Source organism: Lactobacillus sp. CBA3605 (assembly GCF_002970915.1).
Lineage (GTDB): Bacteria > Bacillota > Bacilli > Lactobacillales > Lactobacillaceae > Lactiplantibacillus.
This window is the reverse complement of sequence record NZ_CP027190.1, coordinates 1,844,068-2,074,753: the sequence shown is the minus strand read 5'-3', so window position 1 is coordinate 2,074,753 and position 230,686 is coordinate 1,844,068. Positions and strand designations below refer to the sequence as shown.

Here is a 230,686-nt window from a genome sequence, read left to right as displayed (position 1 = left end):
ATGGTCTTCCAGTGCTACCGTAGTAGCGACGTTCAACCAATTTACCATCTTTAAGCTGAGCAAGAACATCTAAATAACTTTGATATAAAGGTTCATCGAGGGAGTACGTTCAACACTACCAACTTGCTTCACAGCAAATTTACAAAACTTAACCTTAAGCTCTTCTAACCGCGTTATACGCTCCTTAGCAGACATGACAGATAAGTAACGATTAACCTGATTCTTTGCTTCTTTGTCGCTAATGTTATCAGCCAGTGCCCATAATGAAACCAACTCAGTCGGACTTGACCGTTGTAGAATCTCACACTCACATGCGTGGGGAATGCATCTAATCCGCCTACTTTATACATACTTGTAAAGGATCACCCCCACATGCGTGGGGAATACTCAATGATATTTTATAGAAAAATGTTTATATTAGGATCACCCCCACATGCGTGGGGAATACTTGCCGCCCCGATTATGAAGAGACTCCATTTAAGGATCACCCCCACATGCGTGGGGAATACAGCCATCAAAACACCCCCGTTACATAGGCGTCAGGATCACCCCCACATGCGTGGGGAATACCTGAGCTTCGTAGTCCAAAAAATAAAGTGCTAAGGATCACCCCCACATGCGTGGGGAATACTGTCATGCCATATAACTCCCGCAAGATTAGGAGGGATCACCCCCACATGCGTGGGGAATACGTTCCGATGAAGGATATGACTAAGGTCCGAAAAGGATCACCCCCACATGCGTGGGGAATACCGTCAAGCGATATAACTATTTTCATAAAGCATAGGATCACCCCCACATGCGTGGGGAATACACTTGTGCCGTGTCACAGCTTTATCCGGAAATGGGATCACCCCCACATGCGTGGGGAATACTTTTGTTTGTCATTTTTATGTCCTCCTAATTTAGGATCACCCCCACATGCGTGGGGAATACAATTAATCTTCGTGTAAAGCCTAGTCAGTCAAGGGATCACCCCCACATGCGTGGGGAATACGTATCCATCGGTAATGGTTTCAAACTTTCCACGGGATCACCCCCACATGCGTGGGGAATACTACTAAAGTCGGCACTGATGGTGCTTGGTCTGGGGATCACCCCCACATGCGTGGGGAATACAAAACCAAAATGCAGCAGATTTTTGGAATAAGGGGATCACCCCCACATGCGTGGGGAATACGTCATCTATACTTAACTCAGTTACCTGCCAATAGGATCACCCCCACATGCGTGGGGAATACCTCCATAAACCACTTAAAAATGTTGAAACACCAGGATCACCCCCACATGCGTGGGGAATACTAACATCCTTGCTACCAATCAGCCGACACCGGAGGATCACCCCCACATGCGTGGGGAATACTCTCCATCCGGGAATATCCGACTTACCGTCGTAGGATCACCCCCACATGCGTGGGGAATACTAAAAGTAAATATTCCATATTATAAGCAAGCTAGGATCACCCCCACATGCGTGGGGAATACAAGACTTGTCGGGCGTTGCTATTGACGAACTAAGGATCACCCCCACATGCGTGGGGAATACGAAAAATAAACGTTTTTCTGATAGTCCTAGCCGGGATCACCCCCACATGCGTGGGGAATACTCGAATGATGAATTTTAGAGCATGTTAAAAATAGGATCACCCCCACATGCGTGGGGAATACGGATTACTCATGAACGTGATTGATGATGACTTAGGATCACCCCCACATGCGTGGGGAATACGCACTTTTTTTAGGTTTTATAGGCTCGGCAATAGGATCACCCCCACATGCGTGGGGAATACTTTGGAGTGGGAATAATGTTAAAAAAATATGAGGGATCACCCCCACATGCGTGGGGAATACAATCAAGTATGAGCAAACCGAGAGTAACAGACAGGATCACCCCCACATGCGTGGGGAATACTTTTGGCGTGCGTCCCGACTTTTATACGTGTTAGGATCACCCCCACATGCGTGGGGAATACTACTCAACGAGTGCGGGCAGTTCATGAGGGTAAGGATCACCCCCACATGCGTGGGGAATACTCATTAAGGTTATTTTTATGACTATTCAAGCTGGGATCACCCCCACATGCGTGGGGAATACGCTTTCGCTGTGATATAACATGCGATGATGATAGGATCACCCCCACATGCGTGGGGAATACGGTGAACTTGAAATTCATTATGGCGACTGGATTGGGATCACCCCCACATGCGTGGGGAATACATTGAAATCATGGATGACCAAGAGTTTCCGTTAGGATCACCCCCACATGCGTGGGGAATACACTAAAGAATCCTTGATATAACAGCATTCTAAATTTCAAAAAACACCGAATTACATTAACTTGGTTTTTAAACTGCCCTATATTTTAAAGCATACAACAGCAATGACCCATTAACAATCACGATTTTATTCTTTACATCGTTAACTACACTTCTGATACTGACTAAAGCAGTTGTTCAATTGGCAGTAATTGTTCATCAAAATAAGCTTTTCCGGCCATAATCAATGTTGGCACACTTGTAATACCATTATCCAAAATTTCTCGATCAATTTGCTGCTGCACTGCCATTGCTTCAGGATACGGTTGTACCTGAAAAGTTGTCTGTAAATAGGCAGGTACCGCCGTAGTCGTCAGCGCTCGTAACGCTGCTTGCTGCTGAAAGACCGCCTGGATAAAGGCCAACGCCGCCGTCGGGTGTTGATAATCAACATACCCATTAGCAACATTTCCATTCATCAATGCCGGCTTAACTTTACTCCAGAATTTCAAATGCAAGACTAACTGGCCCTGATCAACGGCTTCAAACAACGCTGCTTGATTCAGTAACCACCAGTTCTGCGTATCGACACAGCCCAAATTTAAGATTGTTGTTAACTGCTTTGGAGCCTGTCGATTACCGTAAGTTAATGTAGTTGCTTGGTCATAATTGAATTTATATTTAGTCACTCGCTTTGCCCCTCTCGCAAAAAATCGTCACCACAACTTAATGCAGTGACGACTAACTACTCATTTACTATTTAATCACCTTAGCAACTGCCGCATTCACAGCTACTTGTTCCGCTTCAATTAATGCGACGCGGGTGGTAATCACTTTAATATCCATATTTATTTCCCGGGTTAAGCCTGGCGTTGGTAACTTCGGTTCGAAGAACGCTTTAAACTCAGCTAATCGTGGCGCGGTCTTAAAGATTCCAGCAATGACAGTGATGTAAGTGGTAAATTCCATATCACCACCAACCGTCGCTTCTAGCCACGACCAATCCTGACGAATCCAATCCCAAGCCGCTTGTTCACCAGCATCATTTGCTAAGACGCCGCGGAACCAAGCACGTAAATCTTGTGGTTTAATCGTATCAGCATCTTCAAAGGCTGTGATTAGCTTTGCAATCAAGCTTGCATCCGTCGTGGCAGTTAGTGCTGCACAGATATCTGCTTTAAAGCTGGCGTCTGAGGTTTGCCGATAAGTTGCCAATAATTGATTGAACAACGCTAAACTACCAAATTTTTTGACTTCATTGCGTAAGACTAAGACCCGCACCGCTGCCGGCAACGTTTCAAGCTTATCTTGGTTCGCTTCGAATAATTCATGCGCAGCTAAAATGGTGCCCGCATTTTCAGCGTACAACGAAGCATTTAAAACAACGGGTCGTGTCAATTGATCATCATCAGATTCTTGGGCTACTGCTTGCCAACCTAAACGATCAACTTGTTTTTCACTCAATTGATCAAACAAGTGTTGCAATTGTTGTTCTTCAGTTGAGGCTGGCTTGACGAATTTCTTCAAATCATTAGCAACACGGTATAAAGCCACGTTAACCAAAGTTGAGGTGCTGTTCGCAAACTGTGCCAATAACGGTACCATTGACGCATACGAAATCTGGCGTCCCTCGGCTAATAAACGTAGGTCCTGTAACACTTGTAATTGTGAAATTGCATCCCAATTATTAGCTTGCTTTAAAATATCCGTTAATAACGTTTGATCATATTTCACGATAAAGTGTGAGTTATTCCCAACATTTAAGCGGAATGGTTGTCCATTTTCAGCACGTAATTTAGCATAGTCACCCAATACTAAGTGATTGGCATCCATAATTTGTGGCGCTGCGGCGTAATTACTGTTCAATGGAATCTGCCATTGCCGATTAGCATCTTGACCATCACCAATAAAGAATTGGGCTTGTGATAAGGTTAATTGCCCCTCAACCACCGCAGCTGTCACAACTGGATAACCAGGCTGTTCGAGCCACGAGGTCATAATCGACCCGACATCAATGCCAGACGCCTGACCAAGTGCTGCCCATAAATCAGCACCAGTGGCATTACCATACTGATGCGCTTCAAAATACTGTTTCAAGCCAGCACGTAAGGCGTCATCACCTACTAGGGCCCGGGCCATTACTAACATCCGAGCACCTTTAGCATACACAATTGCTGCGTCAAATAAGGAATCAATTTCTGCCGGATTTTCAACTTGAACGTGTACCGATTGCACCCCGTCCGTAGCATCTCGTTGTAACGCAGCTGGTGCATCAGAGGCCTGGAAAGTTTCCCAAATATGCCAATCCGGTTCAATCGCATCAATGGCAACATATTCCATCATGTTGGCGAAGCTTTCATTTAACCAGAGATCATCCCACCACTTCATGGTGACCAAATCACCGAACCATTGATGCGCCAATTCATGCGCAATCACGGTGGCAACACGTTGCTTCATATCCAGCGCCGTGTTATCGGGATCAAGTAAGAGATAAGCCTCCCGATAAGTCACTAGGCCCCAGTTTTCCATGGCACCAGCTGAAAAGTCTGGCAAGGCTAATTGCCATGAGTGTGGGAGTGGATATGGTTTTTGATAAAAATCTTCATAAAATTCAATTGATCGTTTCGCAATATCTAAAGCAAAGTCGAGTTCATTTGCTTTATGCGCTTTAGTCCCGAAAACGCCCACTTTAACCCCACTCTTAGTAGTCGTCAGCTTACGTTGTAAGTCACCAAAGGCAAACGCCACTAAGTAAGTAGACATCCGTAACGTGGTGTCAAAATAGTGCACGCCATCGACCACTTTAACTTCTGGCATGTTACTAATAGTCGTTTCACCCGGTTGTTCGTCGTATTTGATAGCCAAATCAAACGTCGCTTTGGCTTCAGGTTCGTCAATACAAGGGAACGCTTGCCGCGCTGAATTTGTTTCAAATTGCGTCCCAATAATCTGTTGTTTTTGGCCATTAAGTTCGTAATACGATGGATAAATGCCCATCATGGTATCCGTTAAAGGTGCTGTATAATCGATTGTTAGCGTGGTTTGCCCAGCTTTTTCCAAATCAACCCGAATTGCATCAGCTTTAGCGTCAATTGCAAATGGCACTGCTTGACCATCCGCTTGAACCGTATTAACGGTTAAATCTTTTTGATGAATGGCGATTGCTTTCGTCTTGGCTTCACCAGTAATGACCGTCTGACCAGTGATTTGTTTCGTTTCACGATTAATATCTAAATAAATATCATAATGTTCTGGTTGAAACATTTGATAAAAATGCGTTAATTCTTTCATGAAATTCTCCTTGATTTGTTAGAATAATTCAATTATACGACAATTAACTGCCCGGTGCGCTGAAAGTGGTTCTTAGTCGCTAATTTTTTAGCGACTTGCGGTTTCATCCCCAAATTGTAAGCCACGTAATTGGGCCGCAATCGCTTTATCACGATAGGCATTATTATCAAACCACATATCTGCACCACTCGCCATCATCATCACGGGAATTTGACGACCGTCGTAGTATTGATAACGAACATAGTCAAACTCGCCATCTCCCGCCGTCTGGGTCGCGCCTAATACATTTATAAATTTCGGTGTGACAGTATCAAAGTAGTTCAATTTGGCTTCACTAATTCTAGTATTTTCGACCGTTTCAACACGCTTGGTGTAAGCTTCATAATAATACCAAGTTCCTTGATAATTGCTAGGCCAACGTTGGGGCTTCGCCTGAACTGCAGCACTAACGTCTGCATTTAGTGTTGCACTATCTTGAACCGTCGGCCGACTACCAGTCACAATTTCAGTGAATCCCGCTTGCAATGCGCTATTTTGCGTATCCTTTAGATAGAGATCGTCACCATTAGTCGTCTGCGTCATGAAGACCACTGGCCGTTGATGATGTAAACAAAAGAAGTAAGTCGTGGGCCATTCAGCTGTCGCTTTGCCACCAGTGGCAACCGCTACTACTTGAAATTCTGCGCCGTTTTCACCGTTTTTCGACCACGTTAAATTGATGGCCCGCTGTCCCCACTTTACCCGATCTTTCAGCTGACCAGTCGTAATCGTTGTCGGAAAAACAAATCCTAAATGGTCCGGGTGATCACCGTCATACGTGCCCGTATAACTTTGGCCCATCTCAACTTCCCACTGATGCATAAACTTCGCTAGCCGTTGCGTTTTAGTTTGATTCCATAATGTATTGGCTTCCATTTCGCTCGATGAACTAGCAACAACTGCGCTACTACTCTTTTTTGATGCGACTTTCTTACTTGTCGGCCGACTGTTAGTGGCAGCTGTACTTTGACTGGAACTCACCTTGGGCACTGCTTGGTTTGGTCTAGCTGCACAACCACTCAACAGACTAACTACAACTAGCATTAACACCTTTATTTTTTTCATTACATTTGCGGCCTTAATAACACTGGCAGCATCCCCCTAAACATTAATTTAATTATTTGCTTCACTAATTTCTAACCATTAAAAAAGTGATGTATCCTTTGACAGATGCATCACTTTCTAATAATTACTATATTAAAACTCAATGAAAAAATTTATTCCCATTCAATTGTCGAAGGTGGCTTACTCGTCACATCATACACGATTCGGTTCACGTGATCGACTTCATTGACGATACGCACCGAAATCTTCTGTAAGATATCCCAAGGAATGCGGGCAAAGTCCGCAGTCATTCCATCAATCGAGGTTACCGCCCGAATACCGACTGTATAGTCGTAGGTCCGACCATCACCCATGACACCGACGCTCTTAATTCCTGGTAACACAGTAAAATATTGCCAGATTTCTCGATCTAAGCCGGCTTTCTTGATTTCATCACGGAGGATGTAATCACTATCACGTACGATTTCAAGCTTAGCTTCAGTAATTTCACCAATCACCCGAATCCCTAAACCAGGACCTGGGAATGGTTGACGCCAAACTAATGCAGAAGGCATCCCTAGCTTTTCGCCCAATTCACGTGCTTCGTCTTTAAACAAAGTCCGTAAAGGTTCGATCAACTTAAATTGCATGTCGTCTGGTAGGCCGCCGACGTTATGATGAGACTTAATCGTTTGCGCCGTTGATGTGCCACTTTCAATGACATCCGTGTACAACGTCCCTTGCGCTAAGAATTCCATCCCGTTCAACTTCGTGGCTTCTTCATCAAAGACTTGGATAAATTCATTACCAATAATCTTACGTTTCTTTTCAGGATCACTAACACCCGCTAGCTTGCTCATGAAACGGTCTTTGGCATCCACTTTGATGATGTTTAAGCCAAATTTACCTTCCAAACTCGCCATGACTTGGTCAGCTTCACCTTTACGTAATAAGCCATGATCCACGAAAATACTCGTTAACTGGGTCCCAATGGCTTTATGCAATAAGACACCCACGACACTGGAGTCCACGCCACCAGATAAACCAAGTAAAACTTTCTTATCGCCAACTTGGGCGCGAATCTTGTCAATCTGCATATCGATGAAATCGTCCATTGACCAGTTCGCCGTTGCTTCACAAACGTCAAACGTAAAGTGACGCAAAATATCGTTCCCATAGTCCGTATTCCGAACTTCCGCATGGAATTGAATGCCATACATCTTCTGGTCAACATTTTGAATCGCTGCAATTGGACAATTCTTCGAAGTGGCAACTACCTCAAATCCATCTGGCGCTTGCGTCACTAAGTCACCATGGCTCATCCAGACAGATTGTTCAGTTGGCGTAGCTTTAAATAAAGTTGCGTTATCACTAGTGACGGTGATATTAGCTTTCCCATATTCACGGTTGTTAGCTGATTCGACTTTCCCACCAGCCAGTGAGTAAGTCATCAGTTGCATCCCATAACAAATCCCTAAAATTGGAATGCCCAACTTAAAGATTTCAGGATCAACCCGAAAGGCGCCATCATCGTAAACACTATTGGGGCCACCGGAAAAGACAATCCCCTTCGGGTGGCGGGCTTTGATTTCGTCGGCAGTAATTGTATTCGGTAATAGTTCCGAATAAACGCCGAAATCACGAATGCGCCGGGTAATCAATTGATTATATTGACTCCCAAAATCCAACACTAAAATTGAGTCGAATGACGCGGTGTCCGTTTTTGCCAAGTTGTTCACTCCTTTGGATTAATTGTTGTTCAATAGCTCTATCATACTGATTTCTAAACGTTCGGTCAATAACTATGAGAAATTTCTTAATCAGTTTAATACTTCCGAAAGTAGATCGTATCAATCCGATGCTGAGCGACCTTGTGTAAAATCAAATCCGCACGATTCCGAGTTGGGAGGATATAATCATTCAAGTTTTTCAAATCCACATCCCGCCAGACACGTTTCGCCATGGCCATTGCGTCTGCATGACTACCAATCGCCCACGGATAAAAATAATTTTTAGGATCTTGAAAAGCGGTTTTCATTAAGGCTTCAAACCGATCTAAGTACCAGGTCTCCACTAAATCGGCATCCGCATCCACGTACACCGAAAAATCAGTGAAATCACTAATATAAATATGCTGATTAGTCGGCAACTGTAACACATTGATTCCTTCGACAATCAAAATATCAGGGTGCGTTATCACATGGTAGCGGTTCGGCACAATATCATAAGTCTGATGCGAATATACCGGCGATTTCGCCAATGGTTGCCCACTTTTGACGTCATTTAAAAACTGAATCAGCCGTGGCATATCATAGCTCTCCGGAAACCCTTTGCGTTCCATTAACTGTTTTTGTTTCAACTCAGCATTCGGATATAAAAAACCATCCGTCGTAATCAATTGCGTCCGTCGATCCGGATATAAATATTTAAATAGAATTTCTAATAACCGTGCGGTGGTCGTCTTCCCCACTGCCACGCTCCCAGAAACCCCAATAATGAACGGTGATTGTTTATTTTGCCGGCGCAAAAAGACGGACTCCGTCTCACGCCACGATAAATAATGCTCGAACTTGGCCTGCAATAAATGGGCCACCGGTAAGTAAATCTCTTGTACGTCTTGCAAACTAATTTGATCATTAAACGCTTTAATTTCGTGTAAATTTTCCGCTGTGAGGGGCACATGACCATCCCGATAAAATTGTTGCCATTGCGCCCGTGAAAAGCGGTAATAATTCAATTGTTCTTCCATCATCTGTCGGCCACCATTACTAAATTAATGGGTTGATTATAGCATAAATACCATTCAAAAATCAGTCGAAGCTGACGTTAACTCTCAACGAACCAATGGTTGCGCAATAAAGGCCTTAACAGTCAGGGCAATGGTGCAGTGACCTGGTTATTTAGCAGCAAAGTAGCCGCTGAACTCCCAGAAAACCAGTCCGTTCCCAAGCGCCGACAAGCGTTAACCGTAAATTAAATCACTCGAAACAAAAAATCGGCACAGTGTCCGTTAAATGGTCACCATGTCGATCTATTAAGACGCACGACTTTATTTGGCGTCGATAATACTCGTTTTAAAAAATGTCAGCTATTTTTCCAATTTAATCGCCGCCATCGTGTAAAGTTGCGCATCCACACGTGCTAACAGTGGTGAAAGCTCACCAATCGCGACAATCGTCAATTCGTGCATCGCCCGCGAACAAATTGTATACAGTAATTGTCGTTCATCTTCACGTTGATAATTTGCAGCATTCACATTCCACACAATGACCGCATCAAATTCCAAGCCCTTAGCTAAGAATGATGGCACCACAATGACGCCTGGCGCCAGCCGTTGATTTTCGGTGCGAATTAACGTCACATGCTCGCCGCGCGCCTTTAAGGCCGTGGTGAGTTGTTCACATTCCGCCAGCGTTTTCCCAATAATAGCCGTTGTATCCCGATCGGACTCGTTAGCAGCCAATTGTTGGACAACTTGATTAACCGCTTGCTCAAAGTTTTCAGTAACCGCTAGATTAGGTAAGTCACCTTGGCGATCAAAGGCTGTGACAGCTTCCCCATTCACTAAGATTTCTTTCGTGAAATCAGTGATTTGTTGCGTCGACCGATACGACTTCGTTAATTGAACGACTCGTGTTTTTTCTGGATCGAACAACGTTTCCAACTCGCCAATCAAGGTATGACTATTTTCCTTAGTAAAGATGGCCTGATTCAAATCACCGAGCATGGTAAACCGGGCCTGTGGAAAACTAAATTGCAAGAACGCCAACTGAAACGCATTGTAATCTTGAATTTCATCTAAAAAGACAAACCGAATATCCCGTTGCCCTTTTTTCCCGGTCATTAAATCATGCAAGTACATATACGCCGAAACAGTCGTCAACGAGATATGCCGTTCCTTGACCTCAGCCAGCTTACGAACCACTGCAGCTTCCCATTCGGCTGGGGTGATGTCATATTGGGCCAAATCTAAAATTTCAGGAACTTGCCGCAAAAAATGGGCATATTGCATGTTAATGCTTAAAAATCGGTTACGAACGATTTGCGTACGCGCTTGTCCTAGCCGTTGCATGACAATCTTACGAGCTAAAAAGTTAAACTCTTCATCACCGTTCTTAAATTCTCGTGGTTGATTGCCATATAATTCATTTTGTTCTTCACGCGACAAATCTTGAACCGTTTCTTCAACCCATTTGGTCCGCATTTCAGATTGAACTTTTCGATTCAAAATCTTAATTAGCGCTTCCTTAGTCGCCGATAATCGATTCCCTAAATGATAGTTTTCATTAAATGAATAATAAATTTCTTTGATTTTGGCCCGTGGAATAATCACGTCATCATTCAATGTGATATTCCGGAACCGCATATCGGCACGTTCCAAATGACGCCCATAGGTAGTCACCGCATTAAAGAAAGCTAAGCTACCTTCTAATTTAGTGATTTTAGCCATCGTCGCCGTATTTTCAGTTTCGAACCGTTGTTGCAATGTTTCGACTTTCATCTGTGGTAATCGATACGAGGCATACTGATAATACGTCATCTGAACCATATTTTGTTCACCCAATTCTGGCAATACCTGATTAATATAATCATTAAATAATTGATTTGGTGAAAACAAAATAACTTGGCCCGCATTCAACTTGCCACGATACCGATAAAGCAAGTAGGCTACCCGTTGAAGCACGGATGAAGTTTTCCCGGAACCGGCCGCCCCTTGCACGAAGAGTAAGTCGGAACTCGTATCACGAATAATTGTATTTTGTTCTTTTTGAATCGTCGTGACGATGCTCTTCATCTTAACGTCGGACTTTTCATCCAACACTTCAAGGAGCATCGAATCCCCCACAGCTTCTTCCGTATCATAAACGGTGACAATCTGACCGTCAGCCACCATTAACTGGCGTTTTAATTGCACGTCAACTTGCTGTAACCCATCTGGTGTTTGGTAAGTAACCTGCCCTAAACCACCATCGTAATAAATACTAGAAATCGGCGCCCGCCAATCATAAATCAAAAAATGATCCGGCGTATCGGAAAAAGAGCTCAAGCCAATGTAGATAGTTTCGGTGGCTGGTTCACCCGCTTCATGAAAATCCAAGCGCGCAAAATACGCATTTTTTTCTAACTTTTTCAGCGTGGACAACTGTTTAGTCGCATGTTGCCAACTATTTTGGCGTTCGTCCAACATTTGTTGTTGTTGCCGGACGGACAACCCGGTTTCCATCATGCCTTCATAACTATCGGTCTTAATATTGACATCATTATAAAAGTTTTGTTTAATATCAGCCTGATCGTGTTCGGACCGTTCAATGGTATGACTTTGTTGGTCCTCGGCGACCCGAATCTTTGCCACAACGTGATCCAGATGCTGTTGTTCTGAAGCTTTAATTGACTTTGCCATCAGAGTCCTCCATTCCTAAATATCGATGAATAAGTTTAGCACTATCCCGGCCATGACTCAATCAATAACCCACCAGTTGCCTGAATTTCCACAATTAATGTGGTTAAAGTATAAACATTCTATTATCGAAGTTATGATTCAGTTAAGTTAGCCAAACTGTTAGCGCTTACACTAGCATTTCACCTTTGAAGCGACTAGAATAGATATAACTTTATTGGAGATGATGCCTTTGACCAATCTAATCGAGATTTTAACCCATTTAGAACAATTCATCGGGCCCCTATTAGTCACGTTGGGCAACTGGAGCTATATTACGCTATTTGCGGTCATCTTCCTAGAAACTGGGATGGTGGTCTTTCCATTTTTACCCGGCGAATCGTTAATCTTTTTGGCCAGTACGATGGCTGCGACCCACACCACTTTAAACATTCAAATTTTAGTGCCAGTCTTTTTCTTTGCAGCGGTAATCGGTGATACAGTTAATTTTGAAATCGGTCATCACCTCATTCAATGGCCATGGCTACAACGCCATTTACCAGCTGAAAAACAACGACTGGCTCAAACGTTCTTTGCGAAGTACGGCTCCCGCGCCGTTATGTTAGGCCGGTTCGTTCCCTTAATTCGCACGTTTGTTCCACTAATGGCTGGTTCGGCTAAAATGCCTAAAAAAGCGTTCGCCCTTTGGAATCTAGTCGGCGTTGGCCTGTGGGTAACCGTTGGCTGTTCACTAGGTTATTTCTTTGGCTCCATCAGCTTTGTGCAGGCACACCTGTCGCTATTTTTCTTAGGAATTCTCGCTTGTGCTTTAATTCCAGCGATTGGGATCACCTTATTCAGAGCCTTGCGGCGACGGCGCGCCACCGTCTAACTTAATTAAAATAAACCTTAACTTTCAGAACGCATTTCAACCTATTTGATGATTGATGCCAGACAGTTGTTGTAAGAAGTTGTCAATTCTTGCAGCAACTTTTTTTATTCTCCACCCAACCTCAGCATTGAATTTTTACAGCGTGAATCAAGCTACACCCTAGGTAAATCCTTTCAAAATATTTATAAAAAGTGTATCCTTTCATAGGATTATAATATTTTGGAGATGTGGCACGCATGCAAACGAGGCAATTCGTCGCTTACCAACCTAGTTGGCAAACTGCGGCGACCAACTTTCAGCAACAATTAAAACAATCGCTATCGCCCTGGCTAAAAGCCAGCAGTCACGTTGGCAGTACCGCAATTCCAAGCATTCCGGCACAACCAATTATTGATATTGCGCTTCTGGTAACCGACATGACCGCCGCTACTAAAGCTTTAACCGCGACACCAGTGCCTAATCAACCCCAGACTTATCAGCTGACCGTTCAAGGACAGGCCTTCCAATTGATTTTTTTCACTGACGTCACGCAATATCAGTGCTTGATTAATTTTCGGGATTATTTGAACGCCCATCGTACCGATAGTCGTAAATATACTGCGGTACGCACTAAAGCTGCGGTGACACCGGACTATTATGCTGCAAAAACCACCTTTGTCACTAGTATTAATGGCAAAGCTAGCGAGTGGTTGCTGACAAAAGCGACGCATGAACATCACGATCGCACCGTGCGGGCGGAACTCGTTAATATGTGTTTAATCATGAATCCAATCACTCATGAAGTCGTTGTTGAAAATAAAATTGATTCACAATGGCCCGGGTTAACTTTACCAGGTGGACATGTTGACCCCGGCGAAAGCCAAGTTGCTGCCATGCAGCGTGAGGTTCGTGAAGAGACAGGCCTGACGGTATCACACCTAAAACTCGTGGGAACCGTTACTTGGGTTGAAAATGCCGCTGGTGATGTGTCTTTAGGCACGTTGTATACGACTACCGATTACACCGGCAACCTCCTCGCTGGTTCCTATGAGGGCGCCATCAGTTGGCAACCATTGACCACTCTGGCAACCGCCAAGTTAGCGCCTGGCATCGCCCAATTATTAAAAGTTTTTACCGACCCCAACTTAAATGAAGCTTTCTGGGGTTTCGAAGATAATCAGCTTAAAGTTTATTAATGAATTGAGGAATTAATATGGATCAAGTATCATTAGTCATTATTTTATTTGCCGCATTACTCATTCCATTGGTGATGGCAAAATTCAAAATCAATAGCTTGCCAACCGCCGTTATGGAAATTATTGTTGGCATCATTCTCGGTCCCAGCCTGTTCAATCTGGTCTCAATGAATACGTCGATTTCCCAGTTATCTACGATTGGCGTCATTGTCTTATTATTCTTAAGCGGTCTCGAAATTGACTTCAGTTTGTTTAAGAAACGCCGCGCCGCACTAACACCATTGGAACAAAAACAGGCCGGTAGTTTACCAAAGTATTCTCCAGTCCGACTATCGGTCTATGCCTATAGCACGGTCTTGATTTTGTCATTATTGTTAGCAGCCACTTTCAAAGTCACTGGCTTGTTCAGCGATTTTTGGCTAGCGACAATTTTATTTGCCACGATTTCTTTAGGAATTGTCATTGCAGCCCTCAAAGAAAAGGAACTGCTCAGTAAAGCCTTCGGTCAAACAATCCTCCTAATTTCCGTCTTTGGAGAATTGATTCCGATGATGGGACTGACCTTGTACGCCTCTATTTTTGGGAGTAATTCTCAAAGTTTATGGCTCTTATTATTAATTTTAGCGGTCGCCGCTGTCTTACTTTTGCGTTTTAAACCTTTTTTCCATTTTTACCAAAACATCAATAAATCAACCACTCAATTGGATATCCGGCTGGCCTTTTTCTTAATCGTCACCATGGTCACCGTTGCGGAATCCGTGGGTGCTGAAAACATTTTAGGCGCTTTTGTCGCCGGGATTGTCCTTAAATTACTGCAACCGAATGAAAGCACCCGCGAACGACTCGACTCGATTGGTTACGGCTTTTTCATTCCAATTTTCTTTATTTCCACGGGTGTCGACTTAAATTTGCGTACTTTATTAACGAGCGGTAAGACATTGCTACTTATTCCGCTGTTTTTCTTCGCCTATATGATTGCGAAGCTCGGCGGCTATTGGGTCTTAAAACTACGCTTCAAGCAAGCTAATGCTTTGGCCGGAACCGCACTAACTGCCACGACCATGACAATGGTCTTAGCCATTTTACGCGTTGCCAAGTCGATGAAGACGATTACGACCGACCAATCCGGTGCCTTCTTATTGGCCGCCCTATTAACCTGTGTCGTCTCCCCGTTGATTTTTAATAAATTTTATTCCGCTGAAAAAGAAGATTTGGTCAAGACATCGGTCCATTTTATCGGTGCCAATCTCAGTACCGTACCGGTCGCCCAACAATTGCGTAAAGGCTGGTACGATGTGCAGATGTTTACCAATCATCCGCAAAATTACAAGACCTATCATGCCCAAGCTCCCGTTCAACTACTTGAGAACTTTACCGCCGAAGAACTTGAGGCGCAAGGCGTCTTTGATACCGATATTTTAGTGCTCGGTCATATTGATGCCGAACGTAACTATAAGTTGGCGAAAGCAGCTAACACGTATGGCGTTCGACGGATTATCGTTCGGTTTGAGGACCGCAACGTGTTGAATGAACATGAAGACGAACTACGCGACTTAGGGATTGAAGTTTATAACACACCGGAAGCTAACATTACGTTACTCCGGTCACTAATCGAATCACCATCAACCTTGTTGATGTTACGTGATACTGAAAATAGTATTTACGAAGTCCGCGTTGCCAACCGCTTATACACTAATGTTCAGATTAAGAATCTCCAGTTTGCTAAAGATATTACCATTAGTCAGGTGATCCGCAATCGCCGCGTCATCGTCCCCAATGGTAGCACCACGATTCAGTATGGGGATCGGTTAATCTTCACGGGAAGTAAGCAAGCGGCGCCACTCATCCGACAAGCTTTAGCGACCGCCAACTAATATGCTAGAATGAACTAACGGGGCTGTTAGCCCGAAAAATGAGGATTGAGGAGTTTAGACATGTCAACTTTTTCTGTTTATATGATTCGTCACGGTCAAACTTACTTTAATAAATATCGCCGCATGCAAGGCTGGTGTGATTCACCACTAACAGCCGTTGGTGAAGCCGATGCTAAAAAAGCCGGCCAATTATTAGCTGGTATTCATTTTGATGCGGCTTACGCCAGTGACATGTCACGTGCCATGACAACCGCCAATTTAATTTTGCCTAATAGCGGTAATGCGGCGCTTTCAGTGACCCCGATGCCCGCTTTTCGCGAAGCCTTCTACGGTTACTTTGAAGGTGACGATACCTCGCAGACCTGGTACATGATTGGTGCGCCCCATCAAGCACCGACCCTATCTGCAATTATTGAAAAGTATGGCATTGAAAAAGCCAAGGACTTCGCTAAAGCGGCTGATCCTTTCCACCAAGCTGAAGATAACGCCGAATTTTGGACCCGCGTTAACGGTGGCATTGCCCAACTACGGGCCACCCAGCATGACGGCGATCAGGTGTTATTAGTTAGCCACGGCAATACCATCTTCAGCATGGCCGCTAAGTATGGACACCTAACGTCACCAGACCGCCCACAAAATGGTAGTGTCACAAAGTTCACCATTAGCGACGATGCGATTCACGTTGATTACTTTGGAAAAAAGGACCAGCTCAACTAACTAACGAAGGAGTAGTGTAATGTCACAATTTTCAATTTATTTGGTGCGCCATGGTCAGACTTATTTTAATGTCTTCAATCGGATGCAAGGCTGGTCAGATTCACCTTTAACTGAACGCGGCCAAGCAATGGCGACCCAAGTTGGCCAGGCTTTAGCAACTGTTAATTTTACCCATTATTACGCTAGTGACTCTAAACGCGCAGTTGATACTGCCAAGTTAATCATGGCTGCCGCACCAACAAACCAGCCGACCGTCACCACTCTCGCCAATTTTCGAGAAGTCTTTTACGGCTATTTTGAAGGTGATGATTCTAGTCGGACTTGGTCACTGGTCGGCAAAGACTATGGCGTCACTAGTTTACATGAACTATTAGCCTATCTACCAATCGATAAAACCCGTGACTTAATGCGGTCAATCGATCCCTTTCATGAAGCTGAAGACGAAGCGCGCTATTGGGCGCGGGTCACTCAAGGCTTTGATTATCTGAAAGCTCATCATAATCATCATGAAAAGATCTTGTTAGTCTCACATGGCACGACAATTCGTAGCATTGTAGCCCATTTTGCCCCTGATATGGATATCACAACTGGTCCTAAGAATGGGAGTGTCACCCGCTTAGACATTGATGGTGACCAAATTCACGTGGTCAACTACGCTGAAGACTTAATTTAAGCAAGTAGCCCCAAATTTTGGACTATATCTTGTCCCGCTTAATGATTGCTGTCAAACAGCCACTACCAGAAGTTTTGAAACTTCTGGTAGTGGCTGTTTTTTGTACCAGGATCGTTGAAACGTGCCAACAAAGCCAGCAACCTCCGCTTAGCTACGCTAGTCATCTGATGCTAAACTCGCATCAAATCACTAGCTAGGCTATACTCGGTGGCTAACCGGCTTTGCTGACACTCTTAATTAGTAACCTTAATCCCGACAATTCCAATTACCAACATGGCAATAAACACCCATGTTAACGGCGCAATTTGATCTTTAAAGACGACAACACCAACCAAAATTGCCCCAACTGCACCAATTCCCGTCCAGATTGGATATGCGATACTCAACGGCAAGTGTTTCGTGGCTAGTGCTAAAAAGCCAAAACTTAAAATCATCCCAATGACCGTCGCAACGGCATAGCCAATTTGACTAAACCCGTCACTTAACTTCATCATCGTCGCCCACACAACTTCAAAAATACCGGCAATGATTAAATAAATCCAAGTCATTCTAAATTTCCTCCTCAACTAAAAAAAGACAGCGCCGCCTAACTTCCACAATGACCTAAGGAAGTTAGTTCGACGCTGTCCGGTGACAGTTCTGTTTAATTAATCCTTTTAATATAGCAAATTTACTCAGCAAGGTCAATCCGGCAGATTCTGTAACATCCAAGCCGTCAAAGGAGTCAGCGGTGACGGTAACGCCGTTGGGGCAAAAAAAGCGGCCGCATCTGTTTCATTGGTCTGCGTCATTAACTTTCCACCCGTCACCAGACCACGATATAAGACCGTGACACTATCAATCACATCGCCATTTGGATAAATATAGTGCATTTTAGGACCACTAAAAACTGTCACTAACGTTAATTTATCAACGGTAAGCCCAGTTTCTTCTTGTAATTCACGACGAGCAGTTGTCGTGACTGCTTCACCCGGTTCGGTCGAGCCTGCCGGCAATCCCCAACACTGATTATCCGTGCGATGCACCAGTAACAATTGTCCCGCTGCATTTTGTGCCATGATGGCGGCACCGACCACGACTAAGGGCTGATGCCCCACCTTTTGCCGTAAATCTAACACATAACCCAAACTTATCACTTCCCTAACTCGCTAATCACTAATATTTTGATTAGGCATGTTATACTTGAAGTAACTATAACACGTCAGGAGTGTGATTGAATGTCCGAACCAATCGTACAACCCGTCATTATTGCCGGCATGGGTAAAACCATGACCAATTATGACTATGCCATGTCTGAGTTGGAAGCCTTAGTTGAAGCAAACAACATGCAGACTGCTTTACGCATCGATCAGAATTTAGAAAAACCAAACCGCGCAACCTACTTCGGTAAAGGTAAAGTAGTTGAAATCAAAGAAATCGCTGAAGCCAAGGAATTAAACGTTATGGTCGTCAACGCCGATTTAACGCCTAGTCAGGTTCGTAACTTAGAAACTGAAACCGGGCTCCAAATCATCGACCGGACTGGTCTTATTTTAGAGATTTTTGGGAATCGGGCTCGCAGTAAAGAAGCCCAGCTCCAAGTAAAAATCGCTCAACTCCAATATCAATTGCCGCGCTTACGAACCAGTATTGCCAACCGGCTTGACCAACAGGCCGGGGCCGCTGCTGGTGGTGGCGGTGGTTATACCAACCGTGGCTCTGGTGAAACCCAGCTGGAATTAAATCGTCGAACGATTCAAGATCGTATTAGCCATGCCAAGCATGAACTAAAAGAATTAAACAAAGACGAAGAAGTTCGCCGGTCCCAACGGGATAAAGCCAACCTCCCAAACGTTGCACTGGTTGGCTACACCAATGCTGGTAAATCAACGACCATGAACGGTTTGGTCCGGCTATTTGGTAAAGGTGATGACAAGCAAGTCTTTGAAAAAGACATGCTATTTGCCACTTTGGATACCAGTATTCGCCAATTAACTTTCCCGGATAACAAACAATTACTTTTAAGTGATACCGTTGGTTTTGTTAGCAACCTGCCACATAACTTAATTAATGCCTTCCGGTCAACCTTGTCAGAAGCAGCCAATGCCGACTTACTGATTCAAGTGATCGACTATTCGGATCCGCATTATAAGGAAATGATGGCTACCACAGAAGCAACCTTAAAAGCGATTGGCGTGCATGATGTCCCAATGATTTACGCCTATAATAAAGCTGACTTAACCGAAGCGACCTATCCCACGCAGCAAGATGACCAACTCATCTATGCGGCCAAGGATGAAAAATCGCTACAACTTTTGACCCAGATTATCAAGGCGCAAGTTTTCAAGAACTTTGTTACCAAAACTTTACTGATTCCTTTTAATGACGGTGAAGTGGTGGCCTATTTGAATGACCACGCCAATATTTTAAAAACAGATTATTTAGCTGATGGGACGCAATTGACGGTAGAATTAACGCCAGTTGACGCCCAACGGTATGCACATTACGAAGTCACACCAGCCTAAGCAAGCAATACAATCAAAAATGGACGTCCAACCAAAATTCGGTTGGACGTCCATTTTCACTTTTTAAAGGCTTGTTATGTCACAGCCGCCTTTTAGCTTAACTTTAATTCGCTGACATCCCACTACGGGTTCGAACCGCCGCCCGCCATAATGACTGTGCCGTCCAAAGACTAACACACACAATCAACCAGCTAATGGCTGTCAGTGATAATGATTTAACAACAGTCGCTGCTAGAATAACACCGATAATGCCACCCAAAATAATACCAAATAATCCCCGATAATCTACGCGGTCGCGGCGAATAAAGTTCAAGGCTGAACTCGGCATGAGCAAAGCACATGACAACATCATAATCGGAAAAGCAGCAATCGGCGTCAACCCTAGAAAATACACCATCACCATGCAAGGAGCATACAGACCAACCCCGGCAGACATCAATAATCCCAAAATAAAGTTACCAACAATCCCAATCGCCAATGGCCAGCCACGTAAACTAGTGGCATGATTGGCGATTCCCAACAAACTGATCCATCCTGCTAACTTAGCTGCCATCAAAATGGCCGTCACTACTAAGGCACCAGCCATGATAAGTTGAATTCGGCGTTGATTGAGCTTGACCATTACTTCACTTCCCAGTACCGCACCAATCGCGGCGGCTAAGACCAGACTGATTAAAGTCCAAGCCTCAACCTTAACTGTCGTTACGAAGAACAGCGCCTCAACGGCCGTTGGAATAGCATGTCCTGTATTCAGGGTTCCTGGTAATTTGCGTTCATCTTTTAAATAATGGGTCGCCTGAAAAATTGCCGTCGTCGTCACAAAGCTCCCAATCCCCAACGTGTCCAAAAAGTCAGTCACCGCACCGATACCCACTCCAATGCCGAATTCACGACCATTTAACTTAACCTGGCGACGGTGTGCCGTCACAACTAACAGCCCAAATAACCCAACACTGGTTAGTGTCAGGATCGTCACAATTGCAATAACCATTCTGCGTTCCTCGCTCTCATATGCTAGCATTATACTCGACTTCATCAGCCCTGCCAAAATCAGCAGCTCATCCTGGCCATTAGGATAATTATAAAAAACGAACGTTTTAGAACTAGCTAAATATTAAAAAGCGATTTTATCGAACTTTAATTCAGATGATTATGCAATAAGTTCGGAATTAAGCCTAAAAAATGGTAAATTCGCCATTTTTCCAATTGCGATAATCGCTTTTTTTTGGTATGCTAAATGCATTCAATTATACTGGTTGTTCAACGAAAGCGAGGCTATCATTTCATGCAAGCTGCTAACCCCAAGACCAAACTTAACCGTTCGTTAGGCTTTTGGTCTGCATTATCCTTAGTTGTCGGGACCGTTATTGGTTCCGGGATTTTCTTTAAACAGTCATCGGTTTTAGATAGTGCTGGTTCTACTACTAATGCCCTGTTAGCTTGGCTATTAGGTGGCCTCATTACGTTAACCGCTGGCCTAACCATTGCTGAAGTTGGGGCCCAAATGCCTCACACAGGTGGCCTTTACGTCTATATGGAAGCCATCTATGGTAAGCTATGGGGCTTCTTATCCGGCTGGATGCAAGTCGTCATCTATGGGCCGGCAATTATTGCTTCCATTGGCGCTTACCTCGGTATTTTACTCGTTGGCTTTTTTAATTTATCCAGCCAATGGCAAGCACCGCTTTCAATTGGCGTCATCATCTTAATCGGTATTTTAAACATGTTTGAAAATCGCTGGGGAGCGGCCTTTCAAATGGTAACGACTTTAGGCAAGCTCTTACCCATTATCGCAATAATTATCTTTGGACTGTTTTTTGGCAATCAGGCTGCTTTTGGGCAAACTTTACAGTCAGTTAGTCAAAGTAACGGCACTTTTGGTGTCGCCGTGTTAGCCACTTTGTTCGCCTATGATGGCTGGATTTTAGTTGCAAATTTAGGCGGTGAGATCAAAGAACCACAAAAAATGCTGCCGCGAGCCATCATCTTAGGTATCTCCCTGGTTTTGGTCGCTTACACCTTAGTCACCTATGGAATTTTACACTTTGTCCCCGCTGAAACCATTCACAAACTCGGCCAGCAAACAACGCTATACTTTGCCCAAGCTGCCTTTGGTACAATCGGTGGACGGTTACTTAATATCGGGATTATCGTGTCCATGGTTGGCTGTCTGAATGGTAAAATCATGACCTTTCCACGAATTGTCTACGCCATGGCCGACCGTCACCAGCTCCCATTCTCCAAACAGCTTCGTTACTTAAATCCAAAATCACACGAACCAATTATCGCCACAGCCGTTATTTTAGCCTATGCCAGCATTCTGATTCTCTTCTTCAATCCAGATCGATTGTCAGACTTGTGTATTTTCACAGTCTATTGCTTCTACGTGGCAACCTTCATTGGCGTCTTCCTACTGCGCCATCGTCAAGCAGGCCAACCGCGGCCCTTCTCTACGCCTTGGTTCCCGCTGACCCCATTGATTGCCATTTTAGGGGCACTCTTCGTCATTGTCAGTGAAATCGGGTCCGACTTACCCGGCGTCTTACTATCATTGTTAATCGTTGCGCTAGGCCTGCCTGTCTATTACTATCAACGTCGACAAACGACCCTTTAAAATCAAAAAAATGGGCTTGGGTTGAAGTTAACTCCCAAGCTCATTTTTTGATTTTTCATAGTTAAATTAGCCACGTGCTTTTGCAATGTTAGCGACTTCTGCTTAGCTAAGATCAAAGCCACCTTTATTGCCGTAACGTGCTCGCAATGCCAGCCACCTCCGCTTAGCTACACTAGTCTCTCGATGCTAAGCCCGCATCAAATGACTAGCTAGGCTATGCTCAGTAGCTTGCCGGCATTACGAGCACTCGTTGATTATGCTAATTTTTTATCCAACACCCGTGACAACACGGACAAAGCATAACAGATGATGAAATACATCAATGCAATCATGACAAACATTGGAATAATGTACGCTGAATTTTGACCATAGATGATTTGTGCATGATTTAAAAGTTCTGGTAACACAATGATGGTCGCCAGTGACGTATCCTTAATCAAAGAGATAAACTGACTAACAATCGTTGGAATTGTCTTCTTAATCGCTTGCGGGAAGACCACGTGCCAAAGGGCTTGCACATAAGTCATCCCATTTGCCCGGGCCCCTTCCATTTGACCATAATCGACTGCCAAAATTCCTGAACGGATAATTTCCGCTAGCATGGCTGATTCAAAAATCGTCATGGCAAGGACCGCCGCAAAAATAATCCCCGGTTTAAAGCCTAAATGTGGCAGGCCGAAGTATGTGAAGAAAATGATCAAAATCAATGGTAGATTCCGTACAATATCGACAACAAACCCCACGACCGCAGATAAATATTTAATTTTAACGTAACGTAACACACCCAAAACTGACCCGATAATAAAACTGGCAACGATTGAGATTAACGACACTTCAACAGTTACCCAGAGGCCTTCGAGCAAGAAACGCAGGTTAACCCAAGAATAAGCTTGAATAAAATTTTGCATAATTGGCCGCCTCCTTTAATTTGCTAACCGTTTTTCTAAGTGCCGCATGTAATAGCTCAATGGTAACGTAATGATTAAGTAGAAGACCCCGACGACCACGTAACTATTAATCGTATCTAACGATAATGACGCAATCGAATTACCTTGATACATTAAATCAAAACCAGCCACGAACGCAAGAACGGACGAGTTTTTCACTAAGTTAATGAATTGGTTTCCAAGTGGTGGAATCACGATCTTGAAGGCTTGTGGTAACACAATATAACGCATGGCCTGCCAATAAGACATCCCATTAGCACGAGCCCCTTCCATTTGACCACCATCAACTGATAAGATCCCAGCACGGACCGTTTCAGCAATAAACGACGACGTATAAATCGTCAAGCCGATGGTCCCAGCCGTAAAGCCATCAATTTTAGCCACGTATAGCGGAATAATCACGTAGAAGAACATCGCAATAACCAAGAGTGGGATATTCCGAAAAATTTCGATATACACCCGCCCAATGATGCGCATCGCGCGATTAGGCAGCACTTCAAAAATCGCAAACATGGTCCCGATAATCGTACTAAAAAACAAAGCAATGATACTTGATAATAAGGTATAGCCGAGCCCTTGAATTAACTCTGACCAATAGTGCGTTAGAATATACAGCATTAGCGCGACGCCTCCTTATAGTCAAAGCCAGCGACATTGCCGAACCACTTCTTTAAGATGCGGTTGTACGTCCCATCAGCTTCGATTTCTTTTAAAGCCTGATTAACTTTCTTTTTAAATGGTGCTTGTCCTTTATTAATAGCAATCCCATAAGGTTCCTTCGTAAAGGCCCCCCCGACTACTTCATAGCCTGGGTTTTGTGACGCCATTCCGTAAAGAATCCCATTATCCGTTGTTAAGGCAACCCCTTGACCTGATTTTAGCGCAGTCATGGCTTGCGCATAATCAGAAAGTTCTAGCACCTTCGCTTTCGGCGCAAACTTTTTGATGTTTTCAACCGAATTAGCGCCAGTGACACCCAAAACTTTAACCCCAGTTTTATTTAAGTCTTTGACGGACTTAATTGAGCTCCCTTTTTTAACTAGTAATGATTGCCCGGCATCAAAGTAGGAGTCACTAAAATCAACTTGTTTTTCTCGTTGCGCAGTAATCGTCATCGTGGCGATAATCGCATCAATATTACCATTTTTAAGTAGTGGAATTCGTGTTTGGCTCGTCACCTGCACGAATTTGGCATGTCCATTTTTGCCTAAAATCTTTTTCGTAATTGCCGTGGCAATGTCTGCATCGAAGCCCTTAATCTGGCTATCTTTAACGTCCATTAACCCAAATAACTTTGTATCGGCTTTCACACCCCATGTAATGGTATTACTGGCTTTGTCGTTAGCTAACACATCTTGTTTTGATAGGGCTTGTCGTGATCCACAAGCGGTTAAAACAAGGGTTAACACGCCGACCATGCCCAGTACACCCAGGAAACGCTTTAACTTTTTCATGCTTGTCCCTCCCCGGCTGACTAGTGTGTCAAAATCTTGCTCAAAAATTGACGGGCACGTTCATTAGTCGGTTCACCGTCAAAGAATTTTTCTTTTCGTTCATCTTCCAAAATCTCACCAGCATCCATGAAGATAACCCGGTCGGCCACTTCACGAGCAAAGCCCATTTCATGCGTCACTACTAACATGGTCATACTTGAATCAGCCGCCACATTCTTCATAACGTTCAAAACATCATCAATCATTTCTGGATCAAGCGCTGAAGTTGGTTCATCAAATAACAAGCACTTAGGCTTCATTGCTAACGAACGGGCAATTGCAATCCGTTGTGATTGGCCCCCAGATAGCTGGCTTGGTAAGCTGTTCGACTTATCAGCTAAACCAACACTGTCCAATAAATCCATTGCTAATTTTTTGTTTTCAGCTTCCGGCCGCTTTAAAACCAACCGGGGCGCGATCATAATATTTTCTAGCACCGTTTTATTCGCATAGAGATTAAAATGTTGAAAAACCATCCCCACATTTTTGCGAATCTTGTTCATATCAGTTTTCTTATCCGCTAAATCATAACCATTAACGAGTAACTGACCGGATTGAACCCGTTCCAATCCATTGACTGTTCGAATTAAAGTACTCTTCCCAGAACCAGAGGGTCCGATCAAGACAACTTTTTCACCTTCATCAATCGTTAGATTAATATGCTTAAGTGCGTGAAAATCACCATAATACTTTTCCACGTCATGAAATTCGATCATTGACATCGCAGTCACCATCGCTTTCTCTGTCAGCCTCGTAACTGACGGTTCAGATTATCGCATTAATATTAAAAGTTTAAGAATTCTTATCTTTCGTTAATGCTACTTAAATAGTTTAATACATAATTAGTAAATCTGTCAAAATTCAAGCAAATATTGTTCGCAATCACCAAAATAGTGACTAATTTTCAGCTAACTTTAGGTTAAAATAACCGAATCAGACTAACTAACTTGAACAAACTGTTCTCATCAGTAAATATTATTCGGAGTTAGCCCATCTAACCGACTGTCAGACCTTAAGCAACTAAACCGCACAAAAAAACAGTTTGAGCCGTTGAGTATTCGGCATCAAACTGCTTTTATTTGACCAACCTCACATACTAATGAACGCTTAGCAAGCGTGCTCAGTTTGACCACCATTAAGAATGGTCACCACATCGTTCAGACTAATCTCCACCATGTTTTGAACGGCTAGATTCGTATAAAAGCCAATATGCGGCGTTAAAATAACATTTGGCATTTGCATTAATTGGGCAATTAACGGATCTTGTAACACTTCACCTTGATGATTCTGGTTAAATAAAGCAGCTTCGCCTTCAACCGTATCTAACGCCGCCCCGGCAATCTCACCAGCCTTTAAGGCGGCCACTAATGCCGCCGTCACAATGACAGGTCCCCGCGATGCATTAATGATGAAGGCATCTGACTTCATTAATTTCAGCGCAGCTGCATCAATCAAGGCTTCAGAGGTGGCATTAAGGTCGACATGTAACGTTACGACGTCGGCTTGTCGTAACAACGCTTCTTTACTATCGACATAAGTCAAAACCGGTTCTAAGTCTGCATGCCGAACCACATCATAAGCAATCACCTTGGCCCCAAGACCATGGAATAACTTTGCAACGGTCCCCCCAATTCGACCAGCACCAATAATTCCGACCGTCAATGATCGAATCTCGCGGGCTTGTAGCCCAGCCCATTGAAAATTCTGCTGACTAACACGACTATCAAATAACTCTAGATTTCGAATCAAGCGCATCGTTTGGGTCACTGCCATTTCTGCTACTGAATTGGGCGAATAAGCCGGTACATTCGTCACTGTTAAACCGGCTGCCTTAGCAGCTGGCAGATCAATTGTATCAACTCCCGCCGTGCGACTGGTTAATTGGGTCAACCCGGCAGCCACAAGTTGCTGATAAAACGTCGCATCACCCCCAATTGCACTGCGTTGTTGAATCACAACGCCATCGTAACCGTTCACTAACTGAGCCGTGTCTGGATGAAATTCTAATTCATTAGTATCCACTTGAACCTTATTTTTAGTCGCCCATGCCTTAATTGCACTTTCTTCGTCATCACGTACGCTATACATTAAAATTTTCATTAGTTATCCCCCACTTTTTTTGCTTTATTCGTCATATATGTCCCAATTCGTTGCACCGCCGTCTGTAAATCAGCCATTGAAGCCGCATAACTAATCCGCACATACCCTTCACCACCGGGGCCGAATGAACTTCCCGGAATCAAGGCAACTCGGGCTTCCTGCGCCAGTTCCCGACAAAAATCCATGCTAACTTGTGGCAACCCTGCTGGAATCTTACTGAATAGGTAGAAAGCGCCTTCTGGCTTCGCCGACTTGAAACCTAGTTGGTTCAAACTGGTCAATAAGAAATCACGCCGCGCTTGATATTCAGCTTTCATTACTTGCCCATCATCACGCCCATGATTCAACGCTTCGGTCGCCGCTGCTTGCGCATTAGCAGTCGTCGTTGTCACTGTAAATTGGTGGATTTTTCCTAATTGTGCCGTAATCGCTTTAGGGGCACACATGATCCCAATCCGCCAGCCGGTCATCGCATGCGACTTGGACACGCCATTAAGGAGAATCGTCTGCTCGGGTAAGTAATGTGCAATGGACACGTGTGCCGTACCATAAGTCAACTCACTATAAATTTCGTCAGCTAGTACAAAGATGGGTTTATCCGCCAAGACTGCTGCCAGCGCCTTTAAATCAGCTTGCCGATAAGTGACCCCAGTCGGATTTGATGGAAAATTCAAGACGACCGCTTTCGCCTTGGGATGAGCTGCTAAAGTTGCACTAAGTTGGGCTGGTGATAACACAAAGTCATTTTCGGAAGTATCCATGAAGACCGGAATCGCACCATTAAGCTTGGCTATCGCAATATATAGTGGGAAAATTGGTGTTGGAATTAAGACCTCATCGCCGGGATTTAAAATCGAGCTCAAAGCCGTGTAAATCCCACCCGTGGCCCCCGCCGTGATAATGACCTCATTGGCTGGATCGTAATGCACATCGTATTTAGTCGCTAAAAAATTAGCCGCCGCAGTCCGTAACGCCAGCGTCCCATTTGAAGGGGCATAGTGACTTTCATTATTTTTAATACTTTTAATTGCAGCCGCTTTTACATGTTCGGGCGTATTAAAATCAGGTTCTCCCAGTGTTAAACGAATAATTCCCGGAATATTGGCAATTTCAGCGTTAAAAGCTAAAATATCAGATGGTTGGATGGCGTCCAGTTGATGATTCATCCGTTGGACTAAGGTTTTACTTGTAATTGACATAGATTGGTTCCTCCCATAATTTTTGGTTGGTTTGGGGTTCCCGAATGATTAACCAGCCTCTCAATGCCAACAAAAAAAACGTCGTCCTCGAGAAACCAATTCTCAGGGCGACGCCAAACAATCAAAGCGTTTTTTAATTTAGCCACCCTTGGAATTTTAATCATCCATGGGTGCCATTGAACCTCAAAAAGCTCTTGGCAAGCCGCATCGATGCAAACATCAGATTCGTGTTTGCACCTAAGCTGCGGGCACAAACACTAGCGAAAATACCAAAAGTAAAAACTAGTTTGAGTTTTTGAGTGGTTCAATAGTAATGACATATCATTAACTCCTCATCATTTATTAATCCAACTATAACAATCCAAAGAATCACTGTCAACGCTAAATTTGGTATACTTAACTTAATTTAGAACTGAAAGGACGATGCCATATGACTTATCAGGCTTTAATGTTTGATATTGACGGTACCCTAACTAACAGTCAACCGGTTTATGCGACTGTTATGCGCCAAGTATTAACAGAATACCAAAAGCCTTTTTCCGACACCGACGCTCAGGCCACATTTCCGATGGCGGCCGAACAAGCAATGGCACACCTCGGAATTGACACCACGGATTTTGACCATTTTCAAGCCCGTTACGAGGCAGTGATGGCGGCACACTACCATGAGATTACCCTTTATTCTGGGATTACCACCCTCATGGCACAATTGCCAGCTAACCTAAAATTAGGTATCGTGACATCGCAACGCCGCACAGAACTCGAAGCTGGCATGCAGTCCTATGCTTTCATGTCACGGATGGCAGTCACCATCAGCGCTGACGACACCCCCAAACGCAAGCCCGACCCATTGCCATTATTAACGGCCCTAAAAAAAGTTGATGTGCAACCAAATGATGCCCTCTTTATCGGCGATTCTTTAAGCGATGAACAGACCGCCGCCGCTGCTAACGTCGATTTTGGCTTAGCTGTTTGGGGGATGGACCCTCATGCTAACCATCAACGAACAACTTACCGTTTTAACCAACCAACTGATCTTTTAAAGTTATTTTAACCACAAGAAAAGCTGTACCTCACGACGACTTGCCGCTGAGATACAGCTTTTTTAGAACCTAATTATTATTATATTAGGTAAACTAACCAACTTAAAATTAGGCCTGGCGATCTTCAAACGCTACTTGGGCTGTAATCTGATAGTCACCAGGTTGTTCAATCGTTGCTTGGCGCCCGGCGATTTTTTCCATACCGCCTGTAATCACCGTAGAAGCCAAGTATAACTTGTAATCTTCATGCGCATCATGAACATCCGTCAAGCCAACCCGAGTAATACGCCCGACTGGCAACTGGTCAATTTGGTTGAGCCCTGCATAGATGACCAACTTATGGTCTTCCAAACGTAATTCTGAATACGGAATCTGAATTCCTTGACCAATGGCATACACTGGCTCACCAGTCGCCTTAACTTGTTGCATGATATCAGCGTCGCTCAGCCCTGCATAATCTAACCGGACCACATTAGTTGCCTGTAATTGATCAACAATCTGGTGAACATTGTGTTGTTCCGTGCTGGTTGTCTTAACCGCAGCTGGCAACAATTCCTGCCCATCAAAAATCCCATTAGCAGGAATATAAGGTTGTTGCGCCCCATTTTGGGCTTGCTTTTCAGCAGCTAGGACTTCTTTAGGCTTACCACCCAATAATTTTTCGATCTTAGGTGATAGGTCATACTTAGCTCGTTTTTGAGTAAAGTAATAAATAAAGTTCAAAACGATAAAGTAAATTAGCACTAAAAAGACCAATAGATACAAGGCACCTCGTAACCAAGCGCCATTTTGCATCAAGCGAATTGCCACGTAACCCAGATAAATGTTACCAGCAATCCCAATCCCGATGTAAATTTGATTTTTAATTTTAAGGTTAACATTCACATAACCTAAGGCGTGGTTAATCATATCTAAAATACTAAACATTAACTATTCGCCCCCATCGTCAGAACTAGTCGTTGTTGCGGATTCACTCGTTGTCGTTGCCGCACTAGATTGCGTGGTTGAACTTGACGCATCATCGGTCGTGTCGTCCGTCGATGAACTGGTCGTTGAACTAGAACTCGTATCACTGCTACTAGTTGAAGCTGAACTACTGTTAGCGGTCGTACTACTACTTGAACTGCTCTCATCCGTGGTACTGCTACTACTACTGTTGTCACTACTGCTAGTGCTGCTACTAGTTTGATCATCACTATTATCGTCCGAGCTACTATCAGCCGAACTACTATCTTTATTTTTATCTTTGTTTTTATCGCTAGATGCCTTATCAGTCTTATTTTTATCCGTGGTACTACTGCTGGCTGATTTTACGACCGCACTGCTACTGGCCTTGGCACCATTGACAGTATGGGTGGTCTTGTTGACCACAACGTTCGTTGCGCCAAGCGCTAACACGATTGAAACAATCGCAAATGGTGTAATAAATGGTGGTGTTCGATAAGCCATCAATGTCAGTCCCTTCTATGCCTATCATTCTCTAATCTCAATCAATAATTAAACCATGTTGAGCTTAAGAATGCATTAGTTCTAATTGAAATTAATAAAGTCTTTAGTAACAGTTTAACACCGACAACCACAAAATCAGCAGTGTGAACTACTCGACCATAAATAACCGAGCTTCTGAGAACACTGCTAACTTACACAATAGCGACTAGCACTATGCCCAGCGGTTACAGCTTTTTATCACGGCTCGTTCCGAGCCTAGCTAGTCTTTTCTTTAAACATTCAATATATTCTTGGCAGCGTTAATATCCCGATCATGGTTAACACCACAACTAGGACATGTCCATTGCCGGATAGCTAGCCCATGCTTACCGTCATCGTAACCACAATTAGCACAGATTTGGCTAGTTTTTCGAGGGTTCACAGTGACCAGCTGTTTACCATACCAAGCACATTTATATTCAAGCTGGGTGCGTAGTTCACGCCAAGCTTGATTGGCAATTGCGCGAGCGAGCTGATGATTGCTAAGAAGATTTTTGGTTTTCAAATCTTCGATTTTAATCACATCGTACAGTGTTATTAGTTTCTTGGTGAGTTGATGCAAATAGTTACTACGTTGATTGGCGATTTTTTCGTTATATTTGGCAACCATGAGACGTGCCTTGCGATAATTACTGAAATCAGTTAATTCACGGGGTTCTAAGACGTGATTGTGTTTGTCCCACGCAATTTCTTTCAAGGCTTGTAATCTTCGGCGGGCTAACCGTTTTTCCCAATAGTGTTTCTTTTGCGATAAGGCCTTATCAAAACGAATAGTAGGATATTTAACACCATCACTGGTAATCATTAAATCCGCTACACCCAGATCGATTCCCACCGATTGCTTAGTTTTAGGCAGTTTTTGCACGTTATTATCGACTAACACAATGGCGTAATATTTGCCGGTAGCGGATAGCCGGATTGTGACATTTTTAATCTTACCGGTGAGTTGTCGGCCAGATTTAAATTCAATACAGCCTAATTTTGGAATTTTAAGCTGATGTTGGTTGATTTGACTAATATTATGATTGACTGAATTAGACTGATAGCTCTGTTTTGGGAATTTTCGTGATTTGAACTTCGGAAAACCACTGTGTTCCTTAAATAACTTCTGAAAAGCATGATGCAAATCACGGCTAACGTGTAAAAGACTGGTTGATTCCGCTTGCTTGAGGAACGGATATTCTTGTTTAAGACACTTAATCAGATAATTCATACCAAATTCATTGACGTAATCTCCACCGTTATTATGACGCTCAATCTGCATGCTTAATAACTGATTCCAAACGAAACGACAGCAACCAAAGTTGTTAATAATTTTTTCTTGTTGGTCAATTTGGGGATAAATTCTTGTTTTAATCGCCCGTAGCGTCATCTAAAGACACCTCTTTTATTCGTTGATCACCGATAACTTTGGCGGTGCACTAACTAATAAGTGGCTATGATTGTCCTGCCAAATTTCCATGTGTTCAATACTAAATCCGTATTTTGAAACAATTTCTGCTAATATTCTTTTCAAGACAACCACGACGTTTTCACTTAGCACGCAATTGCAGTATTTAGTACCTCCAATAATAGGGTAATTAAGATGTTTGACCATACGTAAACCTGCTAGTATCTTTTATAGATATAATTATTGTAGTTTAACCCTATGCACCACATACAAAACAAAAAACGATTCATCACGTCCTTAAAAGAACGTGTTTCCTCGTCTAATTTCAAAAAAAAGGCTGACTTAAATGGTCAGCTATTTCACTGTCGCTTGTTTTACAGTACAAGCGGCACATAATCCGTAAATTTCAATCCGATGACCTGTAATCGTACAGCCGGGCAACTGAGCCTCATAGGCGTCAAGTGGACAAGCTGCCAACTCCATCACTCGTCCGCAATTTGAACAAACAAAGTGATGGTGATGCTGGTGGTCAAAATCACATTGATACTTCACCAGTGTCTGATTAGCTTGGGCTTTCAATTCTAATAACCCTAAAGTTTCGAATTCTTTAATATTGCGATAGATTGTATTATGACTCATGCCCGTAAATAGGGTTCGCATATGCTCATCAACCGCTGAAATTGCCACATAATGCTCTTGATAAGTCACTAAATAATCTAACAAAGCTTGTCGCTGCTTGGTAATTTTTAATTGATTACGCCGGAGAATCGACACTGCTTGTTCAAGAGTTGCTTCCATGTCGTTCGTGGCCTCCATTCTGGTCAGTGATGCTTAAAGCTAAATAATAATCATTACTATTTAGTTTAGCATAAGTCCACCCAAAAGTGAATTAATTGGCCGATTCGGCTGCACTTTGATACGATGCCATGAGTGCATCTAGTGCCGCAGTCGTTGTGGCCCAATCATCATTTACAATGACTTGCGCTACCCCCACTAAACCAGCTGGCAACTGTTGGTCACGTAGATATTCTTTACTTGCAACGCGCCGTTCAATTCGTAATTGCGGATCGCCACGTCGCGTTAACCGGTCCACTAAGGCTTCTTGTTGACTGACTTTAAGATAAATGATAACTGCTTGTTCACCTAACTCGCGCGCATAAGTCACTGCACCCGCAGTATCTAACACAATACTGATATTAGGCGCTTTTTCCCATGCCGCTGCTAACCCCTCACGTGATGACCCATATTGTTGCCCACTATAAGTCACATGTTCCAAGTAGTGCTTAGTCGCAAAACTTGCGGCCGTTTCGAAATAATAATCCACGGCATCGACCTCGCCTTGCCGGGGGACTCGCGTCGTATGCGTAATCACTTGTGGCATATTATAATGGTCTTTTAAATACCGACTAACGGTCGTTTTACCACTGCCAGTTGGTCCGGTAATTACAAAAATTCGTTTCCTCGTCATGGTTTAAACCGCTCCTAATTTTTTATCGCTGTAAGGCTTTTCATTTGCATTACATCAACGAACAGCGTATAGTAATAAACTTGTAAGGTTCACAGATGATGAAAGCATCTCGTAGCATAACCAAACAATTTTCAGAAGGGAGTTTTGTCATATGAAATTTCAAACAACTAATAGCTGGTTCAACATTGTGTTGGATACTCAGCGTCAATTATTCGTTGCAACTGACAAACTTCATCCAGAATTGCGCGCTGAAGGCGTTACAATCGAAGATGCAGTTGCAAACTTAAAAACTCAAGCCTAAAAATTATTAATTAAACCTAATAGATCTTAGCTGTACAGTTTAAAAATTACTGATAACCGTTTATGCGACGGCATCAGTAATTTTTTTGTTCCAAAGATATTATGCCTGCAATTTTTTGGTGAGATACGTATTAGCCTGATCCAAAAGTTCCTTTAGATTAGGATACGTCAAGCGTTCACGGGCGGTTGCATAGTCAAACCAACCGAAAGCCTTAATCTCAATTTTTTGTCGGGTAACGTTTACCCCTGCCGGCACTTCACTCACAAATAAAGTCATTTGTTTTAAGTTGCCATTCGGTAATTGATACTCGGTGAACGCTTTAAAGTCGGTATCCACTGCTACAGTTAGCCGAGTTTCTTCATGAATCTCACGTACCGCAGTTGCTGCTAAAGTTTCATCAGCTTCCACATGACCCTTGGGAAATCCCCAAAAATCACTGGTTGCACTTTGTAATAATAAATAAACTGGTTGGCCGGCTTTGAGTTGATACACCACGGCGCCACTAGCAACTTCAGTCGTCATATCGCTCGTCCTCCTCATTCAAATGCTTCATTTAATTATACCATGCAGTTCGCTTAAGCTAGTGATCCAATCGCACGGATCAATGCACCCAAGGCCACACCTTGCCGTTCATCTGTTCGCTGAGCCGATAATGTCTCAGTAACCGCCAAATGTAACCATTGCATCGCTAACGTCAAGCTACGCGTCAACGACCAACCACGCCCTAACAAGCCAGTAATCACCGCCGCCAACGTATCACCGGTCCCATTGTAATGCCCTGGCAAGCGCGGTTGCCCAACAAATTGAACCTTTCCGGCTACTAACCAGGCACAACCAATCTGTTGATCCTGAATCACATCAGTAATCACCGCAGTAGCACCAGGCTTTAGCAAGGCCTGCAACGCAGTCAACATCGGCAATAATGCCGGTTGGGCTTGATAGGTCTGGCCTGTCAACAAGCTAGCCTCAGTAACATTCGGCAAGATCACATCCGCTGACTTAACTAAGTCACGCATCGCCTGCACATAAGCTTGGTCAAAACCCGAATACAACTCTCCCAAATCGCCTAAGACCGGGTCCACGACTAGTAAGGCTAAGGGTTGTTGCTGCAAATAACCCACTAACTGGTAGCATAATTCAACCGAACCAACGTAACCAATTAACGCTTGTTTAAATTCAAGCTGGGCTTGCGTCCAATGGGCAAAAGTCTGGGGCAGCCACTGACTTAAATCAGCTACGGCTGGCCGACCATAACCACTTGTATGGGTCGATAGTAAACTGGTGGGCAACGCCGCAACTTGGTAGTCCATTGCGGTCAAAACTGGAAGCGCCGCACTTAGTGAAATCCCACCAACTGCGGATAAATCTTCTGCCACTAATATTGACGACACGGTCGTCGCCTCCTTCACTCCGATTCGTTATGCTTCATCTTATCAGAATTCACCCCACCTGTAACCCGCTAAAGTTTAGTAAAGCGACCCGTCAAACTAAGTTAACTCACTGATTTTAATGTCCATCACTTGATTCTAATTGACTTTTAATAATTGTTCACGGTATCATGTGAACATAGTCAATTAAATCTACTGAAAAAGGTGGCAAAATCTATGGGGATTCGTCAGCGCTTGTTCCAAAAAGAAGCTTTGGAGCGCTATCTACAAAAAGACAGTCAATTCGAGCGGACCTTATCCGCAATTGATCTCATTGCTTTAGGCATTGGGGCCGTTATTGGGACTGGTATTTTCATTTTACCAGGTACCGTGGCCGCAACTAAAGCTGGCCCAGGTATCATTTTATCATTTGTGATTGCGGCAATCGTCTGTGCAGTCGCCGCAATGTGTTACGCCGAATTTGCATCAGTCCTACCCATTGCGGGTTCAGCTTATTCATATGGTAACATCGTTTACGGCGAAATGATTGGTTGGATTATCGGTTGGGCGCTTGTCTTAGAGTATGTCTTAGCGGTTGCGGCGGTGGCCGTTGGCTGGGCGGCTTACTTTAATTCATTCATTGCCGGCTTTGGCCTCAAATTGCCCAAAGCCATCACCGGGTCCTTCGATCCGGCCCATGGCACTTATGTGAACTTGGTTGCGATTATCATCGTCTGTGTGATTGCTTGGATTATTGATGCCGGGCTCAAGACTTCGGTGCGTTTGAATAATATTATTGTCGCCGTTAAATTAGCAATTATTATCATCTTTTTACTGGTTGGTTCCTTCTATGTGAAGCCCAGTAATTGGACGCCATTTGCGCCATTTGGGACGCAAGGGATTTTCCATGGGGCAGCGGTGGTCTTCTTCGCTTACTTAGGTTTTGATGCCGTTTCGTCATCCGCAGCCGAAGTAAAAAATGCCAAGCGCAACATGCCAATCGGGATTATCGGGACGCTTGTAATTTGTACCGCCTTCTATATTATGGTTTCAGCCGTATTAACCGGGATGGTTTCGTATAAATTACTCAACGTGGATGATGCGGTCACTTTCGCCCTACAACTTGTCCATCAAAACTTTGTCGCCGGGATTGTCTCGATTGGGGCATTAGCGGGCATGTTTACCATGATGGTCACGATGATTTATAGTAGTTCGCGATTGCTTTACTCCATTGGTCGTGACGGGCTCTTACCAAGCTTTTTGGGCAAAATCGACAAGCATCATGCGCCCAAACATGCGATGATTACGGTCACCGTCGTCATTTCAATTCTTGCGGGGTTCATTCCGCTTGGTCAATTAGCGAACTTGGTTAATATTGGGACTTTGATCGCCTTTACCTTTGTCTCCTTTGGTATTTTGTTACTACGACGTAATCCAAAGCTTAATCAAATCAAAGGTTTCCGGGTACCTTTTTATCCCGTCTTACCAATTGTTTCCGGATGTTTGTGTCTCTTCATGATGACCCAATTATCCTTGGAAACTTGGGTTGCTTCATTAGTATGGTTTGTCTTTGGTCTCATTATTTACTTCAGCTATGGGGTCCACCATAGTAAAATGAATCAGAAGCTGGATGCTTAATTTCGCAAAAAAATCGGATTGGCAGCAAGTGTGCACCAATCCGATTTATTGCAAAACTAATGACAGCGATTTCATTTTACGTTATGATAAAGCTAATTTTAAAGGAGGCTGTTGCCATGCTACCATCAAAAATGACTCGTGCGGCTCTAGCAACGCACCGTGAACGCGTTTTCACTTTAGTTAACAAAGCACCTTGGCTCATTCCAGTCACATTGACAATTGAGCTATTACCTTTTGCAATTAGTGCCCACGGCTTCTGGAAAACACGCCAACTTAGTAAACAGTTAAAAATTGAACGTGAGAAGACCAAGCAGTTAGCGCTACAACAAGTCGAAACAGCGACAACCCTTGCCAAAAAAGGCCGTCGCCATTAACTCACCATCGCGTTTGGACGCCAATCCAGACGCTTTTTAATTACCGTCATTTAACCTGAATAATTTAGTCTTACAAATGAATCTTCACGGTCGCGCTAGTGCCTAATAACTTGGCAACTGGACATCGACTTTCAGCTAGGGCCAGCCAGTGGACCGCGGTCGTCGCATCAACTGACGGAATCGTCACTTGGGCATCCACCCAAAACTGATACCCGAAACGATCGCGTGATAACTGGACCGTTGTGACCACTTTACTTTGATGCGGATAGTGATGTTCAGCTTCAATCGCTTCCAAAGTTGCATTCAGACACGTACTCAACGCCAACCCAACCAGTTGTTCTGGATTCGACCCTTCGTTGGCACTTAAAGGGCTACTAACCGGCACCGCTAGCCCTGACGGTACATAAGCCTGTCCCGTGATGCCATCTTCATTAACCGCCTGAGTCGTATATAAAATCGGAAATTCTGCCATAATTAATCATCTCCAGCTATAAGTTAACTTAAATGTAGCACAAGCTTTACCCACTGTCAGTTTTATCAGTGACTTAACCGACACCGCAACATTCATGGCCCGTCAACGCTTTACTAGCAACTGGCGTGTTATAATGTTAATTAAAAATAAAAAATAACTAATAGAGGAATCGACCTATGAAAAACAACCAATTTGCGATTGCACCGACGGATTCGGAAGCGGCCATCGCAGAACTTAAAAAAATTCATTTTATTACCCCGGAAATGACCACTTTAAAAACCGTCCCTGCCGTTTATCAGGCGCTCTTAGCAAAAAGTTTTCCCGAAGTTCATTCAACTGCGGGACTCAAACATAAATTTGCTAATTTAATGGCAACCAGCCAACACTCACTAACTGAATGGCTCGCCACCGCCACCGTCGTTAACAACCAAGTCTTTTATAACGTCGGGCTTCAATTATTGGGTTTTTTACCCGGACATGACTTTGATCTCGCCGACCCCCTGCTAGCAATGCGCGATATTCATTTACCCATGGTCTGGGATAGTGCCTTCGACCGTGAGTCACTTTACTATGCCTGGTATTTACTTTTAAATACCCGTGGTAATCAAGGTCAAACTTTAATTGAAATCTTAACGACTAAGGGCTTTTTTGTGCCGGCTTATCAATTACCAAATGACCAAAAACCCCTGTTCTTTAATGGAAAAGCCCAAGCCGTCTTTGATACTAATCAGCTCATCCGTGAAGTGGTCTATGTGGAAGCCCCGTTAGACACGGATCACGATCAACAACGTGACCTCTTAAAAGTTGAAATCTTGCGTCCCGCTGAAACAACAACTGGACTTAAAGTTCCCGTCCTATATACCGCTAGTCCTTACAACCAAGGCATTAATAACCAGGCTGGCGATGCCCAGATGCACAACGTGGACGTTCCGTTAACCGCTAAAGAACCCGACGAAACCACCTATGCCGATATTGAGGCTCATCCCATTGACAGGCCCTTACCAGCACCACGAGTAACCGATAAAACAGCTACTCAGGCTGAAGAAACCTTTGGTCGTGAACAGTCCTATACCTTGAATGATTACTTTTTAGCCCGGGGCTTTGCCGTTGTTTACGCCGCTGGAATCGGCTCGGTAGATTCCGATGGTCTAACTTTGACCGGTTCAGTTGACGAAACGACCGCTACCGTGGCCATCATTGAGTGGTTAACCGGTCAACGGGCCGCCTTCACCACTCGCGATGGCGATGTAGCCATCAAAGCTTGGTGGACCAATGGTGCTGTTGCGATGACCGGCCGTTCGTATCTTGGGACCTTAGCCACCGCTGCTGCAACCACTGGTGTCGCTGGGCTTAAAACAATCATTTCAGAAGCAGCAATTTCAAGTTGGTACGATTATTATCGGGACAACGGCCTAGTCGTCGCTCCCGATACTTTCCAAGGTGAGGACACCGATGTCTTGGCTGCGGAAGTCTTTTCACGGAGTTTAAAAGCTGGCGATGCCCATCGCATCCAACCCAAATTCAACCAAACACTCGCTGAATTAACCGCTGGTCAAGATCGAGCTACAGGAAATTACAATCAATTCTGGGATGAACGTAACTATCGCAAACATATTAACCAGATTAAGGCTGACATTATCATGGTGCAAGGCTTAAATGACTGGAACGTCAAGCCGCGTAACGTCGCTAAGCTTTGGGATCAGTTACAAGCGGTCCCAGTCACTAAAAAGCTGATTTTGCATCAAGGCCAACACATCTACATTAATAATTTACAATCACTTGATTTTACCGACATGATGAATTTATGGCTAAGTCATAAGTTATATGGCCTCGATAATCACGCTGAAACGTTACTTCCGAACGTGTTAGTTCAAGATAATACTGCAACTGAAACGTGGCAGGCTTATGATAATTGGTGGCAAGATACAGACCAAGCCTTAGACTTCAAGGTTCAATATAAGGAGTTAGTGCCTGCCGATCATCCGGTTGATCAACGCGCCGCTCATTTTACCGATAAACTTCCCGATAAATTATTCGATTATTATCGCCAACACCTAACTGCCTGGCAAAATGATCTAATTAGCGAAGACAAAACTAATCCATTATACGATCACCGACTTATGTTCAAATCTTGGCAAGCCCCTGGTGACCAATTATTGGTGGGACAACCACATATTAGTGGTTCCGTGGCCGTTAACCAAAACTTCGGGATGTTAAGCTTTATGTTGCTCGACTTTGGCTTGGCACAACGCCTAACTGTTAGTCCGCAACTAATCGCTTCGAAAGCCTTGGACCTTGGTTATCATTGGCGTGAAGATGATTTAAAAGACTTCAAACTGGCTGCTAAGACCCCTTACAAGATGATTACTAAGGGCCACCTGAACCTACAAAATCGCCAGCACCCTTGGCATGCTGAAGCCATTCAGCCTAATGAATTTTACGATTTCAGTTTAGACTTACAACCGATTTTCCATCACTTGCTCGCCAAACATCAACTCGGCCTAGTGATTTATGCCACTGACATGAAAATGACGGTGCGAGGCAATCAAGACTTACAATACTCGTTGAATTTGAATGATATTCAATTGCGTATTCCTTTAAAAACAATTGCTAAAGATTAATAAAAAGCATCTCAATTAAATTAACGTAAAGTGCCCCCCTGAGTTGGAGTAAATCCAAACTCAGGGGGGCACTTTATCATCAACTGATTGCCAACCCGGTACTGTGGGTCAAACTGGCACTACTGCTAATCGACCAACTCAAAATATCTATGCCGGTTACCAGTACTATGACACCGATTTAAAGAAAACGATTTGGTACGATGGTACTTCCTGGCTTGATGCTTTAGGTACGATTGCCTAACTAGTTATGATTTGAATTTCACCTGCTAAATATCGTCCCAATTAGCGCTAGTTTTAACTTGCTAATTCAGACGATATTTTATTTAAATTAAATTATCATTTGTTCTCCATTAAATCGGTCACAATTTCATCATTAAAGTATTTCACAACTAAAAGCATTGTGTTATGTTTAAACTAATGGCCATAATGAGCTAAGTGACAGTGGTCCAAGCACCTTAGTTCATCATTAAGAATGGAGTGAGATCAAATGTTAAAAATAGGAATTCTTATTCCAGCACTCAATCCGGATAACAAATTAATCCAATTGGTTCAGACACTACTCAGCAATACCGAGCTAGCACCAATCACGACTGCAATTACGATTGTTGATGATGGCAGTGATTCGGCCCACCAAGCGATTTTTTCACAATTATTAGCTTTAACTTCGACCAAGCTCACCATCTTACATCACACTGAGAATCGTGGTAAGGGGGCGGCATTAAAAACTGGCTTTACACAGCTCCAACAAGTCTATCCTGACTTGGATGGCATCGCAACGATGGACTCTGATGGTCAACATACTACCGCAGCATTAGTTAGTTGTCTTAATAAATTCAAAAATAATCCAGACAGCTTAGTCATTGGCGTCCGGCATTTTACCAACGACATTCCATTTCGTAGTCAGTTCGGCAATCTCTTGACGAGTGGGTTAGTTCGGCTACTCACCCATCAAAATATTTCGGATACTCAGACAGGCTTACGACTTATTCCAATTAAATACACGCAAGCGCTCGTCAACTTTCCTGGCGATCGTTTTGAGTTTGAGTTCGACATGTTATTACAAGCTAAAAAATATGGTGTTATCGTCATCGAGGCACCGATTCCCACGATTTATTTAGACGGCAATGCCTCATCGCATTTTAGAGTGGTCCGTGATTCATTGGCAATTTATTCTCGGTTTCTAAAATTTTCAATCAGTGGCCTAGCTTCTTTTGTTGTCGACATTAGCTTGTTTGCATTAATCATGTGGTTGTTAGCGAATCGATCACTGCATGCTATCATGATTGCAACCGTAACAGCCCGGCTACTATCCGCCGTAGTCAACTACCTCATTAATCATCATCTGGTTTTTGACAATGCTGGCGAACAGACCGTCCTTAAATATGCTGCTTTACTAACCGTTCAAGCCATCGCATCAGGCTACTTAACCACCGGTTTAACACACTTGCTAACCCTACTCTCAACCGGCAATCTAATGCCAGTTCTAGCTAAGATAATCGGTGATTTTGGCCTATTTTTAATTAGTTATCATATTCAAAAGACTTACATTTTTAAATCGACTAACGAGGCGACCCATCATGTCAAATAAGCGCCGTTTGCTCTACTTTCTAGCAATTGCGCTATCAATTATCTATTTGCTCTGGCGTATCTTTTTTACAATACCTTGGCACGCCCAAATATTCACATTGATTTTCGCCCTACTACTCGTCGTAAGCGAGATTTTATCAAATACGACTGGTTTTATTTTAATTTTCTTTCGCATGCGCGCTACTAAAAACCAGTGGCATTTAACGGTTCCAGACTATGATCCTGCGCAACCGCTCCCAGATGTCGATATTATTATCGTCACGCATAACGAAGAAGTCGATTTATTGCGAAAAACGATCAATGCAGCCACTTTTATCGATTATCCCGATAAAAGTAAAGTCCATGTGGTGGTTTCCGATGACGGTAATCGTCCTGAAGTTAAAGCCTTAGCGGCCCATTATCACATTGGCTATTCCGGCATGGAAAACAATCATCAAGCAAAATCTGGCAACATCAACCATACTTTGGAAAAGCTAACGTCGCCTTTGTTTGTGGTTTTTGATACCGATATGATTCCATTTTCTGGCTTTCTGAATGCCATCGTGCCGTTATTCACGGAGAATTTCAAGCAACTTGAGGCTGATCCAGACCATACTGAACCTTTAGGCTTTGTGCAAACCCCACAAAGTTTTTATAATGCGGATATTTTCCAGTTTAATTTATTCTCAGAAAAAGTCATTCCTAATGAACAAGACTTCTTTTCACGTGACATCAACGTGTTAAATGGCGGTAACAAACGGGCCCTCTTTACAGGGTCAAATGCTGTCTTTTTGCGTAAAGCCGTTGATGAAGTTGGCGATTTTCCGACCGATACCATCACGGAAGATTTCGAATTAGGGACAATGTTGAATATGGCTGGCTATATCAGTTTAGCCACTAAGGTGCCGCAATCTAGCGGTATTACACCAATCGACATTAAAGGGGTTATTAAACAGCGTACCCGGTGGGCTCGAGGCGTCATGCAAAGTTGTCGTAACTTGCATATCTTTACTAATCCCAAATTATCCGGCATGAACCGTATTATCCTCATCAATACTTATTTTTATTGGTGGGCCTTCTTTCGCCGCATGATTTATATGATTGCGCCAATCCTTTACGCCCTATTTAAAATTCAAGTCGTCAATGCTAATTTTTGGATTTTAATGATTATTTGGGCGCCGGGTTACTTTTTATTGCACTATGTCATGGGTGATACTTCAGGTATGGGCGATACTGCCAAAATTCGTAACGAACGTTGGGGCGAGGTCCAAGAAACCTTTTTTGCCCCCTACCTTTTTATCCCGGTCATTCTTGAAACACTTGGCATCAAGGCCAAAAAGTTTAAGGTGACTTCAAAAAATGTCACCTATTCCATTAAAGATAAACTTTACATTTTGCCTTACTTATTCTTATGGACACTAACGTTGATTGCCATTATTAAGTTTAATTATGGTAAATACGGCTCTGAAATTCTAGTTGGGAGTGTCATCACTTTCTGGTTACTCATGCATTTTATTAATTTAAGCATGTGCCTCTTCATCTCAATGGGGCGGCCGGTCTATCGTAAAAATGAACGTTTCATCCGCCAAGTAACTGGCCAAGTTCAAGCAGTTAAAGGCGCTTGGCATGCCATCACAACTGAGGATGTCTCCGAGGGGGGCGTTGCTTTTACTATTGATGACGGCGCCGCTGATGACATTGCCGAGGGCGACACCATTAACTTAAAAATCAAACATCAAAATTTTGACGTTCAACTGAGTGGTAAAGTTGCTCGAATTAGTCACCATGGGGATACCACCATCTATAGTACGCAGGTCCAGGTTGCGGCTGATGTCAACCGTGATCACTTCCTACAACTCATTTACGATGGGGCCAATACAACCTTACCTAGCGTTCAAGACACTTGGGTAACCCCGTTTGATGAGCTTTACATGAACTTAATCGTTCGAGCTAAGACATTCGAACGTGATCTCAGTCGCCGTTTCAATCGTTTCTAGGAGGAACCGCTTTGTTTAAAGCTTTAATCGGTGTACTTTTATACTTTTTAGGATTACTTGGTTACAACGGCACGCTGCGCCGAATGGGCGTGTCACCATACTTAGCTTGGATTACCGCCATGCTCACCCAAATTCTAATACTCTATATATTTGCGATGACCGGTAATTTGAATTTAGGCATTCAATTTGTCACATATTTCGGTATCAGCTTATTGGTCCTTTGGTTCGGCTTGAGTTTTTGGCACCGTGGTCGACTTAAATTCGAAGGGATTCATCTTTTTGACTTTTGGATGGTTGGCTTAGGTCTTGCCACTGGTCAGGTGCTCTTAAACAGTCCGCTGGTTCATTACGATAATTTTTCACATTGGGCTGTCATGGTCAAGTTTATGACCTTTACCGGCCATCTCCCTGGCGCAGCTGATAAACTCATTTCATTTACCTCTTATCCACCGGCCACGGCACTCTTCATTACTCAGTTCGTTCACTGGGTTGGGTTTAGTGATGGTACGATGTTATTAGGCCAATTTATTTTGATTTGGGCCGCCGCCTATGCCATTTTTGCTGGGCTACGCGACCGTTCCCGTGCCTTAACGGGCTTTATCTTATGTTTCACTTTAGCAATTTCCTTCGTCTTTAACGTGGCAATTCGCTTAAATAACTTGTTAGTCGATTATGTCCTGCCTATCATCACCATTGCTGCCATAGTGGGGATTTTTGCTTACCGCAAGCGGCCACAGCTGCTCTGTGCCCACACGGCACTCTTTGTAGCTGTTTTATTACTGGTTAAAAACTCTGCAACCTTCTTTGTCGTCATGATTGGTGTGTATTTCTTATATATCTTGATTACTAACAGCCAAGGACACTGGTATCGACGCCTAATCGAAACGCCCATCCGTTTGATTGGCACCCTGCTGATTGCTACCCTGCCATTTATGTGGTGGGAGTGGCACATTAAACACACATTTACCGTTTCCAAACATCAAATCAGTACGCAAGCCTATGCCAAACAATTAAATGGTGAGAGTCACCAAGCATTAGTCAAAATCGCTCATAAATTTTTAGAACAGATTCTAAGCTTGAATTCATTGTCCACTAAGGGCATTTTATTAATAAATGTGGTCCTAATCATTGCTTGGCTTGTTATTCGGCTACGCGCTCATCGGCCTAATAATTTGCTCGGGATGGCGGTCCTATTGGATGTGGTCTTTATTGCCTATTATGGCAGCCTTTTTGGGATGTATATCTTGTCGATGCCGTACGCCGAAGCTATCTTACTAGACGGTTTCGAGCGCTACATGGCTAGTATCGTTATTTTAAACTTATTCATCGCCGCGATTGCATTAGTTCGAGTGATTGATCAGTCGTTATTTGAACAGAACTTTCAAAAGCGCAATACCCAAGCTTTCCGTAGCGCTGCCACTAAGAATATGTATCAAGTATCCACTTTAGTCATTGGCTTTTTTGCCATTACGATGATGTATTCCGAAATCACCGGGACTAAATTCACGAATAGAATGAACCATAATACGTTACCGCTCCAAATACAACGGATTTCAAAGCCTTGGTATCATTTGAATCATAAAAAAGTCCTCATTGTTGATCCTGAAGCAGTCGATGTTAATGATTATTATGCAGGCTACGTTGGCCGTTATTATTACTTTACCGATCAAGCCATCGGCCAAGAGAATTTTATGATGACACCTCAAGCCTTTAAAAAAACCATTGAAGCTTATGATTACGTCGCGATTCCTGAAACCCATCGGACGTTTACAGTCTTAACACAAAAAGTCTTTCATCAACACGTCGTCACCGGCTTATTTAAAATCACCCCACATGGGCTAAAACGACTACCCTAACTAACGAAAGCAGGCATTAAGTTGGCATTAATCGGATTTATCTTTTTTAGTTTAGCGTTAATTGGTTATAGCAGTGCCATGCGTTGGTGCCACGTCAATCCCTATCTTACTTGGATTACCGGCATCTTGGTTCAAATCATGCTTCTCTTTGGCTTTGCCATGCTGGGCTGGCTACGACTTGGCATCTGGCTAGTCACTGGTCTCGGCGTCATCTTATTAATCCTCCGCCTTAGTTTGGGCTATTTCGGTAAGCTCGCCTTTAAGTATGAAGGCTGGCACCTATTTGATGGTTGGATGATTATCTTGGGTCTCGCCATGGCGAGTGTGCTAATTCACAGTCCGTTAATTCATTACGATAATTTTTCACATTGGGCCACCATGGTTAAGTTTCTAACCTATACTGGTCGTTTACCTGGCACCCATGACGCCATTATTTCATTTACGTCCTATCCGCCCGCCACAGCACTCTTTATCACACAATTTGTCACCTTCGTTGGTTTTAGTGCCGGCACCATGCTAGTGGCTCAGTTTGGGCTAATTTGGGCAGCGAGTTATACTATTTTTGCCACATTGCGTGATCGCACTCGGGGCTTAAATTCAATGTTACTGTGTCTCGCTATTGCCATCTCATACGTTTTTAATATCAACATTCGCCTAAATAATCTACTTGTCGATTACGTCTTAGCGATTCTCACCATGGCGGCTTTAGTGGGGATTTTTGTTTATCGCCACCGTCCGCGGATACAGGCTGCCCATGTTGCCTTGTTTAGTGGCAGTCTTCTACTCGTTAAAAACTCCGCTGCGTTCTTTGTCGCGCTGATTGTCGGGTACTATTTATACACCTTGCTCACCCAAACAGCCACTGGACCGTGGTTCAAACGAACACTAAAACTTAGCGCTACCTTTTTAGGAACCCTCTTAGTTGCCGCCTTACCTTTTATCTGGTGGGAAATCCATGTGCATCTCACTTTTACTAATTCCAAACACGAAATTAGTGCACAGGCCTATCAAAGTCAATTATCCCAAGATGGTTGGCAAGGATTTTTAAAGATTAGCCAACAATTCCTCCATCAAATCTTTACTTTTGGGTCCTTATCCACTCAGGGCTTACTCGGTTTGAATCTACTCTTAATTGGGGCTTGGGCCATTATCAAGTACGGCTGTCATCATCCTAATAACCTGTTCAAACACTTAGGTTGGTTAGATTTAATTAGTTTATTGTATTACTTTAGCTTACTTGGCATGTACGTCTTCTCGATGCCCTATGCTGAAGCAATCACCCTGGACGGCTTCGAGCGCTACATGTCAACCGTCGTTGTCTTGAATCTGCTCATTGGGGCCATTTGGTTGGTGCGCGTAATGGACGAAACCCTCTATGAACAAAACTTTGCGCATCGCAGTCCGGAAGCCTTTCGCTCCATCATCACCAAAACCACTTATCAGTTAACAACTTTTTTAATGCTGTTTTTTGCGGTTATCATGATGTATTCCGAAATCAACGGTACTAATTTTACGAACCACTACAATCGCCGTACGCTGCCGGTCAAATTAACTAAAATTGCACAACCATGGACCCATTTGAATACAACTAAACTGTTAATTGTTGATCCACAAAAAGTTGAAGTCACAACCTATTACGCTGGTTACTTAGCAAATTACTACTTTTTCACGAGCAATGCGACTGGGCAAGCCGTTTTTAGCAAATCACACGTTGCTTTCAAACAAAATCTCAGTAAATACGATTACGTTGCCATTCCTAAATATGATAAAAGTTTTACCCGCGGTATCAAAAAAAGTTATCATCAAACTATTCGCACCGGTTTTTATCGCATCCATGCGCACCGATTGCAAAAGATTAGCGCACAACAAACCTTACACTAGGCCAGCAAAAAAGCAGTTTTAAGTGCCGCTTAACACGGTGACTTAAAACTGCTTTTGTGTCTCATTTAATTTTTATTCACTTCAGCAATCCGATTTGCAATCAAAGCAGTTAAATGCCGATTACCAGTTGGGTTAGGGTGCACGTTATCACTCCCGAACCAACTGGATTGGTTCAATGCCGCTTGATACCAATCAATCACATGCACATTAGCATGTTGCTGAGCGGTTTTGGCAATCTGATTATTGACTTGGTTTTGCCAACTTTGAGTTGGCACATGCGCAGTCACCCAAAAGATCTGATGATCAGCACCAATCGTATTAACGACCTGTTCCGCTTGCGCTGACGTGATTGCCCCATTCGTTCCAATGTTAACTAACACATTACGAGCCAGCTGTCCTTGCGCCTTTAAAGCTGCAACAATACCAGGAACATCCGCAACTTGACGACCAACCTTACCTTGAACGATGGTCCCCGGAATAACTTGTTGTAAGTCCGGCGAAACGTCTAACAAGACTGAATCTCCAACTGCAGTTAAATCCGTCGCATTCATCGCTAGCACAACCTGTGGTTTCAAATCATAATCTGAAGCGACTTTTTTCTGTGACTCAGATAATTTTTCATAAGCCTGCTTAGTCTTCAACTTATCAGCCGCTAATTGTTTAGATTGCGAAGACGCCTTGGCTGCAGCGGCTTTTTGGCGTTTCAAGGCCGCTGCATTTTTCGCTTTAACCGACTTAGAGTTAGCCGTAATGGTCTTTTGTAGCGCCGTTTTTTGGACACTTGATGCTTTACCGGGTTGTTGCACAAAGCCAACTGCCGTAATCACAAAGAAGATTGCCGCTAAGCTGGCAATTGTACCCGTGACGCGATTAAAGGCTGGTTTCTTAAACAAGTTGGTAAAAATCTGACTATAATTATAATGCCGCATTGGATTCTCAATGAAACGATAACTTAATTCCGTAACTAACAAGATCAAGGCGACTTCTACTAAACTATGCCACAAGGGGTGGTTGCCAATACTTTTAACTTTAGACTCATAAAAAATCATGACTGGAAATTGATACAAATAGATCCCATAACTCCGTTGACCAATATAAGTAAATACAGGGTTAGTTAATACGCGGTTCATGTGACTCGCCGGATGAGCCACGGTCGCAACCAATACACCGGATAGGACCGTAAAAAGTAACATGCCTCCACGGTAAGTAAAGGCTGATTGTCCGGACAAGTTGAAGAACATCACAATCAAAGCCAATAGCGAGCCACCGCCGAGAACATCCAACGTGATGCGATTGCTAAGTGCAACATTCTGAGGTAATTCTCGTGACGGCCAAACGAACGCCAACCCAGAGCCAATCAAAATCGCAAACATCCGCGTATCAGTCCCGTAATAGACCCGGTTCGTATTAGCTGGATCATATAAGAGCGCCATCGCTAATGCTGAAATTAAAGCGGCTCCCATCATGAGCCAGAAAATATGGGCACGCTTTTTAAAAATTAGCATCAGTCCAATGACAATTAACGGCCATAGTAAGTAATATTGCCCTTCAATGGAGAGCGACCATAGATGAGTAAACGGTGATTCCCCATTGAACCGATCAAAATAACTTTGCCCATGCCCAATTTCAAACCAATTATAAACATATAACAAGTTCGTCATGACAGTGGCTCGAATATTAGTTAACAACGATCGTTGAAACAACGTAATGTACGTGGTTGTGGCCAATAACATGGTCACTAACGCCGGATATAACCGTCGTAATCGGCGACCATAAAATTGCCACAACCCAATACTGCCTTTACTAGTCCACTCTTGTAATAAGATATCCGTAATCAAGTAACCCGAAACAACAAAGAAAATCGGGACCCCCAAATAACCGCCTTGTAGTGAAGCTGGCATTAAATGGTAAATAATTACACCTAAAACTGCAATTGTTCGAATGCCATCAAAACCAGTGATGTACCGACGTGGATGCATTCGATGCTGATTCATCTTCCCCATCGTACGGCTCATGTTTACGCCCTGAAAATTTTCGTTCATTTCCCATTACCCCTTGAATTGTTGCTAAGTAGTCAATACTCGCTTTCATTATACCAGTACCCCTACTATAATATGTCGCCTCCACTTTGACCAGCAATAACTAGAATTTTTTAGTTATTTTTATTAACCACTTTATTTATTAAGCCTCACAAGTACCCTAGATAGCTAAATTTTATAAATTTCTTAAGCCAAAACGGGCCGGAACTCGCCGAAAAATTGCTTTTGCACCTATAACTACTAGGACTAGTTTGATCAATGCTGGGATTAAGAACGGGACAACCCCACCACTCATTGCGGCTGACCACGTTAAGTCGGCAGTCAGAACTAACCAGTAAGCCCCTGCAATTAGTTGGACCAGTGCACCAACCACATTTCCAATAATTAAAGCTGAGGTTGGTTTAAGCCCCTTACAAAAGGCCCCCATAATCCAAACATAAAGAAAGAATCCCCATAGATAACCTCCCGTGGGACCAAATAGCGCTGCCAATCCCGCCGTGCTACCTGCGAATACGGGTAACCCAATCAATCCCAGTAATAAATAAATGGCAATTGTCCACGTTCCGGTTACAGTTGGCACCAAACTCGCAATTAGACCAACTGCCAAAGTTTGGCCTGTCAACGGAATTAAGCCTAGTGGTACCGTTATTTTTGAACATAACGCTAGTCCAACAGCTAGTTCAGCAGCAATAATCATTTGACTCAAAGTATGCTTTTTAACCATGATAATCTCCCGTTAATAACGTGACTTTCGTAATTTCACCAGAACTTAGTCGCTGAATAAGACCTGATGGCAACTGCACCACCAAGGCCCCCGTTGCATCAATATCTTTTACTAGACCAGTGATTCTTTTTTGGCCGCTAGTTAGCTCAACTTGTTGTCCAATGACCATTGATAATTGCCGATAATCAGCCATAAAATCACCGGTCTGATAAGTTTGATAACGCGTAAAAAATTGATTAAGCAGGGTACTGATAATCTGATTACGTGTCACTGTGGTTTGCTTCGTTACCGCCCCAGCCTTAGCTTGTAAGTCATCTGGAAAGGCTTGCGTCGTTAAATTAATCCCAATACCCACGATTACCGTCGAAATCTGGCCCGTTTCCAAATCAGTAACCGCTTCTGATAAAATCCCCACCGCCTTATGCTGATCAACTAACACATCATTGACCCATTTTAGGGCAACCTTGACTGGTAATAATTCTGTTAACGTTTGGGCGACAGCCACAGCCGTACTTGTGGTTAGCAGCCCTGGATTCAATGGGGTCTGTGGCGTAATTGGTAAGCCAATACTCAAATAAATTCCGGTCGACTTGGGCGAATAAAACTCGCGCCCTAACCGGCCATATCCGGCCGTTTGGGTATCTGCGACCACCACAATTGGTTGGGTAAACGTTTGCTTAGTGGTTAATCGTTTCAGATACGCATTTGTCGAATCAACCGTTGATAAAACTTGGATTTCCGGTGGCACCGTTAGTTGTAATCCCGCGGTAATGACAGGCGCACTCAATTGATTATTCGGCACATACCGGTAGCCGCGCCCATGGCGACTCTCAAGTGAATAGCCAGCTGCCTGCAACCCTTGAATGGCTTTCCAAATTGCCGTTCGACTTACCCCAAACTGTTGGGCCAATTGATCCCCTGAATAATACTCGGGCGCCCGTTGTAATAACGCTTGTAAAAGTGCTGTTGATTTAACCATCTGCTAACCTCACCTTTTAAATTAGTTAACCTATTATTTCACATTGGTTAACTAATCGCAATAGCATTTCATGACGCCCTAGTTGCTTTGACCACAGTCCGTTAACAGTGGTAATATAATGACTAACTATTAAGAAATTAGGTGATCCATTTGAAACAAGGTACAACAATTTTGACCCTCGATAATGGCTACCATTTATGGACCAATACGCAAGGTCATGGCGATATTAAATTACTTTGTCTGCACGGCGGACCTGGCGGTAATCATGAATATTGGGAAAACTTTGGCGAAAAGTTAGCTGATTTAGGCGTTCAAGTTACCATGTATGACCAATTAGGGTCATGGTATTCTGATCAACCCGATTATTCAGACCCAGAAATTGCCAAGAAATACCTCACTTACGACTACTTTTTAGAAGAAGTTGAAGAAGTCCGCCAAAAACTCGGCTTGGATAACTTCTACTTGATTGGTCAATCATGGGGTGGCGCCCTAACAATGATGTATGCTTTGAAGTATGGTCAACACTTAAAAGGTGCGATCATTTCAAGCATGGTCGACAATATTGAAGAATATGTCGTCAACGTCAACAAGTGTCGTGAAGAATGCTTGCCAGCCGATGCAGTCGCTTATATGAAGCAAAAAGAGGCTGAAGGTAACTGGAATGATCCCCAATATCAGAAATACGTCGACGTTTTAAATGCGAATTACGTTGATCGGAAACAACCCAAAGCCATCTCACATCTAATTGATACTACTGGGACCCCGGTCTACAACGCTTTCCAAGGTGATAATGAATTCGTCATCACCGGTAAGCTCAAGGAATGGGATATTCGTGATCAAATCCACAACATCAAGGTACCAACACTATTGACGTTCGGTGAACACGAAACTATGCCATTAGCTTCAGCTCGACGGATGGCCCGTGACATTCCTAATTCACGCTTAGTAACAACGCCGAATGGTGGTCATCATCACATGATTGATAATGCCCCCGTTTACTTTGATCATTTGGAACAATTCATTAAAGATGTTGAAGCTGATCAATTCAACAAATAACCGGCTTCACCTAAAAAACGCCTGCGAGGTTTAATCTCGTAGGCGTTTTTGCTATCATTGCTTTTTAAACATTCAAAATCCAGAGGAATAAGATAAAGACGAAGAACAACACGTACATTAGCGGATGAACTTCTTTCGCATGCTTCGTTGCGACCATCGTAATCACATAACTGATGAACCCTAACGCAATCCCATCCGAAATACTATAAGTCAATGGCATGCCGATAACTGTTAAGAAAGCTGGCACGGCAATTTCAAAGCGATCCCACTGAATCTGCTTCAAAGATTGCGCCATTAATACCCCGACAATAATTAGTGCCGGCGCCGTCACTTGAGTTGTGACCACGTTCAACAATGGTGAGAAGAATAGGCCCAATAGGAACAAGATACCAGTAACCACTGCGCTCATTCCAGAACGACCACCCACGGCAATCCCGGCTGATGATTCAACATAAGCCGAAGTTGGTGAAGTCCCTAAAACAGAACCAACTAACATTGACGTTGAGTCGGCCATTAAGGCTTTCCCGACCCGTGGCATCTTATTATCCTTCATAAAGCCGGCTTGTTCGGCCAGGCCTACCAACGTTCCAGCGGTATCAAAGAACGTGACCAGCAAGAATGTCAAAACAACGATTACTAATTGTAAGCTGTTAATGTCCCCAATATGAGCTAACGCAACCCCAAAGGTCGGCTTTAAGGATGGTGCTGCTGAAACCAAATGAGTTGGCATTTTAATCAAGCCCGTCACCAAGCCTAAAATCGAGGTTAAGACCATCCCAATAAAGATGCCCCCTGGGACCTTGCGACTCATTAAGATCAACGTCACAATTAGCCCAAAAATCGTTAACCAAGTCGTCCCAACACTCAGTGAGCCTAGGCCAACTACGGTTGATTTGTTTGCGACAATCAAACCACCGCCATGCAATCCGATAAAAGCAATGAAGAAACCAATCCCAGCAGAGATAGCTAACTTCATATCCCGTGGAATCGCATCAATAATCATTTCACGCAACTTGAAGATCGTAATAATAATGAAGATAATTGACGCCACGAACACGCCAGCTAAAGCCGTTTCCCACTTAACACCCATCCCGATAACCACGGAATACGTGAAGAAAGCATTAACCCCTAACCCTGGCGCAATCGCAATCGGATACTTTGCAACCAACCCCATGAGTAAACAACCTAAAGCGGATGCTAGCGCCGTTGCGGTAAAGACCGCCCCTTGATCCATTCCAGAAGCACCTAAGACACTAGGGTTAACAAACAAGATATAAGCCATCGAGACAAAGGTCGTCAATCCAGCAATCGTTTCCGTTCGCATCGATGTCTTCAGTTCTGAAAAATTAAAATATGCGGCAATTTTATTCATAATTTCCTCCAGATAATTAAAATAACAGCTTTTGCACATCTGTAAACGTTCGTGTTTTTCTCTCTTACAACAATTTTAATAGTATCATTGTCCATTATCAAATGCAATATCCGAACACTAATTAATTAAAGGCAATATTACTTTCTATTTTAAATTTATCGGCGATTGGTTTAAGATGTAAGTGATTACATGTCATTAACTAAGGTTTTTATCGTTGGGGGAGGATGATAAGTTTGGCCAGTTCAAAGTTCAGTGCTATTTTTTTCTTAATTCTTTATACCATTTTATTAGGGCTCGTTTTGACCATGCATAACATGGCTGCGATGTATTTAATGGGCATTGGGATGTTCTTAGAGGCTTGCGAAGGCATTTATTGCAACTTTTTCCGGCATTAAGGTAGTAAAAGTTCGGTTTTATGTGCCACGTCAGTCAAAAAATCGTCGTTTCGCAATCATAACTGGTTACGAGACGACGATTTTTAAATTTAGGACTCGGTTAAATGCGCATCTTGTTCTAACTGTTCGACTTGTTGATTCAAAGTAATGACTTGCCCAAGGACGGCCGCAATCTGCGTATCGCCCAGTTTTTTAACCCACATATCGAAATGCTGGGTAATGGCCCGGTCAATTAAGGACTCAATCCGTTGCCCCTGCTCGGTCAAATGTAAATATAACCGGCGCCGATCTTGTTGATCAGGCTCCTGAAAGACGTAGTGCAGGGCTAGCAACGACTTAATCTGCCGCGAAATCGCACTCCGCGTCACCTGACGTTGCCGCGCAATGTCATTTAAGGTGACTTGATTAACCGTTGCAATGCGTCTTAAAATCAAAAATTGTTCAAAAGAAAGCTGATTTTGACTCAATGGCCACGCAACCAAATCAGTCATTGTTGCCAGTGTTTTTTGATAGGCATCAAAGTAGGTATTTAACAACTTATCAAGTTCCGCATTATTCATTGTTCCCACGACCCTTTCTCATCTAACCAATAACTCGTTTGTAAAATATAACACACCTTTAACTATTCTGCATTAATTCCTATATTGAACCCACTTTTTTTACAACGTAAAGCATCCTATCTAACAATTTAAGCCGACAAAGTGTATGATGGAATTAGGTAAACCGCTTACGAAAAGGAGCTGAAAGTATGTCGCTGACATCGTTGCATCAAGTCGAATTACGCTTAATGCAGACCGTCGTTAACATCTGCGATGCGGAACACATCGATTACTTTTTAATTGGTGGTTCCTTGCTGGGCGCCATCCGTCATCAGGGATTCATTCCTTGGGATGATGATATTGATATCGGCATGCGTCGGGAGGACTATCAACGATTTTTAACCGTTGCCAATCGGCACTTAAACCCTAATGTTTTTTTCTTACAGACTGGCGCCAGTGATCCTGATTATGGTCTCAGCTATATGAAACTATTAGATGTTAATACGTATATTGAAGAAAAAAATAACGTCAACAATGCTTTTAAAGGCGTTTTTGTCGATATCTTTCCGTTTGATAAGATTCCAGCGGATGATGACTTACGTCGATCCCAACTCATGCATTATAAATTAGCCGATGCGGCCATTCTGTTACGTTTAAATTATAACTTTGTAAAAACGCCGTTACGGCAGCGATTAATTAAGCGAACACCGCAACAATTAGCCGACGTTAACCGTCATAAACAGGAACGTGAAGGCTATATGCGGCTATATGAACAGTCTGATTCGCGGACTTACAAAAATCTGGCATCGCAATACGATTACGACAAAGAGATTCTCTCCTATGCCGAATTAACGCAGTTAGAACTCGCCCCTTTCGAATCAATGCAAGTTAAGATTCCACAGGCTTACGATGCTATCTTGACCCGAATGTATGGTGATTACATGCAATTACCACCGGAAAATCAACGAGTTGAAAAACATCTGAACAAACTAATCATTAATAATCATGACAGCTTGCAATAGTTACTAGTGTGGTTCAGGAACAACTCGGGTTGCTTCTGAACCATGCTTTTTTTAAATTTTTTTGATGAACTTTACAGCTTTTTTACGTATGTTAACTATTAAAGCTAACCGAGGCTAATCAGTTGCGGCACGTCACAATTAATTAGCATACTTAAATAATTTAATGGAGGGATATTAAAAATGGCAGCAAAACTATTTGGTATTATGATGATTAATGTGCAGAGTATTGAGCTCTCAATTGTAAATTTACGTACCCTCCGCCAGGTTGAACGGGTCCGGTCTGACGTTTCATTAGGTGAGGATATTTACGACCAACATACGATTGACTATGATTCAGTCGAGCAAGCGGCTCAGGCGCTAACCGGCTTCATCCAAATCATGCATGATTATGGGGTAAGTGAGTTTCATTTATGGGGCTCTTGGTCCCTATCATCCGCTAACAACGCCGATTATATTCAAGATCAATTGTTAGTCCGCACGGGCCTAAAGATTGACTGGTTATCCAGTAGCCAAGAAACGTATTTACGCTCGGCAGCAGTTGCCGTCCATTTTCCTAAGTTCAAAGAAATGATTCAAGCACCCACTTACTTACTAGGCATTAACTCTGGGAGTGTTGGTATTTCGCACTACGATCAAGGTTCTTTTGCCTTCTCACGCAGTCTCCGGCTAGGCCCCGTCCGTATCGCCGAAGTCCTGGAAGATTTACAATCCAGCGTCCCAAATTACGTCGAAGTTTTGGACGACTACATCTCTAGCCAAATTGCCGACTTTGGCCGATTTTTACCAGCTACCCGCCAACAACCTAGTAATGTCGTGATGTTAGGCGTCCCACCATTTTCAAATTTGTTTCGTCAAGAACAAAACAAAGCCGGCGTCAAAGAATTGAGTAAATCTGATTTTCAGACCCTTTATCAAGATGCCATCAATGCATCTGATCAATACTTAATGGACAAATACGACGTCGACGAAGCAGACGTGCGGCTAATCATTCCCGAATTATTGTTAATTAATGAATTATTACAACTAACGGCAGCTAAAACCATTTGGTTTGGTAATGTAACAGCATTAGATGGTCTCATCATTCAAGAAGCCGTAAAATTAGGTTATAAAAAATATAATTTTAATGATCAAATTGTCACGGCAGCTAAAAATCTGGCTAGCCGTTATAACGTTGAACCAAAGCATCGTGATCTCGTAACAAAATTCTCCTTGCACTTATTCGATCAGCTCAAACCGCTACACCACCTTGGTAAACGCGAGCGACTATTATTACAGGTGGCGGCGATTGTTCACGACGTCGGTAGCTATATTGATCCACATCAGCATTATATGCATTCAGACTATATTTTACGGGCGACGGAATTAACCGGGCTAACTAATACGGAAAAGCAAACTATCGCTACCATCGCACGCTATCACAGTGCCCAAACGCCTTCTAAGGATATTAAGCATTTCGAGCACATGAGTTTGGAGCAACGCTTAGTCGTTTCCAAGCTATCCGCCATTTTAAGGATTGCCGATGCTTTAGATGATGGTCGGCAGCAAAAGATCAATAAAATATCCGTTTCCATTAAAAATCCACGGGTAGTCATTACGTGCTATGCACATGACGATTTATTTTTAGAAAATTGGGTGTTCTCACAAAAGTCGGAATTCTTTAAGGAGGTCTTCGGCTTAACACCTGTCATCAAACGTCGGGGGGTTCGTTAACATGAATTATCATAAAGAAAGTTATTACACTAATCGCGAATTAAGCTGGATGGACTTTAATTATCGGGTTTTAGATGAAGCCCGAGATAAGGATAATCCACTACTAGAGCGGGTCCGTTTTTTGAGTATCACGCAAAGCAACCTTGATGAATTTTTCACCGTCCGGGTGGCGTCACTGCGAAAGCTCATCTCGGTCAACTATACGCAAGTAGACTCGGCTGGTATGTCACCCGCAGAACAAGTTTCAGCTATTAGTGACCAAGCCCACGAAATGGTTCAACGGCAATACAACACATTGAATCGTTCACTATTACCCTTGCTTGAACAACATGAGATTCGGCTACTCAAAATTGAAGATTTGACCCCTAGCCAATATAATTTCGTTAAAAACTATTTTGACGATGAATTATATCCAGCACTAACGCCAATGGCTGATGATTCTTCACGGCCGTTCCCATTTATTGGTAACAACACCTTAAATATCGCGTTACGTATTTATAAAAATGGTAATAAAAAAGATCGGAAATTTGCCACCGTCCAAGTACCGGACGTCTTTCCACGAGTGGTGATTTTACCCGGTGCTGAAAATCAGTTCATGCTGATTGAAGACATCATTAAAGCGTTTGTCGGGTCATTATTTATTAACTATACCGTCAAAGAAACAAGTGCCTATCGTGTTATCCGGGATTTAGACTTAGATGTGGCCGAGGAAGATACTTCCGATTTATTAAAGGAAGTCCAAAAACAACTTAAAATGCGTGAACATGGTAAAGTCATGCGCTTAGAAGTTGAAAAAACCATGAGTAAGCATCAACGTAATCGGTTGACTAAAGCGCTCGGTAGCCAAGAAAGTTCCCTGTATGTTATTAACGGACCGTTAGACTTAACCTTTCTTTCCAAGCTCGTCAAAGCAGTTACGGGGCACGATGATTTGAACTACCCGGCTTATCACGCTTATTACCCAGCCGTCTACCGGGAACGCTCGATTTTTGACCTCATCAAAGCCCATGATATTTTAATGCAATATCCTTACGATGACTTTCAGCCCGTTGTGGACTTTATTCATGAAGCCGCCGAAGATAAGAACGTTTTAGCAATCAAAATGACGCTCTACCGAGTTTCAGCGGATTCCCCGATTATTAAGTACTTGGGGCAAGCTGCCCAAAATGGCAAACAAGTCACCGTATTAGTTGAGGTCAAAGCACGCTTTGATGAAGAAAACAACGTTCATTGGGCTAAAAAGTTAGAGGAAATGGGTTGTCACGTTATTTATGGCTTGATCGGTCTCAAAACTCACTGTAAGTTAGCCTTAGTTGTACGGCGAGAAGATGAAGGCATCAAACGCTACATGCATATGGGCACCGGTAATTATAATGATGTGACGGCTCACTTTTACACTGATATGGGACTTTTTACGGCTGATACTGATATGGGTATTGACGCTTCCAATATTTTCAACATGTTGTCTGGTTATTCTGAACCACCCTACTTCCACAAACTGCATATTTCACCCGATGGTATTCGTGACTTCATTAACGAGAAGTTAACGGCCGAGATTGAAATTGCTAAAACTGGGCGGCCAGCACTGGTTAAGATGAAGATGAATTCATTATCCGATCCCCAAATTATCAGCAAGCTCTATGAAGCCTCACATGCCGGCGTTAAAATTCAATTGATTATCCGGGGGATTTGTTGCTTACGTACTGGGATTAAAGGCGTTTCTGATAATATTGAGGTCCATTCAATTATCGGTCGACTACTGGAACATAGTCGTATCTATTACTTTAGCAATGATGGTGAACCACAAATTTACCTTGCTAGTGCGGATATGATGACCCGTAATCTTAATCGGCGGGTTGAATTACTCTTTCCACTTTTGCAACCAGAAATTCGTGACCGCGCGCAACAGATTTTTGAAACCATGTGGCATGACACTGTCAAAACACGGATCTTACAAGCTGACAATCAGTATGTGAAATGTGATCGGCGGGGCTTACCCACCTTAGACTCACAAGCGACTTTCATGCACCAAGCTGAGCTAAACGTGGCGGCGGACCATGCCACACCAACGCCAACTAGTAGCGCCCATCAATTTATTCCGATGATGAGCCCGAAAAATGACCCGAACCCTTTAAACGATGAAGGAGATGCCTAATAGATGGAAAATTTTGCCGTAATTGACTTAGGTTCCAATTCATGTCGGATGACAATCACTCAAATTCAAGCGGATGGAAGTTATGCCGTCACCCATCGCCTCAAAGAAATGGTGCGGCTCTCAGAGAATGAAGATTTCACAGCGGTACCGACCTTACAACCGGCTGCAATTGACCGAACTATTGCCGCCTTAAAAACGTTTAAAGCCGTTTATGCTGAACTGCCGAACTTAACCCTTAAAGCAGTCGCCACCGCTGCCACGCGTAAAGCGAGTAATCAAAAAAAGTTTTTGAAGCAAGTCAAAACCGAAATTGGCTTAGACATTGAAGTCATCCCCGGCAACACTGAAGCCTATTATGACTATCTCGGCGTGGTGAACACGTTACCGAGCACCAACTGTGTCATGATGGATACCGGCGGTGGCAGTTGCGAAATAGTCCTCATCGTTAATGGTCAGGCCAAACAATTGATTAGTTTACCAATTGGCGCCGTTAGTTTATCCGAAAAATTTGCCTTAGGTGATCAAATCCCTGCTAATCAATTATTTAAAGCGATGACTTTTGTTGATAAACTATTTAATAGTGTCTGGTGGTTGCGCAATGGCTTGAACCTCCCCTTAGTTTGTCTGGGTGGTAGTAATCGAACAATTGCCAAAATCAATCGCCATCAGAGTGATTTTCTGAACTTTGAAGCGATTCACGGCTACCGTTTAAAAGACACTGACATTTATCGCACTTTTGATGAAGTCTTAGCTCAAGACGCCACGGGCCGGGCAAAAATTCCTGGGCTCGCTAAAGATCGCGCTGATATTATCGTCGGTGGGATGATTCCGGCCATCACGTTAATGCGCTTCTTAGATGCTGACCGAATGACCTTTTCTCAAAACGGTTTACGGGAAGGTATTTTATTTGAGCATTTAACCGCCTTAGCGGAACAAAACAGTAAAATCATCACGGAATAATCAAAAAGACCGATAGGCTTAGTTAACGCTTATTTTTAATAGCACTATACAGTAAAGACCCGGCTATGCCGGGTCTTTACTGTATACGAAATTGTATTCTTGTCTATACCCACTACTTGCTATCATTTAACTTCTAATTCACCAAATTTTAACGATTCATTTCACTAATTTTTTAAGATTTAATCAACCATAATCTTCTAAATTCAAATTCACTTGATTTCTGCTGTTACCATCACAGTAGCTCTACCAACTGTATGCGACATCATTGTTAAATTCAACATTGCGGGCGTTGCCTCTGAATCGATCTTTAATTTTTCAATATCAAGCGCTGTAACTGCTATCAAATATCGATGCTGCCCAGTCCCCGGGAAAGGTGCTGGACCAGCATAAAATGGTAACCGAGCATCATTTTTAAGATGTTTAGATCCGAATGGCAAATTTTTTTGAGTCGGATTACCAGCATCAACTGACAAATTAGTTATAGTTGCAGGAATATCATATAGTGCCCAATGCCAAAATCCAGAACCGGTAGGAGCATCTAAATCGTACATAGTAAGAGCAAAACTCTTGGTTTCAGGCTTAAAGCCAGTCCAACTTAACTGGGGTGAAAGATTCGCAGCGCCCTCAACACCTAAATGATCAAACGGAACCGGTTGATTAGATGTTAGATCATCACTTGTTAGTTGAAACAGATCAGTTGGTATTAAATTATTTTCCATAACAATCTCCTTAATGATTATATTTAATATTATGAGTCTACTTTAAACATAATCGATTGTCAACGAATCGTAAAAATGATATTATATAAAATGAAAGGAATTAATAAACAATGGACTCAACAAAAAAACAATTATTACATTTAATTTCAGTCGGTCATTTAGTAAAATCATCAGAATTAATCGATATCTATGCTAAGCGTGGCTTCAATACAATGAGTATCAGAAATACACTTTCTAAGTTAAAAAAGCTTAATTTAATTAGGACCATGAAACGTGGCGTTTATGAAATAACTGAAAGCGGTCAGGAATATATCGATGTGTTAAACAATAAATATATCCCTGAAGACCATTTTAATGATATCTTTTATTTTGTACTACTAAATATCCCTGAAAAAAATCGCAAAGAAAAAGATAGTTTTAAAACGGTTTTAACACAATATGGTTTTGGCGCATACTTATCAAACATCTATATTTCTCCTAATGATAATCGCGCTGAAATTAAAGTAGTCGCCCATAATATGGCACTCACACAGTATGTATCTACTATCAGCGGCACTTGGGATGAGCCAAATTTGAATGATGACCTAATACAAAAGATTTGGCAACTAGATAAAGTCAGGACGTTATATAAAACAGTAAATGCTTTCCTAATAAATATAAAACCCGAAGATTTAACTGACGACTCAGATTTATTCAACTTATATTTAGATATTGGAAACTTCATTAGCAATATTTTTATAACAGACCCATTTTTACCAGCTGAGTTATTACCCACTGATTGGCAATATCATCATACATTACAACATCTTTTTTCAACATATGACAAAATTGCACACACACTTAGAAACTCTAAGTTTAATAAATTTATTGAATGAGGTTTTAAAAATGAAAAAAATAAAAGAACTAAAATTTTCGTTTAGCATTAGTATCACTTTCCTGATGGTATTATTGATGATTATTTATAATCTAATTTGGGCAAATGGTTTAGCCTTTCACGCAGTTGCATTTGGCGTACTATTTGCTTTAATTCCAACATTTATCATTGCCTTATTAGTCAGCTTTATTATCGTTACACCTATATTAACTAATCTTTTTAAGATTTTTCCGAACCTCACATCAAAAATATTCTTTATTCGGATATTTATGATGTGTATGCTAATGTCGCTATATGCATCAATTACTGTCGGTGCCTTTTGGGGTGATGAAAAATTATCAATATTAATTAGTTTTATATTTATTCTATCTAGAAATATCGTTGCTGCACCTATTTTTAATCGGTTTTTTGTACTACCATTTGTAAAAAAAGTTTATGGGCGTTAATATTCAGCCATAATGATTTTAAAATGTACCCTTATAGCTGAATATTCATTTTAGACTAATGGCTCGTAAATTTCCTGAAAACACTGGAAATTTACGAGCCATTTTTATTTTATCCGCGCAATTATCATTTTACAAAAAGCGGCAATCAAACCGACCAACTAGTTCGTCGGTTTGGTTGTTTGTTCCCGATCACGTTGCCAACTAGTTGGGCTCCACAATTGGCCTTCCATTGATCCCCGGAGACTTTCAATTTCAGTCTGCTGTGCTTCAATCACACTAATAATACCGGTAATGGTTACAGCATTATCAGTTGTTTGTAACTTTTGCAGCGCCTGGACAGCCCAAGCTGCTTGATCTTGTTCACTCATCTAAATCCGCCTCTCTAATCGGTTTCATCCAATTGTACCCAATTGATTATGGCAAACCAAGTAATCTGCCTAGCGCCAGACAAAAAAAAGATCTAAGACTGACGTCCTAGACCTGAATTAGCTTAACCAACTGCTTGTTGGTCATCATCATATAGTTTTTGTTGAATTTCTCGTAATTCAGACTTACGTACTGAACGTGGTAGAAATGCCCGAATATCTTCTTCATTATACCCAATTTGCAACCGCCGACCATCATAAATAATTGGTCGTTTCAATAGTTGTGGTTTTTCAACCAATAGGTCCAATAACTGATTAAACCCTAGCTCTGATAAATCAATATGCAAAGCCTTAAAAGCTTTCGACCGCGTTGAAACAATGTCCTCGAAGCCATTTTCAGTTAGCCGGAGGATTTGTTTCAATTCATCGCGATCCAGCGGGTTCGCGATAATGTCACGTTCATTGAAGGCAATGCTATTAGCAACCAACCATGCGCGGGCACTACGGCTTGACTTACTAGATGTTGAATAATATAAATTTACTGTCACGATGAATTCCTCCTAGGTTTACAGTAAGCAATTCTATTACTTACTTTTATATAGTAAGTATACGTTGTTAGTCAACAATAGTCAAGATTTGTCAGATACTTTTTTTATGATTTATTCATGACTAAATTGCGTCGTAATCTTGATGCTTAACAACGTACCAAAAGCGGTACCTCGTCGAGAGATACCGCTCAAAAATATAACCGTTACTAACTGCCCAGGCTGGGATCGAACCAGCGACCTCTTGATTAACAGTCAATTATTCTACCGCTGAACTACTGGGCAATTGCTATGTCATATTTATACCACATTTTATGAGAGCAATGCAAGTCTTTTTCTCATTTAATTTATTTTTTTCACATTAATCAGATAATAAAAAATCAAATTGGATATAGTCCCAGCCAAGACATCACAGTAAAGTCTTGGTTTTTTATCATTTTAAGCAACAAATTTTTAATTTCTAATTCACTTAAATTAGTCTGCAAATCAAAGTAGTAGTCACCAGCTTTATTTTGCATCGCTAATCGCCAAGTACCTAGTTCCGCCAACTGATCAACCGCTGGCATCTGAGGTTGATGGTGAAATAAAACGTGAAAAGTTGGCTTCCAAGCCTCCTGATCATTCCCAGTGAGTTGAATCAACCGCCGGACTTGCCGATGATAACGCCCCGCCGCGAGACTTCCAGTCACAATCCCCGCTAGCATCACTACTGTCCCGACCGCAACCCCACTTAAAATCCGCTGAACCAATGCCACTGTCAGCTGCGTCTGGCCCGCCAAAATAACGGCAAAACACATTAATAACCAAATTCCAACGGCCCACGCATTCAATCGATTCAAGGCCTGTTCACGCGCTTTTCGCATCACAATCAAGCGCTCTTGGGCATCCGTAATAACCGTTCGTTGCTGTGACCCTGCCTTAAAATAAACGACGCCCAATGCCAGTTGATTGAATTGATACGTTGCCACTGGCTGAGCAGCCGCAACTAGTTCAGTTAACGTTGGCGTCGTCACGTATTCCGCTAGTAACGGTGCCACAACAGGCTGTTTAATGAAGCGATACCTACAGCCACTAACTTGTGTCAATTGCCAGCCACGTTGGCCTTGCCGATTTAACCAGCGTAATTCTGCGACTGACCCTTTTAAAAAATACCGAATTTTTTGCATCTGCTTTGACCTCCAACTTCAGTTGTCTGCCGATGAGTGTCTGAGTTGGATTTCTATTATATTCGGATTGGTCTATTTTTCAAATGATATGAAAGCTTAGTTCAATTTGATTACTAAGTGTCCCATAATCATAATCGCGGTCGCTTAGCAATGAGACCCCTTTCCTGCACTTGGTTAATTGGTCTAGTCACAAACTTACAGGATGCTGTCACAACTGTGTCCCCTGTGGATCCCAGCCCCATTAATTAAGTAACTTATATTTTTTTGCACGAAAAAACTGCAACCAATCGCAATTTGGTCACAGTTTTTAGTTTCAATCGACTTAGCTTTCTGGTAAAAAACCCTGCTGCCGCGCAATTTTAAAGAAATCACGTCGCTTGGCCGCTGAACCTAAAGCGGCTTGCGTCATCTGACTTAAATGTTCGTCCCGGGTATTAGTGCCCCGGTGCTGGTAATAAGCATGTAACGTCTCATCAAACGCCGTTAACGTTGCTTGATACGCTACTGGCTCCTCGTAATGATCTTTAAACAAGACTGCCTCTAATCCCAACCGGGGCTTTTTAGCCGGCATCGTCGCCGGATAACCTAATTGAAACCCAAATACGGGCAACGTTAAGGCAGGTAAGTGCAACAATTCAATGACCGCCTGGGTATCATTATTAATCGATCCCAAAACGACACTCCCCAAACCTAAACTCTCCGTAACCATGACCATTGCTTCGGTCATCAGCGTGGCATCTTCCACACTGCCCAGAAACCGGTCTAATTCTGTCAAGGCGCGTTTGGCATTGGGGGTCGCTGCTAGTTGAACGTTCCGGTTTTGGTCCGCTAAGACGACCAGCAAACGCCCTTGATTGGCGACCATTGGTTTAGTGGTAATTGTTGCCAGCTTTGCCCGAATTGTCGGATCTGTTACTTCTATTAAACTATAGGCTTGTAAATACTGACTAGTCGGTGCTTGTTGGGCTGTCGTAATAATTTGTGTTAAAATTGCATCGCTCACCGGTTCAGCTGTAAAGTTTCGGTGTGTCCGATGTGCATTCAATGTCTCAATAACCATATTTTTCAAAAAAAAGCTCCTTTATCCCTGAACCAATTCCGTCGACCATTGTGTTAACTGCGGCAAAACGTCGACATTTAAGTTAAACACGATGCGTTCACAAACTTGATCAATCTGAATACTCCGAAACAACGGGTAACGGGTTCGGCCAAGCGGTTGTTGTACAACGACACTAAGCGTGTTCAGCTCATCTAGCACCGTCTCTAAGAGGGTGATTGACCGTTGGGGAAAGTATTCACGTTGTAAAGCGGGCGTATCTAACGACTGCCCTAGCATACGCTCAACATCGTGCCTCGTTAACAATAGGCTTTCTGGATGTTCATTAATAAGTCGTTGTAAAATTTTTAAAGTTAACTCACTTTCAAATTCGTTACGAAATCGAAACCGCGTTTGAAAACGGGCCTGAATAAATTGCAATAACGCTTTTCTCAATTAGACCATCCTCCTGTTAGAACCTGGTCTAAGATACCACTGATAATCGTGGTCCGCACGTCTAAGCTTTCAAGTTACCCAATATGATTTTCTCTCAAAATCAGGTCAACTTCCGTCTGCATCGCAGGCGTCTTAACCCATTCTTCCCAATGGTCCATCGATTCATCTGGGATGTCAAAAGTTTCATTAATATACGCTTGATAATTTTCAACATGGACTGAATGTGGGATATTCAATTGCAAGATGCGAACTTGCTTAATAAAGCGACGTTCCGCCGCCAATTCAGCCCGACCATTCATAACCATGTTGCCAATTTCCATATACGTCGTCCCGTCATTACGGGTAATTTCTTCAATCAAATCTAACGTTTCATGATTTTTCAAATCCAATCCCTCACTTCATTGTTAGTATAGCGGGCGAAACCAACCGTGTCAAAATGGAAATTCAGGTCTTTTAAGACCAACACAAAAAACCACTATCCAGAGATAGTGGTCGGCATAAGAGAGAAAGAGAATTGATTAGAAGGTAACTAAATACCTTACGAATTAAGAATAGTCGATATTGTAAGCGTTGTCAACGATTATTGAAAATAAATTATTTAATTATCAATGTTTAAGTAATTTTCCTAAAATCAGCCGGTCAACATTGGTTAACTTAGGGTTACGCCTCTGATTAAATCAGCTTTTTAAGTTAATTAGTTCACCGAATATGGCTTAAATACTAACTCGACGACACTAAAAAATCGTAATCATCATCTCTGATAATTACGATTTTTATTTTAGTTATATTATTTTGTTGATTTCGTAACGCCCGCCCCAGTCAAAGTCGTTGAGGGATGTAACATCGTTGACGGATGGGTGACCACACTCGTCAATGAATGCCCAGAAACGTTAACCAGCATTAAGAAGACAACCGCAATTGCTAACACACTAGTGAAAATTCGGGTTCGCCATGGCATCGTTTCTGAAATCACACCACCATAGAAGTCCTTTTGAACATTCCGAGCAACATGGGGATTATCAGGTTCTGCCTTTTGACGTTCCGCTACGACCTGTGCTTGATAAGCATCAATGTCAAATTGCTTTTGCAATTCTTTGGCATCATTTTGATACTTGTGCTTATCTTTTTTCGACAACGCTTTGAACCATTTGATGAATTCCCGGTATTCCTTAACGACTTCTTCAGTTGGACCGATTTGCTTTAAGTCACCATATTGAATCCAAGCCACTCGATCACAAATCATTTCAATTTGCTTCAAGGAATGACTGACAAAGATAATGGTCTTACCTTCGCCCTTAAATTCCTTAATTTTTTCCACACACTTTTGATAGAACGTATCATCACCAACAGATAACGCTTCATCAATAATCAAAATATCTGGATTAATGTGCACCGCAATTGAAAATCCAAGGCGTGATTTCATCCCAGACGAATAACTCTTAACGGGTTGATATAAGAAGTCACCAATATCCGCAAAAGCGACAATATCATCCAACATGGTATCAATCTGATGATTGGTCATCCCCATCATCAAGGCTTTCAACCGGATGTTTTCTAACCCGGTCAACTCACCACGCAAACCAGAATTAATCGCAACAATCGACGTATCGCCACGAACATCAACGACCCCCGTTGTTTGAGGGATTACGCCAGAGATAATATTCGATAACGTCGACTTACCAGAGCCATTAACACCAATTAAGCCTAACGTTTCACCAGGATTAACTTCCAAGGAAATGCCTTTTAAGGCCCAAAATTCTGGAATCGGCTGGTTAGAAATAGAGAAAAAAGCTTTTAATTGATCCGAACGAGTCTTAAACAAATCAAACTCTTTGGTCACATTTTGAACTTTAATTTTATAATCAGTTGTCATTTTAATACTTCCTAATATTCTACGATTTATATCCTAATAACACAGTATTACTAACTGCTATATGGTACTAGAGAAGTCGGTTACCGTCAAGCTAGACCTAACGAGCTTAATCTAAAATTAATAGCTTGTGATTTAAGACACAATATCGAGTATATCCTAACGTTTGAACCATGCAAACGTTCGCATTATGTTTGAAAATGAAATATACTAAGGGTAACCGGATATTTTGTCAGGCATGCATTGGAGTGAATGAGACGATGAAAATAATTGAGCATCAAGCAAACGGGATTAATTATTATACATTAGTGAACAATCATCATATGAGCGTGACTATTATGGACTGGGGCGCCACCATTACGGCGATCAAAACACACGATAAGACTGGCCAGTTCGCCAACGTTATTTTAGGCTTTGACGCTGGTGAAGATTACATTAACTATCAATCCTTTTTTGGTGCGACTGTGGCGCGTGTCGCTGGTGTCATCAAAAATGCCACTTGGCGTAACTATGAGTTAACCCAAAACTTTGGTGAGCATCATCTAAATGGCGGTAACATGCCGCAGATTGCGTTTGAACCTTGGTTTCTTGAGCGCAAGCTGCAAACGGCGGAGCAAGTTGGCCTAGTCATGCAATACATTACCCTTGATGGTGAGAACGGCTATCCCGGGACGATGACAATTACCGCCAATTTCATTTTAGACAACAATGGCAAATTCACGATTAGTTATACGGGCAAGAGTGATAAAGCCACCCTCTTTAACCCAACTAATCATACTTATTTCAATCTTAGCGGAGATGCTGACCGCTTAATCGATCAACAGCTTCTCAAAATTAATGCTGATGAATATTCAGCCGTCAATAAACACGGCTTACCCACCGGCAAATTGCCATGGGTCACGGACACACCGTTTGATTTTCGCAAACGGACTGAGATTGGACCGCAAATTCAAAAAATTAACGGTGGCTTGCACCATGGTTTCGTACTAAATACCACGCCCAATCCACAGGTCGAGCTGCTCGATCGGATCAGCGGCCGCAAAGTTACCCTCAAAACCAACGCCAAAGCCGTCGTCGTTTCTAGTGCAACTAATTACCGTGATGACCGTTATCGACTTAATGGTGGTAAGCCAATGCGTTCACAACTAGGCCTCTCGTTACAAGCTCAGATGCTGCCCGACGCCATTCATCACAAAGAATTTGGCAACATTATTATCGAACCTAACGTCCCAGTGACTTATCAAACCGCTTATCAATTTTCAAATATTTACGATGTCTAATTAATAAGCATCGGCGACTATTTCAGCCACCGATGCTTATTAATTTAGGCCTAAGCTTTGTTCAAAACCAAGCTCTCAATACTATCCAAAACACCATCATGTTCATTATCAAGTGCTGTAATTTGATTGGCAACCGCTTGGATTTTAGCTGGCGCATTGCGCATCGCTACCCCTAAACCGGCATATTGTAACAATGGGACATCATTATCGCCATCGCCAAACGCCATGATTTCATCCGCGGCTAAGCCAAAACGTTTGGCCAACCATTGAACAGCAGGTAACTTACCGACGTTACTAGCAACTAAGTCAATCACGCCATACCCACTGTCATGAGCCACTAAGCGCCCAGCAAACGTGGTATTCAACGAAGCGACCAGTTCGCTCGCTGCTGCCGGTGTTGTTGAAACACTGATCTTTTTTATTTTATCCGTCACTGTCGCCAAGCTGGGCACTTCTTGTAGGTTATCATAAAATTGCTTAGCCGCTTTTAAAAGCGCTTTGGGGGCACCAATCTCAGTATATGATCCCTGCGCGCCTACCAAAATTAAATACGTATTTTTAAACAACGCTTGTTTTCGATCAACCGTAATAAACTGGTTAACCGTCGCCGCTGATAAGCTACCATCAAATAACTGAACCGCTTGTTGATAGATTGAAGCGCCATTTTCCGCCACCATCACTAAATTATCAGCTTCAATCGTTGCAAAGAGCGCCTTTAAATGGGCATATTGATTGCCAGAAGTCAGTGCTAACTGAATGCCCTGTGCCTGTAATGCGTTTAAAACCCGCTGTAACCGTTCCTGATGATACGACTGATCACCACGTAATAATGTGCCATTTAAATCCGTTGCAATTAGTTTGATTGCCACAAAAGCCACTCCCTTAACTTCACGATTAAGTTATATTATGCGCCAAAAGAAGCAACTCCGCTAGTCATGCGAAGTTGCTTCTTTGGTGTCATTGCCCACTAATGACTTAAGTTATTCAACAGTCACACTCTTAGCTAAGTTCCGAGGTTTATCAACATCCAAGCCTTTATTCAAGCTGGTATAGTAAGCTAATAATTGCCCAGGCACAACACTAAGCAATGCACTCAACCGTTCATCAACTGCTGGTAACACAATCGTATCATCGGTTTTGGCTAAAGTGTCACTCACAATCGTAATCGTTTTGGCGCCACGTGCAGCAACTTCTTGTAAATTAGAACGGGTTAAGCCCGCCGTCTTTTGTTGCGTGATAATACCGATCACTGGTGTATCTTTTTCAATTAATGCAATGGTCCCATGTTTTAATTCACCGGAAGCAAAACCTTCAGCTTGTACGTAAGAAATTTCCTTCAACTTCAAGGCCGTTTCCAATGAAACCGCATAGTCTAAGCCCCGACCAATATAGAACGCATTCGGTGTGTGTAGTAAGGCTGATTGTGCCAACTTATCAAAGGTGGCTTTTTCATCAACCAACGCTTGCATCCCATTCGCTACTAAAGCCAACTGTTGTTTAACATCAAAGTCAGTTGCAGCAGCCGTTTGGTTTGCTTCACCTAATGCTTTGGCCAAAATCGCTTGTAAGGCAATTTGGGCCGTATAGGCTTTAGTTGAAGCCACTGCAATTTCAGGACCAGCATGCAGTAACAGCGTGTAGGTTGCTTCTCGTGATAACGTCGAGTTAGGCACATTAGTAATTGTTAAACTTGGGAAGCCTTGTTCATTGACGTTTAGTAAGACTTCACGACTATCAGCCGTTTCACCAGATTGCGTTAAGAAAATGAAGAATGGTTTCTTAGATAGCAATGGCTGGTTATAAGCAAACTCGGATGAGACATGCACTTCGGTTGGTACCCCAGCTAAGGATTCGAACATGCTAGCACCAACTAGCCCGGCATGATAACTCGTACCCGCTGCCACAATATATAAGCGGTCAGCGGCCTTAATAGCTGCCAATAATTCGGCATTAATAACGGGCATCCCAGCATCATTTAAGTAGACTTGGGATAACTTCCGCATCACATTTGGTTGTTCATCGATTTCCTTTAACATGTAGAATGGATAAGTTCCTTTGTCAGCTTGCGCTGCGTCGATGTCCACGTGGAACGTCTCCCGTTGAACCGCTTCACCAGCTTGATTCGTAATTGTAATCTCATTGGGCTTAACCACGACGATTTCGCCATCATGTAATTCCAAAAAGTCTTTCGTTTGGTCGAGCATGGCTAAACTATCAGAACAAACCACGTTGAACCCATCGCCAACCCCAATCAATAACGGGCTCTTGTTTTTAGCCACGTACAACGTATCAGGTGCTTCTTTATCCATCAATAAAAACCCATATGAAGAATGGCCTAATAAGCCCAAAGTCTTCCGGAAAGCGGCTAAAGTTGATAGACCTTCCTGGGTAACAAAACGGTCAACTAATTGCACAATGACTTCGGTATCAGTTTGTGATTTGAAAGTCACGTCGCTTAAATAAGTTGCTTTTAATTCTTCAAAATTTTCGATCACACCATTGTGCACTAAGTAGAAACGACCATCCGCTGAAACTTGTGGATGCGCATTTGCGACACTTGGCGCCCCATGCGTGGCCCAACGTGTATGACCAATCCCAGTTGACCCATGAACGTTAGCCCCAACTGCTTGGCGCAGGTCATCAATCCGGCCCTTTTCTTTAACCAAATAATCTTGACCATCCTGATCGTTAACATAAATACCGGCTGAATCATAACCCCGATATTCCAATTTCTTTAACCCGTTCAACAAGATTGATACTGCACTATCTTTACCGGTAACTCCAACAATTCCACACATAAGTTTTAACTTCCTTTACTGTTTGAATTGTTTCTAGCTGCTTGGTCAAGTTATCTGTCACTAATCTCACGACTAGTTTTTGTACCTGACCTATAGAGTGCAGTCCCTGACGTCACCCGTCGATTTTCGATAGACGTCATCCTCGTCAACTTTATTATCTAAAGTCCTGGCGCTATTCCGCTTTAACCAATTAAGAATTGGTTGCTTTCTACCTCCGATTGGTATATTTCCTAGAAACAGTATTACTTTAACGTTTTAGTCCGGAGATGTCAACACAATTATATATTGGTATACCCAATATACAGAACGTAGACCAATTAAAAAGACAAGCCAGTCAACTAACTAGCTTGTCTTTTGATTTTTTTGTGAATTTTTGGTACTACAACGCTGACTTACTTATTCAACGCCAACTTGATCGCGCACTACCGCAACAATCCGGTCAACGTAAGCATCGACTAATTCAGTCGTCTTCGCTTCGGCCATCACCCGTAATAAATCTTGCGTCCCAGAAGGCCGAACCAAGACCCGACCATCACCGGCCATTTCGGTTTCAACCTCACCAATAACTGCTTTGATGGGTTCATTATCTAAAGCAACTTGCTTATCTTGTACTTTCACATTAACTAACTTTTGTGGATAAGTTGTGACTTCAGCTGCCAATTCGGATAATTTCTTACCCGTTTCTTTCATGACGTGTAACAATTGAATCCCAGTTAACATCCCATCACCAGTCGTATTGAAGTCCAAAAATACCACGTGACCAGATTGTTCGCCACCTAGATTAAAGCCGTCTTTCAACATTTCTTCAACCACGTAACGGTCCCCAACTTGGGTCTGTTCGCTGTGTAAGCCCGCTGTTTCCAATGCCTTATACAACCCAATGTTACTCATAACCGTGGTAACTACCGTGTCTTGCTTGAGCTTGCCGCGTTCGCTAAGGAACTTCCCACAAATGTACATGATTTTGTCGCCATCAATGATATTGCCCAGTTCATCAACTGCAATACACCGGTCACCATCGCCATCAAAAGCCAATCCAACTTGAGCGCCCTTTTCAACGACAAACTTAGCTAAAGCTTCGGGATGGGTCGATCCTACGCCTTTATTGATATTTAAGCCATCTGGTGACGTAGCCATCGTTTCAAAATCAACGTTTAAGTCCGCAAAAATCCGTGAAACCAAGTTGCTGGTAGAGCCATTCGCCCCATCAACAGCCAAATGAATCCCACTTAAGTCATCAGGAATCGTTTGTTCCAAGAATTGCGCGTACTTGAGATTGCCTTCAGGAAAATCGGCCACCGTCCCGAGACCTTCAGCAGCTGGCCGTGGTAACTCATCTTTCGGTTGATCCAATAACGTTTCGATTTCTTCTTCTTTAGCATCCGATAACTTAAAGCCATCGCCACCAAAGAACTTAATCCCATTATCTTCCACTGGATTATGTGACGCTGAAATCATAACACCGGCATCCGCATCTTGAATCCGAACTAAGTAAGCGACCCCGGGCGTCGTAATGACGCCTAAACGCAAAACTTCAATCCCAGCAGAAAGTAAACCGGCAACCAAAGATTCCTCCAACATTTGACCAGAAATCCGCGTATCACGGGCAACTAAGACCCGTGGTTGAGTTACTTTGTCTTTAGCATGTTCAGTCAACACATAACCGCCAGCACGGCCTAACCGAAAAGCAAGTTCTGGCGTCAACCCAGAATTAGCAATACCACGCACACCATCAGTTCCAAAATATTTCATCGATACTTACCTCATTTCAAATTTTCAATCATTTTTAACAGTTATCTTAACTTTAATCGTTGTTGGACTAACCGCTGAAAGCCCGTCTTCATCACTAGTAGAGACCGCGACCGTTTTCGTCGTCGTCTCATCAACACCAGAAACATCAACGTTCACCGGTAACTTGGTTATTTTCGCCAACGCCGCCTTGGTACCGGTAACTTCAACCGACTTGGTATCCGTTGAAAATGAATAACTGGTATCACTAGCCGTCTTACCGCTGGCTTTTAAATCGACGGCAACTTTTTTAGTCGTTGTTGCTTGTTTAATCGGAATATAGACAGAGGTTGTCGATGGCGTTAAGACCACATTCAGCGTCTGTCCATTAGCATCTAAAGCTTCAATCATCGCTTGTTGATTGACTGATTTTTGTAGATTTTTTTCCGTATTAACCACTGCGACAACTTTAGCCACTTTGCTAACTTCACTAACTGCGCCGGTTACTTTGACGCTCGCCGTGCCCAAACGTGGTGTTCCCATCTCATAGCCGTCCGCAACATTAGCACTGTTAAAATCAGCACTAATCTTGTACGATGCCGTCCGCCGAGGTTGAATATTAATGTGAATATACTTCTGGTTTAATGAGTAGCTTAATTCTTTATTCAAACCATCCACTTGAACCTTCACACTATGCCGGCCAGCAGCTAAGTCCGTTAGATCCGCATAAACTTTAAAGTTTTGCGTATTTGCCGTGGTTGTCACTAATGCTGCGGGCCCCTCAATGGTAATTTTAACATTCTCGGGATAGCCAGTAACAAAATGCTTTGTACTATTTACGTTTAACTCTAAGGGCGCACTAATTGTGACTTTCCGATTAGAAGTTAACGTGGTTTTCGACGTATTGTTAGTCAGGCTAGTCGTACTACTCTTATTAGAGTTGACGTAGGCAAATAAGACCAACGCGCATAGCAATGCTAATAATCGTAAGGACCACGAACTATTCATAAATTTTTTCATTTACGGGGCCCCCCTCCGAAAATACGACCAAACCAATTTTGAATCGCATTTTGGTGAGTTTGATCTTCCGGTGTCAATAAGACCTGCCGGAAGTAACGCAGGTAATTTTCTTGCGTCATGCCACGCATGAGTTCATTATCCTTCGTAATCGAAACTTCCCCAGTCTCTTCTGAAATAACGATGGTTAAGGCATCCGTCACTTCACTAATTCCAACGGCCGCACGATGCCGCGTGCCCAGTTCCTTAGGAATTAGATTACTTTCAGATAGCGGTAAATAAGCCGCCGCCACTTTAATTTGGTTATCTTGGATAATCACGGCGCCATCATGTAACGGTGTATTGGGAATAAAAATATTGATTAATAATTCGCCCGTAATATCGGCATCTAGTGCAATTCCAGTCTCAATATAGTCTTCCAACCCAGTATCAAGTTTGATTGAAATTAACGCCCCAATGCGCCGTTTTGCCATATATTGGATTGCCTTATCGAGTTCCGCAATCATGCGTTCTTCGTCTTCATTTTGACGTTTTCCCCGCACGAACATCGACCCACGACCAAGATGCTCCAAGCCCCGCCGAATTTCCGGCTGGAAAATAATGACCATCGCAATAACTGCCCAGTTAATAACCTGATCCATAATCCAAGAAACGGTATCGAGGCCAATGACCACGCTGACAAATTTAACAACTGCAATGACAATAATCCCCCGGAACAACTGAACCGCTTTAGTCCCGCGTAATAGGACAATTAATTCATAAATGACAAACCAGACGACCAGAATGTCAAGGAGCCGGACAAAGTTTTGCACCGTTAGCAAATCGCTCCAATTGAAGTTCATAATCCTCCTCCTTATGAAAAATATTTACTTTCACATTATAGCACGGCGAACCACTAGCGTTGTGTAGATTCGCAATGTGGCTTTACAATTTTCAATTAAAAATTGAATAAATATTAAAGTTGCGATTAATTAATATAGAATAACAATTATTTCTGTTAAAATAATCGAGAAGGGGTGGTGATCAGATGACTGGTAAACAACGATGGACCGTCCGGCTTGCTTATTGGCTATTCATTGGTTTAATTGCATTTACAATTCATGATTCATTTCATTTTTTATTGTTAAATACAACTTTAGCCTATATTCCAATTGAACTCAGCTTTTGGCTGACGCGCCGGCGTTCCGCCCCATTTTTTTGGCTGTTGGCTCTGATTTGGTTACTCTTTTATCCCAACGCCCCTTATCTGATGACCGATTTATTCCACTTAAGTCTGCTACATCCATATGGGGTTAATGGCCTATTACGCTTTAACTTAACCATGTGGCGCGACTTTACCTACTTAGCTGGCCCCACCATCGTCTCAATTATCATCGGGACTTGGGGTGTCGACCAAGTTGCTTTGGAATGCCAGCGCCGGTTACACTTAGAACGATTTTCAGGGGCTCGGACTTTAATTAGTCTGCTTCTCTTCTTATTTGCCGGTGTCGGTGTGTATGTCGGTCGATTCTTGCGCCTACATTCAATCTACCTCCTAATCACGCCTCAATACATTATTGAACAGCTACTTAACATGTGGTCAGTCAAAATGATGGCCTTCGTTGGCTTAATGTGGGCCTTACAAACACTCATTTATGCCGCTTGGCGCTTTACCAATACCACAACGACGAATTAAAAATAGCGTTGCAGACAAAATTGTCTGCAACGCTATTTTTAATCGACGGCTTTCGGGTCACGATAACCGTGATGAACACTACGTTTGTCGTGTAAGCCACTGAAACCACTAAATCCAAGTGTCGTTGCTTTTTGTTCAGCATCGGCAATATAGCGCAATGTATCTGTCGCACGTTGTTCACCATAGACTTGTAACCAGTCATGAAACCGTTCCGTCGACGCTTTACTAATAGCTTGTTCAACTTTTTGACCCGCGGGCGTTAATGAAAGATACTTAATTCGCCGATCATGCGTATTTGTCGTTTGTTCGATATACTTTAAAGCCAGTAATACGTTAATTTGCCGTGCAATGGCACTCCGAGAGACCCGTTGAGCGTTCGCAATTTTAACCAACGTTAGCGCTGTCTCACTCGTTGCAATCATTTGCATGACCGTATAAGCTTCAAACGTAATCTTATATGGTCGGGTTGGTACTGAAACAAAATCCCCGATGTATTTTAAAATATGCATATAAGTTTCAACGAATTGTTCATGAATTTCTGTTTCCATCATATTGCGTCCCCCCGCTAGGTCCTACCCTAATAATCCCTTTTTAATTGCAAGTCGCGATGATTCACTATGCAATTTAGGCTAACTTTATTATAACTAAGCCTTTTATAATACACCAGACAATTACTCATCATCCGCTTCAATATCATTTAACATTAGTAGATTTTCGGAATAATTAATAAATTGACGCAACTTCGATGCCGTCCGTAAACTAATCTGCCCGCTCTCCAATAGATGCTGCACACCAGCTCGTTCAGCACCAAGGCTTTTAATGCGTAACGTTTGCCGTTGCCGTTCATAATCAGCACGTGACAAGCTATGATCAGCCTTGGCATTTTCAATCCGATTCCGATAGTTCACAATCAAATGATACAACGCTTGCTGATCAAATTGCTGTTCATCGACATTTGCTTGCTTTAAATACTGCGATAATGTTTTAATGGCCGCTTTTGAAGCGACTCGCTGAATCTCTAATTGCTCAGCACGCAATTTATCGCTATCAGCTGGGGCAATCCACAACCGGAACCCTTGCACGGCCCGATTATAGAGAATTCGTAACGTCCGTAAAGTGGGTAATCCTGGCCGATGAATCGTTTGTGATAAGCGTTGTTCACGCTCATCAATTCGCCGTAAATACGCCCTGGCTGCTAACTTCGACGTCTCACCATGCGCCAACATTTCCTTAACGGCTTGGCGTTCCCCTGCTAAGGCCACTAATCGCAGTTGCATCTCATCGGTGAGCATCGGTTGCAGTTCATCCGCCGTTTGTGACGCCACTTCTAACCGTCGAATTTGAAATTGTTGATCCAAAATCAAATCATACGCTGCCCGTTGATTTTCCGCGCGTCGATGCTCTTCAATATTTTGAACCGCTAACCGTAACACATAAATCCGAGCCTGCTTATAAGACACCTGCTGGGGCTTGGCCTCATCAGGCGTATCCGTCTCATTATCATCAGTAACAATCACGCCATCATCTTCATCCAGGCTCGAACCACGCGTCATAAATGGCAAGGATTTGGCTGCCATTAATGGTAAAATTCCAGCAGCTGAAACTAGACTTAAGATGATGACCCCGGCGGCAATAAACAACACTAATGCTCGTTCAGGAAAAGCATCACCACTGGCAATGACCGTGGGAATCGTGAAGACTCCCGCCATTGTAATTGCGCCTCGCACGCCTGAAAGACCAGACAAGGTCGCAATTCGAACACTGGGCTTGGTTTTAGCGCGATCACGTAACCAGCTAAAGAGCATGTAACCATAGGTCCACGCCACCCGAATCAGCAGCAGAATGCCCCACACAATCAACACATCAAAAATGGCATGGAACGTATTCGTATGTGTCCCTTCAATCGTGCCTTTGGTTGCAACTGGGAGCTCAATGCCCAAAATGAGAAATACAATCCCATTTAATAAGTACACAATAATATTCCAGACCTTTTCAGTTACTAAGCGTAATTCTGGGGCATCTTCAGCTTCATGGGAATTTTGAATATGTGATAAGACACCAGCGGCAACTACCGCCACAACACCGGACGCTTGGAACCAGTCTTCAGCAATAAAGTAAATGGCAAAGGGCGTTAAAATTTGTAATACCACGTTGAAAACCGTGTCGTTAATTCCTTCACGCCGTAAAACATCGCGAATAACTTGAATCAACGTAATTAATGCCAAGCCGACCGCCAGGCCAACTAGACTAATGTAGAAAAAGTCACCGACCGCTTTACCAATAGCAAAACTCCCGGTCACTGCAGCTGCCAAAGCATACTTAAACCCAATTAGGCCGCTGGCGTCGTTGATGAGGCTTTCGCCACTGACTAAATGTAAGATTTCTTTTGGTAACTTGACCCCTTCGGAAATTGATTGGACCGCTACCGGATCAGTAGGTGATAGAATCGCTGCCAAGGCAATACTAACGGCCAAGGGGATGGTTGGAATGAGGACATGTATTAAGAAGCCCCCTAGAATTGTTGTGATAAAGACGAGTACGATTGCATTCGCAAAAATCGCCCCTCGTAATTTCCATAACTCTTGCTTAGGGAACTGTCTGCCGTCGTTGTACAGCATCGGTGCAATGAACACGAGCATAAACCAGTCCGTTTGCAGTTTGACTTGTACATTTAATAATAAAGCCACTCCCAGACCCAGCCCGACTTGAATTAAACTGACGGGGATTGCGACTAGATAGTGGCTCAATACATTCGACAGCAGCACTAAACATGCCAATAAAATCACTAGTTCGATGATCGGCATCTAAGTGGTTGCCTCCTTTGTTCAATTGACTTCAACTAAGCGTCTTCTCCGATAATCCGAACTTCGGGTTCAAGATGGACGCCAAACTTTTCGAATACCACGGCCTGAATATGATGAATCATGTTCAAATAATCAGTCGCCGTCGCATGATCAACATTAATGATGAAACCAGCGTGCTTTTTAGAAACTTCGGCGCCGCCAACCCGAGTACCTTGTAACCCAGCATCATGAATTAGTTTACCAGTAAAGTAACCCGTTGGTCGCTTAAAAACACTCCCACAAGAAGGCCACTCTAACGGCTGTTTCGCTGCTCGTAACGTGTTTAATTCATCCATGCGGGCTTGGATTTGGGCTTGATTGCCAGCTTTTAAATTAAACGTCGCATTGACCACAATATCATCATAATCTTGAATGGTACTGTGCCGATAACCAAAGTTAAGTTCCACATTCGTCAATGTCTTTAACTGACCGGCAGGTGTGATTACCGTGACTTCTGCCACAACTTCACTAATCTCACCACCATAAGCACCGGCGTTCATGAAGACGGCGCCACCAATACTGCCGGGAATCCCCGCTGCAAATTCGAGACCAGTCAGGTGTGCTTGACAAGCCGCCTTAGTCGTTGTTATCAAAGCAGCCCCGGCTTCAGCAACCACCGTGGTCTCACTCGCATGAATTTGATTCATTTGCGTAAGGATTAAGGTCAACCCGCGAATGCCACCATCCTTAACAATTAAATTGCTAGCATTCCCGATGACCGTTAACGGCATCGCTTGGGCATTTGCAAAGTCAATCAGCGTTTTAGTTTCGTCGATCGACTTAGGAAATGCCACATAATCGGCCGGACCACCCGTTTTAGTATTCGTATAGTGACTGAGTGATTCGTTCTTTTTAATTTCAATGGCTGGAAAAGTGGCCAACACATCTTGGGTCATGGTGAGGTTCCTTTCGTGTTTCAATTTGAGTCTATCGTATAATCATATCACTTTTTAATGGCTTAATAAATGCCGGCATACCGCATGACTGGTGATAACCGAAGTTGGGTCCACCGGATTTTGACCATGAGTTGCTACCGCAGTTAAAAAGGCCCGAATCAAGGGTGCAAATCCACGGATTTCTAATGTAGGCGTCCAATCTGGCATCAACGTGGTTTCACTTTGAGCCGTCTTAAACTGTTGCAACATATTTAAGTTCGTCACCGTTGCTCGGTCGGTTACTGTTTGGACGGTCGTCTGTTCTAAGTTGACGCCCCCATACATATTAGTAACTACGTTAAGTTGTGTCCGTTCCGTTTGCGCACTAAAATAACCTTGTTCTAATTGACCGGTGGCACTGGCCACAATCCGACCAGTCGTTTCAATTAAAGGGGCATCTAACAAATACAACCCAGTATCAACAGTATGAATCATCAAGTCGAACACGGCCGCTTCAACCGTTTGACCGCCAGTTTCGCGCACTTTTTCCGCCGTAATAACACGTTTGTCCGGTAACCCTTTTAACTGCTGATTAAAAGGGGCGAACCGCCGATTAAACCCACAAGTCAATAAGAGATGCCGCGTGGCCGCTAAGGCGTAGAGTGCTTGAACATCGTTAAGATCGGTGGCAACTGGCTTGTCCACATATACATTAATATCCGCCATCAGTAACTGCTTAATGATCGCCGCATGGGTTGCCGTTGGCGTGTGCACAAAAACCGCAGCTGGCTTGGCAGCAATCAACTCAGCTACCGTCGCATGCGTATGGGTAAACCCGTAAGTAGCGGCTAATTTTTGCCGTTTTTCAGCATTCCGGGTCGTTAGATGAAATTCATATTGATCCTGCATCGCTGCCATCACTGGTAAATAAGCTTTTTGCGCAATATTGCCTAACCCAAGTACGCCAATTTTTAACATATCGAATCCTCCATTTTAAATGCCGAAATGCGGTACAATTAACTTATTCAAACCAATCGAAAGGCGTTGATTTAAACGATGAAACTCATTTCTTGGAATGTTAATGGTCTGCGGGCCGCGGTTAAACACGGCTTTATGACCACTTTTAAGCAACTAGATGCTGATTTTTTCTGCGTACAAGAAACCAAGTTACAAGCCGGCCAAATCGACCTAGCCACGCCGGGGTATGAACAATACTGGAATTATGCCGACCGTAAGGGCTACTCTGGTACCGCTATTTTCACGAAGCATACGCCCTTACAGGTGACCTATGGCATTGGCAACCCAGAACACGATACTGAAGGCCGCGTCATCACACTAGAATACGCTGATTACTATCTGATCACCTGCTACACACCAAATTCTGGCACGGGCTTAAAACGCTTGGCCTATCGTCAAACTTGGGACATCGCTTTTTTGACTTATCTCAACCGCTTGAATGCCTTAAAACCAATTATTCTATGTGGTGATCTCAACGTGGCCCATGAAAATATTGATTTAAAAAATTGGCGGACCAATCATGACAGCGCCGGCTTCACCGATACTGAACGGCAAGCCTTTCATAACTTACTGGCTAGTGGCTATACCGATACGTTCCGGTATTTTTATCCCGACCAGACTGATCAATACTCTTGGTGGAGTTATCGCTTCCATGCCCGCGATACCAATGCTGGCTGGCGCATTGATTATTTTATCACGGCTAACCAATTAGCTGACCGTTTAATCAATGCCAGAATTTTAACCCAGGTTTTTGGTTCTGATCACTGTCCCGTTGAACTAACCGTCCGCTTATCACCAAACCCATGACTTGAATTTAAGGCACAATCACAGTAATATAACGACATAACTCTCAAGAAATGCAGGTGGCCCATTTGAATTTTGTTGCCATGGACTTTGAAACCGCTAATGCGAAACGGGATAGTGCCTGCTCATTAGCGTTAACCATTGTTCGTAATAACCAAATTGTTGATGAATTTTATTCTTTGATCAAGCCTGAAAGCGACTTTTTTTGGCGCAATGTCCAAATTCATGGCATCCATGAAACGGACGTTGCCACAGCACCAAAATTTCCCGCAATTTGGGATCATATTCAGCCGTTCTTTCAACGCGACCAATTAGTCGTTGCCCACAATGCGCCTTTTGATACTGGCGTACTGCGCCAGACCTTGGCGCACTATAGTATTGGCGCACCGCAATACCTATCAATGGATACTGTTAAGACAAGTAAACAGTTCTTTCCTGAACTGCCCAACCATAAACTCGATACCATGTGTCGCGCCTTAGATATCGACTTACAACATCATCATAATGCGTTAGATGATAGTTTAGCTTGCGCGAACATCCTATTAAGTGAAGCCAACCAATTTGGGACTGATCGACTGAAACCGTTCGTTCGTGTTCAGGGTTAATCGCCGTCACAATGATGAGTTTGGAAGCCAATCCAAGCTCTTTTTTTACGCCTAAAAGTTACTGACCACATGGAAATCGGCTATTTTTAGAGGTCCAATGTCATATCTACGGCCAAGACCTTTTTCCCCGTCGGATCAACTACTTCATACGGCGTTGGTAACACTTGTTTAAAGCCAAGTCGTTGGTAAAGTTTCACTGCCCGGTGATTTCTAGTTTGAACAGTTAAGGTCAGTTGTTTTAAGGTACTAAAATCACGAAACCAGGTCATCAACTCTTCAACCAAAGCGGTCCCTAAACCAGCGCCCCAATATTGTTTTAAAACCGCGACACCAACTTCACCCTGTTGTTTAATGAGGGCGTCCGTCGCTTGAACTGTGCCAATGCCAATTAATTGATCGCCCAAAGCGGCCACAAAAATCGTATTCGTCGTCGTGCGCGTAATTTGTTCAATCTGCTGACGTTCATCCGCTTCACTTAATTCTCCCAGACCATCATCCACCGTAAACGTATTGGATTCGGTTGCTAATTGCATCAATAACGCCAATAATTGTCCCGCATCGGCCGCTTCTGCCGGACGAACATCAACAACTGTTGCTGTCATGGTTGTCACTCACCCCTCTAATTGCTCAACCAACTTTTGATAATACGTTCCTTGTGGCATTAACGTAATCGTTCGCTGTTCATCCGTCGCTTCTGAACGCTTTAAAGCAATTCGTAAATAAGTTGCCGGCAATATATCTTGAATAAATTCAGACCATTCGACCACACTGACGCCGTCACCATCAAAGTATTCGTCGAGACCAAGATCTTCAGCGCCCCCGTCTTCAAGTCGATAAATATCCATATGATAAAGCGGTAGTCGACCCTGATGATATTCTCGAATCAAGGTAAACGTTGGACTTTTAACATTGCGATCAATGCCTAAACCCTTGGCTAATCCCTTAGTAAAGGTCGTTTTGCCGGCACCCAAATCACCATCTAATAAAATTAAGTCACCCGGTTGTACCATTTGGCCCAGTTTGGCACCAAGTTGCATCGTTTGATCGGGTGACGTGACTGTTACTGATTCCATCACGTTATTAAGTGCCTCCATTCATGTTAATTGCTTACTATCATTATAAAAAAAACGCGAGTAACTTCAAAGCACAAGCTCCGGAGTTTCTCCCGCTTAACTAATAATTAGGCTTCTAAGCCTTGTGCTGCAGTAATAATTGCCACTTTATAAACATCTTCTTCGCTGGCACCACGTGACAAATCAGACACTGGCTTGTTCAAGCCTTGTAAGATTGGCCCCACGGCTTCAAAACCGCCTAACCGTTGCGCAATTTTGTAGCCAATATTCCCAGCTTGTAATTCTGGAAAGACAAAGACATTGGCATGCCCAGCTACTTTAGAGTCTGGTGCTTTTTGTAACCCGACCTTTTCAACTAGGGCAGCATCAAATTGTAACTCGCCATCAACGGCTAAGTCCGGAGCTGCTGCTTGCACTTTAGCGGTTGCTGCTTGCACCTTAGTAACCGCATCACCCTTAGCAGAACCCTTAGTTGAAAAGCTTAGCATCGCCACTTTAGGGTCAATATCGAACACTTTAGCCGTGTGCGCACTTTGTAAGGCAATCTCAGCTAATGTATCGGCATCTGGATCAATATTAATCGCACAGTCCGCAAAAACATACCGTTCGTCACCTTTTTGCATAATAAACGCGCCACTAATTCGATGCGACCCGGGTTTCGTTTTAATAATTTGCAATGCCGGCCGAACGGTATCACCAGTGGGGTGAACTGCGCCAGAAACCATCCCATCAGCTTGGCCCAAATAAACTAACATCGTCCCAAAGTAATTTTCATCTTTAAGCATCTCAGCAGCTTGTTCCGGCGTATTCTTGCCTTTACGCCGTGCGACTAACGCATCTAACATGGCTTTTTTATCTGCAGCGGGATAAGTAGCGGGGTCTAAAACCTGCACACCCGTTAAATCCACCTTTAAATCCGTTGCCACAGCTTGAACCTGTGCTGTATTTCCTAACACAATCGGCGTTACTAACCCATCAGTTGCTAAGCGAGCCGCAGCTCCAACAATTCGGGGTTCCGTTCCTTCAGGGAAAACAATCGTTTGATGCTTACCAGTAATCTTTTGTGCCAATGCTGTAAATAAATCCATGCGATGACCTCCAATAAATTAATTAATTAGTTTTTAAGACTGACTTGAGCGGGAAGTTGCCAATCAATGGGTTGCTCCCCGAAAGATGTCAAAGCCAAATTCGTTTTAGAAAATGGTTTTGATCCAAAAAAGCCACGATAAGCAGATAACGGACTCGGATGAGGCGCTTGTAACACCACATTAGTCGCTGTATCAATCAGCTTGATTTTTGAACGTGCGGCTTTGCCCCAAAGAATGAAGACTACTGGGGTTGGCCGCGCGGATAACCGTTGAATGGCAACATCTGTTAGCCGTTCCCACCCTTTACCAGCATGCGAAAAAGCAACCCCATTTTGGACAGTTAACACGGAATTCAACAGGAGCACGCCCTGCTTGGCCCACGACTCTAAATAACCATGGTTAACCGGTGTGCAGCCGACATCCGTTTGTAATTCTTTATAAATATTAACCAACGATGGCGGCACAGGTACACCGGGTAAAACTGAAAAGCTTAACCCGTGTGCTTGGTTAGGACCATGATAAGGATCCTGGCCTAAAATCACGACTTTAGTTTCCGCAAAGGATGTCCATTCAAAAGCTTGAAAGATATTATACATATCTGGATGGATATTTTTAGTTCGATATTCTGCTTTTAAAAATTTGTGTAATTGCTGATAGTAAGGCTGCTCAAATTCAGGTTCTAAGACGTCCCACCAGTCAGTATGAATAAACGCTTTCATCCTTAACACCTCTTGCATTATTGTAGCATACTCAAAACCGCTAATGATAATAATTCTGAATTCCGATTTAAACATGTTAGAATAGGGTTATTAATAAAATTAAGGATGTGACAACATGATTTCGATTATCGCTTCTGACATGGATGGTACTTTGTTAAATAACGAAATGACGGTTTCTGATTTTAACGCACAAGCAATTCTGAAAGCTCAGCAGCAAGGCGTCCATTTCATTGTTTCAACCGGTCGTCGCTACTCTGAAGCGCAACCCTTACTAGCAGCTCAAGGGATTACCGCGCCACTAATCACCTTAAACGGCGCCGAAGTATTTGATGCTTCCGGTAAAATGCTAGATATGGTGCCCATCACCAAAACGGTTGCCCGCGCCATTTTCCATACGTTAACTGCGCGTGGCTATTACTTTGAAGTGGTTGGCAATGATGGGGTCTATTCTAATAACAAAGCCAAACGTATCGAAGAAATTGCCCACTTATTGACGAACTTAAATCCTGACACATCGTTTAAAATTGCGGTGTCACTCGCTTCGGCTCGCCTAGAATTAATGGATATTAATTATGTCGACGATTATAATGCCTTGTTAGATGATCCCAAAAATCACGTCATGAAAATTATTACTTTTAGTCAGGCTGGGCCAAAAGAGCTACAACCATTATCGGCTGACCTACTAGCCAAACATTCTTCCATTAAAATCACCTCGTCTTCCCGGTCAAATATTGAAATCAATAATATCAATGCCCAAAAAGGGATTGCGGTTGAACGCTATGCCAATATGTTGAATACCCCGATGACCAATGTGATGGCGATTGGTGACAACAATAACGATGTTTCCATGCTAAAATTAGCTGGCACCAGTTATGCGATGGGCAATGCAACTACGGAAGTTAAGCAACTTGCCAATCATGTCACAGACACTAACGTGAACGATGGTGTTGGTAAAGCCATCTTGGCCGTACTAGCGCAGAACTAGTTAAATGGGAAATGAGGGTTTGACATGCGTCAACTATATTTCAGCCGTAACAGTTTTGCTAAAGGCGCGCGGGTCATTCGTGATGCGCATGACCAATCACATTACTTGCTTGTCGGTCGTTGGGGCCGTCGTCAAGACGCCCTCAGCCTCTATGCCATTCAAGGTGAACTTCTCGCCGAAATTAAGCAAACTTCACTCGGTATTTTGCCAAAGTTTGATTTATATTATAATCGTCAAAACGTCGGCTCCATTAGTCGCACATTTGGCTTTTGGCATGAAATGATTTACGTTCGTAAATTACGTTGGATTATTATGGGCAGCTTGAACACCGAAAGTTATCGCATTTATCACGGTACTGAACTGGTCATGACCATGCGACCGGTCGTCACAACTAATGGCGAAGCTTTCGAACTGACCATTACCGATCAAGTCACGGAGCCCCTCTGTATTTGCATTGCCGCTATCTTAGACCATTGGCGTAAACCAACTAATCGTGATCGGCAACGCACGACAACTGAAGGCTATCATGTCACTTTCGGTGAAAGTAACTATACGCTGCATCCCCACCAAGGTGACTTATCCAAACCAATCAAGTAACCGCTAGCTTAAGACGATCTGACTACCACTATGAGTTATTAGCTGACTTAGAACCAGTCAGCTAATAACTCATAGTGGTTTTTCACCTCAATTTAATAACGAAAATTACGATTACCTACTATATAAAAAATACCAAAAACGACCTTATTTTGGTAAAACACCAAAATGAAGTCGTTCAGAACTGACGCTATTAAAAACTACGCCAACGAGATACCCGTAATCTCTTTTAATTGCTTTAAAAGTTGTGACTGTAGCTCAACGTTATCAGCGCGCTGATCATATCTACTAGGTTGTGAATGATATAAATATTGGCCAGTTAGCGACGAATCGGCTGTCGTTGCTAACCAAACCTGGCCTGCATAGCCTTGTTCTAGATTATCACTGGCCCCGCGACCACCCATTTTAGTTGGCACCCAGCCAGGATCTACCGTATTAGTTGCAACAGTCGGCCACAGTCGTGCGATTGCTTTAGCTAACATTAAAACCTGTAGTTTAGATGCTGAGTAGTCCGTTGTTTGGGCTAAATGATTAACATCAAAAGTACTACCACGATGCATGCTAGATGAAACATAGACCAACCGTTTTGGTTGACGAGCTAAGACGGTTAACAAGTACGGTGCGATGACATTAACACGAAAAATAAGCTGTGGATCATCCACGGCGATACCGGCATTATGGATAATCGTGTCAAAGCGCCCTATCCCATTCATTTGTTTTGCTAAAACTTCAACCTCATTCTGATTACCAAGATCACCAATCAGAACCTTCGCACCTGGTAATTTTTTGTGTACATCACTAGCTCTTCGCTGATTACGTGCATGCAACACAACTTCATTTCCCATCGAAATTAACTTCTGAGCGGTTAATAGCCCAAGACCATCCGTTGAACCAGTAATAAAAACTTTTGCCATTTCTCAATCCCTCACATTTTGTATTATTCTAATCATTCGAATGGACATCAAATGCAGACAATAATATGGCTGAAACTCCTGGAGCATCAGGATCATGTTGCCCCTGATTTTTATCAAGGTGTTTAATCTGATTCATCTCATCACCGGTCAATTCAAAATCAAAGATATTCAAGTTAGTCTTAATTCGTTCACGATGAACAGATTTAGGAAAGACAATAACATTGCTTTGATATTCAAATCGTAAAATTATTTGTCCGACATCTTTGTGATAGTTGGTCGCTATTTTCGTGATAACTGGATCGGTCATTAGGCGCTGATCACCTTGACCTAAAGGCGCCCACGCTTCTAATCGAACATCACTTTTTTTCAAGATTTGTCGTAGCGCAGTCTGCTGAAAATATGGATTAAATTCAACTTGATTAACTGCTGGCATCGTTGCGAACTTTGGCACAAATTCTGACCAAATTTTGGGTGTCATATTTGAAACACCAATCGACCTGATTTTACCCGCTTGTTTCGCTTCTTCCATGGCTCGCCAAGCACCAGGAACGTCACCATAGGGTTGATGAATCAAATATAAATCTAAGTAGTCTAACCCTAATTTTTCAAGTGACCGATCGATGGCTTTCGTTGCCGCTTCAAAACCATAGTCTTGTAACCAAAGCTTACTAGTTACCCAAATCTGGTCACGGGGAATCTGACTATCTCGAATAGCTTGCCCCACTTCGGCTTCATTAAAATAGGCCACAGCTGTATCAATATGTCGATAACCAAGGACTAACGCTTGTCTAACTGCTTTGTACGTTGAACCATCATTCGGAATCTAAAAAGTGCCAAAGCCCATTGCCGGAATTTCATTACCATCATTTAATTTAATCGTTGGAGTTTTTATCATTTATATCAAACCTTTCCTGAACTGGATGGCCTTAGTATAAAGACAAACTCGTGAATTGAAAATTACTAATTAAACATGCTAGTATACAGATAATGTATCCTAGGAACTGAAGTCATGTTAGATAACGATCTGCTACAAGTATTCCTCACATTTGCTAAAACGGGGCCCTTATCAAAACAGCTGAGCAGTTTAGCCACAAAATTTCACGGCTTAGTTTCCCTTAAAAATCATCCTCATTATATTTTCCACAAAAAGGCAACTGGTACTGAGCCAAGCTCAACACCAGTTGCCTTTTTGACTCCCGAAACATGGGACCATTAAACATTAATCACTTTATTCAAGAAATCCTGTAACCGTGGACTTTGCGGATGATCAAAAATATCCGCTGGGCGCCCGCTTTCTTGAATTAACCCATCGGCCATGAAGACGACGCGATCTGCGACTTCTTTAGCAAATCCCATCTCATGCGTGACAACAATCATCGTCATCCCATTGGCCGCTAATTTTTTCATGACGTCTAACACATCGCCCACCATTTCAGGATCCAACGCTGAAGTCGGTTCGTCAAACAGCATGATTTTTGGTTGCATCGCTAAGGCACGAGCAATAGCAACTCGTTGTTGTTGCCCCCCGGATAATGATTGTGGCATTGCATCCGCCTTATCTGCTAAACCAACCGTATCCAGCAACTTACGTGCGGCCGTTTCAGCCGCCGTCTTAGTCGCTTTCTTGAGTTGAATCGGCGCTAACGTAATATTTTGTAGCACGGTTAAATGTGGAAATAAATTAAAATGTTGAAACACCATGCCAATATTAGCCCGCACGAGGTTAATATTCGTTGCCCGATCAGATAAGTCATAATCACTAATGATAACCTTACCTTGGCTAGGGACTTCTAAGTCATTTAAGCACCGTAAAAAAGTGCTTTTCCCCGAACCAGAAGGCCCAATCATACAAACAACTTCATTATTCTGAACCTCTAAATTCAGGCCTTTTAAGACTTCGTTATCCCCATAACTTTTGTGTAAATCTTGCACACTGACTTTAGCCATTGTTAGCTTAACCTCCTTTGAACCCAATTCGATAACCATGTCAATAAGGTAATAATAATTAAGTAGATAATCGCAATCATTAACCAGATTTTGAACCCTTCAAAGTTACGAGCAATAATCAACGTCCCAGTTTGGGTTAATTCAACAATCCCAATAACCGATAAAATCGACGTATCCTTTAGCGTAATAATAAATTGGTTGATAAATGATGGAATCATAATACGAATTCCTTGCGGCATGATGACCTTGCGCATCGCAGTCCAATAAGGTAACCCCAGTGAACGGGCCGCCTCCATCTGACCGTCATCAACAGCTTGGAAACCTCCTTTAACAAAGGCCCCGGTATACGCGCCTTCGTTCAGCATCAACGTCACCATCCCAGCGATAAAGGCTGGGATTTTAAACCCATGCCCAATCAGATCTGGAAAACCAATATAGATAAAGAAGGCCAACACCATTAATGGCATCCCGCGAAAAATATAAATAATCGTACTAGAAATTGCAGGTCCCAGCTTGCCAGGCATCACGCCTAAGACGCCTAGAATCATGCCTAAGATAGTGGCTAAAATAATTGAAATAACGGTTAACTCTAATGTCATCAACAACCCACTGCTGATGGTACTAAAGTTCTGCGTGAATAGGCCAACAAACGTCCGACTGCTGGCAGTTTCACCGGTTAATTTAGCTTCACTCGAATGCAAATACTTATTAACAATTTTTTGATACGTGCCATCCGCTTTAATTGATTTTAAACCGGCGTTAAATTGCTTCAATAATTCAGCATTTTTACCTTTTTTCACTGCAAAACCATAATCACCAGCAGCGTATTGTTTCGATACAATTTTTAACGCAATCCCATTTTTAATGCCATACGACATCACTGGATAATCCTCAAAACAAGCTGCTGAATTACCAACTTTGACATCGTTATACATGTTATTAGAATCATTGAAATATTTAATTTTAAATCCATACTTGCTTTGAATAGACTTAGCATAAGCAGCGCCCGCCGTGCCAGTTTTCAAAGCAACCATTTTCCCCTTCAAATCTTTAAAATCCGTAATCTTGCTCCCTTTTGCCACCGCCATGACAACTCCTGATGTGTAGTACGGCGTTGAAAAATCAAAGGTTTGTTTCCGTTCGGGGGTAATGTTCATCCCGGCGATGACGCCATCAACTTGGTTAGCACTCAACTGTTGCACAGCAGCACCAAAACTGATTGCTTTTAAGTTGTACTTGAAATGTTCTTTCTTAGCAATTGCCTTTAAAATATCAATATCAATACCCTTATACTTACCGCCTTTTGCTTGAAATTCGAACGGTGCAAAAGTCGTGTCTGTCGCAATCGTGTAAGTCTTAGCTTGGGCAGTTGGCGCTAAGGTTAACCAACTCCCAACTGCCGCTAACAGTATGACTACTGCAACCTGCCATTTTTTCATGATGAGACCCCTCCTAGTTCACTTTACCTGAACGGTATGTCATAAAATATAACATAGATTATGGCATCTCACCAACTCAACTTGTAATGATAATCTAATTTATTTTTAATGATTGCGGTATCATTTAGCTTTGGCTTCATTTTCTTAATCAGAGCCAAATTTTCAACGAAGAAAACGAGGAAAAAGCTGATTTATTGTGTTTATTAATTTTTTTGGTCATCTGGCGGCCAATTGACCACAACTAGCCGCTAAAAAGAGCAATTTGAGCCCCAAAGTCGGCTTATTCCACTCAGCATACAAACTTAGCTAACTTTTGGATCAACAAAAAAATAGGACAGCATTTAAGCCATCCTAGTTAAGCATAAAAATTCTAATAGTGTTTCATCACGCGATCAATCTGACGCTGTTGTTCACGTTTTTTAATATCTTGCCGCTTGTCATATTCGCGTTTCCCATGGGCCACGCCAATCAAAACCTTTGCAAAACCATGCTTAAGATACATTTTTAAAGGAATGATCGTCACCCCTTTAGTTGCGGTGGCTTCACTTAACTTTTTGATCTCTTTTTTATGCAAAAGTAATTTACGACTACGCAATGGATCCACGTTAAACCGATTCGCTTCTTTGAATGGACTAATATGCACATTCACCATAATGGCTTCACCATTACGGATTTGGACATACCCATCTTTTAAGTTTGCCCGGCGATCCCGCACAGACTTAATTTCGGTCCCTGTTAAAGCAATCCCAGCTTCATAAGTGTCCTCAACTGCGTAATCATGACGGGCCTTACGATTTTGAGCAAGGGCAGTATCTTGATGCTTACCTCGTTGCTTGGCCATCAACTGCACCCCCTACTAAATTACCGTCGGTTATCAGTCGTCCGCCGACGATTAGTGTTACTTTGACTGCTACTGTGATTATTATGACTGGCAGTCGTGCTATTACTGCGGTGATTATTATTAGCACTATGGTTACTGCCATTACTTGACCGATTGCCATTGCGATTATTATTACTGTTGTTATTACTACCGTTACGACGATAGTTACTATTGCCACCACGACGGTTATTGCCGCGATAGTTATCATGATGTTCCCGTTTAGGCAATAAATCTGTCTTTGGCGCTTCTTCTGGATTTAATAGTTTGAAGTCAACCTCACGCTGGTCCTTATCGACCCGCATCAATTGAACCTTGACTGGTTGCCCAATTCGGAACGTCCGCTTAGTCTTCCGACCGACTAACGCTAATTGCTTTTCAACGTATTCGTAATAGTCATCATCCATCACACTAATGTGAACAAGACCTTCAACCGTATTTTCCAATTCAACGAAAAGACCAAACTTCATGACAGAATCAATCACGGCATCAAACTTTTCACCGACATGGTCCGCCATAAATTCAGCTTTCTTCATGGAATCAACATCACGTTCTGTATCAACGCCACGTCGTTCATTCTCAGACGTCGTCGTCGCAATATTTGGTAAGTTGTCTCGATACTTAGCACGGGCGTCTTCTCCAGTACCATTTTCATCGTAATGCCGAATCAAACGGTGCACCATCATATCCGGATAACGGCGAATTGGCGAGGTGAAGTGGGTATAATAAGGCGCTGCTAACCCGAAATGTCCTAATGATTGGTCAGCATAACGCGCTTGCTTCATACTCCGCAACATCATAACTGAAACCATGGCTTCTTCTGGCTTGCCAGCAACTTTCTTTAACACATCTTGTAACATCTTAGGCTTAACATCCTTAGAACTACCTGTCACATTAACCCCGAAATTAGTGACAAATTCAAAGAAGCTGAGCATCCGGTCACTGTCAGGTGTTTCATGTACCCGATAAATGAATGGGACTTTTAATAAGCTATAGTGCTTTGCGACCGTTTCATTAGCGGCTAACATGAAACTTTCAATCATCCGTTCAGCCAACCCCCGAACACGGAGTTGGATGTCAATTGGGTGACCGGTTTCGTCAACGATAATTTTGGCTTCATTATCATCAAAATCAATTGCACCACGGTGCCGACGATTTTTGTATAAAATCCGATGTAAGTCGCCCATCGTATCAAACATATCCACTAAATCGGCATACTTTTCCCGAGTTTTAGGATCATGAGCTTCCAAAATCTGGTTAACCCCATCATAAGTCATTCGTGCATGTGATTTAATCACACTTTGCGAGATCTTATGATTAACGATGTTCCCTTGTTGATCAATTTCCATTTCACAACTCATGGCTAAGCGTTCAACATCTGGATTCAGTGAACAGATACCATTAGATAAGCGCCGTGGCAACATTGGAATAACACGATCGGTTAAATAAACCGAAGTACCGCGCTTAAAAGCTTCTCGGTCTAATTCAGAGTTTTCAGTCACATAATGACTCACATCCGCAATGTGAACTCCTAAGTGGAAGTTACCATTTGGTAATTTCCAGGCCACTACCGCATCATCCAAGTCTTTGGATTCGGCGCCATCAATAGTTACCAATGGCTGATCCGTTAAATCATTCCGGCCAGCTTTATCAGCTTCCGTGACATAATCCGGAATCCGGTTAGCTTCATCCGTCACTTCTTCTGGAAAGACTGAAGGGACATCATGTTGATAGACCACTTGTAAGACGTCCATTCCAGGATCATCAACGCTCCCGATAACTTGTTTCGCCAAGCCAACTATTCGAGTCGGATGTTGGGCATCTGGATAAGCTGCAACTTCAGCGATAATGACTTCGCCCTCTGTTGGGTGTAGCCCTTGTTCTGTAATTAAGAGTTCATATTTAGAAAGTTTCTTTTCTTTAATGTCAACTGTCCCAATAAATCCTGCATTTTCAGTACTAGGTACAAAAGCACCCACGATTTGAGAATAGTTTCGTTGCGTAATGCTGACAATTTTACCTTCAGGGCCCCGATCAGAACCAGGTTTAGCTGGTCGAATGATTTCAACTTGGACGTCATCACCAGTGAAAGCAAACATTGTATTGTCCGGATTGATATAAATATCAGGTAATTCGGGATCATAGCGCACGAACCCAAAGCCCTTATCATTCCCATGAAAAGACCCATCGACTAATTTAGTTGCTTGGACAATTCTGAATTGATCGTGATCGTCCGTAGTGACCATTTTTGTACGTTCCATATTAGCAAGTTCTTTAACTAAGAAAGTGAACGCTGTTGATCCTGTAAAATGCAATTCGTCGCTTAACCGTTCAACACTATAGCTGCGGTCTGGGTGAGCTTGCAAAAAAGTCAGGATTTGTTCTTGTAAGTTAGATTCTGACATTATTTACCTCATTTTTTTATTATTCATAAATAGTTTTTAAATACTTTAAGACATCTTGTTCTAATTGATGATGGGCAATATTGACCGTGATGACATGTCCAGCAGCGGCATACCAATGATAATCAACCAATAATTGTTGATCTAATAAATGCTGCCGCAGCTGTTGCGCAACGGTGGCATCAATTAACTCATCTTGGCCCCCTTGCCCAATGAAAAAGGGCCGCGTTAACTGCGATAACTGGGGACGCACTTGAGTCGCTGTAAACTGCTCAATTGCGTGTAACTGGGCTAACATGGCAGGCTTTAACGCTGCGAGCTGTGTCGCCTGTTCTGTTGACGATTGATCTGTTCGCGCCAGCTGTTGCTGACTTAATCGCATGAACATCGTTGGCACTTGACTATGCGCACTTGGAAAAATCGGTGAGCTAAAGGTTCCCCCACCTAACAACTGCGTATCATCAGCCAAAGCCTTCGTCGCAAAAATACCACCTAGTGACAAGCCAAAGATACTAATTTTAGTATAGCCTTTTTGCCGCACAAATGAAATTGCCGCTTGCGTATCTTGCCACCATTGTTCTGGAGAACCCTGAGTCACAATATCACGCGGCTGACCCGTTCCATGCCCCGTTAGCTGTGGCGCATAGACACTATAGTCCGCCCGTTCTAAGCCACGCGCTAGCATGCGCACGTCGTTAGCACTACCAGCATAAGCATGAAGCAAAATGATGACACGTTCACTATGTTCAAAGAAAAATGGTTCTGGTCGTTTAAACACCTCGACACCTTCTTTAAAAAAAAGCCTCCTGAAATCACAGGAGGACGGTTGATTACTTCGATGAGTACCATGCTAAAGCTAACGCAATGATAAAGAAAGCGATTCCTAATACCAGGGTTACCTTTTGCATGAAGGCTTCAAAACCACGGGGCTTTTGTTTTGCAAACAAATCATCCGCACCACCAGTTAATGAAGACATGGCATCATTTGTTTTGGATGGTTGCATCATTACCGCAATAATAATTAAAACGGAAACAACCAATATTAACGTCATCAGTAAATTATACAATAAAAGTGCCTCCTAAAGAGTCCGCTATGTCTATAACAATTTAACATATTTGGCCTCACTTTTCCAGTCTCAAGCGTAATTAGTTACATTCTAAACCACATCAAGTCGTCACCACATTTAATTTATCAATTTGGTGATGAACCCAAGCACGATTACTCCGATCCGTTAAAATAATTAAGGTATCACCGCCACGTATCAAGGTGTCCCCATGCGGGATAACTTGACGTTCACCCCGCCGAATAGCAATTAATAAAGACTCTTGCGGCCATTTAAAATCACGAACTTGATGTCCTTCGAACGCCGACCCTTCAAAAACTGGAATCTCTAGTCGATCTTGAACACCACTATGTTCTGGCAACTTGGGTTGTGTTAATTTTTCTAGCAATGCTTCATAAATCGGGGCCCCACCCAATAAATCAACGACCACGTAAGCCGTCATTGAGACAACTGCTAACGGCATCAAATGGTGCAAGGTCCCGACCATCTCGGTAATCAGGAGAATTGCGGTGAAAGGGGCTTTCCCAATACCAGCAAAATACCCCGCCATCGCAAAGATAATAAAGTTGGTCACATATTGGGCGGGCATTAACCCTAAGGCCACCATTGCTTGCGCATAAATGGCGCCTAAAATAGCCCCCAAGGACAGAATCGGTAAGAAAATCCCCCCTGGCAATCCTGACCCATACGAAACAGTTGAAAATACAAATCGTAACACAAAGATACCTAATAATCCTAGCAGCAATGGTGGTGCACCAGCAATATTTAGAATAACTGAATTCCCGCCACCTAGTAATTGTGGCCACAATAAACCAATGGGAATGACCAATAAAAATGGCACTAACCCGTTGAGCCAACTCGGTAACCGTAGTTTCGCATACCAACCAGGCATTGCTAGCGTGATATTTTGGTAGAGATAACCAAAAACGCCAAGCAAAATGCCTAACCCAATCAGATTACCATACTGACTTAACGGTAAGTTACGACCATATGGAATGTGTAATACGGGCACCAAACCAAAAAAATTTAATGAAATAAAATTGCTCGCAATCGCACTGGCTAAAGCGGTTGTCCAAATAATTGGCGAAAAATTATGATAGACCTCTTCCAAAATAAACAGCGTACTGGCAATGGGTGCATTAAAAGCAGCTGACAATCCCGCAGCGGCACCACCAGCAATCAGGGAACGCCGATCAGCCCCGGTTTGATGCGTCTTTTCTGCAAAGCCCTGACCAATCGTCGCGCCTAACTGAATCGATGGCCCTTCACGACCGAGATACAAGCCAGAACCAATACTTAGAATACCACCAATGAATTTTCGCCAAAGTACCGGCCACCAAGCATAATCTAATTCACCAGCAAGTTGACCTTCAACTTGTGGAATCCCAGATCCTTTAATATCCGGTGTTTGTTTCACCATTAATCCAACGATGACCGCGACTAAGACACTAAGTCCAAGCCATGGCAGCAATAACCAAAGATTGCCACGGAGCTGCCCATACCCCCATTGGACCAGCTGTAAGCCTTGTTCAATACAAAACCGAAAAACACTGACAACCACCCCAGTAATTAGCCCAACGACTAACCCCCGCCAAACGGCACTAAATCGGGTTAAATCAAAATGACGCTTCATTGGTTGACGTTGTAATTTCACCCCTTGGCTCCCGCCTTTCCATTAATCGTAATAGCTAATTGTGCCTGCACTTGCGCTAACGTTATTCCCGTTTCACGTCCCATCACCTGGCGAATCCAACTAGGCCCATCTGCGCGCCATAAAAGACCAATTAATAGATCTGTGACTAAATCAGGACTGGCCAATCCCTTTTTCAATCCAGCCATTAAATCAGGATCTTGGTATGCAGCTGCTAACAATAACGGGACTAATTCAGTTTGCCGCGGCGCAACCTGCGCCGTCTGAAAGTGACAAAAACCGACTTGGTCAGCGGTCACAATAATCGTCTCACCCGTTAACTCACCATGGACAAACTGGTCAAATTGAACCGTTTGTTGCGCTAAAAACTGCGCACGTTCCGTTGCAAAAGTAGCGCCTAAAGGTTGCCAAGTTGCAAGCTGTTCAACTTCAGTGTGATCAACTTGGTTAAACTGCGGCACGGCCGTATTCAATTTTAAAAGTGCCGCCCCCAGTTGCTGGCCTAATGTTGCTTTAGCCAATGGCTCAGCAGTCGCTTTAAATTCCGTCAGCGTAACCCCTGTTAAAGGCTGATAAATCACATAATAAAATTGGTAAGCATCAAAAATAAACCCCGCATGACGTAGCCGCGGCGCCATAAGTTGTAACCGAGCTAACCGAGTTAGACTAAACCGTTCCGCTTGATAACGATCGCGAGTCGTTGCGGCCACCACAGCCGGTGGAAAAATTGCAATTTGTGTCGGCCCCACCGCAAAAGTAGCACAAAAATCAGTTGCAACTGCGACGGGGGTTTTAAATGGTTCATGTTCGCTTGAATAGATTTGACGAATCAACGGTTCAAAGACGGCACTAGTTGTGACCACTGCTTGCCAATCTGACCATTGCTTAATTTCAGTTTGAAAATAATCCATTCGCTTAATTAACTCCTTTAAATGCTAGTAATCTTATTTTACCACGAGATTTCATGCATTTTAAAATATATGTTAAACAATCTGCTGGTCAGCGTGCTAATGACGCAAAAAAGTGACATTACTCCTCATAAGTAATGTCACCTAATTAAATCATCTATTTAGTGGCTTGTGCTAAGAAATAGCTATATGGCCGTAACCCAGCCGCCTGATACTGCTTCACAAAGGCATCAATTTCAGCTTGTGATTGATACTTCGGATCTAAGGCCATATGTTCCGTCGTAAATGGCATTGCATGGGTCAACTTAACATCAATCACAACCGGTCGGTTCGCTGTCTTAGCTTGTGCTAGCGCTGCTTTGAGTTCCGCCAATGTCCGTACGGTAATTCCAAGTGCCCCTAAGCCTTCGCCGACTTTAGCCCAATCAGTATCCGGCAACGCAACGCCCGATAATGGTTGTTGACTATCATCCGTTTGTTCGGCTTCAATAAAGCCTAACGTTTCATTACTGAAGACAAAATTGACAATGTTTAATTGATACTTTACTTCAGTGATAATCTCTTCACCTAACATTGCAAAGGCGCCATCCCCGCTCAAGCTGTACACATCACGATTGGGAAACGCACTCTTAGCAGCAATGGCCGCCGGTACACCGTAACCCATCGTTGCATATTGCCCTGAGGTCGTCCATTTCTGATCATCATGTAAATTAACCAAGCGCATAAAATTAATATTGACATTACCTACATCGACTCCAAAGATCGCTTGGGGGCTTGCCATTTTATTTAACTGGTCAAAAACTGGTTCTGGCCGTAATGGGGTACTATCATCATTAGCAAAGCTAGCTTGCCAATCACGCCAATTTTGTCGATTAGCCAAGGACGCTTGATAAAATGGTGTCGCTGGCAAAGCTGTTCCTTTGGCCAGTAATGCTTTCAGCGTCTGCTTAGCATCCGCTAAAATGCCGACGTCAACGTGATGCCGCTTACCTAACTTTTCACTATCGATATCAACTTGAATGACCTTAGCATGGGGATTAATCAGGAAAATACTAAACGGGACATCATTCCCTACCCATAAGATTAAATCAGTTGCAAACCCCGCTTCAACTCCTGGCTTTGGCGCAACTCGTCCGGTTGAACCCAAGTAATTCTCATAGTCGTCTTCAACAATTCCTTTCGCCAATACAGAAGAAATCATTGGCATCTTAAAGCTTTCCGAGACCGTCTTCAATTCCTTTGCTGCATGCTTAGCGCCAATCCCAAAATAAATCAACGGCGCCTTAGCAGATTTGATCAAGTCCCAAGCAGCATCAATTTGCTGAGGGGCTGGTTCTGGCATAATTGGGTGTTGATGTAGGGCAGCGGTTGGTACGAATTTATCTTCAATTTCCGCCCATCCTAAATCTTTAGGAATCGTCACGACAGCCACCCCGGAATATTTATAAGCTTGCCGGATTGCTTCATCAATCATTTGTGGAATCGCAGCGGCCGTCATTGCGGTCCGATTCCAAACGGCAACATCTTCAAAAATTGGACCTTCATCCATCGCTTGGAAGAAATCAACATTCATACGTTTAGTTGGCACTTGAGCCACAATGGCGAGTACCGGTGTGTGATCATGCTTAGCATCATACAGCCCATTTAGTAGATGAACAGCTCCAGGACCGGCTGATCCAAAAGTAACGCCAATGTGACCAGTTAGCTTTGATTCCGCCGAAGCAGCCAATGCGCCAGCTTCTTCATGGCGGACTTGCACATAATGTAGGGTTGCTTGGCGTTCATAAATAGCTTGCATCCCCGAATCAAATGACCCACCCGGCAATCCATAAATATTTTTAACGCCCCAAGCTTCTAATACCTTTAAACCGGCAGTTGCTGCTTTAATTTTACTCATAATCACGTCGCGCTCCTTAGATTTAGGTCAGCGCATCAGGTACCATTGTAGTAAGCGGTTACATTTCATAAAAAGAAAACTCTCGCACACTTAACTTAACAGTACCTGATTCAACTAATCTGATATAAATTCGTAATAGTCACTAAACTTAGCCATTACCAGTTAGTTTATCCGGTTGCTAACGAGGTCATCATACAACCAGTCCAAACCATAAGTCAACTACTTTCCTCATCACAACCTAATCATGACAACCGGACCACTCCTAACTAAAAGCAAGTAAGCCCGCCAAATCAGCATTCAGCTTTGATTAGCTTTTGCAAAACATGTTATATATTTATTTAATATTTTCAATATATAATAGTGATAGAAAAATTAAATATTTCAATAGATAGTTTCAATCAGTTCGTTATTATCAATTAATTTGGCCTATTAATTAGCACAAAAAAAGCCACTCCTAAGAGTGACTTTCTGATAATCGGTAATTATTTGCTAGCAATCGTGTTACGAGCGTCTTCACTCAAGTTATAGAAACCTGAAAGACCCTTGTATTCTGAAGTGCTTTCAAGTTGGTCTTCAATCCGCATTAATTGATTGTATTTAGCAATCCGTTCAGTACGGCTCATTGAACCAGTCTTGATTTGGCCAGCGTTCATTGCGACAACTAAGTCAGCAATGGTCGTGTCTTCAGTTTCACCAGAACGGTGAGAAACGATAGCTGAGTAACCAGCTTGCTTAGCCATTTCGATAGCTTCAACAGTTTCAGTTAAAGTACCAATTTGGTTAACCTTGATTAAGATTGAGTTAGCAACGCCCATCTTGATACCCTTTGCAAGGTAGTCCGTGTTAGTAACGAATAAGTCATCACCAACGATTTGAACTTTTTTACCAAGTTTAGCGGTTGCCATTTGCCAATCTTCCCAGTTGTTTTCATCCAAAGGATCTTCGATGGAAATGATTGGGTACTTGTCAACGATTGTGTCAAGTAAGTCAACGAATTCTTCGGCTGTAAATGATTTCCCATTTTCGCCTTCACCCTTTAAGTCATACTTGCCAGTTTCAGCATTGTAAAATTCTGAAGCAGCACAGTCAAAGGCAATTGCGATATCTTTGCCTGGTTTGTAACCAGCACGTTCGATAGCTTCAATTAAGATTTCGAATGGTTCTTCGTTGTTGCTCAAGTCAGGTGCGAAACCACCTTCATCACCAACAGCAGTTGATAAACCACGTTCGTTTAAGATTGCTTTAAGGTTATGGAAAGTTTCTGAACCCATCCGAACAGCTTCCTTGATTGATGATGCGCCAACAGGCATGATCATGAATTCTTGGAAGTCAACGTCGTTGTTGGCATGCTTCCCACCATTGATAACATTCATCATTGGTGCTGGCAAGACATGCGCATTGAAACCGCCAAGGTAGTTGTATAATGGCATTTCAAGTTCGTCAGCAGCTGCACGAGCAGCAGCAATTGAAACACCTAAGATAGCGTTAGCGCCAAGCTTAGCTTTGTTAGGCGTACCGTCTAACTTGATCATAGCTTGGTCAATGGCACGTTGGTCAGTAACATCGTAGCCAATGATTTCTTTAGCAATTAACTTGTTAACATTGTCAACAGCCTTAGTCACACCTTGGCCCATGAAACGACTCTTGTCGCCATCACGTAATTCAACGGCTTCATGTTCACCGGTTGAGGCACCTGAAGGAACGATACCGCGGCCAAATGCGCCACTTTCAGTATAAAGTTCAACTTCAACAGTAGGGTTACCGCGTGAGTCCAAGACTTCGCGAGCATAAATATCTGTAATAATAGACATTAAATTTTCTCCTTAGGTTTGCTTGTAATAGGTTCACATCTTATTGTAGTGGGTTGTGATTAAACTTGCAATAATGAATTACTTATTTTTGGTAGTTTACCAAAGCTAAGAATGATTCAGGGTCCATTGAGGCACCACCAACAAGACCACCATCAATGTTTGCTTTGCTCATTAATTCAACAACGTTAGCTGGTTTAACACTACCACCGTATTGAATCCGAACTTTGTCAGCAACGTCTTCTGAGTAAAGGCCAGCAATGGTCTTACGGATAACGCCACAAACTTCTTCAGCTTGGTCACTAGAAGCGGTTTTACCCGTACCGATGGCCCAGATTGGTTCGTAAGCAACAACTGTTTCGCTAACTTGGTCAGCTGATAAGCCCTTCAAAGCAGCAGTAACTTGACCAGCGACCCAATCATTAGTTTGATTAGCTTCGCGTTGTTCAAGACTTTCACCACAACAAATGATTGGCTTCATGCCATTTTTGAAAATAGCATGGGCTTTTTTGTTGATATCTTCATCAGTTTCGTGGAAATAGCCACGACGTTCTGAATGACCGATGACAACGTAGTCAATGTTTAAATCAGCTAAAGCAGCAGGTGAAGTTTCACCAGTGAAAGCACCAGCATCTTCAAAGTAAGCATTTTCAGCAGCAATCTTTAAGTTAGAACCCTTAGCAGCTTCAACCATTTCTTGTAAGAAAAGGGCTGGAGCAGCAACAACTGATTCAACTTCTGATGAGGCTGGTAATTGATCCTTAACTGCGTTTACGAAAGCCAAAGCTTCGCTAGCAGTTTTATTCATTTTCCAGTTACCGGCAATAATAGGTGTACGCACGATAGACCTTCCTTTCGGAGCTTAAATTATTTTGTAGAAATAGCAGCAATACCTGGTAAAGTCTTACCTTCAAGGTATTCAAGTGAAGCGCCACCACCAGTTGAGATATGGGTCAACTTGTCAGCAACACCAAGTTGCTTAACAGCAGCAGTTGAATCCCCACCACCAACGATAGTAGTTGCTTCTGATAATGTGCCTAAGAATTCGCCAATTTCAAGCGTACCCTTAGCATAGTTACTCATTTCGAAGACACCCATTGGTCCGTTCCAAACAACCGTCTTAGCATCGCTTAAAACAGCTTTAAATTCTTCAACTGATTTAGGACCGATGTCTAAAGCCATGTAACCATCAGGAATTGACCCTTCAACGACTTTACTAGGGACATCGTTGTCAAACTTTTCAGCAACTACTGAGTCGCTAGGTAAGACTAACTTGTCGCCAGCTTTTTCGATGATTGACTTAGCTAAGTCAATTTTGTCTTTTTCAACAAGTGAATTCCCAATACCCATGCCTTTAGCAGCATAGAAGGTATAAGTCATCCCACCACCGATGATGATTTTATCAGCTTTAGCAAGCAAGTGATCAATCACACCGATCTTATCAGAAACCTTAGCACCACCTAAGATAGCAACGAATGGGTGCTTTGGATTATCAACAGCGTTACCTAAGAACTTGATTTCTTTTTCCATCAAGAACCCAGCAGCAGCTTGATCCATGTTTGAAGCAATCCCAACGTTAGAAGCATGGGCCCGATGAGCAGTCCCGAAAGCATCGTTGACGTAAACGTCACCTAATGATGCCCAGTACTTGCCTAATTCAGGGTCATTACCTGATTCACGTTTAACTTGTTCACCGTTAACAACATCTTCAAAACGGGTGTTTTCAACAACTAAAACATCCCCATCATTCATGTTGTTAATAGCAGTTTCAAGTTGTTCGCCTTCAGTAACAGGTACGAAGGTAACAGGTTTGTTTAACAAGTTTGAAAGACGTTCAGCAACTGGACGTAAACTGAGGCCTTTCTTGTCGTCTTCACTCTTGATCCGACCTAAGTGAGAGAACAAGATAGCTTTACCATCATGTTCGCTAACATATTTGATCGTTGGTAAAGCAGCGACGATCCGGTTGTCGTCACCAATTTTGCCGTCTTTAATTGGCACATTAAAGTCGACACGAATTAAAACTTTTTTATCTTTAACATCTAAATCTGAAACGATTAATTTAGCCAAGTTAAAATCCTCCTAGAATTCGTGGGTTTGAATAAAAAAAGACGGCAGAAGGAGATTGCCTCCCCCCGCCGTCTCAAAACCTATGCGGTTTTAAAGTTCTGACAAACTAATTTATATTAGAGAGTAGCGAACTTCAATAAAGTACGTACCATTTGGCAAGTGAAGCCATATTCGTTATCGTACCAAGCAACAGTCTTAACTAATTGGCTTTCACCATCAGAAGTAACTTCAGTTTGGGTAGGATCGAAGATTGAACCAAAAGTAGTACCAATTACGTCAGAAGAAACAATTTCGTCTTCGTTGTAACCGAATGATTCGTTACCTTCAGTATGCTTCTTGATTGCTGCATTAACTTCGTCAGCAGTAACGTTCTTGTCTAAGATAGCAACTAATTCAGTTAATGAACCGTCAACAACACCAACACGTTGTGCATGGCCTTGTAACTTACCCTTCAATTCTGGGATTACTAAGCCAAGAGCTTTAGCAGCACCAGTTGAATGAGGAATAGTGTTCACACCAGCAGCACGAGCAGCACGGAAGTTACCACCACGTACAGGACCATCAAGTAACATTTGAGTTGATGTGTAAGCATGGATAGTAGTCATCGTACCAACTTTGATGCCGAATTCTTCGTTTTCGAAGAAGGCAAGTGGTGCAAGACAGTTAGTCGTACATGAACCAGCAGAAACAATGCGGTCATCTGAGTTTAAGATGTCATCGTTAACATTGTAAACGATGGTCTTCAAATCGCTACCAGCAGGAGCAGAAATCAAGACACGCTTTGCACCAGCGTCCAAGTGAGCTTGTGACTTAGCCTTTGATGTGTAGAAACCAGTACATTCGAGAACGAAGTCAACGCCGTCGTTCTTTACCCAAGGAATATTTTGTGCTTTAGGTTCAGCATAAACACGGTAAGTCTTACCGTTAACCACGATTGAATCGTCGGTTGCTGAAACTTCAGCGTCCAAAGTACCATGAGTTGAGTCATACTTCAAAAGATGAGCCAACAATGCAGGTGAAGTTAAATCGTTAATAGCAACAACTTCGATATCACTTGATTTTGCACCAAGTTCTAAGATACGACGGAATGCTAAACGACCGATACGTCCGAAACCATTAATACCAATTTTTACAGACATACTAGAATTTCCTCCTTGTGGAAATAAAAATATTTTTTATTTTAAAAAGCAACTTCAATATAGAAGATTACTTTTTTAAAATCAAGTTTGCTGCACCTTCATCCGTGATTAAACACGTCTTTTTAGGTGCGATCTTCATATACGCCTCAATTGCGGTCGCTTTAGAAGCACCGCCCGCAACTGCGAGTATAATCTCCATATTGGCCAGTTCTCCGATTTGCAAACCAATACGTGGAATTCGATAAACAACGTTGCCGTCTTTATCAAAGAAATAACCAAAGGCTTCCCCGACCGCATGGCGGCCACGTAATACTTTAATCTGATCCTCAGACATGTCCCGGCGATGCGCCATTGAAACCGCATCACCCACACTGTGAATCACCACGTTAGCTTGGCGAATAATCCCCAACACCTCTTGAATACTTGGTTCTTTGAGGAGTGGTTCATAGGTTCGTTCACTGACCTGTTCGGGCACAAACAACGACCGAAATTTACCACCGGTGTGTTGTGCCATTTGGGACGCAATGGTATTTGCTTGAATCGCAACCGATTCACCAACCCCACCACGCGCCGGAACAAATAACAAGTCACGTTTGCTAGCAAGCTTGCTAGATAAATGATTTGCCACATGCTCCATGGTATGACCACCCATTACAGCAATAATGTTATTCCCTTCTGGCAATAACCGCTGTAATAGTTGGTTAACTTCTTCGCCCATGGTCCCGATAACCTTTAACTGTCGGTCGGAGTCGCCAGAGACAATAATACAACGTTTTAAATTGAAGCGTTGCGCTAACTGTCGTTCTTTCTGTCGAATTCCCATTAACTCATCCATGAATTGGCTTAACCCGAGTAAAACATCTTTTCCCGGTTGCGTCAACTGCATGCCCGCCTTATCAGTCACAATTAAATCTAACTTCCGTAACGTATCCGTTTCGGTCCGTAACGTCCGTTCACTGACTTCTAAAGTTTGAGCCAATAGCCGACGTCCAACTGGGGCCATCCAATTAATGGTTCTTAATACCAAGTACCGATGACTTAGCATTTCAACCATGTCTGGGGCAATTGCCTCAATCCATTGAATATCTGAATGCATGGCATCCAACCTGCTCTCTAGTGGGACGGATTTAGTCCAGCTATGTCGAATAACGACCCAAAGACTTAAAAAAACAAAGCACACAACGATAATTTACAATGAAATCGATGTTGCATACCTCTCTTAACCACAACTTGAATTATAACAGGTTCATGTAATGGTTGCAAATGAGAACCCACCACAGCCGATAACCGACTGCTCAAAATGGTTGTTTTCGTTACTGTTCGGTTTTTAAATATTGTTTTCGCTTAGACGAAGCTGGAATGTTAAGATTTTCCCGATATTTGGCAACTGTACGCCGTGAAAGTTCGACATTTTCCGACTTAAGAATCTGAACTATTTTTTGGTCTGAAAGCGGTTTTTCTTTATCTTCCTGCTTAACTAAAGCCACAATCCGGTGTTGCACGTTATCAGCCGAGACGAGTTCGCCATTCGCGGGACGTTTGCTGACCGCCTGAGTAAAGAAACGCTTAAGTTCAAACATACCAAAATCAGTTTGCACATATTTACCATTGATACTCCGACTAATTGTCGATTCATGTACTTGTAACTGTTGCGCCACATCACGCAATAATAACGGTTTTAAACTTTTGGTTTTTTCAAGGAAGAAAGCCGACTGTCGTTCAATAATCGCGGTTCCTACGCGAAAAATAGTTGCCTCACGTTGCTGCAAGCTACTTGCAATCCAATCATACTCAGATTTTTTCTCTTTCAGATACTCCGTAACTTCTTGATCATCATGTTGACTCATCTGTTGATAATACCGACTCTGAAATTTGACAATTGGTTGCGCCATCGATGCAGTCTTCAACGCCAATTGCCCCACTGTTGGTTGGGTCACAATTAGGTCTGGAAAAATATATCCCGTTGTTTCTTGTCCGACTGCCGCCCCAGGTGTTGGGCTTAACGTCCGTATATAGTCATAAACACTTGAAATATCGGCTAACTCAACCGCGTATTTTTTGGCTAACTGGGCCCAATTACGATTAACCAGCGCATCAAAGCTTTCTTCTAAAATAATGTACGCTAAATTAGGTGCACTATCATCATTTTCAGTTTGTAACATCAGCGCTTGTTGCAAGTTTCGGGCCCCAACCCCTGGTGGATCGAGTTGTTGTAGCAAGGTGATTGCATCTAGTAATTCAATCGGCGTCGCTTGCATTGCGGCTAACACTTGTTCATCAGCCACTTTTAAATACCCATTAACATCCACGTATTCGATCAAGTACAGCACGATTTTGCGTAACTTAGTATCTCGCATGGTTAAATGAATCTGATCTAATAAGTATTCAAACAGAGAATGTTGGTTAGATGTCGAAACCCGCTCAATAAAATCATCATGGGTCGTGACAGTCTTAGCTGTACTCAAACTGGCATGATTGGCATTCCAATTAGTATCAACATCAATTAATGGATTTTCAAGCGCTTTTTGGGTTAAAAAATCACGTAATTCTTCAACGTTAAATTGCAACATTTGAATTGATTGTTGCAATCGCTGCGTCATGGCCAACTTTTGGGTTTGCCGTTGTTGTTGGCGAAAACCTGGTCCTAATGCCATAAATAATGCCTCCCAAATATTTTTTATAAATATCGCTTGTGTTTTCAGCCATAATCCGCTAAACTATAACATGTTGTTCAGGCGCCCGTAGTGTAATGGATCGCACGTAAGATTCCGGTTCTTGAAATGGGGGTTCGATTCCCTCCGGGCGCATCACTTAGCTGAGATTGTATCTCAGCTTTTTTTATACCCAAATCAAGCAAAAATAGAACTTACACCGCTTTCATCATACCATACTAAACAACCTAGGCGGTACCCCTGTTGCTAGTCAGTCAGGATATTTGGACATAAAAAAGAGATTGGGATTTCCCCAATCTCAAGCCGTATATGATAGAATCCTAAGTATACCACGGAACCTAAAAAAACGGAATTTTGTTTTTGAGGTTTTTCTTTTGACCTTTACTGACCTTAGCGGTAAACTACATTTATATTAGCAATGAGCTAATTTATCAGATTGAAACTTTAGGAGGCTAACAAGTATGTATCCAGTTCCGACAGTTATCGAACAGTCATCACGTGGCGAACGTGCTTATGACATTTACTCACGACTTTTAAAAGACCGTATTATTATGTTATCTGGTCCTATTGAAGACAATATGGCCAATGCGATTATTGCGCAATTACTCTTCTTAGATGCGCAAGATTCCGACAAAGACATTTATCTTTATATCAATTCACCAGGTGGGGTTGTCACCGCCGGCTTAGCCATCTATGACACGATGAACTTCATCAAGTCTGATGTCCAAACCATTGTTATGGGGATGGCAGCTTCCATGGCCAGTGTCCTCGCTTCTTCTGGGACTAAGGGCAAGCGTTTCGCTTTACCTAACTCAGAAATCTTGATTCATCAACCTTCTGGTGGTGCTCAAGGACAACAAACTGAAATTGAAATCGTTGCTGAAGAAATTTTGAAGACGCGTAAAAAGATCAACGAAATTTTAGCAAGCAATTCTGATCAACCAGTTGAAAAGTTGAATCATGATACCGAACGTGATAACTACTTAACAGCTCAAGAAGCCAAAGATTATGGTTTGATCGATGATATTATGGAAAACAACAAACTAAAATAACCCTTTAAAGTGAGCTAACAACACAGTTAGCTCATTTTTTGTGCTCACAAAAAGGCGACACCCTTTAACACTCAGGTTGCCGCCTTACTGTTTTTTCAATTCAATTTATTTTTCCATATAAGCATACTTGTAATTCCACTGCGTTCCAGCTGTATTGTGGATGATGCCCTTGGCTTTAGGATTTTGTAAGTAGGAATAAACCGTCTGATAAATCGGCGTAATCCCTTGATCTTGCATAATCACCTTTTCTGCTTGCAACATATCTTGCCAGCGGGCCTCGGCATTATTAGCATCTTGATTTTGGGCTTTCTTAATCAATGCGTTATAGGTGCTGCTGTTATATTTACCATAATTATAACCACTCCCACTCGTCATAATTTGTAAATGCGAGATTGGGTCATTGAAATCAGCACCCCAACCACTCAGATAAACATCAAAATCACCTTGTTGTGCCCGAGATGACGCCACCTTAGCCGGAAGATTTGATAGATTAATTGTTAACCCTGGTAAAGTCTTCTCCAATTGACCTTTGAAATATTGTGAGATTGGTTTATTAGGTTCATCATTTGACGTTAACATGCTAATCGTTAACTGCTTAATGCCAACCTCTTTTAATCCTTGTTGCCAAAGCTTTTTTGCTAGTTTTGGATTATATGACGTTGAATTTTTAACGGTCGATTCACTGGCAAAATCTTGACCATTTTTAGGATCTTTGGCTAGGTTTTGTGGCACAAACGTCTTAGCCGTCTTGGACGCATCCCCAATGACATTTTTAACAAGTTGTTCCCGATTAATTGATAACGAAATAGCTTGGCGAATCTTTTGATTGCTCAAAGCCTTTTTAATCGTGGCATTACTATCTTGGAAATTATAGACCAAGAAGGCTGTGATTGAATAGGGGTATGTGGTGTAAGCCTTATTAGATTTCATGTTTTTCACTTGTTCACTTGATAACTGGGTTAAGTCCAGTTTGTTTTCTTGGAACAAGTTTAAAGTAGTCGTCGAACTTTCATTCACACTATAATTAATCTTGTTTAAATGAACGACTTTTTTATCCCAATATTGATTATTTTTAACATAAGTCCATTTATTATTGGTCCCGGTCCAGCCGGTTAACTTAAAGGGCCCACTGTATAACATATATTGTGCCTTCGTGGCGTACTTACTACCCCATTTCTTTACGGCAGCTTCGCTAATCGGGCCAAATAATGGATAAGTCATTAATTTCTTAAAATAAGTGATTGGCTTATCTAACGTTACGATAAACGTATGCTTGCCACTTGCCTTGACGCCCAACGTGCTGGCCGGCTTTTTCCCAGCGACAATTGCATCCGCATTTTTAATCCCTGAAAATAAATACGCATACTGAGACTTAGTCGCTGGCGTGACAGTACGCCGCCACGAGTATACAAAGTCTTGCGCCGTAATCGCTGACCCATCACTCCACTTAGCATTACGAATCGTGAATGTATAGGTCTTGCCATCTTTCGAAACTTTACTTTGACTCGCTAAACCAGGCGTGACACTACCGTCCTTACCTAAGCGATATAGACTCTCAAATAAATTCCCCGTGCTACCGTAACCAGACATCGTCGAAATATCAATTGAATCGAGCGAACTTGGATATGAAAGATTTAAAACTTGGTTAGTTGCATATTTACCGCTGGTCGTCGCTTGACTACTTTGCTTACCACAAGCCGCTAACACCGCTACTAACATGACACTAAAAATAACTGCTAACACTGATCGCTTCTTCAATACTCTCGCCCCTTTTATTTTACTTTTTTGGTGGATCTACCCTCGAATCGGTAACAAAAAAACGCCTGCTAGGAATCTCGTCAGATTCCAAGCAGGCGTTTCAAAAATAACGTTTTGAGCTCAATGCCGTTAGTTTTGATGCAGTAGAGACGCTTGTAATTCGACGCAAATAGCCATGTTGTTAGTTTCACAACATGGACAGCAGTTCATTAACATGACTTGTTTTTGCATTTGCATCGTAACGTCTCTCCGATTTCATAAGATGGCTTTAGTATAGAGAGTCTTACTTACTTTTGTCAAGTGATTTATTTAATACCAGCACTGCTAATTAAACTTAATCAGGGTTAAACTAATAGATAACAGTTATTTTTAGGAGGCTATCAAATCATGGATGATATGAGCCAAGCTATTTTTAAAGATCAACGTGGTCAACTGGAGCAGTTATTAAAAATTGGGTTTATCCGCCACAATCATGACCTGATTCGGTCGCAACCATTATTAGCACCAACTTTTACGTTAACCCTCACAGTGACACTACCTAATACAGTTACCACAACCTTAATCGATAATGCCACGCAGCAACCTTATACGCTACATCTGGCAGCCAGCAATGCTGGTGCCTTTGTCGCAAGCGTTCGAAAGGCCTACCTTGACGCACTCCAAGCCGTTGCCGACCAGGCTTTTGAACCCGCAATGTTTCCATCACGTCAAGCTCGTTGGTTGATTGAAACCGTCAAGGCTAACTATCACAATGAGCTTGAATTCTTATGGCCTAAATTTCCAAATAACGCTATTTTACGACGCTCAGATACCAAAAAATGGTATGCCTTGCTGGTTAAAATACCACAACGTAAGCTAGGGCTGGATTCAGATGAAATCGTGACCGTCGTTGATTTTCGATTAGCTGATCAGCAATCATTAATTGATCAAAAAAATTATTTTCCAGCTTACCATATGAACAAGCAACACTGGTTTTCAATCATCTTAGATGATCGGGTTGCCGATGCTGACTTACGCAACTATTTGCAACTAAGTTACGACTTGGCTCAATGAGTCAGTCCGTTCCCCTCGATGATCGGTAATAAATAGTCGCGACAAGAATTTAAATTCTTGTCGCGACTATTTATTGTGTTGTCCACTCGTTTTTGATTAAGCTTCTTTTTGCAATTGTTCAGCAAACTGGTTAATCTTACGTAAACGATGATTAATCCCTGATTTTGAAATCGGGCCACCGGGCACTAAGGTCCCCAATTCTTTGAGGCTCACTTCACGATGCGCTAACCGTGTTACCGCAACTTCTTGTAATTTCGGTGGCAATTGCTTCAAGCCAACCGTATCATCAATCAATAAAATATTTTCAATCTGCTTACTGGATGCATTCGCAACCTTATCCATATTCGCATTCTCACAGTTAACCAATCGATTAACCGAGTTACGCATATCTCGCATGATTCGCACATCTTCAAACTTCAACATGCCATTCGTGGCCCCAATTAACGATAAAAAGTCCGCAATTTTTTCGGCCTCCTTGATATACGTAATAAAGCCGCCACGACGATCCGTCGTTCGCGAGTTCATACCGTATTGATTCATCATTTGTGAAATCATCAAATTATGTTCTTCATACAGGGAATAGATTTCTAAATGATAACGTGACGTTTCAGGATTATTCACCGAACCACCGGCTAAAAAAGCGCCACGCAAATAGGAACGCACCGCCGCATCATCGGTTAAGACTTCAGTCGGCACAACTTCCACAATTTGATAATCCTTAAAAATACCCAAATCAGCTAAGACCATTTCAGTCCCAGTCTGCAAACGAACGATATACAAGTTATTTTTATTTAATTTCATTTTACGGCGCACAATTAATTCACTGGCGACGTCATAAAATTGTTTTAATAACCGATAGATACGCCGCGCAATGGCCGGGTTTTCCGTCTGAATGTTCAATATTAAATGATGATGTGCTAAAGTAATCGTCCCATTCATTCGAATCAAGGCCATTAATTCAGCTTTCGCATTCTCGCGATGGACAGCGAGGTTAGTTAGTTCTTTTTTAACTTCACTGGCGTATGACATCTGGCTACCTCCTACCTTAAAATGTCGGAATGACCGACTAAGTTCATCAGTTCCGTGACAACTTGATCACCATCATGAAAGGCCCCATTATCACGCAATTGTAAAAAGTTCGACGAAATCACTTTACATCCTTGATCTCGGAGCCCCCGAAAATCATGGCTTACTTGCCGTGAAACCTCGTTGAATTTGTGAAAATCCATATAGTCATCCGGTACTTTTTCCGTATTAACTAACACTGTATTAATAAAAGCTTCACCTAAATGTCGATTCAAAACACGGACATGGTCAGCATCTGAAAAGTCATCCGTTTCGCCCTTTTGGGTCATAATATTACAAATATAGACGACCTCAGCATCTGATTCACATACAGCCCGGCCGATATTATCAATGGTTAAATTTGGCAGGATACTCGTAAACAAGCTCCCAGGACCCAATACAATCTGATCTGCAGCCATGATGGCATCAATGACTGGCTGAACCGCCGCGGGACGTTGCCCGTCTTTATCGGTCACCCACACGCGGTCTAACGACTTATGTGCAGCCGTTATCTCAGCTTCACCAACAAGTTCAGACCCATCCTTAAACTTACCATGCAACGTCAAAGCTTCGTTGGCCGCTGGATAGACATGGCCCTCAACTTGCATCATGCTGGATAATTCTTGAACCGCATCAAAGACCCCGGATTTCATCTCGGTTAAAGCGGCAATAATTAAATTTCCAATGGCATGGCCCGCAAAAAATTGGTCGTCACCTTGGAACCGGTACTGAAAAATATCTTTATATAAATGGGGTAAGCTAGATAATGCCACCATGACATTGCGAATATCACCTGGTGGCACGACGTTAACATAATTGCGAATAATGCCAGACGAACCCCCATCATCAGCCACTGTGACAACCGCCGTGATGTCAACCGCTTGCTTGCGCAACCCATTGAGGACAACTGGCAACCCAGTTCCCCCACCAATCACGACGATCTTTGGTCGCTGAGTCTTAAACGTATATTTTCTCATGAGCGATTAACTGTTTCCTTCCGTTTTTCGATATCGCGGTGGCTAATGTGCACCTTATAGCTTTTCGCTAAAGCCGCCCCGATACGCTTAGTAAGCGCCACCGAGCGATGCTGTCCACCAGTACACCCAATTGCGATAGTCAAGCTGGTCTTGCCTTCCGCTTCATAACCTGGCATGATACTTTCCAGCATGCCTAAAAACTGTTGATAAAAAGCCTCAGTCGCCGGCTGTTCCATCACATAATCATAGACTGGCTGATCTAGCCCAGTTTGGCCCTTTAAGGCTGGAATGTAATACGGATTGGGTAAAAAACGAACATCCATAACGATATCAGCATCAATCGGTAAGCCGTATTTAAAGCCAAAGGAGACCATTTCGACGTGAAAGGTTTCATCAGCATTTGTTTCAAATTTATCAAAAATTGATTCACGCAGTTCGCGTGGGGTTAACGTGGTCGTATCAATCACGTAAGACGCTCGATCTTTTAGCGGTGCTAGTAAGTCTCGTTCCTTATACACACCATCCATAATTCGACCTTCCATGGCTAATGGATGAGCCCGCCGCGTTTCTTTATAGCGTGAAACTAATTCCTCATTGGACGCATCCAAAAAGATAATTTTGGTCGACACGAAGTCGGTATTATCCAAATTAGCTAACATATCAATAATCTCGTCATAAAACGCCCGTGATCGTAAATCAATCACCAAAGCGACTTTGTTAATTTTACCGGATTCTTCAACCAATTCAGAAAATTTTGGTAACAAAGCTGGCGGCATATTATCAATACAAAAATAGCCGAGATCTTCAAAGCTTTGAACAGCGACTGTCTTACCAGCACCACTCATTCCAGAGATAATTACTAATTGTAAAGATTCTGCCATAACGTTGCTCCTTTGATCGATGTTGTTGGTAGTATAGCATACCGGGTGTGTCATTTCTAGTAACGACCCCGTTTTGCTCGCAATAAAGGGGCTAACGCCATTGGCCCTAGCCCCTCATTTTCAACTCTAGGTACCTTTTAATTTCGCCGAGCAAATGCGATTAAAATCGCATTGATCCCGAAAATCGTAAAGTAAACACTCACCAAAATATTAAATGAGATAATTGCAATCATCGGATTAAAGATTAACAAGATCCCTAATGCTAAGCTGGCAATATCCAAAATCAATGATAAGACGTAATATCCCATACCAAAGACTTTTAAATGTGAAACCACCGTCAAACGTTCAATTGAATCAATTAAGAACCAGAACGCAAAGACATACCCTAAGACCAAAATACCACTAGGCGCATGGAATAAGAATAGCAGGCCCACCAAAATATCAATAATCGCAAAAACCAAGGCGAAGTTAGCTCGTAACCCCGTTTCGCGACGTAGCTTCGTATAACCAGCAATCGTCGTAATCCCACTAATGATTGCCGCAATGGCAAATAAGAATACCAGGCTTAATAACGCAGCCTTAGGTTGTTTCATAACAAAATAGGCAGCAATGAAGAACACGATTCCAGTCATGAATTCGCTCCAGTCAAAGCCCCAACGATGATCATTAAACATACGCAATAACATCTCCAATTCTCTTTGATTCTATCATACCAGTTCATGAAAGAGTTTCCAATTGTTCTAACAACCTTAAATAAACCCTAACTTAGACCGTGGTGGTAAATTTTACAGCCGTGCCATATGCGACAACTGATTGAATATCGGTGCCAATTGACCCGGAGTCAAATCGCATCATCACGACGGCATCCGCACCTAGCGCCGTTGCATTAGTCCGTAATCGTTCTACCGACATAGTACGCGCTTCATTTAACATTTTGGTATAATCTTTGACTTCGCCACCAACCACATTCTTAAGTGATGCCCCAATATCGCGGAAAAGATTCTTAGACTGCGTTGTGACTCCAAAAACTTCACCAATAATTTCATAAGTTTGGCCGGGAACTTGTTCCGTGGTCGTCACTAAAATTTTTGTCATTTGATAACCTCCTTTTAATACTCTCAATATACCGGTTTAAGTTAATTGTGACAACTAATTAAGCAATAACAGGCTTGGAAAACAAAAGAGGAGTCTGGGCTTTTGCCCAAACTCCACACTAATAATCAACTGACCTGCTAATCTTGGTTTGTTGCTGATTGATACGCTGCCAACTGGGTCCGAGCACGTGCTAACTCAAGCTTGATTTGGTCAAAGCCCGTCCCACCCAAGGAATGCCGTCGTTCAACAGCCACTTTAGCATCCAAATCATGATACACATCCGCTTCAATCAACGGTGAAATCTGTTGATATTCAGCTAATGGAATATCCTGTAATGGCCGGTGTTTCTGCAACCCATCTAACACTAACTTGCCAACAATCGCATGCGCTTCTCGAAACGGAATACCCTTATTAGCAAGATAGTCCGCCAATTCCGTCGCATTGGAAAAATCATTAACCGTCGCTTCTGCCATCCGGTCCTCATTCACAGTTAAGGTCGCCAGCATCCCCGTAAAGACGTGCAAGCTGGTCAACACAGTAGTCACCGTGTCAAAAGCGCCCTCTTTATCCTCTTGCAAATCCTTGTTATAAGCCAACGGAATTGCCTTCATCACGGTCAACAGACTCATTAAGTTTCCGTAAACTCGACCAGATTTCCCGCGAATTAATTCCGCCATATCAGGATTTTTCTTTTGCGGCATGATGGAGCTCCCCGTTGAAAACTGATCGCTCAAACTAATATACTTAAATTCATAGCTACTCCAAGCAACTAGTTCTTCACAGAACCGCGATAAATGCATCATTAAAATGGCGGCATTACTTAGAAATTCAAGCACGAAATCCCGGTCTGAAACAGCATCCAAACTATTATGGTAAACCGCACTGAACCCTAGTAATTTGGCACTATACTCCCGATCAATTGGGAAGGTCGTCCCGGCCAAAGCCGCTGCGCCCAATGGTGAAATATCAGTATGTTGCTGATTGAATTCAAATCGTTCCATATCACGCTTGAACATTTGATAGTACGCCAATAAATAGTGCGCATAAGAAATGGGTTGTGCATGTTGTAAATGCGTATAACCAGGCATAATCGTTTCAACATTTTCGCTAGCCTTATCAACCAACACGGTCTCTAACGCTTGTAAACGATCCAAGACTTGTGGCAACTGATGTTTCAGATACAAATGAAAGTCAGTCGCTACCTGATCATTCCGCGATCGCGCCGTATGCAACTTACCGGCTACCGGTCCGATTTCAGCCGTCAATAATGCCTCAATATTCATGTGAATATCTTCATTGACCGTATCAAAGGTCAATTCACCAGCCGCTAACTGTTCGGATAATTTTTCCAACCCGGCGACAATTTGATCAACTTCATTGGCTGGTAAAATACCAGTCTTTTTAAGCATCTTAACGTGCGCTAATGAACCGGCAATATCTTCGGCAGCTAATAATTGATCAAAACCAATCGAAGCACCGAATTCATCTACGTACTTGGCACCGGTTGCTGTGAATCGGCCACCCCATAATTTTTTCGTACTCATTCGACATGTGCCTGCGTCGCTTGTGCATCAGCTTGTGCCTTCGCTTGAACCTGCGCATTAACTTGCGTTGGTAGTCCCCAAAGCTTGATAAAGCCAACCGCCGCTTGTTGATCAAATTCATCAGCCGCTGTATAGGTGGCTAAATTCTTATCATACAATGAGTTTGGTGATTTCCGGCCTTCAGTGATGACATTTCCTTTAAATAATTGAACCCGGACCACACCATTCACAACGGCCTGCGTCTGCTTCAAGAACGCCAACATGGCATCCATTAATGGTGAGAACCAAAGGCCATTATAGATTGTATCGGCTAACTTTTGTTCAATTAAAGGTTTGAAATGAGCTAATTCACGTTCAAAAGTTAAATCTTCTAAATCTTTATGAGCCTTTAGTAAAACCGTTGCAGCTGGGGCTTCATAGACTTCCCGTGACTTAATCCCGACTAACCGATTTTCAATATGGTCAATCCGGCCGATACCATGTTCACCGGCAATTTTGTCCAATTTAACAATCAAATCAGCTAAATTTAAGGTTTCACCATCTAATGCGACTGGTACCCCAGCTTCAAACGTGATCTCTAAAGTTGTCGGTGTATCGGGTGTGTCGGCTAATGCATTGGTCCGATCAAAAGCATCAGCAGGCGCACCTTCCCAAGGATCTTCCAAAATACCACATTCATTAGCCCGGCCCCAAAGGTTTTCATCAATTGAGTAAGGACTGTTTAATTTGATTGGCACCGGAATGTTGTGTTTTTTAGCATAGTCAATTTCTTCTTCGCGTGACCAGTGCCAATCTCTGACCGGCGCTTCAATCTTGATATCTGGCGCTAAAGCATGGATGGCAACTTCAAAACGAACTTGATCGTTCCCTTTACCTGTACAACCATGCGCAATGGCAACCGCGTGTTCTTGCTTTGCTAAGGTTACTAATTTTTTAGCAATCAATGGTCGTGATAAGGCTGAAACTAATGGATATTCACCTTCGTACAAGGTATGCCCTTGTAACGCAATTAAGGCATATTCGGCGGCAAATTCTTGCTTTGCATCGATCATGTATGACGAAACGGCACCTAATTGTAAGGCCTTCGCTTTAATCGCTGCCATATCTTTGCCTTCACCCACATCAATACAGCAAGCGACGACATCATAACCTTTGTCTTTTAACCAGCTAATGGCAACCGACGTATCTAATCCACCTGAATAAGCAAGAATAATTTTATCATTTTGTTTGACCATTGATTTATACCTCCATAATTTTAAACATCGCTTCTCAATGACAGTATCGTACCACCCATTTTAACTTTATGCAATGATTTATATAAAATATTCAAGTAAAACGAAATATTCACTTTAAAAACGGTTATTTATACATTTATTCATAAATTAATGTATTTTCGTTCTCATTTTAAACTAAAAAGTTGTCATAACCGACTGGCTATGACAACTTTTTTTATATTAAATTTTAAATCTATTCAACCACTTGACGCACAAATGGATCAGAAGAAATCCCTTGTGATAAGATCAGCTTTGACCATTCCTTAGCTGAAAATAGTGAGTGATCTTTATAGTTCCCACAACTATCAATCGTTGTGCCTTGAACGTCTTCCCACTTGGCAGGGCCTGCAATAAATTCTAAGGAAGATTTTAAGGCTTTTGCCACTTCTTCAGTACTGTGTTCGCCCCAAGTAATCAAATGAAACCCAGTTCGGCAACCAAATGGTGAACAATCAATGACGCCGTCCATCCGATCACGCAATAACCCAGCTAACATGTGTTCGATAGTATGCAACCCTGCGGTATCAATCGCCGTTTGATTGGGTTGAACTAACCGTAAATCAAAGTTAGTGATGGCATCACCCTTGGCACCATGTTCAACTGTGATCTTACGCACGTAGGGTGCTAAAACTTTCGTATGATCTAATGCAAAACTTTCTACTTTAGCCATTTTGAAACACTCCTCTAATTAAATTCTAATAACATAGTTAGTGTACCACAAACCTTGGGTTATTTGGTTACCGGAGTTGTCTGTCGAGCAGCATCTCGCACTAAGACTGACTTCAAGTATTGACCAGTATAGCTTTCAGGCACAGCGGCAATTGCTTCTGGGGTCCCAGTCGCCAAGACTTGACCACCACCCGCGCCACCTTCTGGCCCTAAATCAATCAAGTGATCCGCCGACTTAACAATATCTAAGTTATGTTCAATAATCAAAACTGTATTGCCGGCATCCACCAAGCGTTCCAAAACGCCGATGAGTCGACGAATATCTTCGCTATGCAATCCGGTCGTTGGTTCATCCAAAATATAGAAATTCTTCCCAGATTGTTGTTTGTGCAATTCTGATGCCAACTTCATCCGTTGGGCCTCACCACCAGATAGTGTCGTTGCTGGTTGGCCTAACTTAACGTAACCGAGACCAACATCCACTAAGGTTTGCAATTTCCGTCGAATTTTAGGAATCGGTTCAAAAAACTTAACGGCTTCTGAAGCGGTCATCTTTAAAATATCCGCAATGTTTTTCCCTTTGTATTCAACTTCCAAAGTTTCAGAATTATATTGCTGCCCATGACAAACTTCACACGGCACAAAAACATCGGGTAAAAAGTTCATTTCAATCTTTAGAATCCCGTCACCATGACAAGCTTCGCAACGGCCGCCCTTAATATTGAAACTAAAGCGCCCCTTTTGATACCCGCGAAGCTTAGCTTCATTAGTTTGTGCAAATAAATCCCGAATATTATCGAAGACGCCAGTATACGTCGCTGGATTACTCCGTGGCGTACGGCCAATCGGACTTTGGTCAATATTAACTAAGCGTTCAATATTTTTGACGCCACTAATTGAGTGATAGGTCCCGGGCTTTTCTGAATTATGATTTAATTTTTGGGCTAAAGCACGCTTCAAAATATCATTAACCAGCGTTGACTTACCTGATCCAGAAACCCCGGTTACGACGACTAATTCACCTAAGGGAAAGTCCACATCAATTTGCTTCAAATTATTTTCAGCCGCACCAGTAATTCGAATCTTTTTGCCATTACCAGGCCGCCGCGTCGCAGGTACTGGAATGAATCGTTTGCCGGCTAGATATTGACCCGTTAATGATTTACGGGAGCGGGCCACTTGTTTTGGCGTCCCAGCGGCCATGACTTCACCACCATTTTCACCAGCGCCCGGTCCAATATCAATAATGTAATCCGCCGCTCGCATCGTATCTTCATCATGTTCAACTACGATTAGCGTATTGCCTAAATCACGCATTTTCTTTAACGACTTAATTAACCGATCATTATCCCGCTGATGTAACCCAATCGACGGTTCATCCAAGATGTACAACACACCTGATAGATTCGATCCAATTTGAGTAGCCAAGCGAATCCGTTGGGCCTCGCCCCCAGATAAGGTCCGAGCAGCACGACTTAACGTCAAATAAGATAAGCCCACATTTTGTAAGAACGTTAACCGATCACGAATTTCTTTTAGAATCGGTTGCGCAATGACTAATTCTTGCGCTGATAACTTCAATTGTGCAAAAAAGTCGAGTTCATCCCCGATAGCTTCCGCTGAAACGGTGCCTAAATGTTGACCACCGACCTTAACTGCTAAGGCTTTCCGATTCAAGCGGAAACCATGGCAAGTTTGGCAAGTTAATTCTGTCATGTATTTACGCATTACGTCACGTGTGAAGTCACTACTGGTTTCCCGGTAACGACGATCGACGTTATTGATAACCCCTTCAAAGACAGCATCCACATCACGCACACCGCCAAAATCATTTTGATAATGGAAGTGGAATTGTTGACCTTCCGAACCAAATAAGACCGTCTGACGGTCAGCTTTGCTTAAATCTTCGTATGGCACATCCATCGGAATCGACAACTGTTCACAAGCTTGCTTTAACATCTCGGGATAGTATTGTGAACTAATCGGATTCCAAGGTGCCAAAGCCCCTTCGGCTAATGTCAGGCTTTTATCTGGAACCACTAAATCTTCATCAACTTCAAGCTTAACACCTAAGCCTTCGCAATCAGGACAAGCACCCTGGGGCGCATTAAAGGAGAACAACCGTGGTTCAAGTTCACCCACCGTGAACCCACAGACTGGGCAAGCATAGTGTTCAGAAAACAGAATTGGGTCGCCACCGATGACATCTGCAATCGCATAGCCCCCACTTAAACGTAGCGCCGCTTCAAACGAATCAAATAACCGTGAGCGTTCACCCGACTTGACCACGATACGGTCAATCACAATTTCAATAGTATGTTGTTGATTCTTATTCAGTTCAAAGGTTTCCCCGATATCATGAACCTCATTATCAACTCGGACACGCACAAAACCTTCACGCTTGATCTTTTCAAAGATCTTTTTGTGTTCGCCTTTTTTTTGACGCACCACTGGTGATAGAATTTGTAGTTTAGTCCGTTCAGGTAATTTTTGCACCCGATCAACCATTTGTTCAACGGTTTGACTAGCAATTAACGTCCCATCATTCGGACAGATTGGTTGCCCAACCCGTGCCCACAACAAACGTAAATAATCGTTAATTTCAGTGACCGTACCGACCGTTGAGCGCGGATTCTTGGACGTCGTCTTTTGATCAATTGAGATTGCAGGGCTTAACCCATCAATTGAATCAACATCCGGCTTTTGCATTTGCCCTAAGAATTGCCGTGCATACGCTGACAGACTTTCAACATAGCGTCGTTGCCCTTCTGCATACAATGTGTCAAATGCCAGCGAACTCTTACCGGAACCGGATAGTCCCGTCACGACTACTAATTTATTCCGCGGAATCGTGACATCAATATTTTTTAAATTATGGGCTCGTGCCCCGTGAATGACAATCTTATCGTTCGCCAAAAAAATGACCTCCTAGCTAATCTGCGCTTTTAATTCCATGACAGTATCGCGTAACGTTGCAGCCTGTTCAAAGTCTAACTTCTTAGCCGCCGTCTTCATCTGTTCCTCTAACTTACTAATCATATCGAGTTGTTGTTCATGGGTCATATCATCAAAATCTGTTTCTAAGAAATCATCCTTTTTACCGGTATCAGTCGTTGCTTTCGTCGAGGCAATCAACTCTGGGATTGATTTCTTAATCGTGTGCGGTGTAATGTGATGATCATGATTATACTGCTCTTGAATCTGCCGCCGCCGGGCAGTTTCATCCATTGCCGCTTGCATGGAAACGGTGGTCTTATCAGCGTACATAATGACCGAGCCATGTTCATTCCGTGCAGCACGGCCAATAGTTTGAATTAACGAGCGTTCATTTCGTAAAAAGCCTTCCTTATCGGCATCCAGAATAACCACTAATGACACTTCCGGAACGTCAATCCCTTCACGCAATAGGTTAATCCCAATTAAGACATCAAACTTACCTAACCGTAAATCACGAATAATCTTAGTTCGTTCCAACGTCTTGATATCACTATGCAAGTAACGCACTTTAATGCCTAAATCTTTCATATAATCCGTTAAATCTTCGGACATTTTCTTGGTTAAGGTCGTGACAAAGACCCGTTCATTACGTTCAACCCGCGCATTAATTTCACCAACTAGGTCATCAATCTGTCCCATAATTGGCCGCACTTCAATCTTAGGGTCTAATAATCCGGTTGGTCGAATAATTTGTTGGACCACATGCTTCGTACGATCCATTTCGTAAGGACCAGGAGTCGCTGACATATACACGACCTGATTTTCGTGTTGTTCCACTTCGGCCAACTTTAAAGGCCGATTATCGAGCGCACTTGGCAACCGAAAACCATAATCCACTAACATTTGTTTACGTGAGCGGTCACCGTTATACATACCACGAACTTGTGGCATCGTCACATGGGACTCATCAACTACCATTAAAAAGTCTTTCGGAAAGAAATCTAATAGCGTATATGGCGGCTCGCCGGGATGGCGGCCATCCATAAACCGAGAATAATTTTCAATCCCGTTGGTATAACCCATCTCACGTAACATTTCAATATCGTAGGTCGTCCGTTGCTTTAACCGTTGGGCTTCCAACAACTTGCCATCCGCTGTTAATGTTTTTAAACGGTCCGCCAATTCAGCATCAATGCCATCAATTGCTTGTTCCATAATGTCATCATTCGTCATAAAATGCGTCGCTGGGAAGATGGCAACATGGTCCCGATCACCAACCACTTCACCTGTTAACGCATCGATTTCTCGAATCCGGTCAATTTCATCACCAAAAAATTCAACCCGCAAGGCGTGATCATCACGCGAAGCTGGAAAAATTTCAACAATATCACCATGAACCCGGAAACGTCCCCGTTGAAAATCAATATCATTACGATCAAATTGAATATCCACGAGTTTACGTAACAACGCATCTCGCTCTAAAGTCATGCCCACTCGTAAAGAAACCACATGATTCTTATACTCAGTCGGATCACCTAACCCAAAAATACTGGAAACCGAAGCGACAACAATCACATCATTTCGTTCCAACAATGAACTCGTTGCCGAATGGCGTAACTTATCAATTTCGTCATTAATGGCCGAGTCTTTTTCAATATAAGTGTCACTGGAAGGCACGTAGGCTTCTGGTTGATAGTAATCATAATAACTGACAAAATATTCGACCGCATTGTGTGGGAAAAACTTTTTAAATTCCCCGTATAGTTGACCAGCTAACGTTTTGTTATGCGATAAAATTAAGGTTGGCCGATTAACTTGCGCAATGACATTTGAAATCGTAAAAGTTTTCCCAGTCCCGGTGGCACCTAACAGAATCTGTTCTTTTTCACCCGCATTTAAGCCAGCCGTTAATTGCTGAATGGCCTGAGGTTGATCCCCAGTAGGTTGATACTCAGAAACCAAATCAAATTGATTATTATCGACACGATCAATCAAAAGCGACTCCTCCTCTAAAAGCTATTTTTAAGTTTCCATCATTAACCGGACTAATACGACTTAATCCCGGTCGTTCGCCATTTAACTGGCGTCGTTCCTCATAAAAAATAGGCAAGCCGTGGCTTCCCTATCACTTACAAAACCGCTATTCATTTTAGCATATCGAACATACTTTCGCCATTAATCAGGTTGCGTCGTTGCGCCTAGAATTTGTTGCGTCAAGGCTTGCATTTTTTCTTGATTGGTAAACGACTCAGCCAACATTTCTGGCAAGACTGCTTGCAAAAAATACTGCACACTTGCCAGTTGTTTGAACGCCACAATGGTTTTCAAACTTTCTTGATAGATTGCCGTAAATACTGATTCCGGATTACCTTTTTGAATTTCACCAAATGATTCATAAAGTAAGTCAATTTTATCCGCTACCGATAAAATTTGACCTTCTAACGTCGCATCTTTGCCTTCCGACAACCGGCGCGAATAGGCTACCTGAAACTCGGCTGGAATTTCATTTTGAATGAAGTTTTGGGACAGCTTATGTTCGACATCCGCTAACATTTCCCGGAGGGTCTTAGTCGCATATTTAACAGGCGTTTTGATATCGCCAATGAAACGCTCATTATAATCATGGTTCAACGCTTTTTCATACAGGGCCCGCCAATCAACTTCCTGCCCAGCATTAGCTTCAACATCCCCTAAGAACTGCGCAATCTCAGCAACCTTAAATGAATGGGCCGCGACTGAATGATTCTGATACTTAAAAAATCCGGGCGCCCGTTGAATCGTTTCTAAATTACTCAAACTTTGTAAATATTGATGCATACCCATTTTTAAACACCGTCCTAACCTCACTTAAATTGGCCTCAGTGTACCAAATCTACTACTGACAAGCAACAAAAAAACGGTTCCAGCAGCCTTGCTAGTCCCGTTTAACTCATTATTTAGTTGATGGTAGCGGCTGTTGCGGCCGATGCAGTAAGAAGGCCATCAAATAAGACACAATTAGGAATCCTGCCACCACAATATACGGATAATGCGTATTCATATCCAATAACATGCCGGACATGATAGGCCCCACAATATTACCCACACTTGTTAGTGACATGTTCAACCCGTTAATCAAACCTTGATTGGACTCGCTGGCTTTAGTCAATAAAGTCGTAATCGCTGGTCGTAATAGGTCAAATGCCGAGAAGATGACCAAAGTTGCAATCATGACTTCCCATTTAGTGTGCGCTTGAGTAATCCAAATGGTACAGATAGCCGCCGCCGCAAAACAAACGCGAATAACACGCCGTTCGCCCCATTTTTGCACAAAAGTATCGAACAACGCTACTTGTAAAAATAACGAAATTAAGCCATTTAAAGTTAAGACCATCGCAATGTTACTTAAACTAAAATGAAAGACTTCGTTAACGTAAATACTGTAGATACTTTCGAATCCTTGCAACCCAAATGAAGAGACTAAAATCATCGTAAATAAAATGATAATCGGCACAGTCCAAAAGGCGCGACTTAACGGATGACTGGCTGGCTCAGCCTTCGAATCCCGCTCTGGTTCACGTTGAGCCAAGGTTTCAGCATCACTCGGGAGTAAGCTTAATAAGACAATCGCACTAATTAAGCCCAAACTACCGGCCACCCAAAATGGTGTCTTATAACTGATTCCTGCTAAAATACCGCCAATCCCTGGACCTAAAATCAATCCACCGCTAAAGGCCGCTGATAACCAACCAATAACCTTAGCTCGTTGTCGCTTGGTTGTAATATCAGAAGCTAAGGCCATCGCAGTTGGCACGACCATTGCCGCCGATAAGCCACCAATCAGCCGGGAAATATTAAACACCCATAACTGATTAGTCAAAGCAAACAAGAATTCTGAAACCATATATAAGAATAGCCCGCCCGCTAAGACTGGTTTACGACCAATGCGGTCAGATAATCGACCAATCAAAGGCGAAGCGACAAATTGCGCCAACGCAAATAAAGCGTTCATAATACCCATATCCGTTGCAGTTAGTTTGAGATCATTCTTAATAAATGGCATTACTGGAATAACTAAACTGATCCCTAAACAAACTAAAAATTCACTAAAAATTAAAATAAAAATGGCTCGTCGCGTTTGGCGTGTCATTAGCTTCACCTCTGGTTGTTTTATTTTTTTCACACAATACGGTCCATCATAACAACCGCCATTGCCCTTGTCTACTTTAAAGCTTGCAACCCTTATCGCCAGACAAACCACCCTAACTTGCGTACAATTAAAGGTATCAAATCCTAAGGAGGTCTGCAAAATGTCCCCTGAATTAACTGGTTTCACTAACTTACAAAAACTTGACCCCAATATTGTCGTGGACTTACGCTATGCCACGCCAAATAATTTTACCCATCAGGTTATTTATGATTTCACTACAGCCATCACCCGGACTGGCACGGCGCAAAAATTAGCCCACGCGAATGCCCTCGTGCAAACACATCAGCTCCGGTTAAAAATTTGGGATGCTTATCGACCAGTCAGCGCTCAAAAACGTTTATTTGAAGCCTACCCTGATCCAGAATTTGTCGCACCGCCCGATCCAAATTTCAGTCACCAAAAGGGCGTTACCCTTGATTTAACTTTGGTCACCGCAACTGGTGAAGACTGTCCAATGCCGACTGCGTTTGATGACTTTAGTCCATTAGCTCATCGAGATGCGCCCCGGACTGCAATTCAAGACCATTATTACCAAATCCTCAACACGGCGATGACTACCGCCGGCTTTGTCGGTTATGCCAATGAATGGTGGGATTATCGAGATGCTGAAATGGCGGATTATCAGCCCCTAGCTGCCAATCCCAATGACTATTAAATAAAAAAGGTATGCCCTGAAAAAATCAGCGGCATACCTTTTACATTCAAGTTCAGCAATCCATTAAGCTTTAATAAAAGCTTGGATGGCTTGGTCAAATTGTTCTAACTTCGTATTAGCAGCATCCAAAGAATCTCCTAAGGTCCCAATATAAAATTTAATCTTAGGTTCAGTCCCTGAAGGCCGAATTGCAATCCAAGTCCCATCGGCTAGCTTATATTTCAAAACATTCGCTGTTGGCAACGCAATTGGCGCTGTTTTGCCAGTTGCAAAGATTTCAACTTGTGATTGGAAGTCTTCAGTTGAAACAACTTGATGGCCCGCAAATTCAACGGGTGCTTCTTCACGGAACTTAGTCATGAGGGCTGCAATCTTATCACTACCACCAACACCATCAAATTCTTCTGAAGTCGTCTTTTCACGGAAATACCCATATTCAGCAAACAAATCTTGCAACCCATTATACAAGTTCTTACCTTGACGTTTGTAGTAAGCAGCCACTTCTGCCAAGAGGACAGTGGTCTGAATAGCATCCTTATCATGCACGAATGGCTTGATTAAATAACCATAGCTTTCTTCAAAGCCAAACATAAAGGTGTGTTCTCCAGTCGCTTCAAAGTGTTCAATTTGTTCCGCAATATACTTAAAGCCAGTTAAGACATTAATCATATCGACGTGGTATGATGCCGCTACCCTCGTTGCAAATTCACTCGAAACAATCGACTTCACCGCAGCAGCGTTCGCTGGTAACGTGCCAGCATCTTTATTGGCTTGTAAGATGTAATGTAACAAGAGCGCCGCAATTTGGTTACCCGTCAATAACACGTAGTCACCATTGGGCTGACGCACTGCTGTCCCTAACCGGTCAGCATCAGGATCGACCGCGATTAAAACATCGGCGCCTTCTTTTTTACCTAATTCAATCGCCATCTTAAAAGCAGATGGAAATTCAGGATTAGGGAACTTAACCGTTGGAAATTCGGGATCAGCAATGGCTTGTTCTTTAACAATACTAAAGTTTTTAAAGCCTGCATTGCGGAGGGCTTTTTCACCCAACATCTGGCCAGTCCCATGTAATGGTGTGAACACAAGCTTCATGTCCTTCCCCACTTCATCAACTAACTTTTGATTGATGGTAATCTTTTTAACTTCAGCCAAGTAATCTTGATCCACATCATCACCAATCATTGTCATGGTGTGATCAGCCAACAATTGAGCTTCATCAGCCACTTCAATGGCAAATAAATCAGTGGCTTTGCGAATATATGATGTGATTAAATCAGATTCCTTAGGCGGCATTTGACCGCCATCTTCACCATAAATTTTATAACCATTGTATTGTTTCGGATTATGACTAGCCGTAATCATAATCCCCGCATAGGTCTTTAGATGACGAACAGTGTAAGATAATTCAGGCGTTGGTCGTAACCCTTCAAATACAAATGATTTAATGCCATGCGCCCCTAAAACATGCGCTGCTTCATGAGCAAAATCGGTAGAATGGTGGCGCGAATCAAAACTAATTGCCACGCCACGGTCTTTAACTTCAGCTGGTAACGTATCCATGAATCGTGCAAGCCCTTCCGTTGCTTGACGAACCGTATAGATATTCATGCGATTAATCCCAGGGCCAAGAATGCCACGCATCCCTGCCGTTCCAAATTCCATTGGCTGATAAAAGGCATCTTCTAACGTCGCTTCATCACCTGCTAAATTCGTTAATTCTGCTTTTAGGCTTGGTTCGAGTGTTGCCTGTTGCTTCCAAGTTGAATAAGTTTCTTTCCAACTCAAGTGACCATCCCCAATTCATATAATTGTTAGTGCTTACAAAAATAGTATACAACATGTGACCCCTTTACAAGTTAAAATTCATGATAAATCTACGTTTGCATCGCAATTTAACCCGCTATCGCCACTATTTCAACTATTATTTCAGTCTCTTTTACTTAATTAATTGGTATAATTAAGTTCATAAGGGGGCTATCATGACTTTTTATTCATACACTTATTTAACGCAACAAAACAGTAACCACACGTTAATTCAACTGGCAGTGATTAGTATTATTATTTTAATTATCGGTCTAGTTAGTTGGCTCTGGTATCGGCATCAAACCGACTTAAAGTATCGTGATTTATTTATTATCATGGTTTTATTATTATTCTTGCTGATTGGGATTCAATTTAATGAGTGGCAGATGTTGCAATCTAATTCATCCCAAAAATCACAAGTTACTCAGATTATGCAACGGGTTGCGCAAAAACATCATATCTCGCGTCACAAAATCTGGTCAAATACGGCAACGGTTAGTAGCGGCATGTTAATTATGATGAATAAAACCATTTATAACGTGACAATTAATCCTGATGGCAATAGTTATACCCTGACCAAAGCCACCACGATTAATCCACAAATTACTTACGTTAAGGGGGACCAATAATGTTTTCATACTGGGATGTGACGATTAAATTAGGCCTAGGCTTATTAACCATCATTCTACAAATTAATCTATCTGGTAAAAGTAATCTTGCTCCTATCAGTGCCCTTGATCAGGTTCAAAATTACGTACTTGGTGCCATCGTTGGTGGGATGATTTATAGCACAAGTGTGACGGTACTTCAATATATTCTAGTACTGTTAATCTGGACACTACTCGTCTTAGTCCTGCGATTTTTGACTCACCATAACCGCTACATTAAAACCTTAATTGACGGTCAACCACAGCTCTTAATTAAAAACGGTGAACTAATGGTCGCAACCGCTCTGAAAAATGGGTTGAGTGCCAATGACTTAACTTTCCGTTTGCGTACTGAAGGCATTACCGATATCCGTTACGTTAAACGCGCGATTCTCAAGCAGAACGGTCAATTAACAATTACGCAAGTTGGCGATGATGTCATCAAGTATCCCTTAATCGTCGATGGTCAATTAGATACAGATGTCCTGGAGAGCAGCGATCATGATTTAGCTTGGCTACAAGCCCAACTTGATGCCAAAAATTATACTCTAAGCGATATTTATCTGGGTACTTATACGAACAAACAACTCTTATTATTTCCCTATCAACACTAAAAGATCACTAGCCATGGCTGTAACTCCGATGCCACAGTTAGTGATTTTTTAATCATTAAACGTTACTGGTAACTGTGGCTTGGCAAATAAGTACCCTTGCCCCCGTGTAATTCGTAAGTTATGCGCCAGTTGCAGGTCAGCTGCCGTTTCAATCCCTTCAAAGGTAAACAGCATTTGTTCGGCTTCTGCCTTTTCAAACCAAAAACGGAGCTCTGAAACTGCTGTTTTTAAATTAGCTTGTCCAATTTGACGACTATTTTGCAATGCGAACTTAATCGTGTTGGCATACGGTAACATCGGTGCAATATCTGCCAACAAATTATCCGAGCCCACATCATCAAACGCAATTAATACCCCCGCCGAGCGATAATCTCGGCTCATAGCCTTTAATACCGCTAAATCCGGCGTACTTACTAATTCAATGGTTAATTGGCGTGGCAATAAATTTTCAGTCACATAAGCATTCAGGTCGCGTTGCATGACCGGATTGGCAAATTGTTTTTGGGTCAGGTTAATTGAAACATTGTGGTACTTTAATTCCTTAACGGCCACATCCAACAACTGGATAACCGCCGCTGGTGTGAGCTCAAAATCAATTGGGATTCCCCAAGTTTGTTGGGCCTCATGCCATTGTCGTAATAATAATTCATACAAAATGGTCTGATTCGTCAGGACATTTTTAATGGGTTGGGCAAAATATTTATACGTTGGCATGGCTGCCTCCTTCACTGTGAGTTAAGGGTCTAATCGTAATCGTTTTCAGTGTTGCTGATTATAGCGAATTACCGCTTTGATGGCAACTAAAATGCGACCAACAAAACCAAGCGAAACAAAAAATAGTCATTGCAAGAATTTGTGAATTCCTGCAATGACTATTTATCATCGGTCATCAAGCGTGCCAAAACAGGCACAAAAAGCCAGTTTATTCCACGCTCGATTAACGCTCAACTACTTAATTTTTAACTTTATCACCGAGGGCCGTAATGTATGAATAAACTTGTTGTCCAGCTGTACCGCCTTCGCCGACAGCCGTCGCAACTTGCCGCAAATCTTTTTTACGTACATCGCCCACAGCAAAGATGCCAGGCACTTTGGTTTCCATATGGTTAGTCGTTTCAATCCAACCATTTTCATCCGTAATACCGAGATTACTAAAAGGCTTTGTAATTGGGTTAATCCCAACATAAATAAAGACCCCATCAACCGCAATTTCGCTATTTTCACCAGTTTGATTATTATTCACTTTCACACCAGTGACCTTTTTCCCATCACCAACAATTTCCGTGACGTTGCTGTTCCAGACAAAGTCCATCTTGTCATTTGCAAAGGCCCGGTCTTGTAAAATTTGTTGCGCCCGTAGTTGATCACGCCGATGAATAACAGTCACTTTATCAGCTAATTGCGTCAGGTAACTGCCTTCTTCAATGGCAGAATCACCACCACCGATGACGACCACGTGCTTGTTACGGAAGAATGCCCCATCACAAACGGCACAGTACGAAACACCCCGGCCACCATAGGTATCTTCGCCAGGTACCCCAAGTTTACGGTACTCTGACCCCGTCCCAATGACAATTGCTTTAGTTTCAAACGTATCCGAATCCGTCTTAACCACCTTAATGTCACCTTGGTCTTCAACTGATTCAACACTACCATAAGCATATTCTGCCCCAAATTGGGTTGAGGATTCATACATTTCCTTAGCCAAATCTGGCCCTAGAATTGATTTAAAACCCGGGTAGTTTTCAATTGCGGCGGTATTATTCATTTGTCCACCATAAATCCCACGATCTAATAGTAATACTGATAAATTGGCCCGTGAGGCATATAAGGCCGCTGTCATCCCAGCAGGACCGGCACCAATAATAATCACGTCGTAATGCTTTGCCATTTCTAAAACCCCTTCCACTTAACTAATCTATGTGGCTAAATATACCCCCAAAAATCTAGTTTGTCGACTAAGTTGTTTGTACACAACTGAAAAAAGTGGCCTCGCCATTATACATCATATTCGGTTTCTTTAATCCCTGTGTTCATCAAATCATAGGGACTCTTCATTTTTTCCGGGTCCCAACTAGCAATCCCCACGACTAATAAAATTTCTAACGAACTCAAACTAACTGAAGCTTGTAGGCCCTTATCAAAACTCGTTTTAATGCATGTATAATACCATCTGATTGTACGCTAATAGCACGCGAATGATTCAAAATCACCCAGCGTGGTAATAACGCGCTAAGGCCTCTTACGACAGGGGTCTTAACGATAATGAAATTATCCGTGATTATCAACTGTTTCTAATCACTTAGTAAAAGGTCAGAAATTGTTGCCCCTGGCCGGTAGCCACATCCTAACCACTTGCTACGCATCATAAGACCCCATTCAACAATTTACTTGTTTTCAGGATTATTTAACTTAGCCCAATCACCGACAGCTGTAATCCGTCCTTGCGTATTGCCAGCCTTGGCTTCTTGGTCAACCGCCATTTGAGCGACTAAGTTCAAATAATTGAAGGGATCATCAAAGTTTGGTGAGAATAGCATATCAACAAAGGCTAAATCATCAATTGTATTCCCATTTTGAATAGCTACTGAAACCGTATTGGCTGACTGGGCAACTTCGTGAGGACTCCAGAACTGTGCTCCTAGGACTTGCCGATTCTCAGGATTATACGTTAATTCAATTCTCAATGGATCCGTGCTTGGCATGTAACTTGGCCGCCACGTGCCATCAAAGACGACTCGTTTAACTGGCACGTTGCTCATCTTCGCAACTTCATAAGTCAGCCCAGTAGTTGCTAGCGTGTAATTAAATAACTGCATTGCCGACGTTGCCTGCGTTCCCATGTAAGGTTGGATGTTGCCAAAAATATTAACCCCAGCTAAAGCCCCTTGCCGGACAGCGTTCGTTGCCAACGGCGTATAAGCTGACCGACCCGTTGGGTTAAAGTTAACCACACATGAATCGCCCGCAGCATAAATATCAGGATTAGACGTTTGAACATAATCATTGATAATGATAGCACCATGTCTGTCCATATCCACTTGACCACGTAATAATTCAGTCGTTGGAATAAAGCCTGTCCCAACAATTGCTAAATCGGCCACAAAATCCCCTTGGGTTGTTTCAATAACCAATTCACCTTTATCGTTCCCGGTAAATGCAGTAACCCGATGATTTAAGAGCACTTTAACGCCATGTTGCTTCAATAAATCAACCGCTTGGTCAGACATATCTTTGCTAATATAGTGATTTAAAATCTGATCATGTGATTGGAACAAGGTTACTTCATGATTTGTATTGGCATAGCTTTCAGATAATTCGGTTCCAATATAACCAGCCCCAACAATCGCAATCCGTTTGTTATCCTTAGCAGTTTTGTAAATTTCCTGTGCTTGTTCATACGTTTTGCACAAAAGAACTTTCGATTCATCAATCCCAAAGATTGGTGGCACCGCAACGGATGACCCGGTCGTCATAATTAACTTGTCATAATGGTCATCAAAGACTTTACCTGTTTCCATATCTGCAACTTGCATCGTCTTAGCAGTTGCATCAATTTTAAGTACATTATGCTTAGTTTTTACTGTAGCACCCGCTGCTTCAAGTTCTTCTGGTGACGCATAAAACATATCTTCTAGCTTATTAACCTTGCCACCTAAATAAAGATAAATCCCACAAGATAAGAATGAAATATTATCGTTACGTTCATAAATCGTCACTTCTGATTCTGGATGATTCTTTAAAATTTGATTTGCTGCCGCTGTTCCGGCATGGGTACAACCAACAATTACAATCTTCATACTAAGTATTCCTCCACAGAATTAATTTATTTGTCACATATACGTTGATACAGACCAACTTAATTATAACCGCTTTTTCGACTAATTTATATCCGGATTTGTTAAAACACCTAAATTATTTTAATATCGGCGTAAAAAAGTTTGGATATCGCTTTCAACCATTCCAACCCTTGCTTAAACTCACCGCTCAATTGAAAAAAGACGAGACCTTCGTATTCCACTAAATCATTATTTGGTATACTATGTAACTTAGGGGTAATTTTACTGAACATAATTTGAACGTAAGGGGCCAGTGTATGTATCGCTATTTTATTCAACCACAATTAAATAAATTCAATAATTCTTTGATTGGTTACGAAATGCTTATTCGTTACCGTGAAACCGAAGCAGATCGTTGGACACTACCAGCAAACTTTGAAGCTATTCCAATTGATGTACAAATTGATTTATTGAAGGCAACTGCCAGTGAGTTGTCTTTAAAGATTGGGTCAGTTTCTATCAATTTCAACCGTAAGCAATTTTTAACACCTGCGATTGCGGCCGCCGTTATTGACGCCCAAGCTAAATTGTTTCCGGTTAAAGTGATTGTTGAAGTAACTGAAGAACCTGATGAAGAAGCTTATTCACTAGCTGATATGCAAAAACAAATTGAATTAATCAAAGCGCATGGATTAGAGTTTAGCCTGGATGACGTTGGTACTGGTATTAACGTTTTTGACCATATTAAACCATTACTTGGTTATGCTGAAGAAATTAAATTTGCCATGCAAAACTTCCGTAAAGAAGAACGAACTGATGAAATTCCGGCACAACTCAAATTCTGGAATGATGTTGCCTTAGAACATGATGCTCGCTTAATTCTTGAAGGGGTCGAAGATGACGCTGAAGATCAATTGGCGGATGATTTAAATATTCCACTCCGTCAAGGGTATTACTACGGCAAGCCACATCTTTTCAAGCTTAAATCTGACCGTTAAAAAAATGATCCAGCTGATTTATTCAGCTGAATCATTTTTTATTATTTCGTGGTTTTCTTCGTAGCAGATTTGTTAGCATCCGCTTTGGTTAACTTAATTCCTAAGTCTTTAATATAAGCACGTAAATCATCCTTAACATCAGGATGAGTTAGCCCATATTCAATCGTCGTCTTTAAGTAACCAAATTTGTAACCGACATCATGACGTGTGCCCTTAAATTCATGGGCGAAGACGCGTTGCGTTTTATTCAGCGTATCAATGGCATCAGTTAATTGGATTTCATCACCCTTACCTGGTTTTTGATGTTCTAAGACATCAAAAATTTCAGGAGTTAACAAGTAACGCCCAATAATCGCCAAATCACTGGGAGCATCTTCGGGACTTGGCTTTTCAACAAAGTTATTCACATTGTATAAACCAGGTGCCTTTTCACTTTCAGGATTAATAACCCCATATTTCGATACATCATCATGTGGCACCTTCATAACAGCTAAGGTTGAGGCATGTGTTTGATCATAGCTATCCATCAATTGCTTCGTCAATGGCACTTTGTCTTCCATCAAATCATCACCCAGCATGACAACAAAAGGTTCGTCCCCAACGAAGGCTTTAGCCGTTAAAACTGCATCACCTAAGCCACGGGGATGTGATTGCCGAATAAAGTAGAGGTTAATATCAGTCGTTTCTTGAACGAGTTTTAACATTTCTTCCTTGTGCTTAGCCCGTAAATTATCTTCCAGTTCTGGATTTGAATCATAGTAGTCTTCGATACTCCGCTTGCTCTTACCCGTAACAATCACAATATCTTCAATACCAGACTTCCGTGCTTCATCAACGATGAATTGAATCGTTGGCTTATCAACAATTGGCAGCATTTCCTTGGGCATTGCTTTAGTAGCTGGTAAGAAACGAGTTCCTAAACCAGCGGCGGGAATAACTGCTTTTCTAACTTTAGACATTTGGACATCCTCCTAAGAATAATGAAATAAAATAATAACCTACTGAATTTCAGGTTTCCCCTCACGTTGCATCAACTGAGGGATAACTTGCTTAATATCGGCGCCATTATATAAAACATCATAAATGGCTTCGGTGATGGGCATTTCAATCTGCTGCTGTTGGGCTAATTCGTAAGCCGCTTTAGTAGATGGAATCCCTTCAATCACCATTCCCATGGTCGCAACGACCGTCTTCAAATCTTGACCAGCGCCAAGTTCATTACCAGCCCGCCAGTTACGTGAATGCACACTCGTAGCAGTTACAATTAAGTCACCAACACCTGATAACCCGATAAAAGTTAACGGTTCAGCCCCTAATGCCACGCCAAGACGGCTAATTTCAGCCAATCCACGTGTCATCAAAGCAGCTTTGGCATCATCACCATAGCCCAACCCATGTAACGCACCAGCACCTAATGCAATAATATTTTTCAGGGCAGCACCTAATTCAACCCCAATGACATCATTGTTTGTATAGATTCGGAAATAATTATTCATAAAGAGCTGTTGTACCAGCTTAGCAGCCGCATCGTCCGCGCTTGCCGCTGTGATTAACGTGATATCGCGTTTAGCAACTTCTTCCGCATGACTAGGGCCAGATAACACCACAATTGCTTGACGTAAATTGGCTGGAATTTCTTCTGCCAACACTTGCGATAACCGCTTGTGGGTTTCTAATTCTAAGCCTTTGCTAGCATGAACAATAATTGGCCGTTGTCCAGTTGCTTGTAACACCGCTGTGACTTGTTGTGCCACACTACGGATAGCCTTCGTTGGCACGACGAACAGAATCACTGCAACTCCATCTAAAGCCGCCTTCAAATCCGTATAAGCCATTAACGACTCTGAATAATGAAACCCATGGACATAGCGTTCATTCGTATGCTGATCGTTTAGTTCAGCTGCTTGTGCAGCCGAATTAGACCAGAGTCGAACTTCATTTCCGTTCTCATCTAATAAGTTCGCCAAAATACTGCCCCATGAGCCAGCACCTAGAACGGCAACTTTTTCTGTCATTCAAATATACCTCTAATCTACTTATTTTCGGTGGCAATTTTTTGACCAGAACCATCAAGGTACCAACGATTCTCGGTTAATCGGCGTCGACGCCAAATAATCAAAGTCAAACTACCAATAAATAATACCACGGATAGGGCCTGTGAAATACGGATGACGCCAAATAACATTAAAGAATCTGTCCGCATTCCTTCTGTAAAGAAACGACCAAATGAATACCATGCGACATAGGCCAAGAACACTTCACCCTGTTTGTAAAGCCCCTTTTTATGTCGCGTCGTCATCAATAAAACGAATCCGAGCAAATCCCAAACCGACTCGTATAAAAACGTCGGTTGCCGATATGCACCGTTGATATACATCTGAGAAATCAACCACTGCGGTAAATGTAACCCTTGTAGAAAGCCCAAACTAGTCACCCGGCCAAAAGCTTCCTGGTTCATGAAATTACCCCAGCGACCAATTCCTTGGCCCATAATGACAGTTGGTGCCGCAACATCTAACATTAACCAAACGGGGACAAACCGTGATCGGCAAAATAGAATCACCACAATTGCCGCACCAATTAAGCCGCCATAAATGGCAATACCGCCATCCCAGATTCGGATAATTTCACCTGGATTTTGGCTATAATAGGACCATTGAAACCCAACATAATATAATCGAGCCGCAATTAAAGTAAACGGTAAGGCCCACAAAATCATATCGTAAATATCATCTGGTCGAATACCACGCCGCAGACCCTCGCGCACAGCCAAAGTCACCGCAATAATAACGGCACTTGCAATAAATACGCCATACCAATGAACCTCAATCGGCCCTAATCTTAACGCAATCGGGTTTAACGCCCCCAAGACGAGTTTCACGCTGTCGCCATCTCCTTAATGCTTTTCAGAATCATGGGCTGAATTTTCTTTGATTAAGGAATTCAAATTGTCATCAAACACCTTAGTCGCATCATAGCCCATGCTTTCAGCCCGAAAGTTCATCGCAGCTGCTTCAATAATAATGGCTAAGTTACGCCCAGTTTTAACCGGAATAGAGACTTCCGGCACTTCAACATCAAAAAACTTACGCGATGCTTCGCCATTTCCTAGTCTATCAAATTGCTTATCTGGCGTCCAATTCTCTAAGTGAACAATTAAATCAATATCGGTATCTTGGCGGACTGCTCCGGCACCGAATAAGTTCATCACGTCAATAATCCCAATCCCCCGAATCTCAAGGAGATGATTTAAAATCTTTGGTGCTTCCCCAACTAGGGTTTGTTCATCTTGTTGATAAACATCTACGCGATCATCTGCAATCAAGCGATGCCCCCGTTTGACGAGCTCCAAAGCCGTTTCACTTTTCCCAACCCCTGAATCACCAGTAATTAAAACCCCTAGCCCATAAATGTCCACTAAAACACCATGAACCGATTGACGTTCAGCTAATTTACCTTCCAAGTAGTTGGTCATATTACTTAAAATTCGTGAAGAAGTCATCTTAGTGCCTAAGATTGGTACCTTGTTCTCGTCACCAGCCTGAACAAGCTCAGCAGGTACGGGTAATCCCGTAGAAACCACAAAAGCTGGCGTCGTTAATTGACACATCTTCCGAAAAATCATTAATCGTTCATCGTGGCTCATATTCTTTGAATAAGCGGTTTCAGTTTTCCCCAGCAATTGTACCCGTTCGCGCGGGTAGTAGTTGAAGTAGCCTGTTAGTGCTAAACCAGGCCGTGAAATATCACTAATTGTAATTTCTTTATCTGCTAGTAGCTTGGCGCCATGGTAAACATCCAAGCGGGTATTTTTCACTAAATCGGCAACAGTTACACTTTCTGCCAAGTTAATCCCTCCCAAATTATTCAGCTATAAAAAAAAGCCAGTGGCATTGTCCAAAATTGCTATTGCAATCTTTTTTCAAGCCGCTCGCACTTTTTTGACTGAAAATGGATCATTCCTATCTGTTAATTTTAGCACTTTAAAGCGCTTTATTCACCATTTACATCACGCTTAGCTAAAAAATTAGAAACAATCACATTTGCCAAGGACATTAAAACCGACACTAAGACGGCCATTCCAAAACTGGAAAATCCAAAACTGGTTTTGCCGACAAAATAAGACGTCAGTTGGAGCATCAAACCATTAATCACAATACTGAATAACCCTAAGGTCAATAACGTAATCGGTAATGATAATAACAGTAGCACGGGTTTAACCGCTGCGTTCAAGACTGCTAAAACAAAACTTGCCAATAAAGCAATCCACACATTGGCAACATGGAAATCACTCTTAAAAAAGCCAGCAATGGCAATAAATAATACGGTATTAATTATAATTCGTTTCCAAAAACCCACTCACTATCACTCCATTAATCTTGGTGGCGCGGCTCATCTTCTTCATGGACGTTATGAATTTCTTTACGTCCTTGCGGTTGCTGCGTAGTTTGTGATGACTGCCCAGTAGCTTGGCGCATCTGATCAAAAAAACCAGATTGCTTAGGCTGACTGGGAATAATGGTCATTAGAACTAAGTACAACAAAATCCCAAAACCATGTGACGCAATTGTCAGTAACACAAATAACACACGCAATACGGTAGCATTCCACTGTAGGTAGGCGGCAATGCCACCCAAGACACCGGCAACGACCCGATTGTTAGATTTAGTTAGTTTACGATTAGTTTTAGTCTTCATAATTAGACCCCTCACATAAGTTTAGTCTAATTATATTCTACTAATTGTAAAAGCAGGTTGCAAACTTGATGGACCGGCTTTAGAAATTATTTATGAATCACTAAACTAAATTCGAACTTTCTGGATTCAATTCTATGATTTTTCCAGTATTCAAGTAAACGATCCATTCACCAACATTGGTGACCAATGCACCGATTCGTAACAAATAACTCGCAACATTAAGATAGTCGGTCGATCCAATCACAGTTTCTGGATGGCGTTCCATCTTCGAAATTCCTTTTTCGTTGATTTTATCGTACATTTCACCAACTTTAGCATCCTTAGCCGCAACTTTACGGGCTGCCAAATCATCGCTTTTAACATAGGCTGCTAACATCTCTTCGACCATTTTACGGACCCGGTTCCCCATCTCAGATAACTGCGCTTCAATTTCAGGGACACGTACATGTCCTTTAACCCGAATCGTCGCATGCGCAATGTTCCGGGCATAATCAGCCATCCGTTCTAATTCTGAGACGGCCTTTAAAATCGTAACGATTTCACGTAAATCAGAAGTTACTGGCTGGTATAAAGCAATCATTTCAAATGATTTTTGTTCCAATTCGACTTCACGTTCATTAATTTTGGCATCATTATCAATGATTTCTTGAGCTAAATCACGATCATGGTCAATAAAAGCTTTCACAGCTTTTTCAATAGTTTCACTAACCATCATTCCCATTTCGGTAAAATTAGCATCAATATCATTTAATTCATCATCAAATAGTCGTCGCATGGTTTTATCCTCCTAACCAAATCGGCCTGAAATATAGTCATTGGTTGCTTGCTTAACCGGATTCATGAAAATCTGTTTCGTATCATTTACCTCAATTAACTCACCATTCAAGAAAAAAGCGGTTCGATCAGAAATTCGTGACGCCTGTTGCATATTATGCGTAACAGTTATGATAGTGTAATCATGCCGTAAATTCAATAGGGTCATTTCAATCATATGGCTTGAAACTGGGTCCAACGCACTGGTGGCTTCATCCAAAAGAATAATTTCTGGTTCAACTGCAAGGACTCGTGCGATACAAATCCGTTGCTGTTGACCACCAGATAAAGATAACGCATTGACATGTAAGCGATCTTTGACCTCATCCCAAATTGCCGCTTGTTTCAAGCTTTTTTCAACGGCTGCATCCAGCGTTTCCTTATCGCGAACCCCGGCTAACCGTAATCCATAAACAACATTTTCGTAAATTGAAAACGGAAAGGGATTGGGCTGTTGAAAAACCATCCCGATTTCTTTTCGTAATTGAACGGTATCTGTCGTCGGTGCATAGATATTCGCCTGATTAAAAGCCACCTCACCAGTAATCGTCACATTAGGAATTAAGTCGTTCATCCGATTCAAGCACCGTAAAAACGTTGATTTACCACATCCTGATGGACCGATTAAAGCCGTGATCCCTTTGTTTTCGAAACTAAGATTAACACTTTTCAAAGCCTCTTTCTTACCATAAAAAAGTGATAGATTTTCAGTCTTTAAAATTGTACTCATTAACTCGCCTCCTAGCCAAAATTACCAGAGATATAATCATTTGTCAGGTCAACTTTAGGATTGGTGAAAACATCCCCCGTTTCAGCATATTCCAAAACTTTACCGAGATTAAAGAACGCCGTATAGTCACTAATTCGTGACGCTTGTTGCATATTATGGGTTACGATAATAATCGTATAGTTTTGCTTTAATTCTAGCAAAGTGTCTTCAATCTGACTCGTCGAAATGGGATCCAAAGCACTAGCTGGTTCGTCTAACAATAAAATATCAGGCTTAATAGCAATTGCCCGGGCAATGCACAGCCGTTGTTGTTGACCACCCGAAAGCGCTAAGGCACTCTTATTTAAATCATCTTTAACCTGGTCCCACATGGCCGCCTGTCGTAAAGATCGTTCCACAACTTCATCTAATTCTTGCTTATTCTTCATGCCACGTTGCCGTAATGCAAAGGTAATATTTTCATAAATTGATTTAGCAAAGGGATTAGGCCGCTGGAAAACCATGCCAATATGGCGCCGCATCTCATAAACGTCAATTGCATTACTATTAATATCTAAGCCCCGATACATAATTTGGCCCTTAACCGTGGCAATTCGATCATTCATGCGATTCAAAGAACGCAAATAAGTTGATTTCCCTGAACCAGATGGTCCAATCAGTGCACTGATTTTATACCGTTCAAATTGTAAATCACCCTCTGAAATTGCTTCCGACTTACCATAGAACACGTGTAAATCGTGCGTTGAAAGTGCAATTTCATGTGCTTTTTCATCGAACTTCATAATATTTCGTTGATCTGTCGTCATCGTTGTTGCATCTGCCATTAAAAGGACCTCCTTATTCAGCGGTTAAATGTTTATACAAGCGTTTTCCAAGCCAGCGGGCTAAGAAGTTAAAGAGCAAGACCGCAATAATTAACACGGCCGAGGCGCCCGCTGAGACCGCCTTAGCATCCGGCATAATCCCTTCAGAATTAATCTTCCAAATATGCACGGCCAGGGTCTCAGCCGGGCGCATAGGACTTAAGGGACTACTAATATTAAATGGATTCCAATCGCTGAAATTTAACGCTGGCGCACTTTGGCCTGCCGTATAAATCAACGCCGCGGCCTCACCAAAAATCCGACCGGCGCTTAAAACAATCCCCGTAATAATACTTGGCAACGCTGCTGGCACCACGATTTTGGTCACCGTTTCCCACCGTGACAAGCCTAAAGCATAACCAGCTTCGCGTTGACTATCAGAGATATTAGCTAACGCCTCTTCAATGCTACGCGTTAGAATTGGCAGATTAAAGACAGTGAGTGCAAATGCCCCTGACAAGATTGAAAAGCCTAGCTTAAATTGAACCACAAAGAACAAATAACCGAACAAGCCAACCACAACCGAAGGCAGTGAGCTTAAAATTTCAATGGTCGTTCGAATCAAGCCGGTAAACGTATTTTGGCTCGCATATTCATTCAGATAAATTCCTGCTCCCAATGAGATGGGCAGTGAAATCAGTAACGCCAAAAATAACAGATAGAATGAATTAAAGAGTTGAATACCAATCCCACCACCGGCTTCAAATGAAAGTGACGGTGAGGTTAAAAAATGCCAGGAAATTTCTGGCACCCCCTGGACTAGGATATAACCAAGTAAAGCCACCAAAATAATTACAACTAAAGCGGCAACGGTGTATAAGATACCGGTAGCCAGCTTATCCATTCGTTTAGCGTTCATTATTTAGTTTCCCCTTTCGTCCAATATAGCGAATCACTAAGTTAAAGAACAGTGACATGAGTAATAACATCATAGCTAACGACCACAACGCATTATTTTGTAAGGAGCCCATAACGGTATTCCCAATTCCCATGGTTAAGATACTAGTTAACGTTGAGGCTGGTGAAACTAAATTTTGCGGCAGCAAGGTCGCATTCCCAATCACCATTTGTACAGCTAAGGCTTCGCCAAAGGCCCGGGCCATCCCAAAAACAATGGCTGTTAGCATACCTGGGATTGCGGCTCTCAAAACCACTTTATACGTGGTTTGCCACCGAGTTGCACCTAACGCCAATGATGCTTCTCGATAATACCGTGGAACGGCATTTAACGCATCAGCACTCATCGATGTAACAGTTGGTAGAATCATAACGAATAGGACAAAGGTCCCGGATAAAATCCCATACCCACTGCCACCAAAAGTGCTTCTTACAAATGGCACGACAACTTGTAACCCGATGAACCCATACACAACGGACGGAATCCCGACTAATAATTCCGTCACTGGTCGCAAAATTTGAGCCCCACGCCGCGGTGAAATTTCAGTCATAAACACAGCAGTCCCAATGGCAAATGGCGTCGCAATCAAGGCTGATAAAATTGTGATTAGAAACGAGCCAACTAACATTGGTAACGCCCCAACTGCTGGCTGACCATTGGTCCCCACGGTTCCTGGATTCCATTGTGTCCCACTTAGAAACTGCCAAAAGTTAATATGATTTTGAAAGAAGGTTGCTAGCCCCCGTGATGCGACAAAGTAGAAAATCAAGAACACGACGACGATAATCAATGCCAAACAGGTTAAACTGATTAGCTTACCGCGGCGTTCAATTTTGCTCGCAACTGATTTTTTCAAGAGACTTGCCCGAATTTTATCCATGCGCTCCTCCTTATTTCACGGTCGTAATTTTACCGGTCGCACTCCGCTGAACCTGCATATCATGAACCGAGATATAACCTAACTGTTTCACTAATTTTTTCTGAACAGCGGTTGATAGAATATAAGTAATAAATTTTTTTGTTAATGGATCTGGCTGCAAACTTGTATATAAATGTTCATATGACCAAATTCGCCATCGATTTTGTCGGACGTTGGCTTCTGTAGGTTGCACGCCATCCACAGAAACGGTTGTCACTGAAGAATCTAAATATGAAAAGGCGACATAGCTAATCGCACCGGGTGTACTGGCGACAATCGACCGCGCTAAACCCGAAGAATCTTGTTCTTGCGATTCAGCACTCTTGTGACCATTGAGTGCATACCGCTCAAATGTCTTCCGAGTTCCCGACCCTTGCGCGCGATTAATCAAGACAATTGGCAAATCTTTACCACTAACCTGGCGCCAATTCGTTAATTTACCAGTGAAAATCTGGTCTAATTGGTGCCCAGTTAAATTAGTGATTCCAGTATGCTTGTTAATGATTGGGGCAATCCCAACCACAGCGACTTGATGATCTTTAAGCTTACTCGCCTGAATTCCAGCTTGCTCTTCAGCAAAAACATCAGAATTACCAATGGCAACAGCGCCAGATTGGATTTGGCTTAGACCCGTACCAGATCCGCCACCTTGCACATTAATAAAAATCCCGGTATGTTCAGAACTATATTGTTCACCAGCCGCTTCGACTAAGGGCTGTAATGCGGTGGAACCAACTGCGGTGATTGACTCGCCAGTATTGGTTTTAACTCGGTGAGTGTACCCAAGCCCCACTAACACGCCAATCAAAATCAGTCCTAGTAATTGGATGACCCGACTTTTCTTCATAACAAAATACCTCCTACCCATGCTCAATATCTATAATACAAAGTTTTTGTAAATACTTAATAGACGTTTTGTAAAGATTGTGTAAATGTCAAAATATTTTTAACTGTTAGACCTAGCCTGACAGTTAAAAAAGGTCAAAAAAAAGAGCCTGGGTTCTATATCCCAAACTCACTCAGTTACTTTGATGGGTAAAGCGACCGTCAATGTGGTACCAACACCGCGTTGACTAATTACCGTAATCTGCCCGTGCATCGCATTAACCAGCTCTTTTACAATAGCTAATCCTAGTCCCGTACCGCTGACTTGTTGTGAACGCGACGGACTGACCCGATAAAAGCGCTCAAAAATGCGTTGCTGATCATTTGCGCTAATCCCAATACCAGTATCTTGAACTTTCAAAAACCATTGCTTATCAGTACTGCTAGCACTAATGGTCACAGTTCCATTTTGGCGATTATACTTAATCGCGTTTGACAATAAATTCTTGACAATTTGACTCAGTTTTTGCGCATCAGTCACCACTGTCATGGTTGGATCAAGGTGACTCGTTACGGCAATGTTTTTCCGTTGAAAAGCTTGTTGTAGTACTGCTAATTCTTGATCAACTAACGGTTTTAATTGCACGGTATGGATTGATAAGTTAGTCATATTTTGGGCTCGAATTCGTGATAACGACAAAACATCTTGAATCAAATCAATCAACCGCTGACTCTCATCTGCAATAATTTTTAAAAACTGATCCAAGGTTGCAGGATCATCTTTTGCGCCACTTAGCAACGTTTCAGTGAAGCCAGCAATTGCCGTAATTGGCGTTTTCAACTCATGGCTGGCATTGCTAACAAAATCATCTTGCATCTGTTCAATCATATAAACTTCAGTGATATTGTAGAGCATTAAGACAATCTGAAAGTGTGACCGACTATTTTGAATATAAACCGTGGTTGCTTCAACCACCTGTGTATTAGGCGCCGGCGTCAGCGTAACCGTCGCTCGCTGGTTTTTTTTAGTGGTAATCGTCGCTTCAATCACTTTAGTTAAAGCATACAGTTGGATATCTTTCGTATAAAGGTGCGCCACTGAATTAATCGAATGTTGCAATAATTCGCCCATCGCTGGATTCGACAACTGAACCTGTCGATGATGGTCGATCACCATCACGCCAATTGGCAAATAACGCATAATCATCATTAATTCTTTTTCTTGTAGCTCCGCCCGTCGCGTCTGATTGCGTTGGTATGACTCCAACTGATTAACAGCCTGCGATAAACTATACAGCGGATCACTCTCTGGCAATAAAATATGCGGCGGAAATTGCTGACTACTCATCTGTCGCAATTTAGCTTCCATGCGGTCAATCGTCTTTTGGCGTTCATGCTGTTGAAACCAAACAATACTGGCTTCAATAATGGCCAACAAAACAATGGCTAACGTTAGTAGCCCGACTAATTGCCATGACCACTGAATCGGTGAAAAATGTTGCAGCACGACCAAGCCGATTAACAACGTCAAAATATTTTCTAACGTTAACAGACGCATCGTTTGCTGCCACTGATTATGCATGCTCATCACCAACGAACTCGTAGCCAAAACCACGCACCGTGCGGATTAATTGTGGATTTTTTGGATCTAGTTCAATTTTTTCTCGTAAATGTGAAATATGAATATCCACAATTCTGGTTTCGCTCGCATAATCATAGCCCCAGACGTGATTCAAAATGGCTTCGCGACTGAGCACCCGACCCTCTCGTTCAATAAAATAAACTAGTAATTCAAACTCTTTGGGGGTCACACTAATATTTTCACCATTGCGCGTCACCCGATACTTATCTTGGTCAATTTGCAATTCACCAATAGTCGTCATCGATCGACTGGTCGGTGCCGCAGATATCGGAACGGTTGCCGGCTTATCAGGTGGTGTCATCCGCCGAATCACTGCTTTAATTCGGGCCAACACTTCCCGTGGTGAAAACGGCTTCGTGATATAATCATCTGCACCTAATTCCAAACCAAATACTTTATCAAATTCATCACTTTTAGCCGTGACAATAATGATTGGCGTCTGAATTTTCTCTTGTCGCAACCGCTTAGTCACTTCCATACCGTCTAATTTAGGCAACATCAAATCTAATAAAATACATGTAAACGGTTGTTGCATACCCAAAGCTAACGCCGCCGCCCCATCGGTGGCCGTCACAACTTCATAACCAGCTTGTTTTAAGTTATATGATAATAACGTGACAATTGCTGGTTCATCATCTACCACTAAAATCTTATCCATGGTCGTTAATCCTCCTGATCAGTGAATAACACAATCCCTAACTCATGTGGAGCCCCATTATAAATCGCCGTTTCAGTTATAATTAATTCTTGTTGTCCATTGCGTACTTTCAAGTGAACATAGGTTGGATTCTTTAATAATGCTGCATAAAATTGCGTCTCAGTATGCACAGGTTGGCGATTACATTCTAAAATAATATCGCCAACCTTCAAATTAAGTTTATCAGCAGGCGTGTGACGCCGTAAGCCAATCACACGCACGCCTTGGTCAGTATCTGAAAACCAAAATTGTTGGTGCCGATCATGATAGCGATGTTGTGCTAAACTCAGCCAAACTAAAACCACTACGCCACCAATCAATCCAACACCCCATTGTGGGCTTAGTGTGACTAACTTAGCCCCAATGACCATAACCAGCCCGATTAACGCCACACTACCATAGCGCGTCGCCAAACGGTGCCACGCCACGGATGGCGTTTGCTTATAAACTTGCGCACTCATGCCAAGTAATAACGGCAACAAGAGTAGGCCGAAGCTTTGATGACCCACTTGAAAAACGGGCCACCAACTAAGCGTCGAATGCAACCAATCACCGGGAATTAAGACGCCAACTGGTAAAACCAATAACTGTTGCCACCGATACCTCACGATTCGTTTGCCACGTTGATCTGGGCGAACTTGTGGTGAAGCCACTTGCGTCGAATGGCGCGTCAATAGAAACGCCGTACTTGCCAGTAATATCACGACTAGCACTAGCCCGCTGAGAACCACACCATTGCTCAAACTCATTGTGGTGACCCCAACGCGTTGAAGTTGATGTCCCATCAACGTAACTTTAGGATTAAGTCCCCAATAAAGCAACCAACTAAGTCCAAAAACAGTTATTGGGATCAAACCGAAAGGCACAATCAGCAAACTAATCACGGCAAGCCCTTCATAAATCAAGACCCAAACAGGTGAAACAATCAATCCCAAAGCTAGACTAATCACAGTCGCCACCAACCCCAACAAGATGCCATATTTAAAGAAATTCCGCTCTTCAAAATAACGAGCATCAATGGCACTGCCGAACGTCTGTCGCTCATACTTAACTCGTCGTCGGGCCGACAAATAGCATCGAATCAAGCCGACCCAGACCAACGGTTGTACCAAGAATAATTCCAAAACCTTTAATACCTGCATGTGCGTTACTCCTAACGTTGAACTCTGAAATTAGTATAGCATTTTTACTGGTTCAGACCAATCTTGTTTATTCCCATTAATGACCGTCATTAATACGTTTATCTTTAATAATTATAATCCTAATACTCAAAAAAACACTAAAGTAACCATTGACGTCGGTCACTCTAGTGTCTCACCCTTACTGTGGATTTTTTTGAGCTAGCTTCCAGCGTAAATAGGAATCAATAAACGGATCTAACTCACCGTCCATCACACCTTGACCATCATGCGACTCATAATTCGTCCGATGATCTTTGACCATGGTATAAGGATGGAAAACATAGGAGCGAATTTGTGACCCCCAACCGATTTCTAGTTGCTCACCTTGAATTGCAGCCCGTTTTTTAGCCCGTTCTTCTTCAGCTCGTTCATACAACTTGGCTCGTAACATATTCATCGCCGTCTGTCGGTTTTGTAGCTGTGAGCGTTGGGCCTGACTCGCAACCACAATTCCAGTTGGTAAGTGGGTAATCCGAACAGCTGATGATGTTTTATTGACATGTTGACCACCAGCACCGCTCGCCCGATAAACATCGACTTTTAAATCATCCGTACGAATGTCAATGTCGACACTATCATCTAATTCTGGCATCACATCGACACTGGCAAACGAGGTATGCCGGCGACCAGCAGCATCGAACGGTGAAATTCTAACTAACCGATGGACGCCTTTTTCAGAACGCAAATAACCATAAGCATTGTGACCACTAATGAGTAACGTTACGCTCTTAATACCAGCTTCTTCGCCAGCCTGATAATCAACCGTTTCAACAGTGAAATGATGACTACCGGCCCACCGAGTATACATCCGTAACAACATGGCACCCCAGTCTTGCGATTCAGTCCCCCCAGCACCTGGGTGGATTTCCAAAATGGCATTATTTCGGTCGTAAGGCCCATCTAGTAACAGATTCAACCGATATTGCTGCAAATCATGTTGGGCTTTTTCGAAGTCAGTTTCGAATTCGGCTTGCATCTCAGTATCCGGTTCTTCATTCAGTAATTCGTAAGCCACGGCTAAATCGCCGACTTCATCAGCTAACTGCTGATAAGCATCAAACTTTCCTTTTAAGACATTGTTCTCATCAATAACGGTTTGCGCAGTCGCCTGATTATCCCAAAAGCCCGGTTCGGCCATACGAGCTTCATTTTCATGGATGCTTTCATTCAAAGCATCTAAGTCAAAGCGACCCCCTAAAGTCACCGACAGCACTCTGCATTTCTTCAATTAAATGTTTATATTCACTTAACTCCACAAAGAACCCTTCTCTCAACTTATTTTTAAGTTATTTTTTGCAAAAAACGCAGTTGGACCATACCCAACTACGTTTTTAACTTGCCTATTTAATTAACGTTGAATATTTTGCCGAATTTCAGACTTCATGAAGAGACGCGTTGTATCATAATCAATATCCGCAACCATTTCTTCAAACATCCGGTAACCATCTCGTTGATATTCAACTAATGGATTCAATTGCCCATAGCCACGTAAGCCAATGGATTGTCTTAGTTGGTCCATCGCATCAATATGATCGGTCCAATGTGCATCGACCACCCGTAAGATAACGACTTTTTCAAATTCTAGCATTTGACCGGCATCGTAAAGTTGCTTCGTCTTATCTGCATAAATAACATCGACGCGTTGTATCAAGTAATCCTCAATTTCAGCTTGCGTCTTGTTTTCTAAGTCAGCGACACTAATCGAATCTTCTTTCACCATGGCAGCTTGTGCAAAATCAACGATGGCAGCTAAATCCCAGTCTTTTTGATCCCCTTGCGTGTGTAATTGTACGGTCCGCTCAATGGTTCGTTTAACCATTGGCATAATAACTGGCTTCAAGGTTGTTTCTTCCATGATAACTTGTTGGCGTTCGCCGTAAATAACCTCACGTTGTGCCCGCATAACATCATCATATTGCAACACATTTTTCCGTGAATCATAGTTATTCCCTTCGACCCTTTTTTGAGCCGATTCGACTTGCCGCGTAATCATCCGTGATTGAATCACCGCATCATCATCTTCAACATTCATCCGTTGCAAGAAGTTCTTAATCCGTTCTGAACCGAACCGCAACATCAAATCATCTTCCAATGACAAATAAAATTGTGACATACCAGGATCACCCTGACGCCCTGAACGGCCACGTAACTGGTTATCAATCCGACGAGATTCATGTCGTTCAGTCCCAATAACCGCTAGTCCACCAAGTTCTTTAACGCCTGGTCCTAACTTAATATCAGTTCCTCGACCAGCCATATTGGTGGCAATGGTTACGGCACCTCGTTGACCAGCATTAGCAACAATATCAGCTTCACGCGCATGGTTTTTCGCATTTAAAACCACATGTGGCACGCCAGCATCGTCTAAACGTTGTGATAAATATTCAGACGTTTCAACGGCTACTGTCCCGATTAACATCGGTTGACCTTTTTGGTACAATTCCGTGATTTCTTTAACAACCGCATTAAACTTGCTCCGTAACGTCGGATAGAGTAAGTCCGACCGGTCATCTCGGACCATTGGTCGGTTCGTTGGAATACTAATAACTTCCATATTATAAATTTCACGGAATTCTTCTTGTTCTGTTTTAGCCGTCCCAGTCATCCCAGAAAGCTTTTTATACATCCGGAACAAGTTTTGATAGGTGATGTTGGCCATCGTTTTAGTTTCTTCTTGAATTTCAACGTGTTCTTTGGCTTCAATCGCTTGATGTAAGCCATCTGAGAAACGCCGGCCATCCATAATCCGACCCGTAAAGGAATCCACGATCATAGCTTGACCGTCCTGAATCACGTAATCTTTATCTTTCAACATGATATAGTTGGCCCGTAAGGCTTCATCTAAGTAGTGATTTAACGCCGTATTATCAGTATCATAAAGGTTTTTCAGGCCGAAATACTTCTCAGCCTTTCGAATCCCATCATCCAACAAAGCGACCGTTTTAGATTCCAAATCAACTTTATAATCAGTTTCCTTGGTTAAGGTCTTCGCAAAGCGGTCAGCACGCTTATACATGCCAGTGGTGCCTTCAGACTGTCCTGAAATAATTAAAGGTGTCCGAGCTTCATCAATTAAAATTGAATCAACTTCATCGATAATCGCAAAATTCAATGGTCGTTGCACCATGTCTTCACGATAAACCACCATGTTATCACGTAAATAATCAAATCCAATTTCACCATTGGTTGAATAAGTGATATCCGAATTATAAGCAGCACGCTTTTCTTCCGGCGACTTGTCAGCACCATTAATGCCCACACTCATCCCTAACCAATTGTAAAGTTCACCCATTTCAGTTGCATCACGGGCTGATAAGTATTCATTAACCGTGACCACGTGCACACCGTCGCCAGAAATTGCATTCAAATAAACTGGCATGGTGGCCGTTAAGGTCTTCCCTTCACCAGTCTTCATTTCGGCAATATCACCTTGATGTAACACAATACCACCTAAGATCTGTACGTGGAACGGATATAACCCAAGCACTCGTTTAGCGCCTTCACGGGCGGTAGCGAATGCTTCCGGGAGTAAATCATCAAGTGATTCGCCCTCCTTGTATCGTTCACGAAATTCCGGTGTCTTAGCTTGTAAGTCGGTATCACTCAGCTTGGCATATTCGTCAGCGTAAGTTTCAACTTGATTCGCTATTTTGTCAAGACGCCGAATGACGCGCTTGTCGCTTTCAACCCAGCGTTTTAAAATGTTGGCCATTTCCGTATCCTCTCCAAATAATAATTCTTAATTACTGTTACTTTAGTCTATTTTCAAAATAAAATACCATCTGTCATTTTAACATTTTTTAAGGTCAATGAAAACCACACGCTTTCAATGAAACCGATACCGACCGTTTTATTTGTAAAATAAAAGAACTGGTCAATGACCAGTTCTTGATTTACATCTTGATATTATTGATCATCGCCGGTTTCAATCAAGCCGTAGCGACCGTCATTACGCCGATAAACGATGTTAATGCCGTCGGTTTCTGCGTCCTCGTAGATAAAGAAATCATGACCTAACATGTCCATTTGTAAAATGGCTTCTTCATTATCCATTGGCTTCAAAGAAACCCGTTTCGTACGCACAACATCCAACTTATCGTCCTGATCATTATTAGCAGCTGCAACGGTTTCATCAGTCGCTGCAAAATCAATCGCTTTGAAGCCCTTTTCACGGGACTTCCGGTTGATTTTGGTCTTATACTTACGGATTTGACGTTCCAACTTATCGGTTACCAAATCAACGCTCGCATACATATCAGGAGAAGTTTCTTCTGCTCGGAGAACTAAATAGGGAAGTGGAATAGTTACTTCAACTTTAGCAGTTTTGTCCGGATGAACTTTTAAATTCACGTGGGCAATTGAATCAACGTTATTGTCAAAGAATCTTTGTAATTTACCCACCCGTTTTTGAACATAGTCACGAATAGCTTGTGTCACTTCGATATTTTCACCGCGAATATTAAAATTAAGCATAGATCTTCTCTCCCTTCACACACATTACTGTGTACCCAAAGTAATCAAAGGACCACTCTTCTATTACTTTGCTTGTTTTTATTATAATAGAAAGCGCTATAATAAACAATCTAAATGCGCCTTTCATTATAATTATCGTGATAAAGTTAACCCAATTACCCTTTTTGCGCCGTTTTCCAACAATAAATCAGCTGCATGCCGAATAGTTCGCCCAGTCGTATACACATCATCAACAATTACGATAGTCTGATCCTGAAGCTTAGGTGTCGTCGGACTTAAGGCAAACGGTTGTGGGGTTGCTAAGCGGTCCTCTCGTTTTTTTGCCGATTGCGCAATCGTTTTCACAATCGCTGCCGTCTGTAACCAGCTCTGATTTTCCCCATTAGCTAGCCAGCCGGTCACTTGATTAAAGCCGCGTGTTAGCATCGTCGCCGGTGTCACCGGAATCGTTACCATAAGCGTTGGTTGCAACTGAACTAGCCGAGCCTGTAACACCGCTGCAAAAACTTGCCGTAATCGAAAATCACCTTTAAATTTATATTGCTTAAAGTACGCTTGCATTGCAGAATTATATTCAAATAACGCTTGATTGTAAAATTCAGGTTGATTCCAGTGCTGACAGTCACGACATTGCGTCCGCGTTGTCTGGGCGCGGCCACAGCTGATACACGCACTAGTTGCGGCAATCGGCCGAAATTGTTGCCAGCATGCCACACAAACAACTGGTTGGACTAGTGGCCGCCAACTTAACAGCCATGACAAGGTTAAGTCAGGTTGTAACGGTCGTTGACACAGTAGACAGTTCATTTAGTAAGCGCCGACCTTTCCGATTAACTTGCTTAATTTGGCGTTGGGCTTGTTTGACTGGCCGTGCGTAACTGCTACAAATAAAACGCACTAAGCCAGTGGGCCGCTCTTTTGAACGACCTACGCGCCCTGCAATCTGAACTAACGCTGCCGTTGAAAAAATGGTATCATCAGCACCTAACACAATCACATCAATACCAGGAAACGTCACGCCACGTTCTAAAATCGTCGTCGTAATTAAATATTGTACTGTCGCCGAACGCATCTTCTGAACTTTCGCCAACCGGTCAGGATCAGTTGAATGCACTGTTAAACCGGTTAATTCCGGAATATTTTGTTGCACGGCCGCCTGAACCAATGTCAGTTGACTGACTCGGGGCACAAACAATAAAAATCGACGCTGCGTATGCGCATATTCCTGTAACCAGTGTCGTAACAAGGTTGGTAACTGGCCGTGTTTAATTTGACGCCACCAATTGGGCCGTAGGGTTACCTTAATGACCGGTAATAAATGCTGATGAAATCGTAATGGCAAATAGCTGATACTTAACTGATGCTGTCGTACTTGGCACAGCAACGCTCGACTAGGCGTGGCTGTCAAATATAATAATGCCCCCGTTGTTTTTAAGGCTTGCGTCACGGCATAAGTCAAACGTGGATTAGCAGCAAATGGAAACGCATCTACTTCATCAATAATTAACACATCGAAAGCCGCTCGAAATCGCAACAATTGATGTGTAGTACAAACGGTCAGTTGACAATAACGATAAGGCTCGGTTTGTCGCCCATGTAGTAAGGCAATATCCAAGCCAGCAAAAGCTGCCTGTAACCGCGGGTATAGTTCTAAGCAAACATCAACCCGTGGTGAAGCCACTGCAACTCGCAAGCCTTGTGCCAATGCCCAAGCTAACCCCGGAAACAACATCTCGGTCTTGCCGGCGCCCGTAACTGCCCAAAGTAAGTGGTGTTGATGTGTCGCAAACTTATCCTGAATAGTTGCTGCACAAGCGGTTTGTTGTGGGGTTAACGTACCAGTCCAAGTTAATTTAGGCCGCTTAGGAAAGTCATTAGGTTCCGGAATATGATACAGTGAAGTTAGGGTGCTAATCCGGCCCAGATTCAAACACTGATAGCAGTAATACTGTTGATTGGGTAATTGTGCCCATGCACGCTTTAACCGACTATGACAACGTTGACATTGCACTAAACTAGTGGTCACTTGCATACTCGCAAAACGTTGCGTATTAACTGGTAAGTCGCTAGCCTGAGCGACTGTTAGATTAAGCTGGCGACCATATAACTCATTCACTTGCATTAATTCATCCCCCTCACTAGTCAATTACGCATTCACAATTAACTTACTTTAAAGGAGCTGATTTATTTTGAGCATTCCGTACTACACCATTGCTCATGATTTTGTTTTTGAACAAACGATTAAAAAATCACGTTTCATTGTTCATCTTTACCGGCTAACTGATGAAACCATGGTTCAAGCTAAACTAGCCGCTGTTCGCGCTGAAAACCCGAAAGCCAATCATCATTGCTTTGCCTATCTGCTCGGCGCCGATGATCATATTCAACGGATGAGCGATGATGGCGAACCGGTTGGCACAGCTGGCGTACCAATTTTAGAAGCCTTAAAGTTGAATCAAGTCCACGATGTTTTAGCCATCGTCACCCGTTACTTTGGTGGCATTAAATTAGGAGCTGGCGGCTTAATTCGGGCCTATAATGGTACTCCTGCACAGGCTATCCAACAGGTTGGCAAAGTGCAACGAATCTTGCAAACTAGGTTAGCCATTAAGATTGGCTACCATCAACTAGATCGTCTTAATCATTATCTCAGTCAACAAAAGCTCGTCACGCTCACAACTGATTATGGCGTTGGTATCAGCTTAACGATTGCCGTTGACAGCAATCAATTAATGGCAACTCAAACTGACCTCACTAACTTATTAAGTGGCCAAGCCACCTTTACGAATCAAGGTGAACAATTTAACGAAGTTCCGGTTAAAATGACCTAAGACCACCAGTATTTTCCACATTTTAGCTATCAACCTTTTATTCTCTCGGCATACAAAAAGGCTGTAAAACCAATTTGGTTTCACAGCCTTTTTAGTTTACTTAAACCCTACACAACGGTTATTTCAAAGTGCTAATTTCACCCGAAACACCCCGGTCAACCTTCATTGAAGTCAATGGAATATAACCTAATTTCTTAACTAAACTACCTTGAACATCCTTTGAAGTCATATAGGTCAAGAAGGTCTTCAATTCACCAGTTGGTTGTCCCTTAGTATACATATGTTCATACGCCCAAATCTTCCACTTATTATTGGCAACATTCGCTTCAGTTGGTTTAACGTTATCAATTGATAGTGCTTCAACATCCGTCTTAACATATGAAAAGGCTAAATAACTAATTGCCCCCGGCGTGGTCGAAACAATTTTTTGTACGGTCCCATTCGAATCTTGTTCTTGGCTAGTCGCAACTTTAGCGTTATCTAGTCCCCATTTTTCGAAAGTTGCACGCGTGCCACTACCTTGGGCTCGGTTAACCACGGTAATTTTTTCGTCTTTACCACCGACATCTTTCCAATTGGTTACTTTACCCTGGAAAATTTGAACAAGTTGCGCCTTCGAAACATTAGTCACACCCGCATCTTTATTGACAACTGGTGCCATCCCAACAACAGCAACTTTATGATCAACTAGACCTTTAGCATCTAATCCTTTTTGTTCTTGTGCAAATAAATCAGAGTTACCGATATTGACTGAGCCCTTGGCCACTTGACTCAAACCAGCCCCAGAGCCACCGCCCTGCACATTAATCGTCACATTAGAATGAGCATTCTGGAACGTTTGTCCAGCCTGTTCAACTAATGGTTGCAACGCGGTTGAACCAGTCGCCACAATCTTAGTAGTCTTAGCCTTACTGCTACTACTGGTAGCCTTAGTACTAGTTGCCGAACTACTCCCACAACCAGCTAATAAGATGGTCATTGTTACGGCTAGCGCCCCTAATGTCACTGCTTTTTTCATAATCGAAACTCCCCTTTTTAATTTTGACTGTCATAATTAAAGCAATCAATGCGGCTAAATCAAAATAGCAAGTCTGGGTAGGAAGTGCTAAATGTGATACGAGCATGATCACCGTTTGATTTGAACAGTTCATTGATTGCTATTGGAACAGTTTCAATACTACCGTTCCTTTGTAAATTCAGAATAACGATTATGTAAATCCCTTGTATTGTTTTCGTAAAGGCTATTTAAGTAAACTTAGCTGCTGCTAAAAAAATAAACAGATTGGCTCACCATTACTGGTCAACCAATCTGTAAAAAATCAAGCCTTTAATTAATGATTACTCTTAGACGTAAAGCGTGCCACTGTTCGCTTAATCCAATTAAGCAAGGGTTGTCGATGATCCCCAGCCAGACCAATGGCTTCAACAAACAGTTCTAGTCCTAGCAATAACCCAATCGTTAATAAAATCGATCCGCCAATTGATGAGATTGGGTAAAGCAACGAAATAAACGAAAAAATCAGGGCAATCCCATAAATCACCATGACGGTTTGCCGATGGGTTAAGCCTAATTGCATTAACCGATGGTGAAGATGGTGCTTATCCGCCTGCGAGATTGGCTTTTTGTTTAAAATCCGGCGAATCATCGCATAAACCGTATCCGTAATCGGGACCCCTAAAATCATTACTGGAATCCCCACTGAAATTAAAGTGACATTCTTTAGACCAAATAGCGAAAATACGGCCGTCATAAATCCAATAAACAACGACCCAGTATCTCCTAAATAAATACGGGCCGGAAAAAAATTATAGGGTAAAAAACCCAGCATTGCCGCTACTAATGTAAAAATCAATAGGGACACAAACGTATTAGCGTTTAAGAAGAAGAAGCCAATCACCCCAGTAGTACTCAGAGCAATAATTGAAACCCCGGTGGCTAACCCATCCAAGCCATCAATTAAATTGATGGCATTCGTAATGGCTAAAATCCACAGTAGCGTAATTGGCAAACTCATCCAATGAAAGTGAATTAAACCAATAAACGGGAACGTAAACGTTGTCATCTTAATGCCACCAATGAAGTAAACCTCTAAGGCCGCTAGCGTAATTCCTAACATCTTTTGACGCGGTTTTAATTCAAAAATATCATCAATAATCCCAGTTGCTAAAATAATCACTTCGCCACCCAATAATGCAAAAAACAAGCGACTTGGAAATTGGTGCATCAAATAGAGCATGGTGGTCCCAATGGTATAGGCGATAAAAATGGCAAGTCCACCCATAGTTGGCATTGAAATTTTATTGACTCGGCGACTGTTCGGTTTATCGACTGCCCCAATTTTAAACGCAAGTTTTCGCACAAACGGCGTTAAGATGGCCGAGATCATCATTGTCGCCATTAAACAGACTAAGATTTCAAATTTAATCATTTGCGCGCAACCCCTCTCTCATTACTTATTGATAATTATACAAATCTCTGTCGGCCTTGACAACTTGATTCAATGAAACTTAGGAAAGGCAACACATTTCATTCACAATTTAGCCAAAAACGACGCGGTAAATGGCCAAGCCATCACCGCGTCGTTAGCTAATTACTCTTTTAAGTGATAATTATACGTTGAAACAATAATATTTTCACGCGAGTTCAAAACTGCTCGCAATCGTAAACTCGTTTGGTTATGCAAAATATTCTGCCAAGGCTTTTTCGGCACAAATTGTGGCACCAAAACCGTGGTTGAAAAATTACGTTCCGCCGCCCGCTTCGCAATCACATCGCAAAAACGTAAGGTAGGCGTTGCGATGGACCGATAAGATGAATGAATATCCACAAATCGAACATCTGGGAAAGTCGACTTAAACTCAGCCGCTGTCTTATGCTCTTTTTCAGGATTTTCATCAAACGACACATGCATGGCAATCACATAATCACCAATCGACCGGGCATAATTAACCGCTGCAGCCGTCACTCGTGTCACATTCGAAACCAAGACGATGACTGTCGCACCATCATAATCATATAACTCCGCTTTTTCTTTAGCAATCACCCGTAACTGGGCAGCAACGCGATTATAATGCACATGAATCCGATAGAACATATACAGTAAGAGTGGCATCACAATTAAGTAAGGCCAGACGTTGCCAAAATGTAAGGCAAATAAGAAAACAACTAATACTAAAGAAATTAAGGCGCCTAACAAGTTAACGGCCGCCTTCATCCACCACCATTGGCCTCGTTCACGTAACCAATGGATAATCATACCAGATTGCGATAAGGTAAACGGCACAAAGACTCCGACTGCATATAGCGGAATCAGCAAGGTCGTTTTCCCATGGAAAATAAAAATCAACGCAATCGCGCCAACCGCTAGGGAGATAATCCCATTGGAATACCCTAACCGATCACCACGGTCCATATAGGCATGCGGCAAAAACTTATCTTTAGCTAAATTGTAAGCTAGCACTGGAAAGGCTGAAAAACCTGTATTGGCAGCAACTGCTAAAATTAACGCCGTTGCTAATTGTAACAAGTAGTAAAACAAACCATGTCCAAATACTGCAGCCCCAATTTGTGATAAGACCGTATTACCAGCCTGTGGTTTAATGCCTAAGAAATAACTCAAGTAAGTAATCCCACCAAAGAAAACTGCCAAAATAATTGCCATAATCGCTAACGTATTGGCAGCATTACGCCGCTTTGGTCGTTTAAAATTAGGCACCGCATTACTAATGGCTTCCACCCCAGTTAACGATGATGACCCCGATGAAAAAGCACGGAAGAACAGCACTAAGGTCATCCCCTGCACAGGTGCGCCCATTGCCGCTGACGCATGATAATCTAAGTTACCACTGGCAATATTCATAATTCCCCACATGATCATCCCAACAATCATAATAATAAAGAAATACACGGGGAAAGTTAAGAACGCCGCAGATTCACGCATTCCACGTAAATTTAAAGCCATAATAGCTATTACAATTAACACCGAAATCAAAACTTGGTAGTGCCCCAACGCTGGCACCGCCGACGTAATAGCTTCGGTTCCAGAAGTTACAGAAACTGCCACAGTCAACATATAATCAACCAACAACGACCCCCCAGCAACTAACCCTGCTGGTCGGCCCCAGTTCGTACTTGCAACCACGTAAGCCCCACCACCAGATGGATAGGCTCTAATGATTTGTCGATAAGACATCGTAATGGCAAATAACAAAATTAAAACTAAAGCTGCCACATATAATTGATACATCAAAGCTGCCGCTGACAAAGTAATCAAGACAGTCGTAATCTGCTCAGTACCATAAGCCACTGATGAAAGCGCGTCTGAGGACAGCAGCGCCAGTGCCTTGAACTTAGTGAGTGCTTGCCCACCCTCATCCATGGTTTTTAACGGTTTACCAATTAGCAACCGTTTTAAATAACGCCACATGCTAATAACTCCTTTATCCACAAAATAATTATTTTCAAGTAAGTGATAAGTCAAACTAGATTTTACTACTTTAAATTAGTAAATACTACACGTTTCGACCATCACATTATTTTTTTTGCTGTTACTCACAGAACTCACAGCCATTTAGTTGCGTCCCCAGCTGATTCCAGTAGTCGACCATAAAAAAACACCTACTCGACTGAGTAGGTGTTTTGAACAGCAAGCTTACATCATACCGCCCATACCTGGGTTTGGTGCTGCAGGTGCTGCGGGTGCCTCTGGAGCTGGCTTTTCAGCAACAACGGCTTCAGTCGTTAATAATAACGCTGAAACTGAAGCAGCATTTTGTAATGCTGAACGAGAAACCTTGGTTGGGTCCACGATTCCGGCAGCAATCATGTCGCCCCATTCGTTAGTTGCAGCATTGAAACCAACGCCTGGCTTTTGTTCCTTAAGCTTTTCAACGATAACTGAACCTTCTAAACCAGCATTTTCAGCAATTTGCCGAACTGGTTCTTCAAGTGCGCGCTTAACAATGTTAATCCCAGTTTGAACATCACCGGTTTCTTTCAAAGCATCAACGGCTTTGATAACATTAACAAAGACAGTCCCACCACCAGGTACGAAGCCTTCTTCAACGGCAGCACGGGTCGCATTCAAAGCATCTTCAATCCGGTACTTACGTTCTTTTAATTCAGTTTCAGTTGCGGCCCCAACACGGACAACGGCAACTCCGCCAGCTAATTTAGCTAAACGTTCTTGTAATTTTTCTTTGTCGAAATCAGAAGTGGTTTCAGCAATTTGGTTACGGATAAATTCAACCCGTTCGCTGATGGCATCTTTATCGCCGGCACCTTCAACGATAGTCGTGTTATCTTTGGTAACTGTTACTTTGTTAGCTTGACCTAATTGATCGATAGTTGCATCTTTCAATTCAAGACCCAAGTCATCAGTAATGACAGTCCCACCAGTTAATACCGCGATATCTTGCAATTGTTCCTTACGACGATCGCCAAAACCAGGTGCTTTAACCGCAACCACGTTGAAAGTCCCACGCATTTTGTTTAACACTAAGGTTGGTAAAGCTTCGCCAGAAATGTCATCCGCAATAATTAACAATGGCTTGCCTTGTTCCACAATAGATTGTAGTAATGGCAAAACATCTTGGATGTTAGAAATCTTTTTGTCGGTAATTAAAATGTAAGGATTGTCTAAATCAGCTTCCATTTTATCGTTATCGGTAACCATGTATTGTGATAGGTAACCACGATCAAATTGCATACCTTCAACCACGTCCAAGCTAGTATCAACACCACGTGATTCTTCAATGGTGATAACGCCATCATGACCAACTTTTTCCATGGCTTCCGCAATCAACTTACCAGTTTCTTGGCTAGCTGAAGAAACGGCTGCGATTTGCGCAATATCTTCTTGCGTCTTAACTTCATGGGCCATTGAATGCATGGCGTCAACAGCAGTCTTCGTTGCAGCTTCAATCCCGCGACGAATCCCAACTGGGTTAGCCCCAGCAGTGACGTTCTTCATGCCTTCGTTGACGATTGATTGAGTCAATACCGTTGCGGTAGTGGTCCCATCACCGGCAATATCGTTAGTTTTTGAAGCGACTTCAGAAACTAACTTAGCACCCATATTTTCGAAATGATCTTCAAGTTCGATTGCCTTAGCAATCGTAACCCCATCATTAGTAATGGTTGGTGAGCCGTATGATTCTTCCAATACAACGTTACGACCCTTAGGACCTAAAGTTGATTTAACAGTGTTAGCTAATTGGTCAACACCTTTGAGCATTGCTGAACGTGCGTCTTCAGAGAATTTTAATTCTTTAGCCATTATTTGTATTCACCTCATAAATAAATTTTGTTTTAATTACTATCAGTTAAATGGATTAGTCTTCAACCGCGACAATATCTTTTTCGTGTAAGACTAGATAAGTTGACCCTTCATACTTAACTTCAGTACCTGCGTACTTGTCAAACAATACTTGATCGCCGACTTTCACGCTTGGTGCAACCTTTGAACCGTTATCTAAAATCCGGCCATCAGATACAGCAACAACCTTACCACTTTGTGGCTTTTCCTTAGCATTGTTGGCAATAACAATACCACCAATCGTTTGTTCTTCTTCTGCTTGTTGTTGTAAGATGACACGATCACCTAATGGTTTTAACACGTGAATCCCTCCATTTATTCTTTTTTAGCACTCACAAACATCAAGTGCTAATCACAAAGATAACTATATCATTTTAATTTAAGAATGCAAGTTATTTGTCAATAATTAGTCAAAGAAAGTCAAATCGATTATAATGAACTTACTTAAGTCAAATCTGACTCGAAATTTTATTGTTAAAGGACGTGAGCTAATGGCTAATCGACGCCAATCGCTGACGGTTTTAATCGTCTATTTTATTATCTATGCCCTACCCACTTTATTAGCCCAAGGATTTCATCAGCTTGGATCTTGGATTTTCTTAATTCAAACCTTGGATTACTTACTAGGCGCTATCATCTTAGTATGGCTCGCCTGGCGAACTAAAACGCCTAATGCTGTCGAACAACAGCCTAAGAATTGGGTCAGTACGGTTCTATGGGGGCTTATCGGAGTCGTCTTAGTGCTTGCCGGTCAAGTCGTTATTCTACGCTTGACACAACTGCTCGGCCAGTCAACGGCCTCGGCCAATACCAACACGTTACTCACCATTGGCCAGAAATATCCCTTCTTCTTACTGGCAGTGCTCGTTGGGGCGCCAATTATGGAAGAAATCGTCTTTCGTAAAGTTATCTTCGGTAACCTAACGACGGTTACTGGAACAGTCGGTGCCGCTGTTATTTCTAGTTTACTATTTAGTTTTGCTCATGCGGATGGACACTTAATTTTATATGCCTTTATTGGACTCCTCTTTTGTTGGCTGTACCGGCACACCGGTCGCATTCAAACCTCAATGATTGCGCATATTTTGATGAATGTTGTCGCAGTCTTACCTTTATTTTTAACTTAGAATGACTAAAAGACGCAACCATTTTTTGGTTGCGTCTTTTGCTAACTAAATATTATTCAGCTGATTTATCGCCAAGCTGTTCCCCATAATGTTCAATGAAATAAATTAAGGTTTGCAATTCATTCGTTAAATCAACATTTTGAACCCGAATAGTCTCAGGCACTGAAATGCGTAACGGCGTAAAGTTCATAATCCCTTTAACGTTAGCATCAACTAGTTCATCCGTAACGTCTTGAACGACTGAAGTTGGCACCGTTAAAATGGCAATCTCAATTTGTTGTTCAATTAATTGTTTCTTTAATTCCGCCATTGGATAGACGGGAACGCCGCTTTGAACCGTATTAGCGATTGATTCGTTAACATCAAAAGCTGCTGAAATACGGACATTGCTATTTTTATGAAAATTAAAATTAAGTAACGCATGACCCAAATTTCCGACCCCAATCAAGGCCACGTTAGTCAACGTATCTTGATTTAAAATTTTCTTAAAAAATGCCAAGAGCTTTTCAACATCATAGCCATACCCGCGTTTGCCTAATGCCCCAAAATATGAAAAATCTCGTCGAATCGTAGCTGAATCAACTTTAACTGCTTCTGACAGCTCCGTTGACGAAACCCGTTTCTTGTCAGCATCTAATAAAATGTTCAAATACCGATAGTATATCGGTAACCGCTTGGCCGTTGCCCGTGGAATTTTTGTTTCTGCCATTTGACGACCCTCCTTATCAAAAGTTTGTGAATTTGCTGACACTATTCTAGCATAACAGGCCACTTTGTGAAATAATATTTACTTATTATTCCCTTTCACTAGGGCTAACAACGACAATATGCTACAATTATTTGACGAATCCACCTCGAAAGGAGTTTAAAAAAACGTGATTTTACTACAAGTACAACAAGTCATGCGGCGTTTTGGCGCTGATGTCTTGTTCGATAACGTACAATTAGATATTCAAGACCATGCGCGCGTCGCCTTAGTTGGTCGCAACGGTGCTGGTAAATCAACCTTATTAAAAATGATTGCCGGTGAAACCGTTCCTGACGAAGGTCAAATTTCAATGCGTAAAGGCTTAACCATCGGCTATTTGGCTCAAGATCAAGGCTTAAACAGTGCCCATACGATTTGGGAAGAAATGAGCAGTGTCTTCGCTGAACTACATCAACTAGAAGCTCAAATGCACCGGTTAGAAGCCCAATTAAGTGATCCTGAAGTTATTGCTGATGACCCGACTTACCAGCAAACACTAAAGACCTATGACCAGGTTCAAACTGAATTTCAACAAAAAAATGGTTACGGTTACCAGGCTGAAATCCGGGGTGTTTTGCATGGTTTTCAATTCAATGCTGATGTTTATGACAAATCCGTTACTGAGCTATCGGGAGGCCAAAAAACTCAGCTGGCTCTCGCCAAACTACTATTAGAAAAACGTGATTTACTCATTTTGGATGAACCAACCAATCATTTGGACGTTGAAACGCTCACTTGGCTCGAAAGTTATCTTCAATCCTACACGGGCGCCTTGCTAATTGTGAGTCATGACCGCTACTTCTTAGATCGGGTCGTCAATGAAGTCTACGATTTATCTCATCATGAAATGGTACATTATACCGGTAATTATGATCAATATGTCCAACAAAAAGCGGCTCGCATTCAAGCGGAATGGAAGCATTATGAAAAACAACAGACCGAAATCAATAAATTAGAAGACTTTGTCAATCGGAATATCGTACGAGCCTCAACCACCAAGCGGGCCCAATCACGACGAAAACAACTCGAAAGAATGACGCGTTTGGACCGCCCCGAAGGTGATGAAAAAACCGCCCACTTTGGCTTTCATGCAGCCAAACAGAGTGGCAACATTGTCTTAACTGTCAAAGATGCGGCGGTTGGCTATCAAGATCAAATCTTGTCATCACCGGACACATTAAATATCAAAAAACATGAAGCAATTGCCATCGTGGGTCCCAATGGGATTGGTAAATCAACCCTTCTGAAAAGTATTCTAGGTCAAATTCCATTTATTAAAGGGCAAGCGGTCTTTGGCACCAATGTCGTTACCGGTTATTACGATCAGGAACAAAAAAATTTGCATGCTAAAAAAACCGTCCTTAGTGAACTTTGGGACGAACATGCTACCACTCCCGAAAAAGATATTCGAACCATTTTAGGTAGTTTCTTGTTTACTGGTGCCGATGTCGATAAATCAATCGGTTCCTTATCTGGGGGCGAACGGGCACGCTTACTGCTGACCAAGTTAGCCATGGAAAATGACAACTTTTTAATCCTAGACGAACCGACCAATCACTTGGATATTGACAGTCGTGAGGTATTAGAAGTTGCGCTTAACGATTTTGACGGGACCCTCTTATTCGTCTCACATGACCGTTATTTCATTAATCAAGTTGCCACCAGTGTTGTTGAAGTGTCCCCAACTGGCACGGAACTGTTCTTAGGTGACTATGATTATTATATTGATAAAAAGCAAGAACAAGCTGAGTTAGCCGAATTGGCAGCTAGCGAGGCTGCAGCTAATGACGCAATTAACGCAGCTACAGCCATTAGTGAAGCCGGTACGCCGGTGACCCAGTCCAAGGGACAACAAACCTATCAAGCCAGCAAACAACAACAACGGACTAAGCGTAAGTTAGAACGTTCAGTTGCCGCGCTAGAACAACAAATGAGCGACTTAGAAACTAAGGCTACAGAAATTCAAGAACAAATGTCCCAACCAGCCGTCTTTGCTGATGCGACAAAATTACAAGAATTTCAACAACAATTGGAACAAGTTAACGCAGCACACGAACAAGCTGAAAACGACTGGACTGAACAAGCTGAAGCCTTGGAAAACCTAGCTTAATATAAAAGACCGATACTAAAACAATCACTGCAAGAATTCACAACTTCTTGCGGTGATTGTTTTAGTATCGGTCATCGAGGGTGTCAAAATGTATCCCCACTCATTTTTTAGTGGACCATATTGGGCATCCAATCAAATTCTAAGCTAGGATCAGCATTTAACGTTGCATCACCAAATTGCTGGTGTTGATATTGCACATAAGCAGCTGCGCCAATCATGGCCCCGTTATCACCACATAATTTTAAAGGTGCTAATAATAATTCAGTGTTCGGAAACTTGGTTGGCAGAACTTTTTGTAACCGTTCACGTAGTCCTTGATTAGCCGCAACTCCACCAGCCAATACCAATTGTTTAACGGGATACTTTTCTAAAACGCGCATCGTCTTGCTCGTTAAAACATCAACCACACTAGCTTGAAAACTAGCCGCTAAATCATTCTTATCCAAAGTTTCACCAATCTGATCGGCATGATGAACCGTATTGATAAAGGCACTCTTTAAGCCACTAAAACTAAAGTCAAAGTTATCTTCATCAATCATGGCACGTGGAAATTTGAACGTATCTTGGCCTTGATGAGCCATTTCGTCGATTACTTTTCCAGCTGGATAGGGCACACCTAAAACGCGACCGATTTTATCATAAGCTTCACCAGCCGCATCATCTCGGGTTTCACCGATGATTTCAAACTGACCGTCCGCTTGCATATACACCAATTCCGTGTGCCCACCGGAAACGAGTAACGCCATTACCGGAAATTCAAAAGGCTTAATAAACCGGGCTGCATAGATATGCCCGGCCATATGATTAACTGGAATTAAAGGTAAATGATGGGCATAGGCCACCGTTTTAGCCGCATTTACTCCGACCAACAATGCGCCCACTAAGCCTGGACCGTACGTCACTGCAACAGCATCTAAGTCATCATATGTGACCTTAGCTTCTGTTAATGCCGCTTCAATGCATAAGGTAATTTGTTCAATATGATGGCGACTAGCAACTTCTGGCACCACACCACCGAATCGTTTGTGACTATTAATTTGAGTCGCAATCACGTTTGACAGAATCGTTTGTCCATCCGCAATCACGGCAACACTCGTTTCATCACAACTAGATTCAAAGGCTAAAATTAAATTTTGCTTTTCCACGCGTTATCATCCTCAATTAATAATTTTTCGCATAATTAATGCATCTTCACGCGGTTGCTGATAATACGCCTTCCGCGTCGATAGTTTCGAAAAACCACACCGAGCATATAACCGTTGCGCAGTGTGGTTACTATCACGAACTTCTAAAAAAACCTGACTAGCTATGGGTAACTGGCGTAAGACGGTCTGCAACATGAATGTCGCATGGCCTTGGCCTTGATAGGCAGGCACAATGGCCACATTAGTAATTTCAACTTCATCCAACACTATCGTCAAACTGATAAATCCAATTGGTTGCCCCCTCACCACTAAGAGCTGATAAAGTGATTGGGGCATTGCCAAATCTGCTGCAAAAGTTGCTAACCGCCAAGGCGCACCTTGAGGATAAGCTAACTGGGCTAACTCATAACACAGCTTAGCTACAGCTGATTCAGTTGCATAAACCGAACTGGCAATTAACTGCCGCTCAGTCATTAGCAGTGGCTACCGGTAAATGATACGTCATATCAAGCGCATCCTCATGATCACCAAAATAATACCGTTTCTTGATGCCGGTCTTTTCAAATCCCAAACTAGTGTATAAACGTTGTGCGTTCACGTTACTAGCCCGAACCTCTAAGGTCACCGTCCGATAATTTAAATACCCAGCTCGTTCAATCATCGTTGTCATCATGTACCGACCCAACCCTTGATTTTGAAAATCAGGATGAACGGCAATATTCGTAATATGCGCATCTTGACGCCGATCATCAAAAGCACATCCACAAAAGGCACACAGCCGATCTTCATGACGCATAACAATATAAAAACGACCACTTTGACGACGCAGTTCAGTCTTAAAGGCGTTTTCGTCCCAAGGGGTCTTGCCCGCATAAACGGCGCGCTCAATGGCTAACATCTCTGGGACATCTGTAATCAGGGCCCGCGAGACATAGTACCCGGTCGGACCAACTTGCACAACGTGATTATCAATCGTCATTATTTTTTGACGGCGTTGACTACGGTTTTTCGTTACTCTCTGAAAGTACTGCTTAAATCTTCTCAACATATGGGGCATGGTCCTCTTTCGGATGTTTGGCTAGCCATTCGCGTTCTGCTTGCGTTAGCCGTAAGTAATTGGGCACAAAATTGTGTAGCTGTTGCACAGGAGTGGCCGTTAAGCCTAATAAACCAAGTACAGCTGCTTGCGGTAAATCTAATTGTGGTTGGGCGCGAACAAACCGATCACCAAGTTGCGCACTGAGCGTCGCTTGCGTTATTGCCACATCCGCACCAATAAAGACAATTGATTCTTGATATGCGATTAATTGTTGACACCACTCGGTTACACTCACATGCTGGTCTGCAATCACCGACACTGGTCGTTGATGCACAATCCGATATAATCCCGTAAATAAATTATCACGTCGGGCATCAAACACAGGTACCACTAATTGTCCTTCTTCAACCACATTGCCAGCCAAAGCCGCAAGACTAGAAATACCTACCAGTTCTTTATCTAACGTATAGGCTAGTGTCTTGGCAGTCGTGACCCCGATTCGTAATCCGGTATATGACCCGGGTCCCTTGGCCACTACCACGCGATCCAATGCCGCTGCGGTTAAGCCCGCCTGCGTGATTGTCGCTTCAATAATTGGTAATAACGTACTACTATGATTGCGACCAACATTAGTTGTCGTTGTGGCAAGAACTTTAGTGTCCTCTAAAACAGCCACGCTTAACGGTCGGTTGGACGTATCAATTGCCAACACCTTCATAATTTTAAAAAGCTCCTCATTTTGAATTACTTCACATATCTTATCATAATTTGCTTACTTTGAAAGCTATCCCTTTGTTTTCAAGTGACTCATAAGCAAATCATCAACTTTTTACAAAAAATATAATCTTAGCACCACTCAATCCCCTGATTTCCTCCCTAAATATTTACGATGTAATTAATCGGTAAACTTCATTTACATAACTTATACGTATTATTCACCGATACTTGTAAACACCTTTACATTCACTTGATATGCTACACAGGTAACTAAATTACTTGGAGGTATTTGAAATTATGTCAAAGATTAGTAAGTCACTTTTAGGGGTTTCAATGATTTCAGTTTTAGGGTTAGGCTTAGCCGGTTGTGCTAGTGGCACTAGTACTAAGAAAAGTAGCAGTGCCAATAAAGGGACTATTTCTGTGGTCTTCTATCCTAATGAATCTGCTAAAAGTTTTTCTGGCTCACGAGCAGCTTTGAAAAAATCCATCGAAAAAGTCACCGGTAAGACAGTCCAATTACAAACAACCACTGATTATAATGTTGCGATTCAAGCCATTGCTTCAGGTAAAGCTCAAGTTGCTTACATGGGCGCCAATGGTTATATCCAAGCCAACCACCTTAGCAAAGATGTGCAACCTTTTGCCGCCCAATCTGATGCCAAAGGCACTTTAAAAGACGCCTCATACAATTCTTACCTAATGGTACAACAAAAAGACGCGCACAAGTACCAAGTCGACGGCAAATATAGCATAAAAAATGTCAAAGGCAAACGGATGTCCTATGTTTCCAATAGTTCCACTTCCGGTTTCTTAGTACCAACCGCTGAATTAACACGCGAATTCAAGATTAAGAGTAAGGACAAAGATACCTTAACTCAAAATGGTGAATTCTTCAGTAAAGTCCTTTACGGCGGCTCTCATCAAGGTTCTGCTGTGAACTTAATCAAGGGCGATGTTGACGTTGCAGCCTTTGATGATACTGACTTAATGCCATACCTCAAAGTGACTAGCGGTTCATGGAATAAGCTTGGCTCAACTTTTACTGTTAAAGACGATGCGGCAGCACCATTCGATACCCTTAAGGGTCAACAAGTCGTCGACATCGCAAAAATGCCCGTACAACAAGGACCATGGGTTTACAATACGAAGACACTCAGCAAAACTGACCAAAAGAAGATTGCGGATGAATTCACTTCAAAATCTTTTGCTCAAAATAAAGCCATTTTCTCAGCACCTGGTGCTAAAACACCAAAATTATTCCCTAAGCAATCTAACAAATCACAATTAGTTAAGGTTAATGATAAATGGTATGCCCCAACCCATAAACTAGTTGGTTATTAAACCACTCAGTATCTAATAAGCATCATGAAAGGAACTGCTATGCTCAAAGTAATCCAATTAAATAAAACTTACGGTCAAAATAAACACTCGCTTAAAGGCGTTAATTTTACAGCTCAACCCGGTGAAGTTACGGCCATCATTGGCCCATCCGGAGCTGGTAAAACAACTATTTTACGGAGTGTTAACCAATTAATCCGTGACGACAGTGGCCAAATTCTACTTGATGATCAAGACATTCGCCAAGCTAATAAATCAGAACTACGCCGTATTCGACATCACATTGGGATGATTTTTCAAAATTACAACCTCATCGAGCCATTAACGGCTTTAGAAAATGTCTTACATGGTCGTTTGGGTGCTAAATCGACTTTAGCTGGCATGTTGGGACGTTACACCGACGCTGAAAAAGCCGAAGCTTTAGCTTTATTAACCGAAGTTGGTCTCAAGGAATATGCTTATCAACGCTGTGATCAGTTAAGCGGTGGTCAACAACAACGCGTTGGAATTGCTCGAGCTTTGATGCAGCATCCTAAAATGATTTTATGTGATGAACCAATTGCCTCTTTAGATCCTAAATCGACACAAATTGTGATGGATATTTTACGTCGGTTAGCCAAGGAAAAACAACTCATCATTCTCATTAATCTCCATCAAGTCGATATTGCAACCGCCTATGCTGATCACATTATTGGCATTAATAGCGGTGAAATTGTCTTTGAAGGTGCTAGTCAAGCCGTTGACGATGCTATCTTACAACGAATCTATACGCAAGCTAAAAAGCCTGAATCGACGGTGAGTGCTCATGAAAACTAACTTTCAATCACCACAACAATTTTTCCGTCAACGTCGGTTACGACTATTCGTTGTTCTATTGATTCTGATTGGGATTTACGTCGCCTCAGTAGCCATTGTTAACTTTCAAACAATGACGTCGCTAGCCCAGGTTCCAGCTGGCTTAATCTGGCTCTTTAAGAACTTTGTCCCCACTGCCAGTTCAATCTCGTATTTAGGTCCCATTCTTTATCAGTTATGGCGCACTTTAATTGTCGCAATTTCTTCCACAGTCTGTGCTAGTTTATTTGCTCTAATTTTGGCTGTGCTTGGTGCTAAGACAACTAGCCCTGCTTCTGGTCTCAGATTGGCAATTCGGTTAATTGCATCATTACTACGGAATATTCCAGTAGTTGCTTGGTCGATGATTTTACTATTTTCTTTCAAGCAAAGCGATTTAACCGGTTTTCTAGCTTTATTTTTCATGACTTTAGGCTATTTAATCCGCGCCTTCACGGAAACGATTGAAGACTTAAACGCTGAAAAATTGCAGGCGCTCCAAGCAGTTGGCGCTAATTACTTCCAATGTGTTTTTTGTGGGGTTTTACCCGAAGTCGCTAGTACCTTGACCAGTTGGGTCCTTTACATGATTGAAAACAATCTCCGTGATGCCACTTTGGTCGGCATCCTAACTGGAACTGGTATTGGGTTCTTATTTAATCACTATTTTAAAAGTTTTCGTTATGATGCTGCCGGTTTAATTGTCTTGTTAATTGCCGTTTTAGTTATTTTACTCGAACTAACTTCCACTCAGATTCGGAGGGCGATTGCATGATTGAAAATAGTCAACCAAAGCCTGAGACTGTTCGGCCACACGCACCTAAAACAACGCATATTTCATTAATCACGAAACCGCGCTTAATTCTGCGGGCCGTGTTAGGTGCCTTAGGTTTAATTACCATTTACTCACTGCTCACACTTGATACTGGCAACTTGAATTTTCTTGATGCTTTTCAAAGCTTAGGGCTTAACTTAAAGGCCATGTTTTTACAACCAAGTGTTGGTCAAGATTCCTGGCCTTTATTACTACGAGCATTAGCAACTAGTGTCTCATTAGCCATGCTAACCACGTTGTTGGGCGCATTAATTGCCTTTTTCATCGCTGTTTTTTCGGCCCGCAACTTAGTTCCTGATGGACTAGCGGACACGATCAAAGCAGTAATGGCGTTCATTCGGTCAATTCCGACCATTCTCTGGGTGCTGATTTATTCAGTTGTCATGGGTTTGGGCGCTAACGCAGCCGTTGTCGGCTTAACATTTCACAGTGTCGCCTACTTGGTCAAAGCTTATTCCGAAAGTATTGAAGAAACTTCTCAAGATACGATTGAAGCATTAAAAGCTAGTGGTGTTGGCTTTTGGCCGATTGTCTTCCAAGCGATTTTACCATCGATTATTCCAGCATTACTGAGTTGGACTTTCATCCGTTTTGAAATCAACTTTGCTAATGCAGTTGCCGTTGGCGCCGCCGCTGGTGCTGACGATATTGGTTACTACCTATTCATGGCCAGTGGCTTCTACTTCAATTTCCACGAAGTTGGCCTCATTGTTTACCTTTTGATTGCAGTTGCCATCGTATTGGAAGTCGTTTCCATGCGCTTGCGTGGTCATTATTTAAAAAACAACTAATCCATCTAACTAAAGGAGTTATAACATGACGATTAAAGCACTTATTTTTGATTGGGCTGGTACGACGATTGACTATGGCAGCCGTGCCCCTATCGTAGCTTTTCAACAAGCTTTTGCCAATGTTGGGGTTGCAATTTCTGAAGCCGAAATCCGTCAAGACATGGGTTTAGATAAATACACCCACATTCACAAAATCATTAACTTGCCACTCGTTCAAAACAATTGGCAAGCTCGCTTTCAGGTTTTACCTTCGCATGATGATTGTGAACGTATTTATCAGGATTTCAAAACAATTTTATTAGCCTCACTAACTGACTTTGCGACGCTAAAACCTGGGATGCCAGCTGTTATTGATTACCTTGATCAACATAAAATTGTCTATGGCACTACTACTGGTTATGATGCTGAAATGTTAGCCATTGTTGCTCCGATTGCTGCTAAACAAGGCTATCGTCCTAGTGTCAATATTACCTCTGCTCAAACTAACGGCATCGGCCGACCCGCGCCAGCCATGATTGAGCTCGCTTGCAAACAATTAGCGATTACTGACCCTACAACTGTTTTGAAAATCGGCGATTCTATCAATGATATTTTAGAAGGTCAAAACGCGAACGTCTTAACTGTCGGTATCGTTGACGGGAGTAATCTAATGGGCTTATCACAAGCTGAATTTGAGACGTTAACCCCTACTGAACAAGCTGAACGACGGACTCAAGTCACGGCCGATTATCAGGCAGCTGGAGCCGATTATATTTTGCAATCAATGGTTGACCTACCAGCATTAATTACAACAATCAATCAACCCGTTATCGATACCCACTAAGACTTTAAAGGAGTACACCATGAAACAACCGTATTTATTACTCACACCAGGCCCACTAAGCACGACCGCAACTGTTAAAGCAGCGATGCAAATTGATTACTGTACTTGGGATAGCGATTACCGGGCAATTACCGAAACCATTCGACAACAGATTTTAACTTTAGCGCAAGCTAATCCGGACGACTATACAACGGTATTACTACAAGGCAGTGGTAGTTACGCCGTCGAAGCAACACTTGGAACGGCCATTCCGCGAGAAGATGCCGTCTTAATGATTGCCATCAATGGTGCCTATGGTCATCGTATGAGCACCATCGCAGACTACTATCGAATTCCGCATGTTGACGTCGTATTTGCAGAGGATCAAGCAGTTGATCCTCAACGAATCGCTCAAGCCTTGGCCGCTCATCCCGAAGTAACCCACTTCGCTACCGTCCATAGTGAGACCACGACTGGTATTTTAAATCCCATCGAACAGTTGCTTCCCTTGCTAAAAGCACGGGGAATCATCTCGATTATCGATGCAATGTCGAGTCTCGGGGGCGTTCCAATCAACGTTGATCAATTGGCATGTGACTATTTAATCAGTAGCGCTAATAAATGTGTACAAGGCGTGCCGGGCTTCGCATTTGTCATTGCTAAAAAAAATAAGCTTGCTCAAACAGCGACTAATGCACGGTCACTAAGTCTTGATTTATATGCCCAATGGCAAACGATGACCGATCAACCGGGTAAGTGGCGTTTCACGTCACCAACCCATGTTGTGCATGCCTTTGCGCAAGCTTTGACCGAATTTAAGGCTGAAGGTGGTGTGATACCACGTTATCATCGTTACGCCGCTAATCAAGCGCTATTAAGTACCGGTATGCAAGCGCTCGGTTTTGAATTAGTCATTGACCAAGCCAATCAAGGCCCTATCATTACATCATTCAAATATCCCACAACCCACTTTAAATTTGACGATTTTTATCAATTTATCAAAGATCGGGGCTTTGTGATTTATCCAGGGAAAGTATCCACCATTCCAAGTTTTCGTATTGGAACCATTGGTGATGTTAATACTGATGATATCAACCGATTACTTGCAATTATTAGCGACTATCAACAACTCAATCAATAAGTGACACCCGCTTAAAAAGCACCAGGTTGCTTGACATCACTAGCTTAGAAATCAGCTAGTAGCGTCAGTAACCTGGTGCTTTTAATTTAAGTCAATTTAGTTGCGATCATCATAGCCATTAGGATGATTCTGGGTCCAAGCCCAAGCCGTCTTAATAATTTCATTAACATCATCGTAATGTGGTTGCCAGCCTAAAACTTGGCGGGCCTTATCACTAGCGGCTACTAGTGAGTCTGGATCACCTGGACGCCGCGCAGTTAACGTCGCAGGAATAGGTTTACCCGTCACTTCACGGGCAGCTGCCAACATTTGACGATTAGAAAAACCAGTTGAAGAGCCTAAGTTAAAGGCATCACTGTCATTTCCAGCGGCCAAATACTTCAGTGCTAAGATATGTGCATCCGCCAAATCTAACACATGGACATAATCACGCACATTAGTGCCATCTGGCGTCTGGTAATCATCCCCAAAAATCTTTAGCTCTGCTCGTTTACCTTGAGCGACTTGTAAAATGATAGGAACCAAATGAGTTTCAGGACCATGGTCCTCCCCAATACTACCATCTGGTTTTGCACCAGCTACGTTAAAGTAACGTAATGCCACAAACTTAATCCCATAGGCCACGTCTGCCCAGTGCATAATCTGTTCCATCATTAACTTGCTAGCACCATATGGGTTAATTGGGTTCTGCGGATCAGTTTCTTTAATTGGAATTTGTTTCGGTGTGCCATAAGTGGCGGCCGTTGACGAGAAGACAATATGCTTCACCGCATGGGCATGCATGACTTCTAACAACGTAATCATCCCACCAGTATTATTGTCAAAATATTTCAATGGCTTTTCCATTGATTCTGGTACGATTGAAAATGCAGCAAAATGAACGACTGCCGTAATTGATTCACGATCAAAAACCTGGTTCAGAAATTCAGCGTCACGCACATCACCTTCATAAAAAGTGGCCGCTGGATTAATTGCAGCCCGATGACCCGTGACCAAATTATCGACAACTGCTACCTCGGTACCATTTTCAACTAAACGATCAACCATATGAGAACCGATATAGCCGGCTCCCCCCAAAACAAGAATTGACATAATTTACCTCCCTTTAAACTTACCTTTATCATAGCATAAACCAGCGGCCAATTAGCTTTAAGTTGACACCTAACCGCACCAAAAAAAGTTGAGCACTGACGTCTCAACTTTAGGGTACCTTACTTATTCAATCGGTGCTGCTAGCGGCTGCCACTTAATTGTCACTTCACAACATTTCTCATCGCCAACCATAATACGATGGCTTGTCGTCACTTCATCTGGCGCTGTCGACGGCAAAATATTTACCGCTGAAGTCACAGTATGCCCATACTGCACTTCATTTTCATAGCGAACCGCTACTTGGACCAAATCATGCTGCAATAAAAATTCAGCAGGTAACGTATCCAATAACCAGTCAAAATAATGGGCATTATTAACATGCCGATTTGGATCAATATCAAAGAACCGCACTTGGTACGGCTTGCTCAACGTATCTGCGGTTTCTTCAAAATTAATTGGTCGTGGTAACCGTGGAATTCGCTTAACAGCTTCTGAATGGTAAGGCGCTACTAATTCAGGATCAATTTTTACAATCCGCCGCGTTGTTTGGCTCATGGTCACCCAAATACTGGTAATATAGGCTAAGACCTGCCCTGCAGCATCACGAATCCAAAATTCACGAAACGCAAAATATGGATTATATGCGGACCCACGAACGGCCAATGTGACGGTTTCATCCAATTTAGGCATCCGCGTAATCGCCATCTCATACTGGGTCACCACCCAGCCCACACCATGACTTTGGACAAATTCTGTCGTTAATCCTAGTGCATCACTTTGATCTTGTGAGGCTAAAATGGCAATGTTAATTAGCGTCGTCAACGTTGCTCGCCCTGTGCGATCACATTCGTAGTAAGTTAATCGGTGTTTTTCGGTAAAAATTTTAGCCTGTGCCCCTAAAGTTGCCATTGCCTGCGCCCCCTTCTAATTGATATTGTGAAATTCATTGTAAACAGTCTGACGTTGTACCTGACGGCGTTTAGCAATCGCCTTAATTGCGACATTCGGCTTATCACCAGCGGCTATTAGCGCCTCAACTTGAGCCTTTAACGGCAATTGTGCCAATTCATCCGGCGTATCCGGTTCAGGATCATGCGGATTACCCCCGATTAATAGCACAAACTCCCCCTTAAGTTGATGATTTTGGGCCCATTCAACCAGCTCAGTTAGTGTCCCACGGGCAAATTCTTCATAACGTTTTGTTAATTCTCGACAAGCGACGACTGGTCGGGTGCCTTCACAGACTGTCGCCAAGGTCGCAAGCGTTTTGGCAACGCGAAAGGGCGACTCATATAAAATAACAGTCTCTTTCCGAGCAACTAACGCCGTTAAAGCGACTTTTTGTTCTTGTTTTTTTCGTGGTAAAAAGCCATAAAAATAAAAAGGTTGTGGCACTAATCCGGACGCAATTAGTGCTGTTAGACCAGCGTTTGCGCCTGGCAAGGGAACCACGGGTAACTTTGCAGCGACACAAGCGGCCACTAACTCAGTTCCAGGATCACTAATTGATGGCATCCCAGCGTCACTCACTTGAGCCAAGTTAACGCCCGCCTGTAGCTTTGCAATTAATTGTGGAATTCGTTCTTGCGTATTATGCTCATGAAAACTAATTTGCTTAGTCTCAATTTCAAAATGATTCAACAATTTCTGTGTATTACGGGTATCTTCGGCTGCAATTAAATCAACCGCCTTTAACGTCGCCACCGCCCGATATGTCATATCCTGTAAGTTACCAATTGGCGTCGGCACTAAATACAATGTCCCTACAGTGGCATGATCAGCAAAACTTTGTTGCGTTTCCAAATCGTCTCCTCCTTACCGAGAGTTAGGCCCGTTCCCGTTCGCCATAAATCACTTCTAAACAAAAGACACATGATTCATCATCATCGCGCCGTTTGCCATAAAACTGATTACAAACATGGAACCCTTCATCGTAGAGTTTTTCCAAATTTTGCCGCGATTTTGAAAGGGTGGTTGTGCCAGCGGTCTTTTTCGGTAGTTCATTCTCAATTTCAACCATGTGTTCTCGTAAATGTTCGTTTTCAATAACTAACTCAGCGTTTTTTTCTAATACCTTGGTCATATCAGCCCGTAGTTGCGCCATTTTATCGAGCATTTGTTGCATCTGTTGTTCCATATCACCGAAACTATCGTATAAATCACGCTTATCCACACGCTCACCCTCATCTTTTTTTATTTAAGCGTTTTTTGAAAAATCGGCCACAATTGTAACGTTAGTCCTTCTAACACATTTTGAAAACTAATATTACTAGCCAGCTGGCGCTTAGCCGCCAACGCTAATTCGGTGGCCGTTACTAATTGCGACGCCTGTAACGTCGCCGTCATTGCTTTTAATTGTTCCTGATATTGGCCGAAACTGAGTTCGTTTGGCGCCTCAACTTTAAAATGGACTTGCAGTAAATCCTGAAATAGACTCGCAACCAAATCCAATAACACGCCTTGTTGTGCGGCATCCTTACCCAAGCTCACTAAATTAGTCTGAACTGCCACAAAACTCCGTGCATCGCCTTTAACCACTTGTGAAAACCAGCGCCAAAGTTGTGTCACCGCTGTCGTTAACCAATCATCGACTAACCAGTTTTGGGCTTGGGCCACGCTATTCGTGAGCTGACGTAAAATTTGCGCTTGTTGCGGTGGAATCCCGGCCTGTTCAAATAATTGTTGTAGTTCAGCCGCGCGTAACGGCGGAAACTCAATCACCTGCGTCCGCGAAATAATGGTCGGTAACATGAGTTGTTTATTGGTCGTTAATAGGAACGCGGTCACGTTACCACTAGGTTCTTCAATGAACTTTAATAGACTATTGGCCGCACTCGCCGTCATTTTTTCGGCATCCGAAATAATAAAAATCTTACGATTACCTTCCACCGCACTTTTAGAAAACTCCGCCTTTAAGTAACGAACCTGATCGACGTGAATACTTTGACCATCCGGCGCAACCGTCACAATATCTGGATGCTGGCCATTGGCAATTCGCAAACATTCATCACAGGTGCCATCTGGTTCATCCGCCACAACATGGTGACAAAATAACCGTTGGGCAATCCAAACAGCCAATTCATGTTGACCAGCCCCAGCCATACCAGCAAATAAATAAGCATGGGCTAAATGTTTTTGCGTAATAATATGTTTAAAAGCGGCCAATAGTGCCGGTTGCTTTGCCATTAAGGTTGTTGTTAATTCATCAGTTGTTGCCATTATTAACCACCTTAAACTTTAAAATTGGTGAAATTGATCAATCGGTAAGACAAACACAGTTGCCCCACCAACTTGAACTTCAACTGGGTAGGCGGAAGCGCCATCCATCGTAACATCTAGGTTAACTGGTGGTGTCATAAACTGATCGCGCGCATGACTGGTGTGCTTAATCATAGCTAAAACTTCATCGACCCGTTCATCGTCAATTCCAATCATGAACGTCGTATTTCCAGAACGTAAAAAACCGCCCGTCGTCGATAGTTTCGTGGCCCGCACATTGGCTTCAATAAATTGACTGCTGAGGCGGTTACTATCTTTATCTTGAACAATGGCAATAATTAGTTTCATAATTTCGACTTCCCCTCAGTGGTAAAATATTGTGGTAATTGTGTTGTCATAATCTGTAGGGCTTGTGTGACAACTTGCGCTAACGGTTGACTTGCATCTACTCGCTTAATCCGCGCTGGATACTGAGCTAACAGCTGTAGGTAAGCAGCCTGTACTCGTTGATGAAAGCTCAAGGCTTCCACATCTAAGCGATTAATCTCATTTTGGCGATGCGTTTGAATGCGCTGCAACCCAACCGCCGCATCAACATCAAAATACAAAGTCAAATCAGGCGTTAATCCTGCCGTAGCAAATTGATTCATCTCTTCGACGGCTTGTTCACCAATCCCCCGCCCCGCACCTTGATAGGCAATTGAGCTGTCGATAAACCGATCACACAATACCAACTTATCTTGGGCTAAAGCTGGTAGAATTTTTTGCACCAAATGTTGGCGCCGAGCCGCTGCGTACAATAAGGCTTCAGTCCGGTCATCCATCGCCGTATTATGGCGATCCAAAATGATTTTTCGAATCGCTTCTGAAATTTGATTGCCACCTGGTTCCCGCGTAACGACCAATTGATCGCCTAGTTGCGGGGCTATCTTGGCAACTAATGCTGTCAATGCTGAAGTCTTACCAGCACCATCGGGCCCTTCAAAGGTTACTAACTTTCCTGTCACAATTCCCAATCCCATCTAATAATCCATATTGTCATAATTGTACTTGATTGTGGCAAACATGTCTAATGCGTTCACCACTAGTGAGGGTATTTAAAAGCTTTATTTCACTGCATTAACCACTATCAATTGTGTTTTTTGCTTCATTGTAACTAAAAAGCGCTACGTTAAAAAACGTACCGCCTTAAGTCTAATCCTATTTATCAATGACTGAACGTTGAATTTGATTGCCATGAACTTGGCGCCGGCGCGCTTCACGGTACAAGTATAAATACTTGGCACGTGCCAATACTGTTTGGGTCACTAATTCACTCGTATTGTTATCATAAATCGCTTTTTCATTTTGCTTCGCACGATCCCAATCAACTTTGGCAGCATTGAGTAACGTCAATAACTGTTGATCATACGTTGCCTTGGGGTGCTTAATTTTTTGTCGTCGCTTAAAAATTAGTTTCACCCCCACTTACATTTCTTGCCGGCCTTCAACGGCCTTAAAGAGCGTCATCTCGTCCGCGTATTGGATATCACTACCGACAGATAAACCGTGCGCTAACCGCGTTACCTTAATCCCAGCTGGCTTAACGAGCCGCGAGATATACATGGCTGTCGCTTCACCTTCAGGCGTGGCATTGGTCGCAATGATGACCTCTTTAATCGCTTCATTTTGTTGGAGCCGTTTTAGCAAGCTCGCAATATTAATATCTTCGGGCCCCTTACCATCAACTGGTGATAAAACGCCATGTAAAACATGATATAAGCCTTGATATTCTTTGATTTTTTCCATAGCCATCACATCTTTGGCCTCTTCGACCACCAAAACAGCACTTTGATCACGCGATTTATCTTTACAAATCACACAGGGGTCATCTTCCGTGATATTGCCACAAATACTGCAAAAATGTAAATCACGTTTTGCAGCCACTAAGGCTTTCGCAAACTCAGTGACGTCATCACCGTCCATATCAATGGTGTAAAAGGCTAAGCGAGTCGCCGTCTTACCACCAATACCCGGTAATTTCATATAACTATCGATTAACTTTGCAATTGGTTCTGGATATTGCATTTGCTTACCTCACTACCCGTTCGTGACTACTGCAAGCCCTTGGTATACTTGCCCATCGTACTTTGTGTTTGTGCATCAACTTGGGCTAACGCATCATTCACCGCAGTCAAAACCAAATCTTGTAACATATCCACGTCATCAGGATCAACGGCGGCAGGATTAATCGTAATATCTTGCATTTTCTTATCACCAGTAAAGGTGACTTTAACCATCTCATCCGGCGCACTACCCGTAAAAGTTGCTTCGTTTAAAGCCGCTTGTTCAACGGACATATCCTGTTGCATTTTCTTCATTTGTTTCATCATATTTTGCATATTACCCATACCACGCATCATTATTCATCAATTCCCTTCAATTTTTAATCTGCTTTAACTTCGACAATACCACTAAACATCGCTTCAGCTTGGGCCACCACGGCCGGTTGCTTCGGCTTAGTTGGTGCTGCGTCCCCATCCGGCTGATGAGTCGCTAAGTAATCCTTACGTAGCTGCGGCCACTGTTCTTCTGGGACACAGACAACTTTTGGCGCCGACCCCATCAGCCGAGTTAAGCCATTGCTTAAAGCATCCATCAAGACTTGATCATCAATCGCTTTTTGATATAAAAAGGCATAGTCAAATGCAACCACGACACCTTCATCACTGGCAGCGACCGGCTTTGAAACGTGCATTAATGCACGTTGCGTCACACTTAAAATATTCATTAAATCTGACCATATCTCGCGAATCTTAAGCAAATCAGCTTTGGTTGCCGCACCTAAAATCGGATAAATTTGACTAACGTTCACTTTTTTAACCGCTGGGCCATTATTAGCCGTCTGCTTAACTCGCTTCGGTTGGCTCTGATTAGTCGCGATACCTTGGGCCTTAAGCGTCGTTAATTCAGTTTGCAGCTGATCGACTTTCGTGGTTAATTGCTGAATTGTCGGATCATCTTGCCCCACGGCAACGGGGGCAACTTGCCCCCCAGTTGCGGGCGTTAACTGTGCTAGCTTAACGGTTAAGACTTCTAGATAAACATCCGGATGGGTTGTAAAACGCATCTGTTGTTGAATATCGTTTAACGTTTTGATCATCTGATACAAGACTTCCGCATCAATTTGCTTGGCAAAGGCTTGGAACCGATCATCACTTTCGCCCATCGCCACACTATCGACCATTTCAGGTGCTTGTTGATAGAGTAACACATCTCGCGTGTAACTAATCAAATCTTCAATAAAGCGATTCGCATCTTTACCAGCTTGTAAGATTTGACGCATAGTTTCCAACGCTGGCTTAGTTTGTTGACTGGTCACCGCTTCAACATAATCTGCAATCAATGTCTTGGTCACACTACCCGTAACCATCAAGGCGTCGTCCAAGGTGACCGTGTTATCGCCAAAAGAAATCACTTGATCCAAAATACTCAACGCATCTCGCATCCCACCTTCAGCGGCTTGCGCAATGACCCGCAACGCTTTTTCATCATAGGTCACTTGCTTTTGATCTAAAATATAAACCATCCGGTCATAGCTATCTTTAGCGGTAATTCGCCGAAAATCAAACCGTTGTGTCCGCGAAATAATCGTCAACGGAATCTTGTGAGGTTCCGTGGTGGCTAAAATAAAAATCACGTTAGCCGGTGGTTCTTCTAACGTTTTTAACAAGGCATTGAATGCGCCGGTCGATAACATATGCACTTCATCAATGATATAAACCTTATAATCTGCTTGTGTGGGCGCATATTTAGCTTTATCCCGAATATCTCGAATTTCTTCGACCCCATTATTAGAAGCCGCATCAATTTCAATGACATCATTTAATTGACCTTTAGTCGTTGCCACACATGTTTCACATTGATTACAAGGCTCACCATCAACCAAATGATGACAGTTAATCGCCTTTGAAAAAATCTTAGCCGCGGATGTTTTCCCAGTGCCTCGTGGTCCGGTGAACAAATACGCATGACTCGTTTGGTGGGTCATGATCGCATTTTTTAGCGTTTGCGTAATCATCTGTTGACCGACGATTTCGTCAAACCGTTGTGGTCGCCACACCCGATATAATGCCCGATACATGCGAATCTTCCTCTCTCACTAGCCAACTGGCTCAATTCATAACAACATTAATTTAAATAAAAAGCTCTCAACCGAATGGCTAAGAGCTGTTACATTTCATAAAAACTTAAGGCACAAGATGAAGCAAACTTAGTGCTGCTTCCTTCCGGACCTGACACGATTCGTAAATCCACCCTTGCCTTAAGGCCTTGCGGCAAATACTATAATACATGATTTAAGCACAGAATGCTAGCCATCCGCTTAATTTTTTTCAGTCGCTTGACGACGCGCCTTTTTAGCAGCCTTTTGGCGTTTGCGAATATCCCGGAAAAAGTTTTCTAATAACTCACCTGCAGGCCGTGGCAAAATCCGTTCATGCACTGCCACTTGATGGTTCAACCGGTCATCAGCCATTAAATGATACAAACTATGAACGGCACCCGCCTTAGGGTCACGGGCGCCATAATAGAGTTCTGGAATCCGCGCATTTAAAATGGCGCCGCTACACATGATACACGGTTCTAACGTGACATAAATCTGACAGTCTTCCAAGCGCCAACTGTGTAAATATTCGCAGGCTTCTTGAATCGCCATGATTTCAGCATGTAACGTGGCATCTTGACCATGTTCACGAAGATTATGTCCCCGACCAATAATTTCACCATCGTGCACAATTACGGCTCCAATCGGTACTTCACCAATTAGACTAGCTAACTTGGCCTCATGTAAAGCTTCTAACATCCATTTTTCTGATTCACTAGCGATCAAGTGATCCCTCCTTTACACTTTGTAAAATATAGTAGCCTTTGTCTTTCTTAATAATCGTACAGTTACCAAAAGTCGCCGTCATTATCTTTTTGGCTGAAGGCGCCCCTTGCTTTTTTTGTAAAACCACCGTTAAGGTCCCACCCGTGACTAAATGCGCCAAAGCGCCAGTCAACATTGCCGCAACAACCGTTTTACCAGCACGCACGGGGGGATTAGTCACAATCGCCGCATAATTAGTCGTAGTCACTTGCTCATAACAATCAGAAGTAAACACGTTAACATTTGTCAATTGATTTAAAGCGGCATTTTGACGAGCCAAGCTTAGCGCTAGCTCATTCACATCAACCATATCAACGGTCCGTTGTGGTGATTGGTAGGCTAAAGCCAACCCAATCGGACCGTAACCAGTCCCTAAATCTAAAATATTTCCAGCTGGTAAATCGGTTGGATTAAAAGCCGCCAATAACGTTCGTGACCCATAATCCACGGTCCGCTTGGAGAAAACACCATTGTCGGTCGTAAATTTAAACTGATGGGCAAAAATTTCAAAATTCCATTGTTTTTCAGCATGCACAATATCTGGATTGTGTGTATAATAATAGTTGGTCATAATTTTTTCCTCTAATTTTTAGGCTACGTCTATGATACCTGATTCCACGAAATAACGACAATTATTTTAAATAAATTTAAATGGCGATTAAATGCCGGCCCTAACACAACACCTTGTGGTTTGATTCTTTTTCATCCACGAGATGTTGTGTTTTTTGATTGTATTTTCCCTAGCTTGTTGTATACTAAATTTATCGATTAAACGAATTAAGGGTGATTTGAAATGAAAAAAGTAACTGTATTTACGAAAAACAATTGTATGCAATGCAAGATGACTAAGAAGTTTTTGACCGCACACAATATTGCATTTGAAGAAAAAAATATTAACCTCAATCCTGAATACGTTGACTATTTAAAGGACCAAGGATTCCAAGCCGTGCCCGTCGTTGAAATCAATGGCGAAAGTAGCATTGCCGGCTTCCGTCCTGACGAACTAAAACAATTAGCTGTCTAACACCGTTTATTTTTGTGTCTTTAAACCGAATTAACACCACTTTTTAAAACCGACCCACAATCACTAGTTCCCTATTGATTGTGGGTCGTCCATTTTAGCCAGCATTTAATTATTTTAAAAGAAAGAGGAACCCCTATGAGCCTGAAGGACTTAAAAGATGTTACCTATTATGATTTAAATAACGAAATCAATATTCCAATCAACAATCAGATTCCTTTGAACAAAGATCAGGATGCCTTAGCGGCCTTTCTGGCACAAAACGTCCGGCCTAACACGAAACAATTTGCCAGTCTCAAAGCGCGTTTTGACTATTTATTAGACCATGACTACTTAGAAACTGGTTTCATTGAAAAATATGACTTTAGTTTTATCGAAAAATTATACGCTTATTTGCAGACTCAAGATTTTAAATTCAAAACGTTTATGGCTGCTTATAAATTCTACGCACAGTATGCCCTAAAGACTGACGATGGCGACTATTACTTAGAAAACTTTATCGACCGGGTTGCTATGAATGCCTTGTACTTTGCCGATGGCGACGAACAATTGGCATTAAACTTAGCCGACGAAATCGTCCATCAACGTTACCAACCCGCAACGCCGAGCTTTTTAAATGCCGGGCGTGCACGGCGTGGTGAACTAATCTCTTGTTTCTTAATCCAATCAACCGATGACATGAATGCCATTGGCCGAACGATTAACTCGGCCCTCCAATTATCACGAATTGGTGGCGGGGTCGGCATCAACTTAAGTAATTTACGTGGCGCTGGTGATCCAATCAAGCACATTGATGGTGCTGCTAGTGGTGTCGTTCCTGTCATGAAGTTATTGGAAGACAGTTTTTCTTATTCCAACCAACTTGGCCAACGCCAAGGGGCCGGTGTCGTTTACCTCAGTGTTTTCCACCCAGATATTATTGCCTTCCTATCTGCTAAGAAAGAAAATGCTGATGAAAAAATCCGTTTAAAGACGCTTTCCCTTGGCGTAACGGTACCTGATAAATTTTATGAACTCCTTAAAGCAGATGCCGATATGTATTTATTCAGCCCTTACGGTGTCGAACGCGAATATGGCGTGCCATTCTCCTATGTTGATATTACTAAAGAATACGACAACATGGTCAAGAATCCTAACATCAAAAAGACTAAGCTCAAGGCCCGTGATCTTGAAAACGAAATCAGTAAGTTACAACAAGAATCTGGCTATCCTTACGTCGTTAATATTGATACGGCTAACCGGGCCAACCCAATTGACGGCAAAATCGTTATGAGTAACCTTTGCTCTGAAGTCATGCAGGTCCAAACGCCCTCACTCATTAACGATCAACAAGAATACGAGAAAATGGGGACCGATATTAGTTGTAACTTAGGCTCAACTAATATTGTGAACTTGATGCAATCACCCGACTTTGGTCATTCCGTCGCCGCAATGGTCCGAGCTTTAACCTTTGTTACTGACAATTCCAACGTGGATGTTGTGCCTTCTATTCAAAAAGGGAACCATCAAGCGCACACCATCGGTTTGGGCGCCATGGGTTTACACGCCTTCTTCGCCAAGAACCAGATGGAATATGGCAGCAAAGAAGCCGTTGACTTCACTAACATTTACTTCTTATTGCTGAACTACTGGACGTTAAAAGCATCTAATGATATTGCTCGTGAACGCCATACCACTTTTGTGAATTTCGAAAAATCAAAATATGCGGACGGCACTTACTTTGACAAGTACTTAGACCAAGCTTGGCAACCAAAATTTGCCAAAACTGCGGCTTTGTTTGACGGTATCTTCATTCCAACTAAAGCTGACTGGGCTGCCTTAAAAACCGATGTCATGCGCGACGGTTTATACCATCAAAACCGGATGGCCGTTGCACCAAATGGCTCGATTTCCTACATTAATGACACGACCGCTAGCTTGCATCCCATCATCAATCGGGTCGAAGAACGCCAAGAAAAGAAAATTGGTAAGATCTATTATCCCGCTCCTTACCTATCTAATGATACAATTGATTATTATAAGTCTGCTTATGATACTGACATGCGTAAAGTCATTGATGTTTACGCCGCTGCTCAGCAACACGTTGATCAAGGCATGAGTTTAACCCTCTTCATGCGTTCAACCATTCCAGCCGGCTTATATGAATGGAAAGACGGCCGGACTGACAAAATGACGACCCGTGACTTAAACATCCTCCGGAATTATGCTTACCGGAAAGGCATTAAGTCAATCTACTATATCCGGACCTTTACGGATGACGATGGTGAAGTTGGCGTCAATGAATGTGAAAGCTGCGTCATTTAGCACACTAAATCTCTAGGAGGACACTCGCTATGGCAACAGACTTGGCATATTACCAAAAGTTACTCAGCAATGGCAATTACAAAGCTATTAACTGGGATCAAGTTTCAGATGCAATTGATAAAAGTACTTGGGAAAAATTAACCGAACAATTTTGGTTAGATACCCGAATTCCAGTTTCAAATGATATCGCGGACTGGCGCGACTTAGATGACGATCATCGTTGGGTTGTCGGTCACGTCTTTGGTGGCTTAACGTTACTGGACACCTTACAATCACAAGATGGTCTACAATCACTACGTCGGCACATTGTGACCCCCCATGAAACAGCAGTTCTAAACAATATTCAGTTCATGGAATCAGTCCATGCTAAAAGTTATTCAACGATTTTTGAAACGTTAAATACGCCTGATGAAATCAACGAAATCTTTGACTGGAGTGACAGCGAAGAATATCTTCAAAACAAAGCCAAATGGATTTATAAATTATATGATAACTTCGATGAAGATCCATTAAAGCAAAAAGTCGCGAATGTTTTCTTGGAAACCTTCTTATTCTACTCTGGCTTTTACACGCCACTTTATTATTTGGGGCATAATCAATTACCAAACGTTGCCGAAATTATTAAATTAATTTTACGGGACGAAAGTGTCCATGGTACCTATATTGGTTATAAATTCCAATTAGGCTTCAAGAATCGTTCTGAAAAAGCCCAGGCTGAATTTAAAGACTGGATGTTCGACTTCTTGTACAAACTCTATGAAAATGAAGAAAATTATGTTCATTTGGTTTACGATCAAATCGGCTGGTCTGATGAAGTTTTGACCTTTAGTCGTTACAATGCCAATAAGGCGTTGATGAACTTAGGTCAAGATGCTCTCTTCCCAGATACGGCTGAAGATGTTAACCCAGTCGTTATGAATGGTATTTCAACTGGGACGTCAAACCATGACTTCTTCTCACAAGTTGGGAATGGCTATCGTTTGGGCCAAGTTGAAGCAATGCAAGACACTGATTACGATATTGGTGAACCAGGCGACTCACTTTAATTAAAACCATTAAAGTTCAGTAAAGTAGCGGCTTCGGGACTTGGTCTCGTAGCCGCTACTTTTTAATTTTTACGATGGAGGATGAACAACCCATGTCAATTCATAATATTTGTGTCTTTTGTGGCTCTAATTCTGGCTTAGACCCCGACTTTACTACCAAAACAATTGCCTTAGGTCAATACTTAGCTGATCATGATTATCAGCTGATTTATGGTGGTGGTAACCATGGTCTGATGGGAAAAGTTGCGACCGCCACCCTTGATGCTGGTGGTCGCGTCATTGGTATTATTCCCCGCTTCCTAGTTGAACGCGAATTAGCGCTAAAAACCGTTACGACTTTCATTGAAACTAGTACGATGACTGAACGTAAGGAAAAGATGCTGCACTTAGCAGATGCTTTTATTGTGCTGCCTGGTGGCTTCGGTACATTTGAAGAATTCCTACAAATGTTATCCTGGAGTCAAATTGATATTCACCAAAAACCGATTGCACTTTATAATATTAATGGCTTTTACGATAGTCTGGTGCAAATGTTAGCCACCAGCACCAAGATGGGCTTTGCCCCGGTTGAAAATCTAAACCTCTTTATCAACGGTCATAATTTGGAAGAAATTTTTAACGGTTTAGAAAATTACCACCATGTACTTCCACCTAAATATACTAATTGAGCTTAAAAAAAGCGTGTGCAACAAAAATCAGCACCCTGATGACAGAGAAGCACTTCAAGAATTTTATGACTTCTTGAAGTGCTTCTTTTTAGCTATTAACGATGTTGATTTAAATTTTGAAACCATTTTGGACCAAGTAACAAATGGCGCTCAGTGTGCTTCTTTTGACGTGTGTTAACCACTTGCAATAATTGTAAAATCGTAAAAATTAATGAATTCCGTTTTCGGTAGGCGATATACTTAGGCGCCCATGCCGTCACGTATTTTTCTTTGTACGATCGCAACCCTTGAAATCCGTACAATTGATAACCATATTCATAAATCAAATGTGCAATTTTTTCCTGAATGAAGCTATACCGGGAGACCCCGACCCCTGCTAACGGCGCCATTCCCATGTTAAAGTAAACAAACCCTTGCGCTCGTGCCTGCTCAAAGAGATGTACAAAAACCGTATCCATAATTCCCGACGGTGCAGCCGCACTTGATCGCATCAAATCAATCGACGCGATTTTATCATTCCCCTGTGGCATCAGGTTGGCAAAGGCTACCAATTGATGATCAGGGTTATAAACCACCGCAATCGGGGCCTGATTCAAGTAAGTCTCATCAAAGAATCCTAACGAGAATCCTTTTTCAGCCTCACCATTAAGCCAACTATCTGAAACAGCTTTTAATTCTGCCATTGTCGCTGCTGAAAATGGTGGCTGCAAGATTTCAAACTGATAACGATCCCGCGTAAACTTATTCATCAAAGCCCGTTCACCACGAAGTCGCTTACCGGCCAAGCTAAAGTCAGCGAGTTTTACATGGCCTTCCTCGCCAGTCTTAATAAAATCAAATCCCATTTCATGTAACCGCATCGTCAGCGTTTCATTAATTTCATAGAAGACCAATGAATACCCATCGCTGTCAGCATCGTCCATGAGCTGTTCTAAGGCCGGCTGAAGATAAGCTTGGTTTCCGAACGGCTCGCCCATCAGAATCAGCTTGTCAGCCTTCTGTTGGTACAGAAAGATAAGCTGGTCTTCACCTGCGACCTGATAGTAATAAACTAATTTATCATTTAAAAAAGCTAAGTGTGAAATCTCATTACCACCAGCCGTTGCAATCACGTGCTTAACGCGTTCAAGATCTAACTTCAATCCCAGCCGCGCATTATGACCATTCGCAAAATAACGATTCATGGCGACCAAAATTAACGCCGCAATGACTAAGCCAATTACGCCGAATAACCATAATTTTTGTGAAGGGAAAAACAAGGCTTCTGGAACCGCATGCCGATGATGAATTTGTGGTGCATTATAAACGCCCACAATCGTATACAAGACAAAAGTAATCACATAGACACAGCCTACCCACAGCAGTTGCCCCCACGAGAGCGCTAGCCGTTGACGATAGTAGGCCTGCTTTGATAATGCGACTAGCGCTAGAATAATCACTAAAAAGATAATAAACTTCATGGAAATAGCGTCATACACCACTAGCCAACGAATCGTGTTTAGAATCGCAATCAATAAGACAATCACCGTTGGCCAAAAAGCTTTTTTGACACGACCAGCTGTACCTAGCGCAACCCCAATCAGTAAGAAAGCCATCACAATACTACTAGCTTGATTAATAAAGAAAAAGGTAAATGGATAAACCTGCAAGAAGATTTTATTATTATAGGCAAAATTAGGCACCGTCGACATTAACAACATTAAAAAACCGGAAACATAAAGAAAAACGGTTAACGCTATTTGAGCAAATCGTTGTAAAGCAGCCTTCGGAATACCCTCTAAATGTTGATTTAAGCGCCGACCAGTATCATGTGTGAATAAACCTAGCCCAATCGCAAACGGAATAATGTAATAAAATAACCGATAAAACAATAACCACGCTACCGCATCTGGCCGTGAGACCCCAACGGCTCCCAGTCCAAAAATCATAAATACATCAAATGAGCCAATGCCACCGGGAACCATCGATACTTCCCCAACGACTGAGGCAATCACAAACAGCGGCACAACCGCTGCAAAATCAATTGGTAATTGCATAAAATTACCAATCAGTAAAAAGAACAGCACACAGCCTGTCCATTCCCCGAACGAGCCACTTAATAACCGAACAACATTGCCCAGTGTTAGCCCTTCAAAGAAGGCCGAATCATTGACCCGGGTAAAGATAAAGACAGCTGGGAAATACAAAGAACCACCAACCAACCAAATCCAATAACTGCGGTAAACTTGGCCGATGCCAAAACCATAGACCAAAATCAATGAAATCATACAGTAAAGCGATAATCCCGACACTAAGAATAAAGCAATTTTAGAGATGGCAAAGACAATCTGTTTTTTACTGGCACCTTTGTTATAGAAGTTGGCCCGCAAAGAGGCACCTAGTACACCGCCGAAGCCCCCAATGTTCGTAAAAGTATTCGTAATCCAACCGGCTTTAAAAATATATCCCAGCGAATAGTGGTTCGGCAAGAATTTCGTAATCATCACGTCATAAGTCAGCATGGGCGTTACCGCCACCATCCCAATCACAACCATACTTAATAAATGCCACCAGCTTTGTGAAGCTAGCGCCGTTCCTAATTGAGCCCCACTTACTTCTTTTGCAATTTTACCCACTTCAGTAATAACAAACAGTAAAACTGAAAAGACAAATAAGGCCTTAATTAAGCCCAGCCGTTTATTTAAGCTGGCTCCCACTTTTTGTATCATCGCCTTCAAAAAAAATTCCCCCAATACCGTTATTGCTCTTATTATCGCAATCTTATTTCATTTATACAACCTTCCACCCAAGTTTTAAAACTAGTTTACAGTCTCATCATCATGACTTTGATTAACTCACATAATTAAGTTCCGTAAACCAGTCGTTTTTCAATTATTAATCAACCTAAAAAATCAAGGTGAAATTCTTGTTTTTTACGTATTTAAGTATTTTTATTCAATTTCCCCTTTACCCAATGCAATCCATTCTTATATAATTTAAGTATCATACTTTGGAGGGGAACTTTATGCACTTTGGAAAACCTGTTTTAATTGCACTTTTAAGTCTGACAATTTTAAGCGGTTGTGCCCAATCAACGGCCACTACCACCCCTAAGATTGTCACCCACACTAAAACGAGCTATGTCAGCAAGCGGACTGCCGCAGATACTGCGGCCTGGTCATCAGCTAAAGCTGTCAGTCGAGCCAATGCGGCTTCGGCCAAACAACTCAGTCAACAGTCTTCAACTTTAACCCAAGCCGGCTCAGAGGCCAGCTCACAATCGAGTGCGCTAACTGCCAGTCACTCATCGGCACACTCAGCAGCAGTCGCTGCGTCATCTTCGATTGCTGCTAGTACGAGTTCAGTACTGGCAGCCAGCGTTAGTAGCAGTCATGAGGCAGCTAAGGCCGCCTCAAAAGCTGCCGCACAGCAAGCAGACACCGCCGCCACATCAACCCAGACCAGTTCTGCAGCCAGTACCACCAATAATGCCAATCACTTTAGTGGCGATACAGATACCGCCCAAACTGGCCGGATTATTGGTAATCGTAATTCTAAAATCTATCATATTGAGACCGGCCATAACTACCATATGGCCGGGAAAAACGCGGTTTACTTCGATACCGAGGCAGCTGCTCAAGCGGCCGGCTATCGCAAATCGTTACGCTAATAAAGGAGTCTAACTAACTATGGGATATTTATTATTAATCGGCGCTATTTATTGGAGCTGGCATCTCTTTCAACGCCGTCATTTACGGGGAAAACGGTTCTTACGACATAGCTGGCCTATTATCATTTTGTTACTACTAAGTCTAGGGGCTTTTAATCTTAACAGCACGGCCGCCACCAAGCCTAAAACGGTCACTAAAACGAAGATCGTCAAAAAAACACATCATATCACAGTTAAAAATGATACTAAGTTAGCAGCTTTAATTGCGGCTAATCAGCGCTCCGCTACTAGTTTGAAAAAAACAGCTCAAAAATTAACCAGTCGTAAAACCACCATTGATCACCAAAAAGCCCAGAATAAAGCTGATGGGGCTACTAAAACAACCGCGGCGACCACGACGAGGACTAGCGGTAACCCAACTAACACTGCGTTAGCTAATCAGCAGTATCAAGGTCACCCGACCGTAACTATCAACGCGAATAATCCAGCCTTTAGTACCGCAGACTTAACGACCCGCAATGGGGCCTGGCAAAAGTATGGTGACTTAGACCAATTAAATCGTCCGACCATTGCGGACGCCTTATTAAATCAAAGTTTGATGCCCACTACTAAGCGAACGGCCTTAACAGTTGACCCTACTGGTTGGCATAATAAGCGAATTGCCAGTGGATGGTTATATAATCGTAGTCACCTGATTGGTTATCAATTAACCGGACAAAACAACAACCCGAAGAACCTCATTACCGGGACCCGCTCACTGAACGATCCCGAAATGGTGACTTATGAAAATCAGGTTGCCGACTATTTACACGCCAGCCCTGATCACTACGTGCGTTACGAAGTTAAACCAATCTTTAAAGCCGATAATTTATTGGCTAGTGGCGTACAAATGCGGGCCCAATCCATTGATAGTTCAGCTGTTAGCTTTAATGTTTACATCTTCAATGTACAAACCGGCATGACGTTAAATTACCAAACTGGAACCAGTCGCGTCGCTAATTAAATCGACTCGCTAACCGACCATTCGGTTTTAGTTGATCCAGATTTTTAGCTAACACAAAAAAACCACGCCACCATGTTGCCATGGTTAGCGTGGTCCAGCGTAGTCCGCTTAAGCAATTAAATTACTTAAGGGTAACAACGCCACCAACTTCTTCAAGTTTAGCCTTGATATCGTTAGCTTCGTCTTCTGAGACGCCTTCTTTAACGATTGAAGGAACGCCATCAACAAGGCCCTTAGCATCTTTCAAGCCAAGACCAGTGATATCGCGAACGGCTTTAATAGCCTTAACCTTTTGGTCGCCAGATTCAGTTAATTCAACATCGTATGAATCCTTAGCTGCAGCAGCATCGCCACCAGCAGCGCCAGCAACAGCAACTGGTGCTGAAGCTGAGACATCGAATTCTTCTTCGATAGCCTTAACTAAGTCGTTTAAATCTGAAATTGAAGCTTCTTTTAATGAGTTGATAATAGTGTCTTTATCAAAAGCCATTTTATGTTCCTCCATTTTGTATGAAATTAATTTTTTTGTTTACACCAACAGCCTAAGCTGCGTCTTCGTCGCCCTTTTCAGCAACCGCCTTAACAGCGTATGCCACGTTACGAACAGGTGCTTGTAACATATTAGCAATAGTAGCCAATAATTCTTCACGTGATGGTAAGGTTGCATATTCTTGAACTTCTTCAAGAGAAGCAACTTTTCCTTCAATCACGCCACCCTTAAGTTGAAGGGCGTCAGCAGTCTTAGCAAAGTTAGCTAAAATCTTAGCTGGAGCAACGGGATCTTCTTCAGAGAAGGCCACCGCCGTAGGACCAGAAAAGACATCATTCATGTCAGCATAACCAGCTTTTTCAGCAGCCCGTACCATGATTTTATTCTTGATAACGCGCATCTTGACACCGGCCTCACGTAATTGCTTACGTAAGTCAGTTACTTGTTCAACAGTTAAACCACGATAATCAACCACAATAGCTGATACAGCGCTCTTTAATTGTGCCGTAACTTCTTCGACTTCTTTTGCTTTAATAGCAACAGTTTCTTTACTCAATAGATTCACCTCCCAGAATTTTGGTTCAGGGATTTATAAAAAAATCCCTATGTCCACCAAGACATAGAGAAAAACAATGTCCTCGGCAGGTATGTTTGAGGCCGTTAAGCCACCTGAGTCTTAGGTAGAGATATAACATAACCTCTAGTAATCTATCACAGATTACCTAAGCGGTCAATTGTTTTAAAAAACTTTGTCCTTAAAATGAAGCTAAGTCAACACGTACGGCTGGCGTAAATGTTGAAGTAACAACTAAGTTTTGAACGAAAGTCCCACGTACTGAGGCTGGACGAGCTTTGATGATGGTATCTTCAATGGTCTTGAAGTTACCAACTAACTTGTCAGTATCAAATGATACCTTGCCAACAGGAACGTGAACATTACCATCACGGTCAGTCCGGTACGTTACTTTACCGGCTTTTGAATCGTTAACCGCTTTAGCAACATCCATCGTAACAGTCCCAGTCTTAGGGTTAGGCATTAAACCTTTAGGTCCAAGTACCCGACCTAAACGACCCACTTGGGCCATCATGTCTGGGGTTGCGATTGCAACGTCAAAGTCTAACCAACCGTCTTGAATCCGGCCAACTAGGTCGGCTTCACCGACAACATCAGCACCGGCTTCTTCAGCTTCTTTAGCTTTGTCGCCCTTAGCAAAAACGATAACTGTTTGTTCTTTACCAGTACCGTTTGGTAGGACAACCGCACCACGAAGTTGTTGGTCGGCTTGCTTTGTATCAACGTTTAATTTGAAAGCAACTTCAACGGTTGCATCAAATTTTGCGAAATCCATTTTTTTAACCAAGTCTACCGCTTCAGTTACATCGTAAGCTTTGTCATGATCAACTAGCTTAGCGGCGTCTTGGTATTGTTTACTTTTATTTGCCATCTAAGTGTTTTCCTCCTTGCAAATGTGGTTCAAACGGAGATTTCCTCCCACTTGACACATTCATTTTGATGAAGTGTCCGACTACTCTCGGTACTGAATTAGCCTTCGACAGTGAATCCCATACTCCGAGCAGTACCTTCGATCATGCGCATAGCTGCTTCAACGTCAGCTGCGTTTAGATCTTGCATTTTAGTTTCAGCAATTTCCTTAACTTGAGCTTCGGTTACCGTAGCAACCTTGTTCGTGTTAGGTTCACCGGAACCGTGTTCAACACCGGCAGCCTTCTTTAAAAGAACGGCAGCAGGTGGGGTCTTGGTAACGAAGTCGAATGAACGATCCTCATAAACCGTAATCACAACGGGAATGATCATACCTGCTTGATCAGCGGTACGCGCATTGAAATCCTTTGTGAAGCCCATGATATTGATACCTGCTTGACCTAATGCTGGGCCAACTGGCGGAGCTGGTGTTGCCTTGCCCGCAGGAATTTGTAATTTAACAACGTTAGCTACTTTTTTAGCCACGAGACATTCCTCCTTAGTCCGTGATGTGGTAAATGGAGCAGAGTTTTTGCTCCTCCCACGTGAACGTGCATACGTGACGCACAAGCATCATTGTAGCATATCTACTTTTCGTCATCAACCGTTTTTATTTTATTCGGATATAAAAACTGAATGATTTGCCGGTCAACCTCATAATTTTCATGCAATCGGGAGTGCCGGGCATCTTTTCCATGCACGACAAACTCTTGATAGCGATTAACAGTTGTCCGCAATAAAAAACGTAATGACAGGGCACTATTCAGCGCAACTGCCCCATCGCTTTGAAACTTATCACCAATATTACCCGCAATATTTAAATACGAAATCGTATTTGGCAACTGTTGTAACGTCCGTAAAAAGTAATTATAAACGGGGGTCGTTGTTGTTGGACCAGTCGCCGTTAGGGGATGATTTTCAATCGGATAAGTGTTTTGACCCACTTCACTATCGTTAAACGGGGCCCCGATTGTCACCACTTTGCGGACCTCTGGCAAATTAGCCAAGCGCGCTGCAGTCGTTAAATATTGAAATAAAACCACCCCACCCATGGAATGCGCAACTAGATTCATCGTCTGCACATGTTCGTGGGCCAATAAATATTTAACCACCGCTAAGACCCCGGCCGCTTGCGCACGGACGGCCACGCGCGGCGTTGCAAAAATTAATTGAACCATCGGTCGATAGGGGTCTAAATGGCCAGTCACATGAAGATGGTTGTGTCGATCAATCCAGACGACCAGCGACTTATTCGCAATTTTGCCCCTAACAAACCGCTGTAGCATCCGACCAAATGAAAACCGATTACCCGCATACCCGGGAATAAACAACGTCACTGCGCTATCATCGGCCGTCTGCGGTTGCTGACCAGTCGCTAAGTGTTGTGGTCGCCCATATTGCCAGAACTTATAACTGATGCGGCCGATCATGCCAATTATGATCACCGCGATAATAATCAGGATTAATTGTGACATGTTTGCCCACCAGCTTATTTAAAATTATTGGATTTGATCAACTTGGTCGAAATCAAGTTCTGTACTCGTTTCACGACCAAACATGTTGATATTGACTTTTAATTTCAACTTTTCAGTATCAATTTCGGTGATTTCACCAGCCAAGCCTGAAAAGGCCCCATCAATGATGGTCACTTGTTCGCCAACTTCAACGTTAAGTTCCGTATGTCGCGCACTCATGCCTAATTGATGTAAAATATCTTCTGCTTCTTCTGGTAACAATGGCGTTGGCTTACTCCCTTGACCATGTGACCCCAAGAATCCAGTAACCCCTGGTGTATTCCGGACAATGTACCAAGCTTGGTCAGTCATGACCATTTCTACTAAGACATAACCGGGGAAGACCTTTTTCATTTCAACTTTATCTTTCCCATTTTTAACTTCATGAGATTCTTCTTCTGGCACGACCACTCGGAAAATATTGTCTTCCATGCCCATTGATTGGACCCGTGATTCCAAGTTAGAACTAACTTTGTTTTCATAACCAGCATAAGTATGTAGCACATACCATTTCTTTTCAACAGATTCGACCATGATTAAACTCCTTTAAGAATGTCTTTTAAGTAAAACAAAAAAACTTCGCCAAGACGAAGTTTTTCTTTCAATAACCATATTATAACAAATTTATTGCTAAAAGGCCATTAGTGCAAAGCCGTTAACATGTTTAAAAGCAATTGGATGACCCAATCAAATAACGCGAAAAATGCCACGAAAAACAACGAGGTTGAGATAACCGTCCATGAATCACGCCGATTTTCTCGCCAAGTTGGCCAAGTAACCTTTTTCATTTCGTGTCCAACTGATCCAAAAAACTTAAATAATCGCATAGTTAGTCCCCCTACCGCGTTTCACGATGAAGTGTATGTTGTCCACAGAACTTACAAAATTTCTTAACTTCTAAGCGGTTAGTTCGATTAGGATTGGCATCAATCGTATAGTTTCGCGAACCACAAACCGTACATGCCAGTGCAATTTTCTTATGTGCCATCGATACTACCTCCATAATTATCAGGTCTAACAGTATCATGGAATTTTTCGAATGTCAATTTAATGCTAGCTTGCTAATTGCTGACGAAGCTTACGGCGACAACGATCGGCCGCATTAGTAACTGGTGCTAAGCCGACGTCTAAATCACGAGCGATATATTGCGGTGAATAGCCAGCTAGTAAGGCGGTAAATACTTGGCCTTCAAAGCTAGAACATTCTTTCGCAAATTCAGCCACGATATTACGCACGTGCACAATATCAACTGCCATGAGATTGGTCACTAATAAGGCATCATTACCATCATCCATTCCCATATCTAAAGATAAGATATCATGTTCCGGACGTCGTTTTTTCGCCTGCGAACGTCGAATCAAATCAATGACTTGATTATTCAGTAACAACCGGTAAAAAGCGCCAAAACTGCATGCGTGTCGTTGATCATACTCACTAGCTGCCCGATGAATCGCAATTCGCGCTTCTTGTAACCAATCATCCTCATCGTAATTTCGGATAAAGTACTGGCGGCGCAACTTTAAAACTACCGGCAAATATTGTTCAGCTAAATCAATAATACTTTGATTGTCTCCTTGTGCTGCTAACGCAATTAATTGCTGTTCGTTCAAATCGTATTCCTCGTTTCTGAATTACAGAAGCCGCATCGTCCAGTGTCTGCAAACTGAATATACACGGGGCTTTAGCGCGGCACAGGCGAACGTACGTTTTTGATTTATACTAAAAAACAGTTAAACAATTAATTAAGTTTCGACTTATTATTGATCCATATCAAAATACAATTTTGCTAGCAATAAATTGACTAATGATGATGTTTCGAATGTTCCCGTTCTAACTGTTGCCGATATTGATCTAAAGCCGACAATTGTTGCGCATCCCAAGGTGACTTTCGCACTGCGCCTAAATCCTGACTACGTACCGCAGTATGCCGAACTTCTTTCAAAGCTTCATGCACGCGTTTCCGTAATTCTAGGGCCGGGATTCGCAAGGCACCTTCTGAAAAAATAACCCACTGTTCTGCTTGGTCGCTAGTGGCAACCGTCACCTGCATCACCCGCGATTGTTGCTCAGCAGCATACTTTTCAATATAACTATCAGCCGTTTGATTTTTACTCGTCCAAACAATTTCTAAATCAGCTTGCCGGTACCTTTTTGAATTTCCTGGGACATACATGGCGTCAAAAATAACACTAATATTTAAGCCAGTGATTTTTTTATATTCGGTCAAAACATTCAACAGCTCGTCACGCGCATCTGGCAATCGCTCGCTTTGTTTCAGCCGATTCAGTTCTGGCCAATTACCAATCATATTATATGCATCCACAATTAATAATTGTTGTTTCATCATTAATTTCCTAGTGGATGGCGCGATGTGTAACCTTGATAGACCAATAAACTAGCAGCGACACTGGCATTTAGACTCTGGACATGCCCAATCATCGGAATCGTGAGCATCTCATCCGCGGTCTTTTGTAACAACGGTGAAATCCCCTTACCTTCATTACCAATAATCAACCCAACGGCTCCGCTGGCATCCCAACACCGATAATCCGTCCCATCCATTGCAGTGCCAAAAATCCAAAGGCCAGCCGTCTGTAATTCTTTAACGGTTTGAACGAGGTTCGTGACCCGGGCAACTTTGACATGTTCGATAGCGCCCGTAGACGTCTTAGCGACCGTACTCGTTAAGCCAACTGCTCGCCGCTTAGGAATAATGATGCCGTGAACTCCCGCAGCATCCGCAGTCCGCATGATGGAACCGAGATTATGAGGATCTTCAATATTATCTAAGATCAAAAAGAATGGTGGTTCTTGTTTCGCCGTTGCCACCGCAAACAAGTCATCAATAGTTGCGTATTCAAAGGCAGCCACCCCGACTGCAACCCCTTGATGATTTGCATTATCGGTTAATCGATCTAACTTTTGCTTTGGAACATATTGGACGATCAGATGACGTTTCTTAGCAATCTTAGCAATATCATTTAAAACATCGGCTTGTAGGCCACTTTGAATAAAGACTTTATTAATTTGTTGTTCACTCTTAATGGCTGCCATGGCTGGATGACGGCCGATCACAAAATCAGCTGGTTCCTGATCAGTAGTGGGTTGTTCATTGTTAGTTGACATTTGAAAGCCTCCCTTCATCGACTTGTGTGATACACCAATTTGCTAACGTGGCAATCCGTTCCGTCTGTGCCGTTAGCTGTAAATAACCAAAAATTGCTTCAAACCCCGTTGAAATTCGATACGTTAACACATCGGTATGTTTCGCCGACGTATGGCTTTTAGCATTCCGACCACGTTTGAAAACATCCGTTTCGGTTGCCGTTAAAATCTCCTCAGCCTGCATCCGCTTAATCAATGCTGCTTGTGCTTTAGCAGACACATAATGAGTCGCATGGTGATGTAGTTTCGTGGGTTTAGTATACCCGATTTCAATTAAATGTTGCCGGATAAACGGTTCATAAACCGCATCCCCTAGATAGGCTAAAGCAATCCCATTTAATTGTTGATAATCAACTGTCATATTAATCCTTTCTGAACCGGACCCCTTGGGGCGTATCTTCCAAGACAATCCCTTGGGCCTTTAAATCATCACGAATTTGATCCGCTTTGGCAAAGTCTTTCGCTTGACGAGCGGCTTCACGTGCCGCAATTAAGGCTTGAATATCAGCATCTGCTAAAGTGGTCGTTTCGGTCTTCAAGTTAACCCCAAAAACCTGTACTAACTGAGTTAATTGGGCAATCAAGGCTTCTAGCGTTGCCACTTGAACGACCGGTTTAGCCGCATAGATATTCGCTAACTTAGCTAATTCATAAACCGCAGCAATCCCATTTTGCACATTGAAATCATCATCCATCGCCGTGACGAAATGAGCCGTCAAGGTCGCCAGTTGCGCTGTTACAGATACATCAGTACCAGCCACTGCATCTTTTAGCCGGTAAGTTAAGTTGGTAAAAGCATTTTGTAACTTACTTAAATTATTCGCAGCTTCGGCTAAATTCTTTTGACTGTATTGAATCGGCCGCCGGTATTGCGTCGTTGCCATAAAGAATCGTAGCGTTTGCGGATCGACCTGTTTAATAATATCATGAACCGTTACAAAATTACCTAAAGATTTGCTCATCTTTTCGTTATCGTCACCAACTGTGACGAACCCGTTGTGTAACCAATAGTTAGCAAATTTTTGGCCAGTCTTCGCTTCACTTTGTGCGATTTCATTTTCATGATGTGGAAATTCCAAATCTTGCCCCCCACCATGAATATCAATCGTCGCCCCTAAATACTTCGTCGCCATCACTGAACATTCAATATGCCAGCCTGGGCGACCTGCGCCCCATGGTGATGACCATGAGATTTCACCTGGTTTCGCACTTTTCCAGAGTGCAAAGTCAATCGGATCAGCCTTGCGATCAGTTTCTTCATCAGCGGTATGTTGACTAGCACCAACTTCCAAATCATCAATTCGTTGATCCGAAAGCTGACCATAGTTTTTGAACCGGCGCGTTCGATAATAGACATCGCCAGCTGATTCATACGCATAATCTTTGGCAATTAAAGCTTCAATGAAAGCAATAATTTCAGGAATGTTTTCCGAAGCCCGGGGATGGGCCGTCGCCGGTTCTATATTGACTGCCTGAGCATCTGCCATAAAAGCTTTAATAAATCGATCAGCAATCGCTGGCACTGTAGTCTGGTCTTGGGCCGCACGTTTGATCATCTTATCATCCACATCGGTAAAATTGGAAACGTAATCGACCTGATAGCCACTATATTCTAAATATCGCCGAATCGTGTCAAAGGCAATTGCCGAACGGGCATTCCCAATATGAATATAGTTATAAACGGTCGGACCACAGACATACATTTTAACCACACCTGGGGTAATTGACTTAAAGGGTTCCTTTTGCCGGGTTAGGGTATTAAATACTGATAACATTACTGACCAGCTCCTCTCAACTTATCATAATTTTTAGATTGCTTTAGTTTAACATGTCACCGGCCCACTTGAGGCGTGGTGCCAAAAAAGCGCCTTTAATATCAAAGGAATAACTTCCTCTGATACAAAAGACGCTTGACGCGTGTTTCCACTCTTGCTTCACCGGCGGACCGGTCTCATTACTGGGATAACGGCCACCCGCCTGTTCAGCTGATAATCGCACTGCAACTTGAGGCGTCACGACTTCACAGTTACCGTCGCTCTCTGAGGACTTTCCAAGGTTGCTCTTATTATCAAACAGTTATTTTGCTAAAGTTGCGATCATTGCATCTAAATGCTTCATCGTAGTTTCGCGACCTAATAATTCAATCGTTTCTGGTAATTCGGGACCGTGCATTTCATGACTAACCGCAATCCGGATTGGCATGTATAATTGACGACCTTTGATCTTAGTATCTTTTTGAATTGATTTGATGGTCTTTTGAATTTCAGTAGCTTCGAAGACATCAATCGTTTCAATTCGTTGCCGGAATTCTTTTAAGACCGTTGGCGCCGTTTCCACTGCCAACTCAGCTTTCGCTTCATCATTAATTTCAGCGGGGCCGTTAAAGAATAGATCGGACAATTCAACCACTTGCCCAGTGTAACTCATCTGGTGCTTAAATAATGAGACTAACGTCCGGGTCCATTCAATCGTATTCATATCTGGACGCTTAGGTAACCGACCAGCTTTAATCAATTGTTGGATTGACATTGAGAAAATCTCATTTTCAGGGGCCTTTTTAACGTATTGATTGTTAATCCATTCGAGCTTCTTACCATCAAAAGCGGCTGGTGATTTGCTCAAACGGGTTTCATCATACATTTTGATGAATTCACGCTTGGTGAACAATTCACTTTCACCAACTGGTGACCAACCTAATAAGATAATGAAGTTTAACATGGCTTCTGGTAAGTAACCCAATTCACGATATTGTTCGATGAATTGAAGCACTGTTTCGTCACGTTTACTTAACTTCTTACCCGTTTCGGTATTGATGATTAGGCTCATGTGGCCAAACTTAGGTGCTTCCCACTCGAAGGCTTCATAAATCATTAATTGTTTAGGCGTATTGGCAACGTGATCATCACCACGGAAAACATGGCTAATTTGCATCAAATGGTCATCAACTACCACGGCAAAGTTATACGTTGGCATGCCATCCCGCTTTTTGATGACGAAATCGCCACCAACAGTCTTGGATTCAAAGGAAACGTGACCTTTAACCATATCATCCCAAGCGTAAGTTTGTGCTTCGGGGACGTGGAAACGAATAACCGGGGTAACCCCAGCCGCCTTAGCTGCTGCAATCTTAGCCGCTTTTTCATCTTCAGTCATGCCTTTAAATTCATACACGTAATGTGGCATTTCTTTACGCGCCTTTTGGGCTTCACGTTGGGCTTGTAACTCATCTTCGGTCATATAAGACTCGTAAGCCTTACCTTCATCAATCAATTGTTGAATCAAAGGATCATAAAGTGATTTCCGTTCAGATTGACGGTAAGGACCAAAGTCGCCGCCCTTATCAGGACCTTCATCCCAATCAATCCCTAACCAAGCCAAATTATCCATTTGGCTCTTTTCGCCATCTGCGATATTCCGCTTTAAATCAGTATCTTCAATTCGCAGAATGAATTTACCCTTATTATGCCGGGCAAACAAATAATTAAATAACGCTGTCCGAGCATTACCAATGTGTAAATGGCCAGTTGGACTTGGTGCGTAACGCACACGAATCTTGCTCTTTGCCAATGTCATTAACGCCTCTTTCATATTTTTATTACAATATAAATGCTAACTTGCATTCATTTTTCGGCAAAATTGCCGAAGCGCGTTCATTAGCAACCACGAACGGTCCTAATAAACAGACTACTAGTTTAGTTTACAATGTTTATCCTTAAAAATAAAGTTTTGACTAGGATTTCGTCGACTTATGTCGCTGATTAGTGGTCGTCCGTTCGCGAGACTTGTTATGCCCATTATCACTATCTGACTTAGCTGAAATACCACGATTAGCGTGTGCCAACCGTGCAAAAATCATTCGGCCAGCATCCGTTTGTAAGGCACTCGTAACCACCACGTCAACTTTTTCATTGATATAGAACTTACCGTCTTCGACCACAATCATCGTACCGTCATCAAGATAGCCAACCCCTTGTTGCCGTTCACTACCATTTTTAACAACCATGACCGTCATCTCTTCACCCGGAATGACCCGGGGTTTTAAGGATTTTGCGAGCTGGTTAATATTGAGCACTTGCACATTTTGAAATTCAATGACTTTGTTGAGATTATAGTCGTTAGTCACAATGACGCCATTCACTTTTTTAGCCAACTGAATTAATTTAGTGTCGACTTCCGGGATATCTTCAAAGTCACCTTTATACATTTCAACTGGGATAATGTGGTCACTTTGTAGCTTATTCAAAATATCTAAGCCCCGGCGACCGCGAACACGTTTGATGCTATCCGCTGAATCCGCAATGTATTGTAACTCGTACAACACAAAGTTAGGCACTAACAAAGTGCCTTCCAGAAACCCAGTCTTCACTAAATCATAAATCCGACCATCAATTAAAATATTGGTATCCAAAATTTTATAATGATGATAATTTTGATCGGGCTGCGCATCCGTAATTTCAGGTGACGTTTCTTTTTCACGCCGTTTAAAATTAAAGACCTTCCGCCATTCATCAATTCGGGTGGTCCCAACTCGGGCCCCAATATAACCAAAGAACAGCATCAGAATTATCGGGACGACCGTGTTCAATAAGAATAATGGACTACGATTGAATAATTGCGAAATCAGAACCGCGATCAGTAACCCAATAATGAACCCAACGCTCCCGAATAATAAGGTCATCGGATTTTGCTTTGATAAATTCTTTTCGACTCGATCCACTAGTTTGACTGCTGCATTCGCTAAGAATAATGACAGCACCCACAAAATTAATGCCCCAAGCAAAAAATCAGTAAAAAGATTGTTTAATAATGGATTTGGTTGCGACCAAATCGTGGCCCATAGAAACGGTAAGTAAGTTAATCCTAACGTCCCACCGACTATCACGAATACGAGTCGTACCGTTAACTTCTTCATGGCGTCAGCCCCTTTGTTATTTAATTTGGCTGTTGTAATGCTAATTGTAGTGCTTCTTTTAACGTGGCAACTCCAATCACATCAATTTCTTTAGGAATATCCCAGCCTTGCAGATTATTCTTTGGAATAAAGATTCGCTTGAATCCTAATTTTGTAGCTTCACCAACCCGCTGTTCAATCCGATTGACCCGTCGAATTTCACCTGTTAGCCCAACTTCACCCACGAAACAATCACTAGGGCGTGTTTGTTGATCTCGATAACTGGAAGCCACACTCACGGCAATCGCTAAATCAATCGCTGGTTCATCTAATTTTACGCCACCGGCTGCCTTTAGGTAAGCATCTTGATTTTGTAACATCAAGCTCGCCCGCTTTTCAAGGACTGCCATAATCAACGAAACACGATTATGATCCAACCCACTAGCTGTCCGTTTGGCATTACCAAAGACGGTTGGCGTCACTAACGCTTGCACCTCCACCAAGATAGGTCGGGTGCCTTCCATTGAAACGACAATTGCCGAACCCGTCGCATCCTTTAAACGTTCTTCTAAGAAGATTTCAGACGGATTGGCGACTTCAAATAACCCGCCCGTTCGCATCTCAAAAATCCCCAGTTCATTCGTTGACCCGAACCGATTCTTAACGGCTCTTAAAATCCGGTACGTATGATGTAAGTCGCCTTCAAAGTATAAGACGGTATCCACCATATGTTCCAAAATTTTCGGTCCAGCAATGGCCCCACCCTTAGTCACGTGCCCAACGATAAAAATAGTAATGCCGTTGGTCTTCGCAATTTGCAATAACTCAGCGGTAATTTCACGAATTTGCGCAACCGACCCAATCGCCGATTGCACATCAGGCTCTTGCATGGTCTGAACAGAATCAATAATGACGTATTGCGGATTAGTTGCTTCAATAGTCGCCCGAATATTTGCCATATCCGTCTCTGGATACAAGTAAAAATCTTCGCTTTCAACCTTTAACCGGTCCGCGCGCATCTTCACTTGCGAAGCACTTTCTTCACCAGTCACGTAGAGCACTGAGCCACCAGTGTCAGCAAGTTGGCCTGAAACTTGTAACAGCAAGGTGGATTTACCAATCCCAGGATCGCCACCAATTAAGACCAGCGAACCGGGCACAACCCCGCCACCTAAGACCCGGTTAAACTCATTTAACTTGGTCTTAACCCGAGGGGTTTTAGTCAGTGAAACTTCCTTTAGTCGTTGGGGTTTTGCTGTCTTTCCAGCAAAGCTCACACGTGACTTACGATCAGGTTGCTTATCAACATGTTCTTCAACTAACGTGTTCCATTCGCCACAGTTAGGGCAACGCCCCAGATACCGTGGTGTGGAATACCCACAATTGGAACAAACAAACTGTGTTTTAACTTTTGCCACTAACCCGTTTCCTCCAATCCAACCGCTAAACTAATGATTAAACCCATATAACTTTTATTTTACCATTAATAACGCTGAAAACCGTCAATTTACCTTGTTTTAACTCTTTTTTAGCTATTTTCCGCTCGACCCAAAACCACCGGTTCTAGTCGTCTTAACCGTTGTCTCATCGGTTGCCGTTAAATATGGCGTAAAGATTCCCTGTGCAAGCCGTTCGCCTTTTTTTATCTGAACATCTTGAATACCAAAATTAATCAGTTGAATAAAAATCTCACCTTCATTATTCGGATTATCATAATAATCAGCGTCAATGACACCAATCCCGTTCGGTAGAATCAACCCTCGCTTTAAAGGATTACTGGATCGATTGGCTAAGAGTAAGTATTCATCATCATTCATGTAAGCTTTGATCCCAGTTGGCACTAAAAACGGTTTTAGCGTCTTCGTAGCTGCGACCAAGTCGGCGGTCGAACTAGGTGTACCATGGCGTAACTGCCAAAGCACTTTAATAAAGTTTAATTTCCAAATTGAAGGTAGCTTAAAATCAACCGCAGCTTCAAAATCATACCCAGCGGCTTTTTTTGTGGTGCGATAAGGCAACCGTAAGTCTTGGGCTGCATATTTTTGAACAATTTTAAATCCACGTGCCATCTTAAAATGCCTGCTTTCTGTAATTAATGATAGTGTTCACATTTTACCATACTTTCACTCAGAGTATCGTTGACAAAACGGGCATTTATCGGTTTAATTACCTTAAGTTATAAAACCCTTTACAAGGTGGTGATAGCAATGGAATTCATCCGTGAACCACATCGTTTTTACTTTAATGACCAGCAGGGGCAACTCGCTGGCGAAATTACTTTTCCCGCCATTAATCAAGACCAAACTTGGGTCATTGAACATACTTTCGTACGTGATGATTTTGGTCATCAAGGCCTCGCTGCTCAATTGACTTTAGCTGTGATTGACGCCGCCCGGGAGTCACACAAACAGTTGCAGCCACTATGTCCATATGCCAAAGCCTTCTTCGACCGGCATCCTGAATACGCCGACTGTTTAGTTCAACCCTAACTTAATGCATTTTAAAAATCAGTGATTTTATACAAAGGAGTCCCGCAAATGACACAAGATCAATTGAAACAACTCGTCGGTCAAAAAGCTGCGGCTGCCGTTCAAGATGGCATGCAAGTTGGCTTAGGTACCGGTTCAACCGTGAAGTTCATGGTTGATGCCCTTGGTGCACGCATTAAATCTGAACATCTCAACATCGTTGGCGTCTCAACCTCTAACCGCACGGCTGAACAAGCCAAAAGCTTAGGTATTCCGATGAAATCCGTGGATGAAGTCGATCACCTTGACCTCACGATTGACGGGGCAGACGAAATTTCTGCCACCTATCAAGGAATCAAAGGTGGCGGTGCCGCGCTATTATTTGAAAAAATTGTTGCCATTAATTCCGACAAAGTCATGTGGATCGTTGACGAAAGCAAATTAGTCGACCACTTGGGTGCCTTTGGGTTACCCGTTGAAGTCATCCCTTATGGCAGTCAACATGTCTTCGAAAAAATGGCTTCTCGCGGCTATCATCCTGTCTTTCGTAAAGTTAATGGTGAATTTGTTCGTACGGATTCTAATAATTATCTCATTGACTTACAAATTGACCCAATTGCAGACCCGCACGCACTCGCCGATGATTTAATTCACATGGTCGGCGTCGTTGAACACGGACTTTTCTTAGATATGGTTAATACCGTCATTGTCGGTCATGCTGATGGTCCGGAAATCATTAACGTCCGGCCTTAATTTTTACTAACCACATCACTTGCCGGTGAGCCATTAAACCGCTACAATTAGAAACAGATTAAAGGAGCGTGATTTTTTGAGTAAAGCAATTAGTATGGATCAAATCGCTAATTTTCAAGCTGATTTAGATCAACGTGCCGATGCGAAAGTCATCGAACGCAGTGTCACTAAGAATGGTATTTTGGCTAGTAGCCAAGATATTCAAGCCATGGGTCAAACAACCCCCGTCTTCTCAATTGATTTGGATACCGGGAGCGTTGCCAACCAAAAACAAAGTGGCCGTTGCTGGATGTTTGCCGCATTGAATACGATGCGCCATGCTTTGGCTGACCAATTCAAGTTAAAAGATTTTGAATTATCACAAAACTATACCTTTTTCTGGGACAAGTTCGAAAAGGCGAACTACTTCTACGAAAATGTCTTAGCCACCGCAGATGAACCTACTAGTAGCCGTAAAGTGGCTTGGTTAATGACGACCCCCCAACAAGATGGTGGTCAATGGGACATGTTAGTTGCCCTTATTCAAAAATATGGGATTGTGCCTAAGAGTGTCATGCCTGAAACTTATAACAGTTCTAAATCCGCTGAAATTAATAGCACCCTTAACTTAAAGCTCCGTAAAGATGCCGTTGAATTGCGTGAATTAGTCGCTGCTAAAACGAGCGCCGCTGATATTCAAGACCGCAAAGAAAAGATGTTGAATGAAGTTTATCGCATGTTAGCAATGGCTTTTGGTGAACCTGTTACTGAATTCGACTGGGAATACCGCGATGACGATAAAAACTATCACATTGATCAAGGCCTTACCCCTCAAAGCTTCTTTAAAAAATACATTGGCTGGAACTTAGATGATTACGTTTCAATCATCAATGCCCCAACTGATGATAAGCCATATAACCACACCTACACCATCGAAATGTTAGGAAATGTCTTGGGCGGTCGTGCAGTTAAGCATTTAAACGTTTCAATGGCTGACTTCAAGCAATTGGCAATCAAGCAATTACAAGCTGGGCAAAGTGTCTGGTTTGGTTGTGACGTTGGGCAATCTTCAGACCGGCAAAAAGGCATTATGGCAACCGATGTTTATCGTAAAGATGAATTATTCGACGTCGATTTAGCCATGTCAAAAGCTGAACGGCTCGATTATGGCGAAAGCTTAATGACTCATGCCATGGTCATTACCGGTGTCGACTTAGTGAATGGTCAACCAACAAAATGGAAGGTTGAAAATAGCTGGGGCGATAAAGTTGGGACCAAGGGCTTCTTCGTTATGAGTGATGCTTGGCTCGATGAATATTGCTATCAAGTCGTCGTTAACAAGCAATTCTTAACGGCTGATTTGAAAGCAGCGCAAGCTGAAGAACCAACTGTTTTGGCTCCTTGGGATCCAATGGGTGCCTTAGCTTAAGTTAAAACACAACACCAAACAAGATTTGGTCAAAAAAATAGTCGCTTCAAGAATGTTCACAGCAAATTCTTGAAGCGACTATTTTGTATCTACCCTCAAAGGTACTGAAACGTGCATTACAAGTCAGTTTTTTCCGCTTTAAATTTTTACAGTTGACCCCAAGCTGAAGCTGAAATCGTTGGGAATAAATGAATGAGTCGTTCAAATTGCGCCGGACCATACTTGAACGTAACGGCTGGAAGCAAGGTATCAATCACATCCGCCGCTTGATCACTGACTTCAGTCGCACCAACTAAATGTTGGTCTTGATCAAAAATCAAGCAGTTATCGCCGCTGGTTTCTTGTCCCACTTGGCGATACCAATCATCAGGAACGTGATGAGTAACCACTCGATATTGGTCAGGGTGCGCTAAGGCAGTCTCGGCAGTGACCCCAACCTGCGCCAATCTTGGTGATGTAAAGACCACCGTTGGAATGGCTGGGTAATCAATTGGTGCCGTCGTTTCACCAGCAAACGTATGCATCAGATACGTCGATTCAAATATGGCAGTCGGCGTTAAGCGTGGTTGCACTTTATCAATCACATCACCTGAGGCGTAAATGTTAGGGACGCTGGTTTGTAAATGATCATTAACCACGATGCCCTTAGCATTGTAGATCACACCGACCTTTTCTAAGCCCAGATTTTCAACATTTGGTACCCGTCCCGTTGCATCTAAGACCCAATCAGTTGACCAAGTTGGCTGTGTATCAGTCTCAACTTGGCACTGATCACCAACTCGTTTAACCGCCGTCACCACTGTTTCACGATAGATCTTCACACCCTTAATCGTTAACTGTTGTAAGAGCTGTTCAACGTATGGCTGATAAAAATGGCGCAACGCTTGTTTGCCACGTAAGACTAAAGTAACCGCACTCCCAGCTGCTTGGGCAATTGTCGCAAATTCTAACGCAATGTAGCCACCACCAATAATGGTTAATTGTGCGGGTAGCTTCGTTAAGCTCAGGAAGTCCGTACTATCATGTAATAAGTCGGCCCCGGGAATATTTAACCGGTGCGAATGCAGTCCCGTTGCCAAAACAATGTTTTCAGCCGTGCACGTTTGTGACCCAACATTCACCGTGTGCGCATCAACCAACGTCCCTCGACCTTGAATTAAGTGCACACCACTATTAGTCAATAGTCCACCAATTGCAGCTGGTAATCCTTCAATGACGGCCTTTTTATGCGCCATATTAGCCGTCCAGTCAATCTTAGTTGTCCCTGTTAAAACTGGTTTTAACGCAGCTAATTGCCGTTGCAACGCAACTGGGGCGTCCAACGTAATCTTGGCATTACAACCACGATTAGGACAAGTCCCCCCAATTAAGCCCGGTTCAACAACTGCGACCCGAACCCCCTTAGCAGCTAATGGAATGGCCCCATCAAAAGTACCGTGACCACTACCAAGGTATAAAACGTCAAAATCATAATTAGATTTAGTCATTAGTTTTCCTCCCAAAAATTAGCTCAGCCAACGAGTTGTGCACAACTCACACCCCATTCTAACGAGGTCATCGTGCAAACACAACTAACCCCACTTTTAAACAAGACTTAGTTAAGCGAGCTAAAAAGCTAATTTTGAACAAAAAAAGTCCAGGTTCGCCCTAGACTCTTAGCTCAGTTCGGTCTTATTCACAATGTTCAGTCGGTCGTCTAGTTGATAACAAATGGGCACTCCATTCGCTACCTCGACGCCATCAATCCCAGTATCACTAATATGTTCTAAATATTTGATTAACGCGCGTAACGTACTGCCATGGGCCACAATCAATTGATTCTTGCCCGCTAACAACTGTGGCGCCACCTGATCAATCCAGTAAGGCATAATCCGCTCATAGGCCATCTGTAGACTTTCAGCTTGCGGTTCAACGGCCGGACCATTAGTCGTATAACGCCGGTCATGACTCAATTGACTGGGTGCTAATAACGGTGGCACCGTATAAAAACTCCGTCGCCACTGTTGGACTTGCGCCTTACCATAAAGTTGCCGCGTCGTATCTTTATTTTGTCCCCGTAACGCCCCATAATGCCGTTCATTCAAGCGCCATGACTTATATTCTGGTAACCAAAGTTGGTTAATCTCTGCCAAAATCAAGTTTGCCGTGACAATGGCCCGCTGTAAAACCGACGTATGCACTGCTTCAAATTGAATGCCTGCCGCTTGTATCCGTTGCCCGGCTTGACGGGCCTGGGCGATTCCTACTGGCGTTAAGGGCACATCACTCCAACCAGTATAAGTATTATCACGATTAGCCGTACTCTCACCATGTCGTACAATTACCAATTCTGTCATTATCTCTCGCCACCTGTAACCTTCAATACTCTTATCATAATCGATTTTTAGGTTGAAGTGCAAGTCGTTCGCGTGTAGCAAAGATCAGTTTGATCCGCTTAACAAAAAAATTGGTAGTCATTCTCAAAAAAAGAATGACTACCAATTTTATGTTAATACACGCAAATTAGTCTTTTGAATTGGATACTGCCGTCGTCTGTGAGACTGACTTTTCAGATTGATCAGCAGTATCATCCCCATCAGGCATCGCACTATCCCGTTCCCGGAAACGATTCCCAACAAAGGTGACCACGGAACCAATCAAGATAACGACAATCCCTACAATCGTTGTCGGCAAGATTTTTTCTTGTAAAATTAAGGCTGCTAAAATTGGTGCCAAGCCAGGTTTAATGAAGAACACTAGCGAAGCCGTTGAAACATCGGTTTGTTCCATGGCCAAGAAGTAAAAGGCAAAACCGCCCCCGGTCACACAAACCCCAATAAAGAATAATAGCCAGAAATACGTCATATTCACATTGACTAAAATAGGAATCGCTGCAAATTGCCGTAAGCCCACGGCCTTAAGTCCGCTAGCAATCGCTGGAATCTTAGTCAACCAAGCAATTAGTAATAATTCAAAGGCGCCAGCAAAGAAGGTAAAACACGTCATCGTCAACCCATTCAAACCGCGCTTAACGGAACCGTACCGCGAAACAATACTGTATAGCCCGAAAGTAATCGCTGACCCAATCGCCAATACCAATCCGAGGCCATTCGTTAAATGTGTGGGATTAACAATAATTAGTAACCCAATCACCGAAATAACAACTGAAATTAAGTTGGCTCGGCCTAACCGTTCATGCAAAATCAAGTATGAAAAGAGTAAGGCAAAGACTGGATTACAACTAAAAAGGACGGCAACGGTTGACGCCTGATCGACCGTAATCGCTAATTGATATAACGACATACTAACAATCACGCAGACAAACCCAGTCAAAGCAAATAAGCGCCAATCAGCGCCCACCAACTTACGACCAGCTTGCTTCAACGCAGTTAGGGCAAATGGCAATAAAATAACGGCCCCAATAAAAAATCGAATTAAATTTAGTTGAATCGGATTAAAGGCACTACCGGCCATCTTTAGGGCAATCTCCATCGAGCTAAACATCAACGTCGAAATTGCAATGTAAAGATATGCTTTCTTCACGAAACGTTCGCTTCCTTCTTAATAAAAATTTAATGGTTAACGTTATCCAGTATAGCACCCTTTTCATTCAGTTTTCAAATCAACTAATTAGATTAGACTGCACCACAAACATCAAAATTGGAATCACAATCAAGCTTAGTAAGGTGGTTTCTGTCACCATTACCGCAGCATAATCCGCATCCGCACCATAGAGCTTGGCGACCACTGGTGCATTCGTCATCACTGGCATCGCTGATTGTAAAATGAAAACTTGTTTCATTTCTACTGGTAACGCCATCGGCATCAACATTAACGTCATTAAAACGGGGGCAAAAATAAACCGCCCCAATAAAATCCCGATACTATCTCGATTTAAGCGCATACTGCTCAGTCCAGCATTGGCCATCGAAATCCCAATAAATATCATTGATAACGGCACCGTCATCCCGCCAATATAAGTGAAGTCCTGCATCAAAAAGTCTGGTAATTGCAGTCGTAATAACACTAAAACGACCCCAATCATAAAACCCAACAATGGTGGCGAAAAGATTTTTTGCACGGTCTGCTTCCAATCAAACTTGGTCGCCTGCACCCCATCGCGTTGAATTAAATAGACACCTAACGTCCAAAAAATCGTCGTGTTCGCCATATAATACACCAACACGTATGGTAACGCGCTGTTCCCAAATAAAGCTTCATTAATGGGTAGCCCAATAAAAACAGTATTCGAATTTAAAAACATCGACGAAAATAGGCCCCGATGCGACTTGCGAATATTGAGTGCGCGCATGACCCCAAAGGATAGCCCAAACAAAATCGCCATATTCAAGACTGGAAACCGCAATCCTGGTAAGGTTGCTAATAATTTTTGCGCCGTAAAGTCTTTCGTGATGGTGGCAATCATGTACGCAGGTAACGCAATTTGCGTCACTAACCGCGCCACTAGTTTCGTGGAGTCATCATTAAACCAGCCCCACGTTGCCAACAGATACCCCACTGCAATCATGACAATGATAATCACAACGCCTTGAATACTATGTAAAAAGATCTGCATGCCCCTAACCCTCCTAGTAAAATAAAAATTCAATGAGAATTGTTTCAGTATACCACTGTTTTTAGCCTACTTGAAGGTGGTTCATAGCCGAAAACGTTTGACTATAGTCATAATTTTACTTATAGTATTCTATAATTGTGTTCCGGTTGATTAGGTTCACTAGTCTGACCAACGATTGTTAAAATCTTCTTAAATCAACCATCTTTTGGAACAATAAGTTAATAAACGGCATAAAATAGGGCTAGTGAAAATACGAAATTAATGAGGAACTTATATGTCAGAAAATAATCAAGATCCAATGGGCCCTCGTCAACGGCGACGGCGGCAACAAAATTCGCATATCAAGGCTCGTAAACATCATCCTTGGTTAGTGACCCTTTTAATTGTGTTAATTTTCATTGTTGCTGGCGCAGCTGCTTGGGGCTACAAAACCTGGAATGCAGCTAAAAATACCATGGATACAACTTATCAATCAACTGGCACAACTAAATCGCGGAACGTTGCAGCGGTTTTAAAGCAAGGGAAACCCTTCTCAATTCTATTATTGGGGACTGATACCGGTGCTTTAGGCCGTGGCACTAATTTTTCGGCCCGGACGGATACAATGATTGTTGCCACGATTAATCCTAAAAAGAAAACCATGACCTTAACCAGTATTCCACGGGACACGTTAGTGACAATTAATGGTCAGTCGCAAAAGATTAACGCTGCTTATACGATTGGCGGTGCCAGTGGGGCCGTTAAGTCGGTTCAAAAACTATTAAAATTTCCAATTGACTTTTACGTCTTAATTAACATGGGTGGCTTAAAACAGATTATCACGGCCATGGGCGGTGTTACCGTCACGCCAACAATGACCTTCAAATATGGCAATGCCAACGTTAAAAAGGGCGTTAAAATCAAGTTGAATGGGGCCGCCGCCTTGGACTACTCACGGATGCGTTATGATGATCCTTTAGGTGATTATGGTCGCCAAAAACGGCAACGCCAAATTATCATGGCTATGGTCAGTCAATCAAATTCGTTGGGCTCCTTAACTAACATTGAAAAAATCACGAAACATCTCGCCAAAAATATGCGAACTGATTTAACTTGGAATGATATGGTTGCTCTTGATACGAAGTATAAGAACGCCACCCATCATGCTAAGACTTACACCTTGCAGGGGACGGATTCGACCATTGATGGCCTTTCCTATCAAGTTGCTTCTGCCACTGAACGGTATAAAGCTTCTAAACGGATTCGCACGCAATTGCAGTTGACAACTAGTGACTTAACGGTCAGCGACTTCTCAACCACGGCCGCAACTGGTAGTAGCAGTAGTTCAACTACAACAACCACTGATAGTACGACCACTACCAGCGATACCCAAGATACGCAAACAACCAACGGTTACGGTTACGATTCCACAACTACTGGTCAATATTAATTACAATAACTAAAGAGAGCGACTTAACGCGCAACTATGCGGGTTAAGTCGCTCTTTTCAATGGGCCCTAATCTAGGGCCCATTGTGCGATAAACTGTTTAAATTTAGTTTCGCGTTGTGCAACGATTGTCATGGCCGGCAACGGCCGTAATGCGATTAACATTGTCGTAATCGCTGCGACAATCGCTACCACTAAGTCGGGTTGTTCATGCGGAATCACTTGATCCACCAACCCACGCCGTTTAAGCTCCGGCGCAGTCATGGGCAATAAGTCAATGGCAGTACTTACAGTCTGTTGCCCATGTAAAATCGCCATCACAGCTTCCGGTGATGCCACATTAAATAAGCTATCATCTAACATTAGTATTCGGTTCGCATTCGCAAATCCTAATGCACCACCACTATGGCCTTCCCCCAAAAACACGACCAGATTGGGTACGGTTAGCTGCCCCATCGCAGCAATTAAATCTGCGATTGCTTGGCTTTGTCCATAACGTTCTGATTGGGGGCTTGCATCCGCACCGGGCATGTTAATCAAGCTCACCACTGGCAACTTAAACTTCTCAGCATGTTGAATCACCCGTAGCGCCGTTCGATAACCAGACACAGTCAAGGCACCGCCATTTTTTTGCCGGCGACTAGCTAGATCTGAGCCCCGATCAACACCCAACACGGCTAAACCTTGCTGCGTCGCAGTCTGGCCAAATCCAGCCGTTAAAGCAGCATCGTTGCCAAGCAACCGGTCACCGTGCTGCGCCGTAAACGTAGGTAATAAGGCTTTAATTACCGTAGGGGCACTAATACGATCCGCTGCCCGTAATCGTTGTAACCGCTCATCCATGTTGATTGCCTCCTTGGAACGCATAACTGGCTAAAACATCGATTAATTTTGCCCGTAAGGCGGGCCGTGGCACCACTGCATCTAACATTCCGTGTGCCTCTAAGCTCGCTGCAGACTGAAAATCAGGCGGTAACGTGACCGGCATCGTCTGTTGAATGACCCGAGCACCGGCAAAACCAATCTTTGCCCCAGCTTCCGCTAATACCACGTCGCCTTTAAAACCAAAGCTCGCCGAAACGCCACCCATCGTCGGATCAGTCAACACCGTAATCAGCGGTAGCGCTGCATGCGCCAACCGCGCAAGCTCTGCTAAAATCAGATTCATCCCAACTAATGCGTATAAACCTTCTTGCATCCGAGCCCCACCGGAAGCCGTCACAATAATCACCGGCAGTTGCCGTTTGCGTGCAACTTGTAGCACTGTGATTAACCGTTGCGTCACGACTGTATTTAACGTTCCCATCATAAAGTGACTGTCCATCACTGCTAACAAACTGGGCCAGTGGTTAAAAGTTGCGGTGCCAGTAATCACTGCTTCAGTCATGTCAGTCATTTGCCGAGCATGTGCCAATTTTTGATCATAATTAGGAAACGCCAACTGATTATGCGCTTGTTCCGGCATCGCTAACGGTTCAAAACTCCCGGGATCTACCAACTGGTCAATCCGTTCAGCTGCTGATAATCGCTGCCAATATTGACAATAAGGGCACTGTTGCCAGTGGCCCCATTGACTGGCATGCACATGCCGGCCACAAGCCGGACAAGCAGTCCAAATCCCTTTTTTTGGATAATGGCTCATTGTTCGGCCTCCCATTGCGCTAGACTATGAATTGAAAACTGATCTTGTTGATAAGCTGGTCGGGCCACCGTTTGTTGTAAAAAGGCCAGATTGGTTGCTGGACCGACTAATCGAACTGCTGACAATGCGATTTGTAAGCGCGCCACTGCGGCAGCCCGCGTTGGCCCCGTCACCATTAACTTGGCAATCAAACCGTCATACATAGTAACCAGGCGATCACCCGCGCGATACCCCGTATCAACCCGAGCATAGGTGGGCCACTCGAACTGTGAAATGAGCGTCTGTTCCACTGGCAAGATTGCCGTTAAACGGGCCTCAATCGCAACCTTTTGCGTGACTATCACTGGTAAGTGTAATGACGCCCCAGCAGCTTGTTTGAGTTGTGCTTGGACAATATCAATGCCCGTCGTTAATTCAGTCACGCCGTGTTCAACTTGTAACCGGGTATTCATTTCCATGAAATAAAATTGTCCTGCCGCAAATAAATATTCGATGGTCCCCAAGCTTTGATAATGTGATTGCGCTAATAGTTGGCGCGATAACTGATATAACGTTTGTCGTTGAACTGCGGTTAAGCAACTAGCCGGACTTTCTTCTAATACTTTTTGTTTATGTAACTGTAAACTACAATCCCGATCACCTAAAACCAAGAGCTGGTCACCAGTCCCTAACACTTGCACCTCAATGTGCCGTGCGGTTGGCAGATAATGCTCTAAATACATCGCATCATTCAAGAAGGCGGCAGCCGCTTCCTGGCGTGCTGCTCGCAGTTGTTGATGTAATTCAGTCATCGTTTGGAGCACCCGAATGCCTTTGCCACCACCACCATGGCTGGCTTTTAAGACTAGTGGGAACCCAATCTTTAACGCTGCCTGCTTAATTTTAGGCCAAGTTAATCCTTGAATGGACTGACCCGCTAAAACTGGGACCTGTTGCTTTCGGGCATACGTTTTCGCTAATGACTTATCGCCCATTAAGCGAATCTGATCGGCACTCGGACCAACCCAAGTAATCCCACACTCTTGACACATTGCGGCAAAATCAGCGTTTTCTGCTAAAAACCCATACCCTGGATGAATCGCATCGGCATGCGTATTAATGGCTGCCATCAAGATAGCTTCCGCGTTCAAATACGAGCCGGTGGCCGCCGCTGGTCCAATACAGACGACTTCATCCGCTAATTGAGTATACCAAGCCTGACGGTCCACTGTTGAGCACACCGCCACGGTCTGAATATTAAGTTGTCGACAGGCCTTGATAAGCCGCACGGCGATTTCACCGCGATTAGCAATTAGCAGCTTGCGAAACATATTTACCGATCCTTTCGCATCTTAAATAAAGGTTGTTCAAATTCCACCGGGGCTTCATCAGCAATCAAGATGGCCATTAAAGTTCCAGCCGTGGCACTCTTTAACGGATTAAAGAGCTTCATACTTTCAATTTGGCCTAGTTCTTGACCCGCTGTAATCGTTTGACCCACTGCCAAGTCCGCTGCTAAATGAACCACCCCGACCATCGGACTGGTAATCGTCGTTGTGGCCACATTGGTTGGGGCTGTGACTGGTAACTTGGCGGCAACTGCCGCGGGAACCGGCTTAGTGACTTCAATCTCTAAATCCCCCGCCTTAACTCGGATATGCTGATAGCCCTGTTGCGCATATTTTTCGACTAGTCGGTCTAAATCTTTTAATGCCATGTGGGTCATCCTCCTATTTTTTGATTAAAATTGAACCGTACGCAAGACCGCCTCCAAAAGCAGTCAATAAGACGGGGCCAGTCATTGTGTCATAGACATCTGCTAAAGCCATTGCAACCCCCGCGGAAGACGTATTGCCAAATTTTTCAACATTATGTGGAAATTGCGCCATTGGCAATGCCAACTTAGTGGCGATTTGTTCGATAATCCGTAAATTAGCTTGATGACAAATCACATACTGTAGGTCAGTCGGTGCCACGTGCGCCGTCGCTAGTAAAGCCTCCATTTGTTGCGGGACAACGGTGGTCGCAAATTGAAAGACCTCCCGTCCGGCTTGATAGAACGCATCCATTTGGGGATAATTACTAGCAGCGATGGTTGTGATTGGTTTAACCCGCCCAGAATGAATCACAGTGGCATTGCCTTGAGTTTGCAGTTTTTCCGCCAAGATACTATTTTCAGCCGGATCAGTGGTCGCTTGTAGGAGTACCCCACCAGCGCCATCACCAAAGAATACCGCCGCAGTCCGATCCTTAAAATCCATCATCTTCGAATTAACTTCAGCACTGATAACCATCACATTTTGATATTGCCCACTACGAATGAATTTATCCGCCGTCGCTACACCAAAGGTAAAACCAGCACAGGCAGCACTCATATCAAACGCAAATGCGTGATCTGCACCAATGTTAGCCTGCACCAAACAAGCCGTTGCCGGGGTCAATGCATCCGGTGTAATTGTCGTGACGATAATCAAATCAATCGCACTGGCAGCCAAATGTTGTTGATCAAGCAATTGTTGGGCTACTTGTGTTGCTAACGTTGATGTGTTTTCATCATCCATCGCAAAATGTCGCGTTTGAATCCCGGTATGCGCTTGAATCCAATCGTCATTAGTAGCCATAATTTGCGCTAATTCATCATTATCAACCACGCGTTTAGGGACATACTGTCCCGCTGCGGTGATTTTCGTATATATTGTCATCTACTGACCCCCAACTTATTTCGACTAAAGCTTCTGGCTATAATTTTATCAATAAAAGGCCCGCGGTCAAAGGTTGTGCTTTAATTTTAGTCAAATCCTAAGACAACTATCATCAATTTTAACCACACTGCCGGTCAAAAAAGGAGCTTGGGATTTCCCAAACTCACTAGACCTTATTGCGGGTCTGGATTAGTTTCAAAGCCATTTTTTGCCAATAATGGCATCAAATCAACTTTTTTATCCGTGGGCACTTTCTGGGCAAAAATTGCGACTCCGGCCGCCTTTAATTGGTATAGGGCTGCCGCTTCGGCATGTCCAACCGCAATTGCATTAGTCACCATTACCATGCCAGCTGAATAGGCTAGACTGCCAATATCTACGCCCACGTGACTCACATCCAAGCCACCGGCAACTAAACGCGCCATATTTTGTGGCGTATCCGTTAAGATTAAAGGTTTGACCGTGTCGAATAAGGTATTTTGATAAATCTCAATCATCTTATCGACCGTAATCACATTGGCCTTAACACCCGGTGGTGCGGCCTGCACAATTAGCATTTTACGCAAATTATCTTGCGCCACCGCATCTGAAACAACTAAGATTCGATTAGGCGCAACACTTTTAGTCCAAACGGTTGCCACTTGTCCATGCAACAACCGACTATCAATTCGAGCTAGCCGAATATCCATGGTCATGACTGCTCAGCTTCGCCGTCATCTTGGAGCAAGGTTAAATGTTTAATGCCTATCTTGCCAGTCTCTTCTAAATGAGCAATGACCGCATCCAATGGTTTATCCCGTACCGTGTAACCTTCAATTAACATTGGCAAATTCAACCCAGTCACGAGTCCCATACGGTCAGTATGTTCAGCCACAATTTGACTCGCCGCATTGAAAGGCGACCCGCCCCACAAATCAACCAAGAACAACACTTGATCCGTAGCATCAAACGTGGCAATGGCCGCATCTAATTTTTTTGCTAAGTCTTCTGGACCTTCATCCAACTGAAAAGTGACGGTTTGAACTTTTTCTTGTTGGCCGAAAATCATATAAGATGATTTTACGACCCCTTCAGCAAATTCACCGTGACTGACAACAACAAATGCTAGCATCTAAACAGCCTCCTTTTGATTAACTTCTCTTATTAAGATACATGCAAAAAACATGCCACTTAGTGTATCAACTCGGCTTGATGATTTTCTAAAAGTTGCACAATATAATAATTTTCCGCGGCTGAAAAAGTTAATTGGAGTTGATCCGTTAACTGTTGGTCCGCTTGTTGCACAATTGGATACCATTTTGAAGCAGTAATACTTGGTAACTCTTCTGCCGGTGCCGTGATTTGATCTTTGATGGCCGTTCGTTCTAGCGCGCCAGCTAAATGCATAATCAAATCGATTCGAAAAGCATTGGTCATTGGTACCACTAGGTTTTGATTAATCAGCTCACTGTAGGCCCACAAAATAGGCGTTAACTTATTCGGGTTCAAAAAAGTAAAGTAATCCCCCAGATACCGTTCACATAGCGCTGGTGTTAAGGCACGCGCATCGGTCAACTTCGCTTGCGGCGCATCGAGGCCAGTCGTTAACTGGTCGATAAACTTCTCGCCCCCACCTTGTAATAATTCTTCCAACGAAATAAACGGCACATCTAAGTCTGGCTTGGCAATCCCAGTCGCCGCAATAATTTGATACGTCTGACTAATTTGAGCTAGCCGTGCTTGCATATTGACCACTGAAATGGGAAATACCGTAATGCCCTCAACAAAATTTTGGGCCAATAAACTATCTAAAATGGTCTTAATCCGTTCAGCAGTGCCCACCCCCGTCGCACAAATCGCAATGATGGCGCGTTGATCACTTGTGATAACTGGCGTGTCAACGGTTGGTGCGACCGATGTCGTTGGTAAGTTCCGTGAAATTCGTGAATACCCTTTAAAGCCAACCAATTCATGATAAATCGTCTCTAAATTACTATCAATCAAACTCGCCTTACGAACGGCTTCTAAAACAACCGGCGTCGTGACCATGTCAATCGTCCGAATTTCAATATCAGTATCTGCTTGGATTCGCTTCCCAAAAGTTGCGAGTGAACCCATATCAACCAACATCAGGACGCCATTACCGGCATCCAGTTCCTGCACTTGTGTCTTAACGTGTTCATACGCCACACTCGGATCCATGTCTAGCGGCATATCAAAAGCGCCGACATCATAATCATCCAGCAATTGCCCAACAACTTGCGCCATTGAAGATGCCGTACTCATCCCATGCGCAGCCACTAAAACCCCGACTTTACCATTTAGTTGCATTGATTTTAGCGAGATAAGTAAAATCGCTAAGTAATACACTTCTGATTGAGGAATCGGCAAGTGATAATGATCATCTAAACTTTGTTTTAGCACTTGCGCTGCTTTGATTTCGGCCGGATATTCTTTGACCATCGCCAACATTTCTTGACTCATCTGTCGCATCGGCTTACCAGCTTGAATTCGCTTGATGAATGAGCTAATGTGTAGACTCACTGCATAAATGAAATTATCTTTAAAATTATAACCTAACATTTCTTGAATTGTTGTTTGCGCCATTTTGGTAAAATCAATCACATCTTGATCAACAATTTCTGCCAACTTATTTTCAGGTGCAATATTCATCTGGGTTTGTTTATAAAATGATTTTAAATGTAAATTAATATCAGTCGTAATAAAGCGGTTAATATGCGCCTTGTCAAGACCTTCACGCCGTAGTAGTGAGGCTTTATCGCCAATGATTTCATAGAGATTATAAGGTAGCTCATAATTATCATTCTTATTGCGAATTGGCATCGGGCCATCGTTTGGCTTAACAATCAAATAGGGATCAAGTAATTCTGAAATTGCGCCAAGTTCATGCCGATTAGAGGCAACTGTCATTAACCCGTTCCGAATATTTTGTGGGAGGTCATCCATTGTAATTTCAATTTCAGTATCGTTTTCAATACTGTTGACAAACCCCTGCGCACACACTAACTGAATGTTAGATTTCAATTGACCGACATTACCAAAAGTAACCGATCCTAGTAATGCCTGCACCACATCCTCCGTTAACCGAATCTGTTTATTAATTCGGTTAGCTTCTAGTGATAGTAAGGCTTTCAATAAATCCAGCCGTTCAGACGCTGAACGATGATTGAAGGCTGGCAACTGAATCGTAATTGGAATCCGTCGCACAAAAGTCTGCAGTAGCGCACTCTCAGGATCTTCCGTCGTCGCACAAACAAGGCGCACGTTTGCATGATGATCCTTTGCCGTTTCCCCCAAGCGTGAATACGTGCCATGATCCATAAAGTAAAAGATCATTTCTTGACCTTCTGGTGGTAACCGATGGACTTCGTCTAAGAAGAGCATGCCCCCATCTGCTTCTTGAATTAGCCCATCCTTGTCTTCATTGGCCCCTGTAAAAGCCCCTTTCACATAGCCAAATAAATGTGACATTAATAATTCTGGATTATGCGCATAATCGGCACAGTTAAACGTAATCAGCCCTTGTGGATTCGTCAAAACGTGTTGGGTTTCTGCAAATTGATACATCACATTGGCAAAATACGTTTTTCCGGACCCCGTTGGCCCAATCACCAGCGTGTTCAACCCCCGCGGTGGATATAATATGGCCGCTTTAGCCTGTTCAACTTGATTTTCTAAGCTGGCATGGGCGCCAATCATCCTCGCAAAAACATCAGCTGGTCGAACAACCTTGGTCTTCGGTGCTGCTGGCGGTCGCACTTGCGTCGCTGTCGCCGTCGTCCCAACTGGCGGTGCTGGCGTAGTCGCAGTTGGACCCGCAGTCGCCGCACTTAATGCATAGCGTACGGGCCGCCCGGACAACTTATAAAGGTCGCCTTCACGTACTAACGTATTCAATTCTTTGCTGACATTCGACCGTGCTAGTGCCAACGCATTAGCCACCATTTCGGTCGTCATGCCATCAGTATCCCCATACTCACAAACATACTCATAAATTCGTGTTTTTCTGGTCAACTGGGCCACTCCTTCTTTATTGAATACCCGTTACAATTTCAAGTGTATTGACACACTCAGTTAGTCCTTATCTTAACACACAGTGTATCAACACACTATTTATATTTCCGTAGCAAGCCACTCGTCGCCTTAGCCACCAAAAAAGACGCTTGGGATTCTTCCCAAACGTCTTTACTAGCACCACCTAATTACTGGTAGTTCGCTTACTTCAAATACTTATTACGATTTCTACCAGTAATGACCCGTTTCATAACATCGAAAAATGATAATGACCGCACAATATGATCCGGTTCAACATGTTTACGAACCGCTCGTAAGACCTTTCGCGGTGTTTTCGAAGAAAACGTATAAGTCCCGTTCTTCTTGGTTCGAAAGCCATAGCGTGGAATCCAGCGCCCTTTAAACATGACCGATACAATCACCCGATCGACCTCATCCCAAGGAATCTGAATATAATTTTTAGCATTACGATTATCATAAAATTCAAAGCCATGGTCACCAATCATAATTTTGCCATAATCGGTCAAGCCTAAATGCGAATTACCGTCAACAACCATATCAACCTTTGTATTAAGCGATTGAACCATTTGAGTGTCTCCATTTCTTTCTCTTGATTACACCGATTATACGGCGTTGGCGCTTTTTTCGCAAAGTGCCGGTTAATAAAAAGGGATGAACTCGCAAGAGTCCATCCCAACAATCTAAATCAATGATTTAAATTGTCTCAATTCATCTTTACATTACACCAAGAACATGCATGATAACACCGAAGGCGAATAGGCCGAAGATGATAATGATTGGAGAAACTTTCTTCTTCAATAACCACATGCAGAGGAAGGTAATCAAAAGCGCAGCTAAACCTGGAATCAATTGATTCAAGTTATCTTGCAAGGTCGTAACCTTGTACTTGTCCAATGACATCCCAGAAGCTTGTTGAGTCAAGGCTTCTTTGACACCCTTGGCACCAGCTGGCAATTTGTTCCAGTCGATGTAAGCACCACTAGCTTGTTTGATTGTTGAAACTTTAACTGGACTGAAGTCAACTGTGACCCACCGTTCAATTAAGGCTGGCAAGATGAACATCCCTAAGATTGAAGCACCCTTAGTAATATCTTGTAAAATACCACCAGATAAATCATCGGTAATCGCAGAACCGGCTTTGTAACCAAGTTCTTGTGTATACCACATGAAAGCCATCCGAATAATATTCCAAACAACGAAGTACAAGATAGGACCCATCACGCTACCACCAATTGCTAGTGAGGCAGCTAAGGCACCAATGATTGGCTTAGCTGTGAACCAGAAAACTGGGTCACCAACACCGGCCAATGGTCCCATCATCCCAACTTTAACCCCTTGAATCGTAACGTCATCAATGGGAGCCCCATTAGAACGTTCTTCTTCAAGTGCCATGGTAACACCAATAATTGGTGAAGCCACGTAAGGATGAGTATTAAAGAATTCCATATGACGCTTCAAAGCAGCGGCACGGTCTTCTTTAGTCGTATATAATTTTTTCAAAGCTGGGATTAATGAATAAGCCCAACCACCGTTTTGCATCCGTTCATAGTTCCAAGAACCTTGGAGGAACGTCGAACGCCACCAAACATGAATACGATCACTTTTGCTTAATTTAATTTGATCAGCCATTTTAGTTTTCCTCCTTCGCTAATACTTATCGATAATGTCGCCAACAGGGTCACCAGTACCGGATCCGCCACCATTACCAGAACCACCCATTTTAGAAAGGTTCAAGTAGATGAGGGCCATCGCAACACCAATACCACCTAAGGCAATCAACGTCAATTCAGAAATTGCAGCTAGGATGAAACCTAAAACGAAGAATGGCCATACTTCACGAGTAGCCATCATGTTAATAACCATGGCATACCCAACGGCAACGACCATCCCACCACCGATTGACAAACCATCAGTCAACCAAGCAGGCATTGAGTTCAACATTGATTTAACAGGACCAGCACCAACAGCAAGAATTAATGCAGCTGGAATAGCGATCCGTAACCCTTGCATCGCAATGGCAATCATTTGCCACATGTCAATTTTAGCAAAGCTACCTTCTTCAGCAGCACGGTCCATAACATGCACGATTAAAGTTGCTAAAGTACGTGCAAGAATAGTGAGTAATAAACCGGCAACGGCCAAAGGAACAGCAATCGCAATCGCTGATGAAACTCCGGCACGGCCTTGACCACCAAGTACCAAAATAATTGCAGATGCAATTGAAGCTAATGCTGCATCAGGCGCAACAGCGGCACCAACGTTTGACCAACCCAAGGCGATCATTTGAAGACTACCACCTAAAATAATACATGGGACTAATTGTCCGGTAACTAAGCCGATTAATGCGCAGGCAACAACTGGTTGATGGAAATGGAATTCATCTAAAATACCTTCCATACCAGCTAAAAATGCGACTAACACGACTAAGATCATTTGAATCGCGTTCAAATTCATGTTTTAATCCTCCATTTTTCTCCGATAGTTAACTAACTATTTGCTTGTTCTTTCAATAGTTTTTCAGCTTTATCCATGATACGATCCAAGTTATCTTGACCATCAGTTGGAACCTTACGAACATCCATCTTGATGCCCATCTTTTCCAATTCATGGTAAGTATCGATATCGTCTTGGTTAAAAGCTAAAACCTTATTAGGTTGAACTTTACCAACTGAATGTGCCATGGAACCAATGTTTAAGGTATCCAACGGTACGCCACCCTTGATTGCTTTCAAAGCATCTTGAGGTGTTTCAAATAATAGTAAGGCTTTTTGACCACCGAAATGTTTGTCATCTTTAGCCAACTTAATCATTTGATCAATTGGAACCACGTGAGCTTTAACCCCATTTGGCGCTGCTTGGATAATCATTTGAGTCCGTAAGTTGTCTTTGGCAACGTTATCAGAAACAACGATAATCCGAGTAGGATTAACTGTTTTACTCCAGGCCGTTGCAACTTGACCATGTAGTAATCGTGAATCAATCCGAGCAAGCACGTAATCGAACTTACCAGGACGACCACCGGCATTAGCTACTGGTGCAGCCGCCTTAGTTTCCTTAGGTGCCAATGCTTCTGGTCGAACCTTAACCCCATCCTTTGCAGTCTCAATGATATGAGTTGCAATTTCATGAGCTGAGTCCATTGAAAGCCGTGATGCATAGGCTTCAATTAACATTGGCAAGTTCAAACCAGCAACAATTGCCCATTTGTCCTTATGCTCTTCAAACAAGCCATTGACCTGATTGAAAGGTGTGCCACCCCAAAGATCGACTAGGAATAAGACTTGGTCTTGATCATCGAAAGAAGCAATTGCTTTTTCCAACTTAGCCTTAATATCATCAGGGCCCTCGCTAGGCATCAACGTAACGGGTTGAACGTTTTCTTGTTCGCCGAAAATCATTGAACCAGATTGATAAATGCCTTTGGCAAATTCGCCATGACTAGCAATGATAATGCTTACCATCTTTGTACCTCCTATTTTTTGTTACAGTCATAGGAAAATGAATAAATAATATCTAAATAGCCTGTAACTTCATTTATTGTGATACTGTAAGCGCAATCTTTTTGCACTCACTTATATATATGCAAGTCCCGTGCCAAAATACACTAGTTTGTAAAGCTTGTTATCATAGGCTTCTTTTTGATACACAAAAGTGATACAGAAGTCCGTATTACCATTTTGTGTATCAAAATAGCGTATTTTTAAGACTTTTTTAAGTATCATGTGTATTTCTTAGGCGTTAATTTAATTTTTCTTAATAACTGCGCCTTGATTATGATGCTAAGCCAGTAAAAAAGACGCAACCCAAGTTTGGTTACGTCTCTTGACTAAATGACGCTTAAATCATGGGGGCTTCCCAAGCCCCTTTAGTCTCAACATCGGTCTTTGAGCCAAGTCTTCCAAATGCGTTATATCAGTTGACGTCAAATTAACAGTAATCGCCTGTTGTTCACTGGCAATGAGTCTCTTGACCAATTGGTTTGTTAACTATCAATAATATATAGTAGTAACAATTTAGACTAAACTGCTAAGCCATTTGCAGAAAAATAGTCCCCCGCAATTAAGTCAGCATTAGTTCTAGTTAGTCAGATAACTTTTGGCAAGCACCTTATTGATGAACACCTAATCGGTTTCAAATCAGCTAAAAAGCCCAGTATTACGGGAACTGCCTCGCAATACTGGGCTTTTTTAAATAAATTAAGTTTTTACTCACTACTGATACTTTCTGGCTCAGAAAAATCTAAGATTAACTGAATTTGGCATCCTCAAACCGGCATGATCTGAAATACCAGCCGGGTTGCTAGTGGCATAATAACAAGATCACGGATAAAGTAGGCCATGGTCAGTGTGCCAAAGAATCCCAGAATAAACTGCGCCACTGTCATATGGAATAGGGTCCCATTCACCGTTAACGCCAAAGTACTCATGGTAAAGCACATGCTTAGAAGCATTGTCCAACTACGAATTGTCGCTGCTTTCAAACGAATCACCGCTGAATCAGTCAGCCGTCGAGTTCGCCACTTAATCAGCAAATTGCTTAAATTGCTGACCACTAACAAGTTAAAGACAAATGCGAAAGCAATCATCGGGCCAATTGACAACCAAAATAGTCGCCACATTTCGCCATTAATTCCCATACTCTTCGCCATTCCTAGCCAACTCATACTACCGGCCATCCCAGTACATAAAAATAAAGTAAAAAGCAATCGTTGTTTTAAAGTCATTTAATTTCCCTCCATATAGTTGCTAAAGCAACTAATATAGAATAACCGAATTTAGTTTATTTGTCAACTATATGCTATACTATATTGAAATAAAGGAGGTCATTGCCTTGGACATTATCAAACTCGGAAAATTCATTGGTGCAATCCACCGTCGCTTTCAGACGGCCACAAATCATGAACTGACGCTCCCTGGAATCAACGCTAGTAATGCAAATTTTCTCCTCTTAATCAGTGAACATGATCGGATTACCGCCAAACAACTTACAAATGACCTGGCCATTAATAAAGGCTTAGTCAGTCGAGAAATGACCCGGCTTGAAAGAGACGGCTATATCGCTAGAGTTCCCAACAATAGCGACCACCGAGCCACTTGGGTCAGCATTACACCAAAAGGACTGGCTGCCTGTGAAACAATCCGTCAAATCAAACAGTCTCTCTGGGACGAAGTTCTCGCAGATATGCCTGCTGCTGATGTTGAGAAATTTTTCAACCAATTAGCGGCCTTGAGCGAGCGAACAAAGAAATTTGATCATCGGCAATAAATCATTTTTTAAAGAAATCAAACCTGAATCATTCATCAATAAAGCTTTTTATTCAAATAGATCAGTCCGAATCAAAAACGCTTGATTCGGACTGATCTATTTTAGCTATTAGCTACTACAAAAAAATGTTATCTCAATAATCAAAAATCAGTTTCGATTTTGTTTCCTTCTATTCCATATTATTCACCATCATGAATAATAAAAAAGCTGATATCTCAACGATTTCTCGTATCAATACCAGCTATTCCGTCTATAAAGTGCGGCCAAGAAGATTCGAACTTCCACCGGGTTAACCCCGACAAGATCCTTAATCTTGCGCGTCTGCCAATTCCGCCATGGCCGCATCACACTCACAAAAACCATTTTAACAAAATGTCGTGAGTCTGACAAGCTAAATTTAAAATTTATTGATTTTAACCCCAGTCGCATCAATAGGTAATAAGTAATACTGCCCAGTTAGCGTTGCATTCTGTTGTAACTGTTGTTGCAGCCTTACTAAATCAGCGCGCTGGCCCAGGGTCACAATTGTTGGACCAGCCCCACTAAGGTATGTGCCAACTATCCCTAACGCATGGGCCGTTTGCCGGACGATGGCTAATGCTGGTACTAACTGTGCTCGGTACTGTTCATGGAATTGATCCGCTTCTAATAGCTGTAATGCTAATGACCAATTTTTCATGGCTAAAGCGGCGACTAAGGTATTTGCAACGCTGCTCCCCGTAATTGCTTGCGTATACGCTAAGTCTGTTGGTAACGCGGCCCGGCTCGCCACCGTCAACAAAGGTTCATTCGGCACATACACACTGGCAAACCAAGTTGGTGTTGGCAATTGCACCGCTTGAACTTGCTGATGGACTGCGGTTGCCACCACCAAGCCACCGAGAATTGCCGGCGCTACATTATCTGGATGCCCTTCTAACTGTGTCGACAACTGTAGTAGTTCAACCGTAGCGACTGGCTCAGGCATTAAAGCATTAGCTAAAGCTAAGCCGGCCACAATTGCTGTCGAACTACTCCCTAACCCGCGGGCTAACGGTATCGCTGATTGGACTTTCAGGTGTTGTGGCGGTAAATCTGGTGCTAAAGTTAACGCCGTTTTAACGATTAAATTCGTCGCATCCGTTGGGACGGCCGCCCCAAACGGATGACTGACCTGCCACGTCGCACTTGGCGCCACAACAGTCAACGTTAGTTGTAAATCTAAAGCCAAACCAATCGAATCAAACCCCGGTCCAAGATTGGCGGAAGTCGCTGGTACTGAAATTGTTAACATCATTTCACCTACTCATTTTTCAAAACTTTATAACGGGCTAACAATTGCATGTTAGGTTGTTCGCCAATTGCCGTGGTAACAGCCGCCAATTGTTGATCATTCATGGCATGTGTGATGATCACCACCCGCGCATTACCGTCCCCTAATTGATTTTGAATAATCTGACTAAAGGAAACTTGAGCTCGGGTCATAATTTCAGTCAACCGCATCATCATCCCAGGTAAATCACGCATTTTCA

220 protein-coding genes, 3 tRNA genes, 1 other RNA gene, 1 pseudogene, 1 CRISPR repeat array and 1 other annotated feature (1 of these 227 cut by a window edge) are annotated in these 230,686 nt (G+C 42.7%); of the genes and pseudogenes, 58 read left to right on the top strand and 167 right to left on the bottom strand.

Annotated elements, in window-relative coordinates:
• Nucleotides 1-359: 359 nt before the first annotated feature.
• A CRISPR array of direct repeats spans nucleotides 360-2,279; the repeat unit is 28 nt; unit sequence GGATCACCCCCACATGCGTGGGGAATAC.
• 162 nt (nucleotides 2,280-2,441) lie between these two features.
• The 6 genes from C5Z25_RS09950 to helD all read right to left on the bottom strand — a co-directional run bounded on the left by C5Z25_RS09950 (nucleotide 2,442) and on the right by helD (nucleotide 12,031).
• Nucleotides 2,442-2,945, bottom strand: a complete 504-nt coding sequence (locus tag C5Z25_RS09950; protein WP_105452471.1) for a thioredoxin domain-containing protein — start codon at nucleotides 2,943-2,945, stop codon at nucleotides 2,442-2,444.
• A 67-nt stretch (nucleotides 2,946-3,012) separates the two neighbouring features.
• A complete protein-coding gene (locus tag C5Z25_RS09945) occupies nucleotides 3,013-5,547 on the bottom strand; it encodes a M1 family metallopeptidase (protein WP_105452470.1) in 2,535 nt (844 codons plus the stop codon).
• A gap of 87 nt (nucleotides 5,548-5,634) precedes the next feature.
• Entirely contained in the window at nucleotides 5,635-6,651 is a 1,017-nt protein-coding gene (locus tag C5Z25_RS09940; RefSeq protein WP_105452469.1) for a DUF4767 domain-containing protein, read from the bottom strand.
• A gap of 152 nt (nucleotides 6,652-6,803) precedes the next feature.
• Nucleotides 6,804-8,360 carry a glutamine-hydrolyzing GMP synthase gene (gene guaA, locus C5Z25_RS09935; RefSeq protein WP_105450031.1) on the bottom strand — a complete coding sequence of 519 codons (1,557 nt, stop codon included), beginning with the start codon at nucleotides 8,358-8,360 and terminating at the stop codon, nucleotides 6,804-6,806.
• 95 nt (nucleotides 8,361-8,455) lie between these two features.
• The gene (gene coaA, locus C5Z25_RS09930; protein WP_105452881.1) at nucleotides 8,456-9,379 is read right to left on the bottom strand and encodes a type I pantothenate kinase; all 924 of its coding nucleotides are present in this window, start codon (nucleotides 9,377-9,379) and stop codon (nucleotides 8,456-8,458) included.
• 339 nt (nucleotides 9,380-9,718) lie between these two features.
• Nucleotides 9,719-12,031, bottom strand: coding sequence for an RNA polymerase recycling motor HelD (helD, locus tag C5Z25_RS09925; protein ID WP_105452468.1), 2,313 nt, complete (start codon nucleotides 12,029-12,031; stop codon nucleotides 9,719-9,721).
• 223 nt (nucleotides 12,032-12,254) lie between these two features.
• On the opposite strand from helD, the gene C5Z25_RS09920 reads away from it, so the two are divergent.
• The 5 genes from C5Z25_RS09920 (at nucleotide 12,255) to C5Z25_RS09900 (ending at nucleotide 17,338) form a co-directional block, all read left to right on the top strand.
• A complete protein-coding gene (locus C5Z25_RS09920; protein WP_234002804.1) occupies nucleotides 12,255-12,899 on the top strand; it encodes a VTT domain-containing protein in 645 nt (214 codons plus the stop codon).
• Between the two features lie 236 nt (nucleotides 12,900-13,135).
• A complete protein-coding gene (locus C5Z25_RS09915; RefSeq protein ID WP_105452466.1) occupies nucleotides 13,136-14,074 on the top strand; it encodes a GrpB family protein in 939 nt (312 codons plus the stop codon).
• A gap of 17 nt (nucleotides 14,075-14,091) precedes the next feature.
• Nucleotides 14,092-15,948: a cation:proton antiporter family protein gene (locus C5Z25_RS09910; RefSeq protein WP_105452465.1), complete on the top strand. Its 1,857-nt coding sequence runs from the start codon at nucleotides 14,092-14,094 to the stop codon at nucleotides 15,946-15,948.
• A gap of 60 nt (nucleotides 15,949-16,008) precedes the next feature.
• The gene (locus C5Z25_RS09905; RefSeq protein WP_105452464.1) at nucleotides 16,009-16,665 is read left to right on the top strand and encodes a histidine phosphatase family protein; all 657 of its coding nucleotides are present in this window, start codon (nucleotides 16,009-16,011) and stop codon (nucleotides 16,663-16,665) included.
• 19 nt (nucleotides 16,666-16,684) lie between these two features.
• Nucleotides 16,685-17,338 carry a histidine phosphatase family protein gene (locus tag C5Z25_RS09900; protein WP_105452463.1) on the top strand — a complete coding sequence of 218 codons (654 nt, stop codon included), beginning with the start codon at nucleotides 16,685-16,687 and terminating at the stop codon, nucleotides 17,336-17,338.
• Between the two features lie 233 nt (nucleotides 17,339-17,571).
• Here the strand turns inward: C5Z25_RS09900 and C5Z25_RS09895 are convergent, their stop codons facing one another.
• Both C5Z25_RS09895 and C5Z25_RS09890 read right to left on the bottom strand, forming a co-directional pair.
• Entirely contained in the window at nucleotides 17,572-17,886 is a 315-nt protein-coding gene (locus C5Z25_RS09895; RefSeq protein ID WP_105452462.1) for a DMT family transporter, read from the bottom strand.
• 135 nt (nucleotides 17,887-18,021) lie between these two features.
• The gene (locus tag C5Z25_RS09890; RefSeq protein ID WP_105452461.1) at nucleotides 18,022-18,465 is read right to left on the bottom strand and encodes an NUDIX hydrolase; all 444 of its coding nucleotides are present in this window, start codon (nucleotides 18,463-18,465) and stop codon (nucleotides 18,022-18,024) included.
• A gap of 90 nt (nucleotides 18,466-18,555) precedes the next feature.
• Between C5Z25_RS09890 and hflX the strand changes: the two genes are divergently transcribed.
• Nucleotides 18,556-19,842, top strand: a complete 1,287-nt coding sequence (gene hflX / locus C5Z25_RS09885; RefSeq protein ID WP_105450022.1) for a GTPase HflX — start codon at nucleotides 18,556-18,558, stop codon at nucleotides 19,840-19,842.
• A 103-nt stretch (nucleotides 19,843-19,945) separates the two neighbouring features.
• Here the strand turns inward: hflX and C5Z25_RS09880 are convergent, their stop codons facing one another.
• Complete coding sequence (locus C5Z25_RS09880) at nucleotides 19,946-20,833, bottom strand: TSUP family transporter (RefSeq protein ID WP_105452460.1); 888 nt, start codon at nucleotides 20,831-20,833, stop codon at nucleotides 19,946-19,948.
• A gap of 294 nt (nucleotides 20,834-21,127) precedes the next feature.
• Between C5Z25_RS09880 and C5Z25_RS09875 the strand changes: the two genes are divergently transcribed.
• Nucleotides 21,128-22,456: an APC family permease gene (locus tag C5Z25_RS09875; protein WP_105452459.1), complete on the top strand. Its 1,329-nt coding sequence runs from the start codon at nucleotides 21,128-21,130 to the stop codon at nucleotides 22,454-22,456.
• Nucleotides 22,457-22,710: 254 nt separating this feature from the next.
• Here the strand turns inward: C5Z25_RS09875 and C5Z25_RS09870 are convergent, their stop codons facing one another.
• The 6 genes from C5Z25_RS09870 to C5Z25_RS09845 form a co-directional block, all read right to left on the bottom strand.
• Nucleotides 22,711-23,364, bottom strand: coding sequence for an amino acid ABC transporter permease (locus tag C5Z25_RS09870; protein WP_105452458.1), 654 nt, complete (start codon nucleotides 23,362-23,364; stop codon nucleotides 22,711-22,713).
• Nucleotides 23,365-23,379: 15 nt separating this feature from the next.
• Nucleotides 23,380-24,021, bottom strand: a complete 642-nt coding sequence (locus tag C5Z25_RS09865) for an amino acid ABC transporter permease (protein ID WP_105450018.1) — start codon at nucleotides 24,019-24,021, stop codon at nucleotides 23,380-23,382.
• Nucleotides 24,021-24,857, bottom strand: a complete 837-nt coding sequence (locus C5Z25_RS09860) for a glutamate ABC transporter substrate-binding protein (protein ID WP_105452457.1) — start codon at nucleotides 24,855-24,857, stop codon at nucleotides 24,021-24,023. Before C5Z25_RS09860 ends, C5Z25_RS09865 begins: the two co-directional genes overlap by 1 nt.
• Nucleotides 24,858-24,877: 20 nt before the next feature.
• Nucleotides 24,878-25,618: an amino acid ABC transporter ATP-binding protein gene (locus C5Z25_RS09855; RefSeq protein ID WP_105450183.1), complete on the bottom strand. Its 741-nt coding sequence runs from the start codon at nucleotides 25,616-25,618 to the stop codon at nucleotides 24,878-24,880.
• A gap of 385 nt (nucleotides 25,619-26,003) precedes the next feature.
• The gene (locus C5Z25_RS09850; protein WP_105452456.1) at nucleotides 26,004-26,996 is read right to left on the bottom strand and encodes a D-2-hydroxyacid dehydrogenase; all 993 of its coding nucleotides are present in this window, start codon (nucleotides 26,994-26,996) and stop codon (nucleotides 26,004-26,006) included.
• Nucleotides 26,996-28,195 carry an aminotransferase class I/II-fold pyridoxal phosphate-dependent enzyme gene (locus C5Z25_RS09845; RefSeq protein WP_105452455.1) on the bottom strand — a complete coding sequence of 400 codons (1,200 nt, stop codon included), beginning with the start codon at nucleotides 28,193-28,195 and terminating at the stop codon, nucleotides 26,996-26,998. Before C5Z25_RS09845 ends, C5Z25_RS09850 begins: the two co-directional genes overlap by 1 nt.
• A 430-nt stretch (nucleotides 28,196-28,625) precedes the next feature.
• Here C5Z25_RS09845 and C5Z25_RS09840 point away from each other — a divergent pair, with 430 nt between their 5' ends.
• The gene (locus C5Z25_RS09840; protein WP_105452454.1) at nucleotides 28,626-29,249 is read left to right on the top strand and encodes an HAD family hydrolase; all 624 of its coding nucleotides are present in this window, start codon (nucleotides 28,626-28,628) and stop codon (nucleotides 29,247-29,249) included.
• 97 nt (nucleotides 29,250-29,346) lie between these two features.
• Here C5Z25_RS09840 and C5Z25_RS09835 read toward each other — a convergent pair whose 3' ends face one another.
• The 6 genes from C5Z25_RS09835 to C5Z25_RS09810 all read right to left on the bottom strand — a co-directional run bounded on the left by C5Z25_RS09835 (nucleotide 29,347) and on the right by C5Z25_RS09810 (nucleotide 33,584).
• Nucleotides 29,347-30,165, bottom strand: coding sequence for a DUF6681 family protein (locus C5Z25_RS09835; RefSeq protein WP_105452453.1), 819 nt, complete (start codon nucleotides 30,163-30,165; stop codon nucleotides 29,347-29,349).
• 3 nt (nucleotides 30,166-30,168) lie between these two features.
• Nucleotides 30,169-30,687: a hypothetical protein gene (locus C5Z25_RS09830; RefSeq protein ID WP_105452452.1), complete on the bottom strand. Its 519-nt coding sequence runs from the start codon at nucleotides 30,685-30,687 to the stop codon at nucleotides 30,169-30,171.
• Between the two features lie 271 nt (nucleotides 30,688-30,958).
• Complete coding sequence (locus C5Z25_RS09825; RefSeq protein ID WP_105452451.1) at nucleotides 30,959-32,098, bottom strand: RNA-guided endonuclease TnpB family protein; 1,140 nt, start codon at nucleotides 32,096-32,098, stop codon at nucleotides 30,959-30,961.
• 15 nt (nucleotides 32,099-32,113) lie between these two features.
• On the bottom strand, nucleotides 32,114-32,323 hold the full coding sequence (locus C5Z25_RS09820; RefSeq protein ID WP_105452450.1) for a transposase: 210 nt from the start codon (nucleotides 32,321-32,323) through the stop codon (nucleotides 32,114-32,116).
• A gap of 147 nt (nucleotides 32,324-32,470) precedes the next feature.
• The gene (locus C5Z25_RS09815) at nucleotides 32,471-32,914 is read right to left on the bottom strand and encodes a Fur family transcriptional regulator (RefSeq protein WP_105452449.1); all 444 of its coding nucleotides are present in this window, start codon (nucleotides 32,912-32,914) and stop codon (nucleotides 32,471-32,473) included.
• Between the two features lie 91 nt (nucleotides 32,915-33,005).
• Nucleotides 33,006-33,584 (bottom strand): guanylate kinase, encoded by a 579-nt coding sequence (locus C5Z25_RS09810; RefSeq protein WP_105452448.1) that lies wholly within the window; start codon nucleotides 33,582-33,584, stop codon nucleotides 33,006-33,008.
• 151 nt (nucleotides 33,585-33,735) lie between these two features.
• On the opposite strand from C5Z25_RS09810, the gene C5Z25_RS09805 reads away from it, so the two are divergent.
• Complete coding sequence (locus C5Z25_RS09805) at nucleotides 33,736-33,885, top strand: hypothetical protein (protein WP_105450009.1); 150 nt, start codon at nucleotides 33,736-33,738, stop codon at nucleotides 33,883-33,885.
• Nucleotides 33,886-33,984: 99 nt separating this feature from the next.
• Here the strand turns inward: C5Z25_RS09805 and C5Z25_RS09800 are convergent, their stop codons facing one another.
• Both C5Z25_RS09800 and C5Z25_RS09795 read right to left on the bottom strand, forming a co-directional pair.
• Nucleotides 33,985-34,407: a bis(5'-nucleosyl)-tetraphosphatase gene (locus C5Z25_RS09800; protein WP_105452447.1), complete on the bottom strand. Its 423-nt coding sequence runs from the start codon at nucleotides 34,405-34,407 to the stop codon at nucleotides 33,985-33,987.
• Nucleotides 34,408-34,460: 53 nt separating this feature from the next.
• Nucleotides 34,461-35,276 (bottom strand): PfkB family carbohydrate kinase, encoded by an 816-nt coding sequence (locus C5Z25_RS09795; RefSeq protein WP_105452446.1) that lies wholly within the window; start codon nucleotides 35,274-35,276, stop codon nucleotides 34,461-34,463.
• A 213-nt stretch (nucleotides 35,277-35,489) separates the two neighbouring features.
• Between C5Z25_RS09795 and C5Z25_RS09790 the strand changes: the two genes are divergently transcribed.
• On the top strand, nucleotides 35,490-36,890 hold the full coding sequence (locus C5Z25_RS09790) for an amino acid permease (protein ID WP_105452445.1): 1,401 nt from the start codon (nucleotides 35,490-35,492) through the stop codon (nucleotides 36,888-36,890).
• Nucleotides 36,891-37,006: 116 nt separating this feature from the next.
• Nucleotides 37,007-37,264: a transposase gene (locus tag C5Z25_RS09785; protein ID WP_105452444.1), complete on the top strand. Its 258-nt coding sequence runs from the start codon at nucleotides 37,007-37,009 to the stop codon at nucleotides 37,262-37,264.
• A 70-nt stretch (nucleotides 37,265-37,334) separates the two neighbouring features.
• Here C5Z25_RS09785 and C5Z25_RS09780 read toward each other — a convergent pair whose 3' ends face one another.
• Nucleotides 37,335-37,736: an OsmC family protein gene (locus C5Z25_RS09780; RefSeq protein ID WP_105452443.1), complete on the bottom strand. Its 402-nt coding sequence runs from the start codon at nucleotides 37,734-37,736 to the stop codon at nucleotides 37,335-37,337.
• A 176-nt stretch (nucleotides 37,737-37,912) separates the two neighbouring features.
• Between C5Z25_RS09780 and C5Z25_RS09775 the strand changes: the two genes are divergently transcribed.
• The 5 genes from C5Z25_RS09775 (at nucleotide 37,913) to C5Z25_RS09755 (ending at nucleotide 47,657) form a co-directional block, all read left to right on the top strand.
• Complete coding sequence (locus C5Z25_RS09775; protein WP_105452442.1) at nucleotides 37,913-40,357, top strand: Xaa-Pro dipeptidyl-peptidase; 2,445 nt, start codon at nucleotides 37,913-37,915, stop codon at nucleotides 40,355-40,357.
• 487 nt (nucleotides 40,358-40,844) lie between these two features.
• Nucleotides 40,845-41,945 (top strand): bifunctional glycosyltransferase family 2/GtrA family protein, encoded by a 1,101-nt coding sequence (locus C5Z25_RS09770; RefSeq protein WP_105452441.1) that lies wholly within the window; start codon nucleotides 40,845-40,847, stop codon nucleotides 41,943-41,945.
• Nucleotides 41,935-43,920 carry a glycosyltransferase family 2 protein gene (locus C5Z25_RS09765; RefSeq protein WP_105452440.1) on the top strand — a complete coding sequence of 662 codons (1,986 nt, stop codon included), beginning with the start codon at nucleotides 41,935-41,937 and terminating at the stop codon, nucleotides 43,918-43,920. The genes C5Z25_RS09770 and C5Z25_RS09765 overlap by 11 nt, the downstream gene beginning before the upstream one ends.
• 11 nt (nucleotides 43,921-43,931) lie before the next feature.
• Nucleotides 43,932-45,776, top strand: coding sequence for an ABC transporter permease (locus C5Z25_RS09760; protein ID WP_105452439.1), 1,845 nt, complete (start codon nucleotides 43,932-43,934; stop codon nucleotides 45,774-45,776).
• A gap of 21 nt (nucleotides 45,777-45,797) precedes the next feature.
• The gene (locus tag C5Z25_RS09755) at nucleotides 45,798-47,657 is read left to right on the top strand and encodes an ABC transporter permease (RefSeq protein ID WP_105452438.1); all 1,860 of its coding nucleotides are present in this window, start codon (nucleotides 45,798-45,800) and stop codon (nucleotides 47,655-47,657) included.
• Between the two features lie 65 nt (nucleotides 47,658-47,722).
• Here C5Z25_RS09755 and C5Z25_RS09750 read toward each other — a convergent pair whose 3' ends face one another.
• The 3 genes from C5Z25_RS09750 to C5Z25_RS09740 all read right to left on the bottom strand — a co-directional run bounded on the left by C5Z25_RS09750 (nucleotide 47,723) and on the right by C5Z25_RS09740 (nucleotide 51,399).
• Nucleotides 47,723-49,699 carry an acyltransferase family protein gene (locus C5Z25_RS09750; RefSeq protein ID WP_105452437.1) on the bottom strand — a complete coding sequence of 659 codons (1,977 nt, stop codon included), beginning with the start codon at nucleotides 49,697-49,699 and terminating at the stop codon, nucleotides 47,723-47,725.
• A 172-nt stretch (nucleotides 49,700-49,871) separates the two neighbouring features.
• The gene (locus tag C5Z25_RS09745; protein ID WP_105452436.1) at nucleotides 49,872-50,420 is read right to left on the bottom strand and encodes a biotin transporter BioY; all 549 of its coding nucleotides are present in this window, start codon (nucleotides 50,418-50,420) and stop codon (nucleotides 49,872-49,874) included.
• Nucleotides 50,413-51,399, bottom strand: a complete 987-nt coding sequence (locus C5Z25_RS09740; protein WP_105452435.1) for a biotin--[acetyl-CoA-carboxylase] ligase — start codon at nucleotides 51,397-51,399, stop codon at nucleotides 50,413-50,415. The genes C5Z25_RS09745 and C5Z25_RS09740 overlap by 8 nt, the downstream gene beginning before the upstream one ends.
• Before the next feature lie 150 nt (nucleotides 51,400-51,549).
• On the opposite strand from C5Z25_RS09740, the gene C5Z25_RS09735 reads away from it, so the two are divergent.
• Complete coding sequence (locus tag C5Z25_RS09735; RefSeq protein ID WP_105452434.1) at nucleotides 51,550-52,455, top strand: proline-specific peptidase family protein; 906 nt, start codon at nucleotides 51,550-51,552, stop codon at nucleotides 52,453-52,455.
• 64 nt (nucleotides 52,456-52,519) lie between these two features.
• Here the strand turns inward: C5Z25_RS09735 and C5Z25_RS09730 are convergent, their stop codons facing one another.
• Nucleotides 52,520-53,827 (bottom strand): NCS2 family permease, encoded by a 1,308-nt coding sequence (locus tag C5Z25_RS09730; protein WP_105452433.1) that lies wholly within the window; start codon nucleotides 53,825-53,827, stop codon nucleotides 52,520-52,522.
• A gap of 233 nt (nucleotides 53,828-54,060) precedes the next feature.
• Here C5Z25_RS09730 and C5Z25_RS09725 point away from each other — a divergent pair, with 233 nt between their 5' ends.
• A complete protein-coding gene (locus C5Z25_RS09725) occupies nucleotides 54,061-54,222 on the top strand; it encodes a hypothetical protein (protein WP_105449992.1) in 162 nt (53 codons plus the stop codon).
• Nucleotides 54,223-54,311: 89 nt separating this feature from the next.
• Here the strand turns inward: C5Z25_RS09725 and C5Z25_RS09720 are convergent, their stop codons facing one another.
• Nucleotides 54,312-54,782: a MarR family winged helix-turn-helix transcriptional regulator gene (locus C5Z25_RS09720; protein ID WP_105452432.1), complete on the bottom strand. Its 471-nt coding sequence runs from the start codon at nucleotides 54,780-54,782 to the stop codon at nucleotides 54,312-54,314.
• Between the two features lie 188 nt (nucleotides 54,783-54,970).
• Between C5Z25_RS09720 and C5Z25_RS09715 the strand changes: the two genes are divergently transcribed.
• The 4 genes from C5Z25_RS09715 to ppx all read left to right on the top strand — a co-directional run bounded on the left by C5Z25_RS09715 (nucleotide 54,971) and on the right by ppx (nucleotide 60,608).
• The gene (locus C5Z25_RS09715) at nucleotides 54,971-55,783 is read left to right on the top strand and encodes a LicD family protein (protein ID WP_105452431.1); all 813 of its coding nucleotides are present in this window, start codon (nucleotides 54,971-54,973) and stop codon (nucleotides 55,781-55,783) included.
• Between the two features lie 180 nt (nucleotides 55,784-55,963).
• Nucleotides 55,964-57,493, top strand: a complete 1,530-nt coding sequence (locus tag C5Z25_RS09710) for a Ppx/GppA phosphatase family protein (protein WP_105452430.1) — start codon at nucleotides 55,964-55,966, stop codon at nucleotides 57,491-57,493.
• 1 nt (nucleotide 57,494) lies between these two features.
• Nucleotides 57,495-59,648 (top strand): RNA degradosome polyphosphate kinase, encoded by a 2,154-nt coding sequence (locus tag C5Z25_RS09705; protein ID WP_105452429.1) that lies wholly within the window; start codon nucleotides 57,495-57,497, stop codon nucleotides 59,646-59,648.
• A gap of 3 nt (nucleotides 59,649-59,651) precedes the next feature.
• A complete protein-coding gene (ppx, locus tag C5Z25_RS09700) occupies nucleotides 59,652-60,608 on the top strand; it encodes an exopolyphosphatase (protein ID WP_105452428.1) in 957 nt (318 codons plus the stop codon).
• Between the two features lie 209 nt (nucleotides 60,609-60,817).
• Here ppx and C5Z25_RS09695 read toward each other — a convergent pair whose 3' ends face one another.
• Nucleotides 60,818-61,327, bottom strand: a complete 510-nt coding sequence (locus C5Z25_RS09695) for a YbhB/YbcL family Raf kinase inhibitor-like protein (protein WP_105452427.1) — start codon at nucleotides 61,325-61,327, stop codon at nucleotides 60,818-60,820.
• 110 nt (nucleotides 61,328-61,437) lie between these two features.
• Here C5Z25_RS09695 and C5Z25_RS09690 point away from each other — a divergent pair, with 110 nt between their 5' ends.
• Both C5Z25_RS09690 and C5Z25_RS09685 read left to right on the top strand, forming a co-directional pair.
• Nucleotides 61,438-62,202 carry a PaaX family transcriptional regulator C-terminal domain-containing protein gene (locus tag C5Z25_RS09690; protein ID WP_105452426.1) on the top strand — a complete coding sequence of 255 codons (765 nt, stop codon included), beginning with the start codon at nucleotides 61,438-61,440 and terminating at the stop codon, nucleotides 62,200-62,202.
• A 10-nt stretch (nucleotides 62,203-62,212) separates the two neighbouring features.
• Complete coding sequence (locus C5Z25_RS09685) at nucleotides 62,213-62,647, top strand: hypothetical protein (protein ID WP_105452425.1); 435 nt, start codon at nucleotides 62,213-62,215, stop codon at nucleotides 62,645-62,647.
• Nucleotides 62,648-62,805: 158 nt separating this feature from the next.
• Here the strand turns inward: C5Z25_RS09685 and C5Z25_RS09680 are convergent, their stop codons facing one another.
• The 8 genes from C5Z25_RS09680 to C5Z25_RS09645 form a co-directional block, all read right to left on the bottom strand.
• Nucleotides 62,806-63,015, bottom strand: coding sequence for a hypothetical protein (locus C5Z25_RS09680; RefSeq protein WP_105452424.1), 210 nt, complete (start codon nucleotides 63,013-63,015; stop codon nucleotides 62,806-62,808).
• A 122-nt stretch (nucleotides 63,016-63,137) separates the two neighbouring features.
• Nucleotides 63,138-63,560: a Spx/MgsR family RNA polymerase-binding regulatory protein gene (locus C5Z25_RS09675; RefSeq protein WP_105449981.1), complete on the bottom strand. Its 423-nt coding sequence runs from the start codon at nucleotides 63,558-63,560 to the stop codon at nucleotides 63,138-63,140.
• 210 nt (nucleotides 63,561-63,770) lie between these two features.
• A tRNA-Asn gene (locus C5Z25_RS09670) sits at nucleotides 63,771-63,842 on the bottom strand.
• A 95-nt stretch (nucleotides 63,843-63,937) separates the two neighbouring features.
• The gene (locus C5Z25_RS09665) at nucleotides 63,938-64,723 is read right to left on the bottom strand and encodes a hypothetical protein (protein ID WP_105452423.1); all 786 of its coding nucleotides are present in this window, start codon (nucleotides 64,721-64,723) and stop codon (nucleotides 63,938-63,940) included.
• Nucleotides 64,724-65,045: 322 nt separating this feature from the next.
• Entirely contained in the window at nucleotides 65,046-65,783 is a 738-nt protein-coding gene (locus C5Z25_RS09660) for a nitroreductase family protein (RefSeq protein ID WP_234002802.1), read from the bottom strand.
• Nucleotides 65,784-65,804: 21 nt separating this feature from the next.
• A complete protein-coding gene (locus C5Z25_RS09655; RefSeq protein ID WP_105452421.1) occupies nucleotides 65,805-66,215 on the bottom strand; it encodes a hypothetical protein in 411 nt (136 codons plus the stop codon).
• A 74-nt stretch (nucleotides 66,216-66,289) separates the two neighbouring features.
• Nucleotides 66,290-66,598 (bottom strand): hypothetical protein, encoded by a 309-nt coding sequence (locus tag C5Z25_RS09650; RefSeq protein WP_105452420.1) that lies wholly within the window; start codon nucleotides 66,596-66,598, stop codon nucleotides 66,290-66,292.
• Nucleotides 66,599-67,002: 404 nt separating this feature from the next.
• A complete protein-coding gene (locus C5Z25_RS09645) occupies nucleotides 67,003-68,088 on the bottom strand; it encodes an ABC transporter ATP-binding protein (RefSeq protein WP_105452419.1) in 1,086 nt (361 codons plus the stop codon).
• Nucleotides 68,089-68,345: 257 nt separating this feature from the next.
• Here C5Z25_RS09645 and C5Z25_RS09640 point away from each other — a divergent pair, with 257 nt between their 5' ends.
• Complete coding sequence (locus C5Z25_RS09640; protein WP_105452418.1) at nucleotides 68,346-69,365, top strand: aldose epimerase family protein; 1,020 nt, start codon at nucleotides 68,346-68,348, stop codon at nucleotides 69,363-69,365.
• Between the two features lie 50 nt (nucleotides 69,366-69,415).
• Here the strand turns inward: C5Z25_RS09640 and C5Z25_RS09635 are convergent, their stop codons facing one another.
• The 5 genes from C5Z25_RS09635 to cdaA all read right to left on the bottom strand — a co-directional run bounded on the left by C5Z25_RS09635 (nucleotide 69,416) and on the right by cdaA (nucleotide 75,750).
• A complete protein-coding gene (locus C5Z25_RS09635; protein ID WP_105452417.1) occupies nucleotides 69,416-70,234 on the bottom strand; it encodes a Cof-type HAD-IIB family hydrolase in 819 nt (272 codons plus the stop codon).
• A gap of 111 nt (nucleotides 70,235-70,345) precedes the next feature.
• Complete coding sequence (gene glmS / locus C5Z25_RS09630; protein ID WP_105452416.1) at nucleotides 70,346-72,163, bottom strand: glutamine--fructose-6-phosphate transaminase (isomerizing); 1,818 nt, start codon at nucleotides 72,161-72,163, stop codon at nucleotides 70,346-70,348.
• 396 nt (nucleotides 72,164-72,559) lie between these two features.
• On the bottom strand, nucleotides 72,560-73,915 hold the full coding sequence (glmM, locus tag C5Z25_RS09625; protein WP_105452415.1) for a phosphoglucosamine mutase: 1,356 nt from the start codon (nucleotides 73,913-73,915) through the stop codon (nucleotides 72,560-72,562).
• Between the two features lie 24 nt (nucleotides 73,916-73,939).
• Entirely contained in the window at nucleotides 73,940-74,911 is a 972-nt protein-coding gene (locus tag C5Z25_RS09620) for a CdaR family protein (protein ID WP_105452414.1), read from the bottom strand.
• Nucleotides 74,908-75,750 (bottom strand): diadenylate cyclase CdaA, encoded by an 843-nt coding sequence (gene cdaA / locus C5Z25_RS09615; RefSeq protein ID WP_105452413.1) that lies wholly within the window; start codon nucleotides 75,748-75,750, stop codon nucleotides 74,908-74,910. The genes C5Z25_RS09620 and cdaA overlap by 4 nt, the downstream gene beginning before the upstream one ends.
• 185 nt (nucleotides 75,751-75,935) lie before the next feature.
• Between cdaA and C5Z25_RS09610 the strand changes: the two genes are divergently transcribed.
• Nucleotides 75,936-76,583, top strand: a complete 648-nt coding sequence (locus tag C5Z25_RS09610) for a DUF1361 domain-containing protein (protein WP_105452412.1) — start codon at nucleotides 75,936-75,938, stop codon at nucleotides 76,581-76,583.
• A 38-nt stretch (nucleotides 76,584-76,621) separates the two neighbouring features.
• Here C5Z25_RS09610 and C5Z25_RS09605 read toward each other — a convergent pair whose 3' ends face one another.
• From C5Z25_RS09605 to C5Z25_RS09590, 4 genes are all read right to left on the bottom strand, one after another.
• Nucleotides 76,622-77,134 (bottom strand): MarR family winged helix-turn-helix transcriptional regulator, encoded by a 513-nt coding sequence (locus C5Z25_RS09605; RefSeq protein WP_105452411.1) that lies wholly within the window; start codon nucleotides 77,132-77,134, stop codon nucleotides 76,622-76,624.
• A 120-nt stretch (nucleotides 77,135-77,254) separates the two neighbouring features.
• Nucleotides 77,255-79,387 (bottom strand): cation:proton antiporter, encoded by a 2,133-nt coding sequence (locus C5Z25_RS09600; RefSeq protein ID WP_105452410.1) that lies wholly within the window; start codon nucleotides 79,385-79,387, stop codon nucleotides 77,255-77,257.
• A gap of 35 nt (nucleotides 79,388-79,422) precedes the next feature.
• Nucleotides 79,423-80,322 carry a UDP-N-acetylmuramate dehydrogenase gene (gene murB, locus C5Z25_RS09595; RefSeq protein WP_105452409.1) on the bottom strand — a complete coding sequence of 300 codons (900 nt, stop codon included), beginning with the start codon at nucleotides 80,320-80,322 and terminating at the stop codon, nucleotides 79,423-79,425.
• A gap of 54 nt (nucleotides 80,323-80,376) precedes the next feature.
• Nucleotides 80,377-81,279: a Gfo/Idh/MocA family protein gene (locus tag C5Z25_RS09590; RefSeq protein WP_105452408.1), complete on the bottom strand. Its 903-nt coding sequence runs from the start codon at nucleotides 81,277-81,279 to the stop codon at nucleotides 80,377-80,379.
• Between the two features lie 78 nt (nucleotides 81,280-81,357).
• Between C5Z25_RS09590 and C5Z25_RS09585 the strand changes: the two genes are divergently transcribed.
• Together C5Z25_RS09585 and C5Z25_RS09580 are read left to right on the top strand one after the other, a co-directional pair.
• Complete coding sequence (locus C5Z25_RS09585) at nucleotides 81,358-82,125, top strand: exodeoxyribonuclease III (protein WP_105452407.1); 768 nt, start codon at nucleotides 81,358-81,360, stop codon at nucleotides 82,123-82,125.
• Nucleotides 82,126-82,190: 65 nt separating this feature from the next.
• Nucleotides 82,191-82,727 carry a 3'-5' exonuclease gene (locus C5Z25_RS09580; protein WP_105452406.1) on the top strand — a complete coding sequence of 179 codons (537 nt, stop codon included), beginning with the start codon at nucleotides 82,191-82,193 and terminating at the stop codon, nucleotides 82,725-82,727.
• An 86-nt stretch (nucleotides 82,728-82,813) separates the two neighbouring features.
• Here the strand turns inward: C5Z25_RS09580 and C5Z25_RS09575 are convergent, their stop codons facing one another.
• The 4 genes from C5Z25_RS09575 to C5Z25_RS09560 form a co-directional block, all read right to left on the bottom strand.
• Complete coding sequence (locus C5Z25_RS09575) at nucleotides 82,814-83,329, bottom strand: GNAT family N-acetyltransferase (RefSeq protein ID WP_105452405.1); 516 nt, start codon at nucleotides 83,327-83,329, stop codon at nucleotides 82,814-82,816.
• Nucleotides 83,330-83,338: 9 nt separating this feature from the next.
• Entirely contained in the window at nucleotides 83,339-83,800 is a 462-nt protein-coding gene (gene tsaE, locus C5Z25_RS09570; protein ID WP_105452404.1) for a tRNA (adenosine(37)-N6)-threonylcarbamoyltransferase complex ATPase subunit type 1 TsaE, read from the bottom strand.
• A gap of 107 nt (nucleotides 83,801-83,907) precedes the next feature.
• Nucleotides 83,908-84,888, bottom strand: coding sequence for a phosphate acetyltransferase (pta, locus tag C5Z25_RS09565; protein ID WP_105452403.1), 981 nt, complete (start codon nucleotides 84,886-84,888; stop codon nucleotides 83,908-83,910).
• A 26-nt stretch (nucleotides 84,889-84,914) separates the two neighbouring features.
• On the bottom strand, nucleotides 84,915-85,607 hold the full coding sequence (locus tag C5Z25_RS09560; protein ID WP_105452402.1) for a uracil-DNA glycosylase: 693 nt from the start codon (nucleotides 85,605-85,607) through the stop codon (nucleotides 84,915-84,917).
• Nucleotides 85,608-85,722: 115 nt separating this feature from the next.
• Between C5Z25_RS09560 and C5Z25_RS09555 the strand changes: the two genes are divergently transcribed.
• Both C5Z25_RS09555 and C5Z25_RS09550 read left to right on the top strand, forming a co-directional pair.
• Nucleotides 85,723-86,592 (top strand): Cof-type HAD-IIB family hydrolase, encoded by an 870-nt coding sequence (locus C5Z25_RS09555; protein ID WP_105452401.1) that lies wholly within the window; start codon nucleotides 85,723-85,725, stop codon nucleotides 86,590-86,592.
• 24 nt (nucleotides 86,593-86,616) lie between these two features.
• Nucleotides 86,617-87,189, top strand: a complete 573-nt coding sequence (locus C5Z25_RS09550; protein WP_105452400.1) for an LURP-one-related/scramblase family protein — start codon at nucleotides 86,617-86,619, stop codon at nucleotides 87,187-87,189.
• A gap of 197 nt (nucleotides 87,190-87,386) precedes the next feature.
• On the opposite strand, the gene C5Z25_RS09545 is transcribed toward C5Z25_RS09550, so the two are convergent.
• The gene (locus C5Z25_RS09545) at nucleotides 87,387-88,100 is read right to left on the bottom strand and encodes an SDR family NAD(P)-dependent oxidoreductase (RefSeq protein ID WP_105452399.1); all 714 of its coding nucleotides are present in this window, start codon (nucleotides 88,098-88,100) and stop codon (nucleotides 87,387-87,389) included.
• 28 nt (nucleotides 88,101-88,128) lie between these two features.
• Nucleotides 88,129-88,995 (bottom strand): annotated as a pseudogene (locus C5Z25_RS09540) (aldo/keto reductase).
• A gap of 114 nt (nucleotides 88,996-89,109) precedes the next feature.
• Between C5Z25_RS09540 and C5Z25_RS09535 the strand changes: the two are divergent.
• Complete coding sequence (locus C5Z25_RS09535; protein ID WP_105452398.1) at nucleotides 89,110-89,316, top strand: hypothetical protein; 207 nt, start codon at nucleotides 89,110-89,112, stop codon at nucleotides 89,314-89,316.
• On the opposite strand, the gene C5Z25_RS09530 is transcribed toward C5Z25_RS09535, so the two are convergent.
• The 15 genes from C5Z25_RS09530 to rpoN form a co-directional block, all read right to left on the bottom strand.
• A complete protein-coding gene (locus C5Z25_RS09530) occupies nucleotides 89,313-90,047 on the bottom strand; it encodes an amino acid ABC transporter ATP-binding protein (RefSeq protein ID WP_105452397.1) in 735 nt (244 codons plus the stop codon). The genes C5Z25_RS09535 and C5Z25_RS09530 overlap by 4 nt on opposite strands.
• 2 nt (nucleotides 90,048-90,049) lie before the next feature.
• On the bottom strand, nucleotides 90,050-91,486 hold the full coding sequence (locus C5Z25_RS09525) for an amino acid ABC transporter substrate-binding protein/permease (protein ID WP_105452396.1): 1,437 nt from the start codon (nucleotides 91,484-91,486) through the stop codon (nucleotides 90,050-90,052).
• A gap of 370 nt (nucleotides 91,487-91,856) precedes the next feature.
• The gene (smpB, locus tag C5Z25_RS09520) at nucleotides 91,857-92,327 is read right to left on the bottom strand and encodes an SsrA-binding protein SmpB (RefSeq protein WP_105452395.1); all 471 of its coding nucleotides are present in this window, start codon (nucleotides 92,325-92,327) and stop codon (nucleotides 91,857-91,859) included.
• Nucleotides 92,328-92,347: 20 nt separating this feature from the next.
• Complete coding sequence (gene rnr, locus C5Z25_RS09515; RefSeq protein ID WP_105452394.1) at nucleotides 92,348-94,768, bottom strand: ribonuclease R; 2,421 nt, start codon at nucleotides 94,766-94,768, stop codon at nucleotides 92,348-92,350.
• Nucleotides 94,769-94,787: 19 nt separating this feature from the next.
• Entirely contained in the window at nucleotides 94,788-95,543 is a 756-nt protein-coding gene (locus C5Z25_RS09510; RefSeq protein ID WP_105452393.1) for an alpha/beta hydrolase, read from the bottom strand.
• A 52-nt stretch (nucleotides 95,544-95,595) separates the two neighbouring features.
• On the bottom strand, nucleotides 95,596-95,832 hold the full coding sequence (secG, locus tag C5Z25_RS09505) for a preprotein translocase subunit SecG (RefSeq protein WP_105452392.1): 237 nt from the start codon (nucleotides 95,830-95,832) through the stop codon (nucleotides 95,596-95,598).
• A gap of 100 nt (nucleotides 95,833-95,932) precedes the next feature.
• A complete protein-coding gene (locus C5Z25_RS09500) occupies nucleotides 95,933-97,462 on the bottom strand; it encodes a ClC family H(+)/Cl(-) exchange transporter (protein ID WP_105452880.1) in 1,530 nt (509 codons plus the stop codon).
• A 17-nt stretch (nucleotides 97,463-97,479) separates the two neighbouring features.
• Complete coding sequence (locus C5Z25_RS09495) at nucleotides 97,480-98,391, bottom strand: hypothetical protein (protein WP_105452391.1); 912 nt, start codon at nucleotides 98,389-98,391, stop codon at nucleotides 97,480-97,482.
• A gap of 154 nt (nucleotides 98,392-98,545) precedes the next feature.
• Complete coding sequence (gene spxB, locus C5Z25_RS09490; RefSeq protein WP_105452390.1) at nucleotides 98,546-100,285, bottom strand: pyruvate oxidase; 1,740 nt, start codon at nucleotides 100,283-100,285, stop codon at nucleotides 98,546-98,548.
• A 482-nt stretch (nucleotides 100,286-100,767) separates the two neighbouring features.
• Nucleotides 100,768-102,096, bottom strand: a complete 1,329-nt coding sequence (gene eno / locus C5Z25_RS09485; protein WP_105449946.1) for a phosphopyruvate hydratase — start codon at nucleotides 102,094-102,096, stop codon at nucleotides 100,768-100,770.
• An 82-nt stretch (nucleotides 102,097-102,178) separates the two neighbouring features.
• Complete coding sequence (gene tpiA / locus C5Z25_RS09480; RefSeq protein WP_105452389.1) at nucleotides 102,179-102,934, bottom strand: triose-phosphate isomerase; 756 nt, start codon at nucleotides 102,932-102,934, stop codon at nucleotides 102,179-102,181.
• Nucleotides 102,935-102,960: 26 nt separating this feature from the next.
• The gene (locus C5Z25_RS09475; protein ID WP_105449944.1) at nucleotides 102,961-104,163 is read right to left on the bottom strand and encodes a phosphoglycerate kinase; all 1,203 of its coding nucleotides are present in this window, start codon (nucleotides 104,161-104,163) and stop codon (nucleotides 102,961-102,963) included.
• 116 nt (nucleotides 104,164-104,279) lie between these two features.
• Complete coding sequence (gene gap / locus C5Z25_RS09470; RefSeq protein ID WP_105449943.1) at nucleotides 104,280-105,302, bottom strand: type I glyceraldehyde-3-phosphate dehydrogenase; 1,023 nt, start codon at nucleotides 105,300-105,302, stop codon at nucleotides 104,280-104,282.
• Between the two features lie 67 nt (nucleotides 105,303-105,369).
• A complete protein-coding gene (locus C5Z25_RS09465) occupies nucleotides 105,370-106,398 on the bottom strand; it encodes a sugar-binding transcriptional regulator (protein WP_105452388.1) in 1,029 nt (342 codons plus the stop codon).
• 217 nt (nucleotides 106,399-106,615) lie between these two features.
• On the bottom strand, nucleotides 106,616-107,956 hold the full coding sequence (gene rpoN, locus C5Z25_RS09460) for an RNA polymerase factor sigma-54 (protein ID WP_105452387.1): 1,341 nt from the start codon (nucleotides 107,954-107,956) through the stop codon (nucleotides 106,616-106,618).
• Nucleotides 107,957-108,037: 81 nt separating this feature from the next.
• On the opposite strand from rpoN, the gene C5Z25_RS09455 reads away from it, so the two are divergent.
• Together C5Z25_RS09455 and clpP are read left to right on the top strand one after the other, a co-directional pair.
• A tRNA-Arg gene (locus C5Z25_RS09455) sits at nucleotides 108,038-108,109 on the top strand.
• Nucleotides 108,110-108,435: 326 nt separating this feature from the next.
• Nucleotides 108,436-109,026, top strand: a complete 591-nt coding sequence (gene clpP, locus C5Z25_RS09450) for an ATP-dependent Clp endopeptidase proteolytic subunit ClpP (protein ID WP_105452386.1) — start codon at nucleotides 108,436-108,438, stop codon at nucleotides 109,024-109,026.
• Between the two features lie 105 nt (nucleotides 109,027-109,131).
• On the opposite strand, the gene C5Z25_RS09445 is transcribed toward clpP, so the two are convergent.
• Nucleotides 109,132-110,784 (bottom strand): peptide ABC transporter substrate-binding protein, encoded by a 1,653-nt coding sequence (locus C5Z25_RS09445; RefSeq protein ID WP_105452385.1) that lies wholly within the window; start codon nucleotides 110,782-110,784, stop codon nucleotides 109,132-109,134.
• Between the two features lie 387 nt (nucleotides 110,785-111,171).
• Between C5Z25_RS09445 and C5Z25_RS09440 the strand changes: the two genes are divergently transcribed.
• On the top strand, nucleotides 111,172-111,837 hold the full coding sequence (locus C5Z25_RS09440; protein WP_105452384.1) for an MmcQ/YjbR family DNA-binding protein: 666 nt from the start codon (nucleotides 111,172-111,174) through the stop codon (nucleotides 111,835-111,837).
• A 96-nt stretch (nucleotides 111,838-111,933) separates the two neighbouring features.
• On the opposite strand, the gene whiA is transcribed toward C5Z25_RS09440, so the two are convergent.
• The 12 genes from whiA to C5Z25_RS09380 all read right to left on the bottom strand — a co-directional run bounded on the left by whiA (nucleotide 111,934) and on the right by C5Z25_RS09380 (nucleotide 126,408).
• Nucleotides 111,934-112,866 carry a DNA-binding protein WhiA gene (whiA, locus tag C5Z25_RS09435; RefSeq protein ID WP_105452383.1) on the bottom strand — a complete coding sequence of 311 codons (933 nt, stop codon included), beginning with the start codon at nucleotides 112,864-112,866 and terminating at the stop codon, nucleotides 111,934-111,936.
• An 11-nt stretch (nucleotides 112,867-112,877) separates the two neighbouring features.
• Nucleotides 112,878-113,879, bottom strand: a complete 1,002-nt coding sequence (locus C5Z25_RS09430; protein WP_105449936.1) for a gluconeogenesis factor YvcK family protein — start codon at nucleotides 113,877-113,879, stop codon at nucleotides 112,878-112,880.
• Complete coding sequence (gene rapZ, locus C5Z25_RS09425) at nucleotides 113,876-114,760, bottom strand: RNase adapter RapZ (protein ID WP_105452382.1); 885 nt, start codon at nucleotides 114,758-114,760, stop codon at nucleotides 113,876-113,878. The genes C5Z25_RS09430 and rapZ overlap by 4 nt, the downstream gene beginning before the upstream one ends.
• A gap of 137 nt (nucleotides 114,761-114,897) precedes the next feature.
• A complete protein-coding gene (locus C5Z25_RS09420) occupies nucleotides 114,898-115,434 on the bottom strand; it encodes an HdeD family acid-resistance protein (protein WP_105452879.1) in 537 nt (178 codons plus the stop codon).
• A gap of 91 nt (nucleotides 115,435-115,525) precedes the next feature.
• On the bottom strand, nucleotides 115,526-115,855 hold the full coding sequence (locus C5Z25_RS09415) for a heavy metal-binding domain-containing protein (protein ID WP_105452381.1): 330 nt from the start codon (nucleotides 115,853-115,855) through the stop codon (nucleotides 115,526-115,528).
• Between the two features lie 137 nt (nucleotides 115,856-115,992).
• Nucleotides 115,993-117,399 carry an argininosuccinate lyase gene (argH, locus tag C5Z25_RS09410; RefSeq protein WP_105452380.1) on the bottom strand — a complete coding sequence of 469 codons (1,407 nt, stop codon included), beginning with the start codon at nucleotides 117,397-117,399 and terminating at the stop codon, nucleotides 115,993-115,995.
• Nucleotides 117,396-118,634: an argininosuccinate synthase gene (locus C5Z25_RS09405; RefSeq protein ID WP_105452379.1), complete on the bottom strand. Its 1,239-nt coding sequence runs from the start codon at nucleotides 118,632-118,634 to the stop codon at nucleotides 117,396-117,398. The genes argH and C5Z25_RS09405 overlap by 4 nt, the downstream gene beginning before the upstream one ends.
• Nucleotides 118,635-118,866: 232 nt before the next feature.
• The gene (locus tag C5Z25_RS09400; RefSeq protein WP_105449931.1) at nucleotides 118,867-119,343 is read right to left on the bottom strand and encodes an S-ribosylhomocysteine lyase; all 477 of its coding nucleotides are present in this window, start codon (nucleotides 119,341-119,343) and stop codon (nucleotides 118,867-118,869) included.
• Nucleotides 119,344-119,402: 59 nt separating this feature from the next.
• Complete coding sequence (gene uvrA, locus C5Z25_RS09395; protein WP_105452378.1) at nucleotides 119,403-122,258, bottom strand: excinuclease ABC subunit UvrA; 2,856 nt, start codon at nucleotides 122,256-122,258, stop codon at nucleotides 119,403-119,405.
• Nucleotides 122,259-122,270: 12 nt separating this feature from the next.
• The gene (gene uvrB / locus C5Z25_RS09390) at nucleotides 122,271-124,274 is read right to left on the bottom strand and encodes an excinuclease ABC subunit UvrB (protein WP_105452377.1); all 2,004 of its coding nucleotides are present in this window, start codon (nucleotides 124,272-124,274) and stop codon (nucleotides 122,271-122,273) included.
• Between the two features lie 180 nt (nucleotides 124,275-124,454).
• Complete coding sequence (locus C5Z25_RS09385; RefSeq protein WP_105452376.1) at nucleotides 124,455-125,102, bottom strand: YfbR-like 5'-deoxynucleotidase; 648 nt, start codon at nucleotides 125,100-125,102, stop codon at nucleotides 124,455-124,457.
• A gap of 109 nt (nucleotides 125,103-125,211) precedes the next feature.
• The gene (locus C5Z25_RS09380) at nucleotides 125,212-126,408 is read right to left on the bottom strand and encodes an MFS transporter (RefSeq protein WP_105452375.1); all 1,197 of its coding nucleotides are present in this window, start codon (nucleotides 126,406-126,408) and stop codon (nucleotides 125,212-125,214) included.
• A 160-nt stretch (nucleotides 126,409-126,568) separates the two neighbouring features.
• Between C5Z25_RS09380 and C5Z25_RS09375 the strand changes: the two genes are divergently transcribed.
• Complete coding sequence (locus C5Z25_RS09375; RefSeq protein WP_105452374.1) at nucleotides 126,569-127,123, top strand: M15 family metallopeptidase; 555 nt, start codon at nucleotides 126,569-126,571, stop codon at nucleotides 127,121-127,123.
• Nucleotides 127,124-127,186: 63 nt separating this feature from the next.
• Here C5Z25_RS09375 and C5Z25_RS09370 read toward each other — a convergent pair whose 3' ends face one another.
• Complete coding sequence (locus C5Z25_RS09370; RefSeq protein ID WP_105452373.1) at nucleotides 127,187-128,914, bottom strand: phospho-sugar mutase; 1,728 nt, start codon at nucleotides 128,912-128,914, stop codon at nucleotides 127,187-127,189.
• A gap of 194 nt (nucleotides 128,915-129,108) precedes the next feature.
• Between C5Z25_RS09370 and C5Z25_RS09365 the strand changes: the two genes are divergently transcribed.
• Nucleotides 129,109-129,561, top strand: a complete 453-nt coding sequence (locus tag C5Z25_RS09365) for a DUF3290 domain-containing protein (protein ID WP_105452372.1) — start codon at nucleotides 129,109-129,111, stop codon at nucleotides 129,559-129,561.
• Entirely contained in the window at nucleotides 129,561-130,193 is a 633-nt protein-coding gene (locus C5Z25_RS09360) for a DUF421 domain-containing protein (protein WP_105452371.1), read from the top strand. The genes C5Z25_RS09365 and C5Z25_RS09360 overlap by 1 nt, the downstream gene beginning before the upstream one ends.
• A 48-nt stretch (nucleotides 130,194-130,241) precedes the next feature.
• Here C5Z25_RS09360 and C5Z25_RS09355 read toward each other — a convergent pair whose 3' ends face one another.
• The 3 genes from C5Z25_RS09355 to C5Z25_RS09340 all read right to left on the bottom strand — a co-directional run bounded on the left by C5Z25_RS09355 (nucleotide 130,242) and on the right by C5Z25_RS09340 (nucleotide 133,993).
• Nucleotides 130,242-130,907, bottom strand: a complete 666-nt coding sequence (locus C5Z25_RS09355) for an EAL domain-containing protein (RefSeq protein WP_105452370.1) — start codon at nucleotides 130,905-130,907, stop codon at nucleotides 130,242-130,244.
• Between the two features lie 238 nt (nucleotides 130,908-131,145).
• The gene (trxB, locus tag C5Z25_RS09350) at nucleotides 131,146-132,084 is read right to left on the bottom strand and encodes a thioredoxin-disulfide reductase (RefSeq protein WP_105452369.1); all 939 of its coding nucleotides are present in this window, start codon (nucleotides 132,082-132,084) and stop codon (nucleotides 131,146-131,148) included.
• A gap of 496 nt (nucleotides 132,085-132,580) precedes the next feature.
• Nucleotides 132,581-133,993 carry an FAD-dependent oxidoreductase gene (locus C5Z25_RS09340; protein ID WP_105452368.1) on the bottom strand — a complete coding sequence of 471 codons (1,413 nt, stop codon included), beginning with the start codon at nucleotides 133,991-133,993 and terminating at the stop codon, nucleotides 132,581-132,583.
• A gap of 296 nt (nucleotides 133,994-134,289) precedes the next feature.
• On the opposite strand from C5Z25_RS09340, the gene C5Z25_RS09330 reads away from it, so the two are divergent.
• Nucleotides 134,290-134,970: an EAL domain-containing protein gene (locus C5Z25_RS09330; RefSeq protein ID WP_105452366.1), complete on the top strand. Its 681-nt coding sequence runs from the start codon at nucleotides 134,290-134,292 to the stop codon at nucleotides 134,968-134,970.
• Nucleotides 134,971-135,011: 41 nt separating this feature from the next.
• Here the strand turns inward: C5Z25_RS09330 and galU are convergent, their stop codons facing one another.
• From galU to C5Z25_RS09230, 20 genes are all read right to left on the bottom strand, one after another.
• Nucleotides 135,012-135,929 (bottom strand): UTP--glucose-1-phosphate uridylyltransferase GalU, encoded by a 918-nt coding sequence (gene galU / locus C5Z25_RS09325; protein WP_105452365.1) that lies wholly within the window; start codon nucleotides 135,927-135,929, stop codon nucleotides 135,012-135,014.
• A gap of 39 nt (nucleotides 135,930-135,968) precedes the next feature.
• On the bottom strand, nucleotides 135,969-136,985 hold the full coding sequence (locus tag C5Z25_RS09320) for an NAD(P)H-dependent glycerol-3-phosphate dehydrogenase (RefSeq protein WP_105452364.1): 1,017 nt from the start codon (nucleotides 136,983-136,985) through the stop codon (nucleotides 135,969-135,971).
• A 17-nt stretch (nucleotides 136,986-137,002) separates the two neighbouring features.
• Complete coding sequence (lgt, locus tag C5Z25_RS09315; protein ID WP_105452363.1) at nucleotides 137,003-137,851, bottom strand: prolipoprotein diacylglyceryl transferase; 849 nt, start codon at nucleotides 137,849-137,851, stop codon at nucleotides 137,003-137,005.
• Between the two features lie 15 nt (nucleotides 137,852-137,866).
• Complete coding sequence (gene hprK / locus C5Z25_RS09310) at nucleotides 137,867-138,817, bottom strand: HPr(Ser) kinase/phosphatase (protein ID WP_105449909.1); 951 nt, start codon at nucleotides 138,815-138,817, stop codon at nucleotides 137,867-137,869.
• Nucleotides 138,818-138,963: 146 nt separating this feature from the next.
• Nucleotides 138,964-139,329, bottom strand: coding sequence for a phage holin family protein (locus C5Z25_RS09305; RefSeq protein WP_105449908.1), 366 nt, complete (start codon nucleotides 139,327-139,329; stop codon nucleotides 138,964-138,966).
• Nucleotides 139,330-139,343: 14 nt separating this feature from the next.
• Entirely contained in the window at nucleotides 139,344-139,667 is a 324-nt protein-coding gene (locus tag C5Z25_RS09300; protein WP_105449907.1) for a PspC domain-containing protein, read from the bottom strand.
• Nucleotides 139,668-139,767: 100 nt separating this feature from the next.
• Nucleotides 139,768-140,442 (bottom strand): phosphate signaling complex protein PhoU, encoded by a 675-nt coding sequence (gene phoU, locus C5Z25_RS09295; protein WP_105449906.1) that lies wholly within the window; start codon nucleotides 140,440-140,442, stop codon nucleotides 139,768-139,770.
• Nucleotides 140,443-140,454: 12 nt separating this feature from the next.
• Nucleotides 140,455-141,210, bottom strand: a complete 756-nt coding sequence (gene pstB, locus C5Z25_RS09290; RefSeq protein ID WP_105452362.1) for a phosphate ABC transporter ATP-binding protein PstB — start codon at nucleotides 141,208-141,210, stop codon at nucleotides 140,455-140,457.
• 11 nt (nucleotides 141,211-141,221) lie between these two features.
• On the bottom strand, nucleotides 141,222-142,034 hold the full coding sequence (gene pstB / locus C5Z25_RS09285) for a phosphate ABC transporter ATP-binding protein PstB (RefSeq protein ID WP_105452361.1): 813 nt from the start codon (nucleotides 142,032-142,034) through the stop codon (nucleotides 141,222-141,224).
• 13 nt (nucleotides 142,035-142,047) lie between these two features.
• Nucleotides 142,048-142,932, bottom strand: coding sequence for a phosphate ABC transporter permease PstA (gene pstA / locus C5Z25_RS09280; protein ID WP_105452360.1), 885 nt, complete (start codon nucleotides 142,930-142,932; stop codon nucleotides 142,048-142,050).
• Entirely contained in the window at nucleotides 142,922-143,851 is a 930-nt protein-coding gene (pstC, locus tag C5Z25_RS09275; RefSeq protein ID WP_105452359.1) for a phosphate ABC transporter permease subunit PstC, read from the bottom strand. Before pstC ends, pstA begins: the two co-directional genes overlap by 11 nt.
• Nucleotides 143,852-143,861: 10 nt before the next feature.
• Nucleotides 143,862-144,737 (bottom strand): phosphate ABC transporter substrate-binding protein PstS family protein, encoded by an 876-nt coding sequence (locus tag C5Z25_RS09270; RefSeq protein WP_105452358.1) that lies wholly within the window; start codon nucleotides 144,735-144,737, stop codon nucleotides 143,862-143,864.
• Between the two features lie 168 nt (nucleotides 144,738-144,905).
• A complete protein-coding gene (gene pnpS, locus C5Z25_RS09265) occupies nucleotides 144,906-146,297 on the bottom strand; it encodes a two-component system histidine kinase PnpS (RefSeq protein ID WP_105452878.1) in 1,392 nt (463 codons plus the stop codon).
• Nucleotides 146,290-147,015, bottom strand: coding sequence for a response regulator transcription factor (locus tag C5Z25_RS09260; protein WP_105452357.1), 726 nt, complete (start codon nucleotides 147,013-147,015; stop codon nucleotides 146,290-146,292). Before C5Z25_RS09260 ends, pnpS begins: the two co-directional genes overlap by 8 nt.
• A gap of 5 nt (nucleotides 147,016-147,020) precedes the next feature.
• Entirely contained in the window at nucleotides 147,021-148,196 is a 1,176-nt protein-coding gene (locus tag C5Z25_RS09255) for a PDZ domain-containing protein (protein ID WP_105452356.1), read from the bottom strand.
• 178 nt (nucleotides 148,197-148,374) lie between these two features.
• Nucleotides 148,375-149,491, bottom strand: a protein-coding gene (prfB, locus tag C5Z25_RS09250) for a peptide chain release factor 2 (protein WP_105452355.1) whose coding sequence is annotated in 2 segments (ribosomal slippage) — nucleotides 148,375-149,418 and nucleotides 149,420-149,491 — 1,116 coding nt in all. Because the reading frame shifts where the segments join, the coding sequence is not laid out codon by codon here.
• A gap of 92 nt (nucleotides 149,492-149,583) precedes the next feature.
• On the bottom strand, nucleotides 149,584-151,947 hold the full coding sequence (secA, locus tag C5Z25_RS09245; RefSeq protein ID WP_105452354.1) for a preprotein translocase subunit SecA: 2,364 nt from the start codon (nucleotides 151,945-151,947) through the stop codon (nucleotides 149,584-149,586).
• Nucleotides 151,948-152,141: 194 nt separating this feature from the next.
• Nucleotides 152,142-152,708, bottom strand: coding sequence for a ribosome hibernation-promoting factor, HPF/YfiA family (gene hpf, locus C5Z25_RS09240; protein WP_105452353.1), 567 nt, complete (start codon nucleotides 152,706-152,708; stop codon nucleotides 152,142-152,144).
• 132 nt (nucleotides 152,709-152,840) lie between these two features.
• Nucleotides 152,841-153,515, bottom strand: coding sequence for a ComFC family protein (locus C5Z25_RS09235; protein ID WP_105452352.1), 675 nt, complete (start codon nucleotides 153,513-153,515; stop codon nucleotides 152,841-152,843).
• Entirely contained in the window at nucleotides 153,478-154,830 is a 1,353-nt protein-coding gene (locus tag C5Z25_RS09230) for an ATP-dependent helicase ComFA (RefSeq protein ID WP_105452351.1), read from the bottom strand. The genes C5Z25_RS09235 and C5Z25_RS09230 overlap by 38 nt, the downstream gene beginning before the upstream one ends.
• Nucleotides 154,831-154,897: 67 nt before the next feature.
• Between C5Z25_RS09230 and C5Z25_RS09225 the strand changes: the two genes are divergently transcribed.
• Entirely contained in the window at nucleotides 154,898-155,539 is a 642-nt protein-coding gene (locus C5Z25_RS09225) for a YigZ family protein (protein ID WP_105452350.1), read from the top strand.
• Between the two features lie 118 nt (nucleotides 155,540-155,657).
• On the opposite strand, the gene C5Z25_RS09220 is transcribed toward C5Z25_RS09225, so the two are convergent.
• The 5 genes from C5Z25_RS09220 to groES form a co-directional block, all read right to left on the bottom strand.
• Entirely contained in the window at nucleotides 155,658-156,557 is a 900-nt protein-coding gene (locus tag C5Z25_RS09220) for a phosphate ABC transporter substrate-binding protein (protein ID WP_105452349.1), read from the bottom strand.
• Between the two features lie 313 nt (nucleotides 156,558-156,870).
• Complete coding sequence (locus tag C5Z25_RS09215) at nucleotides 156,871-157,968, bottom strand: glycosyltransferase family 4 protein (RefSeq protein WP_105452348.1); 1,098 nt, start codon at nucleotides 157,966-157,968, stop codon at nucleotides 156,871-156,873.
• 162 nt (nucleotides 157,969-158,130) lie between these two features.
• The gene (locus tag C5Z25_RS09210; protein ID WP_105452347.1) at nucleotides 158,131-159,966 is read right to left on the bottom strand and encodes an APC family permease; all 1,836 of its coding nucleotides are present in this window, start codon (nucleotides 159,964-159,966) and stop codon (nucleotides 158,131-158,133) included.
• A gap of 225 nt (nucleotides 159,967-160,191) precedes the next feature.
• Nucleotides 160,192-161,817, bottom strand: coding sequence for a chaperonin GroEL (gene groL / locus C5Z25_RS09205; protein ID WP_105452346.1), 1,626 nt, complete (start codon nucleotides 161,815-161,817; stop codon nucleotides 160,192-160,194).
• 55 nt (nucleotides 161,818-161,872) lie between these two features.
• On the bottom strand, nucleotides 161,873-162,157 hold the full coding sequence (gene groES / locus C5Z25_RS09200; protein WP_105452345.1) for a co-chaperone GroES: 285 nt from the start codon (nucleotides 162,155-162,157) through the stop codon (nucleotides 161,873-161,875).
• Between the two features lie 190 nt (nucleotides 162,158-162,347).
• Here groES and C5Z25_RS09195 point away from each other — a divergent pair, with 190 nt between their 5' ends.
• Nucleotides 162,348-162,983 (top strand): CPBP family intramembrane glutamic endopeptidase, encoded by a 636-nt coding sequence (locus tag C5Z25_RS09195; protein WP_105452344.1) that lies wholly within the window; start codon nucleotides 162,348-162,350, stop codon nucleotides 162,981-162,983.
• A gap of 52 nt (nucleotides 162,984-163,035) precedes the next feature.
• On the opposite strand, the gene C5Z25_RS09190 is transcribed toward C5Z25_RS09195, so the two are convergent.
• A complete protein-coding gene (locus C5Z25_RS09190) occupies nucleotides 163,036-163,692 on the bottom strand; it encodes a redox-sensing transcriptional repressor Rex (RefSeq protein ID WP_105449886.1) in 657 nt (218 codons plus the stop codon).
• A 166-nt stretch (nucleotides 163,693-163,858) separates the two neighbouring features.
• Between C5Z25_RS09190 and C5Z25_RS09185 the strand changes: the two genes are divergently transcribed.
• On the top strand, nucleotides 163,859-165,841 hold the full coding sequence (locus tag C5Z25_RS09185) for an ABC-F family ATP-binding cassette domain-containing protein (protein WP_105452343.1): 1,983 nt from the start codon (nucleotides 163,859-163,861) through the stop codon (nucleotides 165,839-165,841).
• Between the two features lie 107 nt (nucleotides 165,842-165,948).
• On the opposite strand, the gene tsaD is transcribed toward C5Z25_RS09185, so the two are convergent.
• From tsaD to tsaB, 4 genes are read right to left on the bottom strand one after another with little or no spacing between them, the layout of a single operon-like run.
• Entirely contained in the window at nucleotides 165,949-166,986 is a 1,038-nt protein-coding gene (gene tsaD / locus C5Z25_RS09180) for a tRNA (adenosine(37)-N6)-threonylcarbamoyltransferase complex transferase subunit TsaD (RefSeq protein ID WP_105452342.1), read from the bottom strand.
• 12 nt (nucleotides 166,987-166,998) lie between these two features.
• Entirely contained in the window at nucleotides 166,999-167,460 is a 462-nt protein-coding gene (gene rimI, locus C5Z25_RS09175) for a ribosomal protein S18-alanine N-acetyltransferase (protein ID WP_105452341.1), read from the bottom strand.
• A complete protein-coding gene (gene rimI, locus C5Z25_RS09170) occupies nucleotides 167,453-168,034 on the bottom strand; it encodes a ribosomal protein S18-alanine N-acetyltransferase (protein WP_105452340.1) in 582 nt (193 codons plus the stop codon). Before rimI (C5Z25_RS09170) ends, rimI (C5Z25_RS09175) begins: the two co-directional genes overlap by 8 nt.
• Nucleotides 168,018-168,743, bottom strand: coding sequence for a tRNA (adenosine(37)-N6)-threonylcarbamoyltransferase complex dimerization subunit type 1 TsaB (tsaB, locus tag C5Z25_RS09165; protein WP_105452339.1), 726 nt, complete (start codon nucleotides 168,741-168,743; stop codon nucleotides 168,018-168,020). The genes rimI (C5Z25_RS09170) and tsaB overlap by 17 nt, the downstream gene beginning before the upstream one ends.
• Nucleotides 168,744-169,039: 296 nt before the next feature.
• Between tsaB and C5Z25_RS09160 the strand changes: the two genes are divergently transcribed.
• The 6 genes from C5Z25_RS09160 to phnW are packed head-to-tail and all read left to right on the top strand — an operon-like array spanning nucleotide 169,040 to nucleotide 174,486.
• Complete coding sequence (locus C5Z25_RS09160; protein WP_105452338.1) at nucleotides 169,040-170,086, top strand: phosphate/phosphite/phosphonate ABC transporter substrate-binding protein; 1,047 nt, start codon at nucleotides 169,040-169,042, stop codon at nucleotides 170,084-170,086.
• 39 nt (nucleotides 170,087-170,125) lie between these two features.
• Nucleotides 170,126-170,899 carry a phosphonate ABC transporter ATP-binding protein gene (gene phnC, locus C5Z25_RS09155; RefSeq protein ID WP_105452337.1) on the top strand — a complete coding sequence of 258 codons (774 nt, stop codon included), beginning with the start codon at nucleotides 170,126-170,128 and terminating at the stop codon, nucleotides 170,897-170,899.
• On the top strand, nucleotides 170,889-171,692 hold the full coding sequence (gene phnE / locus C5Z25_RS09150) for a phosphonate ABC transporter, permease protein PhnE (RefSeq protein WP_105452336.1): 804 nt from the start codon (nucleotides 170,889-170,891) through the stop codon (nucleotides 171,690-171,692). The genes phnC and phnE overlap by 11 nt, the downstream gene beginning before the upstream one ends.
• A complete protein-coding gene (locus C5Z25_RS09145; RefSeq protein ID WP_105452335.1) occupies nucleotides 171,689-172,543 on the top strand; it encodes a PhnE/PtxC family ABC transporter permease in 855 nt (284 codons plus the stop codon). Before phnE ends, C5Z25_RS09145 begins: the two co-directional genes overlap by 4 nt.
• 25 nt (nucleotides 172,544-172,568) lie before the next feature.
• Entirely contained in the window at nucleotides 172,569-173,366 is a 798-nt protein-coding gene (phnX, locus tag C5Z25_RS09140) for a phosphonoacetaldehyde hydrolase (RefSeq protein ID WP_105452334.1), read from the top strand.
• Between the two features lie 19 nt (nucleotides 173,367-173,385).
• Entirely contained in the window at nucleotides 173,386-174,486 is a 1,101-nt protein-coding gene (gene phnW / locus C5Z25_RS09135; RefSeq protein WP_105452333.1) for a 2-aminoethylphosphonate--pyruvate transaminase, read from the top strand.
• A 96-nt stretch (nucleotides 174,487-174,582) separates the two neighbouring features.
• Here phnW and galE read toward each other — a convergent pair whose 3' ends face one another.
• The 14 genes from galE to C5Z25_RS09065 all read right to left on the bottom strand — a co-directional run bounded on the left by galE (nucleotide 174,583) and on the right by C5Z25_RS09065 (nucleotide 184,277).
• The gene (gene galE, locus C5Z25_RS09130) at nucleotides 174,583-175,578 is read right to left on the bottom strand and encodes a UDP-glucose 4-epimerase GalE (protein ID WP_105452332.1); all 996 of its coding nucleotides are present in this window, start codon (nucleotides 175,576-175,578) and stop codon (nucleotides 174,583-174,585) included.
• A gap of 123 nt (nucleotides 175,579-175,701) precedes the next feature.
• Nucleotides 175,702-176,487 carry an acyl-[acyl-carrier-protein] thioesterase gene (locus C5Z25_RS09125; protein ID WP_105452331.1) on the bottom strand — a complete coding sequence of 262 codons (786 nt, stop codon included), beginning with the start codon at nucleotides 176,485-176,487 and terminating at the stop codon, nucleotides 175,702-175,704.
• A gap of 15 nt (nucleotides 176,488-176,502) precedes the next feature.
• Entirely contained in the window at nucleotides 176,503-177,381 is an 879-nt protein-coding gene (rsmI, locus tag C5Z25_RS09120; RefSeq protein ID WP_105452330.1) for a 16S rRNA (cytidine(1402)-2'-O)-methyltransferase, read from the bottom strand.
• Between the two features lie 22 nt (nucleotides 177,382-177,403).
• Complete coding sequence (locus C5Z25_RS09115; protein ID WP_105449871.1) at nucleotides 177,404-177,751, bottom strand: DNA replication initiation control protein YabA; 348 nt, start codon at nucleotides 177,749-177,751, stop codon at nucleotides 177,404-177,406.
• A 20-nt stretch (nucleotides 177,752-177,771) separates the two neighbouring features.
• Nucleotides 177,772-178,797, bottom strand: a complete 1,026-nt coding sequence (gene holB, locus C5Z25_RS09110) for a DNA polymerase III subunit delta' (protein ID WP_105452329.1) — start codon at nucleotides 178,795-178,797, stop codon at nucleotides 177,772-177,774.
• Nucleotides 178,798-178,815: 18 nt separating this feature from the next.
• Nucleotides 178,816-179,145, bottom strand: coding sequence for a cyclic di-AMP receptor DarA (gene darA / locus C5Z25_RS09105; RefSeq protein ID WP_105452328.1), 330 nt, complete (start codon nucleotides 179,143-179,145; stop codon nucleotides 178,816-178,818).
• Nucleotides 179,142-179,807 (bottom strand): dTMP kinase, encoded by a 666-nt coding sequence (tmk, locus tag C5Z25_RS09100; protein WP_105450178.1) that lies wholly within the window; start codon nucleotides 179,805-179,807, stop codon nucleotides 179,142-179,144. The genes darA and tmk overlap by 4 nt, the downstream gene beginning before the upstream one ends.
• 190 nt (nucleotides 179,808-179,997) lie before the next feature.
• On the bottom strand, nucleotides 179,998-180,249 hold the full coding sequence (locus C5Z25_RS09095; RefSeq protein WP_105450177.1) for a YaaL family protein: 252 nt from the start codon (nucleotides 180,247-180,249) through the stop codon (nucleotides 179,998-180,000).
• A gap of 15 nt (nucleotides 180,250-180,264) precedes the next feature.
• Nucleotides 180,265-180,864 (bottom strand): recombination mediator RecR, encoded by a 600-nt coding sequence (recR, locus tag C5Z25_RS09090; protein WP_105449868.1) that lies wholly within the window; start codon nucleotides 180,862-180,864, stop codon nucleotides 180,265-180,267.
• Between the two features lie 26 nt (nucleotides 180,865-180,890).
• Nucleotides 180,891-181,199: a YbaB/EbfC family nucleoid-associated protein gene (locus C5Z25_RS09085; protein ID WP_105452327.1), complete on the bottom strand. Its 309-nt coding sequence runs from the start codon at nucleotides 181,197-181,199 to the stop codon at nucleotides 180,891-180,893.
• Between the two features lie 23 nt (nucleotides 181,200-181,222).
• Complete coding sequence (gene dnaX, locus C5Z25_RS09080; RefSeq protein WP_105452326.1) at nucleotides 181,223-182,920, bottom strand: DNA polymerase III subunit gamma/tau; 1,698 nt, start codon at nucleotides 182,918-182,920, stop codon at nucleotides 181,223-181,225.
• 100 nt (nucleotides 182,921-183,020) lie between these two features.
• Nucleotides 183,021-183,107, bottom strand: an RNA gene (gene ffs / locus C5Z25_RS09075) — signal recognition particle sRNA small type.
• A gap of 53 nt (nucleotides 183,108-183,160) precedes the next feature.
• A complete protein-coding gene (locus C5Z25_RS09070) occupies nucleotides 183,161-183,640 on the bottom strand; it encodes a nucleoside deaminase (protein WP_105452877.1) in 480 nt (159 codons plus the stop codon).
• Between the two features lie 16 nt (nucleotides 183,641-183,656).
• Entirely contained in the window at nucleotides 183,657-184,277 is a 621-nt protein-coding gene (locus C5Z25_RS09065; RefSeq protein WP_105452325.1) for a class I SAM-dependent methyltransferase, read from the bottom strand.
• A gap of 222 nt (nucleotides 184,278-184,499) precedes the next feature.
• Between C5Z25_RS09065 and C5Z25_RS09060 the strand changes: the two genes are divergently transcribed.
• The 4 genes from C5Z25_RS09060 to C5Z25_RS09045 all read left to right on the top strand — a co-directional run bounded on the left by C5Z25_RS09060 (nucleotide 184,500) and on the right by C5Z25_RS09045 (nucleotide 188,745).
• Complete coding sequence (locus C5Z25_RS09060; protein WP_105452324.1) at nucleotides 184,500-184,730, top strand: redoxin NrdH; 231 nt, start codon at nucleotides 184,500-184,502, stop codon at nucleotides 184,728-184,730.
• Nucleotides 184,731-184,865: 135 nt separating this feature from the next.
• On the top strand, nucleotides 184,866-187,031 hold the full coding sequence (gene nrdE, locus C5Z25_RS09055) for a class 1b ribonucleoside-diphosphate reductase subunit alpha (RefSeq protein WP_105452323.1): 2,166 nt from the start codon (nucleotides 184,866-184,868) through the stop codon (nucleotides 187,029-187,031).
• Between the two features lie 29 nt (nucleotides 187,032-187,060).
• Nucleotides 187,061-188,077: a class 1b ribonucleoside-diphosphate reductase subunit beta gene (gene nrdF, locus C5Z25_RS09050; RefSeq protein ID WP_105449862.1), complete on the top strand. Its 1,017-nt coding sequence runs from the start codon at nucleotides 187,061-187,063 to the stop codon at nucleotides 188,075-188,077.
• 92 nt (nucleotides 188,078-188,169) lie between these two features.
• Nucleotides 188,170-188,745, top strand: a complete 576-nt coding sequence (locus C5Z25_RS09045) for an LOG family protein (protein WP_105452322.1) — start codon at nucleotides 188,170-188,172, stop codon at nucleotides 188,743-188,745.
• A 95-nt stretch (nucleotides 188,746-188,840) separates the two neighbouring features.
• Here the strand turns inward: C5Z25_RS09045 and mprF are convergent, their stop codons facing one another.
• Nucleotides 188,841-191,462 (bottom strand): bifunctional lysylphosphatidylglycerol flippase/synthetase MprF, encoded by a 2,622-nt coding sequence (mprF, locus tag C5Z25_RS09040; protein WP_105452321.1) that lies wholly within the window; start codon nucleotides 191,460-191,462, stop codon nucleotides 188,841-188,843.
• A gap of 287 nt (nucleotides 191,463-191,749) precedes the next feature.
• On the opposite strand from mprF, the gene C5Z25_RS09035 reads away from it, so the two are divergent.
• On the top strand, nucleotides 191,750-192,394 hold the full coding sequence (locus C5Z25_RS09035) for a sunset domain-containing protein (protein WP_105452320.1): 645 nt from the start codon (nucleotides 191,750-191,752) through the stop codon (nucleotides 192,392-192,394).
• A gap of 19 nt (nucleotides 192,395-192,413) precedes the next feature.
• Nucleotides 192,414-193,397: a DNA/RNA non-specific endonuclease gene (locus tag C5Z25_RS09030; RefSeq protein WP_105452319.1), complete on the top strand. Its 984-nt coding sequence runs from the start codon at nucleotides 192,414-192,416 to the stop codon at nucleotides 193,395-193,397.
• Nucleotides 193,398-193,518: 121 nt separating this feature from the next.
• Here C5Z25_RS09030 and rplL read toward each other — a convergent pair whose 3' ends face one another.
• The 17 genes from rplL to C5Z25_RS08945 all read right to left on the bottom strand — a co-directional run bounded on the left by rplL (nucleotide 193,519) and on the right by C5Z25_RS08945 (nucleotide 207,010).
• On the bottom strand, nucleotides 193,519-193,887 hold the full coding sequence (gene rplL / locus C5Z25_RS09025) for a 50S ribosomal protein L7/L12 (protein ID WP_105449857.1): 369 nt from the start codon (nucleotides 193,885-193,887) through the stop codon (nucleotides 193,519-193,521).
• Nucleotides 193,888-193,939: 52 nt separating this feature from the next.
• The gene (rplJ, locus tag C5Z25_RS09020) at nucleotides 193,940-194,443 is read right to left on the bottom strand and encodes a 50S ribosomal protein L10 (protein WP_105449856.1); all 504 of its coding nucleotides are present in this window, start codon (nucleotides 194,441-194,443) and stop codon (nucleotides 193,940-193,942) included.
• A 29-nt stretch (nucleotides 194,444-194,472) separates the two neighbouring features.
• Nucleotides 194,473-194,586: a sequence feature (ribosomal protein L10 leader region), on the bottom strand.
• A 56-nt stretch (nucleotides 194,587-194,642) separates the two neighbouring features.
• Nucleotides 194,643-195,332, bottom strand: a complete 690-nt coding sequence (rplA, locus tag C5Z25_RS09015; RefSeq protein WP_105449855.1) for a 50S ribosomal protein L1 — start codon at nucleotides 195,330-195,332, stop codon at nucleotides 194,643-194,645.
• 98 nt (nucleotides 195,333-195,430) lie between these two features.
• Nucleotides 195,431-195,856 carry a 50S ribosomal protein L11 gene (gene rplK, locus C5Z25_RS09010; protein ID WP_105449854.1) on the bottom strand — a complete coding sequence of 142 codons (426 nt, stop codon included), beginning with the start codon at nucleotides 195,854-195,856 and terminating at the stop codon, nucleotides 195,431-195,433.
• 101 nt (nucleotides 195,857-195,957) lie between these two features.
• A complete protein-coding gene (locus tag C5Z25_RS09005) occupies nucleotides 195,958-196,845 on the bottom strand; it encodes an alpha/beta hydrolase (RefSeq protein WP_105452318.1) in 888 nt (295 codons plus the stop codon).
• A 24-nt stretch (nucleotides 196,846-196,869) separates the two neighbouring features.
• Nucleotides 196,870-197,418 (bottom strand): transcription termination/antitermination protein NusG, encoded by a 549-nt coding sequence (nusG, locus tag C5Z25_RS09000; RefSeq protein ID WP_105449852.1) that lies wholly within the window; start codon nucleotides 197,416-197,418, stop codon nucleotides 196,870-196,872.
• 107 nt (nucleotides 197,419-197,525) lie between these two features.
• On the bottom strand, nucleotides 197,526-197,711 hold the full coding sequence (secE, locus tag C5Z25_RS08995; protein WP_105452317.1) for a preprotein translocase subunit SecE: 186 nt from the start codon (nucleotides 197,709-197,711) through the stop codon (nucleotides 197,526-197,528).
• An 11-nt stretch (nucleotides 197,712-197,722) separates the two neighbouring features.
• Complete coding sequence (gene rpmG, locus C5Z25_RS08990) at nucleotides 197,723-197,872, bottom strand: 50S ribosomal protein L33 (RefSeq protein ID WP_105449850.1); 150 nt, start codon at nucleotides 197,870-197,872, stop codon at nucleotides 197,723-197,725.
• Between the two features lie 65 nt (nucleotides 197,873-197,937).
• Complete coding sequence (locus C5Z25_RS08985) at nucleotides 197,938-198,495, bottom strand: sigma-70 family RNA polymerase sigma factor (protein WP_105452316.1); 558 nt, start codon at nucleotides 198,493-198,495, stop codon at nucleotides 197,938-197,940.
• Nucleotides 198,496-198,686: 191 nt separating this feature from the next.
• Nucleotides 198,687-199,229, bottom strand: a complete 543-nt coding sequence (locus C5Z25_RS08980; RefSeq protein ID WP_105452315.1) for a YacP-like NYN domain-containing protein — start codon at nucleotides 199,227-199,229, stop codon at nucleotides 198,687-198,689.
• A gap of 2 nt (nucleotides 199,230-199,231) precedes the next feature.
• The gene (rlmB, locus tag C5Z25_RS08975; protein WP_105452314.1) at nucleotides 199,232-200,011 is read right to left on the bottom strand and encodes a 23S rRNA (guanosine(2251)-2'-O)-methyltransferase RlmB; all 780 of its coding nucleotides are present in this window, start codon (nucleotides 200,009-200,011) and stop codon (nucleotides 199,232-199,234) included.
• Nucleotides 200,001-200,411: a Mini-ribonuclease 3 gene (locus C5Z25_RS08970; RefSeq protein WP_105452313.1), complete on the bottom strand. Its 411-nt coding sequence runs from the start codon at nucleotides 200,409-200,411 to the stop codon at nucleotides 200,001-200,003. Before C5Z25_RS08970 ends, rlmB begins: the two co-directional genes overlap by 11 nt.
• A gap of 1 nt (nucleotide 200,412) precedes the next feature.
• Nucleotides 200,413-201,825, bottom strand: coding sequence for a cysteine--tRNA ligase (cysS, locus tag C5Z25_RS08965; RefSeq protein ID WP_105452312.1), 1,413 nt, complete (start codon nucleotides 201,823-201,825; stop codon nucleotides 200,413-200,415).
• A 301-nt stretch (nucleotides 201,826-202,126) separates the two neighbouring features.
• Complete coding sequence (gltX, locus tag C5Z25_RS08960; protein WP_105452876.1) at nucleotides 202,127-203,617, bottom strand: glutamate--tRNA ligase; 1,491 nt, start codon at nucleotides 203,615-203,617, stop codon at nucleotides 202,127-202,129.
• Nucleotides 203,618-203,780: 163 nt separating this feature from the next.
• Nucleotides 203,781-204,962 carry a PIN/TRAM domain-containing protein gene (locus C5Z25_RS08955; RefSeq protein WP_105452311.1) on the bottom strand — a complete coding sequence of 394 codons (1,182 nt, stop codon included), beginning with the start codon at nucleotides 204,960-204,962 and terminating at the stop codon, nucleotides 203,781-203,783.
• 20 nt (nucleotides 204,963-204,982) lie between these two features.
• Nucleotides 204,983-206,359 (bottom strand): DNA repair protein RadA, encoded by a 1,377-nt coding sequence (gene radA, locus C5Z25_RS08950; RefSeq protein WP_105452310.1) that lies wholly within the window; start codon nucleotides 206,357-206,359, stop codon nucleotides 204,983-204,985.
• A 114-nt stretch (nucleotides 206,360-206,473) separates the two neighbouring features.
• A complete protein-coding gene (locus C5Z25_RS08945; protein ID WP_105452309.1) occupies nucleotides 206,474-207,010 on the bottom strand; it encodes a dCTP deaminase/dUTPase family protein in 537 nt (178 codons plus the stop codon).
• 138 nt (nucleotides 207,011-207,148) lie between these two features.
• Here C5Z25_RS08945 and C5Z25_RS08940 point away from each other — a divergent pair, with 138 nt between their 5' ends.
• From C5Z25_RS08940 to C5Z25_RS08930, 3 genes are all read left to right on the top strand, one after another.
• Nucleotides 207,149-207,430, top strand: a complete 282-nt coding sequence (locus tag C5Z25_RS08940) for a GNAT family N-acetyltransferase (RefSeq protein WP_105449843.1) — start codon at nucleotides 207,149-207,151, stop codon at nucleotides 207,428-207,430.
• A gap of 48 nt (nucleotides 207,431-207,478) precedes the next feature.
• Nucleotides 207,479-208,162: a ribose-5-phosphate isomerase RpiA gene (rpiA, locus tag C5Z25_RS08935; RefSeq protein ID WP_105452308.1), complete on the top strand. Its 684-nt coding sequence runs from the start codon at nucleotides 207,479-207,481 to the stop codon at nucleotides 208,160-208,162.
• A 76-nt stretch (nucleotides 208,163-208,238) separates the two neighbouring features.
• The gene (locus C5Z25_RS08930) at nucleotides 208,239-209,570 is read left to right on the top strand and encodes a C1 family peptidase (protein ID WP_105452307.1); all 1,332 of its coding nucleotides are present in this window, start codon (nucleotides 208,239-208,241) and stop codon (nucleotides 209,568-209,570) included.
• A 146-nt stretch (nucleotides 209,571-209,716) separates the two neighbouring features.
• Here C5Z25_RS08930 and C5Z25_RS08925 read toward each other — a convergent pair whose 3' ends face one another.
• The 4 genes from C5Z25_RS08925 to C5Z25_RS08910 form a co-directional block, all read right to left on the bottom strand.
• Nucleotides 209,717-211,057: a dihydrolipoyl dehydrogenase family protein gene (locus C5Z25_RS08925; RefSeq protein ID WP_105452306.1), complete on the bottom strand. Its 1,341-nt coding sequence runs from the start codon at nucleotides 211,055-211,057 to the stop codon at nucleotides 209,717-209,719.
• A gap of 168 nt (nucleotides 211,058-211,225) precedes the next feature.
• Complete coding sequence (locus tag C5Z25_RS08920; protein ID WP_105452305.1) at nucleotides 211,226-211,906, bottom strand: 2,3-bisphosphoglycerate-dependent phosphoglycerate mutase; 681 nt, start codon at nucleotides 211,904-211,906, stop codon at nucleotides 211,226-211,228.
• Nucleotides 211,907-212,072: 166 nt separating this feature from the next.
• The gene (locus tag C5Z25_RS08915; protein ID WP_105452304.1) at nucleotides 212,073-213,092 is read right to left on the bottom strand and encodes a DMT family transporter; all 1,020 of its coding nucleotides are present in this window, start codon (nucleotides 213,090-213,092) and stop codon (nucleotides 212,073-212,075) included.
• A 79-nt stretch (nucleotides 213,093-213,171) separates the two neighbouring features.
• Complete coding sequence (locus C5Z25_RS08910; protein ID WP_105452303.1) at nucleotides 213,172-214,125, bottom strand: AEC family transporter; 954 nt, start codon at nucleotides 214,123-214,125, stop codon at nucleotides 213,172-213,174.
• Nucleotides 214,126-214,399: 274 nt separating this feature from the next.
• Between C5Z25_RS08910 and C5Z25_RS08905 the strand changes: the two genes are divergently transcribed.
• The gene (locus C5Z25_RS08905) at nucleotides 214,400-215,554 is read left to right on the top strand and encodes an LCP family protein (RefSeq protein WP_105452302.1); all 1,155 of its coding nucleotides are present in this window, start codon (nucleotides 214,400-214,402) and stop codon (nucleotides 215,552-215,554) included.
• 67 nt (nucleotides 215,555-215,621) lie between these two features.
• On the opposite strand, the gene accA is transcribed toward C5Z25_RS08905, so the two are convergent.
• The 13 genes from accA to C5Z25_RS08840 all read right to left on the bottom strand — a co-directional run bounded on the left by accA (nucleotide 215,622) and on the right by C5Z25_RS08840 (nucleotide 228,633).
• Nucleotides 215,622-216,395 carry a carboxyltransferase subunit alpha gene (accA, locus tag C5Z25_RS08900; protein WP_105452301.1) on the bottom strand — a complete coding sequence of 258 codons (774 nt, stop codon included), beginning with the start codon at nucleotides 216,393-216,395 and terminating at the stop codon, nucleotides 215,622-215,624.
• Entirely contained in the window at nucleotides 216,388-217,194 is an 807-nt protein-coding gene (locus tag C5Z25_RS08895) for an acetyl-CoA carboxylase carboxyltransferase subunit beta (RefSeq protein ID WP_105452300.1), read from the bottom strand. The genes accA and C5Z25_RS08895 overlap by 8 nt, the downstream gene beginning before the upstream one ends.
• Nucleotides 217,191-218,504: an acetyl-CoA carboxylase biotin carboxylase subunit gene (locus tag C5Z25_RS08890; RefSeq protein ID WP_105452299.1), complete on the bottom strand. Its 1,314-nt coding sequence runs from the start codon at nucleotides 218,502-218,504 to the stop codon at nucleotides 217,191-217,193. Before C5Z25_RS08890 ends, C5Z25_RS08895 begins: the two co-directional genes overlap by 4 nt.
• A gap of 2 nt (nucleotides 218,505-218,506) precedes the next feature.
• A complete protein-coding gene (locus tag C5Z25_RS08885) occupies nucleotides 218,507-218,890 on the bottom strand; it encodes an acetyl-CoA carboxylase biotin carboxyl carrier protein (RefSeq protein ID WP_105452298.1) in 384 nt (127 codons plus the stop codon).
• 13 nt (nucleotides 218,891-218,903) lie between these two features.
• Entirely contained in the window at nucleotides 218,904-219,875 is a 972-nt protein-coding gene (locus C5Z25_RS08880) for a beta-ketoacyl-ACP synthase III (RefSeq protein WP_105452297.1), read from the bottom strand.
• A 173-nt stretch (nucleotides 219,876-220,048) separates the two neighbouring features.
• A complete protein-coding gene (locus tag C5Z25_RS08875; RefSeq protein WP_105452296.1) occupies nucleotides 220,049-220,570 on the bottom strand; it encodes a PTS sugar transporter subunit IIB in 522 nt (173 codons plus the stop codon).
• Complete coding sequence (locus C5Z25_RS08870; RefSeq protein ID WP_105449830.1) at nucleotides 220,567-220,986, bottom strand: PTS sugar transporter subunit IIA; 420 nt, start codon at nucleotides 220,984-220,986, stop codon at nucleotides 220,567-220,569. Before C5Z25_RS08870 ends, C5Z25_RS08875 begins: the two co-directional genes overlap by 4 nt.
• A gap of 59 nt (nucleotides 220,987-221,045) precedes the next feature.
• A complete protein-coding gene (locus C5Z25_RS08865) occupies nucleotides 221,046-223,889 on the bottom strand; it encodes a sigma-54-dependent transcriptional regulator (RefSeq protein ID WP_105452295.1) in 2,844 nt (947 codons plus the stop codon).
• 203 nt (nucleotides 223,890-224,092) lie between these two features.
• Nucleotides 224,093-224,476, bottom strand: coding sequence for a DUF956 family protein (locus C5Z25_RS08860; RefSeq protein ID WP_105449828.1), 384 nt, complete (start codon nucleotides 224,474-224,476; stop codon nucleotides 224,093-224,095).
• A gap of 148 nt (nucleotides 224,477-224,624) precedes the next feature.
• On the bottom strand, nucleotides 224,625-225,539 hold the full coding sequence (locus C5Z25_RS08855; RefSeq protein ID WP_105449827.1) for a PTS system mannose/fructose/sorbose family transporter subunit IID: 915 nt from the start codon (nucleotides 225,537-225,539) through the stop codon (nucleotides 224,625-224,627).
• Between the two features lie 18 nt (nucleotides 225,540-225,557).
• Nucleotides 225,558-226,364, bottom strand: a complete 807-nt coding sequence (locus C5Z25_RS08850; RefSeq protein WP_105452294.1) for a PTS mannose/fructose/sorbose transporter subunit IIC — start codon at nucleotides 226,362-226,364, stop codon at nucleotides 225,558-225,560.
• 32 nt (nucleotides 226,365-226,396) lie between these two features.
• The gene (locus C5Z25_RS08845; protein WP_105449825.1) at nucleotides 226,397-227,371 is read right to left on the bottom strand and encodes a mannose/fructose/sorbose PTS transporter subunit IIA; all 975 of its coding nucleotides are present in this window, start codon (nucleotides 227,369-227,371) and stop codon (nucleotides 226,397-226,399) included.
• Nucleotides 227,372-228,174: 803 nt separating this feature from the next.
• On the bottom strand, nucleotides 228,175-228,633 hold the full coding sequence (locus C5Z25_RS08840) for a hypothetical protein (RefSeq protein WP_105452293.1): 459 nt from the start codon (nucleotides 228,631-228,633) through the stop codon (nucleotides 228,175-228,177).
• 107 nt (nucleotides 228,634-228,740) lie between these two features.
• Here C5Z25_RS08840 and C5Z25_RS08835 point away from each other — a divergent pair, with 107 nt between their 5' ends.
• Nucleotides 228,741-229,175, top strand: coding sequence for a MarR family winged helix-turn-helix transcriptional regulator (locus C5Z25_RS08835; RefSeq protein ID WP_158682937.1), 435 nt, complete (start codon nucleotides 228,741-228,743; stop codon nucleotides 229,173-229,175).
• 258 nt (nucleotides 229,176-229,433) lie between these two features.
• Here the strand turns inward: C5Z25_RS08835 and C5Z25_RS08830 are convergent.
• From C5Z25_RS08830 to C5Z25_RS08820, 3 genes are all read right to left on the bottom strand, one after another.
• Nucleotides 229,434-229,518: transfer RNA gene (locus tag C5Z25_RS08830), tRNA-Leu, on the bottom strand.
• Between the two features lie 54 nt (nucleotides 229,519-229,572).
• A complete protein-coding gene (gene thrB, locus C5Z25_RS08825; protein WP_105452875.1) occupies nucleotides 229,573-230,448 on the bottom strand; it encodes a homoserine kinase in 876 nt (291 codons plus the stop codon).
• Between the two features lie 8 nt (nucleotides 230,449-230,456).
• On the bottom strand, nucleotides 230,457-230,686 hold the 3' portion of the coding sequence (locus C5Z25_RS08820; protein WP_105452291.1) for a homoserine dehydrogenase. 1,057 nt of this gene lie beyond the right edge of the window; only the last 230 of its 1,287 coding nucleotides appear in the window; the start codon falls outside the window, past its right edge; its stop codon occupies nucleotides 230,457-230,459.

Coding starts and splice junctions, on each gene's coding strand:
- C5Z25_RS09680 (WP_105452424.1), bottom strand. CDS start 63,015: ATGAGTGAACAAGATCAAGCAGCTTGGGCTGTCCAGGCGCTGCAAAAG.
- C5Z25_RS09705 (WP_105452429.1), top strand. CDS start 57,495: ATGAATTATCATAAAGAAAGTTATTACACTAATCGCGAATTAAGCTGG.
- C5Z25_RS09685 (WP_105452425.1), top strand. CDS start 62,213: ATGAAAAAAATAAAAGAACTAAAATTTTCGTTTAGCATTAGTATCACT.
- C5Z25_RS08870 (WP_105449830.1), bottom strand. CDS start 220,986: ATGCTAGCATTTGTTGTTGTCAGTCACGGTGAATTTGCTGAAGGGGTC.
- rpmG (WP_105449850.1), bottom strand. CDS start 197,872: ATGGCACATAAGAAAATTGCACTGGCATGTACGGTTTGTGGTTCGCGA.
- C5Z25_RS08980 (WP_105452315.1), bottom strand. CDS start 199,229: ATGAAACAACAATTATTAATTGTGGATGCATATAATATGATTGGTAAT.
- C5Z25_RS09400 (WP_105449931.1), bottom strand. CDS start 119,343: ATGGCTAAAGTAGAAAGTTTTGCATTAGATCATACGAAAGTTTTAGCA.
- C5Z25_RS09695 (WP_105452427.1), bottom strand. CDS start 61,327: ATGGAAAATAATTTAATACCAACTGATCTGTTTCAACTAACAAGTGAT.
- C5Z25_RS08855 (WP_105449827.1), bottom strand. CDS start 225,539: ATGGCTGATCAAATTAAATTAAGCAAAAGTGATCGTATTCATGTTTGG.
- C5Z25_RS09880 (WP_105452460.1), bottom strand. CDS start 20,833: ATGGTTATTGCAATTGTGACGATCCTGACACTAACCAGTGTTGGGTTA.
- C5Z25_RS09865 (WP_105450018.1), bottom strand. CDS start 24,021: ATGCTGTATATTCTAACGCACTATTGGTCAGAGTTAATTCAAGGGCTC.
- phnE (WP_105452336.1), top strand. CDS start 170,889: ATGAAAACTAACTTTCAATCACCACAACAATTTTTCCGTCAACGTCGG.
- rnr (WP_105452394.1), bottom strand. CDS start 94,768: ATGTCAGAATCTAACTTACAAGAACAAATCCTGACTTTTTTGCAAGCT.
- C5Z25_RS09715 (WP_105452431.1), top strand. CDS start 54,971: ATGTCGCTGACATCGTTGCATCAAGTCGAATTACGCTTAATGCAGACC.
- C5Z25_RS09815 (WP_105452449.1), bottom strand. CDS start 32,914: ATGGAAGCAACTCTTGAACAAGCAGTGTCGATTCTCCGGCGTAATCAA.
- C5Z25_RS08970 (WP_105452313.1), bottom strand. CDS start 200,411: ATGACAGTTGATTATCAACAATTAAATGGGATTGCTTTAGCCTATCTA.
- coaA (WP_105452881.1), bottom strand. CDS start 9,379: ATGGAAGAACAATTGAATTATTACCGCTTTTCACGGGCGCAATGGCAA.
- thrB (WP_105452875.1), bottom strand. CDS start 230,448: ATGTTAACAATTTCAGTACCAGCGACTTCCGCCAATCTTGGACCGGGG.
- C5Z25_RS09740 (WP_105452435.1), bottom strand. CDS start 51,399: ATGGTTAAATCAACAGCACTTTTACAAGCGTTATTACAACGGGCGCCC.
- C5Z25_RS09810 (WP_105452448.1), bottom strand. CDS start 33,584: ATGACGAGGAAACGAATTTTTGTAATTACCGGACCAACTGGCAGTGGT.
- nrdF (WP_105449862.1), top strand. CDS start 187,061: ATGGCAACAGACTTGGCATATTACCAAAAGTTACTCAGCAATGGCAAT.
- C5Z25_RS08890 (WP_105452299.1), bottom strand. CDS start 218,504: ATGTTTCGCAAGCTGCTAATTGCTAATCGCGGTGAAATCGCCGTGCGG.
- galE (WP_105452332.1), bottom strand. CDS start 175,578: ATGTCAATTCTTGTTTTGGGGGGAGCCGGCTATATCGGTTCTCATATG.
- trxB (WP_105452369.1), bottom strand. CDS start 132,084: ATGGCAAAGCATTACGACGTGATTATTATTGGTGCCGGTCCTGCTGGG.
- C5Z25_RS09905 (WP_105452464.1), top strand. CDS start 16,009: ATGTCAACTTTTTCTGTTTATATGATTCGTCACGGTCAAACTTACTTT.
- C5Z25_RS08925 (WP_105452306.1), bottom strand. CDS start 211,057: ATGACTAAATCTAATTATGATTTTGACGTTTTATACCTTGGTAGTGGT.
- C5Z25_RS09035 (WP_105452320.1), top strand. CDS start 191,750: ATGCACTTTGGAAAACCTGTTTTAATTGCACTTTTAAGTCTGACAATT.
- nrdE (WP_105452323.1), top strand. CDS start 184,866: ATGAGCCTGAAGGACTTAAAAGATGTTACCTATTATGATTTAAATAAC.
- C5Z25_RS09405 (WP_105452379.1), bottom strand. CDS start 118,634: ATGGTCAAACAAAATGATAAAATTATTCTTGCTTATTCAGGTGGATTA.
- helD (WP_105452468.1), bottom strand. CDS start 12,031: ATGGCAAAGTCAATTAAAGCTTCAGAACAACAGCATCTGGATCACGTT.
- C5Z25_RS09820 (WP_105452450.1), bottom strand. CDS start 32,323: ATGGTCAAACATCTTAATTACCCTATTATTGGAGGTACTAAATACTGC.
- C5Z25_RS09920 (WP_234002804.1), top strand. CDS start 12,255: ATGCCTTTGACCAATCTAATCGAGATTTTAACCCATTTAGAACAATTC.
- C5Z25_RS09220 (WP_105452349.1), bottom strand. CDS start 156,557: ATGAAAAAAGCAGTGACATTAGGGGCGCTAGCCGTAACAATGACCATC.
- C5Z25_RS09530 (WP_105452397.1), bottom strand. CDS start 90,047: ATGGCTAAAGTCAGTGTGCAAGATTTACACAAAAGTTATGGGGATAAC.
- C5Z25_RS09900 (WP_105452463.1), top strand. CDS start 16,685: ATGTCACAATTTTCAATTTATTTGGTGCGCCATGGTCAGACTTATTTT.
- galU (WP_105452365.1), bottom strand. CDS start 135,929: ATGTCTAAAGTTAGAAAAGCAGTTATTCCCGCCGCTGGTTTAGGAACT.
- C5Z25_RS09765 (WP_105452440.1), top strand. CDS start 41,935: ATGTCAAATAAGCGCCGTTTGCTCTACTTTCTAGCAATTGCGCTATCA.
- C5Z25_RS09145 (WP_105452335.1), top strand. CDS start 171,689: ATGATTGAAAATAGTCAACCAAAGCCTGAGACTGTTCGGCCACACGCA.
- C5Z25_RS09125 (WP_105452331.1), bottom strand. CDS start 176,487: ATGGCAACTTTAGGGGCACAGGCTAAAATTTTTACCGAAAAACACCGA.
- cysS (WP_105452312.1), bottom strand. CDS start 201,825: ATGTTATCAGTATTTAATACCCTAACCCGGCAAAAGGAACCCTTTAAG.
- C5Z25_RS09065 (WP_105452325.1), bottom strand. CDS start 184,277: ATGACCAACTATTATTATACACACAATCCAGATATTGTGCATGCTGAA.
- C5Z25_RS09045 (WP_105452322.1), top strand. CDS start 188,170: ATGTCAATTCATAATATTTGTGTCTTTTGTGGCTCTAATTCTGGCTTA.
- hpf (WP_105452353.1), bottom strand. CDS start 152,708: ATGCTTAATTTTAATATTCGCGGTGAAAATATCGAAGTGACACAAGCT.
- murB (WP_105452409.1), bottom strand. CDS start 80,322: ATGACCCAAGATGTGTTGGCCACTTTTCCAGCCATTGAAATTAAAAAG.
- dnaX (WP_105452326.1), bottom strand. CDS start 182,920: ATGTATCGGGCATTATATCGGGTGTGGCGACCACAACGGTTTGACGAA.
- gap (WP_105449943.1), bottom strand. CDS start 105,302: ATGTCTGTAAAAATTGGTATTAATGGTTTCGGACGTATCGGTCGTTTA.
- C5Z25_RS09030 (WP_105452319.1), top strand. CDS start 192,414: ATGGGATATTTATTATTAATCGGCGCTATTTATTGGAGCTGGCATCTC.
- C5Z25_RS09005 (WP_105452318.1), bottom strand. CDS start 196,845: ATGTCACAATTAATCCTGATTATTATCGCGGTGATCATAATTGGCATG.
- C5Z25_RS09550 (WP_105452400.1), top strand. CDS start 86,617: ATGCGTCAACTATATTTCAGCCGTAACAGTTTTGCTAAAGGCGCGCGG.
- hflX (WP_105450022.1), top strand. CDS start 18,556: ATGTCCGAACCAATCGTACAACCCGTCATTATTGCCGGCATGGGTAAA.
- C5Z25_RS09525 (WP_105452396.1), bottom strand. CDS start 91,486: ATGAAAAAATGGCAGGTTGCAGTAGTCATACTGTTAGCGGCAGTTGGG.
- C5Z25_RS09790 (WP_105452445.1), top strand. CDS start 35,490: ATGGGGATTCGTCAGCGCTTGTTCCAAAAAGAAGCTTTGGAGCGCTAT.
- C5Z25_RS09640 (WP_105452418.1), top strand. CDS start 68,346: ATGAAAATAATTGAGCATCAAGCAAACGGGATTAATTATTATACATTA.
- C5Z25_RS09545 (WP_105452399.1), bottom strand. CDS start 88,100: ATGGCAAAAGTTTTTATTACTGGTTCAACGGATGGTCTTGGGCTATTA.
- rpoN (WP_105452387.1), bottom strand. CDS start 107,956: ATGGCATTAGGACCAGGTTTTCGCCAACAACAACGGCAAACCCAAAAG.
- C5Z25_RS09235 (WP_105452352.1), bottom strand. CDS start 153,515: ATGAACTGTCTACTGTGTCAACGACCGTTACAACCTGACTTAACCTTG.
- phoU (WP_105449906.1), bottom strand. CDS start 140,442: ATGCGACGACTATTTGATGATGAATTAAATGATATTGATGCTAATTTT.
- glmS (WP_105452416.1), bottom strand. CDS start 72,163: ATGTGTGGAATTGTTGGAGTTACCGGTAAAGATAGTGCAGTATCAATC.
- C5Z25_RS09415 (WP_105452381.1), bottom strand. CDS start 115,855: ATGACAAAAATTTTAGTGACGACCACGGAACAAGTTCCCGGCCAAACT.
- phnC (WP_105452337.1), top strand. CDS start 170,126: ATGCTCAAAGTAATCCAATTAAATAAAACTTACGGTCAAAATAAACAC.
- C5Z25_RS09375 (WP_105452374.1), top strand. CDS start 126,569: ATGTCCCCTGAATTAACTGGTTTCACTAACTTACAAAAACTTGACCCC.
- C5Z25_RS08955 (WP_105452311.1), bottom strand. CDS start 204,962: ATGAAGAAGTTAACGGTACGACTCGTATTCGTGATAGTCGGTGGGACG.
- cdaA (WP_105452413.1), bottom strand. CDS start 75,750: ATGAACTTCAATTGGAGCGATTTGCTAACGGTGCAAAACTTTGTCCGG.
- recR (WP_105449868.1), bottom strand. CDS start 180,864: ATGCAATATCCAGAACCAATTGCAAAGTTAATCGATAGTTATATGAAA.
- accA (WP_105452301.1), bottom strand. CDS start 216,395: ATGGATGAGCGGTTACAACGATTACGGGCAGCGGATCGTATTAGTGCC.
- C5Z25_RS09500 (WP_105452880.1), bottom strand. CDS start 97,462: ATGAAGCGTCATTTTGATTTAACCCGATTTAGTGCCGTTTGGCGGGGG.
- rimI (WP_105452340.1), bottom strand. CDS start 168,034: ATGTTGAGAAGATTTAAGCAGTACTTTCAGAGAGTAACGAAAAACCGT.
- C5Z25_RS09060 (WP_105452324.1), top strand. CDS start 184,500: ATGAAAAAAGTAACTGTATTTACGAAAAACAATTGTATGCAATGCAAG.
- C5Z25_RS09800 (WP_105452447.1), bottom strand. CDS start 34,407: ATGACGACTGAAGTTGCTAGTGGCGCCGTGGTGTATCAACTCAAAGCC.
- C5Z25_RS08880 (WP_105452297.1), bottom strand. CDS start 219,875: ATGACAATATATACGAAAATCACCGCAGCGGGACAGTATGTCCCTAAA.
- C5Z25_RS09555 (WP_105452401.1), top strand. CDS start 85,723: ATGATTTCGATTATCGCTTCTGACATGGATGGTACTTTGTTAAATAAC.
- C5Z25_RS09870 (WP_105452458.1), bottom strand. CDS start 23,364: ATGCAAAATTTTATTCAAGCTTATTCTTGGGTTAACCTGCGTTTCTTG.
- pstB (WP_105452362.1), bottom strand. CDS start 141,210: ATGAGTACAATTTTAAAGACTGAAAATCTATCACTTTTTTATGGTAAG.
- C5Z25_RS09605 (WP_105452411.1), bottom strand. CDS start 77,134: ATGATGGAAACAGAAATTCATGAACAATTCGTTGAAACTTATATGCAT.
- C5Z25_RS09875 (WP_105452459.1), top strand. CDS start 21,128: ATGCAAGCTGCTAACCCCAAGACCAAACTTAACCGTTCGTTAGGCTTT.
- whiA (WP_105452383.1), bottom strand. CDS start 112,866: ATGTCATACGCCAGTGAAGTTAAAAAAGAACTAACTAACCTCGCTGTC.
- C5Z25_RS09830 (WP_105452452.1), bottom strand. CDS start 30,687: ATGGCTTATCGAACACCACCATTTATTACACCATTTGCGATTGTTTCA.
- glmM (WP_105452415.1), bottom strand. CDS start 73,915: ATGAAATATTTTGGAACTGATGGTGTGCGTGGTATTGCTAATTCTGGG.
- rimI (WP_105452341.1), bottom strand. CDS start 167,460: ATGACTGAGCGGCAGTTAATTGCCAGTTCGGTTTATGCAACTGAATCA.
- C5Z25_RS09785 (WP_105452444.1), top strand. CDS start 37,007: ATGCTACCATCAAAAATGACTCGTGCGGCTCTAGCAACGCACCGTGAA.
- clpP (WP_105452386.1), top strand. CDS start 108,436: ATGTATCCAGTTCCGACAGTTATCGAACAGTCATCACGTGGCGAACGT.
- nusG (WP_105449852.1), bottom strand. CDS start 197,418: ATGGTCGAATCTGTTGAAAAGAAATGGTATGTGCTACATACTTATGCT.
- pstA (WP_105452360.1), bottom strand. CDS start 142,932: ATGAACGCTAAACGAATGGATAAGCTGGCTACCGGTATCTTATACACC.
- C5Z25_RS09340 (WP_105452368.1), bottom strand. CDS start 133,993: ATGAAGATTGTAATTGTTGGTTGTACCCATGCCGGAACAGCGGCAGCA.
- C5Z25_RS09590 (WP_105452408.1), bottom strand. CDS start 81,279: ATGTTAAAAATTGGCGTACTTGGGTTAGGCAATATTGCGCAAAAAGCT.
- C5Z25_RS08910 (WP_105452303.1), bottom strand. CDS start 214,125: ATGCAGATCTTTTTACATAGTATTCAAGGCGTTGTGATTATCATTGTC.
- pstC (WP_105452359.1), bottom strand. CDS start 143,851: ATGGATAAAATTCGGGCAAGTCTCTTGAAAAAATCAGTTGCGAGCAAA.
- C5Z25_RS08920 (WP_105452305.1), bottom strand. CDS start 211,906: ATGACAGAATTGGTAATTGTACGACATGGTGAGAGTACGGCTAATCGT.
- C5Z25_RS09260 (WP_105452357.1), bottom strand. CDS start 147,015: ATGGATAAGATTTTAGTGGTAGATGATGAACCAGCAATTGTCACGTTA.
- rlmB (WP_105452314.1), bottom strand. CDS start 200,011: ATGTCAACTAACAATGAACAACCCACTACTGATCAGGAACCAGCTGAT.
- C5Z25_RS09780 (WP_105452443.1), bottom strand. CDS start 37,736: ATGGCAGAATTTCCGATTTTATATACGACTCAGGCGGTTAATGAAGAT.
- C5Z25_RS09535 (WP_105452398.1), top strand. CDS start 89,110: ATGTTAGATAACGATCTGCTACAAGTATTCCTCACATTTGCTAAAACG.
- C5Z25_RS09745 (WP_105452436.1), bottom strand. CDS start 50,420: ATGGTTAAAAAGCATACTTTGAGTCAAATGATTATTGCTGCTGAACTA.
- C5Z25_RS09210 (WP_105452347.1), bottom strand. CDS start 159,966: ATGTGGCGTTATTTAAAACGGTTGCTAATTGGTAAACCGTTAAAAACC.
- C5Z25_RS09215 (WP_105452348.1), bottom strand. CDS start 157,968: ATGATTAAATTTGAAATCTTAGTCTGTTTAATGGCGACAATGATGATC.
- C5Z25_RS08945 (WP_105452309.1), bottom strand. CDS start 207,010: ATGGCACGTGGATTTAAAATTGTTCAAAAATATGCAGCCCAAGACTTA.
- groL (WP_105452346.1), bottom strand. CDS start 161,817: ATGGCTAAAGAATTAAAATTCTCTGAAGACGCACGTTCAGCAATGCTC.
- C5Z25_RS09380 (WP_105452375.1), bottom strand. CDS start 126,408: ATGACACGCCAAACGCGACGAGCCATTTTTATTTTAATTTTTAGTGAA.
- C5Z25_RS09660 (WP_234002802.1), bottom strand. CDS start 65,783: ATGGTTATTGAGACATTGAATGCACATCGGACACACCGAAACTTTACA.
- C5Z25_RS08860 (WP_105449828.1), bottom strand. CDS start 224,476: ATGGTTCAATCGCTTAATACAAAGGTTGATATGGTTGTTGACGGTAAT.
- C5Z25_RS09910 (WP_105452465.1), top strand. CDS start 14,092: ATGGATCAAGTATCATTAGTCATTATTTTATTTGCCGCATTACTCATT.
- holB (WP_105452329.1), bottom strand. CDS start 178,797: ATGGCAACAACTGATGAATTAACAACAACCTTAATGGCAAAGCAACCG.
- C5Z25_RS09600 (WP_105452410.1), bottom strand. CDS start 79,387: ATGCCGATCATCGAACTAGTGATTTTATTGGCATGTTTAGTGCTGCTG.
- pta (WP_105452403.1), bottom strand. CDS start 84,888: ATGGATTTATTTACAGCATTGGCACAAAAGATTACTGGTAAGCATCAA.
- C5Z25_RS09665 (WP_105452423.1), bottom strand. CDS start 64,723: ATGCAAAAAATTCGGTATTTTTTAAAAGGGTCAGTCGCAGAATTACGC.
- C5Z25_RS08850 (WP_105452294.1), bottom strand. CDS start 226,364: ATGAATTTGAACGCGATTCAAATGATCTTAGTCGTGTTAGTCGCATTT.
- C5Z25_RS09895 (WP_105452462.1), bottom strand. CDS start 17,886: ATGACTTGGATTTATTTAATCATTGCCGGTATTTTTGAAGTTGTGTGG.
- C5Z25_RS09560 (WP_105452402.1), bottom strand. CDS start 85,607: ATGAAAGCGTTTATTCATACTGACTGGTGGGACGTCTTAGAACCTGAA.
- argH (WP_105452380.1), bottom strand. CDS start 117,399: ATGAGTACGAAAAAATTATGGGGTGGCCGATTCACAGCAACCGGTGCC.
- rapZ (WP_105452382.1), bottom strand. CDS start 114,760: ATGGCAGAATCTTTACAATTAGTAATTATCTCTGGAATGAGTGGTGCT.
- spxB (WP_105452390.1), bottom strand. CDS start 100,285: ATGAGTAAAATTAAAGCAGCAACTGCCGGTTTAAAGGTATTAGAAGCT.
- C5Z25_RS09835 (WP_105452453.1), bottom strand. CDS start 30,165: ATGTTTAGTATTTTAGATATGATTAACCACGCCTTAGGTTATGTGAAT.
- C5Z25_RS09585 (WP_105452407.1), top strand. CDS start 81,358: ATGAAACTCATTTCTTGGAATGTTAATGGTCTGCGGGCCGCGGTTAAA.
- C5Z25_RS09805 (WP_105450009.1), top strand. CDS start 33,736: ATGAAATTTCAAACAACTAATAGCTGGTTCAACATTGTGTTGGATACT.
- C5Z25_RS09860 (WP_105452457.1), bottom strand. CDS start 24,857: ATGAAAAAGTTAAAGCGTTTCCTGGGTGTACTGGGCATGGTCGGCGTG.
- C5Z25_RS08840 (WP_105452293.1), bottom strand. CDS start 228,633: ATGACTTTAAAACAACGATTGCTTTTTACTTTATTTTTATGTACTGGG.
- phnW (WP_105452333.1), top strand. CDS start 173,386: ATGAAACAACCGTATTTATTACTCACACCAGGCCCACTAAGCACGACC.
- C5Z25_RS09195 (WP_105452344.1), top strand. CDS start 162,348: ATGGCTAATCGACGCCAATCGCTGACGGTTTTAATCGTCTATTTTATT.
- C5Z25_RS09645 (WP_105452419.1), bottom strand. CDS start 68,088: ATGACAACTGATTATAAAATTAAAGTTCAAAATGTGACCAAAGAGTTT.
- C5Z25_RS09230 (WP_105452351.1), bottom strand. CDS start 154,830: ATGCAAGTGAATGAGTTATATGGTCGCCAGCTTAATCTAACAGTCGCT.
- tsaE (WP_105452404.1), bottom strand. CDS start 83,800: ATGGAATCAGTAACAGTCACGTCACCCGATCAAACGATGCAACTTGGT.
- C5Z25_RS08895 (WP_105452300.1), bottom strand. CDS start 217,194: ATGAGCCATTATCCAAAAAAAGGGATTTGGACTGCTTGTCCGGCTTGT.
- C5Z25_RS09770 (WP_105452441.1), top strand. CDS start 40,845: ATGTTAAAAATAGGAATTCTTATTCCAGCACTCAATCCGGATAACAAA.
- C5Z25_RS09160 (WP_105452338.1), top strand. CDS start 169,040: ATGTCAAAGATTAGTAAGTCACTTTTAGGGGTTTCAATGATTTCAGTT.
- rplL (WP_105449857.1), bottom strand. CDS start 193,887: ATGGCTTTTGATAAAGACACTATTATCAACTCATTAAAAGAAGCTTCA.
- C5Z25_RS09385 (WP_105452376.1), bottom strand. CDS start 125,102: ATGGGTATGCATCAATATTTACAAAGTTTGAGTAATTTAGAAACGATT.
- C5Z25_RS09750 (WP_105452437.1), bottom strand. CDS start 49,699: ATGAACGAAAATTTTCAGGGCGTAAACATGAGCCGTACGATGGGGAAG.
- C5Z25_RS09575 (WP_105452405.1), bottom strand. CDS start 83,329: ATGACAGCAACAGTTGTTGATGTTCGTCCGGCAGAAGCGGCCGATGCG.
- C5Z25_RS09840 (WP_105452454.1), top strand. CDS start 28,626: ATGACTTATCAGGCTTTAATGTTTGATATTGACGGTACCCTAACTAAC.
- C5Z25_RS09690 (WP_105452426.1), top strand. CDS start 61,438: ATGGACTCAACAAAAAAACAATTATTACATTTAATTTCAGTCGGTCAT.
- C5Z25_RS09085 (WP_105452327.1), bottom strand. CDS start 181,199: ATGATGCGTGGTATGGGTAATATGCAAAATATGATGAAACAAATGAAG.
- tsaB (WP_105452339.1), bottom strand. CDS start 168,743: ATGAAGGTGTTGGCAATTGATACGTCCAACCGACCGTTAAGCGTGGCT.
- C5Z25_RS09355 (WP_105452370.1), bottom strand. CDS start 130,907: ATGCCAACGTATAAATATTTTGCCCAACCCATTAAAAATGTCCTGACG.
- secE (WP_105452317.1), bottom strand. CDS start 197,711: ATGCGATTATTTAAGTTTTTTGGATCAGTTGGACACGAAATGAAAAAG.
- eno (WP_105449946.1), bottom strand. CDS start 102,096: ATGTCTATTATTACAGATATTTATGCTCGCGAAGTCTTGGACTCACGC.
- C5Z25_RS09775 (WP_105452442.1), top strand. CDS start 37,913: ATGAAAAACAACCAATTTGCGATTGCACCGACGGATTCGGAAGCGGCC.
- C5Z25_RS09855 (WP_105450183.1), bottom strand. CDS start 25,618: ATGTCAATGATCGAATTTCATGACGTGGAAAAGTATTATGGTGATTTT.
- C5Z25_RS08875 (WP_105452296.1), bottom strand. CDS start 220,570: ATGACCATGGATATTCGGCTAGCTCGAATTGATAGTCGGTTGTTGCAT.
- C5Z25_RS09720 (WP_105452432.1), bottom strand. CDS start 54,782: ATGAATAATGCGGAACTTGATAAGTTGTTAAATACCTACTTTGATGCC.
- C5Z25_RS09710 (WP_105452430.1), top strand. CDS start 55,964: ATGGCAGCAAAACTATTTGGTATTATGATGATTAATGTGCAGAGTATT.
- C5Z25_RS09430 (WP_105449936.1), bottom strand. CDS start 113,879: ATGAGAAAATATACGTTTAAGACTCAGCGACCAAAGATCGTCGTGATT.
- C5Z25_RS09330 (WP_105452366.1), top strand. CDS start 134,290: ATGTATCGCTATTTTATTCAACCACAATTAAATAAATTCAATAATTCT.
- C5Z25_RS08905 (WP_105452302.1), top strand. CDS start 214,400: ATGTCAGAAAATAATCAAGATCCAATGGGCCCTCGTCAACGGCGACGG.
- C5Z25_RS09940 (WP_105452469.1), bottom strand. CDS start 6,651: ATGAAAAAAATAAAGGTGTTAATGCTAGTTGTAGTTAGTCTGTTGAGT.
- C5Z25_RS09465 (WP_105452388.1), bottom strand. CDS start 106,398: ATGCATTCAGATATTCAATGGATTGAGGCAATTGCCCCAGACATGGTT.
- C5Z25_RS09845 (WP_105452455.1), bottom strand. CDS start 28,195: ATGTCAATTACAAGTAAAACCTTAGTCCAACGGATGAATCATCAACTG.
- C5Z25_RS09915 (WP_105452466.1), top strand. CDS start 13,136: ATGCAAACGAGGCAATTCGTCGCTTACCAACCTAGTTGGCAAACTGCG.
- darA (WP_105452328.1), bottom strand. CDS start 179,145: ATGAAACTAATTATTGCCATTGTTCAAGATAAAGATAGTAACCGCCTC.
- pstB (WP_105452361.1), bottom strand. CDS start 142,034: ATGGCAGATGCAACAACGATGACGACAGATCAACGAAATATTATGAAG.
- C5Z25_RS09850 (WP_105452456.1), bottom strand. CDS start 26,996: ATGAAAATTTTAATGTATAGCGTACGTGATGACGAAGAAAGTGCAATT.
- C5Z25_RS09300 (WP_105449907.1), bottom strand. CDS start 139,667: ATGAAGACTAAAACTAATCGTAAACTAACTAAATCTAACAATCGGGTC.
- C5Z25_RS09070 (WP_105452877.1), bottom strand. CDS start 183,640: ATGTTAGAAGCTTTACATGAGGCCAAGTTAGCTAGTCTAATTGGTGAA.
- C5Z25_RS08885 (WP_105452298.1), bottom strand. CDS start 218,890: ATGGCATTAAAAGATTTAGACCGACTAGTCGAAAAATATGCGCAACAG.
- C5Z25_RS09610 (WP_105452412.1), top strand. CDS start 75,936: ATGACTGGTAAACAACGATGGACCGTCCGGCTTGCTTATTGGCTATTC.
- C5Z25_RS09420 (WP_105452879.1), bottom strand. CDS start 115,434: ATGTTTAATGATCATCGTTGGGGCTTTGACTGGAGCGAATTCATGACT.
- secA (WP_105452354.1), bottom strand. CDS start 151,947: ATGGCCAACATTTTAAAACGCTGGGTTGAAAGCGACAAGCGCGTCATT.
- C5Z25_RS09320 (WP_105452364.1), bottom strand. CDS start 136,985: ATGACAGAAAAAGTTGCCGTTCTAGGTGCTGGCTCATGGGGCAGTATT.
- pnpS (WP_105452878.1), bottom strand. CDS start 146,297: ATGCATAATCAGTGGCAGCAAACGATGCGTCTGTTAACGTTAGAAAAT.
- C5Z25_RS08845 (WP_105449825.1), bottom strand. CDS start 227,371: ATGGTAAGCATTATCATTGCTAGTCATGGCGAATTTGCCAAAGGCATT.
- rplA (WP_105449855.1), bottom strand. CDS start 195,332: ATGGCAAATAAAAGTAAACAATACCAAGACGCCGCTAAGCTAGTTGAT.
- C5Z25_RS09360 (WP_105452371.1), top strand. CDS start 129,561: ATGTTTTCATACTGGGATGTGACGATTAAATTAGGCCTAGGCTTATTA.
- ppx (WP_105452428.1), top strand. CDS start 59,652: ATGGAAAATTTTGCCGTAATTGACTTAGGTTCCAATTCATGTCGGATG.
- C5Z25_RS09270 (WP_105452358.1), bottom strand. CDS start 144,737: ATGAAGAAAAGTCGGGTCATCCAATTACTAGGACTGATTTTGATTGGC.
- C5Z25_RS09730 (WP_105452433.1), bottom strand. CDS start 53,827: ATGAATAAAATTGCCGCATATTTTAATTTTTCAGAACTGAAGACATCG.
- C5Z25_RS09495 (WP_105452391.1), bottom strand. CDS start 98,391: ATGGATTATTTTCAAACTGAAATTAAGCAATGGTCAGATTGGCAAGCA.
- C5Z25_RS09255 (WP_105452356.1), bottom strand. CDS start 148,196: ATGCAGGTATTAAAGGTTTTGGAATTATTCTTGGTACAACCGTTGGTC.
- C5Z25_RS09825 (WP_105452451.1), bottom strand. CDS start 32,098: ATGACGCTACGGGCGATTAAAACAAGAATTTATCCCCAAATTGACCAA.
- C5Z25_RS09190 (WP_105449886.1), bottom strand. CDS start 163,692: ATGGCAGAAACAAAAATTCCACGGGCAACGGCCAAGCGGTTACCGATA.
- C5Z25_RS09620 (WP_105452414.1), bottom strand. CDS start 74,911: ATGAAAAAATTTATGAATAGTTCGTGGTCCTTACGATTATTAGCATTG.
- C5Z25_RS09440 (WP_105452384.1), top strand. CDS start 111,172: ATGGATGATATGAGCCAAGCTATTTTTAAAGATCAACGTGGTCAACTG.
- rpiA (WP_105452308.1), top strand. CDS start 207,479: ATGACACAAGATCAATTGAAACAACTCGTCGGTCAAAAAGCTGCGGCT.
- smpB (WP_105452395.1), bottom strand. CDS start 92,327: ATGGCCAAGCAACGAGGTAAGCATCAAGATACTGCCCTTGCTCAAAAT.
- C5Z25_RS09945 (WP_105452470.1), bottom strand. CDS start 5,547: ATGAAAGAATTAACGCATTTTTATCAAATGTTTCAACCAGAACATTAT.
- C5Z25_RS08940 (WP_105449843.1), top strand. CDS start 207,149: ATGGAATTCATCCGTGAACCACATCGTTTTTACTTTAATGACCAGCAG.
- C5Z25_RS09365 (WP_105452372.1), top strand. CDS start 129,109: ATGACTTTTTATTCATACACTTATTTAACGCAACAAAACAGTAACCAC.
- phnX (WP_105452334.1), top strand. CDS start 172,569: ATGACGATTAAAGCACTTATTTTTGATTGGGCTGGTACGACGATTGAC.